Origin of the sequence: Chryseobacterium sp. YR221 (assembly GCF_900176315.1) — a bacterium.
GTDB lineage: Bacteria > Bacteroidota > Bacteroidia > Flavobacteriales > Weeksellaceae > Chryseobacterium > Chryseobacterium rhizosphaerae.
This window is the reverse complement of record NZ_FWXM01000002.1, coordinates 629,791-860,476: the sequence shown is the minus strand read 5'-3', so window position 1 is coordinate 860,476 and position 230,686 is coordinate 629,791. Positions and strand designations below refer to the sequence as shown.

Sequence of the window (230,686 nt, the reverse complement as noted above, 5' to 3'; positions counted from 1 at the left end):
TTAGTATAGATTTTGAAAATACCGGGGTATTGTTCCTGGTAAGAATTTAAAATAGAAATAGTAGAGTCGGTAGAGCCGTCATCGCATATAATAATTTCATCTATTTGAACAGTTTGGTTCAGAATAGAATCGAGCTGGTATTTTAAATATTTTTCTCCGTTGTAAGTACAAAGAGCAACTGAGGTTTTCATGGAGCCTTAATTATTAAATTAACTGAATAAAATTTGGATCCAATTACTAAATGAATATCTCTGATATATGTCTTCAGAAGATTCTACATAATCATCCGCCAGGAAGTGGGTGATGTCAGACATATTATAGTCATTCAGAAGAAATATATTGCTGGAATTATAAAAGCTATATTCTTTTACCAATTCATTATTAGTGATTAATTTTTTTCTGTATCCTATGGCCTCAAAAACCCTGAAAGAAAGTCCTTTATGAATCGTGTTTTGAAAGTCAAGAATAATTTTTGAAGCTTTTGCATTTTTCATATTTTCCTCAAAACTCATTCCGGTTCTTGTGAAATTTATAGGATATTCCCGGTACTTCTTGATATGTTTTTCTTTAGTGTAGATTACATTGATATTGGTTTTCAGATTTTTTTCCTGAAATAGTATAGAGAGATTACAAAGCTCCTCAATACGATCCCTCATAAAAGTCCCTACGAAGAAAAGATCCTGTTTTGCTTCAGGTTTTTCGGGCAGATAGTCAAAATAAAAATTGTGAATATGCTTTGTCTGTGGATATCTTATGGTATCTCTTTCGTCAAATACAAAAAAGCTGTCAAAATATTGTATGGTATTTTCTGCTAAAGGGAATCTTTGCATTCCGTCCCATTGGTAAGCCACAGTGTAAGTACTTTTTTCCTGAATTTTGGCCAGAACATTTTTACTGAAGAGGTCAGGGCGTACCACAAGGGCATAATCTGCATGGCTGATTTTATCAAGAAAAAACAGCTGGGGATGTTCCTTTTTTTCGGCTAACATTTTGGCTTTAAAAGTTCTGTTGTTGCTGAATGCCTTTTTATAAATATGAATTAAAGACTCTTCTGCGCTAAGTTTTACCTGCGAGCAATCGTGCTCTACAGTAAAAACTTTAAAACCAAGATACTCAAGATTTTTTTTAAAAACCTTTGGTAGCCCAAAATGATTGGGAACAGCTAATATGATACTTTTATCTTTAAAGTCGTTCATTGTTATATTGAATATCCTGCTTTAGAAAAATAAGGTCTCCAGAAATCTTTCTCCTTATTCCATCTATGGCAGCCAAAAGGAAGTTCTCCTTTATTGATGTTCATTGCTTTCTCCTGTTTGTTCTCAATAGAGAAGAGACAGGCTTCTTTATAATTAGGTTTAGAAAAAATTATACCATTTCTTTCAGGTTCGATACTAAAAAACACATCTTCGGCATAAAATTGCCCTGTATTTTCAGGTTTTAAATAAATTTTTACTACCTCTGGAATGCTTTCAAGAACTTCTATAAACTTTTCTCTCTTTCTTAAAGACAGGCCTCCATTCCCTACAGCATTATAAAGAAGAGATTTGTTTTTTTGCCATTTTCCATTCCCTTTAAAGTTGGTTATTTCTTTAAACTTGGCAATAGTTTTATCAAAAAATAATTTAAAAAAAGGAATATGTTCTGAACTCCGTATCCAGGGAGCCCCAATATAATCGTAGTTTTTTTTACACCAATTTATAAGATCATCTTTAAATACAAAACAGTCAGATTGATAAATTAGTATATATTTTTCTGAAAAACTTTTATAAAAATTTACATTCATCATGAGCTGATTATATCCAAAAATATTTTTGAAATAATGGTCATCAAAACTAATGAATGAAGCATTAAAATCTTTATAGGCATCAAGAGAAAGACTTTTAGGATGTATAAAAGTGATTTTGTAACTTCCTAAAATATGAAATACCTGACTGAATGAAATCAAATCATCACGATCAGGTATCTCTTTATATATTGGAATAATAATATCTACCAAAGTTATTTTGAATATTCTAATACTGTTTTTTCAATGATCTTCACGCAATCCAGTAATTGTTCTTCTGTAATTACCAATGGTGGTGCAAGTCTTATGATATTGCCATGTGTTGGTTTTGCCAATAGTCCGTTTTCTTTTAATTGTAAGCAAAGGTTCCATGCTGTAGAGCTTTCAGGACCATCATTGATCAGAATGGCATTCAAAAGACCTTTTCCTCTTACTTTTGTAATAAGGTCTGTCTTTTCAATCAGCTTTTCGATCTCGGCTCTGAAAACCTGTCCCAGATGTTCTGCTCTCTCAGATAATTTTTCATCAGCTACTACATCTAAAGCAGCTACTGCTACTGCACATGCAATTGGGTTTCCTCCAAATGTGGAGCCATGCTGGCCGGGTTTAATGACATTCATAATGCTGTCATTTGCTAAAACAGCAGATACCGGGTACATTCCTCCGGAAAGAGCCTTTCCTAGGATCAGAATATCCGGCTGCACATTTTCATGATGACATGCGATGAGCTTTCCTGTTCTTGCAATTCCGGTTTGTACTTCATCTGCAATAAAAAGAACATTGTGCTTTTTACATACTTCAGAAGCATTTTTAAGGAAATTTTCATCCGGTACATATACTCCCGCCTCTCCCTGAATAGGCTCTACTAAAAATGCTGCAATATTTCCAGCCTCCCTGTTCAGAACTTCTTCCAGTGCGGCAACGTTGTTGTAAGGAATTTTGATAAACCCAGGTGTAAAAGGACCGTAATTCTGATTAGCATCCGGATCATTAGAGAAAGAAACAATTGTAGTGGTTCTTCCGTGGAAATTATTTTCACAAACAATGATTTTGGCTGCATTTTCTGAAATACCTTTTACCTCATAACTCCATTTTCTGGCAAGCTTTACGGCTGTTTCCACAGCTTCAGCTCCCGAGTTCATAGGAAGTACTTTATCAAATCCAAAAAGACTAGTGATTTTTTCCTCGTATTCTCCTAATCTTGAGTTATAGAAAGCTCGTGAAGTTAGCGCCAGTTTTTGAGCCTGTTCTACTAAAGCTTCCACAATTTTAGGATGAGAATGTCCTTGGTTCACAGCAGAATATGCTGAAAGAAAATCATAGTACCTCTTGCCTTCTACATCCCAAACGAAAACACCTTCTCCGCGCTCCAGAACTACTGGAAGAGGATGATAATTGTGGGCTCCATGTTTGTCTTCAAGGTCAATGAAATACTGTGAGTTTTTTGTTTTTTCTGCTGTTGACATATATTTTGCTTTTTGGCAAATTTAAGCAATATTAATGAGATGAATAAATATTAGGATAATATGCTGCGTGGTAATAATTAAAAGCATATTTTGACGCTCATTGAGGTGTTTTAAAGGGGGAATTTACCTTCACATATTCACGGTTTCTATCAATAGCCTGAAATTGGTCGGAGACTTTGAATCTTTCTTATAAGTAATAAGCCAGGATCCTTAGAAAAAAAACGTATAAATTTCTGCAAAAAACAATTGAGAAGTATTATCCTCCATTAAGAGTGTACACAAATTATTTATTTAAAATAAAAAAACTGCCCCAAATTAAGAGGCAGTTCATAATATATTTCTAAAATAATCTTAGTGATTATCGTATTTTCTATCCATTACAAAATCTTCCATGAATTTTGTAGTATAGTTTCCTGCTAGATAATCTTCATTATCCATCAATTGTCTGTGGAAAGGAATAGTGGTTTTTACTCCTTCAATATAGAATTCTTCAAGTGCACGTCTCATTTTAGCAATCGCTTCCTCACGGGTCTGAGCCGTAGTGATAAGCTTAGCAATCATAGAGTCATAATTAGATGGAATACTATATCCGGAATAAACGTGAGTATCTACTCTGATTCCGTGTCCGCCAGGGATGTTTAATCCTGTGATTTTTCCCGGAGATGGTCTGAAGTCAGCATAAGGATCTTCTGCATTGATTCTACATTCGATTGAATGTAATTTAGGATAATAGTTGATTCCTGAAATAGGAGTTCCTGCTGCAAGAAGAATTTGTTCTCTGATCAGGTCATAATCAATTACCTGCTCAGTGATAGGGTGTTCTACCTGGATTCTTGTATTCATTTCCATGAAATAGAAATTTCTGTGCTTGTCTACAAGGAATTCAATAGTTCCCACACCTTCGTATCCAATAAATTCTGCAGCTTTTACAGCAGCATCACCCATTTTTTCACGAAGTTCATCTGTCATGAACGGAGAAGGAGTTTCTTCAGTTAATTTCTGATTTCTTCTCTGTACAGAACAGTCTCTTTCAGAAAGGTGGCAAGCTTTACCGAACTGGTCACCTGCTACCTGAATTTCAATATGTCTAGGTTCTTCAATCAGTTTTTCCATGTACATACCTCCGTTTCCGAAGGCAGCTACAGCTTCCTGAATTGCAGACTCCCAGTGATCTTTAAGGTCTTCAGCTTTCCAAACGGCTCTCATCCCTTTTCCACCACCACCTGCTGTTGCTTTGATCATTACCGGATATCCCGTTTCTTCAGCAACTTTTACAGCATGCTCATAAGATTCGATTAAACCGTCAGAACCAGGTACACATGGTACACCTGCTGCTTTCATGGTAGCCTTAGCATTAGCCTTATCTCCCATTTTCTCGATTTGCTCAGGAGAAGCACCAATAAATTTGATGCCGTTTTTCTGACAAATTCTTGAAAAGTTAGCATTTTCAGATAAGAATCCGTAACCAGGGTGAATGGCATCTGCATTGGTAATTTCCGCAGCAGCAATAATATTAGGGATTTTAAGATATGAGTCTTTACTCATTGCAGGACCAATACAAACGGCTTCATCAGCAAATCTTACATGAAGACTGTCTTTATCAGCAGTAGAGTATACTGCTACAGTTTTGATTCCCATTTCTTTGCACGTACGTAAAATACGCATTGCAATTTCGCCACGATTGGCTATTAATATTTTTTTGAACATCTTCTTCAATTTGAAAATTAGATAATTTGAAAATTAGATAATGTTATTTTAATGTAGAATTTAATCTAACATCTAATGTCTAACATCTAACTTCTAAATTAAGATGGATCTACTAGGAATAATGGTTGGTCATACTCTACAGGAGTAGCATCGTCTACTAAAATTTTAACGATTTTTCCACTGATCTCAGAGTCAATCTGGTTAAATAATTTCATAGCTTCAATGACACAAACTACTTTACCAGCAGAAACTTCATCACCTACATTTACAAATACATCTTTATCAGGAGATGGTTTTCTATAGAAAGTTCCGATCATTGGAGACTTGATCGTTACATATTTACTGTCATCAGAAGCAGCCTCAGCTTTTTCAGAAGGTGCAGCAGCTGGAGTTGCAACAGGTGCCGGAGCTGCCGCTGCTTGTGGTGCAGTATGGTAAACTGCAGGCTGTGCATATACAGCATCGCTTCCAGCTAATGGAGTTTTAATAGTGATTTCGAAATCTTTAGTTTTGTATTTTACTTCTGAAACCTCAGCCTTAGATACAAACTTAATAAGATTTTGTATGTCTTTAATGTCCATAAATTTGATATTTGATTTTGGGTCAAAGATACCAAAAAAACGTAAAAAACAATAAAAAACCGCCTAATTTTATTAAAATTGGGCGGTTTTTGTATTAAAATGAGTTTTTTTTGAAAATCCCTCGATTAGTTTTCTTCAGTAGTTGCTACTTCTTTTTCCAATACTACTTTACCTCTGTAGTAAAGTTTTCCTTCATGCCAGTGAGCTCTGTGGTAAAGGTGAAGCTCTCCTGTTGTTGCATCTTTAGCCAATTGAGGAACTACAGCTTTGTAGTGAGTTCTTCTCTTATCTCTTCTTGTGGACGACTGTCTTCTCTTTGGATGTGCCATTTTGTAATAACTTTTTTAATTGATGAGCGATGAGATTCATCATCTCATCATATTTAAATTATTTTATTTAATTTTTATCTTTTAATTTTTTTAATGCTTCCCATCTAGGGTCACTTTCATGTTCTTCCTCTTCAGCTTCTTCAATTTCTTTGGGGCTGAATTGGTCCAGTACTTTAAGATCTTCATCACTTACATTAGGTGAAATCTTTTTCATCGGAATGGATAGCATTACATTTTCGTATATCAAATGCGCTACATTGAAAGCATGCTCTCCGGAAGGAATGGTAATAACATCTTCATTGCTATCATCATATTCTTCTCCGAAATTTACCAGGATCTTGATTTCATTTTCAATAGAATAGTCAAAGTCTTCATTTGTGATATCACAAACCAGCTCAACCAATCCATGGATTTTAATCTCAAATTCTAAGAAAGTAGTGTGCTTATCCAGTAAGACATTCACTGCTATTCTAGGATTTGTAAATTCCTGCTCAGTTTCAAATAATTGAAAGAACGTTTTATCGATCTCAAACTTGAACTCGTGTTTTCCGTTTTTAAGTCCGGAAAAGCTTACGTCATAGTTTCTTAACTTGTCCATAAAATGAGTGTGCAAAAATATGCATTTTTTTTATAATAACAAATAAAATCTAAAACAAATTAATTTAAAACTTATTTTAGAGATTTAAGCTTCAGTTTCATCTGGAAGATCTTCATCTACTCCGTTGTCTGAAACCATTTTTCTAGGCTGCAGACGATTACTCATCAATTCGCTGTATTCATTTCTGTTTTTGAAAACACTAATGGCAGTGAAAATAGCTTCGGTAAAACTCTGTTCATCCGCAATATTTTTCCCTGCAATATCGTAAGCAACTCCATGATCCGGAGATGTTCTTATAAAAGGAAGTCCTGCTGTATAGTTGACGCCCTCTTCATACGCTAATGTTTTGAACGGAGCTAATCCCTGATCGTGATACATCGCTAAAACGGCATCGAAGTTCTTGTATTTACTTGGCTGAAAGAAGCTGTCGGCAGGAAAAGGTCCGAATGCTAATACTCCGTTATCAGAAAGTTCCTTAATCGCTGGAGCAATGATTTCAATTTCCTCATTTCCTATTACACCACCATCTCCTGCATGGGGATTAAGTCCCAAAACAGCAATTTTAGGTTTTTGAACCCGAAAATCTTCAATCAGCGTTTGGTTTAATACTCTGATTTGTTTTTTTATTTTCTCTTTAGAAATGTTTTCTGCAATTTTAGCAATAGGGATGTGGTGGGTAGACACCGCTACTTTTAAATCTTCAGTGACCAGGAACATGAGTCCCTTTTTACTGAATTTTTCTTCAAAGTATCCAGTGTGTCCTGTGTGTTTGAATCCCATTTTCACCATTTCATCCTTATTGATAGGAGCGGTTACCAAAACATCAATATCTCCTTTCATTAATGCCTCTGTAGCTGCTTCCAAAGAATCAATGGCCATTTTTGTGGATTCTTCTGTAGGAACTCCTAATTCTACATTCACATTCTCCTTCGTCAGATTCACCATATTAAGTTTTCCTTCCTGGGCTTGGGAAGCTTCGTTAACATAGTTGAAGTTAAGATTAAGCTTGAAAATATTTTTCTGATAAGTGAATAGCTTTCCCGAACCAAAAATTACAGGGGTGAAAAAATCCGTAATGGTTTTGTCTTTCAGAGACTTCATAATGATCTCTGGTCCTATGCCGTTGAAATCACCGATTGAAATTCCTACTCGTACTTTATGGTTTTTTGGGCTCATTTTGATTATCTTTGAAGATTATAATTTACAAATTTAGCAAAAAATAATATGTTCACAGGAATTATTGAAGCAGTTGGCGTTATTGAGAAGATTGAAGAAAAAGGAAGCAATATAGATTTTACTTTAACTTGCCCTTTTACAAACGAACTTAAAATTGATCAGAGTCTGGCTCATAATGGCTGTTGTCTTACTGTTGTTGAGATTAAAGATAATCAATATGTTGTTACGGCCATCAATGAAACTTTAGAGAAAACCAATCTTGGAAAATGGGAACTGGGGACTGTGGTTAATCTTGAACGCTGCATGAAAATGGACGGAAGGCTAGATGGTCATATTGTTCAGGGACACGTAGATAAAACAGGAGAAGTAGTCAATATTGAAAATAAAGACGGAAGCTATTTTATTACCATTAAGTATGAAGCAGATGGTAATTTTGTTACAGTTCCTCAGGGATCAATCACTGTAAACGGAATCAGTCTTACTGTTGCAAAAAGTGAAGATTCACAGTTTTCTATAGCAATTATTCCTTATACCTGGGAATTTACGAATATGAACCATTTAAAAATAGGGGATCAGGTAAATTTAGAATTTGACATCATTGGTAAGTATATTGCTAGGTTAATTAAAAGATAGGATGTCAATAAATAAGTATAAAGGATATAGCTTAAGGAACCGGGTGTTTTTCGGTTTCCTGTTGGTATGCTTTTTAAGTGTTGTGGCAACTTCGCTTGTTCCATACTTTGTTTTAAGGAATAATTCTTTACAGCAGAGTAATATTGACATGCAGGAGAAAACCAATGCCGTTATGAGGTATCTTGACTATGCTGTTAGCCGGACACTTGTCACGACAGAAGATCTGCCGAAAGTTTTAGGCAATAAAATTTTTGAAATAGCAGATATTAACCAACATGATATTATTATTTATGATCTGAAAGGGAATTACGTACTTTCCAATAAAGATGAGAGTCTGGTTGAGCAGAAGACGATTCCTATAGAAATCATCAATAAAATCTTATCTACAGATGCCAGGGTAGACCTGACCAGATATGATGCTTCTAAAGATGCCAAGCTTACTTCTTCCTATCTTCTTTTGAAAAATAATGAGCTTGAACCTGTAGGGGTGGTTTATATTCCTTTATATCATAATGTATCTGCTTACCTTGATGTTCTTCATCAATATGTTAAATACATCCTTTTAGTAGATATATTCCTTATCCTTTTTAGTATCTGGATTAGCTGGGTGACGTCTAACAGTCTTGCAAAAACAATTACCAAGTTTTCAGATATGATTACCCGTATTACATTGTTTGAAAATGAAATGCGGCCCATAAGATACTATAAAAATGATGAGCTTAATGCTTTGGCCAGAGCTTATAACAGAATGATTCTGCAGATTCAGGATCAAAAAGAAAGACTTCGTTTCAAAGCATCGGAAGAAGCCTGGAGAGAAATGGCAAAGCAGGTTGCCCATGAGGTGAAGAACCCTCTTACTCCTATGAAGCTTACCATCCAGAATTTTGAAAGGAAATTTGATCCGGAAGATCCAAACATCAAGGAAAGGGTAAAACAGATGAGTAAAACAGTAGTGGATCAAATTGACCTGATTGCTACAGTCGCTTCTGCTTTCTCGGAATTTGCAAAGCTTCCTGAAAAAAATAATGAGGTGATCAACCTGAATACTGAAGTTGAAGATATTTTACGCGTTTTCAATGATGACAGTGTTTTTATGCACGCTAATAAAAATAATATCATGATCAGTATGGATAGGATTTACCTTTCCAGAATTATCACCAACCTTGTAACCAATGCTAAGCAGGCAGAAAGTGAAGATAGAAAATTAATTATTAATGTTGATGTAGAACAACATCAGAGAAGGGTTATGATCTCTGTTCAGGATAATGGAATAGGAATTCCTGATAATATGTATGAGCGGATTTTTGAGCCTAATTTTACTTCTAAAAACAGTGGAATGGGACTTGGTTTATCTATGGTGAGGAAGATGATCGAAGACTATAAAGGGGAAATCTCTGTGAAATCTGAAGTAGGGAAAGGGTCAACATTCATTATTACACTGCCTACCAATTTATAGTGAAATCTTTTAAGTTTAAACAGTTTGAAATTCAGCAGTCTGAAAACGTCTTTCGTGTAGGAACAGACGGGGTTTTGCTTGGTGTGCTGGCAAATGTTGAGAATGCATCGAACGTGCTGGAAATCGGGACGGGAACCGGGCTGATTACTTTAATGCTGGCACAGAGAAATCCTGAGGCTGTTTTTTTAGGATTGGATATTAATGAAGAGGCTGTAGCACTTACAAAAGCTAATTTTGAAAACGCTCCTTTTCAGGCAAGACTCAGGAATATACATCAGGATTTTAAATCTTTCAATACAAAGGAATCATTTGATTTGATTGTTTCCAATCCTCCTTATTTTGAAGAATCTGTATCAGATAAAGATAAAATTGCACGCCAGACAGTAGAGCTGAACTTTAAGCAGCTTATAGGCCATGCAGCCGGACTTTTGTCTGAAAACGGACTTTTATCTGTGATTATTCCCAGTGAAGCCGGAGAGGTGTTCACTTCGATTGCGAAAGAAAATTCTTTGTTTTTAAACCGTAGAGTCAATATTACAGGAATTGAAAATTCAAAAGTTAAAAGATTGGTTCTTGAATTCTCATTACAGGAAAAAAATCTTGAAGAATCTGATTTTATTATAGAAAAAAGTCCGAGACAATACTCGGACCAATATCTTGAACTCACCAAAGAGTTTCATATTTTTAATAGAAGGTAAAGGTTAGAAATTAGATGCTGACTATTCAGCTTATATTTAATCCTTTACTCTTTGAAGCCTTATTCAAATAGCTCAGCAGTGTCCAGTACGGAAACTTTCCCGTCTTCACATCGGATTGCTTCGCCCGGGAAGTTCTGGATCATATGATAATCATGTGTTGCCATTACTACTGCGGCTCCATTTTCAAGGGCTACCTGCTTTAGTAAAGTCATAATTTCATTAGAGGTTTCCGGATCCAGGTTTCCTGTTGGCTCATCCGCCAGGATAAGGTCCGGGTGATTCAGTAAAGCTCTTGCAATGGCAATACGCTGCTGTTCTCCTCCGGAAAGCTCGTGTGGCATTTTATGCTTTTTACTTTTCATGTTCACACTTCCCAATACCTCATTGATACGGTCTTCCATTTTTACTTTATCATTCCATCCTGTAGCTTCAAGGACGAATTTTAAGTTCTTTTCAACAGTTCTGTCTGAAAGTAACTGGAAATCCTGGAATACAATTCCTAATTTTCTTCTAAGGTTGGGAATGTCAGAAGGTTTTAGCTTTGCCAGCTCAAATCCAACAACAGATCCATGCCCTGATGCTAATGGAATATGACCGTAAAGGGTTTTTAAAAGTGAGCTTTTTCCGGAACCTGTTTTTCCGATAAGATAGCAGAATCTACCTTTCTTAATGTTAAGATTTACATCAGTAAGAACAGTGAAGTTTTTTTGTGCAATCTTTGCATGCTGCAAACTTATGATATTGTCTCCGGAGATATTTGTATGTGGCATAATTTAATTTTAAAGGCTGTTTTCTAACAAAATTTTTCAACTTTTAAAAATAGAAAAAGAAGTTTATACAACCTAAATTTTAGTAAATTTTAACAACAAAAAATGCCTGAAAAAGATCTTTTCAAGCATGATTTGTATATGATAAGGTAGAAATTATCTCTTAGCGCGTGCAGCACTTACAGTTAAACTCTTTCTGCCTTTAGCTCTTCTCGCAGCCAAAACTCTTCTTCCATTTGGCGTAGACATTCTTTCTCTGAAACCGTGTTTGTTTCTTCTTTTTCTTTCTGATGGCTGGAATGTTCTTTTACTCATTACTATATATTTAAATCGTAATTAATCTATTTATTTTCAGGTTGCAAAGATATAGAAATTTTTATAAGCTACAAATTTTCACTATCTTTTTTTAAAATTATTTGAAATGTTTTTTAATCAGAAACTTACAAATCCCTCATAAGAAACGAAATTCTGTGTGCAAAAATAATATTTAAATGATTTATATAAAAGCTTTATCTTTGAAAACTTTAATTTTAACGAAAATAAACACAACGATGTTTACACCAGCAGAACTTTTAGAAATCAATACATTACTTAAACCTGAAAACAAAATAGTTATTCTTACCCACTATAACCCGGATGGAGATGCTATTGGTTCCAGTCTGGGATTGAAACATTATCTGAAAGCCAAAGGGATTCTTGCTGAAGTGATTGTTCCTAATGATTTTCCGAAATTTTTAAAGTGGATGCCGGAATCTAAAAAAGTAATCATCGCTGAATACAAGAAAAAGCTGGCTTCCGATATGATTGCTGGAGCTGACGTGATTTTCTGTCTTGATTTTAATGCTCCGTCAAGAATTGGCCTATTGGGAGACTGGTTGGTTAAAGCACAGGGTAAAAAAATTCTTATTGACCATCACCAGCAGCCTGAACAATTTGATTATGTATATTCTGATACGGTCATTCCGGCTACCTCACAGATGATCTATCATTTTATCGAAGTGATGGATGATGAAAAACTGGTGGATCAGGATGTTGCAGAATGTCTTTATACAGGTATTATGACTGATACAGGTGGTTTCCGTTTTCGTTCTACAAGCGCTGCTACCCATAGAATAATAGCTAATCTTATAGAAAAAGGAGCAGACCCTGCTATGATAACTTCCAATACTTGGGATACCAATACGGTTTCCCGTCTTCATCTACTGGCTTTAATCCTGGGGAGAATAGAAGTAGTGAATGAGGGTACAGTAGCTGTTTTAAGCCTTACGAGAAACGAACTTAAAGAATATGGTTTCCAAAAAGGGGATACAGAAGGATTTGTAAATTACGGTCTAAGTATTGCCGGAGTGAAAATGGCCGCATTTTTCATGGAAGACCTTTATGAGAATTTCATTAAAATTTCTTTCAGAAGTAAGGATGATGTAGATGTAAATCAGTTTTCCAGAAAATACTTTAGTGGTGGCGGGCATATTAATGCTGCAGGTGGAAAATCTTACGATTCATTGGCGGGAACTATTGAAAATTTCAAGCAATATATTGGAAAGGAAGAGTTTTTAAATATAAAATAATAAAGCTGTTTAAACTTTTCATTTCATAAGAAGGTCAGATATTTTTTAACCACAAATCAAAGATTCGAATGAGGTTAAAAACAGTAAAGTATTTATTTAAACACTTTAGTTCACTTAAGTTAATCTAAATGCCATTGTATAAAAAGTCCACATAAGAAGAAAATCAAAGATTTTCAAAACTTAAATGTACTTATTATGCACAAAGCTTGTGCTAAAACAACTTAAGTGTTTAATCTTCTATGTACTTTTTGATGATTTTATTAAAAAATTTTGAACAGTTTTATTATAAGCTCTCGATCTGAGAGCTTTTTTTATACCCTTTTTCTTCTAATTCAATACATGTATATTCGTAGACCTGCTGAAACATTTCGTCCATGTATTTCTTATTAAAAAGGCTGAATTTTGTCATCTTGGGAGGGTCTAAAAATATATTGCAGTATTTCACTTTAGAATAAACGGATTTTGCAATGGCTAAGTGAAGTATACGGTCAAATTCTTTCATCAGACTCATCTTTTTTAATTCATCATAGCTTATTGAATTCACATGGGAGGCGATCAGGAAATCACATTTATTGACAATAGGTTCAATGGGTAGATTGTCTAAAACACCACCATCTACATAGATTTTGTCTCCTATTCTTACAGGAGGAAGGATGAAAGGTACGCTTGATGAAGCCAGCAAAGGGCCAAAAAGTTCTCCTTCAGAGAAAAAATCAACAATACCATGGGTCATTTCCGTGGCAGTGACATAAACCGGTATTTTTAAAATATTGAAATTATCTTCGGGAAAATAATCTTTAAATAGTTTTAAAATAAAATTGGAACTGAAAATTCCATTTTTTGATAGCTTCAGAGATGACCTTGAAAAAAAAGAAGTATGTTTGACGATTTCCATCATCTCATCAGGTGTCTTTCCAAAAGAATAGAAAGCGCCTATAATAGAGCCGGCACTGGTTCCGGAAATAATTTGTGGTTTCAGATTATATTCTTCCAGGGCCTTCAGAACTGCAATATGTGCAATCCCACGCATTCCTCCGCCTGAAAGAGTAAGGCCGATAACTGGTGGTTTCTTTTTTTTGAACGAGAATAAACCCATTGCGTCAATTATGCTTTACTAATATACAGGATTTTTTATAAATGCTGATTATGGCTCATCACAGTCAGCATCTATCTTGATGAAAAGGGCTTCAAATTCTTGATTCATCCTGCCATCATGTGAGGGGCTCTGGATTTCACCGTTCATACAGTTTCCCCATCCAAAGGTAATCAGGTCTATGGCAGCATAATCATTTTTGTCCGGTGAATTGAGGTGTTCGTTAAACAGGTTGATAATTCTTTCCGGATCCGCATTTATTTTACTCATCTGTTCTCTCAGTTTTTTCCATTCCGAAAACATCTGTTCATCCGTTGAGTTTAAGGCAGTGGTAAAATTCCGGCATTTGTTACCGGTATTACTTTTTAGAAGTATTGATGGATCAGAATAAGCTGCTATTCGCAATTTTTCCATTTCGTACTTTTGTAGAAGTGATTCATATTGCAGCTTTTTTATATTTTGCCAATAGGGTACATTGACGACTGTAAGATGCTCGAGAAAAGCTTTTTTCTTAGCAAAATCCTTATCTAATTTTGCCAGGATTTTGGTATTATCACGTCTTATTTCCGTAAGGTCCTGAAGACTAAATACAGATGGAGTATCAAGCATGATTCCTCTCAGGTCAAACCACAGTGTATAGGCTCCTTTAATTTCTTCTTCAGTGTATTTATTGGCATCAAAATATCCCTTGCTGGTGCATAGATCGGTTACGAAATTGAAAACCTGCTGATTGGGTTTTGTGGGTGCCGTATCGCTTTTTTTCTTTGTTTGAACAGTAAGAGAGTCGGCAGGAACCTTGTCGGTAGAAATTTGTTTTTCTTTTTTACAGCTTAATAATGTAAGAAAGAAAATCGTGTATATAGCGAATTTCATAGGTTTTTAAAATACAAGCTTTTTAGGGAGGTTATGTAAAAGCTCAGTGTTGATAATTTCTGCACAGATACCTGGTTTTTCCCAGTGGCCATTGTGACCACAGTCTAATACATAAGATTTTATGTTGGTTCTGTCCGGAAGGTTTTTAATGGTGATATCTGTTTTTACAGCATTGTCATGTTTACCTGCCAGTACCAGTATTTTGGCCTGCAGGTTTTCCATGATGTGTTTTTTGTCTGTTCTTTCTACCATACCTTTTACGCAGGCCAATGCTCCTAAATTGTTCGTGGAAAGAGCTGTTGCAAGGGCCACTTCAATTTTGCCTTCAAGGATATCTTTTTCATTTGGGTTGAATAAATTGGGAATTCCCGCTCTTGCATAATGGGCAAATGCGTCCTTAATGATTCTGTAGCTTTTTATACGCTGTTGTTTTTTCTCTTCATCATCCGGGAAATAAGTAGAGAAGAACAACGTCAAACTTTTTAAAGAATCGGGATATTTCTCGGCAAAAGCCAATGAAGTATAACCTCCCATAGAATGTCCCAATAGGTGTACTTTTTCTAAATTCTGATGATCCAAAACTTTTTTTACCTCCTCTGCCATCAGTTCCATGGTGTGAACTTCACCCAGAATTTCAGATTGTCCATGACCGGGCAGATCAATTTTTAAAAGTGAAAAATCTTTGGAAAGATGAGGCTCCATATCACTCCATATAGAGAGGTTTTCCATAAAACCATGAAGGAGTACTAAAGTTTCTTTTCCGTTTCCTTTTTTTTCAAAGTTCAGCATGATATCAAAATTATAAAAGGTTAAAATAAGGCAGAGGATCTCCAGGAAACTCCTGCTGATTCAAATGTAAACAAAAAAGAGCATTTTTAAAATGCTCTTTCTCTTTTATTGAACTAAGTCTTTATAAACCTTTGTTTCCCAAGGTTTGATATCTGCAACGCCATAACGCTCTTTTTTTGCAATAGCAAGGTTGTCAAGCATATCTACAAAATTTTTATAGTTGGCTTCATCAGTCGGTTTGATAATGACGGTGAAGTTTTCAGGTTTAGGAGCATTTTTGTATGCCTCAGCAATGATTTTTGAAATTTTTATCCCACTGAAATCGGTCTCTTTCAGGTTGTTTGTATTTAAATCTGTTGCATTGCTCTGATGATAAAATACCCGGTTGTCTTTTCCAAGAATAAATGTCACCTGATTTTCCTGGTCCATTACGATAGGCCCTGAAGGGGGATCTCCTTTTGCCGGAAGTCCCAGATCCATGACATTGGGTTTTGTAAAATTGGTGGTGAACATAAAGAAAGTAATTAATAGAAATCCCAAATCTACCATGGGAGTCATATCAACTCTTATTAATTTCTTTTTTTGCTTGCCGCCTTGTTTTTCTTGTGCGATTACTTCAGCCATAATTAATACTTTAAATGTTAAACGGTATTTGATGAAAACTTTTAAAACCCGATCGTAGTTTGGTTGAATTCATACAAAGTTTATACCTAAATTTCTTAAATGTTATGAGTTTGCAAAAATTAATTATTATTTGGCACGAAAAAGCCTTATGATGTTTCAATTTCATAAGGTTTTAAGGTTTTTTAACTATATGAAATTTATTTCTTTAGAATTAGTTTTTTATTTAAAATGATTTTTCCCTTATTTTCAATTTGAATCATATAAATTCCCGGAATTAGCTGAGATGTATTTATTATTACTTTGTCTTCATGATAATTTTTAGACAATAGCTTTCTTCCGGATGTATTTGTAATGGTTACAGCTGATCCGTCTGGGAGATTCCTGATATTAATAAAATCTTTGGCAGGATTAGGAAAGAAAGATATAGGTTGGTTGGCTTTAGCTTCCGCGGTAGCCAATGTTGTGGTAGGCATAAGTTTTACAATCCAGAAGTCTGAAAAACCATCTGAATGATTTCCTGAAACGTCTCCGTCATTAGAGTCTGTATTACCTGTAAGAATAAATCCTCCATCTGCTGTTTCTATTGCTGAATTCAGTTGGTCTGTAGCACTTCCACCTAAGCTTTTTTCCCATATAATACTGCCTGTTGCATTAAGTTTGGCAACATAGAAGTTGTCTGTGAGGTCTGTTGAGCTCGTTGTAGTTCCCCCAATAAGATAGCCGTTATCTGATGTTAATTCAACAGATGAAGCTCCATCATAACCGGTTCCGCCGAGAAACTGTTTCCATTGAATATCTCCGGTATTGTTAAGTTTAAAAATCCAAATGTTGGGTGAATTACTATTTCCTGTAGCATCCCCGTCTGTAGAATTACTGTTCCCTGCTACAATATATCCACCATCTATGGTTTGCTTTATTGCAGTAGCGTAATCATCATGACTGCCCCCTATCTTTTTTTGCCATTGCAGATCTCCGGACGAATTTAATTTTATAATCAGACAGTCGCTATAAGAAATGCCTCCGATTATGCTGTTTGTACTGCCGGCTACGATATAACCTCCCTCTGTAGTTTGCTGGATGGAGTAGGCGTAGTCTTTATTATTGCTACCATAAGATTTTTGCCACTGCAGATTTCCGGTTTGATCCAGTTTGATGATCCAGAAATCTTCCTCTCCATATGCAATGGTAACATCTCCGTTTGAAGAATTGGTATAGCCTGCGATGACATAGCCGTTATCAGTAGTTTGTTGAATGGAATAAGCCTGTTCAACAATATCTCCTCCAAAAGTTTTTTCCCACTGAATATTCCCCGATGAATCAAGCTTTACAATCCAATAATCAAAACTCCCATAACCTCCTGTAACATCTCCATCTGATGAAGCAGCTGTGCCTGCGATAATATAGCCGCCATCATTTGTCTGTTGGATGGAGTTTGCTTCCTCAATACTGTTGCCTCCCAATGATTTTTGCCATTGTATCCCTCCCGAGCTGTTCAGTTTTACAATCCAATAATCAGTCATATAGAGTTGACCACCGGAGTGATTTCCTGTGACATCTCCATCGGTGGAACTTGAATGTCCTGCAACAATATAACCTCCATCGGTAGTGTGCTTGATTGACTTTGCCCATTCTAGATTGCTTCCTCCCAGTGATTTTTGCCACTGGATATTGGGTGCTTGGGCATACATTGAAATAGAGCAGCCTAAGGCTGCCAGAATGTAAAATAACTTTTTCATTTGCGTTTAATTTAGAATTGTTTTCTAAATATATTGAAAAAGACTTTACTTAATGAAACAAGTTAGTAAGTGTTGATCTATTTCTAATAAGTGTAAAAAAAAAGCCTTACCAATAGAATTGATAAGGCTTAGTCTATTATAAAGTAGTATCTATTTAGTCTTCTTGAAAAAATCTACTCCGCATTCTAAGAATTTTTTGAAATCCTCTTTTGGCATATATCCGGAAACAGGGGTATTGATCACTTTTCCGTCAGGAGTTATTAAAACATAGTGAGGCTGAGAGTTATTATTAAAGTTAACCTGTTGGAATAAGCTCCATCTGTCACCAATTGTTTTTACTTTTTTAATCTGTCCTTCTCCAAGGTCTATTTTAGTTTTTTGATCTTCAGGAAGCTCTTCTTTATCATCTACATATAAAGAAGCTAATACTACGTCATTTTGTAATATTGGTAGAATATCCGGTTCACTCCAGACAAATTCTTCCATTTTTCTACAGTTTTCGCAACCGTATCCTGTGAAGTCAATTAAGATTGGTTTGTTTTCCTTTTTGGCAATTTCAATAGCTTTGAAAAAATCATGCTCCGGATGCATTCCTAAAATCCCATCTTTTTCATCGTGGAAATAGCTAACATTCAATGGAGGTAAAATACCACTTAGCAGCTGAAGTTTAGGACGCTCAGAAGGAATTAATCCCTGGATCAGATAAATGACAAATCCAAAACCTAATACCCCAAGGATCTTTCTGGTGATAGAGATCTTTGGTTTTTTATCATCATGCGGGAACTTGATCAACCCGAATAAATATAAAGCAAGCCCTAAAGCAATAATGATCCAGATGGCAATGAAAAGCTCTCTTTTTAAGAAGAAAGTTTTGGAAACCAAATCCGCCTTGGATAAGAATTTTAATGCTAACGCCAATTCTACGAATCCTAAAACAACTTTCACGGTATTCATCCATCCTCCTGATTTTGGAAGACTTTGTAAGGCTTGTGGGAATAAAGCCAATAACCCAAATACAATGGCCCAAGCCAACCCAAATCCTGCTAATGCAAAAGTCAGCAGCATAGGAACATTGGAAGATCCTGTTACCGCACTTCCCAGTAAACTTCCTAAAATAGGTCCTGTACAAGAGAAAGAAACGATCACCAGTGTAAGTGCCATAAAGAAGATTCCGATGATTCCTCCGGCTTCTTCTGCTTTAGAAGATTTATTGGCAATAGAACTTGGTAATGTAATATCATAATACCCGAAGAAACTTCCGGCAAAGAAAATAAAGATGATAAAGAAGGCAATATTCAGCCATACACTTGTAGAAATTTCATTGAAGATATTTCCGGCAATCCCGTCAATAATATGGAAAGGAATACTTAATAAGACAAAAATAAGAAGAATGAAAAATCCGTAGATAATGGCATCTCTTTTTCCTTTTGCTTTATCTTTACTTCCTTTGGTAAAGAAGGAAACCGTTAGTGGAATCATAGGGAAAACACAAGGTGTTAACAAGGCAATTAAACCTCCGATGAATCCTAAGAACAGGTAGGTCCAGTAATTTTCTTCTATTTTTGTAGACGCTGTACCACAGTCAGTTAATGGGTTTTTGAAATCTAATGTTTCAATTTTCAGCTGTTTAGGGTCTAACTTTGAAACTTCTGAAACGGTAACTTCCTGTTTTGGAGCATTCTCAGTAACTGTTTCAACGGTTTTTACTGAGTCTTTTACTGCCAGAGGTGTTTCTTCAACAGCCTCTTCAGTAGCCCCTTTTGGAGTTACTTTTTGGTTAAATTCTAAAGTATTGGGAGCTAAACAAACCCTGTCGTCACAAGTCTGATACGTAATCTCCGAAGTAACATCTGCAGGTTTTGCAGGATCTTTTAATTTGAACTTCTGTTTGAAGCCGGCCGAATTGGAATAGAAAACAATAGTTCCTCCAAAAGCCTCAGAAAATTCTTCATGCTTTTTACCGACCTCGGTAAATTTTCCGATCAGTTCGATATTTTTTCCTGAAACTTTATACTCAGTTGGAATTCCAGTGTCTTCCGGTAAATCTTTTGAGTAAATATGCCAGCCTTTTTCCATGGTGGCATTCAAAACCGCTTCATACTGGTTATTTCCCAGATCGTTGATGGTGAATTTAAACTTTACAGGATTTTTTATCTGTGCATTAATTCCTGTCGCTAAAAATAGTAGAATTAATAAAAACCAATTTCTAAATTTCATTTTTCGTTTCATTAAAAATTTTGAGACTCCATTTTGTTTTCTCATCCTTTGTATATTTTCTGTCCTGTCTGAGAGGAAGTATTCCAAGTACGGAATTATTGCTGTCAGCCAGTATCCAAATTTTTTGCCTCGCTAAAATAGATAATTTTTCGTCCCTAAAAAATTTAGAAACTTTCTTTTTTCCTGAAAACCCGATAGGATAAAATTCATCACCATCCTGCTGCTTTCTCAGGCGTAGTGGAAACTGAAGTTTTTCAGCATCAAAATCCCATTCAAAATCCTTATTGATTCCATCAATCTCTTCAATAGTGTTTTTGAGGTCAAGATTGATTTGATCTTCAGAAAAATTAAAATGATCAATCAGGATAATTTCATCGGTAGACTTCTGCTCTTTATTTCGGTCAATAAATATCAATTCGTCACGGTTGATGACCAGTTGGTATTCTTTTGAAAAAAAAGAACTGTTGTTTTCAGCTGTGAAAATTTTAGGGATTTCTTCTTCCTGAGTAAATCCATATTTCTTTAAAATTTCAAACTTTACGAAATCGCTTTCCTGATCCAGCTTTTCCTTTGATAAGATTTTATAGTCTTGGTTAAATAAGGAAAGCTTATTTTCTATTTCTTCAACCTGTTTTCGAACAAAATCTTTAGTTTGATTCAGGTAGAAAGAACTCTTTTTAAAGTTTTCCAAAAAGTGATCATTAGTCTCCATGAGTTTGGGAACGATTTCATTTCTGATCTTATTTCTTAAATAATCACTTTTTTTATTGGATAGATCCTCACGGAATTCAATATGGTTTTCCTCAGCAAACTGATAAATTTCTTTTTTGGAAAAAGTTAAAAGCGGACGGAGAATATGATTGTCGTGAGAAGGAATACCGCTCAGTCCATTAATACCAGCTGCTTTGGAAAGATTAATAATAAAAGTTTCCAGCTGATCGTTGAGGTGATGTGCGGTAACCAGAAATTCAAGCTTTTCCTGATTCTGAATTTCTTTAAAAAAATGATAGCGGAGTTCTCTTGCCCAAAGCTGAATAGAGTGGTCCGGTTTTTTATCTTTTTCAGAAACTTCATACAGATGAAACTTTATATGATTTTTCTCACAAAAATCCTGAACTACTTTCTGATCCAGATCAGAATCTTTACCACGAAGTTTATAATTGATGTGAGCGACTTGTATATCACACTTTTTATCTTGCCCATTATCCCGCAAATCCTGAAATAATGAGGCCAGAACCATAGAATCTGCACCTCCGCTTACCGCCAGAAGGTAGGAGTGTTTTTCAGGTTGATCAACAAGGTTTTCTAATTGATTTTTAAAGCTTGGTTTTTTCAACATATACGTTGAGAATTTCTTTTATGCAAAGATAACCGATATAATTCAATTGAATTTTCCTAACTTTGATTGGTCTAAAAATGATTATTTATGAAGATTTTAAAAATTTTAGCAGTTTCTGCAATGGCGCTGGGTATGACATCTTGTGTAAGCAAGAAACAATACGATGCCCTGAGCACAAACTATAAGCAGTGTATTGAAAATATCGGAGAAAGACAAAGAGAAATTCAGGATTTGAAATCTCAGAATTCTGCATTGACAGGTGAGAATAGCTTACTGAAAAGCCAGCATGATGCGTTGAAATCATCACTGGATGCATGTCTTTCAAATACAGGAAAAAGCTCTGCGAACATCGATAAATTGGTAAGTGAAATCAACTCTTCAAATTCATACATCAAACAATTGATTTCAAACAATGCTAAAAATGACAGCTTGAATCTGGCGTTGTCTAACAAGCTGAAGAGATCTTTAGATAATGTATCTGATGAAGATGTACAGGTGAAAGTACTGAAAGGTGTAGTGATGATCTCACTTTCAGATAAAATGTTATACAAAACAGGAGATTACAATATCTTACCTGCAGCTCAGGAAGTACTTGGTAAAGTAGCAAAAGTAATCAATGATTATGATAAATATTCTGTACTGATAGAAGGTAACACAGATAATGCGCCATTAAACTCTCCAAATTTACCTAGAGATAACTGGGATCTTTCTGCATTGAGAGGAACTTCTGTAGCTAAAGTCCTTCAGACTCAGTTTGGAGTAGACCCTGCGAGAATGACCGCGGGAGGACGTTCTGAATATAATCCTAAAGCTACAAACATGAGTGTTTCCGGTAGAGGTGAAAACAGAAGAACAGAAATCATCATTATGCCTAAGCTTGATGAATTTATGAAGCTGATGGATATCGCTCCAAAGAAATAATTAAATCAATTATAACATAACAGTAAATCCCGAAGAAATTCGGGATTTATTTTTTTATATACCAAGTTCATCTTCTATCAAAAGTAGATGGTGTAAGAATGTTTTCAAAGATGGAAATAGAGAGTTTTGCTTTTTGTGTAACTTTTAAAGTGATCACACTACCTATTTGATATAAAGAAATTGATATCGAAAATCAATTGGATAGATTGAGCCTGTTGGCTTTCTTTTAAAAATAGAAAGAGTTCTGAAAATATTTGAAATAAACAGGAAAACTGAGAAATGGAGAGTGCATTTACTGATCAGAAATTACTCAATATGCCAGACCATAGAAAACAATAACACATGAAAAAAATTATTTTATCGCTAAGCATGGTAACTCTTTTTTTTTCCGGAAAAGTTTTTGCCCAAACAGAAACCTCCGGAAGGAAAAAAATCTATAGAGCTACACATACAAAAAGAACGGAGCTTAAACATACAAAGCTGAAAGTAAATTTTGATTATCAGAAAGAAGAGATGAACGGAGAAGAATGGCTTACCGCTTCACCTTATTTTTATCCGTCTGATTCACTGGTACTGGATGCTAAAGGAATGCTGATCCACGAAGTGGCTATGGATAAAGAAGGACGTAAATCTCCATTACAATATGAGTACAAAAATAATATCCTTAGCATTCGATTAGATAAAACCTATCTCAAAAATCAGGAGTATACAGTTTATATAAAATATACTTCCCGCCCGAATGAAGTAGAGAAACAGGGAAGTCCTGCAAAAGGCTTATATTTTATCAATGCTCAGAGTATGGATCAGAATAATCTGCCTCAGATCTGGACGGATGGGGAAACGGAATATTCTTCAGCCTGGTTTCCCACTATAGATAAACCCAACCAGAAAACCACTCAGGAAATCTATATGACAGTTCCGGATAAATATGTTAGTCTTTCTAACGGAGTTTTAAAAGATTCCCGAAAAGAACCTAATGCTATGAGAACGGATCATTGGGTAATGGATAAAAGGCATTCTGTATATCTTGCTTTTATGGGGGTAGGAGATTATGCGATTGTGAAGGATCAGTGGAAAAATATTCCTATAGATTATTATATAGAAAAGGAATATGAGCCTTATGCAAAGCAAATCTATGGTAATACTCCTGAAATGATGGAGTTTTTCTCTAAAAAACTAGGCTATGATTATCCCTGGATGAAATATGCACAAATCTCGGGAAGAGATTATCCAAGTGCAGCCATGGAAAATACTACCGCCACTTTACACAATACACAGGTATTGCAGAAACCTGGACAGCTGGCAGATGAGAACCGGTGGGAAAATATTATAGCACATGAATTATTTCATCATTGGTTTGGTGATCTGGTGACAGCGGAAAGCTGGAGTAATCTTACCGTAAATGAATCATTTGCGAATTATTCTGAATATTTGTGGTATGAATATAAGTATGGAAAGGACCAGGCAGATTATCATTTAATGTCAGAAATCAATAAGTATATCCATACCCCTTCAGACTTTCAGAAAGATCTTGTAAGGTTTGATTATGATTCCTCCGAGGATGTTTTTGATTTAGTATCGTATCAAAAGGGAGGGGGAATTCTTCACATGCTTAGAAATTATCTGGGTGATGAAGCTTTTTTCGCCGGAATGACCGATTATTTAAAAACCTATGAATATCAAAATGCAGAGGCCGAGCAATTGAGGCTGTCATTTGAGAGAATATCAGGAAAAGACCTGAATTGGTTTTTTAATCAATGGTATTATGGCAGAGGAAATCCTCAATTAAACTACTCCTATACTTTTGAGCCTGTAAAAAAGCAGGTGGAAGTGATAGTCAATCAGTCTCAGGGAAAAGAGTTTGAGTTTCCTTTAGCCATTGACATTTATGACAATGGGAAGCCAGTACGGCATAATGTATGGGTTGCTGCCAAAGCGAAAAATACTTTTAGCTTTAATGTTTCTAAAAATCCGGATGTAGTCAATATAAATGCAGACGGAATATTGGTTTCCGAGATTACGGATAAGAAAACTGCTGCGCAATATCTAATGCAATTCGTTAACTCTAAAGAATTTTCAAGTCGTTATAAAGCATTGATAGGCATAAAAGAGAATCTGGATGATCCTGCATCTGTCAAATTATTATCTGCCGCCCTTAAAGATCCTTTCTTCAGAATCCGTATCAAAGCATTGGAAATACTAGATGTTTCCAAACCTGGGCATGGGAAAATATTAATTCCTGATATTGAAAAATTAGCAGCCAATGATCCTAAAACATTGGTGCAAGCAGCCGCTATTTCAGCGTTAGCAAAAACAAAGAATAAAAAGTATTTTCCTTTATTTGAAAAGGGATTGAATGCTATGTCCAATGCAGTAAGAGGAAGTGCGTGGCTAGCCATGATAACAGTAGAGCCTTCAAAAGCAGATGATTTGGCGGATAAAATTGATCTTTCCGATGCGTCCAAAGATATGCTTATTAAAATGATTCCCATTGTTGTTAAAAATAAAGTGACCTCCCAAATGAAGAATATTACTTCTATTGTGGCATTTTATCCGTTTATTAAGCCTCAGAATCCGGAACTGGGAAAATCTTCTGAGGAAGGCTTTAATTGGATTATGACTTCTGATAATGCAGAAGCTACGGAGGGTATTGTTAGAATTTTAAGTCAGGCAAAAACTGAGATGTTAAAAAATGCACAAGCCAAAGCGATGGTTTCTCAGATGTTGAAAGAAGGGCTGGCAAAAAAAATGGAATTTCTGAAACTGAATCCGCAAAAAGCTGAAAGTGTCAATAAACAGATCACGGCTCTGAATAAAATAATAGAAGAGTATAAATGATAGTTGTGGAAAGATATTTTAAGATAAGGGAGAAATCAACCAGAGAAATAAAAATCAAAAGTAATCACTATTTATCTTCAAGATCTATATAAAAAAATCCCGAAGTAATTCGGGATATGTTTTTTAATTAAATTAATTCTTCCTTTTTTAGGAGAGAAATAATTTTTTGCAAAAATGAATTGGATATTTCAGTCTTCGTTTTTTTTGCAGAAGAGGGTGTATTACTTTTCAGTAAAACATTTTTTTGATTCTCACGGTTAGTTTGTTTTTCTTCTGCAATCATTTTCGTAGTGTTTTTACCCTTTGTTCTACTCGCAAAATTATACATATTGTAGCAGCAAAAACATCCGTATTTTCACGGTATTTTATATGGGGATTTTCCCTGATAACTCGATCAGATCTATAGCGATTTCTGAATAGAATCTGGAAAAACAAAATTTCCATGAAACGTATTTGTTCAAGATCTTTTGTGGAAAAAATCAATAAAAACACAAGTAATTATGTTTTAAATTACATTGAATCGTGTTATTAGTTAATGAATATTGCGTATATTTAAATCTCCATAAAAGGAAATATAATACAGAGGTATCCGAAAATCTTAAAGAGTAGGAAAATAATACTAAACAAAATAAATATGAAAAATTCAAAAAAACTTTCAAGAGAACAGATGAAAGAAGTACAAGGTGCTATCCGTTGGTGCAACCCTCAGATTATTTGTCGCGTTACGGAAGACTGCTGCGAAGGATGGGTATGTGGTACACCTGGTCAGTATTGTATAGCTTACTAATGATTTCTTCTACCTGAAAGCAAGTATATAAAGAGAGATTGATTTCTCTCTTTTTTTGTTTTGTACATGGAATAGAAACAAGGGTTGCTCAAAAAGAAATTTTAAAATCCTTAAATTTGTTTAAATTAAATTTTTATGAGTTTTTTTGAAGAAAAGAATCCTGAAATGGACAGGTATTTGGAGGCACATGCTTCTTCAGAATCAGAAATACTGAAAAAGCTGAGACGCGAAACCTATCAGAAAACGACACAGCCCCATATGATTTCAGGATATCAGCAAGGAAGACTTTTAACCATTATTTCCCAAATGCTCAAACCACAAAATGTTTTGGAAATAGGAACATTTACAGGATATGCTACATTGTGTCTGGCAACAGGTCTTGCTAAAGATGGAAAAATTACAACATTGGATGTGAATGAAGATCTTGCCTATCTGCCAAAGAAATATTTTGAGACAAGTGAATATGCCCGTCAGATTGAATTCAGGCTTCAGGATGCTAAAGAGTTTTTGAAAGAAACAGATGAGGTTTTCGATCTTATTTTTGTGGATGCTGATAAAGAAAATTATGCAGACTATTTTAGACTCATTAAACCCAGAACGAAATCCGGATCGGTAATCATGTTTGATAATGTCTTGTGGTATGGAAAAGTACTGGAAGAAAACCCAAAGCAGAAATCTACGCAGTCTATTAAAGAATTAAATGATTTAGCGGCAAAAGATGAAGATTTCGAAAATCTTATTTTACCTTTGCGTGATGGAGTAAATTTTCTGAGAAGAAAATAAATTAAAAGATTTAAAAATTAAAAAAATAAAAGATTTTACAGAATCTGATTTTTTAATCTTTAAATCATTCAATCTTTTAATCTTAATGAATGAATAAAGGAATTTGTATTGTTACAGTAGCACCGGTCCGTGCTGAAAATTCTGACAAAGCGGAAATTGTTACGGAAATATTGTTTGGGGAAAGTGCTGATATTTTGGAGGTTAATAAAAACTGGACAAAGATAAAAATGCACTATGATGGTTATGAGGGATGGATGGACACAAAACAGTTAAAGCCTGTAACAGATGAAGAGCTTGCCAACAGAAAAGTTACTATCGTTACTGAAGACTTTTCTTCGGTACTCATGAACGACGGTAAAACTTTGCTGTCTATGGGTTCTGAGGTGGAATTTCCTGCCGTAGCTTCAAAAAGAAGTCATGACCTAAGGGAAAGTATTGCCTTAGCCGCACGTGAATTCCTTAATGTCCCTTATTTATGGGGTGGTAAAAGTTTCTTTGCCGTAGATTGCTCTGGTTTTACGCAGTTGATTTATAAAATTCATGATATAAAATTACCAAGAGATGCTTCTCAGCAGGCTGAAGTAGGAGAAGCTCTTACTTTTGTGGAAGAAACACAGCCTGGAGATCTTGCCTTTTTTGAAAATGCTGAAGGAAAGATTATCCATGTAGGGATTATGCTGGAAAATCAAAAAATTATCCATGCCTCAGGAAAGGTGAGAATTGATACATTGGACTCCACAGGGATCTTTAATAAAGAAATGAATAAACATACCCATAAGTTAAGAGTACTTAAAAGTGTTATTTAAAATATGAAAATTTCCAGCATATTATTAATTGTAAATACACTATTGGTTATTGCAATTTGGGTCTTTACCGGAATTAAATATGCTGCATTACCAGAGATGGTTCCTACTCATTTTGACTTTCAGGGAAATGTAGATGGAGAATCCGGGAAAACCGCGATCTGGGCCCTTCCGTGTATTGCTACTTTTATTTCTGTTCTTTTTGTTGGATTATCGAGATATCCCAATTCTACTTTATTGAACGTTCCTAAAAGTTTTCGTAATAAAGAGACTTTAGAACTGTATATGTTTTCTCTGCAGTTTCCTGTAATGCTTTTATTTTTAGATATTATTATTGAGAGTGTTCGGGTAGCGGAGGGTAAGCAGACTGAACTCAGTAATGTCATTTTTTTTATTCTAGGATTGCTGTTTACAGTGATTGGAGTAGGATTAGTGAAATCAATTCAGGAGGGATTCACAAAGAAATCTAACGATTAAATCAAATCAAAATTGAAACTGATTTACAACATATTTATTAGCCTTCTCATTTTCGGAATGAAGGTTTTCTCTTTGATTAATGATAAAACTAAAAAAGGCGTTGAGGGAAGAAAACAGTCTTTGAATAAAGTAAAAGCCGCTTTTTCAAAAGAAGACAGAGTAATCTGGATGCATGCCGCTAGTTTGGGAGAATATGAGCAGGGATTACCGGTTTTAGAACAACTAAAAGAAAGACTGCCGGATCATAAAATTCTGGTGACGTTCTTTTCTCCGTCGGGTTATGAAAATGTTGTTAAAAAGAAACATATCGCAGATGTAATCTGCTATCTCCCTTTTGATAAAAAAAATACTGTAAAAGACTTTATATCACAGTTTAATGCTCAACTGTTTTTTACGGTGAAATATGATTATTGGTATAATCTGCTGGCAGAGCTTAAGAATAAAAATGCAAAAGTTTATGTGATTTCTGCATTATTCTACGAAAGGCAATCTTTCTTTACTTCTTATGGAAAATGGTTTGTAAAACAACTTCAGAGAAATGTAGATTGGTTTTTTCACCAGACTAAGTTTTCCCTTGCTCTTGCTAAAAGTGTAGGTTTGGTGAAATCTTCAGTAACGGGAGATACCAGATTCGATCGGGTCAGACAGCTTAGGCTACGTGACAATCATGTAGATTATATTGCCGATTTCATAGGGAATAATAAAGCAATTGTTTTTGGAAGCTCATGGCAGGCCGAGGAAAAAATTGCAGCGACGGTATTCCGAAAAAATTCCGGATTAAAACTGATTTTAGCGCCTCATGACTTGAAAAGAGTGGAACATTTAAAAAATATTTTCCCTGAAGCATTGTTGTATAGTGAAATACAGACTTCTCCAGCCACAAATCTCAATACTCAACTCTTAATTATAGACAGCATAGGTTTATTGTCCAAGTTGTATTCCTATGCAGATGTTGCCATAGTGGGAGGAGGTTTTCATGATGCAGGACTGCATAATATTCTGGAGGCAGCAACATTTGGTATTCCTGTTATTTTTGGGAATCGGTATAAGAAGAATCCTGAAGCAGATGATCTTATTTCTGTAGAAGGAGGAAGATCTTTTGCTGATGAAGCTACTGCTGCAGAATTTGTCTTATTTCTTGCCAATGAGGATAACAAAGAAGAATTGGAAACCATGTCTCAGAATGCCCAGAAATTCGTCGACGAAAAGCCCAATTCTACAGAAATAATTCTTCAGAAAATCCTATCTTAAAAATCCCTGGCTTTTGATCTCTTTCATAATCGTTTCAAGATCGTCGGGAATCTTTTCGCATTCAAGCCAGTTGATATCAAGACCATTATTGATGCAGAGCTTTTGCAGGTAGTGATTTTCAGAAATTTTATGTTGAGTGTCTCTCAGGAGTTCATCAATTTCCATCCAATAGTCTTCATCCAGCTTTTTAGCTAAAATCAGATACTTAAATATTTTATTAATAATGTAAAGATAGAGCTTGTAGACATTGTCAAATCTCTGTCTACTGAGGTCTTCATTATATTCTAAAATGGCATTGATCATCAGTAAATTAAGAGAAATATCTCCAAATTTATCCGTGGTGATCTTTACATGCTCTGTAACTTCTGCACTTATTTTACGGATAATGGTCAGGAAATACTTGGCATTGCCAATATATTTTGAGGCTAAAAGAACCTTTTCCGCCACTTCTTTTTCCATTGCATTTCTTTTATCGTCCGTGGTTTCAGGATCAATAAGTTCGAAATATAATTTTTTAGACAACAGTTTGTCCTTTTTTAAAAGTCTGAAAATAAGTTTATCCTTATCCGTGCTGGAAAAAGCACTCAGCGCTATTTTAAATTCTTTTGAATACTCCATTAATTAAAAATCTTTGAATACTTTAAAAATCCGTTTACTGCCCAGTTGACAGTATAATACAATGATTTTACAGTAGAAAAGCCCATGAAATCCTTATAGACTAAATATTGGTCTTTGATAATGTCTTTTTTCTTTCTGGAAACACTGTTTTCACGCATTCTGTATTTCGCCATTGTTTTGTTGATGGGCATTCCTTCAGGAATTACTTTCAAAAGGTTCAGCCACATCACATGATCCTCACGTTTACTTTTTACCGGGAATAAAAATTTCCCTACTCTTTTGGTATCATACATGGTTGAAACCGGGGCCAGTCTGCATGTTTTCAGAAGATTTGAGAAAGTAACTACTGTGTCTGCCATAAAATCTTTTAATATAGGCTTTAGATGCTCATCACATCGGGAGTAATTGCAGTACACAAGCTCTGCATTATGTTCCTGCATATAATCAGTCATGGTTTCTATATATTCCGGATACCAGTAATCATCAGAATCAAGAAAAGCAATATATCTTCCCTGAGCTCTTTCAAGACTTTTATTTCTGGCATTTCCTGCGCCACCGTTTTTTTCCAATACCAGTAATTTTATTCTGGGATCATTGTACTTCCTGAGGATTTCTACCGTATTATCTTTAGAAAGGTCATCCGTGATCAGCCATTCCCAGTTGTCATAGGTTTGATTAAGAACAGATTGTATAGTTTCTTCAATGAATTCTGCAGAATTATAACAGGGAGTGATGATGGAGACAAGGTCTTTCATTTGTGGTTTTAAATATGTTCAAAATTATAAAAATCTTTTTTCATAAAAGTGCCAGGAAGAAACTCCTATTCCAATTACGGTCAGCATACAGATAATACCCATTACATAAGGATTATAATCTTCAAAGAGTCCTAAGGTCTGGAATACCCGGATAACAGGGAAGTGGAATATATAAATGCCGTACGTAAAGTCTCCGTATTTTCCGAAGTTATTCAGGAATTTAAAAGAGTAGGCAATATACAGTACAATAATGCTGATCATGATAGGAGAGAACAGTTTTATTTTAAAAATAAGATCTATCCATACAGTGATTATAGCGATTATAAAAAGTGTATGCTTGTGCTGAATGAATTTGTCGAAATTAAAATACAAAAGCATCCCGCCAATGAAATAACATAATGATCCGGGTAATTGTCTTGAGATGGCTGGTTTTCCTGTCATTTCAAAATAATTAAGAAATACCAGTGAAAGAAAATACAGGACAATCAGACTTACATTTCTGTATTTGTTGTTTTTTCCGAAGAATAAAAACATGAAGGGAACGGCAATATAGAAACACATTTCTATTTTAAGGGTCCACAATGCACCATTTACAGCCTGGTTGCCAAATACCCCGGGAAGCCATGGTGATTTAAAATTCATGAAAATCGAATTCCAGAACCAATATTTGTAGACCTGTGTATTGCCGAAATATTCAGAAAATGGCAGCTTGCTTACAAGACTTAGTAAAACTGTGCAGAGAAATACCACCAATAAATAGGCAGGCACGATTCTGTTGAACCTCTTTTTTGCATAGCTTTTTAAGCTGGAAGATCTTTCATAACTTCTTGCAATTAAAAAACCACTGACGATAAAAAACGAAAAAACCGCGACTTCTACTGGGCTGTGTTCTAAAAATTTAAGTTGAGGAGAGACGCTTAAGGCGCCTAAATGTCCCACAAATACAATGAACGCCAGGAGAACACGGATAAAGTCAAAATTATTTTTCGTTATATCTTGCATTTTTTTCTTTCTTACCTACAAAAATAACTTTTTTAATAAAATAGAGGGCTTTTCGAAGGTTCAATATTTGTTAAATAAAGGCAATATCGTCCTTAAGTGTTTAAAAAAATGTATAAATAAAGGTTGACTCAATAATTTTTCACAAAAAATAGTAATATAAATCAAAAAAATTATAATTTTAGCCCTTGAAAAAATTGATCTATGAAGAAATTAGCACTACTATTTGCCGGGTTATCATTATTTGTAGCTACCGGATGTAATGATGATAAAGATCCTGTCATGGAGGCACCTATTGTGGGGGTCTGGCAGCCTTTAAAGGAAGTGGTTACCACCGTGGAAGTAAATGAGCAGCCGGTTTCGGATGTTATTACCTATTCCACATGTCAGAAAGAATCCAGATGGAGGTTCAATACTGACGTTCTGGGCAAAAGAACTGACTGGGGAGATACAGCTACACCAGGGCAGTGTGCTATTATTTCTGATAAAAATTTCACCTATACTTATGATAAAAGCAGTAAATCTGTACAGATAAAGTATCAGGGGATTGTAGAGCCGGTTACTGCAAAAGTGGTTACCCTCGATGCTACAACGCTCAATCTAGCAGTAAGAGAAGAAACACAGGATCCGACTGTATTTAAAACAAGAACCTATACTTTCAAGAGAATTCCTCAGCCTTAATAAGTATACTTCAAGATATAAAACAGATCTCATCCCAGGATGAGATTTTTTTGTTGGGTACCGATTGGTAATTAATAATAAATTAAATTTTTATTTCTTTTAAAATCATTAATTTTGTGAATCTTGTTAAAAGAAAATGACATTCAATAGTTAAAGTCTAACATATAACATATATATAAAGTGTTTTACGATCATCAGCAGATAGAAAAAAAGTGGCAGAAATACTGGGAGGAAAATCAAACCTATAAAACTTCCAATAACACAGATAAACCTAAATTTTATGTACTCGATATGTTTCCGTATCCATCCGGGGCGGGGCTTCACGTAGGTCACCCGCTTGGATATATTGCTTCGGATATCTATGCGAGATATAAGAGACACCAAGGGTTTAACGTTCTCCACCCGGTAGGATATGATAGCTTTGGGCTTCCTGCTGAGCAGTATGCAATCCAGACAGGACAGCATCCGGCAATCACTACAGAACAAAATATCAACAGATACGAAGAGCAATTAAGAAAAATTGGATTTTCATTCGATTGGAGCAGAGAAGTAAGAACGTCTGATGCTTCTTATTATAAATGGACACAGTGGATTTTTATCCAACTGTACCACTCTTGGTATAATAAAAATACAGATAAGGCAGAAGCTATAGATACCTTAATCAAACATTTTGAAGAAAAAGGTACAGAAGGGCTGAATGCCAATCAAAATGATGAACTTAGCTTTACCGCAGAAGAATGGGTGAATGCTTCTGATGTGGATAAAGAAGATATCTTATTAAATTACCGTCTTTCTTACAGAGCAGAAACAACGGTGAACTGGTGCCCTGCTTTGGGAACCGTGTTGGCAAATGATGAGGTAAAAGACGGAAAGTCTGAAAGAGGTGGTTTCCCTGTATTCCAGAAAAAAATGATGCAGTGGAGTATGAGAATCTCTGCCTACTCTGAAAGATTGTTACAAGGACTTACCCAATTGGATTGGCCACAGCCTCTGAAAGATGCCCAGGAATACTGGATTGGAAAATCTCAGGGTGCTCAGGTGAAATTTCAGGTAGAAGGTCATGATGAGATCGTTGAAGTTTTCACCACAAGACCTGATACTATTTTTGGTGCTACTTTTATGGTGTTGGCTCCGGAGAATCCATTAGTGGAAACCATTACTACAGCTGCCCAAAAAGCGGAAGTAGATACTTATATAGAAGAAACTTCCAAAAAAACAGAAAGAGACAGAATGGCTGACGTGAAAAACGTGAGCGGAGCTTTTACCGGAAGTTATGCAGTAAATCCTTTCAGTAATGAGAAGATGCCGATCTATATTTCTGATTATGTATTGATGGGATATGGAACAGGAGCTGTAATGGCTGTGCCTGCCCATGATGAACGTGACCACAGATTTGCTAAGAAATTTAACCTGGAAATTAAAAAAGTGGTGGAGACTGAAGAAGACGTTCAGGAGAAATCTTTTGATTCTAAAGATTCTGTCTGTGTCAATTCTGATTTCCTAAACGGACTGCATTATAATGATGCCAAGTCGAAAATGATTTCAGAAATCGAAAACAGAGGAATTGGTCATGGAACAACAAACTACAGACAGCGTGATGCCATTTTCTCAAGACAGCGTTATTGGGGAGAACCAGTTCCTATATATTATAAGGAAGGGATGCCATATACGTTACCGGTTTCTGCTTTACCATTGGAACTTCCAGAAGTTGAAAAATATTTACCTACTGAAGATGGAGATCCTCCATTAGGAAATGCAAAAGTATTTGCGTGGGATGAGGCAAACCAAAAAGTGGTCTCTACAGATTTAATTGATGATCAAACTATTTTCCCAATAGAATTGTCTACCATGCCGGGTTGGGCCGGAAGCTCATGGTATTTCCTTAGATATATGGATTCTCAGAATGACGGAGAGTTCTGTGCAAAGGATCTTTCAGATTATTGGGGACAGGTAGACTTATATATAGGAGGTAGTGAGCATGCAACAGGACATTTGTTATATTCCCGTTTCTGGAATATGTTCTTAAAAGACAGAGGTTGGATCAATCATGATGAACCTTTCCAAAAACTGATCAACCAGGGGATGATTTTAGGAATGAGTGCTTTTGTGTATAGAGTTATTTTTAATTTTAGAATTGAATTAGAAATTAAAAATAAATTGACAAATTTATCTTCAATTGCAGAGGCGACTCCTAGTATTACTTTATTTGTTTCAAAAAATAGCTTCAAAAAAGATTCTCTAAAAGAACTTGGTATATATACACTTAATGATGATGTAAGAAATCAAATTTTGGAAGATTTTAAAAAGAGATTTGATAAAATCGATGGGGAAGAAGTTGAGATCAAAAATTTTGAAGATTCATATCAGACTCAGCAGATTCACGTTGATGTATCCTTATTAAAAGGAACTTCTGACGAATTGGATATAGAAGCGTTCAAAGCATGGAGACCAGACTATGCCAATGCAGAGTTTATTTTAGAAGATGGAAAATACATCACAGACCGTGAAGTAGAAAAAATGTCCAAATCAAAATACAATGTAGTTAACCCGGACGATATCTGTGAAGAATATGGAGCAGACGGTTTAAGACTGTATGAAATGTTCCTGGGACCTTTAGAACAATCTAAGCCTTGGAATACACAGGGGCTAAGTGGAGTCTATGGTTTCCTTAAGAAATTCTGGAATCTGTATTTTAACGGAGATGTATTTGAAGTTTCTGAGGAAGAACCTACCAAGGCGGAATATAAAGTTTTGCATACCTTAATAAAAAAGGTAGTTTTTGATATTGAGAATTTCTCTTTCAATACTTCGGTGTCATCATTTATGATCGCTGTAAACGAGCTACAGAAAATAAAATGCAACAAACGCAATATATTAGAACCATTAGCCGTTATCATTTCTCCGTATGCACCTCACATCTGTGAAGAGCTTTGGAGCCTATTGGGACACGCTACATCTATCGAATTTGAAAGATTTCCAGCATTAAATGAAGAATATCTTGTTGAAGATGAAATTGAATATCCGGTAAGTGTAAATGGTAGAATGAAGTTCAAAATTTCCCTTTCTGCTCAATTATCTGCTAAGGAGGTGGAAGATTTGGTGATTTCAAATGAAAAAATGCAACAGATTTTGGAAGGTAAAACCCCTAAAAAAATCATTGTTGTCCCTCACCGTATTGTGAATATCGTAATTTAAAAAAAAATTAACATTGGGAAATTAAAAAAAATGGGGTGCTAATTTTTTTGATTTTTTAACTCAAATGTTAAATTTGGAAAAAATATATAAAATATCTAAGAATAATTATTATTTTAAAATCGTATTAATTTTTCTTTATCAAAAAAAAGCAAAATGTTTAATTAAGACTCTTGCATTTTAATTAATTTTGCCTTTAATTTACACCCTGTAAAAATTTAAAACAATATAATTTAGTTAAATATGGAAATGAATGTTTCAAAAAATGATGAGCAAGTAGTTGCTAGAAAAGCGGGAGGTTTAAATCCAGCTGTTATTATTCCTATTCTATTTGCTATAGGAATTTGTATTTATTTATTCGTTCTTGGTAACCCAGGAAACTTTAAAGATGCAGACAAACTAGGTAGTGGTTCTGTAGCTTTCTCAAGTGTTGAAGGAAAAGACATTCACCCAGAGTCGTTTTTAGGTATTATCTACAAAGGAGGGGTTATTGTACCAATCTTGATTACTTTCATGATTACGGTAATTGTTTTCTCTTTTGAAAGATATTTCGTACTTGGTAAAGCTGCCGGAAAAGGAAACTTAGACAACTTCGTTGTACAAGTAAGAAGCTTACTAAACCAAAACAAAATTGATGAAGCTCTTGAAGAGTGCGACAGACAACAAGGTTCAGTAGGTAACGTAGTAAAAGAAGGTCTTACTACTTACAAAGCTCTTTCTCACGATACAACTTTAAATAAAGAGCAGAAAATGGTAGCTCTTAACAAAGCTATCGAAGAAGCTACTACTCTTGAGATGCCAATGCTTGAGAAAAACATGATGATCCTTTCTACTTTAGGTACGGTTGCTACGCTAATCGCACTTTTAGGAACGGTAATCGGGATGATCAAGGCATTCTTCGCATTAGGTTCAGGAGGAGGTACTCCAGATGCTGCTGCACTTTCTACAGGTATCTCTGAAGCATTGATTAACACAGCTTTAGGTATTGGTACTTCAGCAATCGCTATTATCCTTTACAACTTCTTTACTTCTAAAATTGATGGATTAACTTACAAGATCGACGAGATCTCTATGAGTATCCAACAGTCTTTTGCTGAATTCAACTAAGAATTAGCAAGGTATTTGCATTGGCAATTAAAAGAAGTTTAATTAAAAATATTTTATAATAATGGCGAGAGTCAAACCAAAAAGACATGGAGTAGTGACGGACATGACCGCGATGTGTGACGTTGCGTTCCTACTACTTACATTCTTTATCTTGACCACTCAGTTTAAAAAACCTGACGTGGAGCAGATTAAACCGCCATCTTCAATATCAGAGAAGTTACTTCCTGACGCAAGTTTGATGACTATCAACGCTACTCCAGACGGAAAATTTTATTTCCAGCCAGTAGAAAATGCATCAGAGAGATTACAGCTTTTAGACAAAATGGGCCAAAAGTATAATATTACTTTTGACAACAAACAAAAAGCATCATTTCAGAAAGTACAAGCTATTGGGGTTCCTATGAACCAACTGAAAAGCTATCTCGATTTGTCAGATGAGGAGCAGAAAAATTTCAAGAGTCCTAAAGGGATTCCTATGGATAGTACAAATAAGCAGTTAGTTGACTGGGTACAGCAGAGTTTGAGCGTAAATCCTGATTACAAATTAGCAATCAAGGGTGATGTTACGACTCAGTATCCTAAAGTTAAAAGCCTATTTGAAGGTTTAAGAGATATTGATTTTCTTAAATTCTGGTTGATTACATCACAAGAAGGTAAACCATAATATATCATTAGAAATGGCAGAAGTACAAGTACAGGAAAAAGGCGGCAAAGGCGGCAAAGTACGTTCCAAGAAGCAGAATACCAGAGTCGATATGACTCCTATGGTGGACTTGGGTTTTCTATTGATTACCTTCTTTATGTTCACAACCACATTTAGTAAACCGAATGTAATGGATTTGGGTCTTCCGGCTAAACCTAAAAAGGATCAACCGAAACCACCTCCAACAGAAATTAAACTTTCTAACTCAATTTCCTTATTATTGGGTAAAGACAATAGGATTTTTTGGCATCAGCAGGATAATACTTCTTTAACTGATCAGAATCTTAATGAAACTTCTTTCGATAGAGAAGGGATTAGAAAAGTAATTGAGCAGGCAAGAGCAAACGCGGCAGATAAAACGAAATTTACTGTTATTATCAAACCGACTGACGATGCTGTATATAAGAACTTTGTAGATATTCTTGACGAAATGGCAATTACCAAAAGTGAGCAATACGGGGTAACCGATGTGAAGCCTTGGGAGCTAGCCGTTTATAATAAGAAGGTTGGTAACTCTGGAGCTCCTGCAGCACCAGCAACAAAGTAATTTAACCATAAAATTGTAAAAATCTATGGCAGATGAAAATGTATACAATCAGAATCTTACTTTAGACGAGATTGTATTTGAAAATAGAAACAAGGAATATGGTGCCTACGATCTTAGACATCAGTATCCGAGACTTCTGACAAAATCATTTATTGTTGGAACGGCATTATTCCTGGTTGCGGCATTGTCTCCTTTTATTTATCTTACCATTAAGAGACTTACTGAGCCACCTAAGCAAGAAGTGAAGGCAGACTTGGTAGAAATTCTTCAGGAAGATAAAATTATTGAGCAGCCAAAAGAAGAAGAACCACCTCCACCACCTCCACCTCCAAAAGAAGAGGAGAAAATTGAGGTAATTCAGAACGTGGTTCCTGAGCCTGTAAAAGCTCCGAAAATTGAAACTCCACCACCACCGATTTCTAAGCAGTTGGAAACAACAACTGGTTTGAACAATCAGGAGGGGGTTAAAGCTCCGGCTTATACGCCACCACCGCCACCACCATCTACAGGTACTAAAGCTAGTACTGTGGAAGTAAAAGCGAATAATCCTAACGAGATCTACAAAGATGTAGACCAGTCTGCAGAATATCCTGGAGGTATGGGTGCACTAAGAAAGTTCTTAGGGGATAACTTCGATACTTCTCTAATGGAAGGAGGTGAAGGTACGCTTAAAGCTAAGCTTAAGTTCGTTGTAGAAAGAGACGGAACTGTTTCTGGTGTTACCATTGAAGAGAAATCTCCAAATGGCGACTTTAACAGTGAAGCGATTCGTGTAGTTAAGAAACTTAAAAAGTGGACTCCAGCGAAAAGAAATGGAGAAAGCGTTAGATCTTACTATAGCGTTCCATTTACTATGAACTTTGAATAATTAGACTTATTTATTCATAATATAAATAAAAAGAGAGGCATATGCTTCTCTTTTTATTTTTTTTGTATTTTTGTTACATGATGTTCAATTGGTTATCCCTGGTTACGGGATTGTTTTATATCGTTTTAGGAATTGTAGTCATTATCTATAAATTCTTTTTTACAATTTTGGAACCTGCTATTGCCTATGCAATGGGAACTGTTCTGATTATTTATGGAATTTTCAGGATTTACAGGGCGATTTCAAAAATTAAAAAATCGAAGAATGAAGAATAGTTTTAAGATTGTAGTTGTTTTTATTCTGAGTATAATGCTCATCAACTGCAAAAAGGAAGAGAAATCTCCGTCTTACAATAAAGGTGACCTTACAATTTTTACTGACGAATCTTTTCAAAGTGTTACAGAAGCATTAGCCGACGGCTACATGATCAATTATCCGGAAACACGTATTAAAGTTGCTACAAAAAAAGAGGATTTAGGCCTTCTTGACCTCCTGAATGGGAAGGCAAAGGTTATTGTAATGTCGAGAAACCTGACTACAGAGGAAGTGAAAACTTACGAAGAGAGAACTGATTTAAAGTTCTTACCCTCAAAGTTTGCAGCGGACGCAGTGGTTTTCGTAGTTCCTAAAAATTCTCCCAAGGAAAGCATTTCAATGGAAGAGATTAATGAGGGAATGTTATCAGAGAACAAAAATTTTATTTTCGATGGTACGAATTCCAGTAATTTGAATTTTGTTGCTGAAAAGCTGAAAAAACAGCCGAAAGATCTTAAGTTTTCAATTATCCCCGGGAATAAGAAAATTATAGAAGAATTGGGTCAGTATCCTGATAAAATTGGAGTGGTGGGATTAAATACCTTTAGCCGCCCTTACGATAAAGCTTCTGAAAAATTAAGAGAAATGGTTAAGGTGCTTCCTGTAGTACAGAAAGGGAAGCAGTATACTCCTGATTTTGAAGGGCTTCGTTCAATGGAATATCCATTTACAAGAGTTCTTTATTTTCTGGCAAATGAAGGTAATTTTAACATCGCTAACGGATTTATGAGATTTTCATGTACTCATTTGGGGCAGAAAATTGTTCAGAAAGAAGGTTTACAGCCTTATAACGTATACCGTAGAGAGGTACAAATGCGTTAAAAATTATTAAATTCACAATATACCCTATCAAAAAGTATTATTTTGGTCTGAAAATTGTGTAGAATATAACTCAAATATTTAGAAATATAAAATGAAAGATATAATGAATATGAATGTAAAGAAAATTGCTTTTGGAGCAGCTGTGGTATTTTTTGCCGGTTTTACCTCTGCACAAACACTGCAGGATGGTATCAACAGTATAGACAGTGATAAATTTGCTCAGGCAAAAACTAACTTCACTGACATGATCACTAAAGAGCCTACTGCTGAGAACTACTTCTATTTAGGAAATACTTTCTTAAGACAGGGTGAACCGGACTATGCTAAAGCTATTGAAAGCTTTAACAAAGGGGTAGCTGCTGACGGAAAGAGTTATCTTAACAAGATTGGTTTAGCTGCTGTAAAACTAGGTAAAGGTGATAAAAGTGCTATTGCTGAAATTCAGAAAGTAGTAACCGATTCAAGAGAAAAAGATGCTGAAGTACTGTTCAGAGCTGCTGAAGCATTAACATTATTTGAAAAAAACAGTTCTCCTGATCTTGCTATTCAGTTCCTGACTAAAGCGATTGAAAAAGCAGAGAAAAAAGGAGTTCCTGCACATTACTACTATACATTAGGAGATGCTTACAGACTGAAAAGAATGCCGGGAGATGCTATGTCAGCATATGATAAAGCATTACCATTGGCTAAGAACAAAGCGTCTGTTTATACGAGAATGGCTACCTTATGGATGGCTGCTCAACAATGGCAACAAGCTAAGCAGAACATTGATAAAGCTATCGGTGTAGATGCTACTTATGCACCTGCCTATAAAGCGCTTGCATCTTACGATATCAGATATCAGCAAAATGCTAAGGCTACACAAGATCTTATCAACTATACAAAATATGCTGATGAAGATCCATATACTCAGTTAGAAATTGCTAAATTATATTTCACTAACGAAGATTATACAAACTCTAAAACAGTATTGGATAAAATCTTTGATAAAATTGAAGATCCTATCAAATTCAAATTAAGAGCTTACCAGTCTTATGCTGATGGAAACTATGCTGAAGCAAAACAAAATATGGATACTTTTGTTTCTCAGGCAGAAAAAACAAGAGTATTACCTGCAGATCAAGGTTTACAGGGACTTATTGCTGCTGGATTAGCAAAAACAGAAACTGATGCTGCTAAAAAATCTGCTTTAACTACTGAATCTCAACAAAAAATTGCTATTGCAAAAGCTGCTAAAGATGAGACCATGAAGTGGGATCTTGAATTAGCTAATATTGCAGGAGGTGGTGGTGCTTCTCAGGCAGAAGCGGATAAAGGACCAACTAACCCGACTATTGAAGGTTTGAAAAAGCAAGTTGCAGCTAATGCTCAGGATTCTGATGCTTTATTTAAATTAGCAACCGCTTATCAGGATGTTAAAAACTGGAATGGAGCAATTCTTACTTGGCAGAAAATGAGTGCACTTCTTCCAGATTGGGCACCTGCTTATTACAGCCAGGGATATTCTTACCAACAGGCTGGAAATAACGAGGCAGCAAAAATTGCTTACGAGAAGTTTATTTCTACTGTGAAACCTGCTGATCAGGAAGCTAACAAGCAAACTCTAGCTTATGCTTATTTTGCTGTAGCGTACATGAATAAAGATTCTGATGCTGCAAAAGCTAAAGATTATGTAGCAAAATCATTACAGCTTGATCCTACATATCAGGATGCTGTAAAATTAAATGCAGAAATCAATAAGTAATTTAAAATTTAAATTATAGATATTAAAACTTCCCATTCGTAATGTTTGGGAGGTTTTTATTTTAAACCTTATCTTTGAATACATGAAAACTGATATACTTGCTTTTGGAGCACATCCTGATGACGTAGAATTAGGCTGTGGCGGAACTATTGCTAAAATGGTTTCTGAAGGAAAAAAATGTGTTGTTGTAGATCTTACAAGAGGAGAACTCGGAACAAGAGGTACAGATGAAACAAGAAAAGCGGAAGCAGCAGACGCTGCCAGGATTTTAGGTCTTTCTGCAAGAGAGAACCTAGGAATGAAAGATGGATTTCTTGTCAATTCTGAAGAGTATCAGATGAGGATCGTAAAAATGATCCGCAAATACCGCCCGGAAATCGTTTTAGCTAATGCCATTGATGATAGACATCCGGACCATGCAAAAGGAGCGAAATTAGTGTCGGATGCGTGCTTTTTGTCCGGACTGAGAAAAATTGAAACAGTAGAGGAGGGCGAGAACCAGGAAGTCTGGAGACCCAAGCATGTTTTTCATTATATTCAATGGAAAGATATCAAACCGGAATTTGTAATTGATATCTCAGAACATCTTGACAAAAAACTTGCAGCGTGTATGGCTTATAAAACTCAGTTTTATGACCCCACTTCTAAGGAACCTGAAACTCCAATTACAACAAAAGACTTTTATGAGAGCTTAACTTACCGTGCACAGGATTTAGGACGTTTATCGGGAGTTGCTTATGCTGAGGGATTTACGTCTGAGAAGTTAATTGCAATGAAAAATTTTGAAGGAATTGTTTGGTAATTAAAAAATCTTTCCTATATTTGCACTCACAAAACGGTGATTGTAGCTCAGTTGGTTAGAGCGTCGGATTGTGGTTCCGAAGGTCGGGGGTTCGAGACCCCTCATTCACCCAAGAAAAGTACACTTTTTAAAAGTGTACTTTTTTATTTTATACCTGTTTCTAAGGTTCAATAAAAGTGGTTTTTTCTTTTTTCTGAGAATATTTTACCCACAATCTATTCATATTCTTCACATCAACGCTCAAAAAGGGTATTACCTGTAACGGAGTTGTTGTTTTTAGCGGGCTAATAATATAAGTAAGTGATCAAATAATCGATATAGAGGAACGGGCTTTAGCCCGTTTTTTATTATCAATACTCAAGTCAACGGCTTTAGCCAAAACATAGGATTAAAACAATCTGCATTTAAAAATTTTCGCTCTGCTTTTCTTGATATTCATCATAAAATCTCAAATTGATCCAATAGCACTGCAAAATTTTCCTATATTTAATCACACTAAGTTCAAATATGGAAATAAAGGTCACTGTAAAGCAGTTGGGGAAAAAACACCCTGTTCTTTCGGAACAAAAAATTGAGATCAATTACGAGGATTCACACATTACATTACAGCATTTATTACAACTGGTTGTTCAGCAGCAAGTGGAGGCATTCAATGCACAATCATTTGAGCTGGAAGATGAAGACTATACTAAAACTCCTCAGGATCATTATCTCAATATTCTTACAGATACCGGAAAAGCAGGTTTTGGAAGTATTTATAACTTAAAAAAGGCGGATGTAGACAAAGCGCAGGAAAATGTTATTCAGGCTTTTGAAGACGGAATGTTTGCTGTGTTTTATAATGATGAACAGCTGGAAGACCTTTCTCAAACCATAGACTTAAGTTTACAATTTACCTTTGCTTTCATCAGGCTTACATTTCTGGCAGGAAGTTACTGGTAATCTATTTATACTAAACATCAAAAAACATGGAAATCAACGAAAAGTTAGAATCAAAAAAGGTTATAACAAATTATTATGAAAAAGTAAGAAAAGACCTGATAGAGCAATCAGAAAAAGGGACGTCTACTCAGATATTTCCTGATAGACCTTTGCTTAAGAAAGAAGTTGCAGAATTAGGCTTATTGCTGAGTGGAAAACCTAATTCTTATGAGATTGTAACTTTAGGTTCCAAAACTTCTGAAAAACTTAAAGACTATATAAAATCTGATCTCTGGGAAGATCAGGACTACTATAATTTATTGGTTTATTTCTTTGGGGATGACGCAGATCTGGTAAAATATGTATGGAATAAAATGCCATATAAAATGTATCAGACAGGGTATTATCGACGTTCGTTTCGGGCTCCTCATCAGGAAGAATATATACTACTGAATCAGATTAATTTAATAAGAAGTCTCTTACGTCTTCCGCAGCGGAATGCTTATAATCAGGAATTTTATAACCTTTCATTAGAGGAGCAGATTATATATGACAGTGAAGTATCTAATAATAGCAGCCAGTTCTATATATGGTCGGCAGCTATTGATACGGGGAATACGGCCATTTATCAGTTGATTGAAGATATTATATTCAATAAACATACTCAGGGAAAAGTATCTTTGAATATTATCAAAGCTTTGCTCAACAGTGAACAGAAGCATTGTTGGGAACTGGTGGAGAAACTTTTGCTTGCTGCCCAGCGTCAGGAAGGATTACGCCAGACGATATTAGAAGCCCTGGATGAAACAAGTATAGGTGCTTTGGAATATATGACCCATGTCATTGTAGAGCATAAACTCACTCGTTTTTCATCGGTTGTTCGGGCGGTAGATACCTGGACGGGCTTAGGATGGGAAGCAGAGAAAGAATCTGTGGTAAAAAATATTGTATCATTGGCTCATACCTATTTCAAAAATCCTGAACTGATTCCTGATGCTATAAAAAGCAAGGATAATAATGAGGTTTATATGGCACTTTGGGTACAGGCGGTATGGGATGTGGAAAAAACCGTACCTTATCTGCATCAGTTGTTTGAGAAAGGTAATGAGGAAAAAAAATGTTTGGCAATTAAATTTGCGATAGAAACGCAGAATCCTTACATTCAGATGCCTCTGTATTATAAAGCCGTGCTGGAAGGGGATATGCAGGTATTGGCGTTCACCGGGCAGCCGCTTTCAGAATTATTAAGTGCCAATACAAAATCTAAATTTTTTATCAATAATAAAGATTATCCGGACTTTTTTGAGAAACTGCATGAGCTGACTCAAAAAATCGAGATAAAAGAAAAGAAATTTGAAGGAAAAGTATTCTCCTGGCTGAAGACTACGTTTAAAAAGAGCGATTTATATGCTTCCATGTTTTATCTGGTAGGAGAAGACAGCCATAAACTGGAGGTGATACTTTCTTATTTTGATCAGTTTGATCTTTCCTTACGGGAGCTGCTTACCCGAAATATTCTAGGGGATTTTTACTGTTATTCTTTATCTTATAATATCGGTAAACAGAAGAAAAATACGATAACCCCTTTTCAAAAAGAGTTTGCCTTTAAGATTATAAAAGATAGGGGTGAATCTCTGATCGCTTCGGGAATCAATGTTCTGCATCAGAATCCTTTACATAAAGAGGAAGTAATGATCTTTTTCGATATGTTTAAAAGAAAGGGCGGAACTCTCCGTAAAAAACTTATAGAACTGGTGATTACACAGGAGGATGCCGAAATCACTCCTTTGATTGATGAACTCACAGCTAAAGGGGATATCGAGCAGCGGGCGGCTTCTTTAGATATGATGCTTCAACTTCAGAAAGAGAAGAGATTGTCTGCTCAGATTTCTCGATGGACACAGCAATATACCGAAAGGGTAAAGGTATCCGAAAGAGAACAGAGTTTGCTGGATCAGCTTCATCCTTCAGATGATAAAAAAATACTTTCTGCTGAAAACGGATTTGGGTTTTATGACCCTTCTGTGATCTCAAAATATGCGTTACCAGCAGTGGAAGCGAATTCGGTATATGCACAGGCCGTTAAAACAGATAAATATGGATTTTCAAAGCCTCTGACCCAAGTAAAAGAAGAATTAAAAAAACTTAATGATATATTTCTGCAGCATAAAGACTATGAGTATGAATCTGAAGACTGGAGTGGTTCAGTAACAGTTGAACTGATGGGAAATACTTTCCGTCAGATAAAAACTAATACCGATGGATTTACTCCACAACAGCTCGCTGACAATTATCCTTTGTCTGAAGTCTGGGAACAATGGTATAAAGATTCTGGATTAGAGCCCAGAGACCTGTTTTTACTGACCTTTGCAGATACTTGTGACCGGAAAGTATTCAGGGACTTTTTGGAAGATTATGTATTTTATAATCAGGGTGTTATTCCTAATCCTACAAAAGGAAACTATCACTGGGATAATGCGATTAATAAAATTCTTTACTCACTGCAGCATCTATTTGTATTTGAGGAAAAAGTAGATTTCTTACTGGACGCCTGCAGTACATTGTTTGCTCATCTTCCTGAAAATATTATTAATTATAAAGGAAAAGATAACAAAGACTATTATTACTCATATCAAGGAAATGGCTGGCAGCAACTGTCTTTCTTTGATGTGTTTTTAAGGGCGGTTCCGTTGAAAAATCTTACCGAAGAACAACATCTCAAACAATGGAATTTATACCGATGGATGCAGTATAATGGATTGCAGGAAAATATAACAAATAGTGTTCCTCCCTTCCATATATTCTGTAAAGCCTATGAGTTGAAAGCCATTACCCGAGAAGAGCTTTATGAGGGAATCCTCACTGCTGATTCTGCAATCAGGGACCTTACCATCACCAAATTCTATCATCATAATGAGAAATATCTCGAGGTATTTCCGTTCTTAAAACCGATGATTGAAGAAATACAGGATAAATTCCTGGATATAGAGCTTATTCGTGGGGATGTCAACACAGCTGTTTCTCATTTTGTACAGCAGTTTCAGACGATATATGGAGCACATCGTTTTATTCAGCTTCTGAAAGGATTAGGGAAGTCCGGGTTATATGCCAATTATATATACAGCTATACTGGGGAAAGTATGACAAAGCAGAAGCTCTTTTCCTGGCTTATTTCGAATTGCTATCCTTTGGAAAATGATACACAGGAAGCATTTAACGAGATGGTGAAAAAAGAAAAGATTACAGAACTTCGCCTGATACAGGCTGCAGTATATGCACCGCAATGGCAAAAGCTGATAAGTAATTATTTGGGTTGGAAAGGTTTGGATTCGGCGATCTGGTGGATGCATGCCCATACAAAAACAGGAGCTTATGAAGCACAGAATGCAAAACTGGAAAGCGAAGTTGCAAAATATTCCTCAGTAGATATTCAGGAGTTTAAGGATGGAGCCGTGGATAAAGATTGGTTTACAAAAGCTTACAAAGAGCTAGGTAAAGCAAGATGGGAGATGCTTTATGAATCTGCTAAATATATATCTGATGGAAACGGACACCGACGGGCGAGGCTTTATTCCGACACACTGGCTGGCAGCTTAAAAATAAAAGAAGTAACGACAAAGGTAAAAGACAAGCGTGATCAGGATTATCTCCGTGTATATGGACTGGTACCGTTGAGTAAAACCAATCCTGAAAAAGATGTCCTGAACCGTTATGAATACATCCAGCAGTTCAAAAAAGAAAGTAAGGAATTTGGCTCTATGAAGCAGTCGAGTGAGGCTCTGGCTATTCGGGTAGCATTAGAAAACTTAGCCCGAAATGCAGGGTATCCTGATCCGATAAGGCTGACCTGGGCTATGGAAACCAAACAAATTCAGAATCTTTTATCAAAAGAAACACAGGTTACCATTGACGGAGTTACAGTAGGCTTAATTATAGAAGACAATGGTAAAGCAGAGCTTGTGGTATTCAGAGATGATAAGCAGCTGAAATCTATTCCGCCAAAGATTAAAAAAGATAAAGCTATCATAGAACTTGGGAACTACCGTAAAATCATGCGTGAACAATGGATGCGTTCCCGAAAAGGATTGGAGGAAGCAATGATCAGGGGAGATGAGTTCTTTTTTGCTGAAATCAAGAAACTTTTTGAACATCCTGTTATTGTAAAGCATTTAGAGAAACTGGTATTTATTTCCAATGATCATAAAATCGGATTTTTCCATGATGGAAACCTGATCAATACGGATGGTGAAATACAGGAATTAAATGAGCATCATACTTTGCGTATCGCTCATTGTGTAGATTTTCATCAGCATTCAGTCTGGAATGATTACCAGCATTACTGTTTTAAAGAAAAGCTTATTCAGCCATTCAAACAGATTTTCAGAGAGCTGTATGTTCCTACCCCTGACGAATTGAAAGAAAAATCTGTATCCCGTCGTTACGCAGGACATCAGATCCAGCCCAAGCAGACTTTAGCTTTGCTTAAAACACGTGGGTGGAAAGTAGATTATGAAGAAGGCTTACAGAAAGTGTATCATAAGGAAGGGTTCCAGGTCAAGCTTTATGCAATGGCCGATTGGTTTTCACCTGCCGATATAGAAAGCCCGACATTGGAAACGATAGAATTTCATTCTTTAAAAGATGCTAAGAATATTCCTTTTGAAGAGATCAGTCCAAGACTGTTCTCAGAAGTAATGCGTGATGTGGATCTGGTTGTCTCGGTAGCTCATGTGGGAGGTGTAGATCCGGAAGCCAGTCAGTCTTCTATTGAAATGCGGACTGTACTGATGAAAGAAACGGCTCGTTTATTTAAACTTGAGAATATAAAGATTGAAGGTTCACACGTATTGATAAAAGGGAGCTTGGCCGAATATAGTGTGCATTTGGGAAGTGCTGTAGTGCATCAGGTTCCCGGACATTATCTTTCCATACTTCCTGTTCATTCTCAGCATAGAGGCAGGCTGTTTTTACCTTTTGCAGATGATGATCCGAAATCTGCTGAAGTATTATCTAAAGTACTGTTACTATCTAAAGATAATGAAATACAGGATCCAACGATACTTTCACAGATAAAACGGGAGTACGTATAAAATACAGAAAGTACACTTTTCAAAGGTGTACTTTTTTGTTTTTTCAAACTTTACATTTGCTAAGCCATAAGCCATAAGCCATAAGCCATAAGCCATAAGCCATAAGCCCAATTTTTCACACAAAAAAAGCATCCTTTTTCAGATGCTTGTGTTTTTAGATATTCTTTTTTAAACTTCGTCGTCAGAATCAATCGTAAAAGATTTGCTTTTGAAGTCTTTGTCATGTTTTTCAGAAATTACATCCTCCCCCTTTTCATTAATGATGAAATCTGTGGACTCATTAAACATCTCCTGAAAACTTTTAAAATCTTCCTTATAAAGGTAAATTTTATGCTTCTCGAATGTAGCTTCCCCATTCTCTCCGAAATTTTTCTTACTCTCAGTGATTGTAAGATAATAATCTCCTGCTTTCGTCTCGCGCACATCAAAGAAATAAGTTCTTCTCCCTGCTTTTAACACCTTAGTGAAAATTTCATTTTCATGGCGTTCCTTGTATTCACTCATTGTTAGATATTTTTTAATCTTGTTAAGAACAAATATAAAAGAATTCTTTTAATCACAAAATTTTTTTTATGATTTATTTAACAATTGAGAACGAAACGGCTAAGCGGTTACAGAATTGGCAATTTCCGTGAGGTTGATGATTTTGTCTGCTTTTTGAGCGCTAGACTCTCTGTGTGTGATAATTATGGAAGTAGCATTGCCTATTTTTTTATCAATATTTTCAAGAATATTCTGCTCGGTCTCTGTATCCAAAGCCGATAAAGAATCGTCAAAAATAATGATATTTGGGTCCTTAATTAAAGCTCTGGCAATACAAATTCTTTGCTTTTGACCTCCCGAAAGCATGACTCCACGTTCACCCACCAGTGTTTTATATTGGTCTTTAAACTCGACAATATTTTTGTGAACATCGGCAATCTGAGCATATTCTACCACTTTTTGGTGAGAGGGATGATCTATAGCAAAACCAATGTTGTTTTCGATAGAATCAGAGAATAAATAGCTTTCCTGAGGAATGTATCCTATAAAATCTCTGTAGTTGCTGAGATTGTGTTCTTTAAGGTTTTTACCGTCAATAAGAATCTCACCTTCTGTAGGATCTATCAGCCTGCATAGAAGAAGGGCTATGGTAGATTTTCCACTTCCTGTTTTCCCCATAATAGCTAAGGATTCTCCAGCATTAATGGTGAAACTCAGGTTGTCTAGTGCTTTGATTCCCGTATTTGGATATACATAAGAAACATTTCTAAACTCAATACTGCCCTGGATGGGATAATTTTCAAAATTTGAATTTACAATTTCAGATTTCTTATCCATAAATTCATTAATCCTCTGCATAGAAGCTTCAGCTCTCTGGTTCACCGAAGTAACCCAGCCAACCATGGAGAATGGAAAAATTAAAGTATTGATGTACATGAAGAAATCGGCAATTTTTCCTATACTTAATTCTCCTGCAATGTATTTTTCACCACCAATCCAGATAACGGCAACATTCAGTAATCCGATTACAAATAAAATAATAGTAAAGAAATAGGCTTCAGTTTTGGCAAGATCCAAAGCTTTGTTCTGGTAATCTGTTACCTTGATTCCGTAATTGTTTTTGATGTATTTTTCTCTTGCAAAAAACTTTACCACACGGATTCCTGAAAAGCTATCCTGAACAAAAGTTGAAATGGCAGACTGGCTTTTCTGCATCACTTTAGACTTTTTATTGATAATGGAACTTACTTTATAGATAGCATAAGATAGTATCGGAAGCGGCAACAATGTCCATAAAGTCATGGACGCATCTGTTTTCACCATATAAATAGAAGTGATGACAACCAGGACAATGAGGTTTGCTACATACATGACACCAGGTCCTAGATACATCCTTACGGCTACAACATCTTCACTTAACCGGTTCATTAAATCTCCGATGGTGGTTTGTTTATAATCCGTTAAAGATAAATCCTGATAATGTCGGTAGATTTTATTTTTAAGTTCATATTCAATTCTTCTGGAAGCAACAATAATTGTCTGCCTCATCATGAAGGTGAAAAATCCAGTCAATAGGGAACACCCCACAATGATAGCAACATAAATAAGAACCTGGTTATTGAAGCCAAGATTCCCGTTTTTAGTGAGTTCATCCACGGATTTACCTACAAACTGAACTTTATAAATATTAAAAAAGTTACTGGCAATGATAAATAGTACTCCCCAAAACAATAGTATTTTGTGTTTCCAAAAATAAGGGTTTAAGGTTTTTAGAGCTTTCATATAGTTTTACAAAATTACGAAAATGTCATCACACTACGAATTTCATCAATTTTAAATTTTGTATCTTTGCAGGCATAAAAAAGCTCTTTGAATGTTAGGAAGACGACAAATCCGTGAAAAATTAGTACAAACAGTGTATTCGTACTATCAAAATCCTGTAAAGTTTGATGTTTTAGAGAAAAACATGTTCGCTGGAATAGAGAAAATCTATCATCTTTACATCTATCAGCTGAATTTTTTGGTGGCACTAAAAGATTTGGCAGAGCATCAGATCGAAATCGGGAAAAATAAGTATCTGAAGACAGATGCTGATATTAACCCTAACCAAAAATTCATCAACAATCAAGTATTAAAGAAGCTGGAAGAAAATCCTGAGAGATTATTTTTCACAGGCCAGCACAAGCAGTTGAAATGGGATATGCACGATGATTTGTTGGTAAAGACTTTCCAAAGAATTACAGCAGGAAAACGTTATCAGGATTTTATGAAAGAAGATGGATATTCTTTTGAGGCTGATCAGAAGTTTATCGGTAAATTATTCCTTAGATATATCGCAGAAAACGATGATTTTCATGATTATTTAGGAGATAAAGAACTTTCTTGGTATGATGATATTCATATTGCCAATTCAATGGTTCAGAAAACCATCGGTTTCCTGAGAGAAGATGAAGAAAGCAGAACTTTAATTAAGATGATTAAAGATGAAGAAGATAAAAGTTTCGCTTCTAAATTATTGAGAGATACTCTGAATAACTGGGAAAATAACGAGAAAAAGCTGGAAGAGAGACTTGAAAACTGGGATTTGGAGAGAGTTTCTTTAATGGATAAAGTTATTTTGTCAACTGCAATTTCAGAGCTGGATAATTTTGCGTTTACGCCTTCAAGAGTGATTATTAACGAATATATTGAAATTGCAAAAGTATTTGCGACAGACCGTTCCAATATTTTTGTTAATGGTATTTTAGATAAATATTGTAAAGATCAAAATAGAATATAAAATGAAAAAGACGTTATCAATTATCGCCTTATCTATCATAGGCCTGGGATTAGTTTCTTGTAAAAAAGAAAACAAAGAAGTTCAAAGTGCTGAAACAGTAGCTGTTGATTCTACAGCTATAACAACTCCTGCAACGGCAGATTCTACAGCAACTCCTGCAACAGGTGAAGCTGCTGCTCCTGCTTCTAATGAACCTTCTACTTCTATCGCTTTATCTGAAAGCAACTTCGATTTTGGAAAAATCAAAAAAGGAGATAAAGTAGAACACGTTTACGAAGTAACTAACACTGGGAAAAATCCATTGGTTATTTCTGAAGTTAAGCCTGGATGCGGATGTACAGCTCCTGACTTCACAAAAGAACCTATCATGCCAGGTAAAAAAGGGAAGATTACATTACATTTCGACTCTTCAAACTTCGATGGAAACGTTCAGAAGTATGCCGATGTTTTTGCAAATGTGGAGAAAGCTCCAATCAAATTAACGTTCACTGCGAACATCCAACCATAATTAAAAAAATATGTTGACATTATTTTTACAAGCACAACCACAAGGATCTTCATCTATGATGCTGATCATGATGGGAGTGATGTTTGTAGGGTTTTATTTCTTAATGATAAGACCTCAGATGAGAAAACAAAAACAGGAGAAGAATTTCCAGGAAAATCTAAAAGTAGGAACAAGAGTTGTGCTTACTTCAGGACTTCACGGAAGAATTGCTCAGGTTCAGGATGACGGTTTTGTTATCGAAACATTATCAGGAAAACTGAAATTCGAAAAAGCGGCTATCTCAAGAGAAATGACAGAAACCCGTTTCGGAGATAAAGCAAAAGCTGCTGATAAAACAGCAGACAAAAAAGAAATAGAAACTGAAGAAAAGAAATAATTCGGTTTGAAAATATGCAGAATCGGCGGGTGAACGAAGTTCACCCGCTGATTCTCTTTTATAGAATATACTAAGCCGTCTATAATACATAATAGTTATTTGGCAACCATTCATTTTCATTTTGAAAAAAGAAATTATCTTTGCCAAATGGATCAAAACGCAAATAAAACTGTTCTTATTTTAGGAGCCAATTCAGATGTCGCGAAACAATGCATCAAGCAATATATTGAAAAAGGACTTTCTGTAATTGCGGCTTCCAGAAATACCCGATCTCTGGAAGATTTTATCTCTGAGAATAATTTGGATCAAACTAAAATTGCCGTTTTATCTTTTGATGCCGCAGATTTTAATTCCCATCAGAAATTTTACGATCAACTTCCTGTAAAACCTCATATAGTAGTTTATGCTGCTGGTTTCCTGGTAGATAATGAAAGAGCATTAGCTGACTTTAGCGGGGCTAAACAAATGATGGAGGTCAATTATATGGGAGCTGTTTCCATTCTCAGCATTATTGCAATGGATCAAAGCAATAAACACCTGGAAAGAATGGTAGGACTCTCCTCATTATCCGGTGTAAGAGGAAGAAAAAGCAATTTTGTATATGGAAGTACAAAAGCTGCCTTTACTCAGTATCTGGCGGGTTTAAGACAGGAATTGGCTTCCAGAAAAATCATTGTCAATGCATTGGTCATTGGATATATCAGAACAAAAATTAATGACGGATTACAGCTTAATGAGTCCTTGATTATGGAGCCTGATTATGTGGCAGGATATATTGTCAATGCTGGCAATTCCTTTACTATTGTTCCAAATTTTAAATGGAAAATGATTTATCATATTCTCAGACTTCTGCCGGAAGGTTTAGTCGCTAAATTGCCGTAATGTTTTGAATATTAGCATTCAAAACGGTCCGTGTAATGAATGTTTTTATTATTTTTTCTGTCTGTTATGTATAATAATAAGCACCTTATTTCTTTAAAAGGGGAGTTCGGTATCCTCTTTGCTATTATAAAACCCAAAATTATTTCTTCGTACCAAGATTCAATTTTTGAAATGATCATTGAGTAAGCCAAACCATTCTGTTTCGCAATCAATTTATATTCATGGATAATACTTTTTCTTTAGCTCGAAAGGGCTAGGGCCTGTTTCTTTTTGGAAACCGGATGATGTTATACTCATTTTCATTTTAAATCTTGTACAAGAAGCCCATAACAGATATACAAATACTAAAATAAGCAGCAGACAAATGAACGATTTAGAATTAAACAACATTCAGCAACACTGGGATTCTTTACTATCTTCAGCCATTTCATGGACACCAAGAATTATCACAGCAGTAATTTCTGCAATACTGATCTACCTGATTGGTTCATGGATGATAAGAATGATTAAAAAGCTGGTTGCAAAAGCGTTTAAAAAACGTAATATGGAAGCTTCTTTACAGCTTTTCCTTTTAAATATTATTAATTGGGGGCTTAATATTCTTCTTTTTATAGTGGTTGTTACCCAATTGGGAGTACAGACCTCAGCTTTTGTGGCGATGATTGGTGCAGCCGGTTTGGCAGTAGGTCTGGCATTACAGGGATCACTAACCAATTTTGCAGGTGGAATTCTTATTTTACTGTTAAAACCATTTAAAATAGGAGACTTTATTTCTACCAACTCCGGTGTTTCAGGAACCGTTGAGGCTATCGATATTTTTCATACCAAGCTGATTACCCCACAAAACCAATTAATTGTTATCCCGAATGGGGTAGTTTCCAATAACAGCATTACCAATTTTACCCAATTAGGATCCCGAAGAACTTCTTTGGATATAGGAGTAGCGTATGATGCAGATCTTAAACAGACCAAAGAAATATTAATGAGGGTGATCAATAACAACCAATATGCCTTTACAGAACCTGCCCCACAGGTAATGGTGACAGAACTTGGTGACAGTGCTGTAAACTTATCTGTAAGAGTGACCACCTCTAATGAGAATTTCTGGAAAATGAATGAGGAACTGATTATCAACTGTAAAGAAGCTCTTGATAAGGCAGGAATAGGAATCCCTTTTCCACAGAGAGATATTCATGTTTACAATAAATAAAAGGCATAAAATCTTAAAAAAAACCTGCATTGCTAACAATGCAGGTTTTTTATTTTTTCTTTGACTTAGCTTTATGTTTCAAAAAGCTAAGAATCTCGGCATATTGATCAGTTTCTTCTTCACTGATAACGTAGATAAAGGGAGTTCCTATTTCAACTTGAATCAAAATAATGTTACCGGAAACTTCATAAGTGATTTTTTTCCAAATACTTCTTACATCATACTGTTCACCTTTGATATAAAAGTTTTCCTCATCAAAATATAATTCTGTGACAGGATGATACCCTTTTAATTCATCAATATGCTTATTTATCTTAGTGGAGTAGGTTATCTTTTGATAATAAAAGTTAATAAGATAAAAAATGCAGGTAAGGCCTAAAAATACAATGACAAATTGTAAGAAGTTGTATCTGGTTTTATTGCCCAGAAGGCTATCAAAAATGAAAATGATAAATAATACATAAAAGAAGTTTCGTAAAATAGTAGGCATTTTCTTTTTCCATGAATAATAGAAATACGTCCAAAGTTGTTTACGAATAATCTTCTCATTAAAATTTACTTGAATTCTAAGAGTGTTTTCCATGATTATAGTTTTCGGCAAAAATATCAAAATTATTCAATATTCTGCATAGTATCCAAAGCCTTTATCATATCAATACCCTTAGCCAGAACCGGTTTAAACAAATCTCCTTTTCCCTTTATCCTATCCAGGGCATTATCAATATTAAAATCAGTAGGTTGCAATCCCGGTTTGAGCTCATTCCATTCCAATGGCATGGAGACAGATGCTCCTTGTTTGGGTCTTATGCTATAGGCACTGGCCAAAGTCTGTCCGGTTCTGTTTTGAAGATAATCCAGATAGATTTTTTTGTTATCCCTTTTTTGAAGGCTCCTTTCTATGGTGGTAATCTTTGGGAGCTTTTCATTGACCTGTTTCATGAGTATATGAGCGAAATCTTTTACCTGGTCGAATTCATATTTTCCACCCATAGGAATATAAATGTGAATCCCTGTACTCCCTGAAGTTTTGCAATAGCCTTTTACTGTAATAGATTGTAAGATCTCATTCACCTGAAGGGCGGTCTCAATAACCTCATCAAATGTGTTCTTTGATGACGGGTCGAGATCCAAAACCAGATAATCCGGATGCTCAAGATCCGGCAGAGAGCTATTCCATGGATTGAAATCAATACACCCTAAATTATTGAGATATGCCAACGTTGCCTGATCATTACAGTAGATATAATCAATGTATTTATCATTGGATTCCGAGTACACCTTTGTTGTTTTGATCCAGTCAGGGATATGATCTCCGGCGTCTTTCTGATAAAAGCCCTGCTCTTCTATTCCGTTGGGAAAACGGTTGAGAGACAAAGGCCTGTTTTTCAGGTAAGGTAAAATATAGTCTGCGACAGATTGGTAATAAGAGATTACATCCCCCTTGGTAATACCATCTTTTGGAAAATATATTTTATCCTGATGAGTGAGTTTTATATGATGCTTATTCAGTATGAGTTCAGTTTCTTTTTCAGAAGTTTCCTTTTTTCTGGAAGTTGTTTTTGTTTTCATTCCTTTAGATTTTTCGTTTTGACTGTTCTTCAGCAGACTTTTAATTTCTTCAGGTTCTTTATCCTCACGAATGGTGATAAAAACCGGATGCCGGAAAATTCCGTCTTTAGTAATCTCAGAATATTTGATTTCACACACCAGTTCAGGTGTAATCCATGTTACGGGCATATTCGTTTTGGGAATTATTTCAAAAGGTGAAATCCTGACTGTTAATTTTTGAAGTCTTTTGTAAAGTTCCTGCAATGAATTTTTATTGAATCCTGTTCCTGTATGGCCGCAATAGGTGAGTTTTTGATCAATATACTTCCCTAAAATCAGGGCTCCAAAACCCTGGCGTGAGCCTCTTGGTTCAGTGAAACCACAAATAATAGCTTCATCCGTATTGGTGAATTTTATTTTAAGCCAGTCACTGGTTCTTTGATTTTCGATATATGGGCTGTCAGCCCGTTTGGCAATCATTCCCTCCAGTTTCATTTTTTTCATTTGGTTAAAAAACGCAATACCTTTTTCAGGAATATGATCACAGTAGACAATGGTTTCAGTTTCAACCAGCGCTTCTTTTAAAAGCTCTTTTCGCTGAATAAGGGGCAATTCCTCTGTGGAGTGGCCATTTAGCCACAGAATGTCGAAAACCTGATAAACAAGACTTAGACTGGGAGTATCACCAATTTGCTGTAAAAGCTGAAAACTGGGTTTTCCCTTGTGGTCATATGCTACAATTTCCCCATCCAGGATCATATGATGCTTTTGTCTTACGAAATCACGCGCTACCCTTTCAAATTTTGATAAGAATGAAATTCCGTTTCTGGAGTAGAATAGGGGGGCTTTATGGCGGAGGTCCGCGATTGCTCTGTAGCCATCCCATTTTATTTCAAAAACCCAGTCTTTATCATTAAAAGCATTTTCCGAAAGCTTCGCCAGCATAGGTTTTATAAAGGTTGTAAGCTTTTTTTCGTTGGTTAAAGAATTAAAGCTTTTGAAAGGTTTCCCTGAAGTTATAACTTCTTTTTTGCGTTTATTTTCAGGCTTTTTTTTTCCTCTAAAAATTGGGTGACTAAAGATTTTGATGAGGTGTTTTCCTCAGCGTCATATGGGCTTTCTGCAAATTCATCTTTATGTTTAATCAGCAACCATGCATTGTTTTCAGCATTTTTCATTTTAACCAAAGCAAACTCGCCTTTCAGCTTTGTACCATGTAAGATAAACTTTAATGATCCGGAATGCAGTTCTTTCAACAGTTCCTTTTCGTCAGAAAGTGCAGTACTTTCATCCAACGGTTCATAGGTTCCGCTGTCCCATACCTCTACCTGCCCGGCGCCATAGTTTCCTTCAGGAATATTTCCTTCAAAATCTTTGTAATCATAAGGATGATCCTCTACCATCATCGCCAGGCGTTTATCCTGCGGATCTAATGACGGCCCTTTGGGTATAGCCCAGCTTTTCAAAACTCCTTCCATCTCCAATCGGAAGTCATAATGAAGCCTTGATGCTGCATGCCTCTGAATGACAAAAATCAATTTGTTTTTGCTCTTTTTTGTTTTCCCCTTAGGTTCGCTGGTTTCATCGAACTTCCGTTTTTTTTGATAATCTTTGAGAGCCATTATGATGCAGATTTAGATTTAGAATTACTCAGGCTGGCTTTTAGCTGGGCCATAAGGTCAATCACTTTGCCTTCTTTAGCAGGTTGGGCTTTTTGAGCTTTTATATTCTTACCTTTCGCCTTCTGTTTGATAATCTTCATAAGGTCTGCAGAATATGTGTCTTTATACATGGCAGGATCAAAATCTTGTGAAAGTTGCTTGATAAGACTTACCGCCATTTTTAGTTCTGCCGGTTTCGGTGCTTTAAGTGCCGGAATTTTTAAATCCGAATAACTTCTTATCTCCTGATCGAATCTCAGGCGATTCAAAACTAAGATATTATCATGGTATGGGCGTATCATTCCGATTGTTTCACTTTCGCGGAGTACGAAAGTACCTATTCCGACCATTTTTGTTTCTTCAAGTGCTTTTAATAAAAGCCTGTAGGCGTTTTCACCGTTTTTCTGAGGCTCCAGATAATAAGGAGTCTCAAAATAGACACTGTCTACTTCCTCTTCCTTTACAAACTGATCAATAGAAAGTATTTTTGTTTTTTCAGGACTTGCCGCTTCATAATCTTCTTCATCCAGAACGATGTATTGGTCATCCATGAGATAACCTTTGACAATATTTTCCCATTTGACTTCTTTTCCCGTATTCTCGTTCACTCTTTTAAACCGGATATTGGAAAAATCAGATTTATCGAGCATATCAAGGTCCAATTTACTGGTTTCCGTGGCAGAGTAAATCTTAACGGGAATGTTTACTAAACCGAATCCAATGGCACCATTCCAAATTGCTTTCATTGTCTTACGTTTTTAAAAATCAAGCAATTAACATGCCGTTGGAGGCTTGTGTGGTATGTGTTTGTACGCTTTTTGTCAAATGGCAATTGTTTTACAGATATAGTTTTATACCTTTATGTTTTCCAATTTGCGGGCAAATAATCATGGATGAACTTTTTAACTACATCAAAAAATTTGGGGTACTGAGTGATCAGGAAGAATTACTCATCTCTCAGGGAATCCAGGAGATTAGTGTAAAGAAGGGAGACAGTTTTGTAGAAGCAGGAAAAGTAAGTAAAAAGATTGCTTTTGTGAAGGAAGGCGTTTTCAGATCTTTGTATTATAATAAGCAGGGAGATGACTTTACGCGATATTTTATCTATGAAGGAAGGTTTATCGGAGACTTTCAGGGTTTTACAGATCAGGTATCTTCTCATGAATACATTGAAGCTGTAACCGATGCGGTACTGCTTGTTATTGATTGGGATCATTTCAAGATTCTGGAAAAAGAAATTGCCATATGGCCTGTCTTATTTGCCAGAATTCATGTCTTTGTAGCAGAAAATAAGCTTAAAGTAGCGAGTATCATGCTGAACCAGGATGCTAAAGCCCGCTATATTCATTTTTTAAACCATTATCCCGGCCTTGCTAACAGGGTTCCTCAATCTATGCTGGCTTCCTATCTTGGGATTACGCCATCTTCCCTAAGCAGGATCAGAAGAAATATCTTATAGTATTTAAACAGACAATACCAATTTCCATAAGAGGCAGAGCATATTCTGTTTCCTAAAATGATCAATCCATTCAAACTTTACCAAAGTTTAAGGGTCAGACTGTCAATCTGGTACATTGTACGTTGCATAATGTAATACCCCATGCTTTTTGCCAAATGACAATGGTCCTCACGTCTGGCTGGCCTAATTTTGCAGCATAAAATTAAAAATATGGATATTGTATTAGGATTACAGTGGGGGGATGAAGGAAAAGGAAAGTTTATTGACCTTATCAGTGAAAACTATGATATTACAGCGCGTTTTAATGGAGGTTCCAATGCTGGACACAGTATACAAAGAAATGGAAAAAGAATCACGCTTAAAATGATTCCTTCGGGAATCTTTATGAAAACAGTACAGAATGTTATTGGAACAGGAACGGTTCTCGATCCTGTAAGTTTTAAAAAAGAAATACTGAATCTTCAGGTGTTTGATGAAACCATACAGCCGGAGAAAAATATTATTATTTCCAGAAAAGCTCATCTGGTGTTACCCACTCATAAGTTTTTGGATATTTTTATGGAGGAAAGTCCGGATTATACTACAATTGGAACCACCAAAAATGGGATTGCACAGGCTTATTCCAATAAAATACTGAGACAAAACCTTAGGGTAGGGGATCTGTTTTCATCAGATTTTCAAACAAGGGTAGTGCCTATTTTGAGGAGAGACTATAAAATGCTTACAGACGGTGGGATGGTTTTACCTTCCTTTGAGGAGATGAGCAACGAGTTTTTTGAAGCGGTAGATTTTCTTAAGAGGTTCAACTGTACAGAAACTGAAATCTATTTGAATACCGCTTTAAATGAAGGGAAAAATATATTGGCCGAAGGATCTCAGGCGGCCATGCTGGATATCGATCATGGTACTTATCCATACGTAACCTCTTCGTCTACTACGGCGGCGGGAGCCTGCAGCGGATTAGGTATTTCACCGAAAAAAATGGGTGAGATCTACGGGATTGCAAAAGCCTACTGTACCAGGGTTGGAAACGGAATGTTTCCTACAGAGCTTTTTGATGAATTGGGGGAAGAGATCAGGATAAAAGGAAACGAATTCGGCTCTAATACGGGAAGACCACGCAGAATTGGATGGTTGGATTTACCTGCCTTACAATACGCTGTTATGATCAATGGAGTTACCCAATTGGTATTGACGAAAGCTGATGTTTTAAGTGGATTGAAATCAGTAGCTATCTGTACACACTATGAACTGGAAGACGGAAAAATAGAAAAGATTTCTGCCGTGCTTCCAGACAATGCAAAACCGGTACTGAAGTGGATGGAAGGATGGAACGCCGATTTTTCCAATATGGAAAATAACTCCGAATTGCCTCAAGAATTACAAGATTTCCTGACGTTTTTGGAGGCAGAGCTGGGTATTCCTGTAGCTTACCTTTCTATAGGCCCGGGAAGAGAGCAGATTTTGAAATTAAGCAGTAAATAGTTAAGGCAAGTAGGTTTACCCGTCAGTTTATATAAAACAGAGGAGGTTAGGAAATTTATTTCCTAACCTCCTTACGTCTGGAAGAATGAAAAAGTTTAAGTTAATTGACCTTTGTAAGTTTAAAACGTTGCTTTGTAGAAGGCTGAACCGTTGTATCCGTACTACCGATTACAATAGGCGTAAGATTAGTTGTCAAACCATCTTTTACCTCTAATCGCAAGGATGGTGCATTTTTAGGGGCGAACCCAAAGCCATTATTTCCCAGATTGAACAATAACCATTTCTGAGAATCTGTATTAGAATTGGTTCTTAATTCTACAGCTGTTCCATTCAGTGTTCCGCTATTTTTTACGGTTAATACCTTTGTAGGATCCACTGAAGATTTGATGATATAATAACCATGATCTGACTTGGTGAACGTAAATTTCTGATTATTTCCTGTAGAGGCTGAGTTCAGAATAATATTAACTCCATCTGTAATGGTACTTCCGGAAATATCTAAATTTTTATCACTTGCTAAAGATGTTGTCAGCGTATAAGTTCCATTGATTGCAGAAGTGGCATTAACAGGTCCATACAAATGGTTAATTCCAGCATAATCACCAGCAGACAATGCTGTTCTTTGCTTGGTAAAAGTAGAACCGTCCAGTTTAGTCATTACAGGTTTGCTTGTATCAATAGCAAAGTCTGTGGACTGATACATCATTACTGACCCGAAATCAAATTCGCCATTTCCTGCGTAATCATTGTAAAGGTTGAAGTTATGTCGGCTTCCTTCTATTGCCCTGTTAACATCTACAATAATATATTGATCTCTGTCCGGACGGCATTGTTCATGCATGATTCCCATAGAGTGCATCACTTCGTGAGCAATAATTGCAGGATAGGTAATATTATAAATTTTAATACCATTAACTGTGTTTTTTCCCCATCCAAGTGGAGAACTGTTTGTACTAGTAGAATAAGTAAAGGTGATATATTCAGTTTGATTGGTACGTTGAATAAATTGAACACTGGTTTGAGAGGAAATCATTTCAAACGCTTTGTTAATATTTGTAAGAAACGTATTATAATTCTGGGTACTCAGGCTTCCCTGGCTAGGTAATGTATAGTATACTGTTGCATTTGGCCATGTCTTAATAAAGGAGCTGACAATTGTACTTTTCTCCATTGTTGACAATTCAGAATTGGCCTGCATCTTTAATTTGTTAAATTGTTCGGAGGTAATAGTAATATCATCTGCATAAAAATATTCACCATTTACTTCATTGACATAAGTATAATTCCCATTAATTGATAATTTGTGAATCGTTGTGCCATTGAGCTTCGATGTTGTATGATCAATTGAAGCATTTTCGGTATCTGACCTACATGAATTCATTGCCAAAACAAGGCATCCTGATAAGACTAATAATTTGCTTTTCATATAATATTAAATATTGGTTTTATTGATAAATTTTTCCAAATACGAACAGCGGGCTCATCAGCATACGGAACATAGTACAGAGGTAAATTAATTCCTAAGTTTGATCTTAATTATCATTCAGCTGTGTTTTGTAAATATAATAACAAAAGCTGTATTTATATATAACATAATATAATGGTTGTTTTACTGCTTACTTTGTTTTATTTATGCATTTATTTCGTTGAAATATTGATTGTTTGTTTAAATTTTCCTATTAAATCGTGAATGAAGTTATTTCATGAGCAGTTGATATAAGATTAATGTGATCCTAATATTATGAGAAAGTTCGTTTTATTCTGGTAAACTCAAACGGATGTGGGAATCCATCTTATAGACAGTAGAGTAGTACCACGCCCGAATAGTTGCTTTTAAAAAGAATGATATCGGCAAATGAGGAGCTAGACTGGACGTTTCAGTAATTTTGGGTAAAAAAAAAGCGGAGAAAAAATCTCCGCTTTATATTTATGCTTTTAAATTCAATTGAAGTTCTAGTTCATCAAGCTGTGCATCAGCAATGGAAGCCGGTGCATCGATCATCACATCTCGCCCTGAATTATTCTTAGGGAATGCAATATAATCTCTGATGACCTCATTGCCATCCAGGATAGCTACTAAACGGTCAAATCCAAAAGCTAAACCACCATGTGGAGGTGCGCCGTATTTGAATGCGTTCATTAAGAATCCAAACTGAGCTTCAGCTTCTTCTTTTGTGAATCCTAACAGGTCAAACATTTTTGACTGTAAATCTCTATCAAAAATTCTGATAGATCCACCACCGATTTCATTTCCGTTCAATACCATATCATAAGCGTTAGCTCTTGCTTTACCCGGATCAGTTTCCAATAAGTGGATATCTTCCGGTTTTGGAGAGGTAAACGGATGGTGCATTGCATGGAATCTTTCAGTGTCTTCATCCCATTCCAACAGAGGGAAGTCAACTACCCAAAGAGGAGCAAATACATTTCCTTTTCTCAACCCTAAACGGTTTCCAAGTTCCATTCTTAAAGCAGAAAGCTGCGCTCTTACTTTATTCTCATTTCCGGAAAGAATTAACATTAAATCTCCTTCCTTCGCTCCGAATTTTTCAATGATCTTCGCAAGGTCTTCTTCATTGTAGAATTTGTTGACAGATGAGGTCTTCACACCATCATTCTGGAATTTTGCCCATACCATTCCTGAGGCACCAACCTGTGGACGTTTTACCCAGTCTACAAGCTCGTCAATCTGTTTTCTCGTATAGTCTGCACATCCTTCTACATTAATCCCTACAACCAGTTCAGCTTCATCAAATATTTTGAAATCTTTTCCTTTTACCAGTTCATTAAGTTCTACAAACTCCATCCCGAAACGGATATCCGGTTTGTCGTTTCCATATTTTTTCATCGCATCTGCGAAAGTCATTCTTGGGAAATTTCCAAATTCCTGACCTGTAATATCTTTTAAAAGAGTTTTAGTCATTCCTTCAAAAACATTCATGACATCTTCCTGCTCTACGAAAGCCATTTCGCAGTCTATCTGTGTAAATTCAGGTTGTCTGTCCGCTCTTAAATCCTCATCACGGAAACATTTTACAATCTGGAAATACTTATCCATTCCACCTACCATCAAAAGCTGTTTGAAAGTCTGTGGAGACTGTGGTAATGCATAAAACTGCCCAGGATTCATTCTGCTGGGAACCACAAAGTCTCGGGCTCCTTCCGGTGTAGACTTGATCAAAACAGGAGTTTCTACTTCAATAAAACCTTCATCAGATAAATAATTTCTTACTTTCTGTGCCATTTTGTGACGGAAGATCAGCTTTTCTTTTACCGGATTTCTTCTGATATCAAGGTAACGGTATTTCATTCTCAGCTCTTCTCCACCATCTGTTTCATCTTCAATAGTAAAAGGTGGAAGTTGTGAATTATTAAGAACAGTCAGTGTTTCTACTAAAAGTTCAATTTCCCCCGTTGGAATATTGGGGTTTTTACTTACTCTTTCAATGACTTTTCCGGAAACCTGAATTACAAATTCACGGCCTAATTTCTTAGCTTCTTCCATTAGCTGTGCTGAAGAGCGATCCTGGTCAAAAACCAACTGAGTAATTCCGTAACGATCTCGAAGATCTATCCAAATCATAAATCCTTTATCACGGATAGTCTGTACCCATCCTGATAGTGTAACTTGTTCATTCAGATTTTTTAGAGATAGTTCTCCATTGGTGTGTGATCGAAACATAATTATTTGTTTAAAGTTCAATGTTTAAGGTTCCTATCCGAACCTTGTTTTTTTCGATGGCAAAGATAAGGTTTTTACAGGTTTTATAAACAAAAAAACTTCCTTTCGGAAGTCTTGTATATTTTTAATGAATTTTAGTTTTTAACTGCTCCATGCTCTATCAGGAGTTTTGCAGTATCTTCACTTTTTCCTATTTCTGCTAATTCCAACGGAGTCTTGTCTTTACATTTCTTATTAATATTTGCTTTGTTGTCCAGTAGAAACTTGACAAGAGTTTTGCTTCCATATAATGAACTGAATCCAAGTGGGGTATATGCTTCCTGGCCAATTGTAAAACATTTATTGTAATCTCCGGGAGCAAACTGTTTTTTAAAGGCAGCTATATTGTCAGAATTGATTGCTCTCATTTTCGCTTGGGAAAGTTGCTGTGCAGAAAGCATACCTGCAGATAATGATATTCCAAATAGAAAGAGTGTAGAGATTATTTTTTTCATAAGAACTATTTTTAAGAATATACAAATCTAACTAAATTTTATTATCAATTGCTAAGTTTTGTTAATAATTGTACTGGTTTATCTAGGGTATTGGTTCGAAAATAATAATAAAAATTATCTAAAAACCTTTCTTTATTGTCATTTGAAAATGTCGAATAAAAAGAATTGCATTATTATTCCAAAAGCTTAACAGCCTCTGGCTTTTCATATTTCTTGGCATAGTCCAAGGCAGTATACCCTTTTTCAGTCTTAGTATCTTTTTTAGCACCGTTTATTAAAAGTTTTTTCAGCAGCTCTGTATTGCCATACTTGGCAGCAAACATTAAAGGTGTCTTTCCATCACATGCTTTTTCTATATCGGCTTTTTCATCAATCAGCTTTTGAAACACCTCTTTACTGTTCATTTTAATGGTTAATCCTAACAAGGTGTAGGCATTGTTTTCTATCTGATAGCATGTGTTGATATTCTCTTTATTGACCAGTGTGGGAAAGTAGGCTGTATTATCATACTTCAACATTTGTTTATGCTCGTGGGTGAGTTCCTGAGCAGAGATAAACAGTACAGTGCACAGTCCGAAGACCAGACTGAGCATTTTCTTAGGGATTGAAGATAATTTCATGGTTTTTTATTTTTAAGGTTTAAATTCTAGTATATCACCTGGCTGGCAGTCTAAAGCAGTGCATATTGCTTCCAAAGTAGAAACTTTTATGGCCTTGGCTTTTCCATTTTTCAAAATGGAGAGGTTAGCCTGAGTTATTCCTATTTTTTCAGCTAACTCCTGAGATTGCATTTTTCGTTTAGCAAGCATTACATCTATATTGATAATAATAGGCATAGTTATATTGTTAAGTCGGTTTGTGTCTGGAGTTCATATCCTTTTTTGAAGAACTCGATAATGAATATAATGATGATACCTGTAGCAAGGTGAAGCAGGATAAACATAGGATCAATGCTGTATACTGACTGATCTATGAAATATAAAACGATTGAGTAAATCGGTATGAATATGATGTTGAGGAAGGCAAATTTTCTTAAATACCTGATGGTTTCTTTATTAAAAATGATATCCGTACTCATTCCTTTAAAAATCCTGAACAAATAAAAAGTAAACAGGCTGTAGAACCCAAGAAAAAATAATATTGAAGTGAATGTAGAGAACGTAAAATTTCCTTTAATAACAGCTTCAGAAAATGGTATACTGAACTGGAATGCAAGAGCATTGGATGCAGTGTTGTCTACTTCGTTATTAAAATTTCCGGTTTTAAAAATATCAGAGAAAAAAAGTGTTTCCTGATGAAGGTTGGTGTAGGCAACAATAAATCCAAAGATGAGATAACCTAAGTACAGCAATTGACCCATACAGCCAATCAGTAATATTTTGCTTAAGATTGTAGAGATAGATTTTTCGCCAATTAATTTCATGGGTGTTCATTTTATTGTTGTAAATATATAAATATTTATTGATTTACGATAAAAAATTATTGTAATTTTATTTTTGAATGAGTTGTTAGCTCAATAAAGCTCAATTCTGTCTGGAACAGAGCAAAGATTTGTCATCTCTATAAAACTTTCCATATGCTAAGTCTTAATTGTTTTTGAATTGATATTTTTGTCAGGTAAACCAAAAATAGAATGACAAAATATATCAATTTCATAAAAAGAGCCCTAAGCGGAGAAGAAGTAGATTATACTAAAGTGGGTATAAGAAGTGCTGTGCTTTTTTTAGCAATACCTATGATGTTGGAAATGGCAATGGAATCGGTATTCGCTTTAGTGGATCTCTATTTTGTCGGACATTTGAAAGAGAGTGGTTTTGCCATTCAGACAGTGGGCCTTACAGAATCTGTACTTTCTGTAATGTATTCTATTGCTATCGGAATGAGTATGGCTGCCACAGCATTGGTAGCGAGAAGAATTGGAGAAAAGAACCCGGAGCAGGCTTCCAGAAGTGCTGCACAGGTTGTATTGGTTTCATTTGTTATCACGTTTGTCTTGAGTTTACTGGGAGTTGTCTACGCAGAGGAAATTTTAATCCTGATGGGGTCAAAACCCGAAGCGGCAGCTTATGGTAAAGATTTTACAAGAATTATGATGGGAAGCAGTACAGTGATTATGCTCTTATTTTTAATTAACGGAATCTTCAGAGGAGCGGGAAATGCTATGATTGCAATGAAAAGTTTATGGATCGCCAATATTGCCAACATCATCCTTTGCCCCATTTTAATTAAAGGATTAGGACCGGTTCCGGCAATGGGGCTTACTGGGGCAGCATTGGCCACAACCATAGGACGAAGTATTGGAGTGCTGTATCAGCTTTATCATCTTTTGATTGCGGATACCCAGATCCGGATTAGAATGGATTACTTTAAACCGGATTTTGAATCTATCAAATCTATTATAAAAATTGCAACCCCTGGAATTTTTCAATTTGTGATTGCTTCATGCAGCTGGATTTTTCTTGCGGAACTGGTAGCTACCACAGGTGGAGAAAATGCTTCCGCCGGTTATCAGACCGCACTGAGACTGATGATGTTTTTTATGCTTCCGGCGTGGGGATTAAGTAATGCCGCCTCCACCTTGGTAGGACAAAATATGGGTGCTAATGAAATGCTGAGAGCAGAGCAGGCGGTTATGAAAACGGTGAAGTATAATGTGATTTTTATGTTAGCTGTCAGTTTGATATTCCTTTTTATGGGTAATTTTTTGGTAAGTTTCTTTACTCAGGAAACCGAGATCATGAATTTTGCAAAGAATGCCCTGCATATTATGAGTATAGGATTTATTTTTTATGGAATAGGTATGGTGATGATCAATGCCTTTAATGGAGCCGGAGATACCTGGACACCTACATGGGTCAATCTTTTTGGGTTTTGGCTGTTTCAGATTCCTTTGGCTTATTTTCTTGCAAAGCATTTTGGAATGGGACCTAAGGGGGTTTTTATTTCAATCCCGGCAGCAGAAACTCTTATTACCATCGTAGCCTTTATTTTATTTAAAAGAGGAAAATGGAAAAACGTTAAAGTGTAACAAAGACTAAGATAGAACTATTGTACTCTACCTGAATTTCATCCTGTTTTAGCAGTTTTTAACACTGTAATTGATTGGATTTTAATGGTATATTCCCTATATTCGTAGAACAACAAACATTTAATACTATGGGAAAAGGAGACAAAAAATCTAGAAGAGGTAAAATTAATTCGGGAAGTTATGGGAAAAAGAGACCTAGGAAAGCTTCAAGATCTATTGTAGCCTCTGAAGAAAAAACTAAGAAATAGTATAAGTAAAAAAGACCGAAGAATTAATCTCCGGTCTTTTTTTATAACAAATTAAACTAATTATTTTCCAAAAATATTTCCAAGGATACCTCCCAGGCCCCCTTGCTGTTGTTGAGTATTACCTCCACCACCACCAAGTACACTTCCCAGTATATCATTCAGTGGATTTCCTGATGATTGTGATTGCCCACCATTACCAAGTACGCTGCCAAGAATGTCATTTAAAGGACTTGATTGCTGAGCCTGTGCCTGGCTGGATGCGTTTCCAAGGATTCCCCCCAGAAGATCACCTAGGCCTCCGGCACCTACATTGTTTTGCTGTTTTTGTTGGCCAATATATCCCATTACTACAGGAGCTAGCATGGCCAGGATTGGTCCCAGTTTATCTATTGAAATTCCTGTATTTTGAGAAAGCTGGTTTTCTACAGTGCTTTTTTGCCCTCCGAAAATGTGATCAAGAATAGATCCTCCTTCAGCCTGTCTTGCTTCAACTTGTGATGCATCATTTAAAATACTGCCATTATGATCTTTATCTAAAGCGCTGTTTAAAGCTTCCGCTTCTTTAGCATCCTGAGACTTATTTCTTAAGTAAGAAATGATAAGAGGTGTGGCTACTGCCAATAAGGCGATGACCTGATTTTTGCTGATTCCAAATTTGTTTTCAGCCTGTTCAGCAACCTGGTTGCTGGTGTTCCCTGTAAGTAGGTCGATTAAGCTCATTTTTTGTGTTTGTTTAAAGTATTAACTATCTCAAAGTTATCAAAAAATATGGTTCATAAAATGCCTTCAGGTCATAATTATTGTTAAAGTTTTCTGATCTCTTTTTCAGTAAATCCTTTGCTTTTTAGGAGCTCAATATATATTTCTGCCTCTTCGGTCATCCAGAAGATAAGATCGGGGGCTACTTTCTTGTCTATTGTGAATTCCAGAATCCCCACATTGTTATTCATCCATGGATACATATAATATTCCAGTCCGCCCTTGTATTTTTTATAATTACCAAAATCCTGTCCTTTTTCAGTTGATGAAACAATTTGAAGGGATAGCACGTAGAAAAGAGGAATGAAAATACATACCCATGACCATTTTTTTACCCACGGATATTGTACCTGAGATAGTCCATAGCCTATAGATAAAGCAAAAATCATATTGAAAGGGATAAAGAAAACGTAGTTATCCGTAACAGCATAGAACGTTGCAAAACCATATACACATAACGAAGCGGTAAAGAAAACAAAAAACATTTTCTTATTTGTCCGGTATAAAAAATAGATCCCGGCAACCCCTAAAAGTGTAAAGACATTAAAATTATAAATGATATAGACTATAGATTTAACGAGGTCCTGAAGGTATTGTACAAATGTTTTTTTGAATGAATTGGAAAGCCATTCTCCTCGTTCAGAAAAATAAGGAGAGCTTAAAGATAACCCCTGGGAAACATTAAGAGCGGTAATGGACCCGAAGATCAGTAAAAAAATCAATAAAGAGGAGTAGACATACTTAGTTTCTTTTCTGAAATAATACAGAAATAAAATAAAAGCTGGAATCAGCAGAATATTCTGAATATGTACCCAAAGACTGATGGCAAAAAAGAATCCGGCTAAAGGAATGTGAAGCTTCTTTTGCTCTGCAAAACTTTTGACCAAGGAAAAAAAGAAAAGGCTTAGCCATAGTGAATTATAGGTATAAACCTCTACAATTTCTGCATTTTTCCAAAACGTAAAACTAAATCCAAAAATAAATGCTGCTGCAACAGAAGCCCATTCTAGCTTTGTAATACTTTTTACGGTAAGATAGATTACGGAAACAGTAAGGGCACCAGACGTGATAATTAAAAACCGACTGGCTTCAATAGCATTGATTCCTGTAATATTCTTGATAAAAATAGCGGTGTTAACATACAGAAAATGAGTAGTGGCTGTAGCCGTTGTCTCAAAATCTCCCTGTTCTACGGGAAGTACAAAACCGATAGCGTCAGCGAAAGGAATTCTCGTAAAACTGCCGAGATAGTAAATAAGTAAGAAAATAAAAAATATAAAACCTGCAGATATATATTTATTCATTCCTAGTTCTTTATGATAGGGACATTAGAGCATGCTTCTCCAAACATCAGCGACTTTACAAGTGGATTTAGCTGTTCTACCAGTTCGATGTAGGCATTTTCCGGAATTTCTTTATCTGAGCATCCTTTTACTAAAACTCTTTTCCCTCTCATCTCTTCAAAATCATAAGTCTGAATAGCATTGTGCATCAAAATAACTTCCAGATCCTCACGGTTTCCGAAAACTATTTTTTTAGCAACCTCCGTAAGCTTGGCTGTCAATACAAAATAAGCCCAAAGAGGAATAATGGTATCCACAGAATTATAGATGTAAATATAAGCATCCTTATATTCATCAACATTGATGAGCTCCACTTTTTCACGGAAATCTTTTTCTTTCAGAATCATTTCCTGAAAAAGAAAGTCTTTAAGGTCAATACCCTTTCTCTGCCCTTTTGGAAGCAACGTACTAAGGTCAAAATTTACAAGGCCGCTTTCCGCAACTTTATTTCGGATTTCAAATTCTTCTGACATTTTTATCATTATCTTTGAACAAATTTACAAATTAAGATCAATATATATTTTAATTTGTTCTCTATCCTTACCATAGAGACCGCCCATGATTCATAATGATCCGATAATGGTAGGTTTACAGTGGGTATTAAAAAACAAATAATAAAGATTTCGGAAGAAATGAAATATTACATTATTGCAGGAGAAGCTTCCGGTGATCTGCATGGGAGCAATTTAATGAAAGCTTTAAAACAAAAAGATCCGAATGCGGAATTTCGGTTTTGGGGCGGAGATCTTATGGAAGCTCAGGGAGGAACACTGGTTAAGCATTACCGTGACCTGGCTTTTATGGGATTCCTGGAGGTTGTTATGAATTTAAGAACCATCCTAAATAATATTGCATTCTGCAAAGAAGATATCAGAAAAAACAGACCGGATGTTTTAATATTGGTAGACTATCCCGGTTTCAATTTAAGAATTGCCAGATTTGCCAAGGAGTTGGGAATCAAAGTAGTTTACTATATTTCTCCACAGCTTTGGGCCTGGAAGGAAGGACGTGTGGAAACCATTAAAAAATATGTGGATGAAATGATGGTTATACTTCCGTTTGAAGAAGATTTTTACAGAAAACATGGTGTTCATTCCCATTTTGTAGGACATCCTTTGCTTGATGCTATTTCGGATCTTAAAGAAATCAGTACAGAGCAGTTTAAGAAGGAAAACGGATTGAATGACAAAGAAATTATAGCCCTTCTACCGGGTTCCAGAAAACAGGAGGTGGAAAAAATGCTTGAAATAATGCTTTCGGTAAGGCCTCATTTCAAAAACTACCAGTTTGTGATCGCCGGGGCACCCAGTCTTCCGAAAGAATTTTATCAAAAATATGTGGATGACAATGTTCATTTTGTCTCCAACAGAACTTATGATGTATTGAGATGTTCAAAAGCAGCTCTTGTGACTTCTGGAACGGCTACTCTGGAAACCGCCCTGTTGAATATCCCTGAAGTAGTCTGCTACCGAGGCAGTACAATTTCGTATGCAATCGCCAAAAGATTAGTGAAAAATATCAATTACATTTCTTTAGTCAATCTGATTATGGACAGAGAAGTGGTGAAAGAACTGATTCAAAATGATCTGAACACTAAAAATCTGGTAGATGAGCTTGCCAAAATTTTAGAAGGAGAAAAAAGAGAACAGGTACTGAAAGAGTATAGCCTTCTAAGAGAAAAGCTGGGAGGTAAAGGGGCTAGTGACCATGCGGCTGAGGTGATTTTGAAGGTCTGAAATTTATTTAATTCTTGATAATTTAATTACTTTATTGAAAATGAATCATTTGAAACGTTTTTTATTACTTGTTGCATGTACGTTTTTTTTCTCAAAAAGTTTTGCTCAGGAGAATATTCCAAGAGATAAAGTTCAGATATTTTATTATGGCTGGTATGGAAATCAGGCGGTAGATGGGAATCTTCAGCATTGGAATCATGAAATTATCCCTCATTGGAATAATCCTAAATGGAATAATCTGGGACATTATAAAGGAGGTGATGATATTGGAGCCAATTTTTATCCTGCTTTAGGAAACTACAGCTCTAATGATGTAAAGATCATTGAAAAACATATGAAAATGATCAAAGAATCAGGTGTTGGCGTTGTGGTTATCAGTTGGTTGGGAAAAGATTCTTTTACAGATAAAAGTGTTTCGAAATATTTAGATATTGCAGATCGTTATAATCTGAAAATTGCATTTCACATAGAGCCGTTTTATAAAACGATTACTGAGCTCAGAGATCAGCTTTCCTATCTTGTTAAAACCTATTCTGCTCATCATGCCTTTTATAAAAAAGACGGGAAACCTATGTTTTACGTTTATGACAGCTATAAAATTTCTCCGGAAGAATGGTCAAAGCTTCTTTCTAAGAATGGAGAGAACACCGTGCGTAATACGGAGCTTGACGCTCTTTATATAGGGTTGTGGGTGGAGGAAAAAGATGCTGCTTTTTTTGAAACTTCCGGCTTTGATGGTTTTTATACCTATTTTGCGAGTGAAGGTTTTGTGTATGGAAGCACCACTTCAAACTGGGATTTTCTTTCCAGATTTGCAAAAGATCATAAGCTGATTTTTATACCTTGTGTGGGGCCTGGGTATTCTGATACCAGGATCAGGCCGTGGAATGAAGCTAATTTCAAAAGCCGTGAGAACGGAAAATATTATGAAAGTATGTTTGATGCTGCTATAAAAGTGAAGACTGAATGGATTGGAATCACATCTTTTAATGAATGGCATGAAGGCACACAAATAGAACCTGCTAGCCCCAAAAAGACAAGCCATTTTACATATGAAGACTATGGAAAAGATCCGTGGATGTACATTAAAGAAACAAAACGTTTAACGGATAAGTTTTTAAAAGGGAAGTAAAAACTTTTTTATAAAAACTTAAATTGATAGCAAAAAAATAAGCGCTCTGTTAATCTCTTTGATGAGGTATAGAGCGTTTTTTAGTGATCGTAGAGTCGAAATTCAATTGATTAATTTCCTACTTTGGTAATGTAATTGATTGGAAATGTGAACAAACAACCTCTCCTTATTCTAACCTTATGTTTTATCCTTGGAATTCTTTTTCAGGATCATTTTTTATGGGAAGGTATTACTGTTTATTCCGGCATGCTTCTTTGCCTTGGAATTGTAGTTTCGTTATTTTTTTATTCCTATTTTTTGAACAAATCTAAACCGGTTTTGTTGGGTGTGTTGTTTTTTGGATTGGGAATTATTTTTCATTTTTTCAATACCTTTTCTTCTGTTGCAGGATTAGCTGTTAAAGAAAAAGAAACTGTTATTTTCAATATTTCTCAGAAATTGAATACAACGGAGAAGTATAAAAGGTACGAAGGAGCAGCCATGGTTGGGAAGAAGAGCTTCAATACCATTTTATATATTCCGAAAGATGCTCATGAACTTGATTTTAAACATTATTACAAAGCTGAAGCTTATCTAACATCTATAAAACCTCCGAAGTATGATTTTCAGTTCGATTATGCCAGGTATCTGAAAAGGAAAAATATTGAATACCAATGTTATCTTTCAAAGAGTATTTCTTCAGCTGAGAAAAGAGACTTAAGTTTTTTTGATAAAGTGAGGCAACAGAGACTCGAGATTCTGCAAAGAATTGACAAAACGGGAATGTCTGAAAAAGCCAAAACTTTTTTAAAAGGAATTATTCTGGCTGACCGGACCGAAATTGATGCAGGAACAGTCCGGGACTTCAACAGATCCGGGTTGATTCATTTACTGGCTATTTCAGGAACTCATATTGTTGTGATCTTTGGGATGTTTTATTTTTTACAGATTCGGTGTATGCCTTTGCGGTTAAGAAAGTATGCTGTCATTTTCAGTTTGGTTTTTATCTGGCTGTTTGCAGGTTTTATAGGTTTTGGAAATTCTGTTTTAAGATCTTGTATTATGCTGACCGTATATTTTATTTATATTTTACTTCAGAGAAAAACGGATCTGCTGCATGCACTGGGATTATCTGCATTTATTATTCTTGTTTTTGATACCCAGCAGTTTTTTGATATTGGATTTCAGCTCAGCTTTTTGGCTGTTTTGGGAATTTTTTGGTTAAATGAGCCTCTGTTGAGAAAATTTCCAAAACAGGATCATTATTGGAAAAAATTACTTTTTAATACGATTACGATTTCCATTGCTGCCCAGCTGGCAACACTTCCTTTGGTGTTATATTATTTCCATCAGTTTTCCTTTATTTCAGTCATTGCCAATTGTATTATTGTTCCTTTTTCAGAAGTCATTATTGTATTTTCATTTTTAATGACAATTCTTATTGCTTTTAGGATTGACTTTACGTTCATTACTGTAGTATATGATAATGCTATCTTGCTGTTACTAAAGGTGATTCATTGGTTTGCAGAGACCGATGTGTTATTTTTTAAAAATATACCTATGAATTTACCTGAAGTCATATCAATATTGGGAGTGGTCTACTTACTGAGGTCTGTAATTTTAGACTTTAATTTTAAAAGTTCCATGAGGCTTTCAATGTCTTTTTTAGCCTTTTTAATAATAAGAACAGGGAGTGATGTTTTTGAAAATCAGAGAGAAGAGGTGTTATTTCAAGAATTCAATAAAAATAAAGTGTTTTTGGTAAAGAAAGGAAATGAGGCCTGTTTTTGGATTTCAGAAAGGACAGATCGGGACAGGGTTATCCGGTATTTTATCAATCCTTACTGTTCATCGAGGAGGATTGCACATTTTGAGATAAAAAGCTTCCCTTCTTCTGTCCGGAAAATTGTTTTTCAGGATCAGATTTATGAAGTAAAATAGGATAGAGTCTTTCTGATTAATTACGCTCTGTTTATCGTTGCGTAGTCTTATTTAGAAAGATTACAAACTGGTTAATTGTGAGATTTCTCACTTTTCAATATTGTTAACATTCCTTAATTTTGTGGGAAATTCAAATTTAAACTTATATGGCAGGTTTAACGAGTTCTACGATAGGTAGAAAATATGCTATGGCATTATCAGCTATGTTTTTGCTGATTTTTCTTATACTGCATTTGACGACCAATTTGTTATCAGTTCTTAATAAGGACGCCTTTAACACGGCTTCTGACTTTATGGGCTATAATCCTTTTGTGCAGTTCTTAATGCAGCCTATTCTTGGTTTTGCAGTAATTTTCCATTTTGCGATGGGGTTTGTACTGGAAATTAAGAATAATAAAGCGCGTCCGGTAAAGTACGCAGCAAACAATGCTTCTGTGAATTCTTCATGGATGTCCAGAAATATGATTATTTCCGGTGCTGTTATTTTGGCTTTCCTAGCGCTTCACTTGTATGATTTCTGGCTTCATGAAATTAATTACAAGTATGTGGAAGGAATCGCTCCTGATGCAGAACGTTTCTGGCCGGAACTTCATGAGAAGTTTGCTGACCTTTGGAGAGTGGCTCTATATGTGATCTCTTTTGTATTATTAGGATTGCACTTAGCACACGGATTTCAGTCTTCATTCCAGTCTGTGGGAGCAAGACATCCAAAGTATACACCAGTAATCAAAGCTTTTGGGAAATGGTATTCAATCCTTATTCCTGCAGGGTTTATTTTAGTTGCTGTTTTTCATTTTATAACTCAATAATATCAATATACTAGTATGAGTAAATTAGATTCAAGAATTCCAGCGGGTCCTCTTAAAGACAAGTGGAAAAATCATAAAGACCATATGAACCTTGTTGCACCAAACAACAGAGATAAGATTGATATTATTGTTGTAGGTACAGGTTTGGCAGGAGGTTCTGCTGCTGCTACTTTAGCTGAGCAAGGATACAATGTGAAAGCATTTTGTTATCAGGATTCTCCAAGAAGAGCGCACTCTATTGCGGCTCAGGGGGGAATCAATGCTGCTAAAAATTACCAAGGTGACGGTGACTCTACCTATAGATTGTTCTATGATACAATCAAAGGTGGTGACTATAGAGCAAGAGAAGCTAACGTTTACAGATTAGCTGAAGTTTCTGCAAATATTATTGACCAGTGTGTTTCTCAGGGAGTTCCTTTCGGGAGAGATTACGGTGGCCAGCTAGATAACCGTTCATTTGGTGGGGTTCAGGTAAAAAGAACATTCTATGCAAAAGGACAGACTGGACAACAGTTGTTGTTAGGTGCGTATTCTGCAATGAGCCGTCAGATCGGTAAAGGTAGAATCAAGATGTACAACCGTCATGAAATGCTAGACCTTGTTATTGTTGACGGAAAAGCAAGAGGTATTATTGCAAGAAACCTGGTAACAGGTGAAGTTGAAAGACATTCTGCACACGCTGTAGTAATTGCTTCAGGAGGATACGGAAATGTATATTTCCTTTCTACCAATGCGATGGGATCAAACGTTTCTGCAGCATGGAAGATCCACAAAAAAGGAGCTTATTTTGCCAACCCTTGTTACGTACAGATTCACCCGACTTGTATTCCTGTTCATGGAACACAGCAGTCTAAACTGACTTTGATGTCTGAATCATTAAGAAACTCCGGAAGAATCTGGGTTCCTAAAAAACATGAAGATTCAGTAGCCATCAGAGAAGGTAAACTGAGACCGGAAAATATTAAAGAAGAAGATAGAGATTATTATTTGGAAAGAAGATACCCTGCATTCGGTAACCTTGTGCCTAGAGACGTTGCGTCAAGAGCAGCTAAGGAAAGATGTGATGCTGGTTTCGGAATTGAAAATAATGATACACAGGAAGGTGTTTACCTGGATTTCTCTACAGAAATCATGAAGAAAGGTAAAGAAGCCGCTATCGAAAAACATATTCATAACCCAACTGACCAACAGCTTTATGATTTAGGTAAAAGCTGGGTTGAGGAGAAATACGGTAACCTATTCGTAATGTACGAAAAGATTACTGCTGATGATCCTTACAAAACTCCAATGAAGATTTATCCTGCAGTTCACTATACTATGGGAGGTGTTTGGGTTGATTATAACCTTCAGTCTACTATCCCTGGATGTTTTGTAATTGGTGAAGCTAACTTCTCTGATCACGGTGCAAATAGACTTGGAGCATCTGCTTTGATGCAGGGGCTTGCTGACGGATATTTTGTACTTCCTTATACTATTGCAGATTATCTTTCTGCAGATATCAGAACAGGAGAAATTCCTACCAATTCAGGAGCATTTGATGAAGCTGAAAAGGGGATTAAAGAGAAAATTGATTTCTTCTTAAATAATAAAGGAACTCATTCAGTAGACCATTTCCATAAACAATTAGGACACATTATGTGGAATAAAGTAGGGATGGGAAGAACTCCTGAAGGATTAAGAGAAGCGATCAGAGAAATTGAAGAAGTAAGAAACGACTTCTGGAAAAATGTAAAAGTTCCTGGTGAAGGAGAAGGCATGAACACTGAGCTTGAAAAAGCATTCAGAGTAGCAGACTTCCTTGAATTAGGACAATTAATGGCTATCGATGCACTACACAGAAACGAGTCTTGTGGTGGACATTTCCGTGAGGATCACTCAACTCCAGACGGAGAAGCGGAAAGAGATGACGTAAACTACAAATACGTCGGAGCTTGGGAATATCAGGGAGGAGATATCAACGCGGAAGTGTTGCATAAAGAAGACCTGATATATGACAACATCGAGGTTAAAACTAGAAGTTACAAATAATCTCCAACCTATAAATAAAAAATTATGAGTGCAAAAAAAGGCTTACATCTTACGCTGAAAATTTGGAGACAAAAAAATAGTAAAACTAAAGGTCAGTTTGAGACCTATAAAATATCAGATGTTTCCACAGATTCTTCATTTTTGGAGATGCTGGACATCCTGAACGAAAATTTAATTAACGAAGGAAAAGAGCCGATCGCTTTTGACCATGACTGTCGTGAGGGGATCTGCGGAATGTGTTCTCTTTACATCAATGGTAGAGCACATGGTCCGGATACAGGGATTACTACCTGTCAGCTTCACATGAGAATGTTCAAAGACGGTGAAACCATCGTTATTGAACCATGGAGAAGTGCTGCTTTCCCGGTTATTAAAGACTTAATGGTAGACAGAAGTGCATTTGACAGAGTAATGGCTGCAGGTGGTTTCGTTTCTGTAAATACTTCAGGAAATACGTTGGATGCAAATGCTATTCCGGTTCCTAAAGAAGATGCAGACAGAGCTATGGATGCTGCTGCTTGTATCGGGTGTGGAGCTTGTGTAGCAACATGTAAAAACGGATCTGCCATGTTATTCGTGGGAGCTAAAGTTTCACAGTTTGCTTTACTTCCTCAAGGTAGGGTAGAAGCAAAAAGAAGAGTTCTGAACATGGTGAAAGCTATGGATGAAGAAGGATTCGGAAACTGTTCAAATACCGGAGCATGTGAAATAGAATGTCCTAAAGGTATTTCTCTTGAGAATATCGCAAGAATGAACAGAGAATATATGGCTGCTCTTGTAGATCAAGGATAGAATTGATTCAGATACATAAAAAGTCGTCTTCATTTGAAGGCGACTTTTTTTATGCAGAATATTCCCCCTGTTAAAGTTTGTTAACTTATTAATATGCTTTGGTATTCTTTGTTTAATAAGTCTATATTTGGTGGGTAATAGAATTGCTTTAATAAACAATTCTGGGACATTGCAAAGAGATTAATTATGTCTGAAACAGAAACTTAAATGCCTGTTTTCATAGGGGATAAGAAAATTTCTAAAAAAAATTATTAGTGTTAATTAAGAAGCCTTAAAAAGCGTATTTTTGTGTAATATTTAAAAATTGAAATGAAAAAATATCTTTTATTGTTTATCATCGCGATTTTCGTGATGTCTTGTTCAAAAAAAGTAGAAGTAAAAGGGAAAATTACCGGAGGTGCTCCATTAGAAAGAATTGAATTTGTAGAAGCTTCTGGAGTAGGGACTCTGCCTTTAATTAATATAGGTTTAGATAAAGACGGAAACTTTTCAGGAAGCTTCGAAGCTCCTAAAGATGGAATGTATGTTATTAATTATGCTAACAGACAAAACCTGATCTATCTTGAAGGGGGACAAAATGTAAATATCTCAGGAAATGGAATGACTTTCCCAAATGAATTTGTTATAACCGGAGATGCTAAAAAGAATAATGATTTTCTTCAGGCTACCCAAAAATTTTTGGGTGAGTATGGAAGTAAGCTAAATCTAAACCAGCTGATGGCTGGTGATGAAGCAGCATTCTTAAAGGGCATTCATAAAATAGAAGCTGATATCAACAAAAATGTAGATGATCTGGCTGCGAAAAATAATCCTAGTAAAGGACTTATCACCTGGAAGAAAAATGATATTAAAGTAACGATCCTTAATTTATTGGCTAATTACGAAATGTCACATGGTCCAATGGCTGGTAATCTGGCTTATAAATCTTCTAAAGCTTTTAAAGATTATGAAGTGAAGTTGGAAGATGATAAAGAAGCAATGGTAAAAACAATACCGCTTTACAGACAGTATTTACTTGTAAAAATGACGCCTGATTTCCAAAAGTATGCAGAAGCAAACAGTAAAGGAAAGACTGATATTACCACTTCAGAATTGTTTGCACAATATCTGAAGACTAAAAAGGATATCTCTCAAACTGCAAAAGACTATCTTTTAGCTTTTGTAATGGCTCAGACTGATATTCATCCAACGACTCCTGCCAACAGAATTGATAAAATCAAGAAAATTATTGATTCAGATATTAAAGATGCTACTATTAAAAGTGACCTTCTTAAAATGCAGATGGCTATTACAGGGCTTAAAATTGGAGATGTAGCTCCGGAAGCTCCTTTGGTGAAACAGGACGGAAAGGCTTATAATCTTTCTGAAAATAAAGGAAAACCTTATATGCTATTCTTTTATGCATCTTGGAACCCTTATATCAGCGAAGCTACAGTACCTGTATTGAAAGAAGTTGTTAACTTTTATAAATCTAAAATGAACTTTGTGTTTGTCAATGTAGATGATACAAAAGATCAGTTTGTAAAAACCAGCAACTCTCTATTGAAAGGTATTCAGGGAGTAAATGTTTACGGAGAAAAAGGAATGGAGTCTGAGATCGCTAAAAAATATGGTGTATACGGATTTAAATTACCTTGTTTTGTAATCATAGACAAAGATGGTAAAATTGCCAGCAGATCATTTGTGAACCTGGGAGAACAGGAATTGGTAACTATTTTGGATAAATTGACTGGTCTTGCAGCACCAAGAGTAGATCAAGCTCCACAACAAATGCCACAAGGATTACAAGTGGATCCGTCTGCACAGCAACAGGCTCCACAACCGGCAAATCCACAACCAGCTCAAACGAAATAATAAACTTTAACATAGATGGAAACCTTATCTTCGGATAAGGTTTTTTTTTATTGTATTTTTGCAGAATTAAACCGAAAGTTTTCTTTCGGCTGTATTAGAAAAAATAGAAATAGAGATGTAGGAATGAAACCTTCCGGTTTCGTCCTGCCATTAAAAGAAATTGAGTTTACGGATGAAAAAGAAGAAGAAAGATATAATTCTTGAAAATATTAAGTTATTCGGAGCAGGGGCAAAGGGTGTCGCGATTGGAAAAACAGAAGAAGGAAAAACAGTACTGATCTCAGGAGCGGTTCCGGGAGATGTAGTGAATGCAAGAGTGAAAAAATCCAAATCCAAATATTATGAGGCAGAAACTGTAGAAGTTGTGGAGCCTTCAGCATTTAGGGTAGAGCCTAAATGTATTCATTTTGGAACGTGCGGTGGATGCAAGTGGCAAAATATGAGCTACGAGAAACAGCTTGACTTTAAGCAGGAAGAAGTATACAATAATATTAAGAGAATCGGAGGGATTGACGAGTTTGAAACGGTTCCGATCTTAGGAGCTGAAGAGCAGTATTTCTACAGAAACAAAATGGAGTTCTCTTTCTCTAACGCAAGATGGCTTACACAGTATGAAATAAGCTCTGAAGAAAATTTTGGTAGTAAGGATGCCCTGGGCTTCCATATCCCGGGAATGTGGAGTAAGATTCTCGATCTTAAAGAATGTTTTCTTCAGGAAGATCCTTCCAATGCAATACGACTTGCCGTAAAACAATATGGTGTCAACAACGGATTGGATTTCTTTGATGTGAGAAATCAGGAAGGTTTCTTAAGAACTTTAATGATGAGACAAAACTCTAAAGGGGAATGGATGGTACTATTCCAGCTTTATAGAGAAGAAAAAGAAAACAGAGAAAAACTTTTCGAATTTTTACTGGAGAAGTTTCCACAGATCAAAACGTTGGTATACGCTATTAATCCAAAACAGAATGATTCAATCTATGATTTAAATATCAATGTGTATTTTGGAGAAGGATATCTGATGGAAGAAATGGATGGACTGAAGTTTAAAATAGGACCAAAATCATTTTTTCAAACCAATTATAAACAGGCTTTAGAATTATATAGAAAAACATTAGAATTTGCAGACCTGAAAGGGGATGAAGTGGTTTATGACCTTTATACAGGGACAGGAACTATAGCACAATATGTAGCAAGAAATGCAAAACAGGTAATAGGAATAGAATCTGTGCAGGAAGCTATAGACGCGGCAATAGAACACGCTGAATTAAATGGTCTTACCAATTGTACTTTCTATTGTGGAGATATGAAAAATGTTTTTAATGATGAATTCATGGAAAATCATCCTAAGGCGGATGTTTTAATCACGGATCCACCAAGGGACGGAATGCACCAGAAAGTAGTAGAGCAAATCTTAAAGCTTGCCCCGGAAAAAGTAGTCTATGTAAGCTGTAACTCAGCAACACAGGCGAGAGATCTGGCACTGATGAAAGATCATTATACTTTGGTGAAAATATTACCGGTAGATATGTTCCCACAAACCCATCACGTGGAAAACATTGCTTTATTGGTTAAAAAATAAATTTATTTAAATTTGAATTTCAAATCTTAGTATGAGATACTTTAAATTTTTCATAATAACCTGCCTTTTGGGAATGCTTTTTTCCTGTGGTGGAGACGATGATATCTGCGAAAGTGGAGAAGGAACCCCGAGAATGAAAGTGGCATTTAGATCAGTGGAATCGGGAAAAGACAGAACATTGGATTCGCTATATGTAGCCGTTGATTACGGTTCCGGAAAAGTTCAGTTAGGAGGAGTAGCGAAAGCTGATTCCAAACTTATTCCTTTAAGAGTAGATGACTCTCCATATACTGATGTGTATTTTAGATTAACTAATAAGGGAGCTGAAGCCAAAGTGAGAGTAAAGTACACGACAAAGTCTACCTATGTATCTCCTGGATGTGGTATGAAAAAAGCATATGAGAATTTAACCTCAGAATTAATAACTCCCAATCCTGTTCAAAACCTGGAAGCCGGACAAAATCAAATAGAGAATGAAGACAAGACTAATCTTTACCTTCTTTTTTAGTATACTAGGAATACTGAGCTGGGCACAGGATAAGAAAGAGACCAAAAAAGAACAATTAAAATATGAACCTAATTTTATGGTTGGTTTTGATGTTCTGAATACAGGGGCCGCTTTCTTTTCAGACAGGAAATTGTATCAGGGATTTATTTCTTCAAAAATAAGAGGAAATGTTCATGCTGTTGCTGAAGCTGGATTTGAGAAAAATATATATCAGAAAAATGGGTATGATGCCAAAGTAAATGGACCCTTTGTTAAATTGGGTGCATTTTATATGTTGGCAAAAGATGCTGAAAATGAATTCAATGGTTTCTATGCAGGTGGAAAATTGGGTGGATCATTTTATAAACAGGAATATATGGCCATACCGGTACGTGGGTTTGGGGGAAGCAGCTCTTCGGTAGCATTTCCTTCTTCATCACAATCCTCTTTTTGGCTGGAAGGAACATTGGGAGGCAGGGTACAGCTCTTTGAGTCCAATTTCTATATCGATGTCAATCTGCAGCCCCGTTATTTGGTATATACTACAAAACAGGACGATATATCCCCCATGATTATTCCAGGATTTGGAAGAAGCTCTTCCAAATTTAATATGGGATTTGAATGGAATATAGCATATAAATTTTAAAAGGAGCGTTGAGCTCCTTTTTTTGTGATTACTTTTTATAGGGAAGTAAACTGGTCCTCATTCCGGCTTACTATTATAATATGAGCAATTGTGATATTAGAATAGTATATCCGGTAAAAGTGCCATGTTTATTACGAAAGTTTTTGTTTTTTATCTATATTGAAAAAGTAAATTTTTGAATTATTTTTTTATTATTATAATGTATTTTACTTTTGATTAGAATATTTGTTTTAAATAATGATTAAAATTTAATATTTAGTAGTATAAAATAATTATATTTGGAAAAAAATATAATTAACTTTTTATGAAAAGACTACTTACTACTTTGATGTGTGCTTTAGTAGGGGGGACAGCGTTCGGACAGTGGACGCCCGCTACTATTAAGGTAGACAGCAAAAAAAGAGCAGTGGACATGAAGGCCACTAACGTAGGATCTAATTTCAAATTGGACTTGAATCAGCTGAGAGCTCAATTGAAAGGAGCTCAAGAAATGGGAGCTAATGCTAGACCTGTTGTTATTTCCATCCCGACCTTAAGTGGTAAAATCGAGAGATTTAATGTGTACAGTTTTCCTGTGGTTGTAAAAGAACTTGCAGATAAGTATGAGCTTGGTTCATACATAGGAACTTCTGTTGAGGACCCTTCTCAGCAAATTAGATTCTCTGTAGCTCCAAATGATTTCCAGTCTATGTTATTTAAAGATGGAAATTATGAGTTCGTTGAACCTGTTGACAAAGCAAATGGAATATATTCTCTACAGCTTAAAAAGAACAAGACAGGAGAAAAACCTTTCGTATGTAGCACAATGGAAGAGCCAGGTGCTGTAAAAGACCTTGAGAATTTATATAACAGCGGAAAATCATTTGCCCATAATTCCGGAACTTTTAACAAGAATTCTGATAGAAAGTACCGTACAATGAGAGTGGCAATCTCAACTACTGCTGAGTATACCGCTTATTTTGGAGGTGTTCCGGGTGCATTAGCACAGGTGAATGCTACACTTACCCGTGTGAATGGTGTTTTTGAAAAAGATTTTGCATTGCATTTAAATCTACAGTCTTATCCAAGTTTGATTTTTACGAATGCTGCAACAGACCCATATTCTCCTGCTGCGCAAATGAATAACTGGAATGTTCAGCTACAGCAAACGCTTACCAGTGTAGTAGGAAATGAAAACTATGATATCGGACATTTATTTGGAGCTACCGGTGGTGGTGGAAATGCCGGATGTATCGGATGTGTATGTATAGATCCTGCTACTCCAACTTCTAAAGCAAAAGGATCTGGATTTACATCTCCTGCGGATGGGATTCCAATGGGTAATAATTTTGATATAGATTATGTAGCTCACGAAATGGGACACCAGTTGGGTGGTAATCATACATTCTCCCATGGGATCGAAGGATCTGGGGTAAATGTTGAACCGGGATCAGGATCTACTATTATGGGATATGCAGGGATTACAGGAGCAACTACAGATGTGCAGGCGCATTCCGATCCTTATTTCCATAGAGCAAGTATTGGTCAGATTCAAACCAACCTAATCAGTAAAACATGTGATGTTGAAACCAGTGTTGCAAACAATGCACCTGTAATCGCAGCACTTTCTCCTTATACAATTCCTAAGAAAACCGCATTTGTACTTACAGCTAACGTTACAGATGCTGACGGGGATCCAATGACGTATACATGGGAAGAAATGGACAGTGGAATGACTGCCAGCCAGACTATTGATAAAAATAATTTAGGTCAAACAACTTATGGGGCATCATTCAGATCGGTATCTCCTTCTAATACCCCAACAAGATACTTCCCTAAATTTTCTTCTGTACTTGCAGGAGCTTTAGATAATTCATTAAATACCTGGGAATCTACTTCACAGGTAGCCAGAACTTCTAAATTTGCCATTACAGCAAGAGATAATAATGCTGATGTAACACAGCAGCAAACTAACTCTGCACAACAGACTATTACAGTTGGAAATGACGGGCCATTCCAGATTACTCAGAATTTCCTTTTTGCTAATGCTCCTTCGGACTTAACTTGGGATGTGGCCAATACATCATCGGCTCCTTATAATGTTGCTAATGTTAAAATTGACTATTCAACAGATAACGGAGTAAACTGGACAGTTCTTTCTGCTTCTACTCCTAATGACGGTACGGAATCCTTTACAATACCTTCGTCTTTAAACGGACAAACTATTGTGGTAAGGGTTTCTTCTATTGGAAACGTTTTCTATACTCTTAAGAAAATTCCTGTAACTAACCAGGTAGCATGTGGTTCTGCTCCTATTGGTTTAGTAGCTCAAAATATTACACTGAATGGTGCTTCTGTTTCTTGGAGCCCGGTTGCTGGAGCTGCTTCTTACGCTGTGAGATATAGATTAGCATCTGCTACTCCATGGACTCAGCTTCCGGATAGCAATACGAACTCTGCAACATTATCAGGATTGTCAGACTGTACTGCATATCAGGTTCAGGTAGCTGCTATCTGTGGTGGGGTAACAGGTCCTTATTCTGCAACAACTGCCTTCTCTTCTGCATGTGTTACTTACTGTACATCAGCAAGTAGTAGTGGTCAGTATAATTATATCTCCAATGTTACATTGGGAACTGTAAACAATACAACTGGAGGTACAACATATTCTAACTTTACAAACAATACAGCATTACAGCCTGTTTTGTTAGTAAACAGCTCCAATACAATTAATGTTTCTCTTACTACCAATAATGCAGGTGCATTAGTGAATGGAATGGCTGCATGGATTGATTATAATAAAAATGGACTATTTGAAGCCTCTGAAAGAGTTCTTGATATGCCAATAACTTCTTTGATACTTGGAACTACTCCTAATACAGCAACATTTACAGTGCCGTCAACTGCGGTAACTAATACTCCGGTAAGAATGAGAATTGTTACCGTATTAATAAATCCAGATTATATTGGTGAGAGTCTTCCTGATGATTTTGCATGTGGAGATTTCCCTAATGGAGAAGTTGAAGACTATAATGTAATTATTGCAACCAATCTTGGAACTTCTGAGACAGGTGTTAAAAACAATGGAATTCAGATCTATCCAAATCCTGTAAATGATGTTTTAAATGTAACTAAAGTTTCTGATAAAGCAGCTTACAAAATTTACAGTGCAGCGGGTCAGCTGATAGACAGTGGAAATATCAACAGTGGAAAAATTAATGTTTCAGCATTAATTAAAGGTGGATACGTAATTACAATTGAAGATAAAGGTCAGGATCAGTTTAGATCTAAGTTTATCAAAAAGTAATGTAAATCTTTATAACATTAAATCCCCAAGTTTCTTGGGGATTTTTTTATTCTAAACCATATTGGGCATTATTGTGAAATTTTTTCAAAAAAATATTTTAATAGATGTGTAATAGTGAAAAAATTATTAGATTTGTGTAATTATTAAAATATTAACATATGGAATGAAAATTACTTTTTTAATACAGTTTATCTGTAAAATGAGATGTTTCAAAAAATATGTTTGAACATCTCAACTAGGAAAACCTTATAATTCTTGACTATTCTTATCACTATTAAATTTTAAAAAATATGAGTGTACTTTTACTCTGTAAAATGAGCAGTCCCAGAAGGACTCTCATAACATTACTTTGTATGGTCTTCGGTCTATTCCTGCAAGCACAAACAATCACGATTGGTACAGGAACATCAACTCAAAGATATCCTTTGAGTTGTTATTATGGATTCGAAAGATCATCTTCACTTTATACAGCTGCAGAAATAAATACAGCTGCGGGAGGAACCGTCCTGTCCTTAGGATGGAATGTGACTGCAGCCTCTACTGCCACCATGCCGGTAAAGATTTATTTGAAATCTGTACCCGCTGCAACAACAACTCTTACTTCACAAAACTGGGTTGATGCCACTGCAGGGGCTACTTTAGTCTATGATGCGAGTTTAACTAATTTACCAACAGGATGGAATACCATTACGTTACAAAACCCTTTTTATTATAATGGGTCAGATAACCTGTTAGTGTTAGTTGAAACAAACTATGGTGGATACGGAACAGGATCTTCATCAGGAAGTGCAGTTACCTATAGTACTGCTACATCGAAACATATGTATATTCAGGGAGATTCCACTGCTCCTACAGGAACAGGAACAGTGACTTCCAGCAGACCAAATATTCAGATTACTTTTGGTCCGCCACCTTCATGTATCCCTCCTGGTGCCCTAAGTTTAGGAACGATCACTGCTACAAGTGCTGTAGTAAACTGGTCGGCATCCACCCCTGCACCGGCAGGAGGATATGAAGTATACTACAGTACGACCAATACTGCACCAACAGCAGGAACTCCTCCTTCACAAACTGTGACAGCACCAACAGCAACACTTTCTCCACTGGTACCGAATACCAATTATTATGTTTGGGTACGGGCAAAATGTAGTGGAACCAATCAAAGCTGGTGGGTGGGACCAATCGCTTTAGCTACACCACCTACTTGTCCTCCAATGCCTACTACAGGATCATTATCTATGGGAATGGTTACACCTACCAGTGCAGTACTGAACTGGACAGCTTATGGGTATACCCCTGCAGGTGGATATGATGTATATTACAGTACCAATAATACAGCTCCTACTGGTGCAACTCCTCCTTCACAAACGGTGACAGGATTAACAGCAACGCTTTCTCCACTGGTGGCTAATACAACCTATTATGCCTGGGTGAGAGCAAGATGTTCTGCGACTGATCAAAGCTCATGGAGCGGACCAATTTCCTTCTATACAGGGTATTGTGTACCTACAGGAGGTACGGGATCAACTTCATATTACCTGAATAATATTACAAGTACCGGAGGTATTTCTAACTTAAATTATACTGCTGCTGCTTACCAGGCATATGTTAACAGTACAGCCAGTGTATTTTCAGCAATACCTACCAATACAATAACATTGAATTTGGCTTCTGCCGGAAATAATACATATCATTATTATGTTTGGATTGACTGGAATAACGATATGAGTTTTACCGGTACTGGTGAACTTATTTTTGCTTCCACAGCGTATAATGCCACTGAATCTGTATCTATTCCTATACCGGCAACTCAGGCTCCCGGAAACTATAGAGTAAGAGTTGGTACAACATATTCCGGTACAATGGTTCCATGTGGACCGGTATCTAGTGGTAACTATGTAGATTTCAATTTAAACGTAATTGCTTTACAGCCATGTAATACATTGCCTCCAAGTAATATTACCGTTTCAAATATCACGGCAAGTACTGCTCTTGTAAGCTGGGTTCCTTCTACAGGAGCAACATACAAATTGCAGTATAGAAGAACTGGAACTTTACCATGGACTGTGGTTGATTTAACTGCTCCATTATCAAATAGCTATACTATTCCTAACCTGATTGATGCTACTCAGTATGAATTTCAGATAGCGACCATATGTGGTGGAACTCAGGGAGCATTCTCTCCTTTAGCGAACTTTACCACCCTTGCCCTTACTTATTGTGATCCGAGCCCTGTAAATACAACATCGGATGGTTATATCAATAAGGTAGTCGTTACCCCTACGAATGCACCACTTATGGTAAATGATTCAGGGTATGATGTATATAAAGATTACACAACAGATGCTACCAAAACAATTATATTGGTAAGAGGATCAGCAGGAAACAAAATTAGTGTTAATAAATACTGGCCGGGATCTACATCTTCTTACGGTGTAGTGGCATGGATTGATTATAATAGAAACGGATTATTTGAAACCTGGGAAAAAGTATTGGATACTTCAAGCAGTACCACTACTCCGGTAAACAATACCTTTTCATTAGCTGCTTTACCAGCTGGAGCTGTTTATAGTGGAGCTCAGCCTACACGTATGCGTGTTGCTATGAAACAATATGACGTTCCTATTCCATGTGGTGCATTTGATGCGTTTGATTACGGAGAAGTGGAAGACTATCCGGTAAGATTTATTGATCAGCCTGTATGTTCTACTACACCTCCAACGAATGTTACGGTTTCAAACCTTACAGCTACGAGTGCAACTTTCTCATGGGTAGCTGCTACAGGAGCAACTTATAATTTGAGATACAGAAGAACCAATCCGGTGGGTGCCTATACAACGGTAACCGGTATTACAGGAAATACTTATACTATTCCTGGTACAGCTCCTTTAACTGAGCAAACGGACTATGAAGTTCAGGTGGCTACAGTATGTAATGGTAGTACAGGTTCGTACTCAACTGCAGTACCATTTAAAACACCACCTTTATCTTATTGCCAGATGGTAGGTAGTGGAAATAACGATCACATTTCAAATGTAACAGTTACTTCTTCTAACCTTGGGGTACCTGCTATGAGTAATACTTCTGTACAGACGAACTACATCAGCTATACCAGTGCACAAACCTTGATTACTCTTGATATTGAATCTACAGATAATAAAATATCAGTAGCAAAAGGTTGGACAGGTGCTACCAATAATGATGCAGTTTCAGCATGGATTGATTTCAACAGAGACGGACAGTTTACTGATGCAGAAAGAATCCTTAATTCTGCAGCCAGTACAACAACTCCTGTTACAGCTACATTTATTGTTCCTGCAGGATCTTATTCCGGGCCACTGACTACTACAATGAGAGTGGTACTAAAACGTTCAAGTGCTCCGGTAATGTGCCAGAATGCAGTGAATGGTGAAGTGGAAGACTATAGAGTAATGTTGAGACCATGTAGCAGTGCTACTCCGGGAACTCCTACTGTTGTAGCTACTCATAATAGTGCTACTATTACCTGGACGGCAACAGGAGCTAATGTAAGTTATCTTGTAAAATATAGAGTACAGGGAACTACAGCATGGACTGAAGTATATGCTTCTGCAATTTTAGGTAATACGCCACTTGTTATCAATGGTCTGACTCCGGCTACCACTTATGAAGTTCAGGTTGCAGCTGTTTGTGGAACTACTATTGGTACTGCAACACCTATAAAAACATTTACAACGAGATGTGATCCTACACCTCCAAATGTTACGATCAGCACTATTACTCCTACTACAGCACTGGTTACTTGGGCACCGCTTGCAGCAAGTTCTACTTATGTGATGAGATACAGAGTAGTGGGATCTGGTACAGCAGCATGGGTTCAAGTAAACTTGCCGGCTGCTCCTGCCAATACCTATGTGCTTGGTAGTGCAACTCCGCTATTACCTTATACTACATACGAGGTTCAGATTGCCAATAAGTGTGTAGGAGAAAATACCCTGAATCCATATTCAAATCCTAAAGTATTTACGACGGAAAGAATTTGTGAAATTGCTCCTCCTGGATTAACAATTACACAATTATTGCCAACAATGGCAGAAGTTAAGTGGGATCCTTTCCCAGGAGCAACATATGTGTTGAGATATAGAAAAGTAGGTATTCCTAGCTGGACAGAAGTTCCAACACCTGTTAATAATGTAGTATTGTCAGGATTGACAGAACTTACAAAATATGAAATGCAGGTAGTGAATATCTGTAATGGTACACCAGGTAATTATACACCTCTGTATTACTTTACAACACCTACAGTAGTGTATTGTAATATGGGTTCTCAGAATTCTACGGGTGAGCATATTGCTAAGGTTACTGTTAATCCAAACGGAAAGCCTAGTATGGAAAATGCATCTGGTGCCTCTTCTTATACAGATTACACAGGAGTTACTGCTAAGTTTATAGAGTTGATTCAAGGATCAACAGACAATGAAATTATCATTGAGAAAAAATGGACAGGAACTAATCATAACGAAGGAATTGCAGTATGGATCGATTTCAACAGAAATGGTGAATTTGATATCAATGAGAGAGTGTTTACTTCACCTCCGAATACTACCACTCCGGTATCAGGAAAATTCAGTGTTCCGGCAGATGCATTTGTAAGCATGACAGATTACAAATATGTAGTGATGAGAGTAGCTATGCAAAGAGATGGGGTACCTGTAAGCTGTGTTAACTTTGCTAACGGTGAAGTTGAAGATTATACAGTAAGAATTTCCAAAAAGGCAGTTTTAAATCCTATTGATCAAACTGAGATCATGATTTATCCTAACCCTGTAAGTTCAGTATTATATGTGAAGAATATTAGCAAAAGAGCTAAATATAAAATCTATAATGCGGCAGGACAGGTGATCAACGATGGAATTCTGTTGAACAACCAAATCAACGTAAGCAAATTAATCAACGGTGTTTATGTAATAGATATTGAAGATAATGGCAATACGGTTCAAAAGAAATTTATCAAAGAATAATTTATTAAAATTTCTATAGAATAAGCCTCCAGCAATGGAGGCTTATTTTTTTGATATAAATATAAACTTGATATTTGAATAATATATATCTATACGTGGTGATTTATTGAATTTTTTCGTTCAAATGTATATTTTTGTTTATTTTATTAATTAATATCGTGTTTTATTATTGTATTCGTAATTTATATACGTTGTATTATTGTTAATTCATAAAAAAAGGCTTAGGTTTGTGAGATTAATATAAAGTTTTATGAAATTATGAAAAAAACTTTTACTTCTTTCTTGTTCTTTTGTTTACTTGTAATGGTTCAGGCCCAATGGACACCAACAATATACAATGGAAAAGAAACCGGAGACGGATCTAAAACCAGGAGCTATTACTCTTTAGATCTTCCGATGTTAAGATCTCAGCTCTCAAAAGCACAGGAAACAGGAAAAAATGCTAAACCTGTCGTGATTTCTTTGCCAACTTTAAAGGGGAAAATAGAACAGTTTGCTGTATATAGTTTTCCTGTTGTAGTGAAAGAGCTGGCGGATCAATATCAATTAGGTTCCTATGTGGGAATAGGGATAGATGATCCAACAAAATATGTAAGATTCAGTTTAGCTCCTAATGATTTTCAATCCATGATCATTACCAGTGAAGGTTCCGAATTTGTAGAACCGGCCAATGCAGCCAAAACAATTTATAGTGTGCACCCTAAAACTCAGGGCGGTAAAAACGGTTTTGTATGCTCAACTAGGGAAAGAGAAAGCGATCACCAAGAAATAGAAAATCTGTATCACCAGGGTAAATCTTTTACTAATCAGTTTACAGACTTTAGGCGATCTTCTGACCGAAAATATAGAACATTGAGACTAGCTCTTTCTGTATGCGGAGAATATACTCAGTTTCATGGCGGTACTGTTGCTGGAGCATTAGCAGCAATGAATGCAACCCTGACCCGTATAAATGGAGTTTATGAGAAGGATTTTGCATTACATTTGAATTTGCAGAATTATTCCGGACTTATTTATACCAATGCAAATACGGATCCTTATTCTTCTACGCAAGGGGGAACAGTTAATGGTATACAAGGGTGGAACGCACAGGTGCAGACAGTAATTACAGCTGCTGTAGGAAACGGTAATTATGATGTTGGACACTTGTTTTCTCCACCTGGTGCAGGGGGGAATGCCGGTTGCGTTGGCTGTATTTGTAGAGATAATACTGTACCTGGAGCACTGGACAAAGGTTCCGGATGGACCTCTCCGGGAAGTGGACCTCCGGTAGGAGATAATTTTGATATAGATTTTGTAGCTCATGAGATAGGACATCAATTGGGTGGAGTTCATAGTTTTTCTTTCGAACCTAGCCAATTAGGTTCACCTACAAGTGTTGAGCCTGCGTCAGGATCTTCTATTATGGGATATGCAGGGGTTGTGAATTCAGGGAGCCCTGTTAATAATGTTCAAGCTCACTCTGATCCCTATTTTAATACCATAAATATTAAAGATATTCAGACCAATCTGGTAAACAAGACATGTGATGTAGAAACAACGGTTAGTAATACACCACCGGTAATTGCCGCCCTATCTACCTATAATATCCCAAAAGGAACAGCTTTTGTTTTAACAGCATCCGCTACTGATGCTGAAAATGATCCAATGACCTATAATTGGGAAGAAATAGATGTAGCCAATGAAGTTATTGATGCCAATAATTTAGGAAACACTTTATCGGGACCATCTTTTAGATCTGTAATGCATACGGCAAGCCCTACCCGTTATTTTCCTAGACTATCTTCAGTATTAGCCGGAGTTTTAAATAATACTAATAATCTGTGGGAAGCAGTCTCTACAGTAGCAAGAACGACAAGATTTACTGTTACGGTAAGGGATAATCACCCACTTGCCAACCAGCAACAGACCCAATCTGCAGTCCAAACTATTATTGTAGGAAATAACGGACCTTTTAAAGTTAATCCGACAATCGTTTATAATAATGGTCCTACCAATGTAACCTGGGATGTGGTGAATACCAATGCTGCTCCTTATAATGCCGCTAACGTTAAAATAGATTTTACAACAGATAACGGACTAACCTGGAATGTGGCGGCGGCTTCCACTCCTAATGACGGAACCGAATCTCTTGATTTTAGCTCTTTCCCACTTATCGTTGGTGGAACAGCAAAGATTAGAGTAAGTGCAATTAATAATGTATTTTATGCTGTCGGTAATGCTTCTATTGAAACGTTGCCTATCTGTAGTACCACCAATCCACCGGGTGGAGTTGTGGTATCAGCTATTACACAAACATCTGCAACCATTACCTGGAATGCATCATTTAATGCTACTTATGTAGTGCGGTACAGAGTAGTAGGAGCAGCAAACTGGACAACATATACCCCGACCCCCATTACAAATACGGTAAGCCTTACCGGTTTAACAGCCGGAACACATTATGAGGTTCAGATAGCCAACATATGTTCAGGAGTAACAGGACCTTTTTCTGCAGTTACAGTTTTTATGACCCCCTACTGTACTGCTACTTCCAGTAATACTGATAATGGATATATTTCAAATGTAACGGTTTCGGGAACCAACGCTTATACCATGAGTAATGATTCCGGAGCAAATAATTATACGGATTACTCGACAATTGCAACAAAATTAATAACACTGGTGAGGGGAACAGCCAACAATACTGTTTCTGTTTCTAAATCATGGCCGGCTGCCATGAGTAATAAGGCGGTAAGTGTTTGGATAGATTTTGATAAGAATGGGACATTTGATACTGCTGAAAGAATTTTAAATAATTCTAATAACCAGACTACTCCGGTAACAACCATATTTCAGGTACCTGCCACAGCCTATGCCGGAACACTTACCACCCGTATGCGTGTAGTGCTTAGAGATATGAATAATCCTGCAGCCTGCGCCTCATTTGCAAATGGGGAAGTAGAGGATTATGCAGTAAAGATTATTGATATACCAGCATGTACCAGTGCTGCTCCTTCTAATATTACCATTACAAACCTTACCCCTACATCGGCTAATATATCATGGATGGCAACGACGGGAGCAACTTATATACTGAGATATAGAAAAGTGGGTACAGCTGCATGGACAACCATAAACCCTGTACCGGCTCCTGTAAATAATTATACCATTCAAGGTCTAACAGAGCAAACTCAATATGAAGTCCAGGTAGCCACCAAATGTAATGGAAGTCAGGGAAATTATTCTGCCTCACAGCAATTTACGACTCCAGCAGTCTCCTATTGCCCGATGACAGGTACAGGAACTAATAATCATATTTCAAATGTAACGGTTACCTCGATCAATCCAGGATTACCGGTTATGAATAATAATTCTGTACAAACCAACTATACCAGTTATACAACTCCTAATACCTTGATTACACTGGAAATTGGATCTGTAAATAATAAAATTTCTGTAGCAAAAGGGTGGACAGCAGCAACAGGAAGTGCAGCGGTTACAGCATGGATTGACTTTAACAGAAACGGACAGTTTGAAAATACTGAAAGAATTCTAATTTCTTCAGCAAGTACCACTACACCAGTTTCTGCGATGTTTGATGTACCCTCAGGTGCCTATTCAGGGCCACTGAGAACTACCATGAGAGTTGTTCTCAGTGGAACGACTCCTGTAATGTGCCAAAATGCAATAAACGGAGAAGTAGAAGACTATGCCGTACAGCTAAAACCATGCAGCACCAGTACACCAACCGGACTTACATTCAATACCATAACCCATAACTCTGCAATTGTTAACTGGACTGCGGCGACCAATAACCTTACCTATCTTTTACAATATAGAGTACAGGGAACAGCTACCTGGACGGATGTGTATGTTACTGCTATTCCACACACGTTAAACAACCTTGTGCCTTCTACTACTTATGAAGTACAGGTTGCTGCTAATTGTGGGAGTACAATTGGTACATTTACACCCATGGGTACATTTTCTACCCGATGTGATCCTACACCTCCTAATATTACAATCAGCAATATTACGGCAAGCTCTGCGCTGATTACCTGGAACCCTGCAGTAGTGGGAGTATCCTATATGATGAGATGGAGAAAAGTTGGAACTACAGGTTGGCCAAATCCGGATATTACCTTGCCTGCAGCTCCTGCCAGTACCTATACACTTGGTAATTTAGCACCATATACCAATTATGAAGTACAGATTGCCAACAGATGTGCAGGGGAAACCACATGGAATCCGTATTCAAATCCAGCTGTATTTACAACAGAAAGAATATGTGAACTGCCTCCTCCGGGGCTTACCATAACACAGATATTCCCAACATCCGCATACATCAGATGGGATTCTTTTCCCGGAGCAACCTATGTGCTGAGATATAGAAAAGTAGGAATCCCAAGTTGGAGTACTATTCAGGTGCCGACGAATACTTATACACTAACAGGGCTTTTGGAGCTCACGAAATATGAAATGCAGGTTGCTAATGTTTGTAACGGAACTCCGGCTACTTTTACTCCTCTGTATTATTTTACCACTCCTACAGTAGTCTATTGTAAGATGGCGTCGGGAAGTTCGGCAGGAGAGCATATTGCTAAAGTTACCGTGAAGCCTAATGGGAAACCTGTCATGGAAAATGCATCAGGAGCTTCAACGTATACAGATTATTCCGGAGTCTCCGGTACGTTTATAGAACTTATTCAGGGGTCCGCAGACAATGAAATCAGTATTGAAAAAGCATGGACCGGTCAAAACTATAATGAAGGAATCGCAGTATGGATTGACTTCAACAGAAACGGTGAATTTGACATCAATGAACGTGTGTTTAGTTCACCACCAAATACCACGACACCTGTTTCCGGAAGATTCAGTGTACCTGCAGATGCATTTGTAAGCATGACAGACTATAAATATGTATTGATGAGGGTAGCTATGCAGAGGGATGGAGTTCCGGCAAACTGTATCAATTTTGGCAATGGGGAAGTGGAGGATTATTCGGTAAGGATTTCCAGAAAAATAATTCCAAATCCTCTAAACCAGACTGATATTTTGATTTATCCTAATCCTGTAAGTTCCATATTATATGTGAAAAATATCAGCAAGAGAGCTAAATATAAAATTTATAATGCAGTAGGGCAGGTAGTAGCTGAGGGTATCCTGTTGAATAATCAGATGAATGTAAGTAAACTCATCCATGGAGTGTATGTTATAGATATTGATAACAACGGAACAACCGTGCAGAAGAAGTTTATCAAAGAATAGTTTTTAGATTTTTTAATAAAAGAACTCGTTAGAATTTTCTAACGAGTTCTTTTTTATTCTATACTAAAGACGATTTTTTCCGTCTGTTCTTTTAAATCTTCAAGATTGGTATTGTTATAGATTACACAATCTGCTATTTTGATTTTATCTTTTTCAGGCATTTGCTTTTCCATAATTGTTTCTACCTCACGGTAGGTTTTATGGTCTCTGTCCATGACCCTCTTAATTCTGATATTATCTTCTGCAGTGACCAGAAGGGATTTATAACACTGTCTGTTTAATTTTAACTCAAACAACAATGCCGTTTCTTTAAAAACTAAATATTTGGTCTGTTTTCGTATCCAATTCTCAAAATCAATACGTACAGCAGGATGAATAATTTCATTTAATTTTTGAAGCAGATCTTTATTATTAAAAACCTTATCTGCTACAAATTTCCTGTCATATAAACCCTCTTTATCATATGACTGATCCCCGAGGAGTTCTTTGATCCGGATCTGTAAATCCTTATCGTCATTGACAATTGTTTTAGCCCGGTCATCAGAATAGTAAACCGGAAAGCCCAATTCCTCAATAAAACGGGCAACTGTTGTCTTTCCCGAGCCTATGCCTCCCGTTAATCCAATGATCTTGGGTGATGGTTCCGGTTCGGTCTGTTGTGTCTCTGAATGTAATTCTTCCATAATTAAAAATTAATATCCAAAAACATCATTAAAGGTGAATGTTTCATCAAGTCTTACTCCTTTTTCCGTCATCTTAAGGCTTGCCAGCTCATTATGGGCATCGTGTTCAAAAAACAATAGATATTCGTTATCTACACATTGTTTCAGGAATTTTCCTTTTTCTTCTAAAGTTAAAAGAGGTCTTGTATCATATCCCATTACATAGACCTGATTCACATGTCCGGCAGTAGGAATAAGATCCGCTGCAAAAACAACTGTTTTTTCCTGATATTGGATCACCGGAAGCATTTGCTTTTCCGTATGTCCATCCACAAAGATGACATCCATTTTTAAGTCCGGAGCAAAACCGTAATTTCCGGTAGTAGGAAGGGGAAGAAAATTCAATTGCCCACTTTCCTGTATCGGAATAATATTTTCCTTCAGGAAACTTGCCTTTTCTCTTGCATTAGGCTCTGTTGCCCATTTCCAGTGATTTTCATTAGTCCAGAATTGCGCATTTTTAAAAGCAGGTCTGTATCCCGTTCTGTCATCATTCCATTCTATGGCTCCACCACAGTGGTCAAAATGAAGATGAGTAAGGAATACATCTGTGATATCTTCCTTTACAAAACCATATTTTTTTAAGTTTTTATCCAGGTTATCATCTCCCCAAAGAGAATAATGCCCAAAGAATTTATCATCCTGCTTATTACCCAGACCACAGTCTACCAGGATTAATTTTTTACCGTCTTCAATAAGAAGAGAACGGGTTCCGAGTTCAATTAGATTTTTTTCGTCTGCTGGGTTTGTTTTTTCCCACAGACTCTTTGGGACGACTCCAAACATGGCACCGCCATCCAGTTTAAATTTTCCACATTGTATTGGATATAACTTCATATATATTTTGATTATTTTTTTATTAATTTCATTTTCCCAGCAATTTTTCTGGCATTATCATCTGATGTTTCAAGTTGAGAAATAATATTGTTAAAATCACTTTCTTTTCTGTTTTGAGAAAGCTTTTGTTTAATGAATATCTCTGTAGGGATGATCTTAATACCAAAAGCTCCTTTCATTTCTTTTTCTACAAACTCTTTTCCCATATCTTTCACCATCATCGGGCATTGCTGAAATTTTTCATATTTGGATGTTAATTTATCTAAATGAGCATAAAGTTCATCATGATCCATCAATTCTACTTTTCCGCGGATCTGTACCGCTTCATAATTCCATGTAGAAACATTGACGTGATCATACCAGCTGCTTGATATATAAGCATGCGCACCCAAGAAATCACACAACACTTCATCCCCGTTTTTCAAGATTTTTGCCTGAGGATTAGCTCGGGAAATATGAGTTTCAATATAAGAATTTTCCGGATTATCCTCATTAAGCATCATCATAGAATGAGTAGCGCGAATTTTATCAACAGAAGAAATTAATAAAGCAAAAGAATTTTCACTGATAATTGCTTTCATTACATTGAAATCTTCACTTCTGTATAATTTAGGTATAAACATAAATCCGTAATACTTTTTCTGTTATTAAATCTAAAAAAGCTCTCCCGGGCCTTTGGGTCTTGATATATTCAAATGGATATAAGCCTTTTCTGTAACTTCCCTTCCTCTTGGGGTTCTGATAATAAAGCCTTCCTGAATTAAAAAAGGTTCGTATACTTCTTCCAATGTTTCCGGGTTTTCTCCAATCGATGTTGCCAGAGCGGAAATCCCAACAGGCTTTCCTCTGAAGTTTTCTATCATGACACGCATGATCTTATTATCCATTTCATCCAGGCCAAACTCATCTACATTGAGAGAGTTGAGTGCATATTTTGTAATATTAATTTCAACTTCCCCATTACCTTTGATCTCTGCAAAATCACGAACCCTTCTTAGGAGTGCATTCGCAATTCTGGGAGTTCCACGGCTTCTTCTGGCGACCTCTATAGCGGCATCTTCATAGATTTTTACCCCTAAAACCCTGGCACTTCTCTGGATAATCATAGATAAAAGCTCAATAGAATAATATTCCAGTCTGCTTTGAATTCCAAATCTTGCCAGCATCGGCTTGGTAAGCATACCACTTCTGGTTGTTGCTCCCACTAGTGTAAAAGGGTTCAGTCCAATTTGAACACTTCTTGCATTAGGCCCTGTTTCCAGCATAATGTCAATTTTGTAATCTTCCATTGCTGAATACAGATATTCCTCCACAACAGGAGAAAGACGATGGATCTCGTCAATGAAAAGAACATCATTTTCTTCCAGATTAGTCAGTAAGCCTGCCAAACTGCCGGGCTTATCCAAAACGGGACCTGAGGTAATCTTACAGTTTACCCCGAGTTCATTAGCAATAATATTGGCCAATGTTGTTTTTCCCAGACCCGGAGGGCCATGTAAAAGGACATGATCAAGTGCTCCGCCCCGTCTTTTGGCTGCGGAAACAAAAACTTCAAGATTTTCCAGCGTTTTCCTCTGTCCTGCAAAATCTTTAAAGCTCTGGGGACGCATCTGTTCTTCCTGCATCAGCTCCTCGCGTGAGTAGTTTTCCTTATCTGGATGTAAAAAATCTGGCATTAATTCATTTCATTTACTTCAAAGATAGGAATTTTAGACTAAGGTTGAAGCTTAGATTAATAAAACGTTGAATTGAGAATAAGGTTTATGCTAAGATTAAGAGCAGGATGTAGAATGAGTAGAGCTAAGGCCCATAAATTGAGATTTTTTAAGTATTTTTGAGAGAGAAAAATATTGATAATTGATAGCATATTTTTCAGAAAATGATTGTTTAGAGAGATAAAAGTTGATGACTCCCACTAATTACAAATTCAATTTGAAGAGAGGAGATCAGCCTTAGTTTAAATCTTAGCCTTAATCTAAAAAAAATGAAATTAATAGGACCATTTAAGCAGATAGTAACACTTGCTAACTTACCATTAAGAGGAAAACTTTCCGATGAACAGCTGGAAATTATTGCTGATGGAGGAATTCTGGTAGATAACAATAGCATTCAGAAAGTAGGGAATTTTGAAGATCTTAAGATCGGAAATCCTGATATAGAAATTGAGAAGATAGAAGGAGAACAGGTTGTTCTTCCTGCATTGGTAGATTCTCATACCCATATTTGTTTCGGGGGAAACCGTGCCAATGATTTTGCAATGCGTAATGCCGGAAAAACATATCTGGAAATTGCTGAAAGTGGTGGCGGAATCTGGAGCTCTGTACAACATACAAGAAATGCTTCAGAAGAAGAATTGCTCACTACCTTACTGGAAAGGATTAATTTTCTGATTGATCTCGGAATTACTACCATTGAGGTAAAGAGCGGGTATGGACTAGATGTGGAAAATGAGCTGAAAATGCTTCGTATCATTAAAAGAGCCCAGGAATCTACCCCGGCTACTTTAGTTCCCACCTGTCTTTCTGCGCATTTGAAACCAAGAGATTTTGAAGGCAGCAATCCCGAATATCTGGAATATATTCTCACTGAAATTTTACCCAAAGTAAAAGAAGAAGGTTTGGCGCGCCGTGTTGATATCTTTATTGAGAAATCTGCGTTCCAGCCGGAAGAAAGTAAAGCTTTTTTGCTTAAAACTAAATCTTTAGGTTTTGAAATTACGGTTCATGCAGACCAGTTTACCCCTGGAAGTTCGAGAATTGCTGTAGAAGTAGGTGCGAAATCTGCAGACCATTTAGAAGCTACTGTTGATGAAGATATAGCCTTTTTAGCACAATCTGATACTGTAGCAACGGCCCTTCCGGGAGCCAGCTTAGGTTTGGGGGAGAAGTTTACTCCAGCCAGGAAGTTATTAGATGCAGGCGCTATTGTTGCCATCGCCAGTGACTGGAATCCGGGATCAGCTCCAATGGGGAATTTAATTACCCAGGCTTCCATATTAGCTACTTTTCAAAAACTGACAACAGCTGAGGTATGGGCGGGAATGACGTTCCGTGCGGCATTTGCACTTAATCTGGAAGATCGTGGAACCCTGGAAGTAGGTAAAAAAGCTGATTTTGTTACTTTTAAGACTCATAATTTCCAGAATGTACTTTATAATCAGGGAAGTTTGAAAGCTGAACACGTGTATATTAATGGAAATCTGATAGGGTAAGTAAAAGGCTATTCAGGATATGGAGGAAAAAGAATTTAAGGAAAGGCTTGAGTACAACGATTTTTGGGACTGGTTTTTAACGATGGAAAAGAAATTCTTTGAAGTTGTAAAAGAAGGCGAACAGGAAGCTATTGAAAAAGACTTTTTTTATATCATTTCTTCTAAACTTAATCAAGTCAATGAGGGGTATTATTTCCTTACCGGAATGTTTGATGAGGATACAGCAGAATTGATTATTACCGTAGAAGGAGAAGTGAAAAATATCGTCTTCGCTGAAGAACTTATTGAAGCTGCTCCCAAGCTTAACCATTGGATATTTACAGCTTTAAAACCAGCAATAGATATACAAAATGTAAATATAGAGCTGGGAGATCATAAATTCTCAAAAGATACTGTTTCTTTTTATGCCAACGAACAGGAAGAATATCCGGATGAGATTGATCTCGTGTTTGTGTATCAGGGGACTGCTGAAAATAAAAAGGCAGTTACTACAGGAGTTTGTGTTCTTTTAGATAATTTTTTGGGAGAATTAAACTTTGCAACGCAAATCGACACCTTTACGGTTATAGGAATAGATCAGGCGGAGAAAGAGCTTGTCCCTATTGAAAAGCTGAAGGACTTTCTGGATTGGAGAGAAAGGGAGTTTATCGAGAAGTACAAAAGTATAGAGAGGGATGATAAAGAAGAAAAATTTTCTATTCTCAGGGCGTATCTGGAAAATAGCAGACCCCTTATCGCCTGTATGAATCTCTCTTTATTACAATATGATGCCAAGGCTTCTTATCCATGGGTTTCAGTACTTAAAATCCACTATAATGGAGATGATAATGATGGACTCCCTGAAAAAGAAGATTTTGAAAAATTAAACGATATTGAAAATAAAGCTATTGAAGAACTGAAAAAAGGGGGCTATTTATATATAGGAAGGGAAAGTGCGGACAATATAAAGGAAAGTTTTTTTGTGGGTAAAGACTTTAGACAGGCTTCTAAAGTTTTTAAAACAATCATACAGGATAATCCCGGATATAAAATATCATTTGGAATCTTCAAAGATAAATACTGGCAATATTTTAAAGATTATGAAAATGCCCATTAACGGCAAATGATACAATAAAAAAAGTAGTTTTATATATAAACAATATTGGTTAGCTTTACTGAATATAACTATGTAAATACAATTGAATTTTTAAAGAATTATGGTTCAAAATATTTGGCAGGGTAGATGGGATGGAGAAGAGCTTCTTTTCCACAGAATATTTCAAAGAGTAAAAGAAGAGCAGAATTACGATAGCATTTCACCTAATGATTTCGTTCTGCATGGTTTCGCAGTAGACGAAGGAGTAAGAAGAAATAAAGGCAGGCAGGGTGCTAAAGATGCCCCGGATGTGATCAGGAAAAACATGTCTAATTTTCCGGTAGTACTTCCTAACTTTTCCATGTTGGATTTCGGGAATATTACCTGCGAAGACGGTCATTTGGAAAATGCACAGAATAGTCTTGCCAAGAATGTTTCTAAAGTTCTTTTAAAGGGCGGAAAATCTTTAGTGCTCAGCGGAGGTCATGAAGTGACCTACGCTCATTATCTGGGGCTAAAAACAGCTTTTCCGGAGCAGAAAATAGGAATCATCAATATAGATGCCCATTTTGATAACAGACAGCCCGAAAAAGAGGTAGGTCCAAGTTCCGGAACGGGGTTTTGGCAGATTGCACAGGAAGGACCAATCAATTCCCTTCATATCGGAATCCAGAGGAATTCAAATACCCTAAAACTTTTTGATACCGCCCATCAGTATGGGATGAAATATATTCTTGCTGACGAACTTTTTTTTGAAAACCTTCCTTCTATCTATCAGCGTATTGATGAGCTGTTAGACAATGTTGATTTCGCTTATCTTACCATTTGTATGGATGTTTTTAATGCTTCTATCGCTCCCGGAGTTTCAGCTTCAGCATATAATGGTATCTTTGCAGATGCAACCTTTATGCATTTTTACAGGCATATTTTAAAAAATAACAAACTTGTTGCGCTGGATGTGGCTGAAGTGAACCCTTCTTTCGATATTCAGGATCGAACGGCGAGGCTGGCAGCATGTCTGGTAAATGAATGGCTGATGATGTAAAGATAAAGTTATATTCTTCCGATAGAGAAAATCACTATTTTATTTATCCTTAAGGAACGAAATTTGCTGATCTTTTCCGTGCTTTTACATAAAAGCGCGAATAAATTCATTAGCTGAATTTAAAACAGAAATTATATTATGGAACAATTAATTGAAAGTAAGCTTATTAAAGCAGATAAAGCTTTTTCAGTGTGGAGAAAAATGCCGTTTGAGGAAAGGCAGAAGTTAATTGCAAAAGCAGCGGAAATTTTAAAGAATAATTCAGAAAAATTTGGAAGGATCATTACTACAGAAATGAATAAACCCATTTCAGAATCCATTGCTGAGGTAGAAAAGTGTGCTTTAATGATGAATTATTATGCCGACGCTGAGGATATTTTAAAACCCGAAAAAGTTGAATCTGAATTTACTTATTCTGAAGTTCATTATGTTCCGAAAGGAGTCATTTTAGGAGTTATGCCCTGGAACTTTCCTTTTTGGCAGGTATTGAGATTTGCTGTTCCTGCAATTTTAGCTGGAAATACAGTGGTTTTGAAACATGCTTCCATTTGTTTTGGAAGTGGAAATGCAATTGAAGAAGTTCTTTTGGAAGCTGGTTTCCCCGAAGGTATTTTTCAGAATTTAGAGGTAGGACATAAAGCTGTAAAAGAAATTCTTGAGCACGATGTTGTAAAAGGGGTGAGTCTTACAGGTAGTGGAAAAGCAGGAGGAGAAGTGGCTTCAATAGCAGGATTAAATATCAAAAAATCGTTACTTGAATTAGGTGGAAGTGATGCTTTTATCATTTTTGAGGATGCGGATCTTAAAGAAGCAGCAAAAGCTGGGGTGAAATCAAGACTTCAAAACTGTGGACAAACCTGTACTGCGGCCAAAAGATTTATCATTGATGAAAAAGTTGAAGATGAATTTTTACCAATATTCATCGAAGAATATAAAAAATACGAAATTGGAGACCCTTTCAGTAAAGAAACTAAATTAGCCGGAATGGCAAGACCTGACCTGGCTGATGAGCTGGAAGCTCAGTTCAACAGAGCGCTGGAAAATGGGGCTGAAATTATCATTCCTTTAGAAAGACTTTCAGAAAATCAATTTAAACCTGGTTTAATCAGGGTTCAGGAAGGAAACCCAATTTTAAAAGAAGAGCTTTTCGGGCCTTTGGGTATGGTGATGATTGCAAAAAGTGATGAAGAGGCGTTACAGATTGCCAATGATATCCCTTTCGGACTTTCTAATTCTGTATGGACTCAAGATAAAACCCGTCAGGTGTTCTTTATTGAAAATCTTGAATCCGGAACAGTAAATATCAACAGAATGACAAGTTCTGACCCACGTTTTCCATTTGGTGGAAGCAAGGCTTCAGGATATGGAACCGAGTTATCATTACTGGCTTTAAAAGAGTTTGTGACGGCAAAGACAATTGTAGGAAATTAATATATAATGTACAATGTATAAAGTATAATGTACAAAGTATAAAGTATAAAGTATTGCTTTGTATGGATATAAAAAACCTCCCGAAAATTATTTCGGGAGGTTTTTTATATCGTTAAAAAAGAAAATTTTTCCCTTTATACAGTGGTCAATCTCAATGTATTGGTTTTTCCACCTTCATAAGATGGAGTTGCATTAATGTTGATCACAAAATCTCCGGTTTCAATATAACCGTAGTTGTGTGTCAGCATATTCACCTGAATAATTGTTTCATCAGTAGATTTCTTCATATCATAGTAATACGCATGTACTCCCCAAAGAAGGTTCAGCATTGTAATTACTCTTTTATTTCCACTGTATACAATAATCTGAGAATTCGGTCTGTGAGCAGCAAGCTGGAATGCCGTATATCCCGAGTGAGTAAGCGTAACAATAGCTGAAACATTTGTTGTTTTTGCGATTCTTACTGCAGCAAGACATACTCTGTTGGTAATGAATCTTTCATCTATACAGTTGTAGTCTTTTTCAATCGGTTCATTTTTATGTTGATAGAAATGAGTGGTTTCGATATTCTTTACGATTTTTGCCATGTTTTCTACCACCTGTACAGGGTATCTTCCTACGGAAGTTTCTCCTGAAAGCATTACGGCGTCAGCACCATCCAATACGGAGTTGGCAACGTCATTCACTTCAGCTCTTGTCGGTGTTAAGCTATTGATCATGGTCTCCATCATCTGAGTAGCAATAATAACCGGCTTGGAATAGAATCTCGCCTTTTCTACCAGGTTTTTCTGGATAGCAGGAACCTCTTCCATTGGAACTTCCACGCCCAGGTCACCACGGGCAACCATAAGACCGTCACATTCCAATAAAATTTCGTCAATATTTTTAACACCTTCCGGCTTTTCGATCTTCGCAATGATCGGTGTTTTGAATTTACCGTTAGGGTGTTTAGCGATTAATTCTTTTAAATCAATAATATCCTGTGCATGACGTACGAAAGAAAGAGCAATCCAGTCAACTTCCATATCTAGCATGAAGTTGGCGTCCTGGATATCTTTCTCAGTCAGGGCAGGAAGAGATACTTTTGTATTAGGCAGGTTCACTCCTTTTTTAGAGCTTAGAGGTCCCCCCTGTATGGTCTTAGCCTTTACTGTATCCTTTTCGTTGGTTTCAGTAACTTCCAGTACCAATTTTCCGTCATCAATAAGGATTCTTTCCCCTACTTTTACGTCTTGTGGAAACTGCTGGTAAGTCATAAATACCTTCGTAGAATCTCCTTCCATCTTTTCATTGGTGAAAGTAAGAATGTCACCAGGATTCAGGTAAGAACCTTCCTTTACAACACCTACTCTCAGTTTGGGCCCCTGAAGGTCACCCAAAATACCCACTGAATACCCGTACTCACTGTTTAGTTCCCTAATTATATCAATATTGTTTCGAACTAAGTCGTAATCTGCATGTGAAAAATTTATTCTGAAAATATCAACACCCGCTTTCATTAAATCTAACATCACCTCCTTCGATGAAGAAGCAGGTCCTAGTGTTGCGATAATTTTTGTCTTCTTTAAATACTTATTCATAATACTGGATAATTTGATAAAGTTCTTCGTCAGAACTCAATGTGTAATCTTGAATTGGAAACACAAGATTTTCAGGGAGCAAAATTACGGAAAAATCAGGAAACTGTTCCGAACTATGTAGAATATATTCCACATCTGCCTGATTATTTAATAAAAATTTAATGTTTTCTTCTTCTGTAAAGAGCTCGGTCTGAACTTTTTTTTGTTTACTTTCCGAAGATTTGTTTGAAATAAAAGTAAAACAGGTCTTCGTAGACTTGTGATAGGCCTCGAATCTCGGAAATAAATAGTCATAATAATCTCCATGAAAGACCAGGTCTTTTTTTCTGGAGAATTTAAGATCGTTTGTTTGATTTATTTTATAGAAAAACTCATGATCGGGTATATCTTTTGCTAATCTTACCAATCCTATGGCAATATCTTCAAATTCTATATCATCAAGATCATAAAGTTTTTGAATTTCCAAGTATGTTTTCTTTTTTATTTAAAATATAAAATGCTCGCTGTGCTGCCTTTTCTTCTGATTTTTTCTTCGATGTTTCTGTTGCATTGGCAATTTTTTCATCTCCCAACCAGACATGACATCTGAATACAATCGCCTTATTGGCCTGTATTTCTTCGCAGGTTTCGTACTTTATATTGACCTTCTTTTTCTGGCTCCATTCAAGCAGGAGGCCTTTATAGCTTACAATTTTATTTTCAAGTTTGTTAATCTCGGAAGGGGTAAGCAGCTTATCCAAAATAATCTTTCTGCAAATATCATAATGGAAGTCCAAATATACAGCCCCAATTAAAGCTTCAAATAAATTTCCGGAGATATTCTCGCCCAAAGCTGCAGAACTGTTCTGTTTTTGCAGAAGGCTTGTAAGCTTTAGGTTTTCTCCTAATTTATTAAGATTTTTCCGGTTGACAATCTTAGATTTCATCTGAGTCAGGTACCCTTCATTAGCCTGAGGATAGGTCTGGAACAAATGACAAGAAATAATTGTACCCAAAACAGAATCTCCCAAAAATTCAAGCCTTTCATAATTGCTGTCTTGATTTTTAGAAGAATTTTTCAAAGAGAAAGCCTCACGGTAAAAAGCAATATTTTGTACCTCCGTACCCAACACTTTTTTAAGCTCGGTACTGAGAAAATATTCTCTTTCCGTTAACTGTCTTTTTCTTTTTTTAAGAAGGAATTTAGAAAAGTATTTCTGTAACTCCATTCATTGAATTTAGATTTTCTTAAATAGAACGCAAGCGTTATGCCCACCAAATCCAAAAGTATTACTCATGGCTACTTTTACATCTTTCTTCACAGCTGTATTAAACGTAAAGTTTAGTCTGCTGTCAATATTTTCATCATCAGTAAAATGGTTGATGGTAGGAGGAACGATACCATGAATAATAGTTCCCAGTGCAGCGATAGCTTCAATAACACCTGCGGCACCCAGAAGGTGACCTGTCATTGATTTTGTAGAATTAATCTGAATGTCATAAGCATGCTCGCCTAATAACTTTGAAATTGCGTTGGATTCAGCAATATCTCCTAATGGAGTAGAGGTACCATGCATATTGATGTGGTCTACTTCATCAGCAGTTAAGCCTGCATCTTCCAAACAACTTTTCATTACCAGATAAGCACCAAGGCCTTCAGGATGAGGAGCGGTCATATGGTGTGCGTCAGCACTTAAACCTCCCCCTTGTAATTCTGCATAAATTGTAGCACCACGTTTTACCGCGTGCTCATATTCTTCAAGAATGATACATCCTGCCCCTTCTCCTAATACAAATCCATCTCTGTCTTTGTCAAAAGGTCTTGAAGCGGTAGTTGGATCATCATTTCTTGTAGAAAGTGCCATCATTGCATTAAATCCACCGACACCACTTGCTGTAACGGCTGCTTCTGAGCCTCCGCATACAATAACGTCTGCTTTTCCTAGCTGGATCAGCATTTTGGAATCAATTAGAGCATTGGCTGAAGAAGCACATGCAGATACAGTGGTATAATTAGGTCCGTGGAAGCCGTATTCTATTGAGATATGTCCCGGCGTAATATCCGCGATCATTTTAGGAATAAAGAATGGGTTGAATCTCGGAATTTCCGTGTTTGCCCATCCTAAAACTTCTGTCTCAAAAGTTTCTAAACCTCCGATTCCGGAGCCCCAAATTACACCGACTCTGTTTTTATCTACATTGTCTTCCATAATTTTGGAATGTGCTACAGCCTCTCTGGCTGCAACAAGTCCCAATTGGGTATTTCGGTCCATTTTTTTAGCCTCTTTCTTATCGAAATGCTGTAAAGGATCGAAATTTTTCACTTCGCAAGCGAACTTTGTCTTAAAGTTTGTGGCATCAAAAAGAGTAATCGGAGCGGCACCGCTCTCACCTTTCACAAGGTTTTCCCAGTATTCTTTTGCATTATTTCCAATCGGTGTTATTGCTCCAAAACCGGTTACAACTACTCTTTTTAATTCCATAAACTTTGTTTAATTTCTTTTTTGTTGAAGAATATTATTTATTTACTACTTCTTCGATGTAAGCGATAGCGTGTCCTACAGTAGTAATTTTTTCAGCCTGGTCATCAGGGATTTGAATATTAAATTCTTTTTCAAATTCCATGATTAACTCAACTGTATCTAGTGAATCAGCTCCTAAATCGTTAGTGAAGCTAGCTTCAGGAGTTACTTCTGTTTCTTCAACGTCAAGCTTATCAGCGATGATAGCTTTTACTCTTGATGCAATGTCTGACATAGTAAATTATTTTTTTAATTGTTAGATGGTGCAAATATATAAAATTCTTTACGATAAAACATTTTTTTAGTCTTTTTTGTGGACCTGTAGCCTTCATTTTGGAACTTTAGACTTTAGTGTTTTCGTTTTCAGTAGGTTATATTTTATGTTTCTATATGGGTGGGAAATCAATTCTAAAAGAGATTAAGGGTAAAGCAAGGGCCTGTATCTTTTAAATCTCTGTTTTTCTGACTCCTCATTTTATAAATAAAGTATTAGAACTAAGACATCTGGAGCTTTCTTGAATTCCAAAGTTTATTGTATTGGCATCTCTGATATTGAAAGCTAAGCTGCATGAAAAATAGAATGATCTTTGGTCGGATTCGGGATAAAATTTTTATGTAATACAGCCATTATCTTTTAAATAAAGCTCGTTTTAATTCTTTTTACCCCGGATCGAAGTTGCCGTATGAATGTTTTTAATTCAATATACCATTCATTTCTGTTAAAATCACAGGTTTTCCGTCGGTAATCAGAATGGTGTGTTCATGCTGAGCCATATGTCCTCCCTTATTACCTACCATAGTCCATCCGTCCTGAAGCTCTACTGCAATAGTTGAAGAGGTGGAAATAAAAGTTTCAATGGCTACTACAGAATTTTTTTTGAACCGCCTGGAATCGAAACGATTTCTATAATTCAGTAATTCATCCGGTTCTTCATGAAGGCTTCTCCCTACGCCATGACCTCCAAGATTTTTAATGACTTTAAAACCTCTTTTTTTAGCTTCTGTTTCCATAAGCTGTCCGATGTCTGCTATTTTTACTCCTCCTTTTATATTGCTGATTGCTTTTTCCAATATGTATTTAGAGGCATCTACTAAGTTTTGATGTTGGTTGATGTCTTTTCCAACAATAAAAGAACCTCCGTTGTCTGCCCAGAAACCGTTAAGCTCTGCGGAAACATCAATATTGATTAAGTCTCCTTCCTGTAAAATCCGTTGTTCTGTAGGGATGCCATGGCAAAATTCATTATTTACACTTATGCATGTCCAGCCTGGAAATCCATAGGTAAGATAAGGAGCAGAATTGGCACCGAACCCTGCAAGTATCTTGGCACCATATTCGTCAAGGTCTTTGGTCGTCATGCCAGGTTGTGCATAATGAATCATCTCCTTCAAAGTATATGCAACTGCTTCACTTACTTTCTGCATTCCGGTTAATTCATATTCATTTGTTATTGACATTTTCTTTTTTTTTCTTAAATGTAAGTATTATATCTTTATTTTACTGATATATATAGGTATACATTCATTAAAATATAAATTTATTTGTCTTTGATAAAGAAAAACAGGTAAATTTAGACTAGCTAAAACCATTACAATTTAATTCCATGAATTCAATTATTTTAAACAAACGAATATCAATACTGATGAGCTTCCTGCTTGTTATATTGACTAGCTGCACCTCTATTAAGCTTATCAGTGATTATGACGAACTCACAGACAAGAAGATTGTAGCGCTGCAGGAAAAAGTGACCGGATTTGTCGTTAAAATCCGGGATGAAATTGGTACTGATAAGGCTAAGTATGTTAACTATAAACCCTTTTATCAGGAGGTTAAAGTGGATCTGGAGACCCTTAAAATCCGGACTAATGCCATCGATAATAATAAAATAGTACAGGATCAGGTTTCTACATTGGCCACATACATAGACAATTTAGAGAAGGTCCATAAGCTTGGTTTTAATGATGTTTCCGAGGTGGATCTTATCAACAGCCAGTGTAATACTATTTTTACAGCCCTTACTAAATTACAGCTTGGCCTGAAAAGAGGTGAAAAAAAATAACCATAAAAACGAATTAAAATGGCAGATATAGACTATAGTCAATTATTGAAAGATATGCTGGCGGCAATGAAACAATCATTCACCAATGACTGGAATGATGCTCAGCCTTACGCAAAAGCAGAATTAAACTCTTTCGTAGACAATATCAAGTTAATTAATAAGCTAAAATCTGATGGGAAAATCACTGAAGAGAAAGCGAAATTGTATCTTGAAATGCAAAAGGGTTCCATGAGAATTGTTCTCTTAACCATAGATGGGTTGACGATATTAGCAGTTGAAAATGCAATTAATGCAGCGCTGGATGTCGTAAGAAATACGGTAAATACAGCAATAGGCTGGACTATTTTATAAACAAAGATTTGTTACAACTTAATAAAGGGCAGGTGAAGAATGATTCATTTGCTCTTTTTTTTGTTTAAAATTGGAGCGTTTTGGATGTAAAATAAAAAAGAGAAAATGTAATAATTTACAAATTCTCTTTTGTCTTTTAGTGGAGTTGGAGGGATTCGAACCCTCGTCCAAACAAGCAATACATAAGATTTCTACATGCTTATTCTACCATTGATTTTCGACTGAAGGCAGAGGGCAGACACCCAACTTCCAGCTTATCTTCTAAAGTTTTCGAGTTTCAGCCAAAGCATCTGAAACCTTATTCCCGCATTCCTATATCCCAGGATCAAACGCCGCAGAACAGAGCATTTGTGAGATATCTTGCTTCCTTACTATCTTCAGGAAAACGCTTGATCTACTATACTTCGATATTAAGCTGCAAGAGCGAACTCTTCGTTGCCAGTTAAAGTTGTGTAGCAAGGGATTTAAGAGATCGCGCTACGGTTCTCTGCATGCTTACTTACCCATTGATCTTGCTGTCGAAACCAGTCAACCCCATGAATAAAGTGAATGCAAAGATAATGCTTTTTGTTTATATATCATTATTGTAGGTCTTTTTTGTGACGAATAAGTAATAAGAAGATCTGTTTGGTGTGATTGAAAGGAGAAAAAGGGTAGGGCAGGATCAATAAAACAGGATGCTTATCATGGAATGTTAATTAATTGTGGATAAAATAATTATTGCATGTATTGCCCTTTAATACTGGATTTTTGATCCGATATTGAGTTTAAATGTGATAGTTTTTGGGTATATGTTTTGTGATTTAAGAAAAAATGTCTAGTTTTGCAATCCAAAATGAGATGTAAAATATGTTAATAATACCAGTAAAAGATGGTGAATCCATCGACAGAGCTCTGAAGAAATACAAGAGAAAATTTGATAAAACAGGTACAGTTCGTCAATTAAGATCTAGACAACAGTTTATTAAGCCTTCTGTGACTTTAAGACAATCTAGACTGAAAGCTGCTTACAAACAAAGAGCACTTAGTAAAGAAGAACAGGCTTAAGATTTTTTCTTAGACCATATACTAATTCACTCCTTAAATTCTTATATTTGAGGAGTGAATTTTTCGTTTTTATACCTGATGTAATGCTGAATAAGTTTTTAGAATATTTAGAGTTTGAAAAGAGGTATTCTCCTCATACTATTACAAGCTACAGAAAAGACCTTGATGACTTTTCCTGTTTCTATCTTAAAACAGAGTCGTCAGAAGATATCTTTAAGGCAGATAAAAAAATCATCCGAAACTTTATTGTAGAATTAAGTGAGCATGGTATTTCAAAAAGAAGTATCAATAGAAAATTATCCTCACTCCGCAGTTTTTTCCTTTTCCTTCTAAAAATAGGTGAAATTAAGGTTTCTCCTGTGGAAGGAGTTTCCTCCCTGAAATTTTACCCCGAGAAGCAAATACCCATGTCTAAAGAGGAAATGGGGGATCTTAGCGAGCGGATTTTAGAACACACCCATGATATCCTGGATAAATGTATCATTGAAGTACTGTATCAAACCGGTATACGGAAAGCTGAGCTTTGTGGCCTGATATTTGAGAATGTTGATATAGAAGGAAATGAATTAAAAGTAATTGGAAAGGGAAATAAAGAAAGAGTGGTTCCCATTTCCGAAGATCTGTCTGAGCTCCTTAAAAGTTATTTGGAAATAAGAAATCCACAGGCAGAATTCAAATCCTGTTTTTTCGTGAATAAGAAAGGGAAAAAACTCAATGAAAAATTTGTTTATGTGGTAGTTAATAAGTACCTTAGTCTTGTTACAACGAAAGAAAAAAAAAGTCCTCATATCCTTCGGCATAGCTTTGCTACTCATGTGTTGGATAATGGGGCGGAGATCTCCAAAGTAAAAAAAATATTAGGGCATTCAAGTCTTGCCAGTACTCAAGTCTATACGAATGCTAATATTGAACAATTGAAAAAAGTGTTTAATCAAGCTCATCCTCGAGCGTCTAAAAAAGAAGAATTATGAAGATTTCAGTTCAATCAATTGGTTTAACTCCACACGAACCACTAGAATCACACATTGAAAAAAAAGTAAGCAAATTAGGAACCTTCTATGATAAAATTCAGGAGTGCAAGGTTTTCTTAAAAGTGGAAAATAACTCCGATAGAGCTAATAAAACTGCTGAGATTATTTTGGCTGTTCCGGGGGACGATATTGTGGTTAAGAAGACAAGTGCAACTTTTGAGGAAAGTTTGGATCTATGCGTGGATACAGCTAAAAAGCTACTAATCAAGAAAAAAGAAATGGCTTAGGAAAAAAAGTTAAAAAAAGTTTATAAAAAATTTGAGAATTCAAAAAATCCGTTCTATATTTGCACTCGCAAAAAAGGAACAGCGATCTTTTGAATTCTTTTTAATTTGCCTCCATAGCTCAGTTGGCCAGAGCACGTGATTTGTAATCTCGGGGTCGTGGGTTCGAATCCCTCTGGAGGCTCATTTTAATATAAAACTTTGGGGAGATTCCAGAGTGGCTAAATGGGACTGACTGTAACTCAGTTGCTTCGGCTTCGCAGGTTCGAATCCTGCTCTCCCCACATTTATATTATTAAAAAAAACTTGCAGGATTAAAGAATTATTCTTAGTTTTGCACAGCGTTTACCAATGGTTTTGGAAACAAAATTGCGGAAGTAGCTCAGTTGGTAGAGCGTCAGCCTTCCAAGCTGAATGTCGCGGGTTCGACCCCCGTCTTCCGCTCAAAATAATCACCTTATAAAAGTGATATTTTTAACAGCTGAAATGTATAGAGTAGAGTTTCTCCATCAGTTTCAGTTCAATTATTAAAATGCCTCCATAGCTCAGTTGGCCAGAGCACGTGATTTGTAATCTCGGGGTCGTGGGTTCGAATCCCTCTGGAGGCTCTATTTTAATATAAAAACTTTGGGGAGATTCCAGAGTGGCTAAATGGGACTGACTGTAACTCAGTTGCTTCGGCTTCGCAGGTTCGAATCCTGCTCTCCCCACTTTTATATTAAAAAAAACTTGCAGAATTAAAGAAATATTCTTAGTTTTGCAAAGCGTTTACCAATAATTTTGGAAGCAAAATTGCGGAAGTAGCTCAGTTGGTAGAGCGTCAGCCTTCCAAGCTGAATGTCGCGGGTTCGACCCCCGTCTTCCGCTCAAAAAAATCATGCTAATTCAGTGTGATTTTTTTATTTGATGCCGACTTAGCTCAGCGGTAGAGTGCTTCCTTGGTAAGGAAGAGGTCACGGGTTCAAGTCCCGTAGTTGGCTCTCAATTTTCCCGGATTTCATTCGGGAATTTTTTTTACCCAAAATTCAGTGATAAAAGTAAAAGCCGAAAAATAGAACGAGTGTTATGATTCACTTCATCTGTTGCTTTGACAACTTATCCGGATGGTGTTTAATTTTTTTTATATCATCTTTAGAATTGCAATCATAAAATTTTTGTTAAATTCGTGTAAAATATATTTTTGATGAATATTCTTTTACTAGAAGATGATCTCATTCTTTCCGCAGAACTTTGCAGATTTTTAGAATCTAATAATTTTAACTGTGATAAAATCTATGATGGAGAAACTTTTCTTCGTCAGATTAAAAACAATACCTATGACTTGTATCTGCTGGATATTAATGTTCCCAAAATAAACGGATTGGATGTCTGCCAAACCATCCGTTCTTTTGATAAAAATACACCTATCATCATTATTTCGGCGTATGGAGATATTTCGGATAAAAAAGATGCCTTCACCAGGCTGGCAGATGATTATCTTGTAAAACCTTTTCAGTTTGAAGAACTGCTTTTAAGAATCAATTCTTTGCTGAGAAGAAAAGCTCCGTCTGATGCTTCCGATCAGGATATTATCAGAGTTGACGATCTTATCATCAATAAAACAGAACAGAAAGTATACCGTGGAGGTAATGAGATTACACTCACTTTAAAAGAGTTTCAGCTATTGGTCTATCTTGCCGAAGCACAAGGAAGGACTGTTTCTAAACAGCAGATCACAGAACATGTGTGGGAACATAATTTTAATACGAATACCAATACGGTAGAGGTCTATATCAATTTTTTAAGAAAAAAGATTGATAAGGATTTTAAAATAAAACTGATCCATACGCGCTCCGGGTTTGGATATTACTTAAGTCCATTATAAATGTCTTTAAAAAGAAAGATTGCTTTAACGATCAGTATTGCCTTTTCACTGCTTTTTGGAATGGTGATGGCTGTCATTTATTTATCTTTCAATGATTTTAGAAGGGATGAGTTTAAGGAAAGGTTCAGGCAAAGACTGGAGTTTACCACTCATTTTATTTCAAGATCTAAAGATTTTGAAGAAGAAGCGCCTATTTTTTTTAATGAGAATTCAGACAACATTCTTTTGAATGAAAAGATTTTAATTTTCAATGACAAGAAAGAACTGATCTATAGTACGATCAAAGACCGGAATGTCACATGGGATACTACCATGCTTAAAGAACTGGACAAAAAAAAGATCATCTATACTGAAAAGACCGTTCCGGAGATTTATGCTGCCTTGCGAAATATTAATGGCGAGAACTACTATATCCTTACCAGTGCTTTTGACACCAATGGAAAATCAAAACTGACCTATCTTAAATATCTTTTGATTTTGGCATATGTGATGAGTACCCTTCTGATTGGTTTTTTCAGCTATTATTTCGTAGAAAAATTCCTGCGCCCTCTGGAAGACCTGAATCAGGAAATTTCAGAAGTTACCGCCCATCAATTAACAAAACAGATTCCGGTTCAACAGTCGAATGATGAAGTAAGCGTTTTGGCAAAGTCTTTCAATACCATGATCGTAAGACTGAATGATGTGTTTCAGTCCCAGAAAGATTTTACAGCGAGTGCTTCACATGAGATAAGGACTCCGATCACAAGAATGGCTTTTCAGCTTGAAAACCTGATTACATTTGAGAAGCACTCTCCTAAAACCCTGTCTGCATTACAGCAGATTCAGAGGGATGTGTATCAGCTGTCAGATCTTACCAATTCATTATTGCTTCTCACCAAGTTTGATAAAGAGAATATTCAGAGTATTTATGAAGAGGTAAGAATTGATGAAGTAATATTTGAAGCTTTTGAAGCGGTAGAGAAAAGTTATCCCGATCTTAAGCTTGATTTTCTCATTACCGAAGATACTTCTGAAAATGCTCTTCTCACGATAGACGGAATACCCTCTTTATTAGTTATCATTTTTATTAATTTATTTAAAAATGCTGCAGTATATTCTGATAATACTGAAGTGAACGTTTTAATCACCGAAACAAACGACCGCCTTTCTGTAGAGGTAATATCTCATGGGGATATAATTCCTGAAGAAGAGCAGTCTAAACTATTTGAAGCCTTTACCAGAGGAAATAACGCTCAGAATATATCCGGATCCGGACTAGGATTGCGAATTGTGAAGCGTATTCTCGAATACCATGATTCTGAAATTGTATATTCTTCACCTGAGGAATACCTGAATAAATTCACAGTAATTTTTAAAAAGTAATTTCCATATTATCGTTTATTTTTAGAATTACACTCTATTTTCTTTAAGCTAGGGATTGGAATTTTAAATAAAAAATCAATATGTGGAGAAAAAAATAAAATTTATTTTTATTGAAAGACCTTCTGAAATAGCCTGTTCACAGAGATTTTAATTTTATTTTAAGGCTCATTTAAGTTTCTTTTAATCGTATGAAAGCAATTTTGTAATTTAAAAAGAAAAATAATGAACAGAATAACTATGCTGTTTCTGGCCATTTCCTCATTCGTGGCTGGGCAGCAGCAAATGTCTCTTTTGGATTGTGAAGAAGCATTCCAGAAGAACAGCCTCCAGCTACTTGCTGCACAATATAATATTAGTGAAGCAGAAGCAGATATTATTCAGGCAAAAATATGGGATTTACCAAATTTGTCTGTTGAATTGAATGCTATAGATCCAGAGAATAATAAAATTCTTCATATAGGGAGTACAGGAGCAAAAGAATTTGGAGTAGATCAGCTTTTGACCTTGGGAGGTAAAAGAAAGAATGAAGTGGCTTTTGCAAAATCAAATAAGGAGATTGCAGAGCTACAGTTCAAAGGGCTTATTATAGATTTAAGAACACAATTGAGAAATACTTTTTACAGTATTATTTTTGACGAAAAAAAAGAAGTTAATATAGATCTTCAGCTTAAATATATCATCAATCTGTTAAATGCCTACGAGAGTCAGAATAAAAAAGGAAATATTTCATTGAAAGATGTGGTGAGACTTCAATCACTGGTCATTGGATTGCAGAGTGATAAAACAGAAGTTACCAATAATATTATTCAGCAAAAACAAACCCTCAAATTGCTTACCGGAAGTCAAACGGAGATTCAGCCGATTATCTCTGATGAAGAACTGGAGAAGCTGTTTAACAGACAACCCTTAACAAGTGTGGAAGAACTGCAACAGAAAGCATTGGAGAATAATACAAACTATCTCACCTTCATTAAAATAACAGAAAGCAGCCAATTGAACCTAAAATGGCAAAAATCTCTCAATATACCGGACCTTACAGTAGGTGCCCGTTACACACAACGAGGTGCAGCTTTTGACAATCAGGTAGCTGTTTCCTTTGGAATACCCATACCACTATGGAAAAAAAATAAAGGAAATGAAATGAAGGCTGAATACCAGATAGAGGAAAGTAAAAAAGATGAAGCCAGACAAAAGGAAGAGCTAGCAGCCCAGGTTAATAGCACTTATAAAATATGGGATAATCAATATCAACAATATTATACCTTACAGCCTCATGATTTTAAGAATATGGATATTGTATTTACGGGAATTGTAAGTAATTTCCAGAGAGGAAACGTAAGTCTTATTGATTTTACCGACTTCATGGAAAGCTACAAACAAAGTATTTTACATATTTACGAAATGAAGAAACAGATTATGCTTTCTGCAGAACAACTCAATCAATTAGTACAAACAAAAATCTTCTATTAACAATGAAAACATATATTATCCCTGTATTGATGGTCTTATCATTATTGGCCTGTTCAAAAAAAGAGGAAGAAAAAACAAACCAGGCTAAGAAAGGTTTTGAGCTTAGTAATACCATGCTGGGTTCTATTTCATTAGCTAAAGTAGAGAAAAAGAATATAGAAGATGTGTATAGCTTTTACGGAAAGATCTCTGCAGACAAAAACAGTTATATAGATGTATATCCGCTTGTAGGAGGAAACGTAATGAGTGTAAATGTAGAGCTGGGAGATTACGTGAAGAAAGGGCAGGTGCTAGCGACCATCAGGAGTACGGAACTCGCAGAGGTCCAAAAAGATGTAAGCGACTCAAAAACCGATTTGGTAGTGGCTACGAATAATCTTCGGGTTGCCAAGGAGTTGTACGAAGGAAAACTTAATACAGAAAGAGATGTACTGGAAGCTAAAAGCCAGTTACAGAAAGCCCAGGATCAGTTACAGAGAGCCTCTGCTATAAGTACGGTATATAATGTAAAGTCGGGAAATATTTACAGTGTGGTAGCTCCAATTAGCGGATATATTGTTCAGAAAAGTATCAATAAGGATATGCAGCTGAGAAGTGACAGAAGTGAAAATATTTTTGATGTAGCCAACACCACAAATGTATGGGCGATCATGAACGTTAATGAATCAGATATTGATAAAATAAGCCTTGGAATGAAAGCGCAGGTTTCTACCCTTTCTTATCCGGATAAAGTTTTTGATGGTAAAATTGATAAAATATTCAAAATTATTGATCCGCAAACCAATGCAATGCAGGCCAGAGTTGTTCTGGATAATGCCAATGGCTTACTGATTCCGGATAGCAAGGCTACGATAAAAGTTTCCAGTTTGGAAAATAACAGTATGCTGACCGTTCCGTCTAAGGCAGTAATCTTTGATGATAACAAAAGTTTTGTGGTGGTTTTTAAATCCAGAACAGACGTGAAGGTAAAAGAAGTTAAGGTTCAGAAACAGGTAGGTGATGTTACCTATATTGCAGATGGATTGACTGAAGGAGAGGAGGTGATTACCAACAATCAACTGCTCATATACCGTTCCCTGAATAGCTAACTCTATTAAATTCTTTATCAGCCTTAGGGGGTTGATAAAAATGAAAATAGATGTAAAAATAATTTTATTTCAACGGCTTTTTTAGGTCATCAATTTATCTATCATGAATAAATTCATTAAAAATATAATCGCTTTTTCATTAAAAAATAAAGCATTTACCTTTATCTGGGTAGCTATTTTGGCCATTGCCGGCTTTATAAGTTTCAAGAACATGCCGATTGAAGCTTTTCCGGATGTTACCAATACCCAGATTGTAATCATTACCCAGTGGAATGGGCGTAGTGCAGAAGAAGTAGAACGTTTTGTTACTACTCCCATCGAATTAGCTATGAGCCCGGTTCAGAAGAAAACCAGTGTGAGGAGTACCACTATGTTTGGACTTTCCATTGTTAAAATTCTGTTTGACGATGGGGTGGACGATACTTTTGCCAGAAATCAGGTGAATAACCAATTAAGAACCATTAGCCTTCCTGATGAGGTAGATCCCGAAGTACAGCCACCCTACGGGCCCACCGGGGAGATTTTCAGATATACCCTGGAAAGTAAAACAAAAGACTCCCGTAAATTGCTTACCCTTCAGAACTGGGTTATTGACCGTGCTTTGAGAGGAGTGCCGGGGGTAGCAGATATTAATGTTTTCGGAGGGCAGGATAAAGTTTTTGAACTGAGTATTGATCCACGCGCGCTGGATAAATACAATTTAACTCCTCTGCAGGTATATGATGCTGTGACCAAAAGTAACCTGAATGTTGGAGGAGATGTCATTGAAAAAAATGGGCAGGCTTATGTGGTAAGAGGAATAGGTTTGGTAAAATCTGTAGCTGATATAGGAAATATCACCATCCTTAATGACAGCGGGAACCCTGTTTTGGTGAAAAATGTAGCCGAAGTGCATGAAAGTTCTATGCCCAGGGTAGGGCAGGCGGGTCTGAATAACCATGAAGATACCGTAGAAGGGATTGTGGTAATGAGAAAAGGAGAGAATCCAAGAGAAGTTTTAATAGGTGTAAAAGCTAAAATTAAAGAACTCAACGAAAAGATTCTTCCGAAAGATGTAAAAATGGTAACCTTTTATGACCGGGATAATCTGATGGATTTTACGACACGTACCGTGATGCATAACCTTATTGAAGGAATTATTCTGGTAACGGTGATCGTTCTTATCTTTATGGCAGACTGGAGAACTACGCTGATTGTTTCCATTATTATTCCCTTATCTCTGCTGTTTGCATTTTTATGTTTAAAATTAGCCGGGATGAGTGCCAATCTACTTTCATTGGGAGCTGTTGACTTTGGAATTATCATTGACGGAGCCGTCGTCATGGTGGAAGGACTCTTTGTAATGCTCGACCATAAAGCCCATAAATATGGAACAGAAAAATTCAATAAACTGGCAAAAGGAGGCTGGATCAAGCAAACCGGAACCGGGTTGGGAAAAGCTATCTTTTTCTCAAAGTTAATTATCATCACTTCTCTGATTCCTATTTTCTCATTCCAGAAAGTGGAAGGAAAGATGTTTTCACCTCTGGCTTTTACTTTAGGATTTGCATTGATAGGTGCATTGATATTTACATTAACCCTTGTTCCCGTTCTTTCTCATATCCTTTTAAATAAGAATGTAAAAGAAAAAAACAATCCTTTTGTCAATTTCTGGGACAGAATTGTGTTAAAGGGCTTTAATATGACCTTCAGGCATAAAAAGACCAGTATGATTGTTGCCATCTCCTTCCTGGCGCTGACCCTGTTCTCAGGTAAGTTTCTTGGAACGGAATTCTTACCTCAATTGAATGAAGGTTCTTTGTGGATTACGGCAGAAATGCCGATGAGCTCATCATTAAAAGAATCCCTTAAAACAGCAGACCTTTTAAAGAAAGATATTATGAGCTTTTCCGAAGTGACTGATGTGCTGGCTCAGACAGGTAGAAGTAATGATGGTACCGATCCCAATGGATTTGGATTTGTACAGTTTGCTGTAAACCTTAAACCCAGAGAAGAATGGAAACGTAAGATCACTTATGAAGAATTAATTAATGAAATTGATAAAAAGCTTCGGAGCTACCAGGGAATTACATTCAACTATTCTCAGCCGATTTCAGATAACGTGGCTGAAGCAGTAGCCGGTTTTAAAGCTGAAAATGGGATTAAAATCTATGGGGACAACTTAGAGACTCTGGATAAGCTGGGAGAAGAAGTTTTATTAAAAATTAAAGATGTAAAAGGGGTAAAAGATCCGGGAATCATTAAAAATATAGGTCAACCGGAAGTAAGTGTTGTTTTAGACCGGGATAAAATGGCTGCGTACGGAGTAATGCCCGCTGATGCACAGGCAGTTCTGGAAATGGCCTTTGGAGGAAAAACAGCTTCCGAAATGTTTGATGGGGAAAGGAAATTTCCGATTCGTCTTCGTTATTCCCAGGAATACAGAAAAGATGAAAATGATATTGCCTCCCTGATGGTACCTACCCAAGATGGGGCAAAAATTCCATTGAAGGAAATCAGTACCATTGTAAAAGATAATGGGGCTGCATTTATTTACAGAGATAATATAAAAAGGTATATAGGTGTGAAGTTTTCAATCAGAGACAGGGATCTGGGGAGTACCATTGCCGATGCTCAGAAAAAAGTGGAAAAAATTGAGCTTCCGGATGGATATTCTATAGGATGGACAGGCCAGTTTGAAAACCAGCAGCGTGCCTCACACAGATTGGCTCAGGTAGTACCCGTGAGTATTTTGATGATCTTCTTTCTGTTATTTATCCTGTTTGGAAATATAAAAGATTCACTTCTTGTATTGGCTAATGTACCTTTTGCACTGATAGGAGGAATTATTGCCTTGCATGTGACGGGAATAAACTTTGGTATTTCTGCAGGAGTAGGGATGATTGCCCTTTTGGGAATCTGTATTCAGAATGGGGTCATTCTTATTACAGAGTTTCATCAGAATGTAAAAGAAGGAATGGATATAGATACGGCTATATTAAGTGGTGTTAAATCCAGAACAAGACCGGTGATTATGACAGCACTTATGGCGTCTATCGGATTAATGCCCGCTGCTTTATCTACGGGAATCGGCTCAGAATCTCAAAAACCCCTGGCAATTGTAATCATTGGGGGGTTAATTACGGCCACTGTCCTTACCCTACTTATTTTCCCTATTATTTTCTGGATTTTCAACAGAACCAAAAAATTACGGTCAATTTAACATTGTTTTTATATAATTTCGCCTCAGGTTTTCCTGAGGCGAAGTCTTTTTTTAGCTTTCTCTTGTATGATTTCAATTAAAATAATTAAATTGGCAAATTAATTATAAACAAATGATAGCTGCAAAAATAATGGGTTCCCCATCTTTACGACATTTGTAGAAAAGTTCTCCTTATTCTCAAAACTTAGGCTTATAAAAGCTTATAATATGTCTTAATTTACAAATGTTAAAACACAATATGAAACACTACAAGAAATCGGTTCTCTTTCTATTTGGATTTTTAATCATCCTGCTGCCTTTGCAGCTGATTTTTAAAATAAATATTGAAGAAACTTATCCATCCTTTAATTTTCCGGGATTTTCTTCATATCCTATAAAAGATGGAAAGTATATTAAATTTACGAAAACAACTTCCCATGTCTTTTTTAAAGACGGGGCTGATAGTATTTTAACCAAAAATGATTATTTGGGAGACCGAATACCAAGAACGATACAGATCACCCTGATCCAAAATTTACTTTTTCCTAAGAAATATCCGGTTTTGGATAGCCGGATAAACAGCTTGCCTCTCTATAAAAAGGAACTTTACCTGTTGAAAAAATCTATTCTTAACCGGAATATTAAAAAAGTAGATTTAAACGAAAGCAAAAAATTCATCGTAGAAAAATTAAGAGAAAGGTTTCCGGATAAAGAAGTAACTGGAATAGAAGTGATCAATGAAACTAAAGATTTCGATATCACAACAAGAAAAATGAATGATACAGCGATCCGGGATACTGTACTGAGTTTCCGATTTTAAATTAACGATGATGAATAAACTAAAAGAACTTCCCTTTACCAGTTACCATCCAAGCTATGAGTTTCTGGCTTTTTACCGAATATTTTTCTCTATGTTCCTATTATGGACAGGAGTGTCAGATAACAGCTGGATTCATTCTATTCCTAACAGTGCAATGCATCCGCCGATCAGCATACTGTCTTTTATAGATTTCATTCCCTCAGGAACCTTTTTTGTGCTATGCAGATATATAATGTATCTCGGATTGTTGTTGATCATGATAGGCTACAAGCCGAGGATATTTGCCATACTTTATATGGTGATCTATGTATTGACCAGTAATTATGCCTATTCTTTTGGAAAAGTAAATCATGATTTCGTTTATACCCTGCCAATTTTAATCATGGCATTTTCTCCATGGAACAGAACCTACAGTTTTTTTCCGGAACCTGTAAAAGAAACTGATGGACCGGCCAAGTCGTGGCCTCTATTTATGATAAGCCTTATTTTTAGTTTCGGAATGTTTACCGCCGGATTTTCTAAAATTTTAGGAGGATGGCTAAGTATGGATACCCAATATACACAGATCTTTTTTAGCCAGTACAGATATATTATAGGTTGGAATGATTTTCTTTCAGATTTCTATGACGGAATAAATTCTAAGATATTTTGGGAATTTCTGGATTATTTTACTGTCTTTTTTGAAACAGTTTTTATAATAGCCTTTCTTTATCCGAAGTTTTTCAGGTTTATGCTTTTGATAACCGTCTTTTTTCATCTGAATGTACTTCTGATGCTGAATATCTCATTTATGTATTCAATAGGTTTGTATACTCTTTTCATTCCTGCTTATTTGCTTCCTGTAGGTTTTAGAAGTAAAGTGAAAAAAATACTTACCTATATATTTAACCCGAATTATCGATTGATTGCACTTGCACTGATCGTTCTGTATTTATTAATTCTTGGCTTCTTCGATATCAATACCATCGGCTTTATTTGTAATGAATTTTTCTCTTTTATTGCTTTTGGCCAGAATTCTACATCGCTGATCATGATGGGAGGAGCTTTTCTGCTGGCTTTATACTTATTTATACGGTCGTTGAGAAAATTGGATGTCAAATGATAAATACACAGGGATTTAATGATGATTATAGAACAATACTAAAGATTGAAATAACAAATTTTATTCTTTTATATATTGGGTTTCAGGGTTTTTCGGAAAAGGTTTCTTAAAGTTTTTTTCAATTCAGAAAATTGTGTAAATTTGCAGTCTCAATACATTGAAATATAAGGTTTGTACTTCATTGGATTTGAATATTGAAACTTTTTTCAATAAAAAGGTTTTGGTATTTAAAAATTCATTATATTTGCACACCGAAAATTTGAAAAACAATAAATAAATAATTTTACAATCATGGCAAAGGAAACGTTTAATCGTAACAAACCACACTTGAACATTGGTACTATTGGTCACGTTGACCATGGTAAAACAACTCTTACAGCTGCTATTTCTGCTGTATTAGCTAGCAAAGGTCTTGCTGAGAAAAAAGACTTCTCTGCAATTGACTCTGCTCCAGAAGAAAAAGAAAGAGGTATTACTATCAATACTGCTCACATCGAATACGAAACTGAAAAAAGACACTATGCTCACGTTGACTGTCCAGGTCACGCCGACTATGTTAAGAACATGGTAACTGGTGCTGCTCAAATGGATGGGGCTATCGTAGTATGTGCTGCAACTGACGGTCCAATGCCTCAGACTAGAGAACATATCCTACTTTGCCGTCAGGTAAACGTACCAAGAATCGTTGTTTTCATGAACAAAGTTGACATGGTAGATGACCCTGAGTTATTAGAGCTTGTTGAAATGGAACTTAGAGACTTATTGTCTACTTACGAATTCGACGGAGATAACTCTCCAGTAATTCAAGGTTCTGCATTAGGAGCTCTTACAGCAGCTACTGCATCTCCTGCTAACACAGAAGATAAGTGGTTCAAGAGCGTTGAAGAATTGATGGATGCTGTTGATACTTGGATCGAGCAACCACCAAGAGATACTGAAAAGCCATTCTTGATGCCAATCGAAGACGTATTCTCTATTACAGGTAGAGGTACTGTAGCAACTGGTAGAATCGAGGCTGGTGTTATCAACACTGGAGATCCAGTTGATATCGTTGGTATGGGTGATGAGAAATTAACTTCTACTATTACAGGAGTTGAGATGTTCAGAAAGATCCTAGATAGAGGTGAAGCTGGAGATAACGTAGGTCTATTGTTGAGAGGTATTGAAAAAACTGACATCAAGAGAGGTATGGTTATCGCTAAGAAAGATTCAGTTAAGCCACACAAAAAATTCAAGGCTTCTGTTTATATCCTTTCTAAAGAAGAAGGTGGACGTCACACTCCATTCCACAACAAGTACCGTCCTCAGTTCTACGTAAGAACTACTGACGTTACAGGTGAAATCTTCTTACCAGAAGGTGTAGAAATGGTAATGCCAGGAGATAACTTAGAGATCACTGTAGAATTGTTACAGCCAATCGCTCTTAACGTAGGTCTTAGATTTGCGATCAGAGAAGGAGGTAGAACAGTTGGATCTGGTCAGGTTACTGAAATCTTAGATTAATATCTTAAAATAAATAAAGCTTCCGCAAGGAATCTCTTGCGGAGCTTTTTATCTACGGGCATCGTCCAATGGTAGGATACCGGTCTCCAAAACCGTTGATCAGGGTTCGAATCCTTGTGCCCGTGCAAATATAAATTATGAGTTCATTTGTCGATTTTTTAAAAGGTTCTTATAACGAATTCAGACATAAAGTTGAATGGCCAAAATGGGCTGACCTTCAGTCTTCTACTATTGTAGTGACTATTGCGACAGTTATTCTGGCATTGTTTACCTTTGGAGTTGATGAATTGTTTTCAAAAGCAATCAGCAACATCATCGGAATACTAATCAACTTGTTCAATTAATTAAAAGTATTTTCCATAATGAGCGAATTGAAATGGTATGTGCTGAAAGCAATCAGCGGACAGGAAAATAAAGTGAAAAACTATATTGAGACAGAAATCAAACGTTTAGGGTTTGAGCAGTACGTTACTCAAGTGGTTATTCCTATGGAAAAGGTTATTCAAATTAGAAACGGTAAAAAAGTTCCTAAAGAAAGACCTTACTATCCTGGTTACTTAATGATTGAAGCTGAGTTAATGGGAGAGATTCCCCATGTTATCAAAAACATTCCCGGAGTAATATCTTTCTTGAGTTTAACAAAAGGAGGAGATCCAGTTCCAATGAGAAAGTCTGAAGTAAACAGAATGCTTGGAAGAATGGATGAGCTATCAGAATTTGCCAGCGATGTGGAAATTCCATATATCGTAGGAGAGAATGTAAAAGTAATCGATGGTCCTTTCAATGGATTCAACGGTACTGTTGAAAAAATTCTTGAAGATAAAAAGAAAATTGAAGTTTCTGTACTGATCTTCGGTAGAAAAACTCCAATGGAGCTTAGCTATATGCAAGTAGAAAAAGTATAATAATTACTTATATAATATAAAAAAGGCTGCTGTAAAGCGGTCTTTTTTTTGTTTACTCTTGTATCAAGAAATAAATTTCTATTCTGTACTGCTTCCTGGATTTTCTGATTACTTATGTGTACTTAAGTTCGTATTAATATATCCCTATATTATCATTCTTTTGTCAATGCTTCTATAGGGAGCTTTGCCATTATTGGAATGATCACCTTCATACGATAAAGATTACTTTGATTGATGTTATCAATGATTTCATATTCATTATTTTCCCTTATATGGCATACTTATTGTAACCAATCAACCAACTAATCCATAAAACTTTATATTTTTCTTATTTGATACACTGTTCAGCAGAAGTATTAAACTTTTGTGCCTATATCGGAGATCAAAAATTGGGAATTTCAACATGAAGAGGCGACTTCTACAATAAACACACATAATTCAATGATTAAATTAACTTCGATGCTCCTTTTAACGGGTGCTGTCGCGTTTGCAAACGCGCAGGTTGGTATCAATACTGCAACACCGGAAAAGGAACTTACCGTTAACGGGACCATGAAAACATCAGGGATGGTCTTCAAAAAACCAATGGAAAAGCTGGGTGCTGACGAAAACTATACTTTTGTCATCAAATCTCCAGCTCCGGAAAACAAAATTACAGCCTATAATGATTCTTTTGTTCCCAACTCTCCGGCACCCATTAATATTATCCAGTTTAAAATCACATGTGACCCTTCAGATAAAGACTGGGTTAATCAATTTGATACCAAGATCAATTCTAAGAAATTCCTTGTTGTCATTTCTTCTTTTGGATTTACCCAACCTACCAGAACTTATTCTGCAGATTGGCTGACTCCGGTACCTCAGATTTTTGCATATTCTTCGGGAGGAACCTGGAAACTGAAAGCAGATTATCAGGGATTTTCTCCTGATTCATCATTGCCTACAGGAGAATGGACTCTCAATTTATTGGTGTATGACAGATCATATGCTAAGGAATTCAATACTACCCAAGATCTTAAAGCTTCTACTACCGGTGCAGCAGCAGCACCATTAATTCAATAAAAACATAGATAATGAAAAAAATTACCACAATAATCTTTGTAGCTTTTGCCGCTTTGAGTATGAATGCTCAGGTTGGTATCAATACTGCTAATCCTAAAGGAACTTTAGATGTAGAAGGTGAAACATTAGTTGAATCTTATTTGGTAGATACTGAAAATGCAACGGCAAGAGGAAATTATCTTCTTCTTACCCGTTCAAAAGACAGTTCACCTGTAGGTAAAGTAAAGCTGCTGGATATTACGCTGCGTAACGTAGCACCTGTTAATATGTATAATGTTGTTCTGAAAAATGTGAAACAGGATGAAGTCGTTAATCTGAATACAGGTTTAGATGCCGATAAATATGTTGTTGCCATTACAGGAGCTGTTTTTACAGGTGCCGTATCAGCAGCCAACACTTCTACTAATCCGAAATCTTATGGCTCTTATTCTACAGAAGTAAGTCAGATTATAAAAGCCGGAAAGAAATTTCACGCAATAAATTTAAGTTTTAAAGGTGCCAGTACTGTTTCTTCAGTTAACGGAACGTGGTCTCTTACTCTTAATGTTTTTGAGAAATCATTGGTTAAAGACTGGGGAACTTTCAACGGTTCAGTTTCAGCTTCATCATCACCAGCTTATTCGGGAGTTTCAACTAATACGCCTTTAGGGCTTCAATAAAAGATATGATAAGAAAAATTTATATTACGATTATAATGGGTCTGGGAATATTTTTAAATGCACAGACTGGTAAAGTAGGTATCAAAACAGATAAACCCACGGAGACTCTTGATGTCAACGGGAAAACATATACCAACTCTTTATACCTTAGAAATCCGGGAGAGCCTACAATGACAGGAGGTAGTTTTTTGGCGACTTCTGAAAACGCTCTTCAGCTGTATGATCCGAATCTGGAAAGCAGCGGATTATTCAATTATCTAAAACTTACCCTTACAGGAGTATCCGGTACCGGAATTGCAGATTATGACACAAAAATAGATGCTAATAATTTTCTGGTTATCCTTCATAACTATTCATTTAAGCTTAATGATGGAACTACCAACGTAATGCTTGATTATGGTGATAACGGGATCAATGATAATAAGCAGGGCTCACCGGATGTGACAGCATTCAAAAGTAATGGGACATGGCATATAAAAGCGAAGTTTTCAGATAGCAGAATTATTGCAACCAATACTTCCACTCCGTCAAGAACCTACAATAATTTTACGGTAGACCTTTATCTGATGGCTTATAGAAGATTGATCACAAAACAGAATATCACTGATGTGAATGCCAATCTTGGAGGAACAGACGGTTCTACACAAACAATCAGTAAACCATCCGGTTTCTAATTGATAATATTATAGATAAAAAAGACTGCTTATAGCGGTCTTTTTTATTAATACCAGAGCCCAACCTTATACCATCTGAAACAGACTTAAAGAACCTCCTGTGGTTGGGATATAAGACAAGATGGAATAGAGGTGAGATTTTGAAGAGCAATGTAAATGATAAAGATAAAATAAAGAAACAGGTATAAAATTGATCAGAAAATAAAATTTCTTAGCATAACAGATAAGAAAAATGGGTGCCCCATTTTTATTTTAAAATGAATGAATTTGTTTTTGGTTCCCCCAATACAAATTATATCCTGAAGATAGCCTTAAAAAAGTGGAATGAACTGATAATCTGAACTTCTATATATCAATTAATTTCTGAAAACTTTTTAAAAATAGGCAATATCCGTTTGTAGTTTCAAAAATATTTTATACTTTTGCAATCCGAAAAGTAGGTTTATTGTTATGTGAGTGCATAACCTACTGAATAATAAATGCTTCCAAACTCATTAATTATTCAAACTAAAAAAAATTAAAATGGCTAAGAAAGTCTTTAAAATGGTAAAGCTTCAGGTGAAAGGTGGCGCAGCTAACCCTTCTCCACCAGTAGGTCCAGCATTGGGTTCTGCAGGTGTGAACATCATGGAGTTTTGTAAGCAATTTAACGGAAGAACCCAAGACAAGCCAGGGCAAGTTTTACCTGTAGTAATTACAGTATACGAAGACAAATCTTTTGAATTCGTAATTAAAACTCCACCTGCAGCGATCCAGTTAATGGATGCAGCTAAGATCAAAGGAGGTTCCGGTGAACCAAACAGAAACAAAGTAGGTTCTGTATCTTGGGATCAGGTAAAGAAAATCGCTGAAGATAAAATGGCAGATCTTAACTGCTTTACAATGGACTCTGCACTTTCTATGGTAGCTGGTACTGCTAGATCTATGGGATTAAAAGTAACAGGAACTAAACCAGCTAACGCTTAAAACTTATTGAAATGGCAAAATTAACAAAAAAGCAAAAAGAGGCTTTAAGCAAAGTAGAGAAAGGTAGAATCTATAACCTTGAAGAAGGTTCGGCTCTTGTAAAGGAAGTAAACACTACAAAGTTTGATGCTTCTGTAGATATCGCTGTAAGATTGGGTGTAGATCCAAGAAAAGCAAACCAAATGGTAAGAGGTGTAGTATCTCTTCCTCACGGAACTGGTAAAGATGTTAAAGTATTAGCTCTTGTAACACCAGATAAAGAAGCTGAAGCTAAAGAAGCTGGAGCTGATTATGTAGGTCTTGACGAATATTTACAAAAAATAAAAGATGGTTGGACTGATGTTGACGTTATCGTTACTATGCCAGCTGTTATGGGTAAATTAGGTCCATTAGGTAGAGTATTAGGTCCAAGAGGTTTGATGCCTAACCCTAAATCAGGAACTGTAACTATGGAAATTGGTAAAGCAGTAACTGAAGTGAAAGCTGGTAAAATTGATTTCAAAGTAGATAAGTATGGTATTATCCATGCTGGTATTGGTAAAGTATCTTTCGATGCTGCTAAGATCAAAGAAAATGCTCAGGAACTAATCCAAACATTAGTTAAAATGAAGCCTACGGCTGCTAAAGGAACTTATGTGAAAAGCATCTACTTGTCTTCTACAATGAGCCCAGGTATTGCAATTGATACAAAATCTGTTAACTAATATTAAATCCTTAAGACGATGACAAAAGACCAAAAAGTTGTAGCAATACAAGAGATCAAAGACTTGCTTCAGGATGCAAAAGTAGTATACGTAGCAGATCTAGAAGGATTGAACGCTGCTAAGTCTTCAGACTTCAGAAGACAGGCTTTCAAACAAAATATCAAAGTAAAAGTAGTAAAAAATACACTTTTACAAAAAGCAATGGAGCAAATTGATGGGGTAGATTTCTCTGAAATGTTCCCAACATTCAAAGGTAACTCTGCAATCATGATTGCTGATACTGCGAATGCTCCTGCAAAATTAATCCAAGGGTTCAGAAAAAAAGAAGATAAGCCTGCTTTAAAGTCTGCTTACCTTCAGGAAACTTTCTATGTTGGAGACGAAAACTTAACTTCACTTGCTAACATCAAGTCTAGAGAAGAAATGATCGGAGAAATCATCGGATTACTTCAATCTCCAATTCAAAGAGTTGTTTCTGCTCTTCAAAACAAATCTGAAACAGTAGAAGCTAAAGCTGAAGAAGCTGCTCCGGCTGTAGAAGAAACTCCTGCTGAAGCTCCAGAAGCTGCTGCAGAAAGCACTGAAGAAACAAGTGCTGAATAATTATACTCAAAAAATTAAATAAATAATCAACAAAAACATTACAACAATGTCAGATTTAAAAAATTTAGCTGAAACGCTAGTAAACTTAACAGTAAAAGACGTAAATGAATTAGCTACTATCCTTAAGGATGAGTACGGAATTGAGCCAGCTGCTGCTGCTGTAGTAGTTGCTGCAGGTGGTGGAGAAGCTGCTGAAGAAAAAACTGAATTCGACGTAATTCTTAAGTCTGCAGGTGCTTCTAAATTAGCTATCGTTAAATTGGTAAAAGATTTAACTGGTGCTGGTCTTAAAGAAGCTAAAGATATCGTAGACGGTGCTCCAGCTGCAATTAAGCAAGGAGTTTCTAAAGACGAAGCTGAAGCTCTTAAGAAGCAATTAGAAGAAGCTGGTGCTGAAGTAGAATTGAAATAATTTCAATTATATTCTAAATATAGAAGCCCGGGCATTTGCCTGGGCTTTTTTTTGTTATCTGATAATCATCAGTTTGTCACTTTGTTTACAAGCGTATGGAGATTTTGTTGACTTAAATTTCATGATATTAATTTATTATTATTAATTTCATATTAATTAACATAATGTATTAGTATTAATCTTTAATTATTGTTATTTTTTGTATAATTTTATCATTAAAACATTGTTTTTATTGAAAAAATACTATATTTGCATCAGGAAAAAAACACAACACTATTGGATCGAAATTATTTTCTTTCGTATAGTCATATAGCATTTCTTTTGTTATTATCGACTATCGGAAAACTGAACGCAGGGTTTATTATATCTACCGCGGTAGACAAATCTGAATTGCTGCATTGTACAGGTGTAAATAATACTGATTTACACTCGCATATAATCAATAAAATTTCACAGGAACCGATAAGGGTTACTAATATCCTGCAAGCTGAGAATTGTAAGGGCTATCATCATACTTTACGAAATTATCTTCGCCTTCCTAAGGATAACGATTTTATATCTTGTGCCATAAAAGGCTTTGAGATTGTTTCCGTCTGGAAGACAAGGATACAGGGGGTAGAACATTATGGAAGTACGGTGACTGTATTTGAAAAGATTAAAAGGTTTTACATCAACTCTTTTAAGCTGGTCGACGGTTTTAAGTTTATTATTAAGATCCCCGATAAACTGCCCCTTCCTTCTCTACGATAATATTTCATAACAATTTTTACGATCCCCATGGGAATTATAAAGCTGTTTCATTTACAATTTTAAATGAGAGAGCTGAAGAAATGCCTTTATATAAAAACGAACACAAAAAAACAACAAAGATCAACAAAGAATGAAAAGCAAATTATTAACACTAGCACTCTTATCGGCAGGATTTTATTTATCTGCCCAAGTAGGGATTAATACAGGTGGGCCTCAAGCTACACTTGATGTGGTGGGTTTTCCATCCAATACCAATAAACTAGATGGTGTCATTGCTCCAAGGCTTACAGGAGCGCAGCTAAGTGCCAAAAATTATACGGCAGCTCAAACCGGGGCTATTGTATATGTCACAGTTGCTGAAGCGGCACCTGCCGGACAGACCGCGGCCGTTGTATCACCTGGTTATTATTATTTCGATGGGACAAAATGGGGGAACTTAGGTGCAGATTGGCGTACCGTGGGAAATGCAGGAACGACGCCTACTACGGCTGGTTTGGGAACAGATATTTCTACAGGAAACTATTTAGGGACAAGTGATGGACAGAATTTGGTATTGGCAACTCAAAAAAATGTCAAAGGAATTCTGGACTTGAATGGAACATTACGTGGTGGAAACTCCAATACTACCACAGGGCCATTTGCCTCTTTTACATGGGGATCCAATAATACGCTTACAAACAGTACTTCGTCCAATATCGCTTTAGGTAAAGATAATACCGTTTCTGCACAAGGGAATTTTCCTGCGGTAGCTATCGGATTAGCGAACACTGCTAATAATGGTGCCAAAATAATAGGGAACACCAATACTGCATCCGGAGCCAATAATTTAGTCTTTGGAAACGGAAATACAGTAACAGGAATTACAGGATTAACACTTGGAAATAATAACACCAATGATGGAGGGATTATTATAGGAGGTGGAAATACGGCAGCAACCAACACTGTTACCATAGGATCAGCAAATAATGCTTCAGGAGGCCAATCGATGGCTATAGGATTTACAGGAAAGGCATTGGCGGGACAATCTGTATATGCTAATAAAGCGCATGCCTTTTTTAATATCGGAAATGCCACCAATGCTATCGTTGGGATTAACATGATTCCTACTGCTGATACAGCTTCCGGTGCGGCTATCCAGTTAAAAGGAATTACCGGTGCTGCTTCATCCTGTACCGCGGCTGAAGAAGGAGCCATCCGCTATAATGCCACAGCAAAAGTACACGAAGGCTGCAACGGAACTGCATGGAAAGCTTTCTATTAATTGAAAAATAAACACAAAATCTTTAAAAAATTAAAAAATGACCAAAAAATTATTAGAGAAATTAGCTGTAATGCTTATGACGCTGGTACTGTCTGTAGCAGCATTGGCACAGCAAGGCTATGAACCTATCCGAGGGATGGGAGTTGAAGCAAAACCTGTAAACAACTCAGGGATTTGCTTGGCATGTTATAATGGAAGCATGAATCCAGTGGTGGATGCCAGTTTGGATAATAGTGTAAGTATGGGAAATTTCGCTTCTTTACTGAGTGGAAACGGTATATCTGTTAAAAACAAGAATACATCATATCCGGCAGGATATATTACTGGTTTTAATGTAGACCTTGGAACAAGCTTTATTACGATTGATCTTTTAAGCTCGTTAAGAATCAGTACCTATAAAAATGGTGTTGTTCAGGAAACTACTACAAACAGTACACTTTTATCAGTACCTGCATTTGGGGGTAGCAAGAACAGAATATTCTTACACTTTAAAACTTCAAAAGAATTTGATGAAGTAAGATTGTATCAGACCAATGTTCTTTCCGCATTCAGTGCAATGAATGTGTATTATGCATTTGCATTTGATCCGGCTAAGGTACCGACAGATAACAATGGTATTTGTGATGATATTATTGCGGGAAGTGGTGTTGACGGAAATATATCCGGAAGCAGCAGTTTCCTTGCTCCACTTTCTTACGTTCAGAATAAAGAAAATATTGGGGACGGAAATAAAAACTCTTTCGGGAAAATAGTCCTTCCAATAGGATTGTTAGGGTCTTATTCAGTAGGGGTTTTGGATAAAAACCAGGTATACCCTGCGGGAAACAGAACCGGATTTGTAATAGAGCCTGATGATCAGGGTAAGCTGCTGAGTGCTGAGTTTTTGAAAAATATTACTGTAGAAACCTATTTATTTGGCCAGCTTCAGGATTCAAGACAATTATCCGATGGAGGAGGATTGATCAATATCAAAGTGCTCGGGTATGGTTCCGGGAAGCAAAAAGTAACACTTACGACCACCAAGCCTTTCAACGAGGTTCGATTGAAAATTACTCAGACTGTCGGGTTTAACCTGGGAGCTCTTAAGGTATATTACGCATTCGAAGAACCTATTTCTTGTGAATGTGATGATAAAATTCAGACTAGTGGCTCTGCAATACCTGGAAATCTGGTAACAGGAGGAAGCTGGACATCCGGACCTGGATTTTTAGGTCTTATTCTGGCTAAAATGACAAGCCCGGAAGCAATTGTAGATACCAATCCTAATAATTATGCAACAGCAACAGTGCCTGCAGCATCTATTTTAAGTATTTTCTCAGCATTTGCAACGGTAAGCAGTAATGCAATGCTTCCTGCTAATACAATGGCCGGATTTACGGTAGAAAAAGCAGGAAATCTATTGGGGGTAAGTGTACTTGAAAATATTACAGTAACCCTGTATAACGGAAATACAGTAACCAATACTTTTACAAGTTCAGGAAGTCTTATCAGTGGAAACTTCTTCACGACAAACTCCAATAAGTTTTATGTAGGAGGTAAGGCTACAAAGCCTTTCAACCGTATGAAGATTACCTTTAATAGCGGAACGGCTGTCCGTATTCCTCAGAGCTATTATATTTATAATGCTTTTGCAAGTAAAGATGATGATAATGACGGAGTTCCAAACTGTTTTGACAGATGTCCGGGAGGAGATGACAGTATAGATAATAACGGTAATGGTATTCCTGATTGTGCAGAAGGATGTACAGTGGTTAATGATAAGTCTCCGACATTGGATACGGATGGTGACGGTATTGTTGATGCATGTGATTTTGATTCTGACAATGATGGTATTCCTGACTCAATGGAAGATTTTGATGCCAACGGTAAGTTTGAAGACGATGATATGGAAGGTGATATTTTAATTACTTCTATATTGGGAGACAGTGTTCCGAATTATCGTGATTTGGATTCTGACAATGACGGCGTGTTGGATTTATTTGAATCAGGTATTCCAACATCAGTAATCAATCAGATTGATGCAGATCATAATGGGGTTATTGATAGTGGTGTTGCAGTAGGAAACAATGGTCTGGCAGATGTATTGGAAACGTATCCAGATTCAGGAACTTTAAAATATCCTATTCAGAATACGGATGGAGATGGTTTACCTGACTTCCTGGACCTGACTTCCAATGGTTCGGATCTTGACCTGTATAAGATTGGAAAAGGAAATCTTGATACTATGGGTGGTGGATTCATTTCTACAATTGATGACAAAGACAGGGATGGTATCCAGGCTGTTGTAGATACAGACCTTGTGAAGAGAGGAGCTCCAGATTCTCCACTTTCGCCATATGCTTCACTGTTGAAAAATGCATCGATGAAGACTGCAAAAATTACCGGGGCTTCAGATGTAACAGAAGTTGCCAATGATGTTAAAATATACCCTAACCCGGTAAAAGCTGGAGAAAATCTTTCGATCACAACTGCAGAAGACGGCGTTTATACTTTATACTCTGCACAAGGGCAGGTAGTTAAGTCAGATAAATTGAATCTTCGTACAGGTATTGATACCTCTTCATTACCTACGGGAATTTATATTATTAAGATAGAAACTAAATCAACGGTAAAATCTTATAAGGTTATTGTGAAATAATTATAAGAAATCTTAGTGTTTATGGAGGCTGCTCAGAAATGGGCAGCTTTTTTATTTTAATGTCCTCAAAATGAGGCGTATTATTTGTAATTGTGGATAACTTTTTGTATCTTTGCCCCTCTTTTGGCGCTAAAAATTGTTTGTAAATTTATAAAATACTAAAAATCAACTCTTTCAATGTAAATCATGAAAGGGATTTCGTATTTGTAGATACTGCGGTAATACTGCCTCAAAAGTAATAAAAATATTTTGCATTACGCTGTGAAAAGATATACCAGCGTTGCAGTTAGGAATAAGACTGTAAGAATAAAGAAAAAAGAATAAAGACTATTTCTAATAGCGCCAAACATTTGAAGTCTTTGATCTTTTCTCTGTTTCTCTCTTCTATTCCTGATATTTTTTAATAAATCAAAATATTTTTTAACCCTTTCTTAAAAGTTTTATGAGTAAAACAAAATCAACAACTCAAGGAAATCCGAGAATTAATTTCTCATCAGCGAAAGGAAAAATCATCACTCCAGACTTCTTGGACATCCAAATCGAGTCTTTCAGAGAATTTTTCCAGCTTGATACACTTCCTGAAGCCAGAAAGACAGAAGCTCTTTACAAGACCTTCCAAGAGAATTTTCCAATTACCGATTCTAGAAATCAATTCGTATTGGAATTCCTTGACTATCTGGTAGATTCTCCACGTTATTCAATTGATGAGTGTGTGGAAAGAGGTCTGACGTATTCAGTGCCTCTAAAAGCAAGACTTAAATTATATTGTACTGACCCGGAACACGAAGATTTCCAAACGGTGGTTCAGGATGTATATTTAGGTCCGGTTCCTTATATGACGCCTAGTGGATCTTTCATCATCAATGGTGCTGAGAGAGTTATTGTTACGCAGCTTCACCGTTCACCTGGTGTATTCTTCGGACAGACTTACCACGCGAATGGAACCAAACTATACTATTCAAGAATTATTCCTTTCAAAGGATCTTGGATGGAATTTACAACAGATATCAACAGCGTAATGTACGCGTATATCGACCGTAAGAAAAAGTTACCATTAACAACTTTATTAAGAGCTATCGGTTACGAATCTGATAAGGATATCCTTCAGATCTTCGACCTTGCTGAAGAAGTGAAAGTTTCTAAAGCTGCCCTTAAAAAAGTGGAAGGGAGAACATTGGCTGCGAGAGTATTGAACACTTGGTTCGAAGATTTCGTAGACGAAGATACAGGTGAGGTAGTTTCTATTGAAAGAAACGAAATCATCTTGGATAGAGAAACGATTCTTGAAAAAGAACATTTAGATCTTATCCTGGATGCTGGTGTGAAATCTATTTTGATCCACAAAGAAAACAGCAATGAATTCTCTATCATCCAGAATACATTACAGAAAGACCCTACTAACTCTGAGAAAGAAGCAGTAGAGTACATCTATCGTCAGTTAAGAAATGCAGATCCACCAGATGAGGAAACAGCAAGAGGAATTATTGAAAAATTATTCTTCTCTGAGCAGAGATACTCTCTTGGTGAAGTAGGACGTTACAGATTGAATAAAAAATTAAGTCTAAACATCCCAACTACAACTGAAGTTCTTACAAAAGAAGATATCATTGCGATTGTAAGACACTTAATTGAGTTAGTAAACTCAAAAACGGATGTTGATGATATTGACCACTTATCAAACAGAAGAATTAAAACTGTTGGTGAGCAGTTAGCAGGACAGTTCGGTGTAGGTCTTTCAAGAATTGCAAGAACAATTAAGGAAAGAATGAACGTTAGAGATAACGAAATCTTTACTCCACTTGATCTTGTAAATGCTAAGACATTAACATCAGTAATCAACTCGTTCTTTGGTACCAACCAGCTTTCTCAGTTCATGGACCAAACCAACCCTCTATCAGAGATCACTCACAAGAGAAGATTATCTGCACTAGGGCCTGGTGGTTTATCAAGAGAAAGAGCAGGTTTCGAGGTTCGTGACGTTCACCATACGCACTACGGAAGAATTTGCCCGATTGAAACTCCGGAAGGACCAAACATTGGTTTGATTTCATCTTTAGGTATTTATGCGAAAATCAACAGACTAGGTTTCATCGAAACTCCATATAGAAAAGTAGAAGACAGTAAGATTAATCTTAATGCAGATCCTATTTATCTTAATGCTGAGGACGAAGAAGATAAAGTAATTGCTCAGGCAAACGTTGAATTGAACGATAGCGGAGAATTCTTAACAGACAGAATTATTGCCAGACTGGATGGTGACTACCCTGTAGTTGAGCCAGCTCAGGTAAATCTTATCGACGTTGCACCAAACCAGATCTCTGGTATTTCCGCTTCATTAATTCCATTCCTGGAGCATGATGATGCGAACCGTGCGTTGATGGGATCCAACATGATGCGTCAGGCAGTTCCTCTATTGAAGCCACAAGCTCCAATCGTAGGTACAGGTCTGGAACAACAAGTTGCGAAAGATTCAAGAATTTTGATCAATGCAGAAGGTACAGGTACTGTAGAGTATGTGGATGCTGACAAGATCACTATTAAATACGAAAGAAGTGAAGACGAAGATTTAGTACAATTTGAGTCTGCTACTAAAACATACAACCTTACTAAGTTTAGAAAAACTAACCAGAGTACAACTATTACCCTAAGACCAAACGTAAGAGTAGGTGATGTAGTGGAAAAAGGACAGGTACTTTGTGACGGTTATGCTACTGAAAAAGGAGAATTAGCTCTTGGTAGAAACTTAGTGGTAGCGTTCATGCCTTGGAAAGGATACAACTTTGAGGATGCTATTGTAATCAACGAAAAAGTTGTACGTGAAGACTGGTTTACTTCAATCCACGTAGATGAATATTCTCTTGAAGTTCGTGATACCAAATTAGGTATGGAAGAGCTTACAGCAGATATTCCAAACGTTTCTGAAGAAGCTACTAAAGATCTTGACGAGAACGGTATGATCAGAATCGGTGCTGAAGTGAAGCCTGGAGATATCATGATTGGTAAAATTACTCCAAAAGGTGAATCTGACCCGACTCCTGAAGAAAAACTTCTTAGAGCAATCTTTGGTGATAAAGCTGGTGATGTAAAAGATGCATCATTAAAAGCTGACTCTTCATTAAGAGGGGTGGTGATCAACAAGAAATTGTTCTCAAGAAATATTAAAGACAAAAAGAAAAGAACTGAAGAAAAACTTAAACTTGAAGAGATTGAAAACACTTACAAGGCTAAGTTTGATGAGTTGAGAAACACTTTAATTGAAAAATTAAATACACTGGTAAGCGGTAAAACTTCTCAAGGGGTACAAAATGACCTTGACGAAGAAATCATCGGTAAAGGTGTGAAATTCACTCACAAATTATTGACTTCAGTTGAAGATTATGTAAACGTTAGCGGTTCAGACTGGACAGTAGACGCTGATAAAAATGAATTGATCAAACAATTGATTCACAATTACAAAATCAAATTTAACGACATTCAGGGAGTTAAAAACCGTGAGAAATTTGCTATTTCAATCGGAGATGAGCTTCCAGCAGGGATCATGAAGTTGGCTAAAGTTTACATCGCTAAGAAACGTAAACTAAATGTGGGAGATAAAATGGCAGGACGTCACGGTAACAAAGGTATCGTTTCAAGAATCGTTCGTGAAGAAGATATGCCATTCCTTGAAGACGGAACACCAGTAGATATCGTATTGAATCCACTAGGGGTACCTTCTCGTATGAACATCGGTCAGATCTATGAAACAGTTCTTGGATGGGCAGGTCAGAAATTAGGAATGAAGTTCGCTACACCAATCTTTGATGGAGCAACTCTTGACCAGATTACTGAATATACAGAAAAGGCAGGTCTTCCTAAATTTGGTAACACTCACCTTTATGATGGTGGTACCGGAGAAAGATTTACTCAGCCGGCTACTGTAGGTATTATCTACATGCTGAAACTAGGACACATGGTTGATGATAAGATGCACGCACGTTCTATTGGTCCTTACTCATTGATTACTCAGCAGCCGTTAGGAGGTAAAGCTCAGTTCGGTGGACAGAGATTTGGAGAGATGGAGGTTTGGGCTCTTGAAGCATTCGGAGCATCAAATATTCTAAGAGAAATCTTAACTGTGAAGTCGGATGACGTGATTGGTAGAGCAAAAACTTATGAAGCAATTGCAAAAGGTGAATCTATGCCTGAACCAGGTATCCCGGAATCATTTAACGTATTACTTCACGAGTTACAAGGTCTTGGATTAGACGTAAGATTGGAAGAGTAAGATATCAGATATCAGACACTGGTTGTCAGATTATGCGACTCTAAAAATTTTATAATCCTTGAATTTGGAATGATGATTTCGTCTGAAATCTGAACTCTGAAATCTAAAATCTAAAAAAATTATGTCAAATAAAAATAAAACAAGTAGATTTAATAAAATAACCATTGGTTTAGCTTCACCAGAGTCTATTTTACAGGACTCAAGAGGAGAGGTTTTAAAACCAGAAACTATTAACTACAGAACTCACAAACCTGAAAGAGACGGATTATTCTGTGAGAAAATCTTTGGTCCTGTAAAGGATTACGAATGTGCTTGTGGTAAATATAAGAGAATTCGTTACAAAGGGATCGTTTGTGACCGTTGTGGTGTAGAAGTTACCGAGAAAAAAGTAAGAAGAGAAAGAATCGGACATATCGGTTTGGTTGTTCCTATTGCTCACATCTGGTACTTCCGTTCATTACCAAACAAAATCGGATACCTTCTTGGAATCCCTTCTAAGAAATTAGATATGATCATCTACTACGAAAGATATGTAGTGATCCAACAGGGTATTGCCAAAAAATTAGATGGTTCTGATTTTGAAAATATGGAATTCTTAACAGAAGAAGAGTACCTTGACATTATGGAAACTCTTCCTGTAGAAAACCAGTATCTTGATGATTCTGATCCAAACAAATTCATCGCCAGAATGGGTGCTGAAGCTGTGGAAGATCTATTAAAGAGAATTGATCTTGATGCATTATCTTTTGACTTAAGACACAAAGCTCATAACGAAGGTTCTAAGCAAAGAAGAACTGAAGCACTGAAAAGATTGAACGTTGTAGAAGCATTGAGAGGTGCCAATACAAGAATGATCAACAGACCAGAGTGGATGATTATGCGTGTGCTGCCTGTTATACCACCAGAACTAAGACCATTAGTTCCATTGGACGGAGGACGTTTCGCTACTTCTGACCTTAATGACCTTTATAGAAGAGTTATTATCAGAAATAACCGTTTGAAGAGATTATTGGAGATCAAAGCTCCTGAAGTAATCTTGAGAAACGAGAAGCGTATGCTTCAGGAATCTGTAGATTCATTATTCGATAACACAAGAAAATCTTCTGCAGTAAAATCTGAATCAAACAGACCATTGAAATCACTTTCTGATTCATTGAAAGGTAAGCAAGGTCGTTTCCGTCAGAACTTACTAGGGAAAAGGGTTGACTACTCTGCGCGTTCGGTAATTGTTGTAGGTCCAAACTTACAGCTTCACGAATGTGGTATTCCTAAAGATATGGCAGCTGAACTTTACAAACCGTTTATCATCAGAAAACTGATTGAGAGAGGAATTGTAAAAACTGTAAAATCTGCCAAGAGAATTATCGACAGAAAAGAACCTGTAGTATATGATATCCTTGAAAACGTGATGAAAGGTCACCCTGTTCTACTGAACAGAGCACCTACGCTTCACAGACTGGGGATTCAGGCTTTCCAACCTAAGATGATCGAAGGTAAGGCAATCCAGCTACACCCGTTAGTAACAACAGCATTCAACGCCGATTTCGATGGTGACCAGATGGCGGTACACTTACCGTTAGGACCAGAAGCGATCCTTGAAGCTCAGTTATTAATGTTAGGTTCTCAGAATATCTTGAACCCTGCAAACGGTTCTCCAATTACAGTACCTTCTCAGGACATGGTTCTTGGTCTTTATTTCATGACTAAAGAATTGAGTTCTACAGAAGATATGAAAGTAAAAGGTGAAGGTCTTGCATTCTATTCTCCTGAGGAAGCAGAAATTGCTTATGCTGAAGGTAGAGTTTCTTTAAATGCTAAGGTAAGATGTAGACTACCTGTTAAAGAAGACGGAGTAATAGTAACAAGATTGATCGAAACTTCTGTAGGTAGAATTTTATTCAACCAGATTGTACCTAAACAATCAGGATATATCAATGAACTTCTTACTAAGAAATCATTGAGAAACGTTATTGGTAAGATCCTTGCCGATACGGATTTCCCTACTACTGTGAAGTTCCTTGATGCAATGAAAGACTTAGGGTATTCAAATGCATTCAAAGGAGGTCTATCGTTCTCTCTTGGAGATATCGTAGTACCTGTAGAGAAAAAGCAGATGATTGCTACTTCAATTGAAACTGTAGACGAAATTAGAGCTAACTATAACATGGGTCTAATTACCGATACAGAACGTTATAACCAGGTAATTGACGTTTGGACTAACACCAACGCTGGATTAACTGAAATGATCATGAGCAGAATGAAAACCGACCAAGGTGGTTTCAACTCTGTGTATATGATGCTTGACTCTGGGGCGAGGGGTTCTAAAGAACAGATCCGTCAGTTATCAGGGATGAGAGGTTTGATGGCGAAACCGCAAAAAGCTGGTTCTACCGGTGCGGAGATCATCGAAAACCCGATCCTTGCAAACTTTAAGGAAGGTCTTTCGATCTTAGAGTACTTTATCTCTACTCACGGTGCTCGTAAGGGTCTTGCGGATACCGCTCTTAAGACAGCCGATGCTGGTTACCTAACGAGAAGATTGGTAGACGTTGCACAGGACGTTATCGTTACAGAAGATGACTGTGGAACACTTAGAGGAACAGAAGTTACTGCACTTAAGAAAAATGACGAGATCGTTGAAAGAATCTCTGAAAGAATCTTAGGTAGAGTATCTCTTCATAATATCTATGACCCTGAAACTGATGAGCTTATTGCTAGTGCAGATCAGGTAATCATTGAAGAATTGGCAAAAAGAATTGAAGAAGCTGGATTAGAAGCTGTTGAGGTTCGTTCGCCATTAACTTGTGAAGCTAAGAAAGGGATCTGTGCGAAATGTTACGGTAGAAACTTAGCAACAGGTAAAGTGATCCATATGGGTGAAGCGGTAGGTGTAATTGCAGCACAGTCAATTGGGGAACCAGGTACTCAGCTTACGTTGAGAACCTTCCACCAAGGGGGTACTGCAGGAAACGTATCAGAAAACCCATCTATTGTAGCTAGAAGAGATGGTATCGTTGAAATGGATGATGTAAGAACAATTACTTCTGAAGATGAAAACGGTAATACAGCTGAGGTAGTAGTTTCCCGTTCAACGGAATTCAGATTAGTTGCTGCGGAGTCTAAAACTCCATTAATGATAGCTAACGTACCTTACGGATCTATATTATCTGTAAAACCAGGTGATAAAGTGAAGAAAGGAGATACCATCTGTAGATGGGATCCGTATAACGCGGTTATCATTGCTGAAACTTCTGGTAAGGTAGAATATGAAGATATTATCCAGGGTATTTCATTCCAGCTTGAAATTGACGAACAAACAGGATTCGAAGAGAAAGTAATCTCTGAATCTAGAAATAAGAAAGCCGTACCTACCTTGAAGGTGGTAGATTCTAAAGGAGTTGAGCAAAGAGCATACAACTTACCGGTAGGAGCCCACTTAATGGTAAATGATGGTGAAAAAATTAAGGCTGGTAAGGTCTTAATCAAAATCCCAAGAAAATCTGCAAAAGCAGGGGATATCACCGGAGGTCTTCCAAGAGTTACCGAATTATTCGAAGCAAGAAACCCTTCAAACCCAGCGGTTGTTACTGAAATCGACGGGGTAGTTTCTTACGGAAAAATTAAGAGAGGTAACCGAGAATTGATCGTAGAAGCTAAAACTGGAGAAAGAAAGATTTACCTGGTAAAACTTTCTAACCAGATCTTGGTTCAGGAGAATGACTTCGTAAGAGCTGGTTCTCCACTATCTGACGGTTCTATCACACCGGATGATATCTTAAGAATCAAGGGCCCAACTGCGGTTCAGGAATACTTAGTAAATGAGATTCAGGAAGTTTACCGTCTTCAGGGGGTAAAAATTGATGATAAGCACTTTGAAATTATCGTAAGACAGATGATGACAAAAGTATCTATCGTGGATGGAGGTGATACTCAATTCCTTGAAGGAGCTCTGGAACATAAGTATGACTTCTTGGAAGAGAACAACAGAGTATTTGGTCTTAAAGTAGTAGTAGAGGCTGGTGATTCTAAAGAATTCAGACCAGGTCAGATGATTACTGCAAGAGAATTAAGAGATGAAAACTCTAAGCTAAGACGTGAAGATCAAAACTTGGTAGAAGTAAGAGAAGCACTTCCTGCTACAGCAACGCCTGTATTGCAAGGTATCACAAGAGCGGCTCTTCAGACTAAGTCATTCATGTCTGCAGCATCATTCCAGGAAACAACGAAGGTTCTAAATGAAGCGGCTGTTGCTGGAAAAATTGATGCCCTTAGTGGTCTTAAAGAAAATGTAATTGTAGGGCACAGAATCCCTGCAGGTACAGGTCTTAAAGAATATCAGAATGTTATTGTAGGTTCTAAGAAAGAATTCGAAGACCTTAACTAAAATTAATGATTTGAAATTTGAGGTTTGGATTTATTTTTATATTTTCACAATCTCAAATTTCGAATTTAAAAAACATAATTTATAACAATGGACAACAATCAAAATCCACAAGACGGAAACATCAACATCGAATTAAACGAAATGGTAGCTGCTGGTATCTATGCTAATTTAGCTTTAGTAAACCACTCTCCATCTGAGTTCGTAGTAGATTTCATCCAATTAATGCCGGGGGTACAGCAAGCTAAAGTAAGATCAAGAGTAATTCTTGCTCCACTTCACGCTAAGAGAGTTTTAAACGCTCTTCAACAGAACATCGCTAACTATGAGCAGCAGTTCGGAGAAATCAAAGAAGTTGAGCCTTTCGTATTAGGAGGAAACAACGTTCAAGCGTAAGATTTCTTTTACAATAAATACATGCCCCAATGAAAATTGGGGCATTTTTTATGTTATATATTACGGTTAAAAATACGTCCTACTATTTATAACACAACTTTAATGATACCAAATCATCATAACAATGATCCAATTTTATATATTTGAATATTACATTTTGATAAAATTGATATGACAGATAATGTGTTTATTCTTGATAAATTTGGTTTTCTTGGAAAAGTTTTTTTAAGTGAACTCCAACAGCATGCTGTTATTGTTGATATAAAAGCAAAAACAGAAATCATAAGAGAAGGCCAGAAAAATAAGTATGTACCCTTTCTAATAAAAGGTTCTATTAAAGTTTTCACTCTTAATGACGGCAGAGAACTTATCTATTATTTTATTAAGCCTAGTGACAGCTGCCTGATGACTTTCTCTTCTATTTTTACAGATTATGTAAGCCGAGTATTTGCCGTAGCTGAAGAAGAATCTGAAGCCTTATTGATTCCTGTTTCTGTGATGCATGACTGGCTGATCAGGTTTCCAGAGATCAATAAATTATTTTATCGTGAGTATGACAGACGTTTTTCGGAAGTCATGAATATGGTCAATGATGCTGTTTTTCATAGACTGGACAAAAGGGTACTGAATTATATTAAACAGCAGATCACCAGTACCGGAAGAAATCCTTTAAAAATTACTCATCGTGAAATTGCAAGCAGTCTTGGTACTTCAAGAGAAGTGGTAAGCAGAGTGTTAAAAAAAATAGAGAGTGACGGAGAGATCCTGCAGACGAAAGAAGGGATCAAAGTTGCTGTAAATGAAAATGTTAGACTAATCTAATTTATAATGTTTCAAAAGTTTTTGTTATATGATTGATAAAAACAATGTCTTTGGTGACTTTTATCACATAATTTTGAATTGAGAACTTGATAAGTTTGTCATATGATAATTTAATTCAAATTGTATATGACAAAAGCTCTCTTATTTTTGTCAGTATTTTCATCAGGTTTTGCCTTTGCACAGGAAGATCTGTTGAAAGATATTGATACTATTAAAACCGATACGGAATTTTCACAACCTGCTTTCAAAGCATTACAGATTGTTACAGGACAATCTACAAAGCTTGCCGCCAAAAAAGAATGGTACATTATTGTAGCCCATAGATTTGGTGATGTAAGCACAGGATTTAAAAACTTTTTTGGACTGGATAACGCCTCCACAAAATTAGGCGTGATTTATGGTATCAGCGATGCTATCTCTGTGAGTTTGTCAAGGGAAACAAATATGAAAACCTTTGAAGGTGCTGCCAAGTACAGGCTGATAAGACAGAATGATGATTTTCCGGTAGATATTGTTGGGTATAATGTGATGGGTGTAAATACGGATCTTAGTAAGGACAACTATCCGTTTCTTAAATTCAACGACAGACTTTCTTATCTTACCCAGGCTTTAATTTCAAGACGATTTAACGATAAACTTTCACTGCAACTTACCCCTTCATATGTTCATAAGAATCTGTATGAGCCTAAAAATGAAGATAAAAACCAATTTTTAGCAGGGTTAGGCGGACGCTATAAAATTTCAAAGAGAGTTTCTGTAAATGCAGAATATTTTGTGAATTTTGACAATCACAGTTTCTATAAAAACCCTCTTTCTTTAGGAGTGGATATAGAAACCGGGGGACATGTGTTCCAGCTTTTATTCTCGAACTCCCAGATTAATTCAGATATAGGATATCTTACCAATGCATCAGGTGAATGGGGGAAAGGACATATTTTCTTTGGGTTTAATCTTTATAGAGTTTTTTAATATGAGAAAGTTAACATACCTCGTGCTCCTTTCATCAATAGGAATACTGAACTCCTGCGATAGCAGAACCTATGAAGAGATTTCAGATAATACCCCTATTACACTGCCAGTAAAATACACTGCCGATGTAAAACCGATTATAGACAACAATTGTATCGGCTGTCACTCTGCAGGTAGTTTTAAACCTTTAGTGACCTACGATCAGGCAAAGAATAATATAGATGGAATCCTGGACCGGATTCAAAGACCAAATGGTGACCCTGAAAAAATGCCTAAAGGAGGATCCCTGTCGGCAACACAAATTAATATTTTCATCAAATGGAAAGCTGATGGATTAACTGAAAATTAAAAAATTTGATATGAAAAAAATAATATTAATCAGCGCATCACTACTATTTACAGGGTATGCTTCAGCACAGAAATACAGCTCTAAAACGGGTAAGGTAACTTTTGAAGCTTCAGTACCGTTATTTGAAGATGTATATGCCCAGGATGATAATAATCTGGTAGTCTTCAATAGTGACACTGGAGAAATAGCATCGGTTTCAGCAGTTAAAAACTTTCATTTTAAAACAAAATTAATGGAAGAGCATTTTAATGAAAGCTATGCAGAAACAGCAAAGTATCCAAAGACTACTTTCAAAGGGAAAATTATCAGTTTTGATAAAACAAAACTGACGGCCAGCCCCCAGAAATATACAATCCAGGGAAGCCTTAATTTTCACGGAGTAGATAAAGCGATAGCTTCTACAGCCACTGTATATGCTAAAGACGGTAAAATTTATATGCAGGGAAATTTTATTGCAAGACCTGCAGATTATAAAGTGACAATTCCAAAGATGGTCACTAAAAAAATTGCAGAAAGCATCAATGTTGAATATAACTATATATTGATAAAACAATGAGAAATCTGATTTTATTATTAATGGTCTTCTTGGGCTCATTAGTATTTGCTCAGGAAAAAGCAAAGTCAATATTTGATATTGCGAGAAGTGGAACTGTCACTGAGGTACAGGAGCTTATGAAGCAAAACCCGGATGTGATTAATCAAACCAATGAAAGCGGATTTTCACCACTTATTTTGGCCTGTTACAGAGGAAATGTAGAGGTGGCTAAATTTCTGATTGATCATGTAAAAGATGTGAATTATAAAAGTGACGAAGGGACAGCTTTATCGGGACTTTCGGTAAAATATAATAAAGATCTCGTAGAGCGTTTATTGAAGAAAAATGCTGATCCCAATATAGCTGATACTACAGGGTATACACCATTATTCTGGGCTGTGAAATTTGGAAACAAAGAATTGGTAGAGCTGCTGTTGAAGTACAAAGCAGATAAAACAAAAAAAGATTCAATGGGAATGACCCCTTTTGAATATGCTTTAAAAACAGATAAAAAAGACATCATTAACCTCTTAAAAAATTGATATGAAAAAACTTTTACTCACATTAAGTATGGCTCTTGCCAATTTCGCATGGGCCCAGTTTTCCTCGGGCGTTGTAAGTCTTGGGGCTACAGGAATGACAGTGAAACTGGAAACTTCACCAACATTGGCAACCTTGACACTTACGGGAAACAGTACTTCCTACCTGGGGATAGGTGCTGGTGATTCCGGGATGGAAGCCGGTGCAGACGGATTTATTTATAACAGCAGCTCAAACCTTGATTATAGTTTTAATGGTATTGGAGCATTCCCTAGTGTAGATGCTGTTCAGGATTGGACGCTGGTCTCTAACACAGTTTCAGGAAGTACCCGGACTATTATTGCAACCAGAAGTTTATCCGGAAGTGCCGGGGATTTTGTGATCCCAAATGCAGCAGGTCCTCTGGATATATTTTTTGCTAGAGGAGGAAGTACTGCAATATCTCAACATAGCTCTTCTAATAGAGGATATGCTACACTGACAATGACGGCAACCAACTTATCAACCAGCGAAGCAGCTGCTGAATCTAAGAAAGTAAGTCTTTATCCCAATCCTGCTAAAGAAACAATTAGTTTTAAAAACTTTGACCGTATCAAATCTATTGATATTTATGAAGCGGCAGGAAGAAAGATAAAATCTGTACGACCGAATAAAGAAACCATTAGTATTGAAGATCTGAAATCGGGAATTTATTATTTTGAAATTCTATTGAAAGATGGAAGCCTGTCTTATGAAAAACTGATTAAAGAGTAATTCAGAAAAAAACACATCTACATATTATCAATAATACCTCTGATTTTTCGGAGGTATTATTCTATATGGGAATGATGAATTTTTTAATTTTTTTTAGGATGTTTAGATAAATATGTAAAGAATAATAAAGAATTAACGAATAATTGTTTTTAAAGTGCATGATATTTTTATTTTTTTATCCTATTTTTAAGGCGTAAAAAAACTAATAACTTACAATGAAAACACGCACCACTTTTAAATTTGGGCAGGTATTGCTATTTGCTTTTGGCGCCTTATTACTCTCTTTTCAGTACTCCTGTAAAGATGACCTGACTGAAATGCATAATGAAGCGGCTTTAGAGCAAAGTAACACTAACGCTTATGCCCGTTCATTTTCCGGGGATTCCATCCTTTTGAAAAATCCTTATTCTGTTGAAATCATGAAGACAGCTCTTGAACAGCTAAGAGCTAAAAACCCAAAACAAACTGCTGGATTTGAAGTACGTCCTTCACATCTTTACCTTAAATTCAATCCTAAAAATGAGGATGAAGTAGGGTTGCTGAAGCAGGATTCTACCATCCATTATTTCGATTACAGATTGGATGCTGAATATGCAGAAGGATTTCTTGAAAACAGAGCTCCGGACAGAGACTCTATTCCAGTTTATTATACTGCAGTTCCGGTAGGAAAAGTCCTTCCTGCAGTTGAACATGAAGTTCTGAGCGAGTTGTATATCCCAGAGCAGGATCCTTATTTTTCCGATATTGATGATATTGAACGCTATGAAGTTACTGGAAAGTTAGCCAGTAAAACGGATCTGTTTAATAACCTTTTATACTTAGCTTACGAGCTTACAGGGAATGAAGAAGATCTCCTTACCGATGATTCTACCCCACAGGCAAAATGGATCTTTGGGAAAAAATGGTATCCAAGTGGAAGAATTCAGGTCAAAGATGATATTTTAGATGTAGTACCGGTAACCGGAGCTCAGGTCTTGATGAGGCAGTGGTTTACTGTAGCCCAGGGAATCACAGACGGAAATGGATATTTCTCCACTTCCTCTGTACGTGGAAAAGCAAAATATGTTATCCAATGGGAAAGATATAACTATAGTGTGAGAAACGGATCTATTTTCCAGGCAGAAATGAAAGGGCCCAATGTGAAACAGCAGGCATGGTATCCTGTTATTGATGGAGGAGAAGATGAGTATCACGCTCTGATACACCAGGCAGCACATGATTTCTATTATGGATATAGATTTGGACTGACTTCTCCACCTATGAATAATCATATCTATAATTTTGGAAGACAGAGCCAGATCAAGATTGCAGCCCGCAAGACAGCTCCGTGGGGAGTACCTTCTTCTTATTCTCACATCAGAAGTGAACTTACTTTTGGTTTATCAGCCCAGATCCATATTAAAGCCTATGGAAGATTGTCTGATATGGTATACGGAACAACCATTCATGAATTGAGCCATGCACTGCATTCCATTATAGACAGATCGGCGTATAATGACATTTGCCAGGATTCATTCCTGTCTTTCAATTCTGCAGTTAAAAACCGAAACCGAAGACTGCTTGAAAGCTGGCCAACTACTGTGGAAACTTTAATGACATTAGAAAGGTATAAAAGAATAAGAGGATATGCCGTTTATAGATCTACCGGTTCCAATAACTTCCAGAACCGTACCATCAGTGCCGAAAATCATTATACTTCAGGTGGATATGATATGATTGACGGGCATAATCAGAATGGTATGTATGGAGTAGGATATCCTGCCGACAGAGTGACCGGATATACGGCTTCACAGCTGGAACAGGCTCTTAAAGGGTCTAGAAACTGGTATCAGTGGAGAGATAAAATAAAGAATAACTATTCTAATCCTACCAGTATATATCTGGATGAACTTTTTGCCAACTGGCCGGATTAATCACATTATAAATATTTTCAATAATACCTCTGATTTTTCAGAGGTATTATTATTTTATTTGGTGGCCTAAAATCTTAAAAGGCTTAATTTTAAAGGGATTGGTTGATTTTTTATATATTTGTGTATAGCCAGACTCCCATGAAAATTACCTTTGAAAAATACAATCCTTTCTGGAAAAAACAATTTGAAACAATTAAAAATGAGTTGAAGGACAGTATTGGTTTTTTGAATCCACAAATTGAACATATCGGGAGTACATCCGTGGAAAATTTATCTGCAAAACCTGTGATAGATATTATGATTGGAGTGAAAAATGAAGAGGAGCTGGATAAGATTCCTCCGTTATTGCGGGGACAGGATTATGTTTATTATCAGAAGTATAACGAGGAAATGCCATACCGTCGTTTCTTTATTAAGCTTATAGATCAGCCTCAGAATCTGGGATTTCCGGAAATAATTAATGCTGGAGATGAGATTCCTGAAGGAATTCACGATCATAAGCTTCGTATTGCCCATATTCATGCAATTCCCACTTCCTCTGAACATTGGCTTCGCCATATCGCGTTTCGGGATTACTTGCGGACCCATCCTGACGTGAAAGATGAATATCAGCAACTAAAAGAATATTTGAGTGAAAAAGAATGGCATGACGGGAATGATTATAATGAAGGAAAAGATCCATTTATCAAGAGAGAAGAACGAAAGGCTGTTGAGTGGTATTTGGAACACCGAAAATAAAGAATTAATACAATGAAAAAAGACTTAAAAGAAATCGCAGGCCAATTGGCAAAAACCAAGAGACTGAATGATTTTATAGAATATGGAGGAGTTGCCGCAGCTATTGAAACTACCAACGGAAATGTATATACCGGAATCAGTATAGATACAGCCTGTTCTATGGGATTTTGTGCGGAACACAGTGCTGTGGCTGAAATGCTGAAAAATGGAGAGCATAAGATCAAAGCCGCGGTAGCAGTAGGAAATGATGGCAATGCCGTGCCACCCTGTGGGCGCTGCAGGGAATTGATGAGCCAGCTATCCAAAGAAAACCTCAATGCTGTGATAGAAGTGAAAAACGGAATATTTGTAACCTTAAAAGAATTAATGCCTTACGACTGGAAAGAAGATCTGGAAAGAGAATGGTAATTTTTTTAACTCATAATTTTTTATTAAACCAATGGAATTCAAAACTTTAAAAAATACTAGTGTAGAGGAGCTTTTATCTGTATTTAATCTTTCTTTTTCTGATTATATTGTTCCTTTTCACCTGACAAAAGAGGTACTGGTCTCAAAAATTAATGCTGAAAAAATAGATTTTAACTTATCGGTAGGAGCATTTGAGTCCGATCAGTTGGTAGGATTTATTCTTAATGCTGAAAAAGCAGAAGATAACCAAAGAATAATCTATAATGCCGGAACAGGAGTGGTTCCTGAAAGCAGAGGAAAGGGGCTGGTAAGAAAAATGTATGATTTTATCCTTCCCCTGTTAAAAGACAGAAAAGTTGACACTCTGCTCCTTGAAGTGATTGATGGAAACAAACAGGCAATCAGGGCCTATGAAAACTTAGGGTTTACTATGGTACGGAGACTGCTTTGTTTTAATGGAAATATTAATTTGCAACAGACAGATTCCAATATTGTTATAAAAGAACTGGAAGAATTTCAATGGGACAATCTCCGCTCTTTCTGGGATATTGAACCATCATGGCAGGGTTCTGTTTTTGTCCTTGAAGATATGCGCAAAGACTGTATAGTACTGGGGGCCTATAAAGATGAAAAGCTGGCGGGATATGCTTTTTATAATCCGGCAACAAAGAAAATATACCAAATAGCAATTGATAAAAATCACAGAAGACAAGGAATTGCAACCAGGCTTTTCGAAGCTATTAAAGAGAAAAATAATGGAGAAGCGGTGTCCTTAAATAATGTAGATGAGGTTTCAGAAAGCACCTGTCATTTTCTTAATGAAAGAATAGGTCTTAAAAATTGGGTATCGCAGTTTGAAATGAAACGGCCGGTGTGATAATGTGTATATTTTTAATCAAAAATAAATGGTTTTAATATACTTTTAATCTCTTAAACTTTCCGGGGAGCAGGATAGAATGTAACTTTGCTGAAATTTTTAAAACAATGAAGCGAGGAATACATTTTTTACTGTTGTTTATTTCCTTTACGGTTTTTGCCCAGCAGGCCACTATTGATACAGCCCAGATAACTGTTCCGGGTCGGCAAAATACGATAGAGGCTCAGTCAAAACCTTATGTGATTATGATCTCAACGGATGGTTTTCGATATGATTATGCTAAAAAATACAATGCTGAAAATCTCCTGAAACTCTCTAATAATGGGGTACAGGCAAAGGCGATGATTCCAAGCTATCCAAGTATTACATTTCCTAACCATTGGAGCCTGATCACCGGACTTTATCCTTCTCACCATGGGTTAATAGATAATTTTTTCTACGATTATAAGAGAAAAGAAACTTATGCCATGAGCAATAAGAAAAATGCAGAAGATGGAAGCTGGTATGGCGGAACTCCACTGTGGGGATTAGCCGAAAAACAGGGGATCGTATCTGCTTCTTTAATGTGGGTAGGTTCTGCCAGCGATGCCGGAGGAATGAGACCCAGCTATTATTATCCTTATCATGAGAAATTTACACCTTCTGAAAAAGTAGAGAAAGTAGTAAACTGGCTCAAGTTACCCGAAGATAAAAGACCTCATTTTATTTCATTATATTTTCCGGAAGTAGACGGAAGCGGACATCATTACGGACCCGATACGAAAGAAACCGAAAACGCAGTTCATTTAATTGATCATGCCATTGGTGACCTGGTTCAGAAAGTAAATGATTTAGGCTTAAAAAATGTCAATTTTATTTTTGTTTCCGATCATGGAATGATCAAAGTGGATGGTGGGGCTCCGCTGGAAATTCCAGCTGTACTTTTTGATAAAAACAGGTTCGATTTTTATAATTCCCAGACCTTATTGAGAGTATATGTTAAAAATCCCGCTGAGGTCAAGTCGGTTTATAAAGAACTGAAGGCTCATAAAACAGAAGACTACGAAGTTTACCTGGATAAAAAGCTTCCCAAATATCTCCATTTTGCAACAAGAGATGATCAGTACAACAGAATAGGGCAGATTCTTCTGATCCCGAAAGCACCCAAAATATTCCTTGAGAAAGGAAAGAAAACATCGGTAGGAAAGCATGGTTACAATCCTAGGGTTGTTCCTGAGATGAAAGCAACATTCTATGCCTGGGGGCCTGAATTTAAAAATAATTTAGTAGTAGATGAGTTTGCCAATATCAATGTTTATCCTGTAGTCGCTGAAATTCTAGGATTAAAAATTGACCAGCCTATTGATGGAAAGCTGAAAGTCTTGAAAGAAATATTGAAGGAGAAAAAATAATTGAATCACAATGATTACTTCAAAACCCGTATCGGCGCACCAAAGGTGCGCCGATACGGGTTGATATCCAAATGAATTAAAACTTGGAAGAAAATTCTTTGGCAAAATCCTCCAGCTTTGTATTTCCTGTAACAGGGGATCCATGATCAATGAAATCCTTCTGTACAACACCTGTTCGTATTCCTCTTCCCATTTCAGTATACAGTTCTGCCATATCCTGGGGAAGTCCGGCCTGTAACATTCCGCTGAAAGAATCTTCATCTGAAAATTCTACCCATGGCAGTTCAGGTTTTTCTATGGCAGCTCCCAAGACTTTGGCAAAATCAGAAGCCTTTCTGTTATCACTTACAATATAACGTATGGTATTACCATTTCCTTCTTTTACAAGCTCTTCTGCTGCTGCTTTAGCAATATCGTTAGGATGTACCAGCGGAACTTCAATATTTTCAGGATAGTTACCTCCAATAATTCCTGCATTCTGAATCAAGGGAATATCATTGAAAAAATTAGTATAAAAATACCCGGCTCTTAAAAATGTAAATGAAGTATTTTCTACCTCGTGATATAGTTTTTCAATCTGATGAAGCCCTTTGATAGGTCCGTTCTCTACAGGAGATTCTGCCCCTACACTGCTGAGCATAACAGCTCTTTTTACATGGGCTTTTTTTAATGCTTCGGCATAATTTTTTCCTGCATGAACAGTATGGTCAACGATATTATTTTCGCTGATAGCAGGTGGGGTCATGACGAAAACGGCATCGGCTCCCTCAAATGTTTTGGTAAGGAAATCCGTGTCTGTAATAGATCCGATAGCAGGAAAGGCTCCCAATGATTCTATATTTTGTTTTCTGTCTTCGTTACTGCTGATTACTGTAACGTTATGTCCTTCATTGACTAATTGCTGTGTTAAAGGCTTAGCTACATTTCCTAATGATCCTGTGATGATGATTTTCATATGTAAATTTTTTTATTGTTTTTTAATAGCTATATGTAATCGCTGAATATTAATTAGTCTTGAATAAACTAATCAGGTGTTAGCGATTTTGTAATAAATATTTTTTTATTTCTGAATACAAAGTTATATTTGTACTTACTTTTATGCAAGTACTTACCCTAAAGTATGTAAAAATGACAGCAATTAAAGAAAGTTCAACCATTCAGGAGAATAAAAAAGTACTACAGGATTGTCCTGTAATGTATGTCATGGAAAGGATCGGGGGATTCTGGAAACCTATTATCCTGTTTAACCTTTCCACAGGAGAGAAAAGATACAGCGAGCTGAAAAAAGCAATTCCCGCGGTCACAGAGAAAATGCTGATTCAGCATTTAAAACAGCTGGAAGCAGATGGGCTGATCATCAGAACTGCAAGACCTGTTGTACCCCCTCATGTTACCTATAAACTAAGTGAAGCCGGGCATGGGCTAGGTACGGTGATTGATGCTATGGCAGAATGGGCATTCCAGGATATGGATGGGAAGTATAAATGAGAATATAATGTATAATGTATAATGTATAATGTATAATGTATAATGTATAATGTATAATGTATAATGTATTAGTGATAATCAACCTGTTGTCGTTGGTACAAAGGATATAAAGATTCAATAGGAACGGGCTTTAGCCCGTTTTGGTTTGTATAAAATTCCATTGGCTTTAGCCAAAACCTATAAAAAATAAACAAAAAAGGCTCTTCAATCTGAAGAGCCTTTTCATGTTGTATAGCCAATTACAGAGATTGCATGTCAATCACAAAACGATATCTGACATCACTCTTCAGCGTTATTTAGCAAGCTTTATCAATAAAGATATTTATTCTTGATAATCTACTGTCATTTGTACAAAGGATATAAAGATTCAATAGGAACGGGCTTTAGCCCGTTTTGGTTTGTATAAAATTCCATTGGCTTCAGCCAAAACCTATAAAAAATGAACAAAAAAGGCTCTTCAATCTGAAGAGCCTTTTCATGTTGTATAGTCAATTACAGAGACTGCATGTCAATCACAAAACGATATCTGACATCACTCTTCAGCATTCTTTCATAAGCTTCATTAATTTCCTGCATCTTGATCATTTCAATTTCCGATACAATATTGTGCTCTCCACAGAAATCCAGCATTTCCTGAGTTTCTGCAATACCCCCGATTACAGAACCTGCTACAGATTTTCTTCCCAAAATCATAGGAACAGTATTCAGAATAGGCTCTAAACCTCCCAGATATCCTACAAGTACATGAGTTCCACTGATATTTAAAGTAGTCACATAAGGATTCACATCATGTACATAAGGAACGGTATCAATAATCACATCGAATTTTCCTTTTACAGAATCCATTTGGGCTTCATCTGTAGAAATAATAACGTGGTCAGCTCCCAACTGTTTGGCATCTTCGGTCTTTCCCGGAGTTCTTGAAAATAAAGTCACTTCAGCCCCTAATCCTTTAGCAAGTTTAATTGCCATATGACCTAAACCACCTAAACCTACTACTGCTACCTTAGAGTTCGGACCTACGTTCCAGTGTCTTAAAGGTGACCAGGTAGTAATCCCGGCACATAGAAGTGGTGCTACAGCAGCAAGGTCAAGGTTTTCAGGTACTTTTAATACGTGATCAGAATTGACCACCACTTTCTGAGAATATCCACCGAAAGTATGGCCTCCTAAGTGTTTGTCATGGCCATTATAAGTTCCTGTAAATCCATTCAAACAATACTGTTCAAGATCATGCTGGCAGCTTTCACAGTGGCCACATGAATCCACAATACATCCTACACCTGCCAGATCCCCCACTTTAAACTTGGAAACTTCGCTTCCTACCTTTGTAATCTTTCCTACGATCTCATGTCCCGGAACGGCAGGGTAGATCGTTCCTCCCCAGTCGTTTCTTGCCGTATGAAGGTCAGAGTGACATACTCCACAATATAGAATTTCAATTTCTACATCGGTAGCGGTAATTTCTCTTCTTTCAATATTCATTTCTTTCAGATCTGCTGTGGTAGACTCCGTACCAAAGGCTTTTACTGTAAATGTGTTCATTTGATTAATTAATTTAAGTTAATAAGTTAAGTTTTATAAATTGTTATATTCGTCGTCTGTTACAGGTTCCAGCCATTCTACAATCCCATTTTGGGTATTGACATTAATGGCAATATGTGTCAATTCACTGTCAGGTGCTGCTCCATGCCAGTGGATCACATGTGGAGGGATGTTGACTACATCTCCCGGATGTAAAACCTGGGCAGGTTTGCCTTTTTCCTGGTAAAAACCTTTTCCTGAAGTTACGATTAAAATCTGTCCGCCTCCATGAGAATGCCAGTTATTTCTGCACCCGGGTTCAAAAGTGACATTTCCAATCTGGCAGTTCAGTACATCTTCATTCGGTTTTAAAAGATGAACCCAAGCTGTTCCTCCGAAAAAATAATCGGAAGGAGCTTTTTCTCCTTTCGGAAAAATGTTTGTATTAAAAGTTTCCATAACGATACAAAAGTCGAAACTTTCAGATAAACAAGACTTATACAGATTACCGAATTACTTACCAATTTTACAGACTCAGTATCTGTTCTACAAGAAAGTAGTAATTTTGAATAAGATTTAAATTTATTCAATGGAAAATCAGAAGGTTGATAAAATAAAAAGTGTTTCAGATTATAATAAAATGGTGAATCACGAGACTTTACATCCACTGGTAAGTGTGGTTGATTTTTCAAAATCTGATCCCATTTGTCAGTATAAGAGAACCTATGCATTTTATACCGTTTTTCTTAAAGATGTTATTTGTGGTGATATGTATTATGGGAAACACAGCTATGACTATCAGGAAGGAACGTTGGTTTTCATTGCTCCTGGCCAGGTAAGTGGAGTTACCAATGATGGTAAACCTATTCAGCCGGGAGGATATGCGCTCTTGTTTCATCCGGATTTGATTAAAGGAACCAATCTTGGAAAACATATAAAAGATTATACTTTCTTCTCTTATGATGTGCATGAAGCCCTGCACCTTTCCGAAAAAGAAAGGGAAATCATACTGGAATGTTTTAAAAATATCAAACTTGAGCTGGAACAGTCTATTGATAAGCACAGCAAGTCACTCATTGTTAATAATATTGAGCTGTTTTTAAATTACTGCATGCGTTTTTATGACCGTCAGTTTATTACCAGAGATCATATTAACCAGGGGGTGATCGGAAAATTTGAAGATCTCGTAGATGGATATTTAAAATCTGATAATCCTAAAAATATAGGTTTTCCAATGGTGAACTACTTTGCAGAAAAACTCAATCTCTCAGCCAATTATTTTGGAGACCTTATCAAAAAGGAATTGGGTGTTTCAGCACAGGAATTTATCCATAACAAATTGATTGATGTAGCCAAAGAACAAATCATGGATCAGGAGAAATCGATCAGTGAAATTTCCTATAATCTGGGTTTCAAATATCCACAGCACTTTACCCGGTTATTTAAAACCAAAGTAGGAATTTCTCCCAGTGAATATAAACTTCTGAACTGATTTTCAGTACAGCTATAACACCTATTATGGGGTGGGAATATAATTGTAAAGCAACGCTCAATACCATAAGTATTCTTCTCAATAGTTTGGATGATAGTTTGTTAAGCTTGGTTTTTTTAAAAAAAAATGTGATTTTTCCGGGTTAATAATTTTCAATAATTTTTTATTTTTCATAACTTTAAAATAAAAAGTTTTCAGTGTTAAAATGAAATCACAACCGAATAGAACCCATGTTTTTGAAACCCGTTTTGGAAAAATTATTGCATTAAAACAAAACGGTATTATCAAGGCTAAAAGTATTCGTTATGCCCACTCCGAAAGATTTCAATTACCTGTTCCGGTAGAATCTTCAATATCAGGTATTATTCCTCCTGATAAAACTCCTGTTTGTCCGCAGACATTAAGTCCGCTGGTGGAAAAAATGATTGGAGTGACAGCTGTTGAAACTTTCGAGGCCGACGAATCTACCCAATATCTTTCTGTGACCCGCCCCGAAAATACTGTTGAAAATGAAAAACTTCCTGTAGTTGTCTGGATTCATGGGGGTTCTCATGAAATTGGCTGTGGTGATATGGACACTGCTGATCCCGCAGAATGGGTAAAGGAACAGCATATTATTGTGGTAAATGTTTCATATCGTCTTGGAATCTTTGGCTTTTTAGGAGGAGATGAAAATAGACGTCCGAATCTTGGCCTGTTTGATATCATTGAAGCATTAAAGTGGATCCAAACTCATATTGCTTATTTGGGAGGTGATCCTGAAAACATTACTCTTCTGGGGCAGTCTTCAGGTGGTGATGCGATAGCCCATCTGATGATTTCAGAAGGAACAGATGGCTTATTTCACCGGGTAATTATGCAGAGTGCTCCTTTGGGGCTACGTCATAAAAGACATAAAATGTCCGCTGAATTCCTGAAGAAAACAGAAATACTGAAAGATGAAACCGATGTTTTGAAGATGGTGGAGGAGTACAGGAAATGGGTTCCTTCCGTGTTGAAGTATGGTTTGAAAGCTGCCATGCCATTTGGAACACAATATGGATTCCCGCCCCTGTGCAGAGAAGAAGACGCTGAAACGAAATGGAAAGAAAATGCCGGGAAGTATGATGTTTTGATTGGTTTGAATAACGATGAAACAGCATTTTATCTGAAAACCTCAGAATCTTTAGGCTCCTTTTTCAGGAAGGGCATAGGATTGAAAATAATGAATAAAACAGTTAGGAAAACCACTGAGTTCATCTATGGCCACCCGGCAAAGTTATTTGCAGATAATTATGCAAAAGCAGGAGGAAATGTTTATTTGTTCAGAATTCATTCCTTGTTGAAAGAAAATTATTTGGGAGCACCACACTGTATTGATCTGCCATTAATTTTCGGAAATGAACCAGCGTGGAAACCTTCAGGACTGCTAAAAGATATTCCTTGGGCGTATATTCATGAAAATGGAAAAAAATTAAGAGCGCTCTGGGCAGAATTTGCCCGTACCGGGAAAGTATCTGATACTGCCGAAAGACCTGAAATTCTGGAACTCCGAAAGATGTAGCTATTTATCAATCTTTCAAAATCTCTACTCTTAACAAATGTTCCAACTGAAGACATAAATATTCCGCTTCCCTGGAGGAGTGATGAGAATTCAAAGAATTTTTGACAGGTTGGTCAACTGTATCTTAATTTTTTTTCTGTGAATTATATATGCTAAAGTGCGTTATTGGTATTTATTATTCATTTATAATTATTATTTTTAATGTATATTTAATAAATAAACCATAAAAAATAGTAATTATGAAAACAAACAAAGATTTCAAAGTAAGAAAGCTTACACGTGATGAACTGAAAAGTTTAAAAGCTGGAGATTTAAATTGGGGTAAGGTATGCTGTACTTCCACCGAAGACGGGCAATGTTGTGAATGGGCCACAGATGTTTGGAATTGTAGATACATTTATTGTTAATACCGCCTCTTGATAAAATACAAGGCATACCTGGTTATCGGATCGGATATGCCTTTTTATTTTTCCTGGAAATTGAATCTTATTCTGGAATCCATACACTTACATTGCCTGCCGGAACGGGAAAATCTCCCCAGCCGTTTTCATCAATCAGTACTGTATCTTCAGATCTTTTCAGCAGATCATTAAACTTTTTTCCAGCATACTTTTTTCCTATTTCCATAGGCTTGTTATAGGCTTCCTTATTACTTAGAACAACAGCACATCCCGGATGCTGATCGTCTCCTTCGCGTATCCACCCGAGACAGTTGGCATCTTCGAAATAATCCCGTTGATCACCATATGCATAATTTTTTCTTGCAGTAAGAAGTTCTTCGATACCATCCACTTTAGGCATGAAAATTTCCTGATCATTCCCGGATCCATCTTTATCGGTATAGTGAGCGCCATACAAATCAGGATAAAATATGCAGGGATATCCGTCTTTCCGCAATAAGATCAAAGCATAGGCAATAGGTTTAAACCAGGGTTCTACCGGAGCCTCCAGGTCTTGTAAAGGTTGGGTGTCATGATTGGCAACCAGACTTACGGCATGTAGAGGATCTGCCTGGGTAAGTGTTTCATCAAAAATTCTCCGGAGATCATAAGAATCTCCTTCTTTTGAAGCATTATGAAAATTGTTCTGCAGGGAGCTATCAAAAAGGCTCATGCAGCCTTCCGTTACTTCAATATATTTCTGAAGGAGATGAAGATATCCCGGAGCCCAGTATTCACCTACAGCAAAGATATTTTTTCCTGAATTGGAACGGAGCAAAGTAATCCATTCTTTGTAAAAATCAAAAGAAATATGCTTTAAGGCATCCAGCCTCACTCCATCAAAATCGGTCTGATCAAAATACCATTTAGCCCAATCATTAAGCTCTTCCCGCACAAAAGGATTTCGATGCTCAATGTCATTATACATGAGGTAATCATAATTTCCTTTCTCATCATCTATCATTTCTTCCCAGTCATTTCCATATTCAGACTGTATTTTAAAAATATGGGATTCCATACCTTCAGCATAATCTACTCCGCTGAAACACGTGAAATTCCACTCAAAATCAGAATATTTTTTTCCTCTTCCGGGAAATGTAAATTTGGTATAAGATTCTATTTCAATAATATCAGAAATGATTTTCTCTCTGTTGTTTTCATCTACTTTTACCGCTTTAAATTTTTCAAGCTCGTCACCTCCGGCTTTATGTCCCAGAACAATATCTACAATGATTTCTATATTGTGATTTTTGAGTGCTTTAATGGCCTTTATGTATTCATCTTTGGTACCATATTTTGTAGAGACCGTTCCTTTTTGGTCAAATTCTCCAAGATCATAAAGATCATAGGCATCATATCCCGCAGAATAACCGCCATTGGTTCCTTTGTAGGCAGGGGGAAACCATACAGAAGTGATTCCTAGTTTTTCTAAATATCCGGCCTGTTTTTCTGCTTCTTTCCACAATTTTCCATCACCTTCAGAATACCAGTGGAAAAACTGAATCATTGTTGGGTTCATATATTTGAAGATTTGGTAGATACAAGGTAACGAAAAAATATGATCTATTCATTTTCGAATTCTTCAAACGGGATCTTTAGTTGAACGGAAACCAGCTTTTTTTCTTCTGTATTGAGCTGGGAGAGGGAAAGTCCCAGTAAACGGACTGCTTTATCATAAGGACGAAGTTCCCAAAGTTTTTTTCCAACACTGAAATACTGCTCCGGAGAATTGAAATAGTTTTCCCGGGTAATACTTCTTGTAAAAAGAGAAAAGTCTTTGTATTTAATTTTTAATGTAAGGGTTCTTCCAAGAATATTATTTTTCTGCAAACGCTGATGAAGTTCCTCTCCGAGGCTTTCCAATTTTTCATTGATCTGCTGTTCATCAAAAAGATCTTCAAAAAAAGTTCTTTCTACAGCTACACTTTTCTGAATGCGATGAGGTTTTACCTCTGAAGTATGGATACCCCGTACCACATTGTAATAATGGGAACCTGACTTTCCAAAAAGCCTTACCAGGTCTTCCAGCGATCTTTTCTTTAAATCTTTGCCTTTGTAAATTCCTAAACTAAACATTTTGTTGGCTGTAACCTTTCCTACGCCGTAAAATTTTTCAACAGGTAATTCCTCAAGGAAACTTTCTACTTTATCAGGATGAATTGTTTTTTGCCCATTAGGTTTATTGATATCAGAAGCTACCTTTGCCAGAAATTTATTGACTGAGATTCCCGCAGAAGCGGTTAGTCCGGTTTCCTGAAATATTTTCTGACGAATCTCCCGGGCTATCAGATTGGCAGAATCCATCCCTTTTTTATTTTCAGTGACATCCAGATAGGCCTCATCCAAAGATAAAGGTTCTACCAGATCTGTATATTCATGGAAAATTTCCCGGATTTTTTTTGAAATTTCTTTATACCGGGCAAAACGTGGTGGCACAAAGATAAGATCAGGGCATTTTTCCTTTGCCGTCTTGCTGGGCATTGCCGAACGAACTCCGAATTTTCTGGCTTCATAGCTGGCTGCAGCCACAACCCCTCTATGCTGGCCTCCTACAGCAATGGCTTTGCCTTTCAGTGTAGGATTGTCATGCTGCTCTACAGAAGCATAGAATGCATCCATATCCACATGAATAATTTTACGAAGCGGCAAAGAAAAATCCATATCACAAAGATATGGATTCATTTATTTATGGTAAATTATTTATAGAAAGGAAGCTGAAGTCTTTCAGTTACGACTTCAGTCTCATAGTAAGTAACAGGGGCTCAAAACCAGCTTTTTCATACGCTTTGACAGCAGATTCATTTTCAGCATATACATCGAGCCTTACTTCCGTAATCCCTCTGGATGTTGACCAGCTAACCAGTTCATCCGTAATTATTTTATTGATTCCTTTTCCTCTGTATTCAGGTTTTACATACATAAACCCCAGGTAAGCATAGCTTTTAAAATTATTATAGTCTTTTTCTGATGTTTTGATGAGAGCGTAACCTGATGCCACAATTTCATCATCGTCTTCCACAACAATTAAAGTAGCGTCCGGTGACTGTATGAATTCATTCAGATCATAATAATGAATCTCACCATCAATTAATGTACTGTTAAAAGGTCGTTCTGCGAAAACTATTCCCTGTTCAAATTCTAATAAAATCTCTAAATCCTTTTCTGTAGCTTCTCTTGTAATCATGGTATAAATGGTTGAATATTTTAATACATAGTGTATCAAAAATCTTTTATTTTCTAAACTTTTGAGGGTAAAAAAGAATGATAATTATTGTAAAAGATGATTGATGGTCTGCTGAATTTCCGGGTCTTCCGGAGAGATCGCATAATATTTTGCGATGGACGATTTCTGATCAATAACCATATATCGTGGAATCCAGTTAAGGTCCACATAATTATTGAAATCATTTTTCCACCCTGAAGCAAACCAATAATTGTTTTTGTCTTTCATATTGAATCTGACAAGACTTTTATCAAAACCTTCTTTTGATCTTTCTAATGATAAGAATACAAAATCTACGTTCGGATTATTTTTTTCTAAGACCTCGGCTTTTGGAAGTGCCTGTAAACAGTCTCTGCACCATCCTGCCCAAAAGTCAATAACTAAAACTTTTCCTTTATGCTGATCAAGAATCTGCTGAACCGTGATGCTTTTTCCTTCTTCGTCTTCCAGTTTCTGCTGTAACGCTTCTTTGGAAAATCCTGTTTTAAGAGCTGTAGGTACTTTTTGTGAATAACTTAATCCAAAAATACCTACCATAAAAATTACTAACAACTTTCTCATTTCTGACAATTTCATTTATACAAATCTAATCAATGAAATGCAATTGATAATTGATTTTTCATGAATTAGGAAAAATTTATAATATTGATAATTTCTATGGATTTCAAACATACAGGCCGGAGTTATGGATCATCCGGTCAAATCTTTGATGGTTACTGATACGTTTTAATTAAGCCTTTCACAACAGCAATTACATTAGGCATTGCTGTATTGGCTGCATTCAGTACTTCTTCGTGAGAAACGGAAAGGGCAATGTCAGGTCCGCCAAGATCTGTAATGACAGACATACAGAATACATCCATCCCCATGTGTCTGGCAACAATAACTTCGGGTACAGTACTCATTCCTACCATATCACCGCCAATAGCCTTAATCATACCGTATTCGGCCGGGGTTTCAAAAGTAGGTCCCTGCAGGGCTACATATATCCCCTGATGGATCTTAATATTATTTTCAGAAGCAGCCTGCTCAGCTACCCTGATCATTTCTTTATTGTAAGGCTCGCTCATATCTACAAAACGTGGCCCAAGCTCATCTATATTTTTACCCCGAAGCGGATGTTCGGGCATCATATTGATATGATCTTTTAAAATAACGATATCTGCAACACTGTAAGCAGGGTTTACCCCACCACAGGCATTGGAAAGGATAAGATTTTGAATTCCCAACAAATGAAAAACCCTGATCGGAAAAGTTACTGTTTCCATAGAATGCCCCTCATAATAATGAAAACGGCCACTCATCATCAGTACTTTCTTTCCTTCCAGTATTCCATAGATCAACTTTCCGGTATGTCCTGCTACCGTAGTTTGTGGAAAATTTGGGATGTCTTTATACTCTAAAACATGGATGGGCTCTACTTCATTCTGTAGTTTTCCCAGTCCTGAACCTAAAACAACCGCAAAGTCAGGGGTATCCTGAATGATATTTTTGATGAAATTTGCGGTCTCCTTAATATTTTTTAACATAATCCAAGATGATTTGATCGAATTCCTCCTTTTTATCAATGAGAACATTGATAGGCCAGTAGTAAACAATATCTCTAAGGTAGTCAAAAGTTTTCAGACGCACATAATCTTTCTCTGTGGTTAATATCAGTTTATATTCCCCTAATTTTTTGTACTCTGCAACGATTTTTTTTATATCATCGTCTGTAAAGTTATGGTGATCTCTGAATTTTAGATGTTTTACTCTTTTTGAGAATTTTGCAAGGTGCTCCAGCAGTGGTTTAGGATTGGCAATTCCCGTAATCAGTAAGATATCATAATAGTTCAGGTTATTGTCAGGAAGCATTTTCTCTTTTCCGTATACATTTTCGTCGTACCCGATGGATGAGAAGAATACTTTCTGATTATAAGAAGGTCTGATTCTTGAGATATAATAGCGTTTTGTTTCTTCAGTAAGTTCGTCAGGACATTTGCTGACCATAATGATGTCTGCTCTTCTAACTCCTGCTCTGGATTCTCTCAGGTCTCCAGCAGGAAGAAGGTAATCCTTAAAATAAGGATCATTAAAGTCTGTCATCAGAATATTAAACCCGGCTTTGATAGCTCTGTGCTGTAAGGCATCATCCAATACCAGTACATTAAGGTCCATATCTTCGATTACTTTTTTGGCTCCGGGAACTCTTTCTTCTGAAACAGCAATGACAAAACGGTTTTTGAAACGTTCAAAAAGCTGCATTGCTTCATCGCCCACCATCTTATAATTACTTTCATAATTGGTGACCTCATACCCTTTGGTCAGTCTTCCGTAACCTCTGGAGAGCACTCCTGTTCTGTAGTGTTTGGATAAAAACTGGGCAAGATACATCACCATCGGCGACTTTCCACTTCCGCCCACGGAGAGATTTCCGACATTGATTATCGGAGTCTTGAATTTTGTCGACTTAAAAATCCCTAAATCATACATTGTGTTTCGGATACCCGTTACCAAATGATAACCGAGGGAAAAAGGATAAAGGTACCATCTTTTCATACGATTGCAAAAATAGGAATTTTCATAAGGATTGTTGTCATATTCTCAAAGACTTTTCAACAAATATTTCGTTAAATTAAAGTATTTTTGCGGAGTTATTATACTACATTGAGATACTTTATTGAATTTTCTTACAACGGAAAGAATTATTTCGGCTACCAGATACAGCCGGATGCTATTTCTGTACAAGAAGAACTGGAAAAAGCACTTTCCACTATTTTAAGGGAAGAAATTAAAACTACGGGGGCCGGAAGAACAGATACGGGAGTTCATGCCAAAAAAATATTTGCCCATTTTGATACGGAACAGGAACTGAATGATCAGTTTCCAAGGAGACTGAACGGTTTTCTTCCTCCTGATATTTCTATTAAAAAGATTTTTAAAGTGAAGGATGATTTTCATGCCCGTTTTGATGCTACCTACAGAACCTATGAATATTATATTTCTTTGGAAAAAAATCCATTCACTCAGGAATCCGCCTGGCAGCACTGGAAAAGATCATTGGATATCGATAAAATGAATGAGGCTTGTAAGATTTTATTTGAATATGAGGATTTTACGAGTTTCGCAAAATTAAAAACAGATAACAAAACCAATATCTGCAAAATGTATAAAGCGGAATGGGAGCAGGTAGGATCAGAACTGAAATTTACGGTTTCTGCCAATCGTTTTCTAAGAAATATGGTTCGGGCTATCGTAGGAACTATGGTAGAAATTGGGGTAGGAAAACTGAAACCTGAAGATCTTCGTAAGGTCATTGAAGATAAAAACCGTAATGCGGCAGGCACATCAGCACCGGCTCATGGTCTCTATTTAGTAGATGTAGGCTACGAATTTTAAATAAAAAAACTAAAAAACAAAATAACCATGTTATCAATTTTTATACTTATTGGTGCTTATCGGTATTATGCACAATTAGCCGAGAGATTTGGAAAAACCAAATGGCATTTCGGCCTTTTAGCGATAGGGATTTATTTGGGAAGCCAGATTGTTTTAGGAGTGGCATATGGGGTCTATAAAGGACTTACGGATCCTGCTGCTTTGGAAGACGTAAACTATACTGGTTTTTCTTTGGTCAATATGATTGGCTGGGTGATTTCTATTGCTGCAGTATGGGGTATTTACCAGCTTCTTGAGAAGAAATTCATGAAAGAAAATCTTCAAAAACCTTCAATTGAAATAGAAAAAATAGGGGAGGTATCTGAAAGTCAGCAAAACTAGAGTGGCTATACAAAAGGCTGTGATCCATAAAAAAACAGACGAAAGATATTCATACTGTAAATGATAGGTATCTGAAATTTTCTATTAGGATTTGTAAAAGTTCTGAAGCCAGTCCAATTATAAAGTCTTATTTTTGCATAGAATTTTATTTTAATTCTTTTCTTCTATTCGTACAATGAAAAAACAAGATACCTGGGGAATTATAAAAAGATTGTTCTTTATTGGAATGAAATTTCGTTCTTGGTTCATTCTTACCTTAATAATTTCTGTCATACTTTCAATTGTTTCTACTTACAGGCCATATCTTACCATGGAAGTGGTGGATAATGATATTACAAAATTGCAGGATAAAGCTGTAATGATGAAGCATATCTACATTTTGGTGGGATTGGTATTTGCAGAAACTGTTTTAAACTTCTTCTTAGTTTATTTTTCAAATTTTATCTCACAAAATGTAATTCGGGATATCAGGGAAAGGCTATATGCCAAGCTGATCTATTTCAGAACTTCATTTTTTGATAAAACACCTATCGGACAGCTGGTGACCCGTGCTGTAGGGGATGTTGAAACGATTGCAACGGTATATACAGACGGTTTCCTGATGGTTTTCGGAGATATTCTGAGGATTGTCTTTGTATTGATCATGATGTTCAGCACTAATGTGCATTTAAGTTATATTACTTTGGCTATTTTACCTTTAATGGTTATCATTACAAGGTTTTTCCAGAAAAGACTTAAAAAAGCATTTGGAGATGAAAGAAACTGGACTGCAAATCAAAACTCTTTTGTTCAGGAAAGATTGGCCGGAATGCCCATTATACAGGTATTCAACAGACAGGAATCTGAATTTAAAAAATTCGATAGTATTAATATTACCCTGAAAGAAGCATTGTTGAGAACGGTTTTTATCTTCTCATTATTCTTTCCGGTTGTAGAGCTTATTTCTTCTCTTTTTATAGGATTTATCCTATTTTACGGAGGGTATATTACGATCAGTGCAGGGGTTGTTATTGCCTTTATTCAATATATTTCAATGCTGATCCGTCCGTTAAGACAGATCGCGGACCGTTTTAATAATATCCAGAGAGGTATTGTAGGAGCGGAAAGAGTATTGGGGCTGATGGATGAGGATAACTCAATGCCTAATAACGGAACTGTAAAAAAAGACCATTTCGCCGGTAAAATTGAATTTCATGATGTACGTTTTGCTTATGATGAGAAACAGGAAGTCCTGAAGGGTATTGACTTTAAAGTAAATCCTGGAGAGACAGTAGCTATTGTAGGGGCGACGGGAGCCGGAAAATCTACGATTATCAGCCTGATCACAAGATTGTATGATATCAATTCAGGAAAGATACTTATTGATGATGTAGATCTTAAAGATTATGAGCTTTATAATTTAAGAAGTCATATTGGAGTTGTACTGCAGGATGTTTTTCTTTTCCATGGAAGTATTTTTGAAAACCTTGCCTTTGGCGATGACAGTATTACACTGGATAAAATAAAAGCAGGAGCAAAAGAAATTGAAGTTGATCAGTTTATAGAGCAGCTGCCTGGCGGATATGATTATGTAGTAAGCGAGAGAGGTTCCTCTATTTCTTTAGGGCAGAGACAATTATTATCTTTCCTTAGAGCTTATTTATCAGACCCTAAAATTCTGATTCTCGATGAAGCAACATCTTCCATTGACCATGAAAGTGAAAAGCTGATCCAGAAGGCTACAGAAAAAATTACAAAAAACAGAACGTCAATCATTATAGCACACAGACTTTCTACTATTGAAAAAGCAGATAAGATTATTGTCATGGAGCATGGTAAAATTGTGGAAGAAGGAAGACATCTTGATCTGTTGGATAAAAACGGATATTATGCCACGCTTTACAAAGCCCAGCTGCGTCATGAGGTAGAAGCGGAGTCATAAACCCAGTGCAAAGTATAATTGCTGTTTTTAAAACTAATATAGAGTAAGGCCCGAGAAAATCTTTGATTTTCTCGGGCCTTACTCATAAAAATAGAACAATGTGTTTTTAAAGCTTTTTAAAACTACAGAAAACAAAATTCTGAAGGGTATTAAAAGGTGTGATATGATCTTCCGTGATGCATTTTATTTTTTCAAATCCGGATTTGAATGTTTCGGCCAGAGATTCTTCATCATATTGCCGGATATCCAGTCCGCTGCATTGAGTAGGTCCATTTTTAGAAAAGGTTCCAAGGATCAGAAATCCTGTTATATTTTTTTCTGCAATATCCCGATATTTTGAAATCTGCTCCGGAGTTGTCAGAAAATGAAAGGCAGCCCTGTCATGCCAGATATCATACGTTTCTGTAGGTTCAAATGATGTAATATCAGCAGCAATCCATTTCACTTTATTGGCAGCATCTCCCAGCCTGTGCTTTGCCTTTTCCAATGCCCTGGCAGAAATGTCGAGCACTGTAATATTGGTATATCCTTCTTTGAGGAGAAAGTCTACAAGATTACTGTCTCCACCACCTATATCAATAATGCTGGCATCTTTTCCCAATCCCACCGAATGAATGAAATCAAGGGAAGTCTGTGGTTTTTCCTGTGTCCAGCTTACCTGATCAGGATTTTTTGTTTCATATACCTTCTCCCAGTGGATTTTATTTTCTGAAAAACTCATAAGTCCTGTAGTTGATTATTGATTTCTTCAAATTTATTAATTAATCCATTAAGTTTTGCCTCTTGTTTTTTTATGGTTTTAGGCCTTACATAAAACCAGTTGAATCCTATCCACACTATCATAAGGGTGTATGCCAGTAGAGCGTAAAAGGATGTCATCTGTAAAGTATATTCATACATATAAAGACAGATTCCCAGAAACAGCATGATAAAATATATATTCAGCATGGTTGTCTGTATAAATTTCTGTTTATTTTTCACAGAATACAGACTCTGCAGGTACTGGCTGTTGGATTGAGTATTGTCAATGGTATAAAAAATCATAAACATTTTATTATAAACCAATAAGAAGATGACCATGGCCAAAATAACAAGTATAATTCCTGCTTTTGTAGTCATAAGCTGAGGCTGAAATTGATACCAGATGAAGGCAATGCCTATGGAAGTTGCAATCAATAAAACATTCATGATGATGATCTTCCGAAGGTTTTCATTCTTAAACTTTTTCAATTTGCCAAGAAGTTCTTCCAGATTAGGTTTATTGGAGGTTTGCTGTTTCCATATATTTTTGAAATCTATATTAGTATCCATTTTCTTTAAACTTTTGAGTTAATTTTTCTTTTATCCGGTGAATCTTTACCCTGATATTAGATTCTGAAAGCCCAATGATATGGGCAATCTCAGCCTGCTTTACTTCTTCCAGTTCCAGGGAAATAATGATACGGTCCGTTTCAGGAAGTTCTGAGATAAACTGATAGAGCAATTGTATCTGAGGCTCCAGCGACTCCTGTTTTTTCTCTTCCAGATTAATGGGCAGGTCTGCTTTGGCAAATCTTTTTTCTTTTTCTATCTGACGCAGGCAATTATTGGAGGCAATCCTAAAGATCCATGTTCCTACACTGGATTCATTTCTGAATTTCGGAAGCTGCTGCCATACTATAATAAAGGTTTCCTGAGCCAGATCCTGAGCAGAATCGGTATCATTGACATATCCCATACACAAACGGAATATTTTCTGCCAGTACAGTTCGTATATTTCTTCAAATACCATTATTTCGCAGACAAGAAGTTGTTCAGCTGATTAAAATACCATTCTTTATCATCATACATAATAAAGTGTAATCCCTTGGAAGCATATTGCATATTGGCATTTTTCAGATTTTTATATTGGGCCTCGATAGCCGGTTTAAAATTGACAAAATAAGATTCCAGCAGGATAAGAGAAGGGCAATGTATATTTTTTATTGTTTCTCTGAGATCTGTATTGGAGAAATCACAGTATATACTGGCAAATGTTTTTCTGTCTGATTTCATACTCCAGTTGATTACGGTTTCCTGCATAGAAGTATCTGCCATTAGGCGAGGGATGGATTGGGTCTGCATTTGGCGGAATTGTTCATCTGTCATGGCGGTTAATTTATTAACGGTTGCTGAGCAGTCATTATTTTCTTTAGATGTAAAATTGGGATTGGATAGGGCGGCCAGACAAGGCAGCGTATCTACAATAATAATTTTACCCGGAAGCTCAGGATAGTCAGCGGCGATAGCCAAAGCCAAAGCTCCTCCCATACTGTGTCCGATGATAATAGGTTTTTCAATATTTGTATCCTTTATAAAGGCTGCAATTTCTTTTTCCCAATTTTTAAAACTGGCATCAGTTTCTGGCTTTATTCCTGCAAATCCTGCCATGGTTAAAGTATAGCACGTATAATTTTTTTCAAATTTTGCTACAGTTTCATTCCAAACATCTCCTGAAGAGGCAAAACCTGGAATAAAAATTAAAGACTGTTTACCCTTTCCTGTTTTCTTTACTTCAAATGAATATGATTTTTCCTGACCAAATATATTGCATAATGCTGCAAAAAATAACATGATGATAAGAAGGAATGTAAATTTTTTCATGATTTCTAAGGTTTTAAGGTTTATTTGTCTTTTAGAGACGAACCTTTTGAAAATGTTACAATATTTTTTAATTATTTTTTTTAAAAAAGTATTTTTTGCTGTGAAGCCTTTCCTGGAGCGAAACCTGAAAAAAAATTCTAGGTTCTCGATTTTAAAATCCAGAGATTTTCTCTTTGTTGAGAATCTTTTTCCATGGATATATGTATTCTATTATTTTTTTGCTCTTTTTTAGATTATAGAAATAAATATATCTTTTGTGTTTTTGTTGAATAAAATAAAAAAATAATGACCTGAAGGTGTTTATATTGATAAAAATTACTAAATTTATTAAATATTTAAGACGATGCCTTGCATGTCATAGGGGTATCACGTAAAACTGGAATTTTTAATTAAAACCCAAAACATATAAATGAGTAGTAGTATCCAAGATGAATTTAAAGTCTTTAAAGACGAACTGAAAAAACTTAATATTGAAGTTCAGAAAGTAGTAAAAGTAGGAAACGGAAGCATGGATTTCCATGAAGTTTTCTACAAATCGCCAAGATATGAAGAGGTGAAAAGTGTGTATGTCCAGCGACACAATCTGGACAGTATGATAGAAAAATTCAAACAAGCTTACCATTAAAAATATAACCGGCGCCTCAGATTTCTGAGGCGCCGGTTTCTTTATGCTGATTCTATTAATCTTTATCCAGTGTTGAGTTTTCTTTGGTGTCCTTCATCCTTGAGTAGACTACCAGGGAGAAAAAAATACATGCTGTGATATACCAATAAAAATAATCTTCACTTCCCACTTTTTTAAACCAAAGAGCAATATACTCTGCTGTTCCCCCAAAAATGGCCACTGTAAGAGCATAAGGAAGACCTACTCCAAGAGCCCGGATTTCGGAAGGAAAAAGCTCAGCTTTCACTACAGCATTGATAGAAGTATAGCCGCTTACAATAATTAATGCCGCCATAATCAGAAAGAATGCTCCCCATATAGAGGTCGTGGTGCTCAGTGCGGTAAGAAGAGGAACGGTACATAACGTTCCCAAAATACCAAAGCCCAGAAGAAGAGGGCGTCTTCCAATTCTATCTGATAATGCTCCAAATACCGGCTGTAGACAAGCAAATATGAATAATGAAATAAATGAGACTAGGGTAGACTCTTCTTTGGTAAGATGAACCGTATTAACCAAAAACTTCTGCATATAAGTCGTATAGGTGTAAAAAGCCAGGGTTCCGCCCAGGGTAAGCCCTACCACCGTAAGAAGTGCCTGCGGGTGCTTCAAAAGTTCGCCCACGGTACCTTTTTTCTTTTCACTGACTTCTTTTTTGTTTTCAAAAGCTTCAGTCTCATGAAGATTGGCCCTCAAGTATAATGCAATAACGGAAAGCAAGGCCCCAATTACGAAAGGAATTCTCCAGCCCCAGTCTTCCAGCTGTGCTTCTGTAAGCAGTAGTTTTTGCAAGATAAGCTGAATTCCCAAGGCAATAAGCTGTCCTCCGATTAATGTCACATACTGAAAGCTTGAGTAAAACCCTCTTCTGTCCTGAGTTGCCATTTCGCTGAGATACGTGGCGGAAACTCCATATTCACCTCCCACACTCAATCCCTGAAGAAGTCTTGCCAGAAGCAGTAATAAGGGGGCCAGAATTCCTATGGATTTATAGGTTGGAGTAAGGGCAATAAGAAGTGATCCAAAAGACATCAGTAATACCGAAAGTGTCATCGCTTTTTTTCGTCCTATTTTATCAGCTATGCTTCCAAACAGCCATCCTCCAATTGGTCGCATCAGAAATCCCACAGCGAATATCCCTGCTGTATTCATCAACTGTGCATTGAGATCAGAATCCGGAAAAAATGAATGCGAAAAATAGATGGCAAAGGCTGCATAAGCATACCAATCGTACCATTCTACAAGATTTCCGATAGAGCCGCCTACAATGGCTTTAATCCTTTGGCTGGTGGTAATTTGTGATGTATTCATATTTTTTATTTGCCCAAAAATCCCGATATAATGAGTGCCAATATACAACTTTCAGGAAAAATTAAACCGCCCTGAAAAAAGAACGGTTTATATCTTCTATTTTGTTGTTTTTTAAAACCTGTACCCCAAAGAAAGACCGCTTCTAAAACCTGCCCATGGGCCATCAACTTTTATTTTTGCACCATTGGCATTGGTTTCTACGGTATAATCCACGATTGGAATATCCAGCTTTTCTATTTCTTTTTTTAGCTGTGCCTGCATATCGGGAGTCAACACAAAGTCGCTGGACATGGAGAAGTCCCCTTTTCCACTTCCGTAGTGAGCCCCGGCAATCCAGAGATCGAGTACCAGATTTTGACTTTTAGTAAGGAAAAACTGTACTCCCACCATGAGGCCGCCACTGTTTCCATTGGTTTTTCCCTGCCCTTTAAGTGGAATCTGATATGTATTTCCATCAGGACCTTTATAGTCGTAATAAAAATCAAAGGTATTGGATGAAACATCAGAATACCGGTAATAGGGAGCAATATAAAATCCTTTTCCATATCCCTGTCCAATATAAAATCGGGGTTCTATTGTAAAGTTGGTCGCTTTTATTCTCAGATTCTGAAATCTTTTTTCGTCTTCATCCTTAAGAAAAGCATTGATAAAAGGAACCTTTCCTTCCGGCATGGTCCCAAATCCAATATTTACTGAAAACCACTGGTTAATGGCTCTTTCATAGGACAGGTTAATATTTCTGAATGCATAGGCGGTGACATTCGTTTTGATTATATTCATTTTTTCTGCCAAGATGTTTTGATCTTCCTGAGCTGTTGCTTCTGAAAACACTAGACCAAGGAGGAGTATAACTGCTTTTTTCATGATCTTATATTTTGTGGTGTAAGGTACTACCAGCAAAAAACGGGCTGAATTTAACATAATAATATCGATTATTAGAAAAAACATAACAGATTGTAATGATTTAGTTAATTATTGGTTCTGATACAGAAGATAAATGTAATAAATGTAAGACTTGTGCTGTCTTATCTGTATTATTGCATTTCTGATATGAAAAAAACTATATATACCGTGTTTGTACTTTGTGGAACCTTTATGTTTTCGCAGGAGAAGGTGAATGATACTGTTAAGGGAGCGAAGACCGAAGAGATTCAGGAAGTTATTGTAAAGGCACAACGTAAAAAGCAGTTTGCAGATAAAGCAGTCTATACTTTTGACAAAGAAGCCCTGGAAAGGGCACGTTATGCAAAAGATCTGCTGCGTACGCTCCCGGAGCTGCAGCTAGATCCTGTAGCCAATACGATTACCAGTACAAAAGGAGGAAGTATATTATTTCTTATAAACGGAATTGAAGCTACGGATTTACAGATCCGCAGTGTAGCCCCCAGTGAGGTGGTAAAAGTGGAGTATTATGATATTCCGCCGGCAAGATGGGCAACAAGAGCAGATACCGTTGTTAATATTCTGACAAGATCTACGGAAACGGGTTATGTTTTTGGAGCTGATGTATCTTCAGCCTTGAATACAGGGTTTGTAAATGGCGCTGCCTATGCCAATTATACCAAAGGGAAAAATAATTTTGGCCTTGAATATTCCCTGAACTTAAGAGATTACGATGACAGAAGAGTAAACAGTATTTATGACTATCAGCTGAATGGGAAGCATTACCGTTCTGATGAAAACAGAACGGATCATTTTGGATATACTTTTCAGAATGTAGCATTACGTTACACCAGACTGGTTCCTGATCAGTATGCTTTCCAGGCGAAGTTGAACATGGATATTTTCAGCAGGTTTTCAAAAGGGGTAGGACAAAGTATTTTTACAGAAGATCATGCAAGTGAAGAACATGCCATGTTTAAAAATAACGGTTCAGATTATGTGATTCCTAAACTGGATTTATATTATTCAAAGAAAATAGGGGAAAAGGATGAGCTGAGTATTAATGTGGTAGGATCTCACTATACTACCAATACATCAGAAACGGCAAAAGAATGGATCGTAGGTTCCGGGCTTTCTGTATATGACAATGATATGACACTGAAAGCCAGGCAAACAAGCATTGTGGGAGAGCTTGCCCATGCTCATGATTTTGCAGCAGGAAAGCTTTCATCAGGATATCGTATTTCAAGATCTTCCATTTCCAATGACCTAAATAATCTTGCCGGCTATTCTCAGTATAGCGTTACCTATCTTGAACAGTATTTTTACACTGAGTTTTCAGGAAAAATTGAAAAGTTTACTTACCGCCTTGGTGCCGGGCTTACCAATATTCACAATAAAAGTGCTGAAAATACCTTTGATGAATGGACTTTTACTCCCAAAGTGATTTTAGGGTATCAGTTGAAAAACAATCAAAACCTCCGTTTTACAGGAAGCTACAGCCCAGTAAGTCCTTGGAGTAATGCATTGAGCAGTAATGTGGTACAGTTGGCTCCGAATATTGTACAAAGGGGAAATCCTTTTTTACAATCTCAGCAGGTTTTTTCGAATACATTAACGTATTCTTTTAATAATAAACATTTCGATTTTAATGCGGCTTTATTTTACCGGTATACAGATAGGGTGATTAACCAATATTATGTTCACGATACAGTTTTGGGTGGATATGCACTGACTTATGAGAATGGAAAAAACGGACAAAGGTATGGTGTACAGCTGACAGGATCTTATAAACCATTTGGGAACAGCCTGCTTGTCATAAAAGCAGTGATAACGCCCACTTCTGAAACGGTAAAAACAAGTGCAGGCGCTTTGATTAAAAATAATTATTTAGGAAACTATTTTGTGCTGTCTTCGGAGTATAAAGCTTTTTCACTTCAATATCAGTTCAATATTCCGGTGTACAGTCTTAGTGGAGCTTTCCTCAATACCAATGAAAACCAGAATAATATTTTTGTAAGTTATAAGCATAAAAACTGGACCTTCTCTACAGGAATGTACTGGATGGGAATGCCTTCAGAATATAAAACGAAAAGCCTTCCGGAAAGTCTTGTAGACTACAGGGTTCATACACAGATTATGAATAATAAATCGATGTTTGTTTTGGGGCTGAGCTATGATTTCTCAACAGGAAAGAAAACTGAGCTTCAAAGAAAACTTAATAATGAAACAGCTCCGGCTGCTACTTTTTAAAATACCATTGACCTATAAAAACAGCCGGCTGATACAATCAGCCGGCTGTTCTGTGCGTTAAATATATTTTATTTTAGTTGCTGATGATCATTTTGCGGTAAGCATAAATATCTTCAATGGTTACGACGGTCATTCCTTTTCTGGTGGCAAAATCCACAATTTCGGGAAGTCTTGCCATAGAACCGTCTTCATTGGTTAATTCACAAAGGACAGCATCGTCCCCAAGATTAGCCATTTTTACAAGATCTACGCTGCCCTCTGTATGGCCCCGTCTTTCAAATACTCCGCCTTTTTTGGCGATTAAAGGAAATACATGCCCCGGGCTGGCAATATGTTCAGCCTGAGCATTGGCAGCAACAGCTGTCCTGATGGTTGTCACACGGTCTTTGGCTGAAACACCGGATTCGACACCCTCTTTAGCTTCAATGGTAATGGTAAATGCCGTTTGGTTTTTTGAATTGTTGTTTTCCACCATGGGACGTAAGTTGAGATGCTTACTTTTTTCCTCAGAAATACATAAACAGACAATACCGCTGCATTCGCGGATCAGAAGTGCCATGTCTTTTTCTGTAATAGTGGAAGCGGGATAGATGATATCGCCTTCATTTTCACGGTTTTCATCGTCTACTAAAAGAATACCTTTTCCCTGCTGTAATGTTTGAAGTGCTTTTTCTACACGTTCTTTGGAGGTAGCTCCGAATTGTTCTAATAATTTTTCCATGTTATTTTACTTTTAAAAGTTAAAATAGTCTTCGGTACATGGAAATGAAATACGACACACTAAGAGTCCATAAGGAATCTTACTGATCATCTCATTTTCTTCTCCCATCCAGACTTTAACTGTCGGTTTTGGAATTTCACCAAATCAGTCCCTTCAAATGAAAGGAGTCGCGGACTATAACCGCCGGTAGGGAATTACACCCTGCCCCGAAGAAAACTTATACTAAGTTTTGCTGTATGTTTTAATTTAAATTTTTATTTCATTGAATCGTATTTAACGCACAGGCCGCTAATTTCGGGAAGTTTTTTGAATTGGAGAAGAAATTTCCGATACTTTTTATCAATCTATAAGGAGCATCTGTGACGATGTCCCTTATAGATTTCTGAAGCCTCTTTGTCTTAGTTTTCATATTCTTTTAAATAAGAAACCCATTTTTTTTCAACGAGATCAGATAAAGAGTTTGCTATTTTGATGAGCTTGGGAGGTTGATGTTCATGAGCGAGAATGTACATTTTCTGACTTTCCCAATGGTACAACAACTGATCTCCATCTCCATGAATCCAAAATTCTCCTAAGACCAGATAGGTTTTATTTTGAATGATTTCAATATCGAGTTCCTCGAGATCAATGGTTAGCCCCTCAAGTTCCAGCCTGGATATATTTTGATAGAATAAAATCAGATCTTCCGGGAGCTGTATTGAAAGTTCCTTTTCTTTGTTTTGAATACGCTGCGGGTCTGCCCCTTTTTCAATATGATCAGAAGTACTGTAGGATTTTGTGAGTTGTTTAAGGAATCTTGGATAGATGTCTTTTAAATGCCCAAATTGACTTTCTACTGTTTTTTGAAGCTGACGTTCTTTCTCTTTTTCTGCTTTACAAAAATCATTGAATTCTTTTTCCCAGCCTTTTTTATAAAGATCAGACAGGTTGGTATTTATTTTTTGTAATTGCAGCCAGTCAAAAGCAGCCAGTTGTCCAATATATAGATTTCTGATATCACTGAAGCTATCCCTAGGTTTCATACCAAGGAAAGCTCTTCTTCCACATATTTTTTCCACACTTTCTTTATGTTGTGTGAACCAGTGCAACCATTCCTCAGCACTAAGTTTTCCTTCGGATAAACGGATGAGTTGTTCAGTTATTTCTTCTAATGTCATCAATGTAAAAATTATTGTCTCAATATTTTCTCCATTTTTTTTCCTTTGGCCAATTCATCGATGAGTTTATCCATATACCTGATATTTCTCATCAGTTCATCTTCAATTTCCTCTACCCGATATCCACAAATGACGCCTTTGATCAAAGAAACATTAGGGTTAATCTGCGGGGCCTGTTCAAAAAATGTTTTAAAATCAGTTTTTTGATCGAGGTGGTCCTGAAGTCCCTGTTGGTCATAGCCGGTCAGCCAGCAGATAATCTCATCGACTTCTGATTGGGTACGGCCTTTTTTTTTCGCTTTTTGAATATAGTGAGGATAAACACTGGCAACAGATGTCGTAAATATCCGGGTGTTTTGCATGGCTCTAAAATTTAGATTAATTTCTTAAGTACTTTATCGAGTATGGTATTGAACTCATCGGGTTTTTCCAGCATAGGATAGTGTCCAACTTCTGTGATGGTTACATAATCGTAGTCTTTCAGATACTTGCGGTTGTTTTCGGGATGGGTAGGCGAGGCATCCGAGTTAATAGCAACCACCGGTACCTGAATCTGTTCCGCAATTATTTTAAAATCTGTTTTATATAAAGGGTTGAGGAGATTAATGGCTGCTTCCGGTTCGTTTTGAAGAAACTCATAAGACAGTCTTTCTTTTACTGAAGCGGGTGTTTTTTCTGTAAATAAATATTGAGGAAGAATATTTTCCACGGCATTTTTAAAATCATGACGGTAATGGGTAAACAAAAACTGTTCAGCCTGCTCTTCTGTAAAAGATTCATCTAAATTTTTTAGGGTATCAATTAAAACAAGGGCTTTCACCTGTGGGATTTTCAATGCTGCTTCAAGGACATAAGCTCCGGACATAGAGTGGCCCACAAGAATAATATCTGAAGAATGAATTTCATCAGCTACAGCTTTAATATCATTGGCATATTGCTGGCTTGTCCAGTCCAGTCTGGAGGCATCAGATTTTCCATGTCCGGCTAAATCAAGTTGTACAATATGGTATTGATCTTTAAAATATTCCTGTTGGCTTTCCCACCATTGGGCATTTCCCAACCATCCATGTATAAAGATGACTGAAGTTTTTCCGCTCCCGGATTCTTTATAATAAATTTTTTGTCCGTCTGCTGATACTGCATATTTTTCCATGTAATAAGTTGTAATGATTGATAGTTTATTGTGAAATAGAAATAAAAGGTTCAGGATCTGAAACTTACCATTTCCAGGCCTGTGGTTCATCTTTCCAGATCAGTAATCTGAATTCTTCATAATGTTTTCCGTTACCTATAATATGAGTGTCTCTTTGACCTTTATTAAGTGTTAGTTTATGTAAAATCCCGGAATGGGCAGCTACCCAAAGTGTTTCCCCATTGTCTGAAACAGTCATGCCGGAAATTGTGGAGCCCAGGAAATATCTCCAAAGCTGATTTCCTTTTGTATCAAATGCTTTGATATAGCCATAGGCATCCCCCAGGATATAATGGTCTTTTGTAGCTACTCCTGCATAGACTCTCATCTCTTCATCAATGAAAGTGAAATCATCACTTTCGGTATACGCCTCGATATCTGCTCCTACATACTGATCTGAATTGATTCCAATGGTAATACCATTATAAAAGTGACAGGAGTTGGTGATCAGCTGGCTGTCATCTTTTGCAAAGAGACAAAAATGAGGATAGGAAGATTGGGGCCCAATGGCTCCTAATGTATTTCCTTCCGCATCTAATATCCTGTGATCATAGCCCTGATCACCCACAGCAATATAAGTATTGTCATGTGATAAGGCTGCGTTTTCCATATCGATTTGCGAAGTCCAGTCTTCATCATTGTCTTCATTGATTGGGTGAATAAGTTTTTTGTCTTCTTTAGAGATCAGATAAATCCCGTTTGAAGAAACTACAAGAACTTTATTTCCATCATTGAAGGGCGTCATCTCTGTAATTCCGGAATCTTCGGTTTCACTGAGCGTAAACTCATTGATGATTTCGCCGTTCCAACCTTTATAAAGAGATATTTTTCCGGGAGTAGCTAAGGCAAAAATATTTCCCTGTTTAGATTTTCCAATGGCGTGAATAGACTCATCCAGTGTTGTGATGTTATCCTGATCAAGAACATAGGCCTGTCTTTTTTCATAAGAGGTACCGGTAAGGAAAACAATTTTCTGATCACTAATGAAGTGTAGCTGCTCAATACTTTGAGATTTTTCTTTCATTAATGGAATAATTGGACTGTGTGCCGGAGGAAACTGCTCTCTGAATAGCTCTGTTTCACCATTTTGATTGGCCGCTTTAAGTAATTCAAAAACTTCCGAGGCCAAATGGGCTCTTTTATCTTCCGGTTCTTCACCTTTCCAGTTTTCCCAGCCGTTTTTTTCGCCAAACTCAACCATTTCATTAATTTCTTTAGCATAGCGTTCTCCATTCGAGAACCATTCCTTTTGGATCGTAGTATTGTACATTGAAAAGTATATTTTATGATTTTGTTATTCTGACTGATCATCTGTAGAAGATGTAAAGGTGTATCAGAAAATAATAGATGATCTCAGAATAAGTAAATATAAATATTTTTATTTGAAAGAAGTTCGTTTTTGATGTTCACCCCAGATTTTTATACTGCTTCCTTTTAGCAATGACGGATTAAGTGTACCCTTTTTTTGGGCAATAAATTTAAAGCTCATGGTACTGAGTTTTTCTTTAGGATTAAATAATAATTTCTCCCATGCTATCTGATACTTCCCATCAGCATTAATTTTTATAGTGTCTGTAGGGCCCTCTATAAAAGAATGAATGTTAGTATTCTGCTTGTTTTCTACTTCAACACTTTTTGAGATGTGGAGTGTGTTGACATCATACAGGTTTGACCACTGTATAGAAAAGTCCTGGTTCAGAGAAGCTTCTTTGTTGTAGATAATATTATTGGGACTACTTGTGGCAAGCACGGGAGCATTTCCGAGAAAGAACTTTTTGCCATTGGCCAATTGTATCTGAAGATCATACTGTCCGTTTTTGGGCTGTACATGTTCAATTCGGTAATAGTAATTTTTGCTATAATATAAATTTTGCATGATTTGGTAATCTGTTTCCTTTTGATTGACCCAAATGTTGATAGACTCGTTGCCTATCTCTTTATTTTTTTTATCATATAAAATGACGGTAATGATATTATCGTTTTCATCTGTTAAGCTTTGATAAATTTCAATTTCCGCCTTTACCTCAGAAATAGCTGTGATTTTTGAAGCAGGTGCCGGCCCGGAACATGAGTACAATAGAAAATAGCTGCAGAATAGCAATACTGAAAACCTGATCATATGCATCGTTTATTTAATTTTTATTTACCTTCACTATTACATTTTTCAATTCAAAAGGGATTCTCCTGATGGATTGCTCATTTTCTATCATGAGCTCCACATTGGTTTGATCTTTCTCAGAAGAAGACATGTCACGCTTTAATTTAACCAGTTTATAGATGATGCCCGTACTTTTATCACGTAAGGTTAAGGTATTGTACCCGGGATCCATATTGTCGTTGATGAAATATACAAGTTTTTGCTTATTGTTATACCTGTACGCATACATAATATCAAAGCTTTCGAAGTCTATTTTTGTATAGTCTTTATCATCATCCAATCTATATTTGAAATCAGGAAAAGCCTTGTTGATGGCTGTGGAATCCAGAATGCTAAAATAAAGGAGCGGATTTTTTTCTGTTATTTTTTTATCAATCAGGTTCGTATTTCGGACAATATTTTTAAGAGGACCTAAATTAAAGTATGAATTGTTTGCTGCTGATGGGGTAAAATAATTAAGGATTCCGGTGATGTCTATTGTTTTGAACTTTTTATCAGGAACGTAAAAATGTTTTATTTTATTTGTCCCATTGTTATAGTTATAATTTAAGGGGTATTCTTTACTTTCCTTCAGCATGTTCTTTTTATCATCTGTAACGATCATAGTATCCAGATCTATCAGGTCAAATTTACCGGTTGGTTTATTTATTTCTATCCCGATCTCAATAAAGTCCTCGTGTTGAGAAGTGTGGGATAAAGTTATTTTATCCTGCGATAAACAAGGAATATAAAGAAGGGTGAAAAGAATAAAGAGATAGTTTTTCATGATTTGCCGGCTTAGGTTTTCTGTAGTAAGGTACAAAAACATTTATCCACTTCTCCTGTGATGTATATAAAAATAGATTCAGGTTATTGATAATTTCAAAACTATGATTGGTCAGATTTGTGGATAACTTATCCACAATGTGTAAAACGTATCTATCAATAAACTGTCTCATAGCCTATGTTTTAGGATGTTTTTCAGTAGGTTTATTATGAGGTAATAAAAAAGTTATCCACATTTTATTCATATGGATTGATGGGTTTGTGGAAATGTAATTGTAATGATGCGGAAGACTTTTCCTGTTCTATTTAAAAGTTATCAGTCTTCAATCGCTTCGATTCCCTGCCTTTTAAGTTCTTCAAGATGCTTTTTCATGTGGGCAAGCTGCTCCGGCGAATGCCCTTTCCAGTCGGTAACTTCTCCAATTACCCTGAAAGGATGTTGGGAACGGTAAGATTTTGTAGGGTTTCCCGGAAATTTTTTATCCGTCAGGTTAGGATCATCTTCAATACTCCCTGTGGGCTCTACCTTATAAATTCTTTCTTTTCCTTCTCCCTGAGCCAGCTCTGCACCCCATGTGGCAGCCTCCAGAGTTGCTGTAAGATAAATGTATTTTGCCTTCCTCCCCGTACCATAATTGGAGCTGAAACCTACTTCGATGAGGTCTCCGGTGGTAAGATCTGCTTTGGTCCCGTGGTAATAGACGGGAGCTTCTTCGGAAATGTTCATAGGTATTGATATTTTTTATGAGAGCACTTAAAGAAATTATTTTTGATCTTTATAAATATTCCAGAAATTAAAATCTGTCATAGGAGCATCTGTTATTCCTATATTTCTTCCCATTGTTACAATCTGTCCGCGGTGAAAAGTTCCATGTATAATAATGTGTTGAATATATTCATACTTTGTAAAATCACATTGGAACCACTGAGATTCAATCTTTATATTTTTTTCCAGATCTTCTTCAGATAAGTTTTCCACATAATCCACAAGTTTTTGTGAATTGTTTCTTAAGGCGTTAAAAACCTCTTCTCTGCTGTCTGCAGCTGACGTTTGAGCAAAATCAAAGTTATTGTTTTCAGAAATATGGCTCCACCAGTATTCCTGTGTCTGCCAGATATGGTGTAAGGTTTTCAGGATGGTCGGAAAACTGGAAATGGTTTCCTGGTTAAGCTGTTCATCAGATTTTGTGGCTAACCAGTCGAGATATTTGTTGAATACCCAACTGTTGTACTGAACACTTTTGGTGACTAATGTTTTTAAGCTCATAATAGTTTATATTTTGGTTGGTTTTTAAATTCAATTTCTCAATAATACTTACAGGCCAAAATGTCGGTCATTCTCTATATTGTCAGGATTAATAAGCGCTTTATTGGTATATGTTGCTGCTTCAAATTCACTAATATTAACGGAGAGAAAAGAAATATCCGGGAGCAGTTTCGTAAGTTGGGATGTAATTTGTTTTGAAAGATGGGCTTTCTGTTCTGTATGACGTCCTTCCATAATAAAACCGAAGACGTGTAAAAAGTTTGTTTTGTGTTTTCCCAGCCGGTAATATTGATAGGGCTGAATCCTTACTTTGATATCATTGGGTGCAAAAAGTCCTGTGGAATCAGCAGCATGGTATACTGTATCCATGATTTCACCAGGGGTGTTCTGCTGAAATATATCCTGTGAACAATCTATGATAAAATGAGGCATAGCAATTCAATTAATTAGTTTTGGTTGGGTTGTATACTTTCGAAATTAATAAAAAAGACAATATGAAAAATACTATTCGTAAAAAAAGGAAAAGGTTTTTTAAGATTGTAGAATACGGGTGCTGAACATCGCTATGTATTAAATTTCAGCTTTTTATTCTTCGTGTTTTAGTTTTTCAAGCAATAATTTTCCAAATGGTGAGATTTCATAGCCAATAGAGTGACTGATAGTCAACCCCAAATTTTTCAATTTCCGGATATTGGGTTTTACCCATTCTTTTTCGAAGCCTGTCAGCTTTGCAATACCTGCCGCCTGTAGTTGGGGATGATTTTCTATTGCAATTAAAACGGCTTTTGTCCAATCCCCCTGCTTACTGAATTGATCTAACCGTCTAAGCTTTTCCTTGAGTTCAAGGTATTTTTCATCAGTAAGATCAGTCTGTTCCCGTACATCTATTCTTGGGTCTTCAGAGTAATAGCTAACAGATATTTTAAAGATAGGTATCCCAATAGCACCAGGAAAGGAATCGAGCAAGTGTTGTTTGTTTTTGAAACCGGCGTTTATGGAATCTTCTTCAGAAATATCCTGCTCCTCTACTATTTCAATGTCGCCAATTTTCACTACTCCCACAGATGTTTTTATTAAGGAACCCTTTTTTACAGCTCCTTTTTTCCATTTCCGAAAAGCTAAACTGATACTTCCGGATTTAATACCCTGTAGATGTATTTCTTTAAACAACATAGTTTAATAGTATAACTTATTCAAAATTAAGTGTTTTTGGCCAGATAATGTGAAGGTTTTTTGGGCGTATAAAAATGGTCATTGAAGAAAACAACTGTCAAAAAATGATACTGCTAATAATAATTATTTTTTTCATGAATCAGAAGTATAAATAAGCTGTACCACTCCGGATTTAAAAACATTGGTTTTTATTAATTTTAAATTGAGTCGCTCTTTCAAATCTTCAAACAAAGGTTTCCCACTACCTAAAGCAATTGGATGAACAGAAATTCTGTAAACATCAATCAGGTTATTTTGAATAAAAGTCGTAATGAGGCTTGCCCCTCCGTATAGCCAGATATCTTTTCCACCCTGTTTCTTGATTTCAGAAACCTTTTCTATAATGTCAGCATTGATAAAGGTTGCATTTTTATCTTCTCTGTGTTGGCTTGAAAACACAAATTTATTTTTTGAATGAACAGCTTCCCAAAGTTTTTGCTCTTCCGGAGTAGCATTTTCTTCCGGTTGATAATTTCCCCAGGCATCATAGCTTATTCTTCCATAAAAAATGGTGTCAATTCCTGAAAGGAAACCGTCAAAATCCATGTCATCATCCATAATACACCAGTCGGTTTCTCCGTTGGGTCCTTCGATAAACCCGTCTAGAGTGATAGCTAAATCTAATAATACTTGTTTCATTTTACAGTGGAGAATTTTTTTTTTTAGTTTTTAATTGAAATACATTTCCTTCAGGATCTGTTCCGTCGCACAACCAAAAACCATAGTTTTCAAATGTTTTGACTTCTCTCATCTGAACATTTTTTGAAAGAAGTTCATTTCTGGCTGATTCTATATCAAGATCAACTGTAAAAACTATTTTGGTATTGTTGTCAAATAAATATCCTTCGTCTATCTTTTCGAGATACTGATCTCCGATTTTATGAAATGCCAGGTTTACAGCACCTACATCCAGCAATACCCACATATCATCTTATTCAATGACTTTTATATTAAAGTGTTCAACATAAAAGTTTTTCATCACTTCAATATTTTTCACGTAAAATAGAATGGTATCCAGTTTTGTATTCATTTTCAGATCGTATTCTTGTATGTTTTTAAAGAAGAACGTTATTAATTTCGGGAGAACTAAATTAATAAAAAAGATTTCACAAAGTGGGCAATGAAGATAAATTGAAACTGGAAGTAATTAATTCCTTACTTTGAAATTCAAGGTACAATATCAATTCACCTTCTCCGTATAACCAGAATTTGCCAAATCTTTCATTGTATTCAAAAGGTCTTTCTTTAGCAGGAAATATTTTCTGTTGAGAAGATAAGGATAAACATTGATCGCTCTCATCAGAAGCTGCAGATGGGTATCAATATAATGATCGTTGTTGAAGTATATTAAATGGTTCTCGATATAGTAGTTCAGATCTTTGACATCCTGTTCTTCCAGATAAAATGAGATAGATGTATTTTCTAAATAAGGTCTGATTTCATTTTTTAATGTATCCTCCAATGGTTTTAGATTCAGGAAATTTCGTTTGATCTGCTCAGGCATAGTTTTCGTGCTCATAAAGGCTGTTGCATGAGCAATATCTGTATAAACCTTTAATTTTTCCTCATAGCTTGCGTCATATGCTGAAAGAAGCTGATAGGCATTTATAAATTCTGTTTTTTTACCGGAATCATCTGTGGAGGAAAGGAAATAATGATAGATATCGGAATCATTCTGCTGAATTTGTTTTTGTATTTCAGAAATAGAATGGTCGATTTCAGGAATCAGGTTTTTAGCTTCCTTAGCCGTATATTTCTTTCCGTCGTAATCAAATGTTTTTAAAACCAATTCTTTACTGGCAATAGCTTCTATTGTTTTTTTATCATTTTCAAGGGCGATCAGGGTGTAGACCAATTCCACTTTTTCTTTGCTGAAAAGTTCGTCAAAAAGAAGATCTTTGACAATATGGTTTTCCTGAATGGTAAAATCAGGATTTTTGTTATCGTAATAACTGTTGAAAATTTTGTCAAAAGAATCCCTGTTGTACTGTTCTTCAAATTCTGTTTTAAAAACATCCAGTTCCAGCTCAGTTTTTCCTTTCTGGTATTTTACCTTTGAAAAGAGCTTTGCGGTAAGTTTTTCCTCAGTTTTTTCGAAGTCCTGGAATAAGTTTTTAGCGTGCTCATTGTCGGTATCCTTTATAATATTAAGTGTTCGAAGTCTTGCGATACGCTCTTCATGAGAAGGGTGTGATGCCCATTGGTTCTCAATCATCAGTTTTGATTTATTAAAAAGACCGGATTCTGAAAGTTTTACATTCGGAAGATCATATTTCATTTCCAGTTCATTTTGGGTGGCCAGAAAATTCATCACAAAAGACTGTTCTTTGTAAATATTTTTGCTCGCCTGATTTTTTGACACCTTAGCATCGTAAAAACTAATCACATTGTTATAGGAGTTGCTTGCCAGTTCTATCCTGAGAAGAGATTCTTCCAATGAAACGGAACCTGCAATATGGGCAGCCACTTCATCGGCATGAAACTCCATTTCTCTGGAAAGTGCCATATGACGGATATTGACAAAAGAATACATTTTCGAAAGAACCCATTGGATTTTATTGGTGATAAAAAGGGAAATCGCTGCAAAAATGGAAAAATAACCACTCATACTTGCCCAGCTTTCTATAGAGTTCCGATAGGACTGATCATCATTAACAAGATTAAAAATAATCTGGTTTACATTATACACATAACTTCCTACCTTCATAGAACGTTGGGAAAAATGTCCGAATTCGTGGGAGAGTACAGCCTTTAATTCCTGTTTTGTAGAAGTGTTGATTAATCCCACCCCTATGGTCAGGTTTTTTTTAATAGGAAGAAACATACTCCAAAAACTTGAATCATAAAAAACACTGGCATTGACATCATAGGATAGATATACTTTTTTAGGAAAATCCGTTTCAGCTTCTTTTACGATCTCATCAATCATTTTAAAAAGCTGAGGCTCCTGTGTTCTTGTAATTTCTGTAAGATAACTTCTGTCGTTGATATGTTTCTTGAATAAAAATTTGATGATAAAAAAGAAAACACAGACGCCGGTTCCTGCAGCGCCTATTCCCAACATGAGGGTTAGAAACATTGGTTTGGTTATGATAAGTAAAATTCCTCCACCAATGCAGGCTACAGCCAAAATAATGGTAAAAAGAAACATAAGGATATATACAATGACGAAAATGCTGATCGCCAGAATAGCGGATTTACTCTTCTTTTTGAAATCTTCAGAAACCTGAATGTACATGGTAATAATTTTTTTACAATATTACATTCATAAAGCTAACAAAACAAAAAACCACTCAAAAAAATAGAGTGGTTTCTAAGATTTTTTATATCGTTTATTCTTCTTCAGGTGATGGGTAGATGTACCGAAACTAGCTGTTGATACTGTTTAGATCTTTTTCTGCTGCCCAGCTGTCAAATGCTGTGGCCGCACTTCCTATTTCTATAATCCGGTCTTTATGAATCATAATTCCCAAACCATGTTCGCTGTCCCATGAACAGGAAAATCCTAACCCGATGTATGGGTAGTGATCCTTAACCACTGAGGTAATATAAAAATAAGTTGGTGACAGAAGATGAGCAAAACCTTGTATATCTTTTAAATCAGGCATAAAATCTGTTTTGTCTTCTTCAGAATAGTTGTAATTTTTTTGTAGGCCGGGGTATTGCTTTAAAAGTTCAGTCAATATTTTTTCTAAGACGACTTCCTGGTTTTCCTGTAGGTAATGTAATCCATTTTCCTGTGCCGGGGTTGGTTCATCCATATAGTCATCTTCCTCATCCAAGAGTTCGTAATAAAATTCAGGATCTTCTTTTTGGAAGAAAGTCTGCCAGTGCTTCAGTTCAATACTAAGTTCAAAATAGTCATCATCACTCTCGTTCTGATCAGGCAGGTTTCTGGGATGATCGAGATGTTTATTGAAGAACTCATAGCAAAAAGGGGCTCTTGAAAAAATATACTCCTGATTTTCAGCATAACATAAGTTGAAATATTCCAGGGCTTTTTCTTCATTGCCACATTCCAGGCAGCATTCTCCTGCATAATAATTCCGGATATAAGACGCATTTTTGTGAGCCGCGGAGTGACGGTCAGTAATCTCCAGCCATCTCATCATATTTTCGAAATCTTTTCCCCGGATATATTCATTAATCATCCGGCTGCTTATGATGTAAGCCTGATATATATCATATTTTTCATCATCGGCTTCTTCCCATTTCTCCTCTATAAAACTGATGAATTCTTCCCCGGTGATTGTAGAAGTTTTAAGCATCGACTTTTCTAAAAATATATCGATTTCGTTAATTATCTTTTCAGCATTTGACATTGGTGTTTTATTTTTTTATGTTAGCTTTCCATGGCCATATCATCTAGCTTTCCGTTTTCGTCGGTATTGATTACCACCAGATAATCTGTAATATCCCGGCCAATTGAATAGTCTGAAATGGCAAAGCTGTCTTCACTGTCAGGATAAATTCCAACCCGAACCAGTTCCAGTTTTTTCAAAAGCTGTTGTTCCGGCTGAGTGGTTGAATCATCGAAGTTGATCAGTGATGAAAGCTCTTCTTTCTCACATTCTTCAAGATGGTGTTCTACATAAAACTTTACGGTTTCACCGTCTTCATCATGATAATCATTCAGGATGTATGTTTTATTAAGGCTGTCAAATTTCCCGATATTTTCAAGGTAATTTTTTACTTTATCCAATTGGGAAGGGGCAATGCTGTTGTTTTCGAAATTTAAATCCAGTTGAATTTCATTGCCATTAAAATCAATCGTCACATCATAATATTCTTCAATATCTTCTGTTGAGAGTTGTCCAAAATAGGGTAGTGTGTATTCTGCCATGGTTATTTTTTTTTATGCCTTTATCTAAGCTTTCTGCTAATATACCATTTTACTTACTTCATCTCCTGGTGATGATGGAAATTTTCTTATTTCCTGTTTTTGGTTTTAAATGTCTTTTTTGTGTTCATTGAAGCTGTAGTCTTATCCAGTTAAGAATAAATAGCACAATGAATATTCCGGCAATATAGAACTGGACTTTGTTCACTTTCTTTGGCCCCAACTTCCATACACAAATTCTGTCTATGATCATAATGATGACAACAGGAATTAATCCGAATAATGCATACATTCCGGCCAAACCATCCTGTGCAGATACACTGTCAAAGGCAATAATGGAAAACACTATCCCAATAAGAATTGACAGCACCCCTAAAACAAAAAAGAGGGTCAGTGTACCGGTTATAGTATTTGAAGAATTTTTCATGGTTTGTGCTTTTTGCGTAGAGTTGACGGGAAACTACGTGTTTTGTTGTAATCCGAACTGTATAGCTTCCTGAAGTATTTCAATGTTGATATCTTTTAGTTTTTTAAACTTAATACAATATCCGGTCACGCTAGCCTTCCCTATTTTTTCACCATAAGTTTGAGTCAAATAATTTTTATCCTCAATTCCCAAAATATAAATAGAAATCCCGGTGGTGTTGGCACTCATTCCCACCTGATAAAAATCTCTGGTTTTTCCATCAGTATATTGCATGGTATGAAACCCATATCCGATATTGGGATTGGAAACTGTTTTGCCTTCACTGTTTTTTCCATCCAGAAACCACAACTGAGATTCCGGTATAAGTTCCAAAATGATGCGGTGCAGCTCCTGCATGTCGGTACGTTTTGGTTCATGCTGACTGTTGATATACTCCTGAATTTGTTCCTCGGTGTTCATATACAATTTTAATATTGCAAGTTATTATTGGGCGAATTTTTTATTGAGTTTTAAATAATGTAATGGTATAGTCCAGTAGTTTTCCGTTCCCATATTCTCCATGTCCCGGAACCACAATTTTCACATCAGGATATTCTTTTTTTACTTTTTCAACTGTATTGGACCATGCTGCCACATTAGCATCTCCCAGATATCCTTTACCTGCATCAAGCTCTTTTAATAAACAGCCTCCAAACAATATATGTTCACCAGGAAAATACCCTACCACATTATCTTTGGTATGGCCTTCACCGAAAAACCTCGTGATCGTTTTTTCATTGCCAACTTTTAAAACCAACGAATCATTAAAACTATTTTCAGGAATTACAAACTTGTTTTGTTTGGCTAATTCAATGGTTTTGGAATAGGCATAGGAAGGAATATGATGATTATGAAAAGCCTGCAATCCTCCTGAACTGTCATCATGGAAATGGGTAGGAATAACGGCATTTATTTTTGCATGAAGTGTTCCATTGATCCATTGTATCAGTTCTTCTGAACTTTTGTCATTAATGGGGGTGTCGAAAACAATGGTTTCATTATTATTTTTTACAACAAGTCCGTTGCAGGGAACATTACCAAAATCATTGGTTTGTTTAAAAGAAGTATGGATAAAAGAATGTTCCGAAATCTGGGTAATAACCAGATGGGGAGATGTATACACTTCTTTTGCTTTAAAACGGTCTTTATGTTGAGAACTACAGCTTATGATGACGAAAGAAAATACTATAGCGACTATATGGGTAAGGGTAGTTTTCATAGGTTTATTGCTTTGATATTTCAACTTTTTTGCTGATCAGATTATAAATCTTTTCAGTATTTTCCGAAACTGTAGTCCAATCTCCAACAGAATTATATTCGCACATCAAATTCATATTTTCTCTATCAAATCTAAGAATAACGCCTCCTGCGTAATCTGTTGCCAGAACATTAGTGAATTTGGGCTGTGTTACAGATTCATAAATATACCTACTCAAACTGTCTTTTTCTGCTTTGGTAAAAAGTATTATTTTATGCTCCGGTTGTTCAGGATCTGTTTTTTCAGGTGTTGATTCCGGAATAACTTTAAATTCTTTATTACCGACAATAATGTTGTAATAGTCGGCAGAGTCAGAAAATTTAGAAATTGTTAAGGTTTGAAATCTTGTTTTAATTTCAAGCGTTTCCCACTTTTTATATTGATCAGTTAGAACGGGCTCCTGTTTTTTACTGCATGAGATGAATAGCAACAAGCTTATTATGACTACGTGTATTGATTTTAGATTTAAATTATTTTCTTTCATGAGTTTATTTTTTGAGTCTAATTCCGTGATGATAATTCTAATCTCGTAACTCTTTCTTTCAGTAATAATTCAATTTCCTGAGCTGTCATATCATCCTAATTATTGCCTAAATCTACATATAAATGTTAATGTAAACGGCTCAGTGCATCCAGTTTTATAAAATATTCATCCAGCAGGTCATAAATGGCTTTTTGGTCTTTTCCCGAAACTTTTTGATCCCAATCTGTATTGACGATTAAATATCTGCCCATCTTTTGATCTTTAAAAAACCATATCACGGAATTCATTCCCGGATCGCCACCGGTATGGCCAAAGTTTCCGGTAGAGCCAAAGCCCATTGTGATGCCCATATTGTATTCGTCACTGTATTCACTGTTGCTTCTGTCCTTGAAGTTTTCGGCTTTCAGCTGAGGCGTAAAATATTCTTTATAACTTTCTTTGGAAAGAATGCTTCCGTTCCCAAAATACCCTTTCATCAGTTCCAGAAGGTATTTGCTCATGTCACTGGAAGTGGTCAGCAATCCTCCGTCAGGATAAGTATTGAGTGAATAATAGGGGTAGGGTGTTTGTTTATTGATAAATGTCTGCGTATACTTTGAAAAATTAATAGCATTAAATTTCCAGCCGGAATGATTCATTTGTAAAGGCTCAAGAATATATTTCGCTGTAAATGTGTCATAAGAGATTCCCGTTGCCTTTTCCAGAACCAGTGCTGCCAGGGTTGCCCCAATATTAGAATAATTAAAGAGCTCACCAGGTTTATTTTCGGTGAATACATCTTTAGCATACCATTTTCCTTTTTCGCTGACCACATGAGTTAAAAACTCTTCGATGGAAATTTTTGCAGAAGGAGGATTGAAGTGGGTAGGAGAGATATCAATATGCAAATGGTTGGCAAGATTGACAGTATCTTTTAAAACAACAGTATTATTTAAATAAGCAGTATTGTCATTGATAGAAGAGGTGTGGGTGGTCAATTGCCGGATCGTTACCGGGATTTCCGGATGATAAGGATTGGTCACTTTAAATGGAAGATATTGATTAACGGGATCATCCAGTTTTAGTTTTCCCAATTCCTGAGCTTTAAGGACCGCAATACCAATCAATGTTTTTGAAACTGAGGCTATATTCTGAACAGTGTTTTCATCATATTTTTGAAGTGGCTTTAGCCTGGCAACGCCGAATCCGTTTTGATACAAAATATCATGATCATTTACCAATGCCACTCCAAATCCATTGAAGCTTGTATTCTTACTGATTTTTGTGAGTTTATCCGTTAATTCTTTTTGGACCTTGATCAATTCCGCGGATTGTTTTTTCTGTGCCTGACAGAAAATAATCATTAAAACAAAAAGAAGGCTGTAGTTTAGATTTTTCATACTGGCATTTTATATAAAAACAATTTTATCACCCTAATTATTACATTATCAGAGTTTTATTTTCAAACAACCGGTTCGGAATTAAAATAAGGGCTCTCCATTGAGATCTGTTGTCAGGACCTCGCTCATATAATCAAAAAAGGGACGCATAGCCAGTAAGGTGAGCACTACTTCCTTTTGAAAATTGTCGGATAAAACCTCTTTATCGGTAAATTTTCGCAGGACCAGATATTGTTTTTTTCTGATTAAATCTATGGCCGGATGATTTTTATCAAAACCTCTCGGCGCTGTTTTTACGGAATCACCGTCGAGCTTTCCAAAATATTTTACAAAGGTTTTATCAGAGGTAATCTTTTCAATTTCCGTGGTACTGATTTCAAATTCTTTACGGATACGGAGTAAGTCTTTGGCTTCAGGTCCCCAAAATCCACCTCCTACAAAACTGTTGCCGGGTTCCAGCTGAATATAATATCCACCTCGTAACATTGGTTTCGAACGGGAATATCCCACTCCGAAATTGGTTTTGTATGGAGTCTGATCTTTAGAAAAACGAACGTCTCTGTAAATTCTGAAAATATGAATTCCTTTCAGATTATCATATTCCTGAAGTTCAGTATAGATTTGATTAAAAAAAACTTTGTTGTCTTTCACAATAGAATCAAATTCTGACTTGTGTGTGGTAAACCATTCCCTGTTGTTATTTTCTTTTAAATGGTTGAGGAATTCAAATGTTTTTTTCATGATCTTATTTTTCTTTTTTGTTTTTCAAAATTCCTGTAATAGCATCAGAAATTTCAAATAATTGTCCGTTGTGATTGTTTCCTAGCAGAATAATGGTCAGCTTTTTATTGGGATCAGAAACGAATAAGGCTTCATAGTTTCCGTATCTCCCATCGTGTACATGTTCAATTAATTTTCTGTTTTTAAATTTTGCCTGTCCTAAAGAAGATTGAGTTTCCGGTAGGTTAAATTGCTGCCCCAGCTCAAATAATGAATCTGCATTGATGACTTTATTGGAATGAAGACAGCCTGACCATTTCAGTAAATCCAGAGTCGTTAAGTAAGTTCCTCCTGTTAGGGGAAGATCCGCTTTGTCCGCCACTGAATCATTATTAAATCCTTTGGCGATGTTGTTTTCATTTTCAAAGGGAGTCATTACAGAAGATGTCATTTTACAAGGCTTAAAAATGAACTTTTCTGCATACAGGTTAAAAGGCATTCCCGTAATCCGCTCCAAAATAAACTGCCTTAGAAAAACATTATTCATGTTGTAATCGTATTGAGTTCCTGGAACAAATTCTAGTTTGTCAATTAATTTTAAATCATCAAAAATGTCCTTATCATTTTTAATTTTTTTCCAATTTACATTGGGTAGTCCACTTGTATACTGTAACAAATCTTTTATGGTAACTTCATTGGCCCATTTGGGTAATTCCGGAATATATTGGGAAACATGATCTTCGATCTTTAATTTCCCCTGCTCCTGCAATTGAAGCAGTGCGACACCACTAAATTCTTTGGTAATAGAACCAATATTAAACCTGTAATCAGTTGTTAATTTTTTTGTTTTTGTAGCATCAGTGAAGCCCAAAGAAGCATGGTAAATAATTCTATTATTTTCTGACACTAAAACATTTCCATTAAAATTACCCATCTGACTTGACCGTTTCATTAATGAGTCGATTTGATGGGCCTTTTTTGTTTGTGCCCATGTATTATTCGTTAGAAGTAACAGAATAATGGAAAGCAAGAGGAGTTGTTTACAAGATTGCATGTTTAGTTTTTTGTTATTGGTTTTGCGAATTTCTTGTGTTGCTCGAGGTCGTAAGACTTTGAGGAGTTGGGGGGCAATAGTTTTTTATTTCCAATTTCTATTATTCACAATTCCTTTCGCAACTTCATCTACTTCTTGAATCATCTCATTTTTTGTTGGAGAAGTAGCAATCCGAATTATTTCATTTTTGATAGTAGGACTTTGAGTTATGGGGCCAAAAATAGTAATAATCCAATATTTCCATACTTCATCTTCGTTGCTTCTTAAAATTGAAAGTAAGTCTGTTGTAATTTTATCATTGATGCTTTCTAAGTATTCTGAAACAGGTTTTGCCACTGGCCAGTTAAAATCTTGCAGCCATTCGAGTAAATTCGGAATAATTTCTTTTACATCGTCATAGGAATAGTTGGTTAGCTTTTCAGCTGTAGATAAATCGCCTTTATTTTTTGGAATTAAATCTTTAATATTTTCAATCATTTTTAGCTGTTTTTATAATTTCTGCTTGCTCTCCGAAGTCTCCAAACTTTGGATTATCTATTTTACTGGCAAAAGTCGGAAGACTTTGCGTAGCTCATATCACTAAAGTTTAAATTCATTTTAATCATAGTGTTTTTTAGGGTACGACTGTCAGTTATTGTTTTTTTACTATTATCAGAAGGAGCTTTAAAAAAATATCAGCCAACTATACATGTTAGCCGTACATTATTTGAAATCATATTCATATTCTTCAAAAATTCTATTGCCATACTTGTCAACTATTTTTGATGGTCTACGAATTATTCTGTGAACTTTTAATTCTGATACTCTCAATGGATTAAGGTTTATCTGTAAATTTTAACCTGTTGTAAAACCCCCTTTTCATTTTTATAACTAAAAAAGTAAATTCCTCTTCGGACTTTTGATAAATCTATTATTTTATTATAATAGGCAAAACCTTTACTGATTGGCTTCCCATCTTTTGTGAGAATGGTATATTCAAACTGATTGCTGTTATTTTTATTACTGATCCGAAAACCGTCTCTGGCTGCGTTGGTATAAACCCTTGTTTCAGTTTCATGATCATCATTGGCTACATTTGCAGAGAGTACATTTTCGTTAATATCTGCCACCTGTATGCTTTTAATGGCTGAGCTGGTGAGAGACGTTGTACTTCCACCGATGATGTATAGTTTATTGTTATATACTTCCGCTGCTGCATGTCTTCTGGGAATCATATTGGATGATAACTGATGGAATGTATTGGTTGTCGTATCAAAATAGGCCAGAAAAGTTTGATTGTTAAAACCACCTACAATAAAAATCTTATTATCGGATACTGCTAATGCGTGTCCCGATATACCAGCAGGCATTGTATATTGCTTGATCCAAAGATTAGTGTTGAGGTCGTATACATTGATCAGACGGGATGGGGTACCGTTAAAACCACCAATGACATAAAGCTTATCATTAACAATTTTGCCCTTTGTTTCTCTGGCTGTGGGCATATCCGGTAATGAATTCCAGGTATTTGAAGCGATATCGTACACCTGAAATTTATTAGAAAATACGGTGTTTTTGGCTCCGCTTAATCCGCTGCCACCAAACACATATATTTTGCCATTATGGATGGCAGAACCTGCATTTCCTGTATAGGAGCGATTAACAGCCCCCTTCGTTATTGTATTGGTGGCAAGGTCTACAATTTCAAGATGGCTATTTCCCCAACCGTTAAAAATATATATTTTATTATTATAAGTCTCAGAATTAGCAAATTTCTTGGTAAATAGAGTAGAATTGAGAATACTCCAGCTGTTATCAGTAATATTATATTTCTCAATATAATTGGCGATACCTCCTTTTTCCTGATATCCATTGCTCACATATATATTGTCATTTACAATTACACTGGTTATGGCACCCCTGCCTGCAGACATATTAGCGAGATTTTTAAAATGAAGTGTCTGTGCATGGGCTGACAATGAGCCCAAAAATAAAAGGAATAATAATTTTGTTTTCAATGGCTTTATGATTTAGTGTTTGTTTTAATTAGCATTACTTAACCCTTCTCAATGTTACTACATTTTGATGACCTCCAATTGCTTCAAAAGCTTCATTTTGATGTTGTATATCCGACCATCCCTTTTTAGCAAGCTCGGATCTGACTTCCTCCTCTGACTTATCTTTTAACAGATGATAAAATGTAAAGTCAACTACTTCTGGTGGTACTCTTTCAATAACATATTTTGTAAGCGCATTAGCTAGTTTGAAATATACAAAAATACCGGTTAACCCAAGCTGTATAATCCAGCTAACAATCCATCCAATCCATCCGGTCTTTATCTTGTTTATTATAAAACCTTGTGAAAATCTTATGTGTAAAAAATTCAAAAATCCAATTCTCTCAAGATTATTTGTATTCAAAATAACTTCATATTGGAAATATTGGTTTGAAATGTAGGTTAAAAGTATCATTGCACCAAACAGATACTGTAACTTATTAAAATCAGTATAGTTTGAGAATCTAAGTACATACTTCATTACAAAGACAAGAGCTGTTGCCACAAGGAATTCAAATAATCCAATAAAATATACCCCTTTTATCGAAAGCAGCGCGACCAAAAAACCAGTTATCAAGGAAATGCATATGCCACCAATAATTGGTAATGTTATATTTGGAGTTTTTGTTGGCTTAGGTTGTGGTAGGGTTTCAGGAATGATATAATCATCCCAATTGTTTTTCTTTTCTATTTCCTTTTCGAGATCCTTAAGTGCTTGTATATTAAAAGTCTTTAAGGTTTCCTGATAAGCGTAAATAAATAGTTTAACCCTTTTAGAATTTTTCCCATTATCCCATATTTCGTTTCCTAAGGATTCACTTTTTACTGAAACATTACCATTCTTATAGTTCGCTGTAATAATTTCAGTCCAACGCCCGTTTATCCAACCTGTAACTTTATATTTTGCTTCTACATTATAATCGTCTTTATACACCAGATCCCAACCTAGTTTTTCAAATGTTTTTTCTGCAATAGCGATGAAAAGAGCTTCGTTCACAAATGTTCTGAATTCTTCTTTATATTTAGGTGTAAAGCCAATGCTGTGTTTTCGGGATATTGTTTTTTCGTAGTTTCTAAAAATATCTTCCATTTGTAATTTTGAGACCAAGGTTATTGGGTTAATTTTTGTTTCAACTCTTCAGATATCAGATTATTTTCTATCAGATAATCACTTATCATTTTCAGAAATTTCTTTGACTCCTTTAAATAAACTTCATTAAGTGAGGGTGAATCTGTTTCTAAAAAGAGTTGTGCTCTGTGAATAAAGATTCCTGCTCCCTGAAATTCTTTGCTTATGAATAATGTTCCTACTAAGGAAATGTAGGAGATAAATTTATACTGAACATGATTTCTTTTCAAATACTGAAGCGGCATCTTTTGATGCATGTGTTGAAAATGTGAAATGATATCAATGTCTTTTATATACTTTTCACTTTCTATGATAAACCAATCGTCAATAATTTCGCCATCCAAATCTGTTTCAAGCTCGTAATAACCGATGGGTTCCAGATCACTAAGATAAATTTCGTTTTTCACATACAGGCCTATGCGTGTTCTGATAATTGGACCACTATATCTTTTGTTGACCAGATATTGATATCCGTCAAACTGTAAGGTGATTTCATTGAGTTCAAAACCACCAACTGCATCTTCAGGATTTTCTGAGAGTATTTTATGAAGAGTCTCGAATGCTGTCTTTTTCAGATCAAATGTTTGAACTCTTGCAGATAATAATAATTCAAGTTCCTGAGCAGTCATAGTGTAGTTATAAGTTTTCAAATCTAAGAATTTAAAGATGATTTTATTACTCAAAATTTGTTTCCAGATCACAATTTATCATCTAGGGGTATTATCTGAAAATTTTAACCTGCTGCAAAATCCCTTTCTCATTTTTAAAACTAAAAATATAATTTCCAGGCTGTACTCTGGACAGATCTATCGTTTTATTGTAATAGGCAAAACCTTTACTGACCTGCTTCCCATCTGTGGAGTAAACCGTGTATACAAACTGATTGCTGTTATTTTTATTGCTGATGATAAAACCGTCTCTATGTGCATTGGTATAAACTTTTGTTTCCAATACGCGGTTTTCACTGGTTGTATTGGCAAGTGTACTATCACTGATATCTGCTACCTGTATTTTTAATAGCTGATTTGGTTAAAAGACGTCAGAGTGTCTTCTGGGAATCATATTGGAGGATAACTGCTGTACCTTATTGGTTGTGGTATCAGAATAGGCCATAAAAGTCTGATTACTAAAATTTTAACCAAGCTTTTTCTTCTGTTGTCTGTTAAAAAGGTTGTGTTTCATCTTGCTCGATTTTTCAATACTGGTATCCTGTTAAAGTTGTTTTAAAGAGCAAATCGTGTGCACTGTCGAGTTCTTGATCAAAATATCTTTTACAAATTAAAAAAACAAAGTTTTCTCCAACCTGATCTTCACTAAATGTTTCGTCAGGAAATTCGTCTAATACATAAACTTTATTTCCGTTTTCATCTAATTTAGATTTACTTAAAAGTTCTTTTTCTTCGTCAAGCGGCTCACCAATCTCCACAAATGTTCCATCATCTGAATTGCCTGCTCTTGCTCTTATTTTTTTTCCATTCTTTGTCACTGAATACCCCCACAGGTTAATTGCACTATGTAATACTATTGAACAAATTTCAGAATTTGGAAAAATCCGGTTGAATGTTTTTTCGATTGGGGTTTCATTCTCGTCAAAAAATTGCGTTGGAATGCCGGATGCACAAACCAATAAGTTGTTTTTATATGAACCGATATAAACCTTGTTGTCATCAGGATTAATAGCAACTTCAAAAGGCTCATCCTCTATTCTTGTCAGATTATTAAATCCTAGCTCTGTTAGTAGCGTTTCGTTGTCTACCTGTGTCGGTTTATTAATTATTATAGCTGATGCTTTCCAACCCATATCTTATTTTTTTGTCAGTTTGTACGTTCTGCAAAATGGCAGATAATATCCAAATTTACATATTGCTCTAATATAAAACAGATCCAATTGTGTTAATATTTTTAGATTGTTTTCATCAATGACGTAGAATTAAATGTAAAACAACGATCATACTAGACTTTGAGCAGCTTAACGCTTTTTAGTTCTTTCTTCGACTTTCAAGAATAAGGTGTGCAGCATCCAGCATTTTAGTCAGATGAATGTATGGATTGACGATATTCTTTCAGGTATATTGCGGTAAGCTCCCCGCTGCCGCACGAATCCTTTCGTGTGGTCTAAGTATTATAAATTAAACATTCTAATAATATAATCTAAAAGCTAAAGCCACACGATACAATCTTGAGGTAGCAGGGGTAATGATAAAGAATCCGAAGTGGAGAGACTTCGGATTTTATTGTGATTCATGTTAAAAGGTTGTGTGAAAAAAATAGATTATGATTTTCCTTCGTTGATATATTCCTGGTAATCTTGTTCTAAATTATTAATTTCCTCAATTAAGAAGTCATAAATATTTCCCTCAAATACTTCGTAATCCTCCTCGTCATATTTGTCATACTCAACTTTTATCATCCCGTTGTCGGTATATGCCCGGTAGAGATTTCCACTGCGTTTGAAAAAAAGTTGCCCCAGTGGCTTTTCTTTATATTCAAGGGCTTCGTGATGTTTTTCTTCAAATCCCATCCATGACGGCATTTCTTCGTCCTGCGAAAGTCCAAACACAAAAAAGCCGTACCCGAATTTCCAGCTTGGAAGAACATCAAATTCATTGGGACGTTTCCATATCTCTTCTTTGACTTCAAAAACTAAGGATCCGAATGTGGTCAGAAAATCTTTAATATCTTCACTAAAGGTAAAGCCTGTGCTTTCCTCATATTTTCTAATTTGTTCTTCGGTTGCAGGATTGGCCACGGAGCCCATCACGAAAAAATCATCATTTAATTTCTTTTTTCTGTCCCAGAATTCTTCTTTTGTTGCCATATTTTGTTTTGGTTTTACATCGTCAACACTGATCAGACTGTTGTTGAAACAAAGATAAAGGAAAGTTTGGGGATAAAAATGAGAGAGTAAATGGATTTTACTTTACTTATTCGAAGCCGGGAGGCTTTACAGGGCTTCGTTATTTTTATTTTTTCTCTCCCCGCTACCGCACGAATCCTTTCGTGTGGTTCAAGTATTATAAATTAAACATTCTAATAATATAATCTAAAAGCCAAAACTATACGATACAATCGTGCGGTAGCGGGGGGTCTTTTTATACTTGTGTCTGGTAATAGACAGATTGTAATGCTAATAATTGATCTTGGTTATTCCTGTTTTTTTTGTCAAGAATATATCTGAGACTGTATTCACCTTTTTTAGATCGTTATTATTCAGTCTTCTTTGCTTAGATGCAGTTGAATGAAACCGTCTTTAAGGTTATATTCTTTATGTTTAAATTTTGAGTTCAGTTCACTGCTGTTTCCTAAAACACCGCCAACTCCTGTGATTAATGGATGAATATTAAAATAAATGTCTGTTACCAAATCTTTGTCTATAAAGGCATTAAAAGCACCTGTTCCACCGCCAACTGCCATTTCGTGCAACCCTCTTTCTGACATATATTCAATAGCTTCTTCGGGGCTTTCAACAGTTTTGTAGCCTTTTGATGCGTAGGGTTTTTCAGAGAGTATTACGATTTCTATTCCGTTAAAATGGTCTTTGACTTCCCGGGGGAAATTTAAAAAACTTTCAAAGGTTTTCAAGCCTATGACAAGGTTCCCAACTTTTTTTGCAAATTCTAAATAAAACTCCATTGCTTCTGGTGGCAACTGATGATGTGGATGATCAGATAATAATACTTTACCATTAGCCGAAATGTTGGCAATTACTGTTACTTTCATTTTTAATTTTTTTTACAGGATAAAATTATCTGAAAGAAACTTTACCTTTACTATCCATTACCTTTTGGAAAGTAACTATTTTATGAGTATCAAAAAAAATGACATCAATAAAGAAAAAATCTTGGCTCTTAAAGATGGCATTGAACTATTGGGCGGCAAGTGGAAATTCTGCATTCTGCATAATTTATATAATTACGAAACAATGCGGTTCAAAGATTTGCAGGAAATGGCTTTGGGAATAAGTCCGAAAGTTCTGTCCAAAGAGCTGCAGGAACTGGAAGATAATTTACTGATTACCCGAACGGTTAATAACACCAAACCTGTTACAGTTTCGTATGCACTTACCACACATGCCAAAGAAACTGAAGATGTTGTCAATGCCTTAATTAATTTTGGCTTGAAGCATAGAAAGAAAATAAAGGAGAAGTGATTTTTATATAAAAGCTGTTTAAACTTTTTTATTAAACCACAAAAGACACAAAAGATTGAAACACTTAAGGGTGCTTAAGGGGATATCCTGGCGCAGAATACGCCCACATAAGTTTAGAAAAATCTTTGATTTTTTTCTTCAATGTATTTTTATGCTGTATTATTTTAAACTTTCTAAAGTGTACTAAAGTGTTTTAAAAATAAGAACTTTTGTGATTAGTTTAAACAGACTTATAATTAAGAAGTTGAGCTACATCAAATCATCTTTTTTAATTTTGAAGTTTTATTTTTTCCTCTCCTATCAACAATAAGATACGCTGCATCTAGCATTTTAATCAGATGAATATATGGGTTTATCATGTTCCTTTCTGGTAGTTTGTCATAGATTCCCATTGAGAAATAAACCATCCCGGAAATAAAATAATCAAATTCCTTGATGCTGTATTCTCTGAATGCTTTTTTAAAAACCAGCAGAGGATTTTGGTATTCTTTCTCTGAAAGCAAGCCAAAAACTAACGGAGAAACCCCTTTCAACTCAGTATTGACCACCAATTTCTTTTCCTTCAGCATGATGAAGTAGCCTGTACGGATGAATGAACGCATCGCCTGATGAAAGTGATAAATGACGGACGGATCTTCTTTTATCCAGCTATTTCTTTTAAGGGCATAGCTCATAATGCTGTTTAAAAGTTCTTTGGATGCTGCCAGATCATTGAGCTGAAAAAATGTTTCCATTAGCTGTAAGCCGTAATGTTTCTTCCGGCCTTTCCCAAGCCGGGATTGAAATTCTGTTCTGGTTTTTTTCATGAGTGTGTATTTTTTGTTGTACGATTTTACCCGGCAGTAAAGAGATAAGACCTGCAATGTCTGAACTTCCTGTCTATACAAGCCGAATGAATATAATAGAATTTGTGTTTTCTAAAAGCCCGAAAGCCGCAATGGATTGTACACCCCATTGTACCGTATCATGATACTTTATATTGTAAAGCAGGCTTAGAAAAAGATGATTGTAGAAAAGCGGAACTGCATAAAATAAAAACGGCATGAGGCTCTACAATATCCGACTTGAGGTACTGGTATACCTGTACACAGATAAGAGAGCTCACGCCTAGGTCGTGAGCCTTTTACTTATCCTCTCGTGTACTTTTAAATTACCAGTTTTCAAGTCGAGATTCTAAGCAATAGCTTCTATATTTCTTTGAAGTATCGCAAAGCTACATTTATTGTAGCTTATTGTACAAATATAATATAATTTCTCGAGTGTAGGTTAATTCAACTACATTTTTTTATTGTAATCTTTCCAAATTGCTCTGATAATGGTTTTGCAATGGATAGAATTGAGTTTCGAATAGCTTTTGGTAAAAGAGTTGAAAAATTTAGAAAAAAGATTGGATTAAGCTATCGGGAGTTAGCTCAAAAATGTGATGTAGACCATAGTAATATCAGCAAAATTGAAAAAGGAGAAGTTGATTTAAGAATTTCAACAATACAGGAATTAGCTAAAGGCTTAGAAGTTCATCCTCAAGAATTATTCGATTTTAAAATAGAATGAAAACAAAGCTCCGAAGTATGAAGACTTTGGAGCTTTGTTTTAAATAGATTGATTTTATTGGCTCAAAGTTAGGAGACTTTGTGCAACAGGGTAAGTATTATCATCTTCTATTTTTTCCTCTGTTCTGTATATTCGTAGGCCAGAATTTATGTTCTTCATCCAAAAAAACGATATAAAAAACATTTTCATCAATATATCCAGCAACTACTTCTCTACTATTAGGAGTTATATGTATAACTGCCCAATATTGTGGACTTACATGATTGGGAGGTTTAAATTTAGATTCTGGAGGAAATCCTACTTTTGTATATTGTTTTATTAGCTTACTCGCAAGTGCTTCTTGATATAAATGATTTCCAATTTGTTGAGTTCTAGTTATTAATACTGACAAAAGTCCCTTTTCTTCCCATTCTTTAATAGTTTGTCCTTGATTCCTGTCTAGTTTTGAAAAGCAAAAAGAAATTGAGGCTTTTTTTTCAACCGCAGACCTATTACCTTGTTTACGATTTAGCTTCGTCATAAATTAGATTTATTAATTGTTCAGAAATCTCAATTGAATCTGCGGCACCAAAAGTTAATTCTAAATATTTTTTTCTGTAGTCTGAAGTGCTTCTGACTACTGATGAATCAAAATCTGATAAAGAATATAATTCTGATGAACCAAATTTGTTTTTATCAACAAACCAAATCTGATCACGCCTAAACACTGTTCTATCTAAAAGATTTGAATCGTGCAGTGTGAATACAAATTGTGAATTATTATTAAATTGATGAAAAAAACTAATTATTTTTTTAGTTAAGTTTGGATGTAATTTTGAATCTAATTCATCAATAAATAATATATCATTATTTATAAGAGTGTGATAAATAGCTCCAAGTAGATAAACCAGTTTAATAGTTCCTTGACTTTCATTATAATCTAAATTAAATGGAATAGACTCAATAATAAAATTATCATTGTCAAATTTATTATGGTAAGTCAAAATATTATTTTCGTTATCTAATTCTACATTTGATATAGCTAAAAATTTAACAGCATAACTTAACCAAATTCTGAATTTGGAATCTTCTTTAAGAAGAGACTTTGTTAGTTTTTCATAATTGTCATTACTAAGAGCATTAGTAGCATTAATTCCATAAAACCACTCAAATATTTCTGAAGAAACAGGAGCGTTATTCTGTGCTAAATAGCTTAAAAATAAAACATTATCATTTATATTTTTTTTATATTTATTTCCTTCAGAAAAACTATTGTTATTTATATGAAAATCATCTAGATGTCTTTCAAATAAACGAGTCTCAACTTCTTTTTTTTGAAAAAGCCATTCTTTAGTAATAATATTGTTATTTATATGAAATCCATATCTGTAAACTATATTATTTTTAATAAAGACAACTTCCATTTCGATAGGATCTTTCTCAGATGTACTATTCAGTCTAAATTGAAGATTATAATCAAATCTATCTTCTTGTTTCTTTAAAGAATCAGCAAATGAATTATGAATTAATTTATTCATAAATCCCATTGCTTTTATAAAATTACTTTTACCTCCACCATTTGAGCCATAAATAGCAGCAGTTTTGAGTAATTCAAAATCTTTTTTAATAAATGTATTAGTTTTTTTTAGCTCTTTAAATGCCTTAACACTACTCATTAGAAGTTGAACTTCATCTTTATATGAAAGGAAATTTTTAAATTTAAAAGATATTAGCATTTAGATATTTTTTCAAAGGTATAAATAAAACTTAATTTTTGCAAAATTTTGGTATTTTATTAAGTTTATGTTAGTGTTGAACCATAATGGTCTTAAGGGTCCTCGCTACAGCACGAGTCTTTTTGTGTGGTATATAATATTATAAATTAAACATTCTAATAATGTAATCACAAACCAAAGCCACACGATACAATCGTGCGGTGGTGTGGGAGTGTGTCATTTTATTATTGGTTTCAGTATTAAATATTAAAATTTTATATTTTTCGCTAGAATAAATCAAGAGTGATTGCCACAAATTATATGAGCCTGGTCTTGTTTGTATATTGTCAGAAATAACAGGTAGATTAAGATTTGTAAAGCAATATTCGTATAGAAATTTTGCGTATCCTTTTTTTAATTGCTGAATTTACTTTATTTATTACATAGTAATCTTCACCGTTTATATTTTCAACCTTTAATCTAATAGCTGATAATAATGAGTCATTTTTGACAATTTTGTAGTTTTATGACAACCAAATTGTCAACTTCACATCTTAATAAGTTGCTGTTGTTAGGTTGATTTTCTACATTAGTAATTAATTCAAATGTATAGTTATTAAACTTTTCATTATACAAGTAACTTGAATTTAAATCTTCTGGTGTTATTATTATTGGCACCAGATTAATGTGATGAATATTTACAAAAATTATAATTTTGTTATCCGAAGTTTCCTAGCTCATACAGATTTATTAGTGTAAAGTTAAAACTTTGAGCAGGTAGATCTTTCTGATAAAGATTTTTTGCTAGCTTGTTTTATTCTAGTAATTCATGTTCTACATTTCCTTCTAACTCACCTTCATTCATCCATGCTAGCTCAATAGTTCTTTTTTCTATATCATTAGGCTCCTCATGCCAAGATACATATAGAATTCCTTTGTGGTCATGAAGACTGAAAATATTTATTTTAGAAATATTTTTTGAATAAAATAAAGCGACTCTATCAAGTCTTTCTATTCTCCATGACTCCTCATCTTCTTTACTTGCAGAAAATTGTATGTCATGGAAAGGTATAGAATTCATTTCTGAGATTGCAACTATGTTATTTATAGTTTCAGATGTTATTGAAGTAGAAATATATTCATTTGCTTTATAAAGAAAATCTTTCATTTCATACATCCAAAACTTATTATTTGTGAAATCTTTAAATTCTTTTAATAGCTCATACCTTGGGGCTGATTTATTTTTTTTGTCATCATAGTACCACCAATCTTCTTTGACATCATTAATAACCAAAATAATATCTTTATTATGATGTTTTGCATAATGAAGAATTTCCTTCCATAAAATTAAATCTCCGTATTTTTGAAAACCAATTTTTTCATCTTCATCCAGATAGCCCGGTGGAATTTCGTTTCTATATCGAAATTCTCCCTCTGTAATATAGTTCCTAATTTCATCAAAGCTTGGTTCTTTGGTTACAGTAAAATATATATCTAGTAACGGAAGAATTTTGTCATTTTCAGTATCCACAAATATTTTTTTTTGTAATTCAACTTTTTCAATAATTTCTTTTTTAAATGAATCAAAATTTATTTTAAACTCATCAATGTGCTTTTCAAAATCTTTTATATTTGATTCAAAAGCTGAAAAATCTATATCCTTAATAAAAGGATGTTTATTATTTGTTGATACTTTTTCTTGTAAAGTTTGGACATGCCCCCTAAGTTCATTACTCAAATTAGTTTCTATTGATTTAATTGAGTTTTGAATTTGTTCAATATGACCACCATCATTTTTCCCTTTTATTTTACTTATTAAATTACTATATGAATCTATTGGTTTTAATTTTACTTTTTCTTTATTTTTTAAAAATTCAAATTCAGATTGGTGAGTTATTGAGAGTCTACTTTTAAGGGGTCTGAATAGTTTATCTTGCAGTTCTAATAGATTTTCATCTGTAAAATAATACATATCAAGGAGTGAAGATGTATCAAAAAAAATTACGGAATTCTCAAATAATTCTTTTTCCTCTTCAATTTGGTAAAAAGGTATTTTATTCATAGTTATTAGTAATTATACAAATTTAAACAATCTTAAATTATAATATATATATTCACTATTTATTTTTAATACTAATTTAAAATATTAAAGAATTTCTTTACGGAAAACCATAATTCAAACAAAAAACTGCCCTACAAAAGCAGAACGGTTAGTATATTAAATTGTCTCAGCGACACGCTGTGTTACATCATTCCTGGTATTCCACCACCCATTGGCATAGCTGGTTCAGTGCTCTCCACTTCAGTGATCTGCTTTAAACATGTGAACTGATGCTCTATTTTGAAGCTTTAGATTTTTGAAGATTCAATGCTTTCTGTTGTATCTATTGTACAGCAGTATCAACAGGGGCTGTATCATTGCTGGAGGAAGTATTTTGGCTCAGTTTAGGAAAAGAAGTATATTCGAAAGGCTTGTCTTGCGCTTTTAAGGGTGTTCAATTGCTCTATACACAACCGATTGTTTTCTATCAAAGATGAAATTTTTTGCGAACTGTAAACGTGGATTTACTACAAAATTTGCAATCTAGCCAAACGCCTGTTGTGCGATGTTTTTATTTTTCCAATGTTTCTAGTAGCCAATTCAGGCAAACTTCGGAATCCATAATTGACCAGGAATGTGGATTTTTCGTTCCGTCTAATCGAACTCCTTTTCCTTGGCTAACTATTACTCTAGCATTTTCATTTCCCATTATTTTTAATTGGTTTATCATTGAGATGATATCAATTCCATTCCAATCATGTAAGTCACGATGTCTTTGATCAATTAACCAATCTGTATCCAAATCAGTAAACATTAAAAGAGGCATTTTTTTTAAATACTTTGCGTTTCCGCCATCTTTTGCTCCATAAGAATAAATAGAATTTTCCAGATATTTTTCTGGGAATTTATCTGGAGATCCTCCATAAATACTGTCCCAATTATTCTTTATCCATTTTGCTTCCTCTACTGCAGGCTTGTAAATATTTCTTTCGATTTCTCTTTCGCAATATTTATAAAATCTTGCTTGGTCTAAAGGTGCGTCTAAGGCAAAAACTCCTTTGGGCATTAGAAAAAACTTTTCCGGATTTTTAGTTGCCTTTTCAGCGTAAGTTAAAGAAATCATTGCGCCACTTGAAAGGCCCCCGATTATAAATTTATCTTTCGGTACTTTATGCTTTGCGACAATTTCACTGAAAATTTTATCCAGTAATTTGAATTCTGCTTCTCGATTATCTGTTCCCCAATTGATTGATGGAACAATGACCATAATTCCTTTTTCAACTGCTATTTTTGGCAGAGTTATTTGTTTTAATGTATTTTCAACGAGTTCTCCACCAGAAGGAATAATCACTAAAACACCTTTAATACTACTTTTGGGTACATATTTATAATAAAATAATTCTGTAGAATCATCATCATTAATGTACAGTTCGGAATTATCTGTTTTTGAAACAGATAATTTTTCAAATTCTTGTGCTTTACAAGATGAAAAATTAAAAATTAGAGCAAAAATTAATATGTTTTTCATTTTTCATTTTTTTCGGTCAAATATCGTACAACATCCAAATTTACGCATTGCGCTAATGTTGTTTTGGTTTTAGCCATCTATTTATTAATCATTAAATGTAAAATATAAATGTACTATTTCCCCCTGCTCCCGCACGAATCCTTTCGTGTGGTTTAAATATTACAAATTAAACTTCCAATGATATAATCTAAAAGCTCAAAACCACACGATACAATCGCACGGTAGCGAAGGGATCTGCTTTAAACATGTGAACAGATGTTTTATTTTGAAGCTTTAGATTTTTTACTATTCAATGCTTTCTGTTGTATCCATTGTACAGCAGTATCAACAGGAGCTGTATCATTGCTGGAGGAAGTATTGTGTCCCAGCTTAGGAAAAGAAGTATATTCGAAAGGCTTGCCTTGCGCTTTAAGGGTGTTCAATTGTTCTATACACAACTTTACCGGAATCTGTATGTCTTTTTCACCAAAAAGCCAAAGCCCGGGAATTGAGAGGGTATTCAGATAAGTTTTTGGGTCAGTCGCTGCAAATTGATATTTGTCCGGATCATTTTTAGTATGCTCAATGGCATCTGCTTCTGTATGATTTTCCCAAAAACTATTGTTTCCATTAGTATAAAACTGAAATCGAAGTTGCTCGAGAGTGGTAATGGTAGGACAACTAAATAACACCATAAAGTCAACTTGCGGATTTTTGCTTGCAGCAATAGGGATGATCCATCCTGCCTGACTGAATCCCACTAATCCAATGGGTGTTTTTTTATCTTTCAAATAGGTTTCAAATGTTTGTACAGCTGCATTGGCATCCTGAGCCAATAAATTAAGATTAGCAGGGTCAATATTATTCGTGCCAACAGACGGCCCTACATACACACCTCCGGATTCTCCAACTCCACGTTTGTCATAGGTTAATACAGCAATGCCTTCTTTGGCAAGACGTTTTGCAAACTCCAGTTCTCTTTTTACCGGATCGGACCCGTGAACAATTACAACTGCTGCAACCGGTTTTTTAGGCTCTACAATGGAGCCTGCAAGAGTGATACCCTGACTTTCAAACTTTACATCCTGAATGGTAACGTCTGCCGATTGTGAAAATACCATTTCTGGCAAAGCTATTAATAATAGCAAAATATATAAGTTAGAAAAAAAATTGATTTTCATAGATCATGGTTAATTATCAAATATAATACAAAAAAACCGCTCTATTTTTATAGAGCGGTTTTAATTTATAAATGGTAGTTAAGACTACATCATTCCTGGCATTCCACCGCCCATTGGCATAGCTGGTTCGGAGCTCTTAAATGAGTATTGTCACTAATGGTTTAGGGCTTGTTGTAGTGGGGAGTCAGGGAACGTTATTCCCAACTATTACCAACCCAATTTTTAGCCAAGAAATTGGATAAAAGTAAATATCCTCGTCATTTCTGTTGTCAAAAATTTATAAAGTATCAGATGTCCATTTGTTGTTCCCTGCTAGACTTTCAACGGTGTCAATTTTCCAAATTTGTCCTTGTTTAACTACAATATATTTTTTCGACGTTGCTATGTTTTTAATTTTTGCTGTTTGTATTTCTACTTTATTTTTTGTTAATTCTGTATGAATTACAATTTCAGAGCTTGAGTGATAAGTTCCACCATAGAAAAAATAACCTGTATGGGTCCTATGATATTGTCTATTTTTTGAAGTGCAATATTTGTTGTAAATGCTCTGCAAAATTTTTCTTGCCATACTATCCATTTTTGTAAGTTCATCTAATTTAGTTCGGTCTGTTTTTACCAAATTATGGCAGTCGTTAGCCCATTTGTTATAAACTTTTACGAACTCAATAACGGTGTCCATTGATGTTCTGTCAGTGTCTGGCAAAGTATTTTCTATGTATTTGTCGAAGTCCATTTTGTTAAGCGATGTCTGGTCTAAAGTTGTAGCTAACCTCCAAATTTACACATTGTGTAAATATTATAGACATAGCATAGCTGGTTCCGCGCTCTTAATTTCGGTGATTACACACTCAGTAGTAAGAAGCATTCCAGATACAGAAGCTGCATTTTCAAGAGCAACCCTTGTTACTTTATTTAGGTCAGTGATTTCTTTGTTAGCAGATGATATTTTTATTTATTAAGCTTAATGACTCCAGCATAAGTCGCAATCCAAATCAAACCATCTTTGTCTTTCGTTATTCTCTCGCAATGAATACTTGGAACGTTTGAATTTTCATTAGTGTAAGTTTCCCATTTTTTTGAGTTTGTGTCATAACTTAAAACACCTACTCCGTTTAATGTTATCCATAACAGTTGGTTTTCTTCATCTAAATAAAAATCATTGATTGTATTTTCACTGAACATTTTACGATTTGGATGGTTTATCCTTGTCCATTTTTGTTGTAAATCTAATACATAAATTCCAGCGTCATCTGATTTGCCGTTGTATAAGTCAAACCATAAATTTCCTTTTTTATCTTCATAGATTTTTGAAATGTATGCTTTTGATAAAGGTGAATTTTTCTCGTTTAACGATTTTGTTACGCCATTTTCAATAATTACGTTTCCTTCAAATGTCCCAATCCAAATTCTATCTTTTTTATCTACATAAACACCAAGAGTTTTATCAGTTGGGAGATGTGAATTGTGTTTGTTAATTACAGACCAATTCTTTCCGTCAAACTTTGCTACACCATTCCAAGACGTAAACCATACATTATTGGAGTGGTCAACAAATATTTTTCTTGCCCAGTTGATAGGAGAATTGATTGAGTCGTATTTTGTCCAGTTTTTATTGTCATATCTATAAACATCCCAATCAGCAACAAACCACTTATTGTTATTTTTGTCAACTTCTAAATCCCGTACTGATACAGTTTCATTTTTATTATAAGGAGGAGAGGAGATTAATGTATTTTTTGAGTTAAAATGTTCCCATTTGCCATTATTTATTTTTACAATTCCGTTATCTGTTCCAATCCAGATATTATTGTCTAAATCATTAGCGACAGCTCTTGTCATATCCCAGGGTAACTCTGAGTTTTGTTGAGTGAATACAGTCCAGTCTTTTGAGAGTTTTTCTTTGTCTGTACCTTTTATATCAGGAGCTCCAACAGATTTTGCATTGGATTGATTTTTAAAATCAAAAACTTTACGTTTTGCAGAAAGGTTACCGTTTTCAAATTTAAAAATTAATGAAACAGAGCTATTTGTTTTTTTATTTTGTGAAATCGCTGGTTCCCAATTTGATGTTGAGTTTATTGCATTCTGTAACCCTAATTTTTTTGAAGAGATATTAGTTTGATTGAATGAACTTAGCAGGCAAGGTTTTCCATTTTCGTTAATTAAAATTTGGACTTCAATATTTCCTGTTATTTTGCTCAAACTCTTTTTATCAAATTTATTCAACAATTCATCTATTATTGAGTTTTGAGGCTTAGCTTTAGTTTCTCCACAATCAAGACAAAAGGAAACTAAACTACAATCTTTGTATTTTTCAGGATAAAGATTTTGAGAATAACTTAATGTAAAACTAAATAGTGTCAATAATAAAAGTATAATTCTTTTCATGGTTCTGTTTTTTCTTAACGTCCAAATTTACGCATTACGTCTATATACTACAATTGTGAATAAAGTTTCAAGCAAAAGCCCATTGGATTTTTTGTAAAAGAAAAAAACCGCCCTATAAAATAGAGCGGTTAGTATATTAAATTGTCTTAGCGACACGCTATTACATCATTCCTGGCATTCCACCACCCATTGGCATAGCTGGTTCAGCGCTCTTAATCTCAGTGATTACACACTCCGTAGTAAGAAGCATTCCAGATACAGAAGCTGCATTTTCAAGGGCAACTCTTGTTACTTTAGTTGGGTCAATGATTCCTGCTTCAAGCATGTGAACATACTCGTCAGTTTTCGCGTTGTATCCGAAGTCTCCAGAACCTTCTGCTACTTTAGCAACGATTACAGAACCTTCACCACCTGCGTTAGCAACGATTTGTCTTAATGGCTCCTCGATCGCTCTCTTAACGATTTTGATACCTGTAGTTTCGTCAGCATTGATTCCGGTAAGGTTTTCCAAAGCAGAGATTGCTCTTACTAAAGCAACACCACCACCTGCAACGATACCTTCTTCTACAGCTGCTCTCGTAGCGTGTAATGCATCGTCTACTCTGTCTTTTTTCTCTTTCATTTCCACTTCAGAAGCTGCTCCTACATAAAGTACAGCAACACCACCAGCTAACTTAGCTAATCTTTCCTGAAGTTTCTCTCTGTCGTAGTCAGAAGTTGTAGTTTCCATCTGAGCTTTGATCTGAGCTACTCTTCCTTTGATTTTCGCTTCATCACCACCACCGTTTACGATTGTTGTGTTGTCTTTATCGATTGTTACTTTCTCAGCTGTTCCAAGCATATCTAAAGAGATGTTTTCCATAGTGAAACCTTGCTCTTCAGAAATTACCTGTCCACCAGTAAGGATCGCGATATCTTCTAACATTGCTTTTCTTCTGTCTCCGAATCCTGGAGCTTTTACAGCAGCAATTTTAAGAGAACCTCTTAATTTGTTTACCACTAAAGTAGCTAAAGCTTCACCTTCCACTTCTTCAGAGATAATCAATAGAGACTTACCACCTTGTGCAATTGGCTCAAGAACCGGAAGTAATTCTTTCATTGAAGAAATTTTCTTCTCTACTAAAAGGATGTATGGGTTTTCTACCTCAGCTACCATTTTCTCAGGGTTAGTCACGAAGTATGGAGACTGGTATCCTCTGTCAAACTGCATACCTTCTACAACATCTACAGTTGTATCGATACCTTTAGCTTCTTCTACAGTGATTACCCCTTCTTTACCTACTTTTCCGAAAGCTTCAGCGATCAGAGATCCGATAGTTTCGTCGTTGTTCGCAGAAACTGAAGCTACCTGCTTCACCATTTCTGTAGAATCACCAACTGTTTTAGATTGAGATTTAAGGTTTTCAACAACAGCAGTTACTGCTTTGTCGATACCTCTTTTAAGATCCATTGGGTTAGCACCAGCAGCTACATTCTTAAGACCTTCTCTTACGATAGCCTGTGCCAAAACAGTAGCGGTAGTAGTACCGTCTCCTGCGATATCATTAGTTTTGGACGCAACTTCTTTTACCATTTGCGCTCCCATGTTTTCTACTCTGTCTTCAAGTTCGATTTCTTTTGCTACAGAAACACCATCCTTAGTAACGTGAGGAGCACCGAAAGATTTTTCGATTACTACGTTTCTCCCTTTAGGTCCTAAAGTTACTTTTACTGCATTAGCCAATGCATCAACCCCTCTCTTTAAAGCGTCTCTTGATTCAATATCGAATTTTATTTCTTTTGCCATGTTTAGTTGTATTAATGTACAATGTATAATGTACATTGTACTTGTTTTTTCTTTTAAATGTTTGTTTTAATCAGTGAAGAATACATTGTACTTTTTACATGGTACAACATACAGCATCTTACCCGATAATTCCCAATAAATCAGCTTCTTTTACAATTAAGTAATCTTTTCCTTCCAATTTCAATTCAGAACCTGAATATTTTCCATAAAGAACTTTGTCACCTACCTGAACAGTTGTAGGTTCATCTTTTTTACCAGGACCTACTGCCACTACAGTACCTTCTTGCGGCTTTTCCTTTGCAGTGTCCGGGATAATAATACCTGAAGCTGTTTTAGTTTCTGCAGCAATTGGCTCTACTAGAACTCTGTCTGCTAATGGTTTAAAGTTTACTGACATAATATATTTATTTTTTAAGTATTTCTGTAGTATAATTCTCTAAATGTATGCCATCAGGGGTCAGTGGATGAAATGGCAGACTTTTATGGGAGGATGTGAAAATTTGGCAGAAAAATAAAAACAGAAAGCCGGAAAATCTTCCGGCTTTTATCTAACACTATGAGTTGGTTATACTATGGACAATATTGTCCAGGCCCAATCCATAGGATACATTGTCCTTTGTAGTTGTATTCACAGCAAAAGCGTCCTGCCGCTCCGCCATTGATTGATTTCTGAGCATCTCTGCTTAATAATTTAGCGTTTTTCATAGTTAATAATATTAAAGTGTACGATTCCTGAACATTTAACGTCAATCAGGTTTTTGACATTTGGTGTTTTAGCAGATCAAATATAAATATTTTTCCTTAATGTGTGATATGTTTTTTTTATTTTTTTAAAAATAATGATTTGGTTATCAGTTGTTAAAGGATTTATTTTTGATTTATTTTATTGTTTCCATTGACATTTTTCTTGTTCCCGATTCGATGTCCTGTTTCAGGATTTTCCTTGTTTCAGGATCAATATAATAGGTTACAGTCGTACTTTTTTCTGTAATGTCATCAGCGGTTTTTACGATCCATACTTTTTTACTTTGATAATCTCCTTTTTCCACACTTTGGATGTAGGCTTTCATCATTCCTTTCTTTACCGCACTGGGATTATAATCAAAAATGGAAATTTCTGCAGTGTAGTGTTCTTTCAAGGGAAGAAACCTGATCAGTGTCGGATAGCTGCTGCTGTCAAAATAATGGGTAGCGGGCATGTCAATATCATCTTTTTTCTGAGTTTTCTTATCAAGATAATATCCGGTTACCTTGTTTTTGTGGTAGGTAAAAGCCATATCGCGGGCCATATTGAAAGAGGAATGACGTATCGGCTGAAGGCTGGCCGTTTTCACAAGGGTGGAATCTACCCAATGGGTATTGGGAGTCTGCTTCATTTTTACGGTCGTCATAATGAGCAGATCTGTTGCGTTTAATTTTTTAATCTGGGTAGTAATGTTCCCGATTTCTATTTTTTGGCCGGCATTTTCAGCGTACCATACTGCTTCGGATGTTTCGTCCTGTATCAGTTGTGGATCAATACCACTATTGGATGGAGTAAGCAGTTTTTGGGAAAATAAATGAGTACTGCTTATGAGCAAAAGGATGAGAAATGTCTTCATAGCTTTTTTGCTGATAAGTAGTGTTGATTTTCAAAAAGTTACACTTTGATTAAGCTTTGATGTTCATGATGGGTTAGTCTGTGGAAATCATGGTAGAATTTTTTTTCTGCTGCTGGTTGAATTTTGAAATAATGGCCCCGGCCACTGCAATGCCAATAAAGTTGGTGACTGATCTGGCTTCATTCATAAAACGATCTACACTGTAAAGAAGGGCTAAATCTGTAAGGGGTATTTTTCCAAATCTGTTCAGGGTAAATATAAGGGCTAAAAATCCGGAACCGGGAACTCCAGAAGCTGTTTTTGAGGTGAAAGAAATAATGATAAATAGCCAGATATAATCATTGATCGTCAGTGATATATTATAAAACTGAACAAGGAAACAACAGGTTACAGAAATATAGATACAGGCTCCTGCCAGGTTAAAGTTATAGCCTAAAGGAATAATAAATCTTAAAATCTTCCTGCTGTAGCCTTCAGATTCCATTTTTTCAAAAATTAAGGGGAATGCTGTTTTGGAAGTCGAGGTGGTAATGACCAGGATAATTTCTTCTTTTATATTAAGCAGGAATTTCAACAGGTTGAATTTGAACAGGTAGGAGATCAATCCTAGTATTCCGAAAATAAATACAATGTCTGCCAGGTATACTGTAGCTACCACTTTACTAAGCGGCAACAGGGTATTGATCCCATAGATAGCCACTCCGTAAGCAATATTACAAAAGATGATAATGGGAAGAACAAGGTAGAGATATTTGATGAACGTGTAAAAAATACCTAGTCCCTGATCCAGCAGTTTCAAAAACCGATCCCTTCCTTTTGAAAGATTCATGGATATTCCCAGAACTATGGATAGAATAAGAAACAGACCATGCCTATTCAGATATAAAATGGTGGATAATTTTCCGTCTTTTATTTCAAAAGTTTTGGGAAGGGAAGTATTGATCCTGCTGGTATTAATACCTGTGTCAGCGCCCGGCTGCATGATGGAGCCAAAGATAAATCCCAGTACAATAGCTATTGAGCTGATGACCAGGAAATATAAAATGGTCTGCCATACGATGCGTGTTGCATTTTTAATATCAGACAGCTGGCATATCCCGTACATAATTGCCATAAAAATAATGGGAAGGATAATCGTCTCCAGAATGATGAAAAAATACCGGCTTACCACGCCCAGTTTTATACTTATTTCCGGAGCATAATGCCCTATCAGTACCCCGCCTATAATGGCCGTGAATACATATAAGGTGAGGTTTTTCAGATACCTGCCGGTAAATGTTTTCTGAGACTGTAAGAGATTCATCTGGAAAAAATAGGCTGTCTTTATACAACAAATATATAAACTTAGGACATTGGTTATAACGTTGGAGTTTAATAATTATAAAAAAATAAGATCAGATAGTTCCAAGAAGGAGAGCGCCCAGCAACATGATTACCGAAGATCCGATAGCCCATTTTAAGGTATATTTCAGATGGTCTGAATATTCTACCCCCGCCAGGGATACTAATAAATAGGTAGAAGGAACCAAAGGACTTAGCAAATGGGAAGCCTGCCCCACAAGACTTGCTCTCCCAAGAATATCGGGAGCAATGCCCAACTGATGTCCCGTAGCTTCAACAATGGGTAATATCCCAAAATAGTAGGCGTCATTGGTCAGGAAAAAGGTAAGAGGAACACTGAATACAGCCGTGATAATATTCAAATAACCTCCCCAGCTTTTAGGAACAATTTCTATCATGCTGTTACCCATTGCCTGCATAATACCGGATCCGTTAAGAATTCCGGTGAAAATTCCTGCTCCAAAGATCATTCCTGCTACCGATAAAGCATTTCCTGCATGTTTGGACATGATTTTCTGCTGGTCTTTCAGTTTGGGATAATTGATGACAGAAGCTATACAGAAGGCAATCATAAAGGCTATTCCCAAGGGTACGATATCTAAAATCATAACGGTAAGAAGAACGAGGGTAAGACCAAGATTTACCCAGATCAGTTTGGGGCGTAGGAGTTTAGGATCCGATTCGCCGGTAATGTCACTGGCTTCATAACGGGTATATTTTCCATGTTTTGCAATTCTTTTCTTTTCCTTTCTTCCTAGAATATAGGCCACAAATAGTACCCAGGCGATCCCCAGCGCCATAATAGGAATCATCGGAACAAAAATTTCTGTATGTCCCAGTTTCAGAGAGCTCATTACTCTGGCTGTAGGGCCTCCCCATGGAAGAATATTCATAATTCCTCCGGCCAGCATGATAATACAGGTCAGGACGAGTGGATTTATTCCCTGCTTTTTGTACAGGGGTAACATGGCAGCCACCACAATAATATAGGTAGAAGAACCGTCACCGTCCAATGAAACCAATGTAGTAAGAATAGCTGTTCCTATAGTGGTTTTGACAGGATTATCTCCAACAGTTTTTAGAATGAGATTCACCAACGGCTCAAAAAGCCCTGTGTCTATCATTAAGCTGAAATAAAGTATGGCAAAGATCAGCATAACGCCCGTAAGAGCTATTTCCTTGACTCCGTTTTTCATCATTTCCCCCAGATGAGGCCCAAAACCAGCAAATAATGCCACTGTGACAGGGATAATCACCAAAGCGGTAAGTGGAGTCATTTTTTTATTCATGATAAGCACCATAAAGATGATGATCATCAGAAACCCAAGGAATGTAAGCATAATAATGAGTGTATTTAGATTATTTGTTTTTGTTTTTTCTCCAGTCGAAGCTGTTTCTATAGCCGATATAGGCGTAATTGCTGGTAGATCCGGTTTCCAGCTGGTTGATAAATGCAACTTCTATTGCGGAATTCTTTCCGGTTTTTATACCTATTCCTGCTGTCAGACGATTGCTGTCGAATGGATCTTCCTTCACTACATTCATCCTGATTTCATTTTTCAGAATACCATAGAGCTTTTCTTTTTCTCCGGCTCTGTTGAAAGGAATTCTCAGAGAAATAAGATAGCGTAGTCTTACGATAAATTCATCCGGATTGCTTATAAAACGTTCTTCCACACGGAAACGGTGAGAAATAGATGTTCTTCCTATATTCCCTCCCAGTGATACCTGCTGGAAAGGCCTTTTCTCATACCTTTCTTTTTTAGAGTCGTCTGACCGGTAAGAATCCAGGACCAAAAACATGGCTCCTACAGCTGGGCGTACCTCATTGGCTACTTCATAATCTACATAGGCGGAGACCAGGAAAAGCCTTGTATCATAAGCCATATCAAAAGAACGGTATTGAGAAAGTGCTGTCAAAGTACTTTTATCAGTCAGTTTTGCTGACATCAAATACTGAAACCACATATTGTAGTTATCACGGCTTTGTGCATCGGCAAGCCTGCTGAATCCCAGTAGTATGATGATAGTTAATTGTAATTTAATTTTCATGTAAGATTTGATTAATATCCCGATGTCTCAAATATATTTATAAGAAGAAGCCGGGAATTTATTTTTCAATCAATGACTGTTTTTATCAGTGAACTGCAATCTGGCGTAAAAAAGATGCTATATTTGAAAAATGGGAAAATTCATTTAATCGGATGTTTTTACTGATAAATATCATATTTATATTATTGGTTTTCAGAATCTTATTTAATGCAAAGGTTTTGGAAACACTTATGAAATACCACTGGGGATTTTTGCTGAGGTTTCAGCATGTTTTTTTCTTTTTGGTGTTCCTGGCGATCATTTTTTTTACCGAAAACTACTTTCTAGATGTTCCGGAATTAATCTGGAGTGTAGTATTTGCATTTATTCTGAATATAGGAATCTATTATCTCGTCTATTTTTATCTGGTTCCCCAGTTTTACCTTTCCAATAAATACCCGGAATTTATTCTGTATGCTTTGATATGTTTTCTGGTTTCAAGTCTTTTCAGAATTTTACTGGAACCTGCTGTATTTAATATGAAGTTTAATGAAACCCTCTCCAATACAAAATTTCTGTACAATGTATATACTGCCCAGGGGATTGTGATTCTTGTGGCTTCATTTTTAGGAATAACAAAAGATAAATTTCTTATTGAACAGGATTTTAAAAATCTGGGTGAAGAGAAAGATCAGCTGTATCTTGATCTCCTGAAATCCAAACTGAATCCTCATTTTTTATTGAATACACTTAATAATATTTATTCCAAGAGTATTACCCCATCCGAAAATACCTCAGAATCTATTTTGCACCTGAGCAAATTACTTCAATATGTTATTTATGATACCAATAAAGAATATATTACGATCTCACAGGAATTTTCTTCGATCCAGTCTCTCAAAGGACTTTATCAGCTGAAATATAATAACCTGCTGGATATCAGTTTTGATATTAAAGATGAAGAAACCCTGGATCTGATTGAAATACCACCCTCCATTTGCCTTACCTTATTTGAAAATGCATTAAAACATTCTGCAGTGGGTATAGAAGCGGGGAGCTTTATAAAACTGAGTTATGCAATACAGCATCATGAATTTTTATTCGATATCAGAAATTCCGTAGCCCAAAACAGGACGCTGGTCAGTAATCTTAATGATAGTGGGCTGGGAAATGAAGCGGTGATCAGTATTTTGAAAAAATATTATCCTGAAAGATTTACTTTTATATCCGAAACGATGGAAAACAATATGTATCAGACTATATTAAAAATTAAATTGTAATGGCCAACCTGACGATTGTAAGTGTAGATGATGAATATCCGGCATTGGAACTGATCCGGCATTATTGTGAGCGGATGGAAGATGTCGATCTGCTGGAGGTATTTCAGAATCCTCAGGATGCTCTGGAATACCTGAAGGAAAATAGAGTAGACCTTGTGATTCTGGATATTAATATGCCCTATATCAATGGAATTGAACTTTTACTTCAGCTTCCCTATAAACCCCTGTGCATATTTCTTACCCTGGAAACCCAGTATGCTGTAAAAGCTTTTGAACTTGATGTAGTTCATTATCTGGTAAAACCGGTAGATTTTGAGACTTTTAGAAAAGCAGTGACCAAAGCAAAAGATTTTCTTCAGTTTAAAAAATCTACGGAAGATCAAAAGAAGGAAGACTTTATTATGTTCAAATCCAATTATATCATGAATAAAGTTTTACTGGAAGATATCAAATGGATTCAGGGATTTGGAGAATATATCATTTTAATTACCCATTTGAAAAAATATATGATTCTTGAGCGGATGTCCAATTTTGAAGAAAAGTTTCAAAACTTAGGCTTTATCAGGATTCACAAATCCTATATCGTATTATCCTCTCATATCAGTTCTTATGATACCGCGAATGTATACCTTAAAGACGGGGAGAAGCTTCCGCTTGGGAGAACATATAAAAATTCTTTAAAAGCTTATCTGAATTGATTTTTCCTGTTTAAAATTTCCTGCAGATTTTGGACTTTAACCGAAATGCTGAAGCTGTTTTTATAAGAAAAAAGGTTGCCTCCTGTTTGAGACAACCTTTTATTTTTTTATGATTTCTTCCCCGAAGCCTGCATCGGATTTACTTTTCCGCTTGCGCCTCCTCTTACGGAGCCTGCTTCCTGTTTTTGTTTAAACAACTGGAATTTTGAGGTTCCGCTATTAGATCCGGTACTACTCCAGAAGTTATTGGAAGTATCGATATCAGCCGTTTCCTTCATGGGGTCAAGTTGTATTGATACTAATTTCTTATCAAAATAATACGTCTTGGAAACTTTCTGTTCATTAAGCCTCCAGATTTGAGCTGATGATTTATCGTAAGATTTTGAACCGTCTTCAAAAGTAAACTCAAGGATGATAGGCATGATCAGTCCACCTTTATTAGTGAAATCTATCTGATAAGCCGTAAGGTTTTTGAATTTCTCTTTATCCTTAGCATCCAAAGGAGTGGAGGCTTCAGTTTTGGTAGTGTATTCCTTATGGGTATCTATTTTTTCCTGACCTCTGTCATATCTGTAATAGAAGTCCTGAAGATCTTTATCTTTATCTACATAAAAAGTAATATTCTTATCCTCTCTGTTTCTTATTTTGGAAATATCTTCGAAGCTGTTTACCAAAGGACTTTCAACCTGGTATTTTTTCTCAGAAGCTGCTTTTGCTGTTTCCAGATCAGGAGTCGCTACGATCACTTTATCAATTGCAATATCTACAGGGTCTGTTCCATAGAACCAGCCTCTCCAGAACCAGTCAAGATCTTCACCGCTGGCATCTTCCATAGTACGGAAAAGGTCGGCAGGTTCAGGATGTTTGAATGCCCATCTTTTAGCATAGGTTTTGAATGCTTTATCAAAAAGTTCTCTTCCCATGATGGTTTCACGAAGGATGTTCAGCCCAGTCGCCGGTTTTGAATAAGCATTGGGTCCATACTGAACGATGTTTTCAGAATTGCTCATGATGGGTTCCAGCTGATCTTTCGGAAGTTTCATATAATCTACGATCGTCCATGCCGGACCTCTTTTGGAAGGGAATTTATTATCCCATTTTTCTTCCGTAAGATATTCGGTGAAGGTATTGAGGCCTTCATCCATCCAGGCCCATTGTCTCTCATCAGAATTGATGATCATGGGGAAGAAGTTGTGGCCTACCTCATGGATGATCACTCCGATCATTCCATTTTTGGTTCCTTCAGAATAGGTTCCGTCTTTTTCAGTTCTTCCGAAATTGAAACAGATCATTGGGTATTCCATACCGTTGGATGCTTCCACAGATTGTGCTACAGGATAAGGGTAGGGAATGGTAAATTCCGAATAGGTTTTAATAGTGTGGGCTACTGCTTTTGTGGAAAACTTTCTGTAAAGTCCATAAGATTCTTTAGGATAGAAACTCATGGCCATTACCTTATTATTGTTTTCAGGAATGGTTACCTGCATTCCGTCCCACACAAACTTTCTTGAAGAAGTCCAGGCGAAATCCCTTACGTTATTCGCTTCAAAAATCCATGTTTTTCTCTGTTTTGAATGGTTTTTCTCTGCTTTTTTAGCTTCATCCAGAGTAACGATTTCTATAGGTTCATTTGCCGATTCAGCTTTTCTATATCTTGATAACTGATCAGAAGTTAAAACCTGATCATAGTTTTTACATTCTCCGGTTCCACCTACAATATGATCTGCCGGAACATTCACTGAAACTTTAAAATCTCCGAAAACCAGCGCAAATTCACCTCTTCCTGTAAACTGGTGGTTTTGCCATCCCTGGAAATCGCTGTATACACACATTCTGGGATACCATTGTGTCATGGTAAAAAGATCGTTGCCGTCTTCAGGGAAATTTTCATAACCGCCACGGCCACCCATTTTTATTCTGTTGGAAATATTATAATTCCAGTCTATTGTAAAGACGAGCTTTTCTCCTTTCTTCAGCACCTTGGGAAGATCTATACGCATCATTGTTTTATTGACGGTATATTTCAAAGGATTTCCGGAGGCATCCGTTACTTTTTCAAGGTTTACTCCATATCCGTTGTCTTTTACGGGAAGTTCAGTTGCTTTAAGCTGCTGATCAGTAGTGGAAGAAGGAAGTACAGATGAAGCTCCATAGCCTGCATTTCTGATATTGGAGTGCTCATTTTCGTCCAGCTGAAGCCAGATATAATCCAACTCATCAGGAGAATTATTATAATAGGTAATCGTTTCAGAACCTTTCAGATTTTTCTTGTCTTCATCCAGATAAGCGGTGATATTATAATCTGCTCTGTTCTGCCAGTATCCGTGTCCAGGAGCTCCTGAAGCCGTTCTGTAAATGTTGGGTGTAGGAAGAATAGTCCCGAGCTGCTCGAATTTGTTTCCGTGATTGCTGCCAGGATTATTCTGAATATTTTGTGCGGTGAAACCTGTATAAGCAAATACAGAAAGTGAAAGCATAACAACTTTTAACTTCATAACCGAAATGATTTAATAATGATCAAAGATAATAATAAGCTGTTGAAATAATGAAAATATTTCAAGGTTAAAAAGGAATTCTTTCCAATGCCATTTTTAAGGATAGAGCAAATACTCCGGAGGATACAAAGAGCACCCAATCTTTTTTATTGACCTTTAAAATTTTAAGCAAAATAAACAGAATGATTAAAATAATAAAAACAATTACAATTTGCCCTAATTCCAATCCAATATTGAAACCCAGAAGCGGAACGGTAATACCCTGACTTTTTGCAATCATTACCCTAGCCGTGTTGGCGAAGCCCATACCATGAATGAGCCCAAAGATCAAAGCAAGGTAATAATTGGCCCGCATTAAGGTTTGCTTTTGATTTTTCATGATAATATTATCCAGTGATGTTAAAACAATAGTCAATGGAATTAAAAACTCTACCCAGTCGGAAGGAACCCTGAAAACATCCAGAATGCTTAAGGCCAGTGTAATAGAATGTCCAATGGTAAAAGCGGTTACCAGGATCAGAATTTTTTTCCAGTCTGTATAAGAATACACAGCAATCAATGCCAGAACAAAGAGCTGATGGTCTAAAGCATCAAGGGAAATAATATGCTCCCATCCAAGGTTTAAATAAAATAGGAAATCCTGCATTTTACAATAGATTATTAGATTTTGATTATTATGTTAAATTGGTTAATTGATTGTTGTTTTTAGTGTAATTTGATTTGTTTGATTATTAATATGGTATATTAATGCTTAATGAGATAAAAATTGTATAATTGTATTGTTAAATATAATGAAAATGGATTTTAAAAAATTACTCTTTGCAAAAGTAAACATTTCACGTGGAGGAGCGAAGCTTCTTAGAAATGCTACAGCTGCTTTTTTAGGATTGTACTCCTATGCTTTTTACGGGCAGGTACAAAAATTGGACTCTCGCTTTGATATTTTGTTAAAAAATAAAGAGAGCGTATCAAAAGGAAACCCTATAAAAGAGCTTGAGAATGGTAACATGAAATTGGATCAGCACCTGGTGGTGACCTCTAAAGGTGCTCAGACTATGTATTCATGTATTATTTATACCAAAGATCCGGAAAAATTGAAAGCGGATGGTTTTTTAGTACAGACCCAGCTTCCAACTTTTTCTACGGCATTGGTAAGTCTTGAGGATATTGATAAACTTACAAAACTTCCCTATGTAACTTCTGTAATGGCGCCTACCTTTGACGAGCTTCACAATGATGTGAGCAGAGCACAATCCGGGGCAAGTCTTTTACAGGATGGGGTTTTCAATAATACAGCTTATAATGGAACGGGTGTTTTAGTCGGAATTTATGATACCGGGATAGACTGGAAGCATCCTGATTTCAGAAAAGCGGACGATCAGACAAAAAGTAGAATTGTTTCTATTTGGGATCAGACTCTGACGGCACAGGGAAGTGAAGTCTCTCCGACAGGATTTGCAACAGGAGTGGAGTATACCAGAGCTCAGATTGAAGATGAGCTGGACGGTACTCCGGCAGGTTTTGTTCGTGAAAATGATATTAATGGACATGGAACTCACGTAGCAGGTACTGCTGCCGGAAACGGCGCCGCTTTCGCAGATAAAAGACATAAAGGGTTCTCATCAGATGCAGATATCGTATTTGTAAAAGGAGGGAACGGATCTTTTCCTACAACGAATACCATTAATGCGTTGACGTATTTCAAGAATGTAGCCACTGCATTAAATAAACCTATCGTTGTAAATATGAGTATCGGAGGACAGGGAAGTGCTCATGACGGAACTTCTTCTCACGAGGTGGCTGTTAATGATTTTACAACATCAGCTCCGGGAAGAGTAGTCGTAATTTCTGCCGGAAACGAATATGGAGGAAATCTTCACAGAAAGGTTGATATAGAAGCAAGTGCTGTACAGTCTTATACTTTTACGGTAGCAAGTAATACTTCTGCTGCCACAGTATTTAGTTTTATCATGTATGCTAATGATAATACAGCAGTCACTGCAAAACTGACAGCTCCTGATGGTCAGCAGTATACGCAGAATATAAGTACAAATACTGCGCATAGTATTTTGGGAGGTGGATTTACAGCAACTATGTATAACTATTGGGGATCAGATAACAACAAACGTTATGTTCAGCTAGTGGTGAATAGGGTTTCGGGATCTACGGCCAACTGCCAGGGAACGTATACACTGGAAATTACCAATAACGGAACTCAAACCATTAATACCCATGGATGGCTTTACAGCCAGGGAGTAGCTACTACGTTACAAAACGGAGATAATGAATATATTGTTGGTTCTCCGGGAAATGCATCTAATGCAATTACTGTAGCTTCCTATATGGGAAGAGGAAGCTGGTATTCTTCTGTGGGAGGCTATCTTACCACTACACCACAGGAATTAATTTCTGCATTCAGTTCACAGGGGCCAAGAGTGGATGGTGTTCAGAAGCCGGAAATTACGGCATCAGGACAAAATGTGATCTCATCAAGGTCCAGTAATTCGGCTCCGGGAACTACAGATATTATTATTGGAACTGATTATTATGTGAAAAATCAGGGAACCAGTATGTCTTCACCGGGAGTAGCCGGAGCGGTAGGCTTGTTGCTTCAGGCTAATCCAACTTTAACAGCAGCACAGGTGAAATCCCGTCTTACTTCCAATGCAAGAAAAGACGGAGCAACAGGAACTGTTCCAAATGCAAGATGGGGATATGGAAAATTAGATATCTATAAAGCCGTTACTTCCGAATTAGGATGTGTGGCATCTAATTTTGAGATCGTAACATATGATGAACCTTATGTGGTAGTAAATACAGAAAGTAACAGTGCTAACAGTAATTTTGATAATGCTTTATTAGCTGTTCGATATACACCGACACTGACCGGTAAATTGGGAGGATTCTCATTCTCTACAGGGTCCGGTACACTTCCTAGTGATCTTGCGGTGGATATTCAGGTGAGAAAAGTAAATGCTAATGGAGATCCGGGGGATATTATTGCCACAAAAACAATTTCATCATGGCTAAACAGTACTCAAAGATTTACCTGGAACTATGTTGATCTTTCTTCTATGAATATTCAGATGGTAACAGGAAAAGATTTTTATATTGTGATCAATGGTCTTGCCGGAAGAATTGCTATAAAAAATGAATCTATCGCAGTAAGTGGGCGAAGCAAAACTTCAACGGACGGGACAAGCTGGACAGCCAGAACTTTCGATCTTAAAATGAGAGCAACCATTTATGAAAATGTAGCAGAAGTGAAAACTCTGGCCACTGCTAACCAGACAAAAGCAAGTGCTGTGGCTGCAGGGTATAATTATTTTACAAATGCCTGCCAGCTGATCTCAAGAGTAGAAAAAGAAACGGCAAGTACAGTGACAGGAAATGTAACCTCAAAAGTATGGGTTGATAATGTACAGCCTAATTATGTTTCAAGAAGATATGAGATTAATCCTGCTACAGATGCTTCAACAGCAACAGGAAAAGTAACATTATATTTTAAACAGGCGGATTTTGATGCCTACAATGCAACAAACGTACTGAAATTGCCAACTTCACCTACAGATGTTGCCAATAAAGCGAATGTAATAGTGGAAAAATATACAGGAACCAGTGCCGGAAACACAGGTACAGTAGCTTCTTTTGGAAGTGCTGCAACAATCATCACTCCTGATGCGGCTGATGTGGTATGGAATGATACTTACCAATATTGGGAAGTAAGCTTCCAGTCTGCAGGTTTTGGAGGATATTTTGTAAGAACAAACTCTGCATTGGGAACAGTGGATGTTAAACTGAATTCTACAGTTAATATCACTCCAAACCCAGCTAGAGATGTTGTCAATATTCTCTTAGGGAACTATTCTAAAGCTTTGGTAACCATTCATGATGCATCCGGAAAATTGATTAAGACGGCAAATGTTACTACAGATTCAAATAAAATTGATGTTTCAGCATTGGTAAAAGGAGTCTATATGTTTACCATTACACTGAATGACAATACAACACTAACTAAAAAAGTGGTGAAGCAATAAATGTCAGTCAAATGATAATAATAAGCAAGCAGCAGTTTATAACTGCTGCTTTTTTTATATTTGTCAAAAAAATAGAAGTAATGCCGGGTAAATTTTTTTTAATATTTTTTTTATCGCTAACAGTCATTTGTCAGAGTTTCAGAGCTGAAAATGTACATCCTTACCATGTAGGTTCTGTAGAAATAAATTATAACTCAAAATCAAAAACATTTGAGGTGGCCGGAAGATTTTTCTTAGATGACCTGGAAAATGGATTGAGTAAGAAATATGGCGGTTCTTTTCATTTTAATGATGAGAAATACAAAGAAAGGCTGAACGAAGCTTTACAAAAATATTGTCTGGAATATTTCAGATTAAAGACCGATAACCGGTTTTTGAAAATCAGTTATATTGGGTATGAAGAAGATCAGGAATCCGTCAATGTCTTTCTGGAGTCAGAGCCGGTAGCGAATCCTAAGAAGATAGAAACAGCTGTCAGTTTTCTGTATAATCTGTTTGATGACCAGATTAATATTGTTCATATTATAATAGATGGTCAACGGAAG

General features: G+C 36.1%; 213 protein-coding genes, 9 tRNA genes, 1 other RNA gene and 1 riboswitch (2 of these 224 running past the window's edge). Of the genes, 112 read left to right on the top strand and 111 right to left on the bottom strand.

The genetic code is table 11. The features are described 5' to 3' along the window. From B8967_RS08895 to pdxA, 9 genes are all read right to left on the bottom strand, one after another. On the bottom strand, window positions 1-191 hold the 5' end (the start) of the coding sequence (locus B8967_RS08895; protein WP_084085771.1) for a glycosyltransferase family 2 protein. 763 nt of this gene lie to the left of the window's left edge; 191 of the gene's 954 nt are visible here — the first part of the coding sequence; it begins with the start codon at window positions 189-191; its stop codon lies off the left edge, out of view. An 18-nt stretch (window positions 192-209) separates the two neighbouring features. Next, window positions 210-1,196 (bottom strand): WaaS/CpsH family glycosyltransferase, encoded by a 987-nt coding sequence (locus B8967_RS08890; RefSeq protein ID WP_084085769.1) that lies wholly within the window; start codon window positions 1,194-1,196, stop codon window positions 210-212. Between the two features lie 2 nt (window positions 1,197-1,198). Further along, the gene (locus B8967_RS08885; RefSeq protein WP_084085767.1) at window positions 1,199-1,996 is read right to left on the bottom strand and encodes a DUF5672 family protein; all 798 of its coding nucleotides are present in this window, start codon (window positions 1,994-1,996) and stop codon (window positions 1,199-1,201) included. Window positions 1,997-1,998: 2 nt separating this feature from the next. Then, window positions 1,999-3,249, bottom strand: coding sequence for an ornithine--oxo-acid transaminase (gene rocD / locus B8967_RS08880; RefSeq protein WP_084085765.1), 1,251 nt, complete (start codon window positions 3,247-3,249; stop codon window positions 1,999-2,001). Window positions 3,250-3,600: 351 nt separating this feature from the next. Next, window positions 3,601-4,956 (bottom strand): acetyl-CoA carboxylase biotin carboxylase subunit, encoded by a 1,356-nt coding sequence (gene accC / locus B8967_RS08875; protein ID WP_047385963.1) that lies wholly within the window; start codon window positions 4,954-4,956, stop codon window positions 3,601-3,603. Window positions 4,957-5,054: 98 nt separating this feature from the next. Next, complete coding sequence (gene accB, locus B8967_RS08870; protein ID WP_084085763.1) at window positions 5,055-5,537, bottom strand: acetyl-CoA carboxylase biotin carboxyl carrier protein; 483 nt, start codon at window positions 5,535-5,537, stop codon at window positions 5,055-5,057. 125 nt (window positions 5,538-5,662) lie between these two features. Continuing rightward, window positions 5,663-5,866 (bottom strand): 50S ribosomal protein L32, encoded by a 204-nt coding sequence (gene rpmF, locus B8967_RS08865; protein WP_007843326.1) that lies wholly within the window; start codon window positions 5,864-5,866, stop codon window positions 5,663-5,665. Window positions 5,867-5,933: 67 nt separating this feature from the next. Next, window positions 5,934-6,464 (bottom strand): YceD family protein, encoded by a 531-nt coding sequence (locus B8967_RS08860; RefSeq protein ID WP_047488744.1) that lies wholly within the window; start codon window positions 6,462-6,464, stop codon window positions 5,934-5,936. Between the two features lie 84 nt (window positions 6,465-6,548). Continuing rightward, entirely contained in the window at window positions 6,549-7,640 is a 1,092-nt protein-coding gene (gene pdxA / locus B8967_RS08855) for a 4-hydroxythreonine-4-phosphate dehydrogenase PdxA (protein ID WP_047488747.1), read from the bottom strand. Window positions 7,641-7,688: 48 nt separating this feature from the next. Here pdxA and B8967_RS08850 point away from each other — a divergent pair, with 48 nt between their 5' ends. Genes B8967_RS08850 through B8967_RS08840 form a run of 3 tightly spaced genes read left to right on the top strand, consistent with a single transcriptional unit; the run spans window position 7,689 to window position 10,427 of the window. Continuing rightward, a complete protein-coding gene (locus B8967_RS08850) occupies window positions 7,689-8,273 on the top strand; it encodes a riboflavin synthase (RefSeq protein ID WP_047488750.1) in 585 nt (194 codons plus the stop codon). Between the two features lies 1 nt (window position 8,274). Next, window positions 8,275-9,729, top strand: coding sequence for a sensor histidine kinase (locus B8967_RS08845; RefSeq protein ID WP_084085761.1), 1,455 nt, complete (start codon window positions 8,275-8,277; stop codon window positions 9,727-9,729). Beyond that, window positions 9,729-10,427, top strand: coding sequence for a tRNA1(Val) (adenine(37)-N6)-methyltransferase (locus B8967_RS08840; protein WP_084085759.1), 699 nt, complete (start codon window positions 9,729-9,731; stop codon window positions 10,425-10,427). The genes B8967_RS08845 and B8967_RS08840 overlap by 1 nt, the downstream gene beginning before the upstream one ends. A 59-nt stretch (window positions 10,428-10,486) precedes the next feature. Here B8967_RS08840 and B8967_RS08835 read toward each other — a convergent pair whose 3' ends face one another. Together B8967_RS08835 and rpmH are read right to left on the bottom strand one after the other, a co-directional pair. Beyond that, window positions 10,487-11,197: a cell division ATP-binding protein FtsE gene (locus B8967_RS08835; protein WP_047488760.1), complete on the bottom strand. Its 711-nt coding sequence runs from the start codon at window positions 11,195-11,197 to the stop codon at window positions 10,487-10,489. A 153-nt stretch (window positions 11,198-11,350) separates the two neighbouring features. Next, window positions 11,351-11,509, bottom strand: a complete 159-nt coding sequence (rpmH, locus tag B8967_RS08830) for a 50S ribosomal protein L34 (RefSeq protein WP_039365072.1) — start codon at window positions 11,507-11,509, stop codon at window positions 11,351-11,353. Window positions 11,510-11,745: 236 nt separating this feature from the next. On the opposite strand from rpmH, the gene B8967_RS08825 reads away from it, so the two are divergent. Then, complete coding sequence (locus B8967_RS08825; protein WP_084085757.1) at window positions 11,746-12,762, top strand: DHH family phosphoesterase; 1,017 nt, start codon at window positions 11,746-11,748, stop codon at window positions 12,760-12,762. A 283-nt stretch (window positions 12,763-13,045) separates the two neighbouring features. Here B8967_RS08825 and B8967_RS08820 read toward each other — a convergent pair whose 3' ends face one another. The 7 genes from B8967_RS08820 to tilS form a co-directional block, all read right to left on the bottom strand. Further along, a complete protein-coding gene (locus B8967_RS08820; protein ID WP_047488770.1) occupies window positions 13,046-13,858 on the bottom strand; it encodes a patatin-like phospholipase family protein in 813 nt (270 codons plus the stop codon). 48 nt (window positions 13,859-13,906) lie between these two features. After that, window positions 13,907-14,728 carry a hypothetical protein gene (locus B8967_RS08815; RefSeq protein WP_084085755.1) on the bottom strand — a complete coding sequence of 274 codons (822 nt, stop codon included), beginning with the start codon at window positions 14,726-14,728 and terminating at the stop codon, window positions 13,907-13,909. A 6-nt stretch (window positions 14,729-14,734) separates the two neighbouring features. Continuing rightward, on the bottom strand, window positions 14,735-15,517 hold the full coding sequence (locus B8967_RS08810; protein ID WP_084085753.1) for an alpha/beta fold hydrolase: 783 nt from the start codon (window positions 15,515-15,517) through the stop codon (window positions 14,735-14,737). Between the two features lie 105 nt (window positions 15,518-15,622). Beyond that, a complete protein-coding gene (locus tag B8967_RS08805) occupies window positions 15,623-16,141 on the bottom strand; it encodes a biopolymer transporter ExbD (protein ID WP_047488777.1) in 519 nt (172 codons plus the stop codon). A gap of 197 nt (window positions 16,142-16,338) precedes the next feature. Beyond that, window positions 16,339-17,877 carry a T9SS type A sorting domain-containing protein gene (locus tag B8967_RS08800; RefSeq protein WP_084085751.1) on the bottom strand — a complete coding sequence of 513 codons (1,539 nt, stop codon included), beginning with the start codon at window positions 17,875-17,877 and terminating at the stop codon, window positions 16,339-16,341. 150 nt (window positions 17,878-18,027) lie between these two features. Then, entirely contained in the window at window positions 18,028-20,094 is a 2,067-nt protein-coding gene (locus tag B8967_RS08795; RefSeq protein WP_047488780.1) for a protein-disulfide reductase DsbD family protein, read from the bottom strand. Next, entirely contained in the window at window positions 20,084-21,433 is a 1,350-nt protein-coding gene (gene tilS / locus B8967_RS08790; protein WP_084085749.1) for a tRNA lysidine(34) synthetase TilS, read from the bottom strand. The genes B8967_RS08795 and tilS overlap by 11 nt, the downstream gene beginning before the upstream one ends. An 87-nt stretch (window positions 21,434-21,520) precedes the next feature. Between tilS and B8967_RS08785 the strand changes: the two genes are divergently transcribed. Next, window positions 21,521-22,354, top strand: a complete 834-nt coding sequence (locus B8967_RS08785; protein ID WP_047488785.1) for an OmpA family protein — start codon at window positions 21,521-21,523, stop codon at window positions 22,352-22,354. A gap of 342 nt (window positions 22,355-22,696) precedes the next feature. Continuing rightward, window positions 22,697-25,192 carry a M1 family metallopeptidase gene (locus tag B8967_RS08780; protein ID WP_084085747.1) on the top strand — a complete coding sequence of 832 codons (2,496 nt, stop codon included), beginning with the start codon at window positions 22,697-22,699 and terminating at the stop codon, window positions 25,190-25,192. Between the two features lie 127 nt (window positions 25,193-25,319). Here the strand turns inward: B8967_RS08780 and B8967_RS22450 are convergent, their stop codons facing one another. Next, window positions 25,320-25,475, bottom strand: coding sequence for a hypothetical protein (locus B8967_RS22450; RefSeq protein ID WP_179140045.1), 156 nt, complete (start codon window positions 25,473-25,475; stop codon window positions 25,320-25,322). 351 nt (window positions 25,476-25,826) lie between these two features. Here B8967_RS22450 and B8967_RS22765 point away from each other — a divergent pair, with 351 nt between their 5' ends. The 5 genes from B8967_RS22765 to B8967_RS08760 all read left to right on the top strand — a co-directional run bounded on the left by B8967_RS22765 (window position 25,827) and on the right by B8967_RS08760 (window position 29,293). Beyond that, window positions 25,827-25,979: a CCPGW family putative bacteriocin gene (locus B8967_RS22765; RefSeq protein ID WP_410493782.1), complete on the top strand. Its 153-nt coding sequence runs from the start codon at window positions 25,827-25,829 to the stop codon at window positions 25,977-25,979. Between the two features lie 135 nt (window positions 25,980-26,114). Further along, window positions 26,115-26,762: an O-methyltransferase gene (locus B8967_RS08775; protein WP_084085745.1), complete on the top strand. Its 648-nt coding sequence runs from the start codon at window positions 26,115-26,117 to the stop codon at window positions 26,760-26,762. Between the two features lie 89 nt (window positions 26,763-26,851). Beyond that, a complete protein-coding gene (locus B8967_RS08770) occupies window positions 26,852-27,568 on the top strand; it encodes a C40 family peptidase (RefSeq protein ID WP_047488801.1) in 717 nt (238 codons plus the stop codon). A 3-nt stretch (window positions 27,569-27,571) separates the two neighbouring features. Continuing rightward, the gene (locus B8967_RS08765; RefSeq protein WP_084085743.1) at window positions 27,572-28,042 is read left to right on the top strand and encodes a DUF1648 domain-containing protein; all 471 of its coding nucleotides are present in this window, start codon (window positions 27,572-27,574) and stop codon (window positions 28,040-28,042) included. A 57-nt stretch (window positions 28,043-28,099) separates the two neighbouring features. Continuing rightward, window positions 28,100-29,293, top strand: coding sequence for a 3-deoxy-D-manno-octulosonic acid transferase (locus B8967_RS08760; protein ID WP_084085741.1), 1,194 nt, complete (start codon window positions 28,100-28,102; stop codon window positions 29,291-29,293). Here B8967_RS08760 and B8967_RS08755 read toward each other — a convergent pair. The 3 genes from B8967_RS08755 to B8967_RS08745 are packed head-to-tail and all read right to left on the bottom strand — an operon-like array spanning window position 29,285 to window position 31,668. Further along, window positions 29,285-29,911, bottom strand: a complete 627-nt coding sequence (locus B8967_RS08755) for a hypothetical protein (protein ID WP_047488806.1) — start codon at window positions 29,909-29,911, stop codon at window positions 29,285-29,287. The genes B8967_RS08760 and B8967_RS08755 overlap by 9 nt on opposite strands. After that, window positions 29,911-30,666, bottom strand: coding sequence for a glycosyltransferase family 2 protein (locus B8967_RS08750; protein ID WP_047488809.1), 756 nt, complete (start codon window positions 30,664-30,666; stop codon window positions 29,911-29,913). The genes B8967_RS08755 and B8967_RS08750 overlap by 1 nt, the downstream gene beginning before the upstream one ends. Before the next feature lie 24 nt (window positions 30,667-30,690). After that, window positions 30,691-31,668: an acyltransferase family protein gene (locus B8967_RS08745; protein ID WP_084085739.1), complete on the bottom strand. Its 978-nt coding sequence runs from the start codon at window positions 31,666-31,668 to the stop codon at window positions 30,691-30,693. A 201-nt stretch (window positions 31,669-31,869) separates the two neighbouring features. On the opposite strand from B8967_RS08745, the gene B8967_RS08740 reads away from it, so the two are divergent. The 13 genes from B8967_RS08740 to B8967_RS08680 all read left to right on the top strand — a co-directional run bounded on the left by B8967_RS08740 (window position 31,870) and on the right by B8967_RS08680 (window position 48,457). Continuing rightward, window positions 31,870-32,346 carry a lipocalin-like domain-containing protein gene (locus B8967_RS08740; protein ID WP_047488812.1) on the top strand — a complete coding sequence of 159 codons (477 nt, stop codon included), beginning with the start codon at window positions 31,870-31,872 and terminating at the stop codon, window positions 32,344-32,346. 180 nt (window positions 32,347-32,526) lie between these two features. Further along, complete coding sequence (locus tag B8967_RS08735; protein ID WP_084085737.1) at window positions 32,527-35,541, top strand: leucine--tRNA ligase; 3,015 nt, start codon at window positions 32,527-32,529, stop codon at window positions 35,539-35,541. A 240-nt stretch (window positions 35,542-35,781) separates the two neighbouring features. Next, complete coding sequence (locus B8967_RS08730) at window positions 35,782-36,645, top strand: MotA/TolQ/ExbB proton channel family protein (RefSeq protein ID WP_047488818.1); 864 nt, start codon at window positions 35,782-35,784, stop codon at window positions 36,643-36,645. Window positions 36,646-36,706: 61 nt separating this feature from the next. Beyond that, window positions 36,707-37,309: an ExbD/TolR family protein gene (locus tag B8967_RS08725; protein ID WP_047488820.1), complete on the top strand. Its 603-nt coding sequence runs from the start codon at window positions 36,707-36,709 to the stop codon at window positions 37,307-37,309. Between the two features lie 13 nt (window positions 37,310-37,322). Then, window positions 37,323-37,895, top strand: coding sequence for an ExbD/TolR family protein (locus B8967_RS08720; protein ID WP_047488822.1), 573 nt, complete (start codon window positions 37,323-37,325; stop codon window positions 37,893-37,895). A 25-nt stretch (window positions 37,896-37,920) separates the two neighbouring features. Next, window positions 37,921-38,763, top strand: a complete 843-nt coding sequence (locus tag B8967_RS08715; RefSeq protein WP_047488826.1) for an energy transducer TonB — start codon at window positions 37,921-37,923, stop codon at window positions 38,761-38,763. Window positions 38,764-38,840: 77 nt separating this feature from the next. Then, window positions 38,841-39,038: a DUF308 domain-containing protein gene (locus B8967_RS08710; protein WP_174772373.1), complete on the top strand. Its 198-nt coding sequence runs from the start codon at window positions 38,841-38,843 to the stop codon at window positions 39,036-39,038. Beyond that, on the top strand, window positions 39,028-39,900 hold the full coding sequence (locus tag B8967_RS08705; protein WP_047488833.1) for a PstS family phosphate ABC transporter substrate-binding protein: 873 nt from the start codon (window positions 39,028-39,030) through the stop codon (window positions 39,898-39,900). The genes B8967_RS08710 and B8967_RS08705 overlap by 11 nt, the downstream gene beginning before the upstream one ends. 91 nt (window positions 39,901-39,991) lie before the next feature. After that, window positions 39,992-41,644: a tetratricopeptide repeat protein gene (locus B8967_RS08700; RefSeq protein WP_047488837.1), complete on the top strand. Its 1,653-nt coding sequence runs from the start codon at window positions 39,992-39,994 to the stop codon at window positions 41,642-41,644. 82 nt (window positions 41,645-41,726) lie between these two features. Continuing rightward, the gene (gene bshB1 / locus B8967_RS08695; protein WP_084085735.1) at window positions 41,727-42,446 is read left to right on the top strand and encodes a bacillithiol biosynthesis deacetylase BshB1; all 720 of its coding nucleotides are present in this window, start codon (window positions 41,727-41,729) and stop codon (window positions 42,444-42,446) included. A 35-nt stretch (window positions 42,447-42,481) separates the two neighbouring features. Beyond that, window positions 42,482-42,557: transfer RNA gene (locus tag B8967_RS08690), tRNA-His, on the top strand. 396 nt (window positions 42,558-42,953) lie between these two features. Next, window positions 42,954-43,388, top strand: coding sequence for a hypothetical protein (locus B8967_RS08685; RefSeq protein WP_052188606.1), 435 nt, complete (start codon window positions 42,954-42,956; stop codon window positions 43,386-43,388). A gap of 26 nt (window positions 43,389-43,414) precedes the next feature. Then, on the top strand, window positions 43,415-48,457 hold the full coding sequence (locus tag B8967_RS08680; protein ID WP_084085734.1) for a DUF4132 domain-containing protein: 5,043 nt from the start codon (window positions 43,415-43,417) through the stop codon (window positions 48,455-48,457). Between the two features lie 168 nt (window positions 48,458-48,625). Here B8967_RS08680 and B8967_RS08675 read toward each other — a convergent pair whose 3' ends face one another. Together B8967_RS08675 and B8967_RS08670 are read right to left on the bottom strand one after the other, a co-directional pair. Further along, entirely contained in the window at window positions 48,626-48,961 is a 336-nt protein-coding gene (locus B8967_RS08675) for a DUF3276 family protein (RefSeq protein ID WP_034701927.1), read from the bottom strand. A 99-nt stretch (window positions 48,962-49,060) separates the two neighbouring features. Continuing rightward, complete coding sequence (locus tag B8967_RS08670) at window positions 49,061-50,722, bottom strand: ABC transporter ATP-binding protein (protein ID WP_084085733.1); 1,662 nt, start codon at window positions 50,720-50,722, stop codon at window positions 49,061-49,063. A gap of 91 nt (window positions 50,723-50,813) precedes the next feature. Here B8967_RS08670 and B8967_RS08665 point away from each other — a divergent pair, with 91 nt between their 5' ends. The 5 genes from B8967_RS08665 (at window position 50,814) to B8967_RS08645 (ending at window position 54,695) form a co-directional block, all read left to right on the top strand. Beyond that, complete coding sequence (locus B8967_RS08665) at window positions 50,814-51,719, top strand: transcription antitermination protein NusB (protein WP_047488851.1); 906 nt, start codon at window positions 50,814-50,816, stop codon at window positions 51,717-51,719. A gap of 1 nt (window position 51,720) precedes the next feature. After that, on the top strand, window positions 51,721-52,227 hold the full coding sequence (locus B8967_RS08660) for a DUF1573 domain-containing protein (RefSeq protein WP_047488854.1): 507 nt from the start codon (window positions 51,721-51,723) through the stop codon (window positions 52,225-52,227). Between the two features lie 10 nt (window positions 52,228-52,237). Further along, the gene (gene yajC, locus B8967_RS08655; protein ID WP_047488858.1) at window positions 52,238-52,603 is read left to right on the top strand and encodes a preprotein translocase subunit YajC; all 366 of its coding nucleotides are present in this window, start codon (window positions 52,238-52,240) and stop codon (window positions 52,601-52,603) included. Window positions 52,604-52,750: 147 nt separating this feature from the next. Continuing rightward, window positions 52,751-53,485: an SDR family NAD(P)-dependent oxidoreductase gene (locus B8967_RS08650; RefSeq protein WP_084085732.1), complete on the top strand. Its 735-nt coding sequence runs from the start codon at window positions 52,751-52,753 to the stop codon at window positions 53,483-53,485. 364 nt (window positions 53,486-53,849) lie between these two features. Then, window positions 53,850-54,695, top strand: coding sequence for a mechanosensitive ion channel family protein (locus tag B8967_RS08645; RefSeq protein WP_047488865.1), 846 nt, complete (start codon window positions 53,850-53,852; stop codon window positions 54,693-54,695). Window positions 54,696-54,744: 49 nt separating this feature from the next. Here B8967_RS08645 and B8967_RS08640 read toward each other — a convergent pair whose 3' ends face one another. The 4 genes from B8967_RS08640 to B8967_RS08625 form a co-directional block, all read right to left on the bottom strand. Continuing rightward, on the bottom strand, window positions 54,745-55,278 hold the full coding sequence (locus tag B8967_RS08640; protein ID WP_047488868.1) for a hypothetical protein: 534 nt from the start codon (window positions 55,276-55,278) through the stop codon (window positions 54,745-54,747). Between the two features lie 29 nt (window positions 55,279-55,307). Further along, a complete protein-coding gene (ligD, locus tag B8967_RS08635; protein WP_084085731.1) occupies window positions 55,308-57,188 on the bottom strand; it encodes a DNA ligase D in 1,881 nt (626 codons plus the stop codon). Window positions 57,189-57,259: 71 nt separating this feature from the next. After that, entirely contained in the window at window positions 57,260-57,865 is a 606-nt protein-coding gene (locus B8967_RS08630) for a DNA polymerase ligase N-terminal domain-containing protein (RefSeq protein WP_084085730.1), read from the bottom strand. After that, complete coding sequence (locus B8967_RS08625) at window positions 57,865-58,650, bottom strand: non-homologous end joining protein Ku (protein WP_084085729.1); 786 nt, start codon at window positions 58,648-58,650, stop codon at window positions 57,865-57,867. The genes B8967_RS08630 and B8967_RS08625 overlap by 1 nt, the downstream gene beginning before the upstream one ends. 143 nt (window positions 58,651-58,793) lie before the next feature. On the opposite strand from B8967_RS08625, the gene B8967_RS08620 reads away from it, so the two are divergent. Together B8967_RS08620 and B8967_RS08615 are read left to right on the top strand one after the other, a co-directional pair. Further along, window positions 58,794-59,363 (top strand): Crp/Fnr family transcriptional regulator, encoded by a 570-nt coding sequence (locus tag B8967_RS08620; protein WP_047488885.1) that lies wholly within the window; start codon window positions 58,794-58,796, stop codon window positions 59,361-59,363. A gap of 210 nt (window positions 59,364-59,573) precedes the next feature. Then, entirely contained in the window at window positions 59,574-60,848 is a 1,275-nt protein-coding gene (locus tag B8967_RS08615) for an adenylosuccinate synthase (protein ID WP_084085728.1), read from the top strand. Window positions 60,849-60,948: 100 nt separating this feature from the next. Here the strand turns inward: B8967_RS08615 and B8967_RS08610 are convergent, their stop codons facing one another. From B8967_RS08610 to B8967_RS08585, 6 genes are all read right to left on the bottom strand, one after another. Then, window positions 60,949-62,274, bottom strand: a complete 1,326-nt coding sequence (locus tag B8967_RS08610) for a M12 family metallopeptidase (protein WP_084085727.1) — start codon at window positions 62,272-62,274, stop codon at window positions 60,949-60,951. A gap of 501 nt (window positions 62,275-62,775) precedes the next feature. Continuing rightward, window positions 62,776-64,530, bottom strand: a complete 1,755-nt coding sequence (gene aspS / locus B8967_RS08605; RefSeq protein ID WP_047488893.1) for an aspartate--tRNA ligase — start codon at window positions 64,528-64,530, stop codon at window positions 62,776-62,778. Between the two features lie 134 nt (window positions 64,531-64,664). Then, complete coding sequence (locus B8967_RS08600) at window positions 64,665-65,024, bottom strand: ankyrin repeat domain-containing protein (RefSeq protein WP_084085726.1); 360 nt, start codon at window positions 65,022-65,024, stop codon at window positions 64,665-64,667. Between the two features lie 173 nt (window positions 65,025-65,197). Next, on the bottom strand, window positions 65,198-65,644 hold the full coding sequence (locus tag B8967_RS08595; RefSeq protein ID WP_084085725.1) for an ankyrin repeat domain-containing protein: 447 nt from the start codon (window positions 65,642-65,644) through the stop codon (window positions 65,198-65,200). A 12-nt stretch (window positions 65,645-65,656) separates the two neighbouring features. Continuing rightward, entirely contained in the window at window positions 65,657-65,860 is a 204-nt protein-coding gene (locus B8967_RS08590; protein WP_047488898.1) for a helix-turn-helix domain-containing protein, read from the bottom strand. A 2-nt stretch (window positions 65,861-65,862) separates the two neighbouring features. Then, window positions 65,863-66,447: a DUF2975 domain-containing protein gene (locus B8967_RS08585; RefSeq protein WP_084085724.1), complete on the bottom strand. Its 585-nt coding sequence runs from the start codon at window positions 66,445-66,447 to the stop codon at window positions 65,863-65,865. Window positions 66,448-66,657: 210 nt separating this feature from the next. Here B8967_RS08585 and B8967_RS08580 point away from each other — a divergent pair, with 210 nt between their 5' ends. After that, entirely contained in the window at window positions 66,658-68,052 is a 1,395-nt protein-coding gene (locus B8967_RS08580) for an MATE family efflux transporter (RefSeq protein ID WP_047488906.1), read from the top strand. Between the two features lie 128 nt (window positions 68,053-68,180). Continuing rightward, window positions 68,181-68,300 carry a 30S ribosomal protein THX gene (locus B8967_RS08575; protein ID WP_081989009.1) on the top strand — a complete coding sequence of 40 codons (120 nt, stop codon included), beginning with the start codon at window positions 68,181-68,183 and terminating at the stop codon, window positions 68,298-68,300. A gap of 60 nt (window positions 68,301-68,360) precedes the next feature. Here the strand turns inward: B8967_RS08575 and B8967_RS08570 are convergent, their stop codons facing one another. From B8967_RS08570 to B8967_RS08560, 3 genes are all read right to left on the bottom strand, one after another. Next, window positions 68,361-69,020, bottom strand: a complete 660-nt coding sequence (locus tag B8967_RS08570; RefSeq protein WP_084085723.1) for a DUF937 domain-containing protein — start codon at window positions 69,018-69,020, stop codon at window positions 68,361-68,363. Between the two features lie 83 nt (window positions 69,021-69,103). Further along, entirely contained in the window at window positions 69,104-70,363 is a 1,260-nt protein-coding gene (locus B8967_RS08565; protein WP_084085722.1) for a protein O-mannosyl-transferase family, read from the bottom strand. A gap of 2 nt (window positions 70,364-70,365) precedes the next feature. Further along, window positions 70,366-70,875: a DUF2480 family protein gene (locus B8967_RS08560; RefSeq protein ID WP_084085721.1), complete on the bottom strand. Its 510-nt coding sequence runs from the start codon at window positions 70,873-70,875 to the stop codon at window positions 70,366-70,368. Window positions 70,876-71,034: 159 nt separating this feature from the next. Here B8967_RS08560 and lpxB point away from each other — a divergent pair, with 159 nt between their 5' ends. The 13 genes from lpxB (at window position 71,035) to B8967_RS08490 (ending at window position 96,924) form a co-directional block, all read left to right on the top strand. Then, window positions 71,035-72,138 carry a lipid-A-disaccharide synthase gene (gene lpxB / locus B8967_RS08555; protein ID WP_084085884.1) on the top strand — a complete coding sequence of 368 codons (1,104 nt, stop codon included), beginning with the start codon at window positions 71,035-71,037 and terminating at the stop codon, window positions 72,136-72,138. Window positions 72,139-72,178: 40 nt separating this feature from the next. Beyond that, a complete protein-coding gene (locus B8967_RS08550) occupies window positions 72,179-73,270 on the top strand; it encodes a glycoside hydrolase family 99 protein (RefSeq protein WP_084085719.1) in 1,092 nt (363 codons plus the stop codon). A gap of 147 nt (window positions 73,271-73,417) precedes the next feature. Beyond that, the gene (locus tag B8967_RS08545; protein WP_084085883.1) at window positions 73,418-75,190 is read left to right on the top strand and encodes a ComEC/Rec2 family competence protein; all 1,773 of its coding nucleotides are present in this window, start codon (window positions 73,418-73,420) and stop codon (window positions 75,188-75,190) included. A 146-nt stretch (window positions 75,191-75,336) separates the two neighbouring features. Further along, complete coding sequence (locus B8967_RS08540) at window positions 75,337-75,999, top strand: succinate dehydrogenase cytochrome b subunit (protein WP_047488924.1); 663 nt, start codon at window positions 75,337-75,339, stop codon at window positions 75,997-75,999. Between the two features lie 15 nt (window positions 76,000-76,014). After that, a complete protein-coding gene (locus B8967_RS08535; protein ID WP_047488928.1) occupies window positions 76,015-78,027 on the top strand; it encodes a fumarate reductase/succinate dehydrogenase flavoprotein subunit in 2,013 nt (670 codons plus the stop codon). 24 nt (window positions 78,028-78,051) lie between these two features. Then, window positions 78,052-78,819 carry a succinate dehydrogenase/fumarate reductase iron-sulfur subunit gene (locus B8967_RS08530; protein WP_047488931.1) on the top strand — a complete coding sequence of 256 codons (768 nt, stop codon included), beginning with the start codon at window positions 78,052-78,054 and terminating at the stop codon, window positions 78,817-78,819. Window positions 78,820-79,128: 309 nt separating this feature from the next. After that, a complete protein-coding gene (locus B8967_RS08525; protein WP_084085717.1) occupies window positions 79,129-80,673 on the top strand; it encodes a TlpA family protein disulfide reductase in 1,545 nt (514 codons plus the stop codon). A gap of 172 nt (window positions 80,674-80,845) precedes the next feature. After that, complete coding sequence (gene rlmD / locus B8967_RS08515; protein WP_047488941.1) at window positions 80,846-82,255, top strand: 23S rRNA (uracil(1939)-C(5))-methyltransferase RlmD; 1,410 nt, start codon at window positions 80,846-80,848, stop codon at window positions 82,253-82,255. 31 nt (window positions 82,256-82,286) lie between these two features. Next, window positions 82,287-82,763, top strand: a complete 477-nt coding sequence (locus B8967_RS08510; RefSeq protein ID WP_084085714.1) for a DUF6452 family protein — start codon at window positions 82,287-82,289, stop codon at window positions 82,761-82,763. Next, a complete protein-coding gene (locus tag B8967_RS08505; RefSeq protein ID WP_084085712.1) occupies window positions 82,729-83,388 on the top strand; it encodes a DUF6048 family protein in 660 nt (219 codons plus the stop codon). Before B8967_RS08510 ends, B8967_RS08505 begins: the two co-directional genes overlap by 35 nt. A 304-nt stretch (window positions 83,389-83,692) precedes the next feature. Beyond that, a complete protein-coding gene (locus B8967_RS08500; RefSeq protein ID WP_084085710.1) occupies window positions 83,693-86,674 on the top strand; it encodes a reprolysin-like metallopeptidase in 2,982 nt (993 codons plus the stop codon). A 290-nt stretch (window positions 86,675-86,964) separates the two neighbouring features. Continuing rightward, the gene (locus tag B8967_RS08495) at window positions 86,965-91,674 is read left to right on the top strand and encodes a GEVED domain-containing protein (RefSeq protein ID WP_084085708.1); all 4,710 of its coding nucleotides are present in this window, start codon (window positions 86,965-86,967) and stop codon (window positions 91,672-91,674) included. A 258-nt stretch (window positions 91,675-91,932) separates the two neighbouring features. Continuing rightward, the gene (locus B8967_RS08490) at window positions 91,933-96,924 is read left to right on the top strand and encodes a GEVED domain-containing protein (protein WP_084085706.1); all 4,992 of its coding nucleotides are present in this window, start codon (window positions 91,933-91,935) and stop codon (window positions 96,922-96,924) included. A gap of 53 nt (window positions 96,925-96,977) precedes the next feature. Here the strand turns inward: B8967_RS08490 and coaE are convergent, their stop codons facing one another. The 4 genes from coaE to ruvB are packed head-to-tail and all read right to left on the bottom strand — an operon-like array spanning window position 96,978 to window position 100,159. After that, window positions 96,978-97,607: a dephospho-CoA kinase gene (gene coaE / locus B8967_RS08485; protein WP_084085704.1), complete on the bottom strand. Its 630-nt coding sequence runs from the start codon at window positions 97,605-97,607 to the stop codon at window positions 96,978-96,980. A gap of 9 nt (window positions 97,608-97,616) precedes the next feature. Further along, window positions 97,617-98,483, bottom strand: a complete 867-nt coding sequence (locus tag B8967_RS08480) for an MBL fold metallo-hydrolase (protein WP_084085702.1) — start codon at window positions 98,481-98,483, stop codon at window positions 97,617-97,619. An 11-nt stretch (window positions 98,484-98,494) separates the two neighbouring features. Next, window positions 98,495-99,106, bottom strand: coding sequence for an FMN-binding negative transcriptional regulator (locus tag B8967_RS08475; RefSeq protein WP_084085700.1), 612 nt, complete (start codon window positions 99,104-99,106; stop codon window positions 98,495-98,497). Between the two features lie 30 nt (window positions 99,107-99,136). After that, window positions 99,137-100,159 carry a Holliday junction branch migration DNA helicase RuvB gene (gene ruvB, locus B8967_RS08470; RefSeq protein WP_047488973.1) on the bottom strand — a complete coding sequence of 341 codons (1,023 nt, stop codon included), beginning with the start codon at window positions 100,157-100,159 and terminating at the stop codon, window positions 99,137-99,139. A 308-nt stretch (window positions 100,160-100,467) separates the two neighbouring features. Between ruvB and hutI the strand changes: the two genes are divergently transcribed. The 4 genes from hutI to B8967_RS08450 all read left to right on the top strand — a co-directional run bounded on the left by hutI (window position 100,468) and on the right by B8967_RS08450 (window position 105,245). Next, window positions 100,468-101,694: an imidazolonepropionase gene (hutI, locus tag B8967_RS08465; protein WP_084085698.1), complete on the top strand. Its 1,227-nt coding sequence runs from the start codon at window positions 100,468-100,470 to the stop codon at window positions 101,692-101,694. A gap of 19 nt (window positions 101,695-101,713) precedes the next feature. Further along, window positions 101,714-102,790 carry a DUF695 domain-containing protein gene (locus B8967_RS08460; RefSeq protein ID WP_084085696.1) on the top strand — a complete coding sequence of 359 codons (1,077 nt, stop codon included), beginning with the start codon at window positions 101,714-101,716 and terminating at the stop codon, window positions 102,788-102,790. A 100-nt stretch (window positions 102,791-102,890) separates the two neighbouring features. Beyond that, on the top strand, window positions 102,891-103,814 hold the full coding sequence (gene hutG / locus B8967_RS08455) for a formimidoylglutamase (RefSeq protein WP_084085694.1): 924 nt from the start codon (window positions 102,891-102,893) through the stop codon (window positions 103,812-103,814). Between the two features lie 138 nt (window positions 103,815-103,952). Continuing rightward, the gene (locus B8967_RS08450) at window positions 103,953-105,245 is read left to right on the top strand and encodes an aldehyde dehydrogenase family protein (protein WP_084085692.1); all 1,293 of its coding nucleotides are present in this window, start codon (window positions 103,953-103,955) and stop codon (window positions 105,243-105,245) included. A 134-nt stretch (window positions 105,246-105,379) separates the two neighbouring features. Here B8967_RS08450 and pyk read toward each other — a convergent pair whose 3' ends face one another. From pyk to map, 6 genes are all read right to left on the bottom strand, one after another. Beyond that, the gene (gene pyk, locus B8967_RS08445) at window positions 105,380-106,825 is read right to left on the bottom strand and encodes a pyruvate kinase (protein WP_047493496.1); all 1,446 of its coding nucleotides are present in this window, start codon (window positions 106,823-106,825) and stop codon (window positions 105,380-105,382) included. Next, complete coding sequence (locus tag B8967_RS08440) at window positions 106,818-107,291, bottom strand: IPExxxVDY family protein (RefSeq protein ID WP_047493500.1); 474 nt, start codon at window positions 107,289-107,291, stop codon at window positions 106,818-106,820. Before B8967_RS08440 ends, pyk begins: the two co-directional genes overlap by 8 nt. Continuing rightward, window positions 107,269-108,033 (bottom strand): ribonuclease III, encoded by a 765-nt coding sequence (rnc, locus tag B8967_RS08435; RefSeq protein ID WP_047493503.1) that lies wholly within the window; start codon window positions 108,031-108,033, stop codon window positions 107,269-107,271. The genes B8967_RS08440 and rnc overlap by 23 nt, the downstream gene beginning before the upstream one ends. A gap of 9 nt (window positions 108,034-108,042) precedes the next feature. Further along, window positions 108,043-109,287, bottom strand: coding sequence for a beta-ketoacyl-ACP synthase II (gene fabF / locus B8967_RS08430; RefSeq protein ID WP_047493506.1), 1,245 nt, complete (start codon window positions 109,285-109,287; stop codon window positions 108,043-108,045). A 34-nt stretch (window positions 109,288-109,321) separates the two neighbouring features. Beyond that, window positions 109,322-109,561, bottom strand: a complete 240-nt coding sequence (locus B8967_RS08425; RefSeq protein WP_002976354.1) for an acyl carrier protein — start codon at window positions 109,559-109,561, stop codon at window positions 109,322-109,324. 458 nt (window positions 109,562-110,019) lie between these two features. Beyond that, on the bottom strand, window positions 110,020-110,784 hold the full coding sequence (gene map, locus B8967_RS08420; protein WP_084085690.1) for a type I methionyl aminopeptidase: 765 nt from the start codon (window positions 110,782-110,784) through the stop codon (window positions 110,020-110,022). A gap of 146 nt (window positions 110,785-110,930) precedes the next feature. On the opposite strand from map, the gene B8967_RS08415 reads away from it, so the two are divergent. Further along, window positions 110,931-111,386 carry a hypothetical protein gene (locus tag B8967_RS08415; protein WP_123863264.1) on the top strand — a complete coding sequence of 152 codons (456 nt, stop codon included), beginning with the start codon at window positions 110,931-110,933 and terminating at the stop codon, window positions 111,384-111,386. A gap of 18 nt (window positions 111,387-111,404) precedes the next feature. Continuing rightward, complete coding sequence (locus B8967_RS08410; protein ID WP_047493515.1) at window positions 111,405-111,737, top strand: hypothetical protein; 333 nt, start codon at window positions 111,405-111,407, stop codon at window positions 111,735-111,737. A 137-nt stretch (window positions 111,738-111,874) separates the two neighbouring features. Here the strand turns inward: B8967_RS08410 and ssrA are convergent. After that, window positions 111,875-112,273: a transfer-messenger RNA gene (ssrA, locus tag B8967_RS08405) on the bottom strand. A 313-nt stretch (window positions 112,274-112,586) separates the two neighbouring features. Between ssrA and rpsU the strand changes: the two genes are divergently transcribed. The 45 genes from rpsU to B8967_RS08180 all read left to right on the top strand — a co-directional run bounded on the left by rpsU (window position 112,587) and on the right by B8967_RS08180 (window position 155,402). Continuing rightward, window positions 112,587-112,784, top strand: coding sequence for a 30S ribosomal protein S21 (gene rpsU, locus B8967_RS08400; protein WP_047493530.1), 198 nt, complete (start codon window positions 112,587-112,589; stop codon window positions 112,782-112,784). A gap of 83 nt (window positions 112,785-112,867) precedes the next feature. Beyond that, on the top strand, window positions 112,868-113,755 hold the full coding sequence (locus tag B8967_RS08395; protein WP_047493533.1) for a tyrosine-type recombinase/integrase: 888 nt from the start codon (window positions 112,868-112,870) through the stop codon (window positions 113,753-113,755). Continuing rightward, entirely contained in the window at window positions 113,752-114,042 is a 291-nt protein-coding gene (locus B8967_RS08390; protein ID WP_047493536.1) for an HPF/RaiA family ribosome-associated protein, read from the top strand. Before B8967_RS08395 ends, B8967_RS08390 begins: the two co-directional genes overlap by 4 nt. A gap of 107 nt (window positions 114,043-114,149) precedes the next feature. Next, window positions 114,150-114,223 (top strand) — tRNA-Thr (locus tag B8967_RS08385). 19 nt (window positions 114,224-114,242) lie between these two features. Next, a tRNA-Tyr gene (locus B8967_RS08380) sits at window positions 114,243-114,323 on the top strand. A gap of 87 nt (window positions 114,324-114,410) precedes the next feature. Beyond that, window positions 114,411-114,483, top strand: a tRNA-Gly gene (locus B8967_RS08375). Between the two features lie 90 nt (window positions 114,484-114,573). Continuing rightward, window positions 114,574-114,647 (top strand) — tRNA-Thr (locus B8967_RS08370). A 21-nt stretch (window positions 114,648-114,668) separates the two neighbouring features. Further along, window positions 114,669-114,749 (top strand) — tRNA-Tyr (locus tag B8967_RS08365). Window positions 114,750-114,833: 84 nt separating this feature from the next. Next, window positions 114,834-114,906, top strand: a tRNA-Gly gene (locus tag B8967_RS08360). 41 nt (window positions 114,907-114,947) lie between these two features. Further along, window positions 114,948-115,019 (top strand) — tRNA-Thr (locus B8967_RS08355). Between the two features lie 203 nt (window positions 115,020-115,222). Beyond that, complete coding sequence (locus B8967_RS08350) at window positions 115,223-115,903, top strand: response regulator transcription factor (protein WP_047493539.1); 681 nt, start codon at window positions 115,223-115,225, stop codon at window positions 115,901-115,903. After that, complete coding sequence (locus B8967_RS08345) at window positions 115,904-117,268, top strand: ATP-binding protein (RefSeq protein WP_084085688.1); 1,365 nt, start codon at window positions 115,904-115,906, stop codon at window positions 117,266-117,268. Between the two features lie 222 nt (window positions 117,269-117,490). Beyond that, complete coding sequence (locus tag B8967_RS08340) at window positions 117,491-118,738, top strand: TolC family protein (RefSeq protein ID WP_228406091.1); 1,248 nt, start codon at window positions 117,491-117,493, stop codon at window positions 118,736-118,738. A gap of 2 nt (window positions 118,739-118,740) precedes the next feature. Continuing rightward, window positions 118,741-119,826 (top strand): efflux RND transporter periplasmic adaptor subunit, encoded by a 1,086-nt coding sequence (locus B8967_RS08335; protein WP_047493545.1) that lies wholly within the window; start codon window positions 118,741-118,743, stop codon window positions 119,824-119,826. Between the two features lie 103 nt (window positions 119,827-119,929). Continuing rightward, window positions 119,930-123,028 (top strand): efflux RND transporter permease subunit, encoded by a 3,099-nt coding sequence (locus B8967_RS08330; RefSeq protein ID WP_084085686.1) that lies wholly within the window; start codon window positions 119,930-119,932, stop codon window positions 123,026-123,028. A 238-nt stretch (window positions 123,029-123,266) separates the two neighbouring features. Then, window positions 123,267-123,827: a hypothetical protein gene (locus B8967_RS08325; protein ID WP_084085683.1), complete on the top strand. Its 561-nt coding sequence runs from the start codon at window positions 123,267-123,269 to the stop codon at window positions 123,825-123,827. 10 nt (window positions 123,828-123,837) lie between these two features. Next, a complete protein-coding gene (locus B8967_RS08320; RefSeq protein WP_179140044.1) occupies window positions 123,838-124,929 on the top strand; it encodes an HTTM domain-containing protein in 1,092 nt (363 codons plus the stop codon). Window positions 124,930-125,220: 291 nt separating this feature from the next. Continuing rightward, window positions 125,221-126,432, top strand: a complete 1,212-nt coding sequence (gene tuf, locus B8967_RS08315) for an elongation factor Tu (RefSeq protein WP_034687396.1) — start codon at window positions 125,221-125,223, stop codon at window positions 126,430-126,432. Window positions 126,433-126,486: 54 nt separating this feature from the next. Next, window positions 126,487-126,557 (top strand) — tRNA-Trp (locus tag B8967_RS08310). Window positions 126,558-126,569: 12 nt separating this feature from the next. Next, window positions 126,570-126,776: a preprotein translocase subunit SecE gene (gene secE, locus B8967_RS08305; protein WP_047493559.1), complete on the top strand. Its 207-nt coding sequence runs from the start codon at window positions 126,570-126,572 to the stop codon at window positions 126,774-126,776. An 18-nt stretch (window positions 126,777-126,794) separates the two neighbouring features. Next, a complete protein-coding gene (nusG, locus tag B8967_RS08300) occupies window positions 126,795-127,337 on the top strand; it encodes a transcription termination/antitermination protein NusG (protein WP_039369546.1) in 543 nt (180 codons plus the stop codon). Window positions 127,338-127,778: 441 nt separating this feature from the next. Then, complete coding sequence (locus B8967_RS08295) at window positions 127,779-128,399, top strand: hypothetical protein (RefSeq protein WP_047493562.1); 621 nt, start codon at window positions 127,779-127,781, stop codon at window positions 128,397-128,399. 11 nt (window positions 128,400-128,410) lie between these two features. Beyond that, window positions 128,411-129,058, top strand: coding sequence for a hypothetical protein (locus tag B8967_RS08290; protein WP_084085679.1), 648 nt, complete (start codon window positions 128,411-128,413; stop codon window positions 129,056-129,058). 5 nt (window positions 129,059-129,063) lie between these two features. After that, window positions 129,064-129,732 (top strand): hypothetical protein, encoded by a 669-nt coding sequence (locus tag B8967_RS08285; RefSeq protein WP_084085676.1) that lies wholly within the window; start codon window positions 129,064-129,066, stop codon window positions 129,730-129,732. Between the two features lie 522 nt (window positions 129,733-130,254). Further along, entirely contained in the window at window positions 130,255-130,698 is a 444-nt protein-coding gene (rplK, locus tag B8967_RS08280; protein WP_047493571.1) for a 50S ribosomal protein L11, read from the top strand. An 11-nt stretch (window positions 130,699-130,709) separates the two neighbouring features. Beyond that, window positions 130,710-131,402 carry a 50S ribosomal protein L1 gene (gene rplA, locus B8967_RS08275; protein ID WP_047493574.1) on the top strand — a complete coding sequence of 231 codons (693 nt, stop codon included), beginning with the start codon at window positions 130,710-130,712 and terminating at the stop codon, window positions 131,400-131,402. Window positions 131,403-131,420: 18 nt separating this feature from the next. Continuing rightward, a complete protein-coding gene (rplJ, locus tag B8967_RS08270; protein ID WP_047493577.1) occupies window positions 131,421-132,005 on the top strand; it encodes a 50S ribosomal protein L10 in 585 nt (194 codons plus the stop codon). Window positions 132,006-132,051: 46 nt separating this feature from the next. After that, complete coding sequence (gene rplL / locus B8967_RS08265; protein ID WP_047493581.1) at window positions 132,052-132,417, top strand: 50S ribosomal protein L7/L12; 366 nt, start codon at window positions 132,052-132,054, stop codon at window positions 132,415-132,417. 321 nt (window positions 132,418-132,738) lie between these two features. Then, the gene (locus B8967_RS08260; RefSeq protein ID WP_143330489.1) at window positions 132,739-133,167 is read left to right on the top strand and encodes a hypothetical protein; all 429 of its coding nucleotides are present in this window, start codon (window positions 132,739-132,741) and stop codon (window positions 133,165-133,167) included. Between the two features lie 130 nt (window positions 133,168-133,297). Next, window positions 133,298-134,428, top strand: coding sequence for a hypothetical protein (locus B8967_RS08255; protein ID WP_084085672.1), 1,131 nt, complete (start codon window positions 133,298-133,300; stop codon window positions 134,426-134,428). A gap of 37 nt (window positions 134,429-134,465) precedes the next feature. Beyond that, window positions 134,466-137,066, top strand: a complete 2,601-nt coding sequence (locus B8967_RS08250; RefSeq protein WP_084085670.1) for a T9SS type A sorting domain-containing protein — start codon at window positions 134,466-134,468, stop codon at window positions 137,064-137,066. A 442-nt stretch (window positions 137,067-137,508) separates the two neighbouring features. Continuing rightward, window positions 137,509-141,330 (top strand): DNA-directed RNA polymerase subunit beta, encoded by a 3,822-nt coding sequence (gene rpoB, locus B8967_RS08245; protein ID WP_047493594.1) that lies wholly within the window; start codon window positions 137,509-137,511, stop codon window positions 141,328-141,330. Window positions 141,331-141,451: 121 nt separating this feature from the next. Beyond that, complete coding sequence (rpoC, locus tag B8967_RS08240; RefSeq protein ID WP_047493597.1) at window positions 141,452-145,714, top strand: DNA-directed RNA polymerase subunit beta'; 4,263 nt, start codon at window positions 141,452-141,454, stop codon at window positions 145,712-145,714. An 87-nt stretch (window positions 145,715-145,801) separates the two neighbouring features. Then, the gene (locus B8967_RS08235; protein WP_002976436.1) at window positions 145,802-146,107 is read left to right on the top strand and encodes a DUF3467 domain-containing protein; all 306 of its coding nucleotides are present in this window, start codon (window positions 145,802-145,804) and stop codon (window positions 146,105-146,107) included. 171 nt (window positions 146,108-146,278) lie between these two features. Continuing rightward, complete coding sequence (locus tag B8967_RS08230; RefSeq protein WP_047493599.1) at window positions 146,279-146,929, top strand: Crp/Fnr family transcriptional regulator; 651 nt, start codon at window positions 146,279-146,281, stop codon at window positions 146,927-146,929. 126 nt (window positions 146,930-147,055) lie between these two features. Continuing rightward, the gene (locus tag B8967_RS08225) at window positions 147,056-147,898 is read left to right on the top strand and encodes a DUF5777 family beta-barrel protein (protein ID WP_047493602.1); all 843 of its coding nucleotides are present in this window, start codon (window positions 147,056-147,058) and stop codon (window positions 147,896-147,898) included. 1 nt (window position 147,899) lies between these two features. Then, complete coding sequence (locus B8967_RS08220) at window positions 147,900-148,247, top strand: hypothetical protein (RefSeq protein ID WP_228406087.1); 348 nt, start codon at window positions 147,900-147,902, stop codon at window positions 148,245-148,247. A 10-nt stretch (window positions 148,248-148,257) separates the two neighbouring features. Continuing rightward, the gene (locus B8967_RS08215; RefSeq protein ID WP_047493610.1) at window positions 148,258-148,803 is read left to right on the top strand and encodes a YceI family protein; all 546 of its coding nucleotides are present in this window, start codon (window positions 148,258-148,260) and stop codon (window positions 148,801-148,803) included. Continuing rightward, on the top strand, window positions 148,800-149,324 hold the full coding sequence (locus tag B8967_RS08210) for an ankyrin repeat domain-containing protein (protein ID WP_084085665.1): 525 nt from the start codon (window positions 148,800-148,802) through the stop codon (window positions 149,322-149,324). The genes B8967_RS08215 and B8967_RS08210 overlap by 4 nt, the downstream gene beginning before the upstream one ends. 1 nt (window position 149,325) lies before the next feature. Further along, window positions 149,326-150,075, top strand: coding sequence for a T9SS type A sorting domain-containing protein (locus tag B8967_RS08205; protein ID WP_084085663.1), 750 nt, complete (start codon window positions 149,326-149,328; stop codon window positions 150,073-150,075). A gap of 215 nt (window positions 150,076-150,290) precedes the next feature. Continuing rightward, a complete protein-coding gene (locus B8967_RS08200; RefSeq protein ID WP_084085661.1) occupies window positions 150,291-151,988 on the top strand; it encodes a hypothetical protein in 1,698 nt (565 codons plus the stop codon). 138 nt (window positions 151,989-152,126) lie between these two features. Further along, entirely contained in the window at window positions 152,127-152,726 is a 600-nt protein-coding gene (locus B8967_RS08195) for a GrpB family protein (protein WP_084085659.1), read from the top strand. A gap of 12 nt (window positions 152,727-152,738) precedes the next feature. After that, window positions 152,739-153,134: a cytidine deaminase family protein gene (locus tag B8967_RS08190; protein ID WP_084085657.1), complete on the top strand. Its 396-nt coding sequence runs from the start codon at window positions 152,739-152,741 to the stop codon at window positions 153,132-153,134. A 31-nt stretch (window positions 153,135-153,165) separates the two neighbouring features. Next, on the top strand, window positions 153,166-154,011 hold the full coding sequence (locus B8967_RS08185; RefSeq protein ID WP_084085655.1) for a GNAT family N-acetyltransferase: 846 nt from the start codon (window positions 153,166-153,168) through the stop codon (window positions 154,009-154,011). Between the two features lie 107 nt (window positions 154,012-154,118). Beyond that, the gene (locus tag B8967_RS08180) at window positions 154,119-155,402 is read left to right on the top strand and encodes an alkaline phosphatase family protein (protein ID WP_084085654.1); all 1,284 of its coding nucleotides are present in this window, start codon (window positions 154,119-154,121) and stop codon (window positions 155,400-155,402) included. A gap of 76 nt (window positions 155,403-155,478) precedes the next feature. Here B8967_RS08180 and B8967_RS08175 read toward each other — a convergent pair whose 3' ends face one another. Next, window positions 155,479-156,357 (bottom strand): NAD(P)H-binding protein, encoded by an 879-nt coding sequence (locus B8967_RS08175; protein ID WP_084085653.1) that lies wholly within the window; start codon window positions 156,355-156,357, stop codon window positions 155,479-155,481. 173 nt (window positions 156,358-156,530) lie between these two features. On the opposite strand from B8967_RS08175, the gene B8967_RS08170 reads away from it, so the two are divergent. Next, window positions 156,531-156,890: a winged helix-turn-helix transcriptional regulator gene (locus B8967_RS08170; RefSeq protein WP_047493638.1), complete on the top strand. Its 360-nt coding sequence runs from the start codon at window positions 156,531-156,533 to the stop codon at window positions 156,888-156,890. A gap of 492 nt (window positions 156,891-157,382) precedes the next feature. On the opposite strand, the gene B8967_RS08165 is transcribed toward B8967_RS08170, so the two are convergent. Together B8967_RS08165 and B8967_RS08160 are read right to left on the bottom strand one after the other, a co-directional pair. Next, entirely contained in the window at window positions 157,383-158,435 is a 1,053-nt protein-coding gene (locus B8967_RS08165) for an NAD(P)-dependent alcohol dehydrogenase (protein WP_084085652.1), read from the bottom strand. Window positions 158,436-158,468: 33 nt separating this feature from the next. Further along, window positions 158,469-158,873: a cupin domain-containing protein gene (locus B8967_RS08160; RefSeq protein WP_084085651.1), complete on the bottom strand. Its 405-nt coding sequence runs from the start codon at window positions 158,871-158,873 to the stop codon at window positions 158,469-158,471. Between the two features lie 130 nt (window positions 158,874-159,003). Between B8967_RS08160 and B8967_RS08155 the strand changes: the two genes are divergently transcribed. The 3 genes from B8967_RS08155 (at window position 159,004) to B8967_RS22445 (ending at window position 161,856) form a co-directional block, all read left to right on the top strand. After that, entirely contained in the window at window positions 159,004-159,906 is a 903-nt protein-coding gene (locus tag B8967_RS08155) for a helix-turn-helix domain-containing protein (RefSeq protein WP_047494167.1), read from the top strand. Window positions 159,907-160,111: 205 nt separating this feature from the next. Then, window positions 160,112-161,449, top strand: coding sequence for a carboxylesterase family protein (locus B8967_RS08150; RefSeq protein WP_084085650.1), 1,338 nt, complete (start codon window positions 160,112-160,114; stop codon window positions 161,447-161,449). A 239-nt stretch (window positions 161,450-161,688) separates the two neighbouring features. Further along, a complete protein-coding gene (locus B8967_RS22445; RefSeq protein ID WP_179140043.1) occupies window positions 161,689-161,856 on the top strand; it encodes a hypothetical protein in 168 nt (55 codons plus the stop codon). Between the two features lie 79 nt (window positions 161,857-161,935). Here B8967_RS22445 and B8967_RS08145 read toward each other — a convergent pair whose 3' ends face one another. The 6 genes from B8967_RS08145 to lpxK all read right to left on the bottom strand — a co-directional run bounded on the left by B8967_RS08145 (window position 161,936) and on the right by lpxK (window position 167,650). After that, entirely contained in the window at window positions 161,936-163,408 is a 1,473-nt protein-coding gene (locus B8967_RS08145) for an alpha-amylase (RefSeq protein ID WP_084085649.1), read from the bottom strand. A gap of 44 nt (window positions 163,409-163,452) precedes the next feature. Then, entirely contained in the window at window positions 163,453-164,550 is a 1,098-nt protein-coding gene (gene dinB / locus B8967_RS08140; RefSeq protein ID WP_084085648.1) for a DNA polymerase IV, read from the bottom strand. Between the two features lie 67 nt (window positions 164,551-164,617). Further along, window positions 164,618-165,073: a GNAT family N-acetyltransferase gene (locus B8967_RS08135; protein WP_047494155.1), complete on the bottom strand. Its 456-nt coding sequence runs from the start codon at window positions 165,071-165,073 to the stop codon at window positions 164,618-164,620. Window positions 165,074-165,157: 84 nt separating this feature from the next. After that, entirely contained in the window at window positions 165,158-165,673 is a 516-nt protein-coding gene (locus B8967_RS08130; protein ID WP_047494190.1) for a TlpA family protein disulfide reductase, read from the bottom strand. 152 nt (window positions 165,674-165,825) lie between these two features. Then, the gene (locus tag B8967_RS08125; protein WP_084085647.1) at window positions 165,826-166,641 is read right to left on the bottom strand and encodes a purine-nucleoside phosphorylase; all 816 of its coding nucleotides are present in this window, start codon (window positions 166,639-166,641) and stop codon (window positions 165,826-165,828) included. After that, window positions 166,625-167,650 (bottom strand): tetraacyldisaccharide 4'-kinase, encoded by a 1,026-nt coding sequence (lpxK, locus tag B8967_RS08120; protein WP_047494149.1) that lies wholly within the window; start codon window positions 167,648-167,650, stop codon window positions 166,625-166,627. Before lpxK ends, B8967_RS08125 begins: the two co-directional genes overlap by 17 nt. A gap of 87 nt (window positions 167,651-167,737) precedes the next feature. On the opposite strand from lpxK, the gene truA reads away from it, so the two are divergent. The 3 genes from truA to B8967_RS08105 all read left to right on the top strand — a co-directional run bounded on the left by truA (window position 167,738) and on the right by B8967_RS08105 (window position 170,792). Further along, window positions 167,738-168,490: a tRNA pseudouridine(38-40) synthase TruA gene (truA, locus tag B8967_RS08115; RefSeq protein WP_228406084.1), complete on the top strand. Its 753-nt coding sequence runs from the start codon at window positions 167,738-167,740 to the stop codon at window positions 168,488-168,490. A 27-nt stretch (window positions 168,491-168,517) separates the two neighbouring features. Further along, on the top strand, window positions 168,518-168,871 hold the full coding sequence (locus B8967_RS08110) for a hypothetical protein (protein WP_084085645.1): 354 nt from the start codon (window positions 168,518-168,520) through the stop codon (window positions 168,869-168,871). A gap of 175 nt (window positions 168,872-169,046) precedes the next feature. Next, window positions 169,047-170,792 carry an ABC transporter ATP-binding protein gene (locus B8967_RS08105; RefSeq protein WP_084085644.1) on the top strand — a complete coding sequence of 582 codons (1,746 nt, stop codon included), beginning with the start codon at window positions 169,047-169,049 and terminating at the stop codon, window positions 170,790-170,792. Between the two features lie 106 nt (window positions 170,793-170,898). Here B8967_RS08105 and B8967_RS08100 read toward each other — a convergent pair whose 3' ends face one another. Genes B8967_RS08100 through B8967_RS08085 form a run of 4 tightly spaced genes read right to left on the bottom strand, consistent with a single transcriptional unit; the run spans window position 170,899 to window position 173,414 of the window. Then, window positions 170,899-171,513, bottom strand: coding sequence for a class I SAM-dependent methyltransferase (locus tag B8967_RS08100; RefSeq protein WP_084085643.1), 615 nt, complete (start codon window positions 171,511-171,513; stop codon window positions 170,899-170,901). Beyond that, entirely contained in the window at window positions 171,510-172,103 is a 594-nt protein-coding gene (locus tag B8967_RS08095) for a hypothetical protein (RefSeq protein WP_084085641.1), read from the bottom strand. Before B8967_RS08095 ends, B8967_RS08100 begins: the two co-directional genes overlap by 4 nt. Continuing rightward, the gene (locus B8967_RS08090; protein ID WP_047494127.1) at window positions 172,093-172,563 is read right to left on the bottom strand and encodes an RNA polymerase sigma factor; all 471 of its coding nucleotides are present in this window, start codon (window positions 172,561-172,563) and stop codon (window positions 172,093-172,095) included. Before B8967_RS08090 ends, B8967_RS08095 begins: the two co-directional genes overlap by 11 nt. Then, the gene (locus B8967_RS08085) at window positions 172,563-173,414 is read right to left on the bottom strand and encodes an alpha/beta fold hydrolase (RefSeq protein WP_084085638.1); all 852 of its coding nucleotides are present in this window, start codon (window positions 173,412-173,414) and stop codon (window positions 172,563-172,565) included. Before B8967_RS08085 ends, B8967_RS08090 begins: the two co-directional genes overlap by 1 nt. Window positions 173,415-173,823: 409 nt before the next feature. On the opposite strand from B8967_RS08085, the gene B8967_RS08075 reads away from it, so the two are divergent. Then, a complete protein-coding gene (locus B8967_RS08075; RefSeq protein WP_047494121.1) occupies window positions 173,824-174,039 on the top strand; it encodes a hypothetical protein in 216 nt (71 codons plus the stop codon). Window positions 174,040-174,094: 55 nt separating this feature from the next. Here the strand turns inward: B8967_RS08075 and B8967_RS08070 are convergent, their stop codons facing one another. Further along, window positions 174,095-175,387, bottom strand: coding sequence for an MFS transporter (locus B8967_RS08070; protein WP_084085634.1), 1,293 nt, complete (start codon window positions 175,385-175,387; stop codon window positions 174,095-174,097). 111 nt (window positions 175,388-175,498) lie between these two features. Beyond that, on the bottom strand, window positions 175,499-176,251 hold the full coding sequence (locus B8967_RS08065; RefSeq protein ID WP_047494187.1) for a DUF3575 domain-containing protein: 753 nt from the start codon (window positions 176,249-176,251) through the stop codon (window positions 175,499-175,501). A gap of 186 nt (window positions 176,252-176,437) precedes the next feature. Between B8967_RS08065 and B8967_RS08060 the strand changes: the two genes are divergently transcribed. Then, entirely contained in the window at window positions 176,438-178,522 is a 2,085-nt protein-coding gene (locus B8967_RS08060) for a TonB-dependent receptor domain-containing protein (protein WP_084085632.1), read from the top strand. Window positions 178,523-178,595: 73 nt separating this feature from the next. On the opposite strand, the gene ribB is transcribed toward B8967_RS08060, so the two are convergent. The 31 genes from ribB to B8967_RS07905 all read right to left on the bottom strand — a co-directional run bounded on the left by ribB (window position 178,596) and on the right by B8967_RS07905 (window position 204,080). Then, a complete protein-coding gene (gene ribB / locus B8967_RS08055; protein WP_084085630.1) occupies window positions 178,596-179,243 on the bottom strand; it encodes a 3,4-dihydroxy-2-butanone-4-phosphate synthase in 648 nt (215 codons plus the stop codon). 92 nt (window positions 179,244-179,335) lie between these two features. Further along, a riboswitch (FMN riboswitch) is annotated at window positions 179,336-179,461 on the bottom strand. 180 nt (window positions 179,462-179,641) lie between these two features. Next, the gene (locus B8967_RS08050) at window positions 179,642-180,400 is read right to left on the bottom strand and encodes an SMI1/KNR4 family protein (protein ID WP_084085628.1); all 759 of its coding nucleotides are present in this window, start codon (window positions 180,398-180,400) and stop codon (window positions 179,642-179,644) included. Window positions 180,401-180,411: 11 nt separating this feature from the next. After that, a complete protein-coding gene (locus B8967_RS08045) occupies window positions 180,412-180,762 on the bottom strand; it encodes a DUF2200 domain-containing protein (protein WP_084085626.1) in 351 nt (116 codons plus the stop codon). A gap of 11 nt (window positions 180,763-180,773) precedes the next feature. After that, window positions 180,774-181,643: an alpha/beta fold hydrolase gene (locus B8967_RS08040; protein WP_410493781.1), complete on the bottom strand. Its 870-nt coding sequence runs from the start codon at window positions 181,641-181,643 to the stop codon at window positions 180,774-180,776. Beyond that, the gene (locus B8967_RS08035; RefSeq protein ID WP_084085622.1) at window positions 181,618-182,862 is read right to left on the bottom strand and encodes a hypothetical protein; all 1,245 of its coding nucleotides are present in this window, start codon (window positions 182,860-182,862) and stop codon (window positions 181,618-181,620) included. The genes B8967_RS08040 and B8967_RS08035 overlap by 26 nt, the downstream gene beginning before the upstream one ends. A 108-nt stretch (window positions 182,863-182,970) precedes the next feature. Beyond that, window positions 182,971-183,711: a hypothetical protein gene (locus B8967_RS08030; RefSeq protein WP_143330488.1), complete on the bottom strand. Its 741-nt coding sequence runs from the start codon at window positions 183,709-183,711 to the stop codon at window positions 182,971-182,973. Between the two features lie 13 nt (window positions 183,712-183,724). Continuing rightward, window positions 183,725-184,516, bottom strand: a complete 792-nt coding sequence (locus B8967_RS08025; protein ID WP_084085618.1) for a hypothetical protein — start codon at window positions 184,514-184,516, stop codon at window positions 183,725-183,727. 315 nt (window positions 184,517-184,831) lie between these two features. Continuing rightward, the gene (gene arr / locus B8967_RS08020) at window positions 184,832-185,242 is read right to left on the bottom strand and encodes an NAD(+)--rifampin ADP-ribosyltransferase (RefSeq protein WP_084085616.1); all 411 of its coding nucleotides are present in this window, start codon (window positions 185,240-185,242) and stop codon (window positions 184,832-184,834) included. A 36-nt stretch (window positions 185,243-185,278) separates the two neighbouring features. Then, window positions 185,279-185,782: a DinB family protein gene (locus B8967_RS08015; protein WP_084085613.1), complete on the bottom strand. Its 504-nt coding sequence runs from the start codon at window positions 185,780-185,782 to the stop codon at window positions 185,279-185,281. Between the two features lie 48 nt (window positions 185,783-185,830). After that, a complete protein-coding gene (locus B8967_RS08010) occupies window positions 185,831-186,214 on the bottom strand; it encodes a 5-carboxymethyl-2-hydroxymuconate Delta-isomerase (RefSeq protein WP_084085611.1) in 384 nt (127 codons plus the stop codon). Window positions 186,215-186,367: 153 nt separating this feature from the next. Continuing rightward, the gene (locus tag B8967_RS08005; RefSeq protein WP_084085609.1) at window positions 186,368-186,955 is read right to left on the bottom strand and encodes a hypothetical protein; all 588 of its coding nucleotides are present in this window, start codon (window positions 186,953-186,955) and stop codon (window positions 186,368-186,370) included. A gap of 132 nt (window positions 186,956-187,087) precedes the next feature. Further along, window positions 187,088-187,633, bottom strand: coding sequence for a dihydrofolate reductase family protein (locus B8967_RS08000; protein WP_084085607.1), 546 nt, complete (start codon window positions 187,631-187,633; stop codon window positions 187,088-187,090). A gap of 1 nt (window position 187,634) precedes the next feature. Beyond that, the gene (locus tag B8967_RS07995; protein ID WP_084085605.1) at window positions 187,635-187,919 is read right to left on the bottom strand and encodes a VOC family protein; all 285 of its coding nucleotides are present in this window, start codon (window positions 187,917-187,919) and stop codon (window positions 187,635-187,637) included. Between the two features lie 255 nt (window positions 187,920-188,174). Continuing rightward, window positions 188,175-190,232, bottom strand: a complete 2,058-nt coding sequence (locus B8967_RS07990; RefSeq protein WP_084085603.1) for a M48 family metallopeptidase — start codon at window positions 190,230-190,232, stop codon at window positions 188,175-188,177. A 130-nt stretch (window positions 190,233-190,362) separates the two neighbouring features. Further along, the gene (locus tag B8967_RS22300) at window positions 190,363-191,316 is read right to left on the bottom strand and encodes a DUF6985 domain-containing protein (RefSeq protein WP_143330487.1); all 954 of its coding nucleotides are present in this window, start codon (window positions 191,314-191,316) and stop codon (window positions 190,363-190,365) included. A gap of 20 nt (window positions 191,317-191,336) precedes the next feature. Then, window positions 191,337-191,837 carry a DUF2004 domain-containing protein gene (locus B8967_RS07980; protein ID WP_084085601.1) on the bottom strand — a complete coding sequence of 167 codons (501 nt, stop codon included), beginning with the start codon at window positions 191,835-191,837 and terminating at the stop codon, window positions 191,337-191,339. Between the two features lie 124 nt (window positions 191,838-191,961). Continuing rightward, entirely contained in the window at window positions 191,962-192,261 is a 300-nt protein-coding gene (locus tag B8967_RS07975; protein ID WP_084085599.1) for a hypothetical protein, read from the bottom strand. A 33-nt stretch (window positions 192,262-192,294) separates the two neighbouring features. Beyond that, entirely contained in the window at window positions 192,295-192,720 is a 426-nt protein-coding gene (locus tag B8967_RS07970; protein WP_084085597.1) for a DUF1801 domain-containing protein, read from the bottom strand. 40 nt (window positions 192,721-192,760) lie between these two features. Then, complete coding sequence (blaCHM, locus tag B8967_RS07965; protein WP_084085881.1) at window positions 192,761-193,519, bottom strand: CHM family subclass B1 metallo-beta-lactamase; 759 nt, start codon at window positions 193,517-193,519, stop codon at window positions 192,761-192,763. A 4-nt stretch (window positions 193,520-193,523) separates the two neighbouring features. After that, on the bottom strand, window positions 193,524-194,042 hold the full coding sequence (locus B8967_RS07960) for a hypothetical protein (protein WP_143330486.1): 519 nt from the start codon (window positions 194,040-194,042) through the stop codon (window positions 193,524-193,526). A 125-nt stretch (window positions 194,043-194,167) separates the two neighbouring features. Beyond that, window positions 194,168-195,421 carry a serine hydrolase domain-containing protein gene (locus B8967_RS07955; RefSeq protein WP_084085593.1) on the bottom strand — a complete coding sequence of 418 codons (1,254 nt, stop codon included), beginning with the start codon at window positions 195,419-195,421 and terminating at the stop codon, window positions 194,168-194,170. Window positions 195,422-195,502: 81 nt separating this feature from the next. After that, window positions 195,503-196,162 carry a DUF2461 domain-containing protein gene (locus tag B8967_RS07950; protein ID WP_084085591.1) on the bottom strand — a complete coding sequence of 220 codons (660 nt, stop codon included), beginning with the start codon at window positions 196,160-196,162 and terminating at the stop codon, window positions 195,503-195,505. 4 nt (window positions 196,163-196,166) lie between these two features. Then, the gene (locus B8967_RS07945; protein WP_228406082.1) at window positions 196,167-197,093 is read right to left on the bottom strand and encodes a serine hydrolase domain-containing protein; all 927 of its coding nucleotides are present in this window, start codon (window positions 197,091-197,093) and stop codon (window positions 196,167-196,169) included. A 186-nt stretch (window positions 197,094-197,279) separates the two neighbouring features. Continuing rightward, the gene (locus tag B8967_RS07940) at window positions 197,280-197,672 is read right to left on the bottom strand and encodes a DUF5071 domain-containing protein (RefSeq protein WP_084085588.1); all 393 of its coding nucleotides are present in this window, start codon (window positions 197,670-197,672) and stop codon (window positions 197,280-197,282) included. Window positions 197,673-198,016: 344 nt separating this feature from the next. Then, window positions 198,017-199,192 (bottom strand): Kelch repeat-containing protein, encoded by a 1,176-nt coding sequence (locus tag B8967_RS07935; RefSeq protein ID WP_143330485.1) that lies wholly within the window; start codon window positions 199,190-199,192, stop codon window positions 198,017-198,019. A gap of 34 nt (window positions 199,193-199,226) precedes the next feature. Continuing rightward, window positions 199,227-200,321, bottom strand: coding sequence for an MFS transporter (locus B8967_RS07930; RefSeq protein WP_084085880.1), 1,095 nt, complete (start codon window positions 200,319-200,321; stop codon window positions 199,227-199,229). A 20-nt stretch (window positions 200,322-200,341) separates the two neighbouring features. Then, window positions 200,342-201,010: a hypothetical protein gene (locus B8967_RS07925; protein ID WP_143330484.1), complete on the bottom strand. Its 669-nt coding sequence runs from the start codon at window positions 201,008-201,010 to the stop codon at window positions 200,342-200,344. Between the two features lie 70 nt (window positions 201,011-201,080). Beyond that, window positions 201,081-201,311, bottom strand: coding sequence for a T9SS type A sorting domain-containing protein (locus B8967_RS07920; protein WP_179140042.1), 231 nt, complete (start codon window positions 201,309-201,311; stop codon window positions 201,081-201,083). A gap of 244 nt (window positions 201,312-201,555) precedes the next feature. Then, a complete protein-coding gene (locus B8967_RS07915; protein ID WP_084085584.1) occupies window positions 201,556-202,161 on the bottom strand; it encodes a DUF6928 family protein in 606 nt (201 codons plus the stop codon). A gap of 471 nt (window positions 202,162-202,632) precedes the next feature. Further along, window positions 202,633-203,178 (bottom strand): hypothetical protein, encoded by a 546-nt coding sequence (locus B8967_RS07910; protein ID WP_084085583.1) that lies wholly within the window; start codon window positions 203,176-203,178, stop codon window positions 202,633-202,635. 392 nt (window positions 203,179-203,570) lie between these two features. Then, window positions 203,571-204,080 carry a dihydrofolate reductase family protein gene (locus B8967_RS07905; protein WP_084085582.1) on the bottom strand — a complete coding sequence of 170 codons (510 nt, stop codon included), beginning with the start codon at window positions 204,078-204,080 and terminating at the stop codon, window positions 203,571-203,573. Between the two features lie 82 nt (window positions 204,081-204,162). On the opposite strand from B8967_RS07905, the gene B8967_RS07900 reads away from it, so the two are divergent. After that, complete coding sequence (locus B8967_RS07900; protein WP_084085879.1) at window positions 204,163-204,510, top strand: winged helix-turn-helix transcriptional regulator; 348 nt, start codon at window positions 204,163-204,165, stop codon at window positions 204,508-204,510. Between the two features lie 254 nt (window positions 204,511-204,764). On the opposite strand, the gene B8967_RS07895 is transcribed toward B8967_RS07900, so the two are convergent. Continuing rightward, window positions 204,765-205,316 (bottom strand): hypothetical protein, encoded by a 552-nt coding sequence (locus B8967_RS07895; RefSeq protein WP_084085581.1) that lies wholly within the window; start codon window positions 205,314-205,316, stop codon window positions 204,765-204,767. Between the two features lie 520 nt (window positions 205,317-205,836). Here B8967_RS07895 and B8967_RS07890 point away from each other — a divergent pair. Then, complete coding sequence (locus B8967_RS07890) at window positions 205,837-206,061, top strand: helix-turn-helix domain-containing protein (RefSeq protein WP_084085580.1); 225 nt, start codon at window positions 205,837-205,839, stop codon at window positions 206,059-206,061. 100 nt (window positions 206,062-206,161) lie between these two features. Here B8967_RS07890 and B8967_RS07885 read toward each other — a convergent pair whose 3' ends face one another. From B8967_RS07885 to B8967_RS07825, 14 genes are all read right to left on the bottom strand, one after another. Continuing rightward, window positions 206,162-206,581, bottom strand: a complete 420-nt coding sequence (locus B8967_RS07885; protein WP_084085579.1) for a hypothetical protein — start codon at window positions 206,579-206,581, stop codon at window positions 206,162-206,164. Further along, window positions 206,562-207,776, bottom strand: a complete 1,215-nt coding sequence (locus B8967_RS07880; protein WP_084085578.1) for an AAA family ATPase — start codon at window positions 207,774-207,776, stop codon at window positions 206,562-206,564. Before B8967_RS07880 ends, B8967_RS07885 begins: the two co-directional genes overlap by 20 nt. Window positions 207,777-208,569: 793 nt before the next feature. Continuing rightward, complete coding sequence (locus tag B8967_RS07875; protein ID WP_084085577.1) at window positions 208,570-209,817, bottom strand: PIN-like domain-containing protein; 1,248 nt, start codon at window positions 209,815-209,817, stop codon at window positions 208,570-208,572. A gap of 550 nt (window positions 209,818-210,367) precedes the next feature. Further along, window positions 210,368-211,324 (bottom strand): hypothetical protein, encoded by a 957-nt coding sequence (locus B8967_RS07870; protein WP_084085575.1) that lies wholly within the window; start codon window positions 211,322-211,324, stop codon window positions 210,368-210,370. 260 nt (window positions 211,325-211,584) lie between these two features. Then, window positions 211,585-212,451: an alpha/beta hydrolase family protein gene (locus B8967_RS07865; protein ID WP_228406079.1), complete on the bottom strand. Its 867-nt coding sequence runs from the start codon at window positions 212,449-212,451 to the stop codon at window positions 211,585-211,587. Between the two features lie 310 nt (window positions 212,452-212,761). Next, complete coding sequence (locus B8967_RS07860) at window positions 212,762-213,217, bottom strand: NTF2 fold immunity protein (RefSeq protein WP_081989169.1); 456 nt, start codon at window positions 213,215-213,217, stop codon at window positions 212,762-212,764. A 215-nt stretch (window positions 213,218-213,432) separates the two neighbouring features. Further along, window positions 213,433-214,872, bottom strand: coding sequence for a ligand-binding sensor domain-containing protein (locus tag B8967_RS07855; protein WP_084085571.1), 1,440 nt, complete (start codon window positions 214,870-214,872; stop codon window positions 213,433-213,435). A 160-nt stretch (window positions 214,873-215,032) separates the two neighbouring features. Further along, complete coding sequence (gene groL, locus B8967_RS07850) at window positions 215,033-216,658, bottom strand: chaperonin GroEL (protein ID WP_047493244.1); 1,626 nt, start codon at window positions 216,656-216,658, stop codon at window positions 215,033-215,035. A 118-nt stretch (window positions 216,659-216,776) separates the two neighbouring features. Then, window positions 216,777-217,055 (bottom strand): co-chaperone GroES, encoded by a 279-nt coding sequence (gene groES / locus B8967_RS07845; protein ID WP_045500963.1) that lies wholly within the window; start codon window positions 217,053-217,055, stop codon window positions 216,777-216,779. A gap of 173 nt (window positions 217,056-217,228) precedes the next feature. After that, window positions 217,229-217,363: a hypothetical protein gene (locus B8967_RS22705; protein WP_262484685.1), complete on the bottom strand. Its 135-nt coding sequence runs from the start codon at window positions 217,361-217,363 to the stop codon at window positions 217,229-217,231. Window positions 217,364-217,536: 173 nt separating this feature from the next. Beyond that, window positions 217,537-218,259, bottom strand: a complete 723-nt coding sequence (locus B8967_RS07840; RefSeq protein ID WP_084085569.1) for a DUF3108 domain-containing protein — start codon at window positions 218,257-218,259, stop codon at window positions 217,537-217,539. A gap of 73 nt (window positions 218,260-218,332) precedes the next feature. Continuing rightward, a complete protein-coding gene (locus tag B8967_RS07835; protein WP_084085567.1) occupies window positions 218,333-219,562 on the bottom strand; it encodes a cation:dicarboxylate symporter family transporter in 1,230 nt (409 codons plus the stop codon). Between the two features lie 91 nt (window positions 219,563-219,653). Continuing rightward, entirely contained in the window at window positions 219,654-221,057 is a 1,404-nt protein-coding gene (locus B8967_RS07830; RefSeq protein WP_410493780.1) for a CitMHS family transporter, read from the bottom strand. Beyond that, a complete protein-coding gene (locus B8967_RS07825; protein ID WP_047493255.1) occupies window positions 220,960-221,652 on the bottom strand; it encodes a DUF2490 domain-containing protein in 693 nt (230 codons plus the stop codon). The genes B8967_RS07830 and B8967_RS07825 overlap by 98 nt, the downstream gene beginning before the upstream one ends. A gap of 230 nt (window positions 221,653-221,882) precedes the next feature. Between B8967_RS07825 and B8967_RS07820 the strand changes: the two genes are divergently transcribed. Then, window positions 221,883-222,911: a sensor histidine kinase gene (locus B8967_RS07820; protein ID WP_047493352.1), complete on the top strand. Its 1,029-nt coding sequence runs from the start codon at window positions 221,883-221,885 to the stop codon at window positions 222,909-222,911. After that, window positions 222,911-223,609: a LytR/AlgR family response regulator transcription factor gene (locus tag B8967_RS07815; RefSeq protein ID WP_047493256.1), complete on the top strand. Its 699-nt coding sequence runs from the start codon at window positions 222,911-222,913 to the stop codon at window positions 223,607-223,609. Before B8967_RS07820 ends, B8967_RS07815 begins: the two co-directional genes overlap by 1 nt. 107 nt (window positions 223,610-223,716) lie before the next feature. Here B8967_RS07815 and B8967_RS07810 read toward each other — a convergent pair whose 3' ends face one another. Beyond that, window positions 223,717-226,104, bottom strand: a complete 2,388-nt coding sequence (locus tag B8967_RS07810; protein ID WP_084085563.1) for a M1 family metallopeptidase — start codon at window positions 226,102-226,104, stop codon at window positions 223,717-223,719. 67 nt (window positions 226,105-226,171) lie between these two features. After that, window positions 226,172-226,750, bottom strand: coding sequence for a HupE/UreJ family protein (locus B8967_RS07805; RefSeq protein WP_084085561.1), 579 nt, complete (start codon window positions 226,748-226,750; stop codon window positions 226,172-226,174). A gap of 151 nt (window positions 226,751-226,901) precedes the next feature. On the opposite strand from B8967_RS07805, the gene B8967_RS07800 reads away from it, so the two are divergent. Further along, window positions 226,902-230,141 (top strand): S8/S53 family peptidase, encoded by a 3,240-nt coding sequence (locus tag B8967_RS07800; protein ID WP_179140041.1) that lies wholly within the window; start codon window positions 226,902-226,904, stop codon window positions 230,139-230,141. 80 nt (window positions 230,142-230,221) lie between these two features. After that, on the top strand, window positions 230,222-230,686 hold the 5' portion of the coding sequence (locus B8967_RS07795) for a DUF6702 family protein (protein WP_047493268.1). Its footprint extends 48 nt past the window's final position; 465 of the gene's 513 nt are visible here — the first part of the coding sequence; it begins with the start codon at window positions 230,222-230,224; its stop codon lies off the right edge, out of view.

Bases quoted from the DNA above. Each gene is read 5' to 3' on its own strand.
- B8967_RS08890 (WP_084085769.1), bottom strand. From the start codon at position 1,196: ATGAACGACTTTAAAGATAAAAGTATCATATTAGCTGTTCCCAATCAT.
- rocD (WP_084085765.1), bottom strand. From the start codon at position 3,249: ATGTCAACAGCAGAAAAAACAAAAAACTCACAGTATTTCATTGACCTT.
- accC (WP_047385963.1), bottom strand. From the start codon at position 4,956: ATGTTCAAAAAAATATTAATAGCCAATCGTGGCGAAATTGCAATGCGT.
- accB (WP_084085763.1), bottom strand. From the start codon at position 5,537: ATGGACATTAAAGACATACAAAATCTTATTAAGTTTGTATCTAAGGCT.
- rpmF (WP_007843326.1), bottom strand. From the start codon at position 5,866: ATGGCACATCCAAAGAGAAGACAGTCGTCCACAAGAAGAGATAAGAGA.
- B8967_RS08860 (WP_047488744.1), bottom strand. From the start codon at position 6,464: ATGGACAAGTTAAGAAACTATGACGTAAGCTTTTCCGGACTTAAAAAC.
- pdxA (WP_047488747.1), bottom strand. From the start codon at position 7,640: ATGAGCCCAAAAAACCATAAAGTACGAGTAGGAATTTCAATCGGTGAT.
- B8967_RS08850 (WP_047488750.1), top strand. From the start codon at position 7,689: ATGTTCACAGGAATTATTGAAGCAGTTGGCGTTATTGAGAAGATTGAA.
- B8967_RS08845 (WP_084085761.1), top strand. From the start codon at position 8,275: ATGTCAATAAATAAGTATAAAGGATATAGCTTAAGGAACCGGGTGTTT.
- B8967_RS08835 (WP_047488760.1), bottom strand. From the start codon at position 11,197: ATGCCACATACAAATATCTCCGGAGACAATATCATAAGTTTGCAGCAT.
- rpmH (WP_039365072.1), bottom strand. From the start codon at position 11,509: ATGAGTAAAAGAACATTCCAGCCATCAGAAAGAAAAAGAAGAAACAAA.
- B8967_RS08825 (WP_084085757.1), top strand. From the start codon at position 11,746: ATGTTTACACCAGCAGAACTTTTAGAAATCAATACATTACTTAAACCT.
- B8967_RS08820 (WP_047488770.1), bottom strand. From the start codon at position 13,858: ATGGGTTTATTCTCGTTCAAAAAAAAGAAACCACCAGTTATCGGCCTT.
- B8967_RS08815 (WP_084085755.1), bottom strand. From the start codon at position 14,728: ATGAAATTCGCTATATACACGATTTTCTTTCTTACATTATTAAGCTGT.
- B8967_RS08810 (WP_084085753.1), bottom strand. From the start codon at position 15,517: ATGCTGAACTTTGAAAAAAAAGGAAACGGAAAAGAAACTTTAGTACTC.
- B8967_RS08805 (WP_047488777.1), bottom strand. From the start codon at position 16,141: ATGGCTGAAGTAATCGCACAAGAAAAACAAGGCGGCAAGCAAAAAAAG.
- B8967_RS08800 (WP_084085751.1), bottom strand. From the start codon at position 17,877: ATGAAAAAGTTATTTTACATTCTGGCAGCCTTAGGCTGCTCTATTTCA.
- B8967_RS08795 (WP_047488780.1), bottom strand. From the start codon at position 20,094: ATGAAATTTAGAAATTGGTTTTTATTAATTCTACTATTTTTAGCGACA.
- tilS (WP_084085749.1), bottom strand. From the start codon at position 21,433: ATGTTGAAAAAACCAAGCTTTAAAAATCAATTAGAAAACCTTGTTGAT.
- B8967_RS08785 (WP_047488785.1), top strand. From the start codon at position 21,521: ATGAAGATTTTAAAAATTTTAGCAGTTTCTGCAATGGCGCTGGGTATG.
- B8967_RS08780 (WP_084085747.1), top strand. From the start codon at position 22,697: ATGAAAAAAATTATTTTATCGCTAAGCATGGTAACTCTTTTTTTTTCC.
- B8967_RS22450 (WP_179140045.1), bottom strand. From the start codon at position 25,475: ATGATTGCAGAAGAAAAACAAACTAACCGTGAGAATCAAAAAAATGTT.
- B8967_RS22765 (WP_410493782.1), top strand. From the start codon at position 25,827: ATGAAAAATTCAAAAAAACTTTCAAGAGAACAGATGAAAGAAGTACAA.
- B8967_RS08775 (WP_084085745.1), top strand. From the start codon at position 26,115: ATGAGTTTTTTTGAAGAAAAGAATCCTGAAATGGACAGGTATTTGGAG.
- B8967_RS08770 (WP_047488801.1), top strand. From the start codon at position 26,852: ATGAATAAAGGAATTTGTATTGTTACAGTAGCACCGGTCCGTGCTGAA.
- B8967_RS08765 (WP_084085743.1), top strand. From the start codon at position 27,572: ATGAAAATTTCCAGCATATTATTAATTGTAAATACACTATTGGTTATT.
- B8967_RS08760 (WP_084085741.1), top strand. From the start codon at position 28,100: ATGAAGGTTTTCTCTTTGATTAATGATAAAACTAAAAAAGGCGTTGAG.
- B8967_RS08755 (WP_047488806.1), bottom strand. From the start codon at position 29,911: ATGGAGTATTCAAAAGAATTTAAAATAGCGCTGAGTGCTTTTTCCAGC.
- B8967_RS08750 (WP_047488809.1), bottom strand. From the start codon at position 30,666: ATGAAAGACCTTGTCTCCATCATCACTCCCTGTTATAATTCTGCAGAA.
- B8967_RS08745 (WP_084085739.1), bottom strand. From the start codon at position 31,668: ATGCAAGATATAACGAAAAATAATTTTGACTTTATCCGTGTTCTCCTG.
- B8967_RS08740 (WP_047488812.1), top strand. From the start codon at position 31,870: ATGAAGAAATTAGCACTACTATTTGCCGGGTTATCATTATTTGTAGCT.
- B8967_RS08730 (WP_047488818.1), top strand. From the start codon at position 35,782: ATGGAAATGAATGTTTCAAAAAATGATGAGCAAGTAGTTGCTAGAAAA.
- B8967_RS08725 (WP_047488820.1), top strand. From the start codon at position 36,707: ATGGCGAGAGTCAAACCAAAAAGACATGGAGTAGTGACGGACATGACC.
- B8967_RS08720 (WP_047488822.1), top strand. From the start codon at position 37,323: ATGGCAGAAGTACAAGTACAGGAAAAAGGCGGCAAAGGCGGCAAAGTA.
- B8967_RS08715 (WP_047488826.1), top strand. From the start codon at position 37,921: ATGGCAGATGAAAATGTATACAATCAGAATCTTACTTTAGACGAGATT.
- B8967_RS08710 (WP_174772373.1), top strand. From the start codon at position 38,841: ATGATGTTCAATTGGTTATCCCTGGTTACGGGATTGTTTTATATCGTT.
- B8967_RS08705 (WP_047488833.1), top strand. From the start codon at position 39,028: ATGAAGAATAGTTTTAAGATTGTAGTTGTTTTTATTCTGAGTATAATG.
- B8967_RS08700 (WP_047488837.1), top strand. From the start codon at position 39,992: ATGAAAGATATAATGAATATGAATGTAAAGAAAATTGCTTTTGGAGCA.
- bshB1 (WP_084085735.1), top strand. From the start codon at position 41,727: ATGAAAACTGATATACTTGCTTTTGGAGCACATCCTGATGACGTAGAA.
- B8967_RS08685 (WP_052188606.1), top strand. From the start codon at position 42,954: ATGGAAATAAAGGTCACTGTAAAGCAGTTGGGGAAAAAACACCCTGTT.
- B8967_RS08680 (WP_084085734.1), top strand. From the start codon at position 43,415: ATGGAAATCAACGAAAAGTTAGAATCAAAAAAGGTTATAACAAATTAT.
- B8967_RS08675 (WP_034701927.1), bottom strand. From the start codon at position 48,961: ATGAGTGAATACAAGGAACGCCATGAAAATGAAATTTTCACTAAGGTG.
- B8967_RS08670 (WP_084085733.1), bottom strand. From the start codon at position 50,722: ATGAAAGCTCTAAAAACCTTAAACCCTTATTTTTGGAAACACAAAATA.
- B8967_RS08665 (WP_047488851.1), top strand. From the start codon at position 50,814: ATGTTAGGAAGACGACAAATCCGTGAAAAATTAGTACAAACAGTGTAT.
- B8967_RS08660 (WP_047488854.1), top strand. From the start codon at position 51,721: ATGAAAAAGACGTTATCAATTATCGCCTTATCTATCATAGGCCTGGGA.
- yajC (WP_047488858.1), top strand. From the start codon at position 52,238: ATGTTGACATTATTTTTACAAGCACAACCACAAGGATCTTCATCTATG.
- B8967_RS08650 (WP_084085732.1), top strand. From the start codon at position 52,751: ATGGATCAAAACGCAAATAAAACTGTTCTTATTTTAGGAGCCAATTCA.
- B8967_RS08645 (WP_047488865.1), top strand. From the start codon at position 53,850: ATGAACGATTTAGAATTAAACAACATTCAGCAACACTGGGATTCTTTA.
- B8967_RS08640 (WP_047488868.1), bottom strand. From the start codon at position 55,278: ATGGAAAACACTCTTAGAATTCAAGTAAATTTTAATGAGAAGATTATT.
- ligD (WP_084085731.1), bottom strand. From the start codon at position 57,188: ATGCTGGCGAAGCTTTCGGAAAATGCTTTTAATGATAAAGACTGGGTT.
- B8967_RS08630 (WP_084085730.1), bottom strand. From the start codon at position 57,865: ATGGCTCTCAAAGATTATCAAAAAAAACGGAAGTTCGATGAAACCAGC.
- B8967_RS08625 (WP_084085729.1), bottom strand. From the start codon at position 58,650: ATGAAAGCAATTTGGAATGGTGCCATTGGATTCGGTTTAGTAAACATT.
- B8967_RS08620 (WP_047488885.1), top strand. From the start codon at position 58,794: ATGGATGAACTTTTTAACTACATCAAAAAATTTGGGGTACTGAGTGAT.
- B8967_RS08615 (WP_084085728.1), top strand. From the start codon at position 59,574: ATGGATATTGTATTAGGATTACAGTGGGGGGATGAAGGAAAAGGAAAG.
- B8967_RS08610 (WP_084085727.1), bottom strand. From the start codon at position 62,274: ATGAAAAGCAAATTATTAGTCTTATCAGGATGCCTTGTTTTGGCAATG.
- aspS (WP_047488893.1), bottom strand. From the start codon at position 64,530: ATGTTTCGATCACACACCAATGGAGAACTATCTCTAAAAAATCTGAAT.
- B8967_RS08600 (WP_084085726.1), bottom strand. From the start codon at position 65,024: ATGAAAAAAATAATCTCTACACTCTTTCTATTTGGAATATCATTATCT.
- B8967_RS08595 (WP_084085725.1), bottom strand. From the start codon at position 65,644: ATGAAATTATCTTCAATCCCTAAGAAAATGCTCAGTCTGGTCTTCGGA.
- B8967_RS08590 (WP_047488898.1), bottom strand. From the start codon at position 65,860: ATGCCTATTATTATCAATATAGATGTAATGCTTGCTAAACGAAAAATG.
- B8967_RS08585 (WP_084085724.1), bottom strand. From the start codon at position 66,447: ATGAAATTAATTGGCGAAAAATCTATCTCTACAATCTTAAGCAAAATA.
- B8967_RS08580 (WP_047488906.1), top strand. From the start codon at position 66,658: ATGACAAAATATATCAATTTCATAAAAAGAGCCCTAAGCGGAGAAGAA.
- B8967_RS08575 (WP_081989009.1), top strand. From the start codon at position 68,181: ATGGGAAAAGGAGACAAAAAATCTAGAAGAGGTAAAATTAATTCGGGA.
- B8967_RS08570 (WP_084085723.1), bottom strand. From the start codon at position 69,020: ATGAGCTTAATCGACCTACTTACAGGGAACACCAGCAACCAGGTTGCT.
- B8967_RS08565 (WP_084085722.1), bottom strand. From the start codon at position 70,363: ATGAATAAATATATATCTGCAGGTTTTATATTTTTTATTTTCTTACTT.
- B8967_RS08560 (WP_084085721.1), bottom strand. From the start codon at position 70,875: ATGTCAGAAGAATTTGAAATCCGAAATAAAGTTGCGGAAAGCGGCCTT.
- lpxB (WP_084085884.1), top strand. From the start codon at position 71,035: ATGAAATATTACATTATTGCAGGAGAAGCTTCCGGTGATCTGCATGGG.
- B8967_RS08550 (WP_084085719.1), top strand. From the start codon at position 72,179: ATGAATCATTTGAAACGTTTTTTATTACTTGTTGCATGTACGTTTTTT.
- B8967_RS08540 (WP_047488924.1), top strand. From the start codon at position 75,337: ATGGCAGGTTTAACGAGTTCTACGATAGGTAGAAAATATGCTATGGCA.
- B8967_RS08535 (WP_047488928.1), top strand. From the start codon at position 76,015: ATGAGTAAATTAGATTCAAGAATTCCAGCGGGTCCTCTTAAAGACAAG.
- B8967_RS08530 (WP_047488931.1), top strand. From the start codon at position 78,052: ATGAGTGCAAAAAAAGGCTTACATCTTACGCTGAAAATTTGGAGACAA.
- B8967_RS08525 (WP_084085717.1), top strand. From the start codon at position 79,129: ATGAAAAAATATCTTTTATTGTTTATCATCGCGATTTTCGTGATGTCT.
- rlmD (WP_047488941.1), top strand. From the start codon at position 80,846: ATGAAAAAGAAGAAGAAAGATATAATTCTTGAAAATATTAAGTTATTC.
- B8967_RS08510 (WP_084085714.1), top strand. From the start codon at position 82,287: ATGAGATACTTTAAATTTTTCATAATAACCTGCCTTTTGGGAATGCTT.
- B8967_RS08505 (WP_084085712.1), top strand. From the start codon at position 82,729: ATGAAGACAAGACTAATCTTTACCTTCTTTTTTAGTATACTAGGAATA.
- B8967_RS08500 (WP_084085710.1), top strand. From the start codon at position 83,693: ATGAAAAGACTACTTACTACTTTGATGTGTGCTTTAGTAGGGGGGACA.
- B8967_RS08495 (WP_084085708.1), top strand. From the start codon at position 86,965: ATGAGTGTACTTTTACTCTGTAAAATGAGCAGTCCCAGAAGGACTCTC.
- B8967_RS08490 (WP_084085706.1), top strand. From the start codon at position 91,933: ATGAAAAAAACTTTTACTTCTTTCTTGTTCTTTTGTTTACTTGTAATG.
- coaE (WP_084085704.1), bottom strand. From the start codon at position 97,607: ATGGAAGAATTACATTCAGAGACACAACAGACCGAACCGGAACCATCA.
- B8967_RS08480 (WP_084085702.1), bottom strand. From the start codon at position 98,483: ATGAAGTTATATCCAATACAATGTGGAAAATTTAAACTGGATGGCGGT.
- B8967_RS08475 (WP_084085700.1), bottom strand. From the start codon at position 99,106: ATGTTTATACCTAAATTATACAGAAGTGAAGATTTCAATGTAATGAAA.
- ruvB (WP_047488973.1), bottom strand. From the start codon at position 100,159: ATGCCAGATTTTTTACATCCAGATAAGGAAAACTACTCACGCGAGGAG.
- hutI (WP_084085698.1), top strand. From the start codon at position 100,468: ATGAAATTAATAGGACCATTTAAGCAGATAGTAACACTTGCTAACTTA.
- B8967_RS08460 (WP_084085696.1), top strand. From the start codon at position 101,714: ATGGAGGAAAAAGAATTTAAGGAAAGGCTTGAGTACAACGATTTTTGG.
- hutG (WP_084085694.1), top strand. From the start codon at position 102,891: ATGGTTCAAAATATTTGGCAGGGTAGATGGGATGGAGAAGAGCTTCTT.
- B8967_RS08450 (WP_084085692.1), top strand. From the start codon at position 103,953: ATGGAACAATTAATTGAAAGTAAGCTTATTAAAGCAGATAAAGCTTTT.
- pyk (WP_047493496.1), bottom strand. From the start codon at position 106,825: ATGAATAAGTATTTAAAGAAGACAAAAATTATCGCAACACTAGGACCT.
- rnc (WP_047493503.1), bottom strand. From the start codon at position 108,033: ATGGAGTTACAGAAATACTTTTCTAAATTCCTTCTTAAAAAAAGAAAA.
- fabF (WP_047493506.1), bottom strand. From the start codon at position 109,287: ATGGAATTAAAAAGAGTAGTTGTAACCGGTTTTGGAGCAATAACACCG.
- B8967_RS08425 (WP_002976354.1), bottom strand. From the start codon at position 109,561: ATGTCAGACATTGCATCAAGAGTAAAAGCTATCATCGCTGATAAGCTT.
- map (WP_084085690.1), bottom strand. From the start codon at position 110,784: ATGTCAATAACAAATGAATATGAATTAACCGGAATGCAGAAAGTAAGT.
- B8967_RS08415 (WP_123863264.1), top strand. From the start codon at position 110,931: ATGAATTCAATTATTTTAAACAAACGAATATCAATACTGATGAGCTTC.
- B8967_RS08410 (WP_047493515.1), top strand. From the start codon at position 111,405: ATGGCAGATATAGACTATAGTCAATTATTGAAAGATATGCTGGCGGCA.
- rpsU (WP_047493530.1), top strand. From the start codon at position 112,587: ATGTTAATAATACCAGTAAAAGATGGTGAATCCATCGACAGAGCTCTG.
- B8967_RS08395 (WP_047493533.1), top strand. From the start codon at position 112,868: ATGCTGAATAAGTTTTTAGAATATTTAGAGTTTGAAAAGAGGTATTCT.
- B8967_RS08390 (WP_047493536.1), top strand. From the start codon at position 113,752: ATGAAGATTTCAGTTCAATCAATTGGTTTAACTCCACACGAACCACTA.
- B8967_RS08350 (WP_047493539.1), top strand. From the start codon at position 115,223: ATGAATATTCTTTTACTAGAAGATGATCTCATTCTTTCCGCAGAACTT.
- B8967_RS08345 (WP_084085688.1), top strand. From the start codon at position 115,904: ATGTCTTTAAAAAGAAAGATTGCTTTAACGATCAGTATTGCCTTTTCA.
- B8967_RS08340 (WP_228406091.1), top strand. From the start codon at position 117,491: ATGAACAGAATAACTATGCTGTTTCTGGCCATTTCCTCATTCGTGGCT.
- B8967_RS08335 (WP_047493545.1), top strand. From the start codon at position 118,741: ATGAAAACATATATTATCCCTGTATTGATGGTCTTATCATTATTGGCC.
- B8967_RS08330 (WP_084085686.1), top strand. From the start codon at position 119,930: ATGAATAAATTCATTAAAAATATAATCGCTTTTTCATTAAAAAATAAA.
- B8967_RS08325 (WP_084085683.1), top strand. From the start codon at position 123,267: ATGAAACACTACAAGAAATCGGTTCTCTTTCTATTTGGATTTTTAATC.
- B8967_RS08320 (WP_179140044.1), top strand. From the start codon at position 123,838: ATGAATAAACTAAAAGAACTTCCCTTTACCAGTTACCATCCAAGCTAT.
- tuf (WP_034687396.1), top strand. From the start codon at position 125,221: ATGGCAAAGGAAACGTTTAATCGTAACAAACCACACTTGAACATTGGT.
- secE (WP_047493559.1), top strand. From the start codon at position 126,570: ATGAGTTCATTTGTCGATTTTTTAAAAGGTTCTTATAACGAATTCAGA.
- nusG (WP_039369546.1), top strand. From the start codon at position 126,795: ATGAGCGAATTGAAATGGTATGTGCTGAAAGCAATCAGCGGACAGGAA.
- B8967_RS08295 (WP_047493562.1), top strand. From the start codon at position 127,779: ATGATTAAATTAACTTCGATGCTCCTTTTAACGGGTGCTGTCGCGTTT.
- B8967_RS08290 (WP_084085679.1), top strand. From the start codon at position 128,411: ATGAAAAAAATTACCACAATAATCTTTGTAGCTTTTGCCGCTTTGAGT.
- B8967_RS08285 (WP_084085676.1), top strand. From the start codon at position 129,064: ATGATAAGAAAAATTTATATTACGATTATAATGGGTCTGGGAATATTT.
- rplK (WP_047493571.1), top strand. From the start codon at position 130,255: ATGGCTAAGAAAGTCTTTAAAATGGTAAAGCTTCAGGTGAAAGGTGGC.
- rplA (WP_047493574.1), top strand. From the start codon at position 130,710: ATGGCAAAATTAACAAAAAAGCAAAAAGAGGCTTTAAGCAAAGTAGAG.
- rplJ (WP_047493577.1), top strand. From the start codon at position 131,421: ATGACAAAAGACCAAAAAGTTGTAGCAATACAAGAGATCAAAGACTTG.
- rplL (WP_047493581.1), top strand. From the start codon at position 132,052: ATGTCAGATTTAAAAAATTTAGCTGAAACGCTAGTAAACTTAACAGTA.
- B8967_RS08255 (WP_084085672.1), top strand. From the start codon at position 133,298: ATGAAAAGCAAATTATTAACACTAGCACTCTTATCGGCAGGATTTTAT.
- B8967_RS08250 (WP_084085670.1), top strand. From the start codon at position 134,466: ATGACCAAAAAATTATTAGAGAAATTAGCTGTAATGCTTATGACGCTG.
- rpoB (WP_047493594.1), top strand. From the start codon at position 137,509: ATGAGTAAAACAAAATCAACAACTCAAGGAAATCCGAGAATTAATTTC.
- rpoC (WP_047493597.1), top strand. From the start codon at position 141,452: ATGTCAAATAAAAATAAAACAAGTAGATTTAATAAAATAACCATTGGT.
- B8967_RS08235 (WP_002976436.1), top strand. From the start codon at position 145,802: ATGGACAACAATCAAAATCCACAAGACGGAAACATCAACATCGAATTA.
- B8967_RS08230 (WP_047493599.1), top strand. From the start codon at position 146,279: ATGACAGATAATGTGTTTATTCTTGATAAATTTGGTTTTCTTGGAAAA.
- B8967_RS08225 (WP_047493602.1), top strand. From the start codon at position 147,056: ATGACAAAAGCTCTCTTATTTTTGTCAGTATTTTCATCAGGTTTTGCC.
- B8967_RS08220 (WP_228406087.1), top strand. From the start codon at position 147,900: ATGAGAAAGTTAACATACCTCGTGCTCCTTTCATCAATAGGAATACTG.
- B8967_RS08215 (WP_047493610.1), top strand. From the start codon at position 148,258: ATGAAAAAAATAATATTAATCAGCGCATCACTACTATTTACAGGGTAT.
- B8967_RS08210 (WP_084085665.1), top strand. From the start codon at position 148,800: ATGAGAAATCTGATTTTATTATTAATGGTCTTCTTGGGCTCATTAGTA.
- B8967_RS08205 (WP_084085663.1), top strand. From the start codon at position 149,326: ATGAAAAAACTTTTACTCACATTAAGTATGGCTCTTGCCAATTTCGCA.
- B8967_RS08200 (WP_084085661.1), top strand. From the start codon at position 150,291: ATGAAAACACGCACCACTTTTAAATTTGGGCAGGTATTGCTATTTGCT.
- B8967_RS08195 (WP_084085659.1), top strand. From the start codon at position 152,127: ATGAAAATTACCTTTGAAAAATACAATCCTTTCTGGAAAAAACAATTT.
- B8967_RS08190 (WP_084085657.1), top strand. From the start codon at position 152,739: ATGAAAAAAGACTTAAAAGAAATCGCAGGCCAATTGGCAAAAACCAAG.
- B8967_RS08185 (WP_084085655.1), top strand. From the start codon at position 153,166: ATGGAATTCAAAACTTTAAAAAATACTAGTGTAGAGGAGCTTTTATCT.
- B8967_RS08180 (WP_084085654.1), top strand. From the start codon at position 154,119: ATGAAGCGAGGAATACATTTTTTACTGTTGTTTATTTCCTTTACGGTT.
- B8967_RS08175 (WP_084085653.1), bottom strand. From the start codon at position 156,357: ATGAAAATCATCATCACAGGATCATTAGGAAATGTAGCTAAGCCTTTA.
- B8967_RS08170 (WP_047493638.1), top strand. From the start codon at position 156,531: ATGACAGCAATTAAAGAAAGTTCAACCATTCAGGAGAATAAAAAAGTA.
- B8967_RS08165 (WP_084085652.1), bottom strand. From the start codon at position 158,435: ATGAACACATTTACAGTAAAAGCCTTTGGTACGGAGTCTACCACAGCA.
- B8967_RS08160 (WP_084085651.1), bottom strand. From the start codon at position 158,873: ATGGAAACTTTTAATACAAACATTTTTCCGAAAGGAGAAAAAGCTCCT.
- B8967_RS08155 (WP_047494167.1), top strand. From the start codon at position 159,004: ATGGAAAATCAGAAGGTTGATAAAATAAAAAGTGTTTCAGATTATAAT.
- B8967_RS08150 (WP_084085650.1), top strand. From the start codon at position 160,112: ATGAAATCACAACCGAATAGAACCCATGTTTTTGAAACCCGTTTTGGA.
- B8967_RS22445 (WP_179140043.1), top strand. From the start codon at position 161,689: ATGAAAACAAACAAAGATTTCAAAGTAAGAAAGCTTACACGTGATGAA.
- B8967_RS08145 (WP_084085649.1), bottom strand. From the start codon at position 163,408: ATGAACCCAACAATGATTCAGTTTTTCCACTGGTATTCTGAAGGTGAT.
- dinB (WP_084085648.1), bottom strand. From the start codon at position 164,550: ATGGATTTTTCTTTGCCGCTTCGTAAAATTATTCATGTGGATATGGAT.
- B8967_RS08135 (WP_047494155.1), bottom strand. From the start codon at position 165,073: ATGATTACAAGAGAAGCTACAGAAAAGGATTTAGAGATTTTATTAGAA.
- B8967_RS08130 (WP_047494190.1), bottom strand. From the start codon at position 165,673: ATGAGAAAGTTGTTAGTAATTTTTATGGTAGGTATTTTTGGATTAAGT.
- B8967_RS08125 (WP_084085647.1), bottom strand. From the start codon at position 166,641: ATGTTAAAAAATATTAAGGAGACCGCAAATTTCATCAAAAATATCATT.
- lpxK (WP_047494149.1), bottom strand. From the start codon at position 167,650: ATGAAAAGATGGTACCTTTATCCTTTTTCCCTCGGTTATCATTTGGTA.
- B8967_RS08110 (WP_084085645.1), top strand. From the start codon at position 168,518: ATGTTATCAATTTTTATACTTATTGGTGCTTATCGGTATTATGCACAA.
- B8967_RS08105 (WP_084085644.1), top strand. From the start codon at position 169,047: ATGAAAAAACAAGATACCTGGGGAATTATAAAAAGATTGTTCTTTATT.
- B8967_RS08100 (WP_084085643.1), bottom strand. From the start codon at position 171,513: ATGAGTTTTTCAGAAAATAAAATCCACTGGGAGAAGGTATATGAAACA.
- B8967_RS08095 (WP_084085641.1), bottom strand. From the start codon at position 172,103: ATGGATACTAATATAGATTTCAAAAATATATGGAAACAGCAAACCTCC.
- B8967_RS08090 (WP_047494127.1), bottom strand. From the start codon at position 172,563: ATGGTATTTGAAGAAATATACGAACTGTACTGGCAGAAAATATTCCGT.
- B8967_RS08085 (WP_084085638.1), bottom strand. From the start codon at position 173,414: ATGAAAAAATTTACATTCCTTCTTATCATCATGTTATTTTTTGCAGCA.
- B8967_RS08075 (WP_047494121.1), top strand. From the start codon at position 173,824: ATGAGTAGTAGTATCCAAGATGAATTTAAAGTCTTTAAAGACGAACTG.
- B8967_RS08070 (WP_084085634.1), bottom strand. From the start codon at position 175,387: ATGAATACATCACAAATTACCACCAGCCAAAGGATTAAAGCCATTGTA.
- B8967_RS08065 (WP_047494187.1), bottom strand. From the start codon at position 176,251: ATGAAAAAAGCAGTTATACTCCTCCTTGGTCTAGTGTTTTCAGAAGCA.
- B8967_RS08060 (WP_084085632.1), top strand. From the start codon at position 176,438: ATGAAAAAAACTATATATACCGTGTTTGTACTTTGTGGAACCTTTATG.
- ribB (WP_084085630.1), bottom strand. From the start codon at position 179,243: ATGGAAAAATTATTAGAACAATTCGGAGCTACCTCCAAAGAACGTGTA.
- B8967_RS08050 (WP_084085628.1), bottom strand. From the start codon at position 180,400: ATGACATTAGAAGAAATAACTGAACAACTCATCCGTTTATCCGAAGGA.
- B8967_RS08045 (WP_084085626.1), bottom strand. From the start codon at position 180,762: ATGCAAAACACCCGGATATTTACGACATCTGTTGCCAGTGTTTATCCT.
- B8967_RS08040 (WP_410493781.1), bottom strand. From the start codon at position 181,643: ATGAACCACAGGCCTGGAAATGGTAAGTTTCAGATCCTGAACCTTTTA.
- B8967_RS08035 (WP_084085622.1), bottom strand. From the start codon at position 182,862: ATGTACAATACTACGATCCAAAAGGAATGGTTCTCGAATGGAGAACGC.
- B8967_RS08030 (WP_143330488.1), bottom strand. From the start codon at position 183,711: ATGATCAGGTTTTCAGTATTGCTATTCTGCAGCTATTTTCTATTGTAC.
- B8967_RS08025 (WP_084085618.1), bottom strand. From the start codon at position 184,516: ATGAAAAACTATCTCTTTATTCTTTTCACCCTTCTTTATATTCCTTGT.
- arr (WP_084085616.1), bottom strand. From the start codon at position 185,242: ATGAACATTTCCGAAGAAGCTCCCGTCTATTACCACGGGACCAAAGCA.
- B8967_RS08015 (WP_084085613.1), bottom strand. From the start codon at position 185,782: ATGAGCTTAAAAACATTAGTCACCAAAAGTGTTCAGTACAACAGTTGG.
- B8967_RS08010 (WP_084085611.1), bottom strand. From the start codon at position 186,214: ATGCCTCATTTTATCATAGATTGTTCACAGGATATATTTCAGCAGAAC.
- B8967_RS08005 (WP_084085609.1), bottom strand. From the start codon at position 186,955: ATGTTGTTTAAAGAAATACATCTACAGGGTATTAAATCCGGAAGTATC.
- B8967_RS08000 (WP_084085607.1), bottom strand. From the start codon at position 187,633: ATGAAACAAGTATTATTAGATTTAGCTATCACTCTAGACGGGTTTATC.
- B8967_RS07995 (WP_084085605.1), bottom strand. From the start codon at position 187,919: ATGTGGGTATTGCTGGATGTAGGTGCTGTAAACCTGGCATTTCATAAA.
- B8967_RS07990 (WP_084085603.1), bottom strand. From the start codon at position 190,232: ATGTACATTCAGGTTTCTGAAGATTTCAAAAAGAAGAGTAAATCCGCT.
- B8967_RS22300 (WP_143330487.1), bottom strand. From the start codon at position 191,316: ATGTCAAATGCTGAAAAGATAATTAACGAAATCGATATATTTTTAGAA.
- B8967_RS07980 (WP_084085601.1), bottom strand. From the start codon at position 191,837: ATGGCAGAATACACACTACCCTATTTTGGACAACTCTCAACAGAAGAT.
- B8967_RS07975 (WP_084085599.1), bottom strand. From the start codon at position 192,261: ATGAAAAATTCTTCAAATACTATAACCGGTACACTGACCCTCTTTTTT.
- B8967_RS07970 (WP_084085597.1), bottom strand. From the start codon at position 192,720: ATGAACACCGAGGAACAAATTCAGGAGTATATCAACAGTCAGCATGAA.
- blaCHM (WP_084085881.1), bottom strand. From the start codon at position 193,519: ATGAAAACTACCCTTACCCATATAGTCGCTATAGTATTTTCTTTCGTC.
- B8967_RS07960 (WP_143330486.1), bottom strand. From the start codon at position 194,042: ATGAAAGAAAATAATTTAAATCTAAAATCAATACACGTAGTCATAATA.
- B8967_RS07955 (WP_084085593.1), bottom strand. From the start codon at position 195,421: ATGAAAAATCTAAACTACAGCCTTCTTTTTGTTTTAATGATTATTTTC.
- B8967_RS07950 (WP_084085591.1), bottom strand. From the start codon at position 196,162: ATGAAAAAAACATTTGAATTCCTCAACCATTTAAAAGAAAATAACAAC.
- B8967_RS07945 (WP_228406082.1), bottom strand. From the start codon at position 197,093: ATGAAACGGTCAAGTCAGATGGGTAATTTTAATGGAAATGTTTTAGTG.
- B8967_RS07940 (WP_084085588.1), bottom strand. From the start codon at position 197,672: ATGATTGAAAATATTAAAGATTTAATTCCAAAAAATAAAGGCGATTTA.
- B8967_RS07930 (WP_084085880.1), bottom strand. From the start codon at position 200,321: ATGGAAGATATTTTTAGAAACTACGAAAAAACAATATCCCGAAAACAC.
- B8967_RS07915 (WP_084085584.1), bottom strand. From the start codon at position 202,161: ATGGGTTGGAAAGCATCAGCTATAATAATTAATAAACCGACACAGGTA.
- B8967_RS07910 (WP_084085583.1), bottom strand. From the start codon at position 203,178: ATGGCAACAAAAGAAGAATTCTGGGACAGAAAAAAGAAATTAAATGAT.
- B8967_RS07905 (WP_084085582.1), bottom strand. From the start codon at position 204,080: ATGAAAGTAACAGTAATTGCCAACATTTCGGCTAATGGTAAAGTATTA.
- B8967_RS07900 (WP_084085879.1), top strand. From the start codon at position 204,163: ATGAGTATCAAAAAAAATGACATCAATAAAGAAAAAATCTTGGCTCTT.
- B8967_RS07895 (WP_084085581.1), bottom strand. From the start codon at position 205,316: ATGAAAAAAACCAGAACAGAATTTCAATCCCGGCTTGGGAAAGGCCGG.
- B8967_RS07890 (WP_084085580.1), top strand. From the start codon at position 205,837: ATGGATAGAATTGAGTTTCGAATAGCTTTTGGTAAAAGAGTTGAAAAA.
- B8967_RS07885 (WP_084085579.1), bottom strand. From the start codon at position 206,581: ATGACGAAGCTAAATCGTAAACAAGGTAATAGGTCTGCGGTTGAAAAA.
- B8967_RS07880 (WP_084085578.1), bottom strand. From the start codon at position 207,776: ATGCTAATATCTTTTAAATTTAAAAATTTCCTTTCATATAAAGATGAA.
- B8967_RS07875 (WP_084085577.1), bottom strand. From the start codon at position 209,817: ATGAATAAAATACCTTTTTACCAAATTGAAGAGGAAAAAGAATTATTT.
- B8967_RS07870 (WP_084085575.1), bottom strand. From the start codon at position 211,324: ATGAAAAACATATTAATTTTTGCTCTAATTTTTAATTTTTCATCTTGT.
- B8967_RS07860 (WP_081989169.1), bottom strand. From the start codon at position 213,217: ATGGACTTCGACAAATACATAGAAAATACTTTGCCAGACACTGACAGA.
- B8967_RS07855 (WP_084085571.1), bottom strand. From the start codon at position 214,872: ATGAAAAGAATTATACTTTTATTATTGACACTATTTAGTTTTACATTA.
- groL (WP_047493244.1), bottom strand. From the start codon at position 216,658: ATGGCAAAAGAAATAAAATTCGATATTGAATCAAGAGACGCTTTAAAG.
- groES (WP_045500963.1), bottom strand. From the start codon at position 217,055: ATGTCAGTAAACTTTAAACCATTAGCAGACAGAGTTCTAGTAGAGCCA.
- B8967_RS22705 (WP_262484685.1), bottom strand. From the start codon at position 217,363: ATGAAAAACGCTAAATTATTAAGCAGAGATGCTCAGAAATCAATCAAT.
- B8967_RS07840 (WP_084085569.1), bottom strand. From the start codon at position 218,259: ATGAAGACATTTCTCATCCTTTTGCTCATAAGCAGTACTCATTTATTT.
- B8967_RS07835 (WP_084085567.1), bottom strand. From the start codon at position 219,562: ATGAATCTCTTACAGTCTCAGAAAACATTTACCGGCAGGTATCTGAAA.
- B8967_RS07825 (WP_047493255.1), bottom strand. From the start codon at position 221,652: ATGAAAATTAAATTACAATTAACTATCATCATACTACTGGGATTCAGC.
- B8967_RS07820 (WP_047493352.1), top strand. From the start codon at position 221,883: ATGAAATACCACTGGGGATTTTTGCTGAGGTTTCAGCATGTTTTTTTC.
- B8967_RS07815 (WP_047493256.1), top strand. From the start codon at position 222,911: ATGGCCAACCTGACGATTGTAAGTGTAGATGATGAATATCCGGCATTG.
- B8967_RS07810 (WP_084085563.1), bottom strand. From the start codon at position 226,104: ATGAAGTTAAAAGTTGTTATGCTTTCACTTTCTGTATTTGCTTATACA.
- B8967_RS07805 (WP_084085561.1), bottom strand. From the start codon at position 226,750: ATGCAGGATTTCCTATTTTATTTAAACCTTGGATGGGAGCATATTATT.
- B8967_RS07800 (WP_179140041.1), top strand. From the start codon at position 226,902: ATGGATTTTAAAAAATTACTCTTTGCAAAAGTAAACATTTCACGTGGA.